Annotated in this window: 215 protein-coding genes and 4 tRNA genes (1 of these 219 cut by a window edge); 91 read left to right on the top strand and 128 right to left on the bottom strand. The window is 65.6% G+C overall.

All coding sequences use genetic code 11. The features are described from left to right. On the top strand, positions 1-321 hold the end of the coding sequence (locus PT015_RS22565; protein WP_285187361.1) for an L-fuculose-phosphate aldolase. Its footprint begins 336 nt before the window's first position; the window shows 321 of its 657 coding nt (coding positions 337-657); its start codon lies off the left edge, out of view; its stop codon occupies positions 319-321. On the opposite strand, the gene PT015_RS22560 is transcribed toward PT015_RS22565, so the two are convergent. Beyond that, positions 297-1,175, bottom strand: a complete 879-nt coding sequence (locus tag PT015_RS22560; protein WP_285187360.1) for a helix-turn-helix transcriptional regulator — start codon at positions 1,173-1,175, stop codon at positions 297-299. The genes PT015_RS22565 and PT015_RS22560 overlap by 25 nt on opposite strands. 74 nt (positions 1,176-1,249) lie before the next feature. On the opposite strand from PT015_RS22560, the gene PT015_RS22555 reads away from it, so the two are divergent. The 4 genes from PT015_RS22555 (at position 1,250) to PT015_RS22540 (ending at position 4,718) form a co-directional block, all read left to right on the top strand. Next, on the top strand, positions 1,250-1,897 hold the full coding sequence (locus tag PT015_RS22555) for a class I SAM-dependent methyltransferase (RefSeq protein ID WP_390887887.1): 648 nt from the start codon (positions 1,250-1,252) through the stop codon (positions 1,895-1,897). Positions 1,898-1,961: 64 nt separating this feature from the next. Beyond that, complete coding sequence (locus tag PT015_RS22550) at positions 1,962-2,894, top strand: class I SAM-dependent methyltransferase (RefSeq protein ID WP_285187358.1); 933 nt, start codon at positions 1,962-1,964, stop codon at positions 2,892-2,894. A 10-nt stretch (positions 2,895-2,904) separates the two neighbouring features. Continuing rightward, positions 2,905-3,807, top strand: a complete 903-nt coding sequence (locus tag PT015_RS22545) for a class I SAM-dependent methyltransferase (RefSeq protein ID WP_285187356.1) — start codon at positions 2,905-2,907, stop codon at positions 3,805-3,807. Then, entirely contained in the window at positions 3,804-4,718 is a 915-nt protein-coding gene (locus PT015_RS22540) for a class I SAM-dependent methyltransferase (protein WP_285187355.1), read from the top strand. The genes PT015_RS22545 and PT015_RS22540 overlap by 4 nt, the downstream gene beginning before the upstream one ends. Here PT015_RS22540 and sppA read toward each other — a convergent pair. Then, positions 4,715-6,490 carry a signal peptide peptidase SppA gene (gene sppA, locus PT015_RS22535; protein ID WP_285187353.1) on the bottom strand — a complete coding sequence of 592 codons (1,776 nt, stop codon included), beginning with the start codon at positions 6,488-6,490 and terminating at the stop codon, positions 4,715-4,717. The two genes, PT015_RS22540 and sppA, sit on opposite strands and share 4 nt — an antisense overlap. A gap of 38 nt (positions 6,491-6,528) precedes the next feature. On the opposite strand from sppA, the gene PT015_RS22530 reads away from it, so the two are divergent. Then, positions 6,529-7,455 carry an LLM class flavin-dependent oxidoreductase gene (locus tag PT015_RS22530; RefSeq protein ID WP_285187352.1) on the top strand — a complete coding sequence of 309 codons (927 nt, stop codon included), beginning with the start codon at positions 6,529-6,531 and terminating at the stop codon, positions 7,453-7,455. Positions 7,456-7,566: 111 nt separating this feature from the next. Next, positions 7,567-8,799 (top strand): serine hydrolase domain-containing protein, encoded by a 1,233-nt coding sequence (locus PT015_RS22525; RefSeq protein WP_285187351.1) that lies wholly within the window; start codon positions 7,567-7,569, stop codon positions 8,797-8,799. A 9-nt stretch (positions 8,800-8,808) separates the two neighbouring features. Here the strand turns inward: PT015_RS22525 and rplO are convergent, their stop codons facing one another. The 11 genes from rplO to PT015_RS22470 all read right to left on the bottom strand — a co-directional run bounded on the left by rplO (position 8,809) and on the right by PT015_RS22470 (position 14,257). Beyond that, positions 8,809-9,249 (bottom strand): 50S ribosomal protein L15, encoded by a 441-nt coding sequence (rplO, locus tag PT015_RS22520; RefSeq protein ID WP_285187350.1) that lies wholly within the window; start codon positions 9,247-9,249, stop codon positions 8,809-8,811. After that, on the bottom strand, positions 9,246-9,440 hold the full coding sequence (rpmD, locus tag PT015_RS22515) for a 50S ribosomal protein L30 (RefSeq protein ID WP_285187349.1): 195 nt from the start codon (positions 9,438-9,440) through the stop codon (positions 9,246-9,248). The genes rplO and rpmD overlap by 4 nt, the downstream gene beginning before the upstream one ends. A 3-nt stretch (positions 9,441-9,443) precedes the next feature. Next, the gene (rpsE, locus tag PT015_RS22510; RefSeq protein WP_285187347.1) at positions 9,444-10,124 is read right to left on the bottom strand and encodes a 30S ribosomal protein S5; all 681 of its coding nucleotides are present in this window, start codon (positions 10,122-10,124) and stop codon (positions 9,444-9,446) included. Between the two features lie 31 nt (positions 10,125-10,155). Next, positions 10,156-10,560, bottom strand: coding sequence for a 50S ribosomal protein L18 (rplR, locus tag PT015_RS22505; RefSeq protein WP_285187346.1), 405 nt, complete (start codon positions 10,558-10,560; stop codon positions 10,156-10,158). Between the two features lie 2 nt (positions 10,561-10,562). After that, positions 10,563-11,102, bottom strand: coding sequence for a 50S ribosomal protein L6 (rplF, locus tag PT015_RS22500; RefSeq protein WP_285187345.1), 540 nt, complete (start codon positions 11,100-11,102; stop codon positions 10,563-10,565). A 14-nt stretch (positions 11,103-11,116) separates the two neighbouring features. Beyond that, positions 11,117-11,515, bottom strand: coding sequence for a 30S ribosomal protein S8 (gene rpsH / locus PT015_RS22495; protein WP_285187343.1), 399 nt, complete (start codon positions 11,513-11,515; stop codon positions 11,117-11,119). 135 nt (positions 11,516-11,650) lie between these two features. Beyond that, positions 11,651-11,836 carry a type Z 30S ribosomal protein S14 gene (locus tag PT015_RS22490; RefSeq protein WP_285187342.1) on the bottom strand — a complete coding sequence of 62 codons (186 nt, stop codon included), beginning with the start codon at positions 11,834-11,836 and terminating at the stop codon, positions 11,651-11,653. 1 nt (position 11,837) lies between these two features. Next, complete coding sequence (gene rplE / locus PT015_RS22485; protein ID WP_285187340.1) at positions 11,838-12,407, bottom strand: 50S ribosomal protein L5; 570 nt, start codon at positions 12,405-12,407, stop codon at positions 11,838-11,840. Between the two features lie 3 nt (positions 12,408-12,410). Then, positions 12,411-12,728: a 50S ribosomal protein L24 gene (rplX, locus tag PT015_RS22480; protein ID WP_285187338.1), complete on the bottom strand. Its 318-nt coding sequence runs from the start codon at positions 12,726-12,728 to the stop codon at positions 12,411-12,413. Next, entirely contained in the window at positions 12,729-13,097 is a 369-nt protein-coding gene (gene rplN, locus PT015_RS22475; RefSeq protein ID WP_045373371.1) for a 50S ribosomal protein L14, read from the bottom strand. 242 nt (positions 13,098-13,339) lie between these two features. After that, entirely contained in the window at positions 13,340-14,257 is a 918-nt protein-coding gene (locus PT015_RS22470; protein ID WP_285187337.1) for a DUF4436 domain-containing protein, read from the bottom strand. 311 nt (positions 14,258-14,568) lie between these two features. Between PT015_RS22470 and pstS the strand changes: the two genes are divergently transcribed. Beyond that, positions 14,569-15,666, top strand: a complete 1,098-nt coding sequence (pstS, locus tag PT015_RS22465) for a phosphate ABC transporter substrate-binding protein PstS (RefSeq protein ID WP_285187336.1) — start codon at positions 14,569-14,571, stop codon at positions 15,664-15,666. Here pstS and PT015_RS22460 read toward each other — a convergent pair. The 5 genes from PT015_RS22460 to PT015_RS22440 are packed head-to-tail and all read right to left on the bottom strand — an operon-like array spanning position 15,659 to position 21,482. Continuing rightward, positions 15,659-16,537: a formylglycine-generating enzyme family protein gene (locus PT015_RS22460; RefSeq protein WP_285187334.1), complete on the bottom strand. Its 879-nt coding sequence runs from the start codon at positions 16,535-16,537 to the stop codon at positions 15,659-15,661. The genes pstS and PT015_RS22460 overlap by 8 nt on opposite strands. A 4-nt stretch (positions 16,538-16,541) precedes the next feature. Beyond that, the gene (locus PT015_RS22455) at positions 16,542-17,228 is read right to left on the bottom strand and encodes a hypothetical protein (RefSeq protein ID WP_285187333.1); all 687 of its coding nucleotides are present in this window, start codon (positions 17,226-17,228) and stop codon (positions 16,542-16,544) included. Beyond that, positions 17,221-19,572 carry an arylsulfatase gene (locus PT015_RS22450; RefSeq protein ID WP_285187332.1) on the bottom strand — a complete coding sequence of 784 codons (2,352 nt, stop codon included), beginning with the start codon at positions 19,570-19,572 and terminating at the stop codon, positions 17,221-17,223. The genes PT015_RS22455 and PT015_RS22450 overlap by 8 nt, the downstream gene beginning before the upstream one ends. A 57-nt stretch (positions 19,573-19,629) precedes the next feature. Continuing rightward, a complete protein-coding gene (locus tag PT015_RS22445) occupies positions 19,630-21,171 on the bottom strand; it encodes a PPE family protein (protein ID WP_285187331.1) in 1,542 nt (513 codons plus the stop codon). A gap of 2 nt (positions 21,172-21,173) precedes the next feature. Continuing rightward, positions 21,174-21,482, bottom strand: coding sequence for a PE family protein (locus tag PT015_RS22440; protein ID WP_285187329.1), 309 nt, complete (start codon positions 21,480-21,482; stop codon positions 21,174-21,176). Between the two features lie 307 nt (positions 21,483-21,789). Here PT015_RS22440 and PT015_RS22435 point away from each other — a divergent pair, with 307 nt between their 5' ends. Then, positions 21,790-22,680 carry a bile acid:sodium symporter family protein gene (locus PT015_RS22435; protein ID WP_285187328.1) on the top strand — a complete coding sequence of 297 codons (891 nt, stop codon included), beginning with the start codon at positions 21,790-21,792 and terminating at the stop codon, positions 22,678-22,680. Here PT015_RS22435 and rpsQ read toward each other — a convergent pair. The 11 genes from rpsQ to rpsJ are packed head-to-tail and all read right to left on the bottom strand — an operon-like array spanning position 22,673 to position 28,228. Further along, positions 22,673-23,020 carry a 30S ribosomal protein S17 gene (gene rpsQ, locus PT015_RS22430; protein ID WP_285187327.1) on the bottom strand — a complete coding sequence of 116 codons (348 nt, stop codon included), beginning with the start codon at positions 23,018-23,020 and terminating at the stop codon, positions 22,673-22,675. The two genes, PT015_RS22435 and rpsQ, sit on opposite strands and share 8 nt — an antisense overlap. Further along, positions 23,020-23,253 (bottom strand): 50S ribosomal protein L29, encoded by a 234-nt coding sequence (rpmC, locus tag PT015_RS22425; RefSeq protein ID WP_285187326.1) that lies wholly within the window; start codon positions 23,251-23,253, stop codon positions 23,020-23,022. The genes rpsQ and rpmC overlap by 1 nt, the downstream gene beginning before the upstream one ends. After that, positions 23,253-23,669 (bottom strand): 50S ribosomal protein L16, encoded by a 417-nt coding sequence (rplP, locus tag PT015_RS22420; protein WP_285187325.1) that lies wholly within the window; start codon positions 23,667-23,669, stop codon positions 23,253-23,255. Before rplP ends, rpmC begins: the two co-directional genes overlap by 1 nt. A 3-nt stretch (positions 23,670-23,672) precedes the next feature. Next, positions 23,673-24,509, bottom strand: coding sequence for a 30S ribosomal protein S3 (gene rpsC / locus PT015_RS22415; protein ID WP_285187324.1), 837 nt, complete (start codon positions 24,507-24,509; stop codon positions 23,673-23,675). Beyond that, a complete protein-coding gene (gene rplV, locus PT015_RS22410) occupies positions 24,509-25,108 on the bottom strand; it encodes a 50S ribosomal protein L22 (protein WP_285187321.1) in 600 nt (199 codons plus the stop codon). Before rplV ends, rpsC begins: the two co-directional genes overlap by 1 nt. Continuing rightward, the gene (gene rpsS / locus PT015_RS22405) at positions 25,105-25,386 is read right to left on the bottom strand and encodes a 30S ribosomal protein S19 (RefSeq protein WP_006245110.1); all 282 of its coding nucleotides are present in this window, start codon (positions 25,384-25,386) and stop codon (positions 25,105-25,107) included. Before rpsS ends, rplV begins: the two co-directional genes overlap by 4 nt. Positions 25,387-25,407: 21 nt before the next feature. Then, positions 25,408-26,247 carry a 50S ribosomal protein L2 gene (gene rplB, locus PT015_RS22400; RefSeq protein WP_285187318.1) on the bottom strand — a complete coding sequence of 280 codons (840 nt, stop codon included), beginning with the start codon at positions 26,245-26,247 and terminating at the stop codon, positions 25,408-25,410. Between the two features lie 31 nt (positions 26,248-26,278). Beyond that, the gene (gene rplW / locus PT015_RS22395; RefSeq protein WP_240259943.1) at positions 26,279-26,581 is read right to left on the bottom strand and encodes a 50S ribosomal protein L23; all 303 of its coding nucleotides are present in this window, start codon (positions 26,579-26,581) and stop codon (positions 26,279-26,281) included. Further along, on the bottom strand, positions 26,581-27,255 hold the full coding sequence (rplD, locus tag PT015_RS22390) for a 50S ribosomal protein L4 (protein WP_285187314.1): 675 nt from the start codon (positions 27,253-27,255) through the stop codon (positions 26,581-26,583). The genes rplW and rplD overlap by 1 nt, the downstream gene beginning before the upstream one ends. Then, positions 27,255-27,908: a 50S ribosomal protein L3 gene (rplC, locus tag PT015_RS22385; RefSeq protein ID WP_285187313.1), complete on the bottom strand. Its 654-nt coding sequence runs from the start codon at positions 27,906-27,908 to the stop codon at positions 27,255-27,257. Before rplC ends, rplD begins: the two co-directional genes overlap by 1 nt. A gap of 14 nt (positions 27,909-27,922) precedes the next feature. Continuing rightward, positions 27,923-28,228: a 30S ribosomal protein S10 gene (gene rpsJ / locus PT015_RS22380; protein ID WP_003873519.1), complete on the bottom strand. Its 306-nt coding sequence runs from the start codon at positions 28,226-28,228 to the stop codon at positions 27,923-27,925. 346 nt (positions 28,229-28,574) lie between these two features. Here rpsJ and PT015_RS22375 point away from each other — a divergent pair, with 346 nt between their 5' ends. Together PT015_RS22375 and PT015_RS22370 are read left to right on the top strand one after the other, a co-directional pair. Further along, positions 28,575-29,051, top strand: coding sequence for a hotdog fold domain-containing protein (locus PT015_RS22375; RefSeq protein ID WP_285187268.1), 477 nt, complete (start codon positions 28,575-28,577; stop codon positions 29,049-29,051). A 121-nt stretch (positions 29,052-29,172) separates the two neighbouring features. Then, positions 29,173-32,802 carry a PGRS repeat-containing protein gene (locus PT015_RS22370; RefSeq protein WP_285187267.1) on the top strand — a complete coding sequence of 1,210 codons (3,630 nt, stop codon included), beginning with the start codon at positions 29,173-29,175 and terminating at the stop codon, positions 32,800-32,802. A 3-nt stretch (positions 32,803-32,805) separates the two neighbouring features. On the opposite strand, the gene PT015_RS22365 is transcribed toward PT015_RS22370, so the two are convergent. Both PT015_RS22365 and PT015_RS22360 read right to left on the bottom strand, forming a co-directional pair. Further along, positions 32,806-33,159 carry a nuclear transport factor 2 family protein gene (locus tag PT015_RS22365; RefSeq protein ID WP_285187266.1) on the bottom strand — a complete coding sequence of 118 codons (354 nt, stop codon included), beginning with the start codon at positions 33,157-33,159 and terminating at the stop codon, positions 32,806-32,808. Then, entirely contained in the window at positions 33,156-34,787 is a 1,632-nt protein-coding gene (locus PT015_RS22360) for a carboxylesterase/lipase family protein (protein WP_390887886.1), read from the bottom strand. The genes PT015_RS22365 and PT015_RS22360 overlap by 4 nt, the downstream gene beginning before the upstream one ends. Positions 34,788-34,894: 107 nt before the next feature. Between PT015_RS22360 and PT015_RS22355 the strand changes: the two genes are divergently transcribed. After that, on the top strand, positions 34,895-36,145 hold the full coding sequence (locus PT015_RS22355; protein ID WP_285187265.1) for a cytochrome P450: 1,251 nt from the start codon (positions 34,895-34,897) through the stop codon (positions 36,143-36,145). Here PT015_RS22355 and PT015_RS22350 read toward each other — a convergent pair. From PT015_RS22350 to mftA, 8 genes are all read right to left on the bottom strand, one after another. After that, a complete protein-coding gene (locus PT015_RS22350; protein ID WP_285191237.1) occupies positions 36,111-36,674 on the bottom strand; it encodes a TetR/AcrR family transcriptional regulator in 564 nt (187 codons plus the stop codon). The genes PT015_RS22355 and PT015_RS22350 overlap by 35 nt on opposite strands. 132 nt (positions 36,675-36,806) lie before the next feature. Beyond that, a complete protein-coding gene (gene mftG, locus PT015_RS22345) occupies positions 36,807-38,246 on the bottom strand; it encodes a mycofactocin dehydrogenase MftG (RefSeq protein ID WP_285191235.1) in 1,440 nt (479 codons plus the stop codon). A 3-nt stretch (positions 38,247-38,249) separates the two neighbouring features. Further along, positions 38,250-39,662, bottom strand: coding sequence for a mycofactocin biosynthesis glycosyltransferase MftF (gene mftF / locus PT015_RS22340; RefSeq protein WP_285187263.1), 1,413 nt, complete (start codon positions 39,660-39,662; stop codon positions 38,250-38,252). Beyond that, complete coding sequence (gene mftE, locus PT015_RS22335) at positions 39,659-40,402, bottom strand: mycofactocin biosynthesis peptidyl-dipeptidase MftE (protein ID WP_285187261.1); 744 nt, start codon at positions 40,400-40,402, stop codon at positions 39,659-39,661. The genes mftF and mftE overlap by 4 nt, the downstream gene beginning before the upstream one ends. 128 nt (positions 40,403-40,530) lie before the next feature. Continuing rightward, positions 40,531-41,709, bottom strand: a complete 1,179-nt coding sequence (mftD, locus tag PT015_RS22330) for a pre-mycofactocin synthase MftD (RefSeq protein ID WP_285187259.1) — start codon at positions 41,707-41,709, stop codon at positions 40,531-40,533. Positions 41,710-41,711: 2 nt separating this feature from the next. Beyond that, positions 41,712-42,887 (bottom strand): mycofactocin radical SAM maturase, encoded by a 1,176-nt coding sequence (mftC, locus tag PT015_RS22325; RefSeq protein WP_285187258.1) that lies wholly within the window; start codon positions 42,885-42,887, stop codon positions 41,712-41,714. Beyond that, positions 42,884-43,207 (bottom strand): mycofactocin biosynthesis chaperone MftB, encoded by a 324-nt coding sequence (gene mftB / locus PT015_RS22320; protein WP_285187256.1) that lies wholly within the window; start codon positions 43,205-43,207, stop codon positions 42,884-42,886. Before mftB ends, mftC begins: the two co-directional genes overlap by 4 nt. After that, positions 43,192-43,287 carry a mycofactocin precursor MftA gene (gene mftA, locus PT015_RS22315; protein ID WP_285187254.1) on the bottom strand — a complete coding sequence of 32 codons (96 nt, stop codon included), beginning with the start codon at positions 43,285-43,287 and terminating at the stop codon, positions 43,192-43,194. The genes mftB and mftA overlap by 16 nt, the downstream gene beginning before the upstream one ends. Before the next feature lie 102 nt (positions 43,288-43,389). Between mftA and mftR the strand changes: the two genes are divergently transcribed. Both mftR and PT015_RS22305 read left to right on the top strand, forming a co-directional pair. After that, entirely contained in the window at positions 43,390-43,983 is a 594-nt protein-coding gene (gene mftR / locus PT015_RS22310) for a mycofactocin system transcriptional regulator (RefSeq protein WP_285187253.1), read from the top strand. A gap of 2 nt (positions 43,984-43,985) precedes the next feature. Further along, complete coding sequence (locus tag PT015_RS22305) at positions 43,986-45,026, top strand: DUF2332 domain-containing protein (protein ID WP_285187252.1); 1,041 nt, start codon at positions 43,986-43,988, stop codon at positions 45,024-45,026. On the opposite strand, the gene PT015_RS22300 is transcribed toward PT015_RS22305, so the two are convergent. Continuing rightward, entirely contained in the window at positions 45,027-46,220 is a 1,194-nt protein-coding gene (locus PT015_RS22300; RefSeq protein ID WP_285187251.1) for an NAD(P)/FAD-dependent oxidoreductase, read from the bottom strand. It lies immediately after the preceding gene. 37 nt (positions 46,221-46,257) lie between these two features. Beyond that, positions 46,258-46,710, bottom strand: coding sequence for an Lrp/AsnC family transcriptional regulator (locus tag PT015_RS22295; RefSeq protein ID WP_285187250.1), 453 nt, complete (start codon positions 46,708-46,710; stop codon positions 46,258-46,260). Positions 46,711-46,823: 113 nt separating this feature from the next. On the opposite strand from PT015_RS22295, the gene ddaH reads away from it, so the two are divergent. After that, entirely contained in the window at positions 46,824-47,675 is an 852-nt protein-coding gene (gene ddaH, locus PT015_RS22290; protein ID WP_285187249.1) for a dimethylargininase, read from the top strand. Between the two features lie 2 nt (positions 47,676-47,677). Continuing rightward, on the top strand, positions 47,678-48,898 hold the full coding sequence (gene rocD, locus PT015_RS22285) for an ornithine--oxo-acid transaminase (RefSeq protein ID WP_390888050.1): 1,221 nt from the start codon (positions 47,678-47,680) through the stop codon (positions 48,896-48,898). Here the strand turns inward: rocD and PT015_RS22280 are convergent. From PT015_RS22280 to PT015_RS22250, 7 genes are all read right to left on the bottom strand, one after another. Next, entirely contained in the window at positions 48,895-49,713 is an 819-nt protein-coding gene (locus tag PT015_RS22280) for a mycofactocin-coupled SDR family oxidoreductase (protein WP_285187247.1), read from the bottom strand. The two genes, rocD and PT015_RS22280, sit on opposite strands and share 4 nt — an antisense overlap. 82 nt (positions 49,714-49,795) lie before the next feature. Next, positions 49,796-50,629, bottom strand: a complete 834-nt coding sequence (locus PT015_RS22275; RefSeq protein WP_285187246.1) for an SHOCT domain-containing protein — start codon at positions 50,627-50,629, stop codon at positions 49,796-49,798. A 155-nt stretch (positions 50,630-50,784) separates the two neighbouring features. Next, a complete protein-coding gene (gene tuf / locus PT015_RS22270; protein WP_285187245.1) occupies positions 50,785-51,975 on the bottom strand; it encodes an elongation factor Tu in 1,191 nt (396 codons plus the stop codon). Positions 51,976-52,138: 163 nt separating this feature from the next. Beyond that, positions 52,139-54,244: an elongation factor G gene (gene fusA, locus PT015_RS22265; RefSeq protein WP_285187244.1), complete on the bottom strand. Its 2,106-nt coding sequence runs from the start codon at positions 54,242-54,244 to the stop codon at positions 52,139-52,141. A gap of 82 nt (positions 54,245-54,326) precedes the next feature. Then, a complete protein-coding gene (gene rpsG / locus PT015_RS22260) occupies positions 54,327-54,797 on the bottom strand; it encodes a 30S ribosomal protein S7 (RefSeq protein ID WP_285187243.1) in 471 nt (156 codons plus the stop codon). After that, on the bottom strand, positions 54,797-55,171 hold the full coding sequence (gene rpsL / locus PT015_RS22255) for a 30S ribosomal protein S12 (protein ID WP_285187242.1): 375 nt from the start codon (positions 55,169-55,171) through the stop codon (positions 54,797-54,799). The genes rpsG and rpsL overlap by 1 nt, the downstream gene beginning before the upstream one ends. A 283-nt stretch (positions 55,172-55,454) precedes the next feature. Next, the gene (locus PT015_RS22250) at positions 55,455-56,099 is read right to left on the bottom strand and encodes a TetR/AcrR family transcriptional regulator (RefSeq protein ID WP_285187241.1); all 645 of its coding nucleotides are present in this window, start codon (positions 56,097-56,099) and stop codon (positions 55,455-55,457) included. Between the two features lie 147 nt (positions 56,100-56,246). Between PT015_RS22250 and PT015_RS22245 the strand changes: the two genes are divergently transcribed. From PT015_RS22245 to PT015_RS22235, 3 genes are read left to right on the top strand one after another with little or no spacing between them, the layout of a single operon-like run. Continuing rightward, positions 56,247-56,615, top strand: a complete 369-nt coding sequence (locus tag PT015_RS22245) for a DUF3060 domain-containing protein (protein WP_285187240.1) — start codon at positions 56,247-56,249, stop codon at positions 56,613-56,615. A 4-nt stretch (positions 56,616-56,619) separates the two neighbouring features. Further along, on the top strand, positions 56,620-57,060 hold the full coding sequence (locus PT015_RS22240) for a DUF3060 domain-containing protein (RefSeq protein ID WP_285187239.1): 441 nt from the start codon (positions 56,620-56,622) through the stop codon (positions 57,058-57,060). Between the two features lie 11 nt (positions 57,061-57,071). Continuing rightward, on the top strand, positions 57,072-58,244 hold the full coding sequence (locus PT015_RS22235) for an FAD-dependent monooxygenase (protein WP_285187238.1): 1,173 nt from the start codon (positions 57,072-57,074) through the stop codon (positions 58,242-58,244). Here PT015_RS22235 and PT015_RS22230 read toward each other — a convergent pair. The 10 genes from PT015_RS22230 to PT015_RS22185 form a co-directional block, all read right to left on the bottom strand. Beyond that, positions 58,241-59,005: a crotonase/enoyl-CoA hydratase family protein gene (locus PT015_RS22230; protein ID WP_285187237.1), complete on the bottom strand. Its 765-nt coding sequence runs from the start codon at positions 59,003-59,005 to the stop codon at positions 58,241-58,243. The genes PT015_RS22235 and PT015_RS22230 overlap by 4 nt on opposite strands. Beyond that, the gene (locus PT015_RS22225) at positions 59,002-59,724 is read right to left on the bottom strand and encodes a PaaX family transcriptional regulator C-terminal domain-containing protein (RefSeq protein ID WP_285191234.1); all 723 of its coding nucleotides are present in this window, start codon (positions 59,722-59,724) and stop codon (positions 59,002-59,004) included. Before PT015_RS22225 ends, PT015_RS22230 begins: the two co-directional genes overlap by 4 nt. A 16-nt stretch (positions 59,725-59,740) precedes the next feature. Further along, complete coding sequence (locus tag PT015_RS22220; RefSeq protein ID WP_285187236.1) at positions 59,741-60,679, bottom strand: crotonase/enoyl-CoA hydratase family protein; 939 nt, start codon at positions 60,677-60,679, stop codon at positions 59,741-59,743. A gap of 19 nt (positions 60,680-60,698) precedes the next feature. Next, positions 60,699-62,327: an acyl-CoA dehydrogenase family protein gene (locus PT015_RS22215; RefSeq protein WP_285187235.1), complete on the bottom strand. Its 1,629-nt coding sequence runs from the start codon at positions 62,325-62,327 to the stop codon at positions 60,699-60,701. 47 nt (positions 62,328-62,374) lie between these two features. Next, positions 62,375-63,220, bottom strand: a complete 846-nt coding sequence (locus tag PT015_RS22210; RefSeq protein WP_285187234.1) for an extracellular catalytic domain type 1 short-chain-length polyhydroxyalkanoate depolymerase — start codon at positions 63,218-63,220, stop codon at positions 62,375-62,377. Between the two features lies 1 nt (position 63,221). After that, complete coding sequence (locus PT015_RS22205) at positions 63,222-63,980, bottom strand: deoxyribonuclease IV (RefSeq protein WP_285187233.1); 759 nt, start codon at positions 63,978-63,980, stop codon at positions 63,222-63,224. Positions 63,981-64,383: 403 nt separating this feature from the next. Next, positions 64,384-68,334 (bottom strand): DNA-directed RNA polymerase subunit beta', encoded by a 3,951-nt coding sequence (locus PT015_RS22200; protein ID WP_285187232.1) that lies wholly within the window; start codon positions 68,332-68,334, stop codon positions 64,384-64,386. 37 nt (positions 68,335-68,371) lie between these two features. Continuing rightward, positions 68,372-71,878 (bottom strand): DNA-directed RNA polymerase subunit beta, encoded by a 3,507-nt coding sequence (rpoB, locus tag PT015_RS22195; RefSeq protein WP_285187231.1) that lies wholly within the window; start codon positions 71,876-71,878, stop codon positions 68,372-68,374. A 415-nt stretch (positions 71,879-72,293) separates the two neighbouring features. Beyond that, positions 72,294-73,334, bottom strand: a complete 1,041-nt coding sequence (locus tag PT015_RS22190) for an ABC transporter ATP-binding protein (protein ID WP_285187230.1) — start codon at positions 73,332-73,334, stop codon at positions 72,294-72,296. 88 nt (positions 73,335-73,422) lie between these two features. Further along, positions 73,423-74,934 (bottom strand): carotenoid oxygenase family protein, encoded by a 1,512-nt coding sequence (locus PT015_RS22185; RefSeq protein ID WP_285187229.1) that lies wholly within the window; start codon positions 74,932-74,934, stop codon positions 73,423-73,425. A gap of 76 nt (positions 74,935-75,010) precedes the next feature. Here PT015_RS22185 and PT015_RS22180 point away from each other — a divergent pair, with 76 nt between their 5' ends. Beyond that, positions 75,011-75,682 (top strand): TetR/AcrR family transcriptional regulator, encoded by a 672-nt coding sequence (locus tag PT015_RS22180; protein WP_285187228.1) that lies wholly within the window; start codon positions 75,011-75,013, stop codon positions 75,680-75,682. A 52-nt stretch (positions 75,683-75,734) separates the two neighbouring features. Here PT015_RS22180 and rplL read toward each other — a convergent pair whose 3' ends face one another. The 6 genes from rplL to PT015_RS22150 all read right to left on the bottom strand — a co-directional run bounded on the left by rplL (position 75,735) and on the right by PT015_RS22150 (position 83,032). Beyond that, positions 75,735-76,127 (bottom strand): 50S ribosomal protein L7/L12, encoded by a 393-nt coding sequence (gene rplL, locus PT015_RS22175; protein WP_285187227.1) that lies wholly within the window; start codon positions 76,125-76,127, stop codon positions 75,735-75,737. Positions 76,128-76,155: 28 nt separating this feature from the next. Continuing rightward, positions 76,156-76,749: a 50S ribosomal protein L10 gene (gene rplJ, locus PT015_RS22170; protein ID WP_285187226.1), complete on the bottom strand. Its 594-nt coding sequence runs from the start codon at positions 76,747-76,749 to the stop codon at positions 76,156-76,158. Between the two features lie 188 nt (positions 76,750-76,937). Then, positions 76,938-77,285 (bottom strand): hypothetical protein, encoded by a 348-nt coding sequence (locus PT015_RS22165; protein ID WP_285187225.1) that lies wholly within the window; start codon positions 77,283-77,285, stop codon positions 76,938-76,940. Positions 77,286-77,369: 84 nt separating this feature from the next. Next, complete coding sequence (locus tag PT015_RS22160; protein WP_285187224.1) at positions 77,370-78,275, bottom strand: ROK family protein; 906 nt, start codon at positions 78,273-78,275, stop codon at positions 77,370-77,372. Positions 78,276-78,281: 6 nt separating this feature from the next. Then, positions 78,282-78,890, bottom strand: coding sequence for a DUF7158 domain-containing protein (locus PT015_RS22155; RefSeq protein ID WP_285187223.1), 609 nt, complete (start codon positions 78,888-78,890; stop codon positions 78,282-78,284). Next, a complete protein-coding gene (locus tag PT015_RS22150) occupies positions 78,887-83,032 on the bottom strand; it encodes a glycoside hydrolase family 38 N-terminal domain-containing protein (protein WP_285187222.1) in 4,146 nt (1,381 codons plus the stop codon). The genes PT015_RS22155 and PT015_RS22150 overlap by 4 nt, the downstream gene beginning before the upstream one ends. A gap of 71 nt (positions 83,033-83,103) precedes the next feature. Here PT015_RS22150 and PT015_RS22145 point away from each other — a divergent pair, with 71 nt between their 5' ends. The 8 genes from PT015_RS22145 (at position 83,104) to PT015_RS22110 (ending at position 90,888) form a co-directional block, all read left to right on the top strand. Continuing rightward, positions 83,104-83,706 (top strand): DinB family protein, encoded by a 603-nt coding sequence (locus PT015_RS22145; protein ID WP_285187221.1) that lies wholly within the window; start codon positions 83,104-83,106, stop codon positions 83,704-83,706. Continuing rightward, positions 83,693-84,604 (top strand): alpha/beta fold hydrolase, encoded by a 912-nt coding sequence (locus tag PT015_RS22140; RefSeq protein ID WP_285187220.1) that lies wholly within the window; start codon positions 83,693-83,695, stop codon positions 84,602-84,604. Before PT015_RS22145 ends, PT015_RS22140 begins: the two co-directional genes overlap by 14 nt. Before the next feature lie 52 nt (positions 84,605-84,656). Further along, complete coding sequence (locus tag PT015_RS22135) at positions 84,657-86,006, top strand: ABC1 kinase family protein (protein ID WP_285187219.1); 1,350 nt, start codon at positions 84,657-84,659, stop codon at positions 86,004-86,006. A 3-nt stretch (positions 86,007-86,009) separates the two neighbouring features. Next, positions 86,010-86,915: an alpha/beta fold hydrolase gene (locus tag PT015_RS22130; protein WP_285187218.1), complete on the top strand. Its 906-nt coding sequence runs from the start codon at positions 86,010-86,012 to the stop codon at positions 86,913-86,915. A gap of 98 nt (positions 86,916-87,013) precedes the next feature. Continuing rightward, a complete protein-coding gene (locus tag PT015_RS22125) occupies positions 87,014-87,877 on the top strand; it encodes a cyclopropane mycolic acid synthase family methyltransferase (RefSeq protein ID WP_285187217.1) in 864 nt (287 codons plus the stop codon). Between the two features lie 101 nt (positions 87,878-87,978). Beyond that, positions 87,979-88,875: a cyclopropane mycolic acid synthase family methyltransferase gene (locus PT015_RS22120; RefSeq protein ID WP_285187216.1), complete on the top strand. Its 897-nt coding sequence runs from the start codon at positions 87,979-87,981 to the stop codon at positions 88,873-88,875. 98 nt (positions 88,876-88,973) lie between these two features. Further along, entirely contained in the window at positions 88,974-89,666 is a 693-nt protein-coding gene (locus PT015_RS22115) for a YciI family protein (protein WP_285187215.1), read from the top strand. A gap of 7 nt (positions 89,667-89,673) precedes the next feature. Then, positions 89,674-90,888 (top strand): RNA polymerase sigma factor, encoded by a 1,215-nt coding sequence (locus PT015_RS22110; protein ID WP_285187214.1) that lies wholly within the window; start codon positions 89,674-89,676, stop codon positions 90,886-90,888. 126 nt (positions 90,889-91,014) lie between these two features. Here PT015_RS22110 and rplA read toward each other — a convergent pair whose 3' ends face one another. From rplA to PT015_RS22055, 11 genes are all read right to left on the bottom strand, one after another. Then, positions 91,015-91,722, bottom strand: a complete 708-nt coding sequence (gene rplA / locus PT015_RS22105) for a 50S ribosomal protein L1 (protein WP_285187213.1) — start codon at positions 91,720-91,722, stop codon at positions 91,015-91,017. Between the two features lie 84 nt (positions 91,723-91,806). Next, positions 91,807-92,235 (bottom strand): 50S ribosomal protein L11, encoded by a 429-nt coding sequence (gene rplK / locus PT015_RS22100; protein ID WP_285187212.1) that lies wholly within the window; start codon positions 92,233-92,235, stop codon positions 91,807-91,809. A 72-nt stretch (positions 92,236-92,307) separates the two neighbouring features. Next, a complete protein-coding gene (gene nusG / locus PT015_RS22095) occupies positions 92,308-93,033 on the bottom strand; it encodes a transcription termination/antitermination protein NusG (protein WP_390888049.1) in 726 nt (241 codons plus the stop codon). Between the two features lie 146 nt (positions 93,034-93,179). Then, entirely contained in the window at positions 93,180-93,605 is a 426-nt protein-coding gene (gene secE / locus PT015_RS22090; protein ID WP_285187211.1) for a preprotein translocase subunit SecE, read from the bottom strand. A gap of 165 nt (positions 93,606-93,770) precedes the next feature. Beyond that, a tRNA-Trp gene (locus PT015_RS22085) sits at positions 93,771-93,843 on the bottom strand. Between the two features lie 134 nt (positions 93,844-93,977). Further along, positions 93,978-94,478: a (3R)-hydroxyacyl-ACP dehydratase subunit HadC gene (hadC, locus tag PT015_RS22080; protein ID WP_285187210.1), complete on the bottom strand. Its 501-nt coding sequence runs from the start codon at positions 94,476-94,478 to the stop codon at positions 93,978-93,980. Positions 94,479-94,481: 3 nt separating this feature from the next. Beyond that, complete coding sequence (gene hadB, locus PT015_RS22075; protein ID WP_285187209.1) at positions 94,482-94,910, bottom strand: (3R)-hydroxyacyl-ACP dehydratase subunit HadB; 429 nt, start codon at positions 94,908-94,910, stop codon at positions 94,482-94,484. After that, the gene (gene hadA, locus PT015_RS22070; RefSeq protein WP_390888048.1) at positions 94,897-95,346 is read right to left on the bottom strand and encodes a (3R)-hydroxyacyl-ACP dehydratase subunit HadA; all 450 of its coding nucleotides are present in this window, start codon (positions 95,344-95,346) and stop codon (positions 94,897-94,899) included. Before hadA ends, hadB begins: the two co-directional genes overlap by 14 nt. 76 nt (positions 95,347-95,422) lie before the next feature. Continuing rightward, on the bottom strand, positions 95,423-95,590 hold the full coding sequence (rpmG, locus tag PT015_RS22065) for a 50S ribosomal protein L33 (RefSeq protein ID WP_003898538.1): 168 nt from the start codon (positions 95,588-95,590) through the stop codon (positions 95,423-95,425). Between the two features lie 35 nt (positions 95,591-95,625). Then, positions 95,626-95,699 (bottom strand) — tRNA-Met (locus tag PT015_RS22060). A gap of 35 nt (positions 95,700-95,734) precedes the next feature. Next, positions 95,735-95,807: transfer RNA gene (locus PT015_RS22055), tRNA-Thr, on the bottom strand. 120 nt (positions 95,808-95,927) lie between these two features. On the opposite strand from PT015_RS22055, the gene PT015_RS22050 reads away from it, so the two are divergent. The 3 genes from PT015_RS22050 to PT015_RS22040 all read left to right on the top strand — a co-directional run bounded on the left by PT015_RS22050 (position 95,928) and on the right by PT015_RS22040 (position 98,276). Beyond that, the gene (locus PT015_RS22050; protein WP_285187207.1) at positions 95,928-96,644 is read left to right on the top strand and encodes an MBL fold metallo-hydrolase; all 717 of its coding nucleotides are present in this window, start codon (positions 95,928-95,930) and stop codon (positions 96,642-96,644) included. Between the two features lie 65 nt (positions 96,645-96,709). After that, positions 96,710-97,558, top strand: a complete 849-nt coding sequence (locus PT015_RS22045) for a hypothetical protein (protein ID WP_285187206.1) — start codon at positions 96,710-96,712, stop codon at positions 97,556-97,558. 22 nt (positions 97,559-97,580) lie between these two features. Then, the gene (locus PT015_RS22040; protein ID WP_285187205.1) at positions 97,581-98,276 is read left to right on the top strand and encodes a crotonase/enoyl-CoA hydratase family protein; all 696 of its coding nucleotides are present in this window, start codon (positions 97,581-97,583) and stop codon (positions 98,274-98,276) included. A 2-nt stretch (positions 98,277-98,278) separates the two neighbouring features. Here PT015_RS22040 and PT015_RS22035 read toward each other — a convergent pair whose 3' ends face one another. The 3 genes from PT015_RS22035 to cynS are packed head-to-tail and all read right to left on the bottom strand — an operon-like array spanning position 98,279 to position 101,142. Beyond that, positions 98,279-99,289, bottom strand: coding sequence for a patatin-like phospholipase family protein (locus tag PT015_RS22035; RefSeq protein WP_285187204.1), 1,011 nt, complete (start codon positions 99,287-99,289; stop codon positions 98,279-98,281). Then, positions 99,286-100,632 (bottom strand): DUF2254 domain-containing protein, encoded by a 1,347-nt coding sequence (locus PT015_RS22030; protein WP_285187203.1) that lies wholly within the window; start codon positions 100,630-100,632, stop codon positions 99,286-99,288. The genes PT015_RS22035 and PT015_RS22030 overlap by 4 nt, the downstream gene beginning before the upstream one ends. 54 nt (positions 100,633-100,686) lie before the next feature. Beyond that, a complete protein-coding gene (gene cynS / locus PT015_RS22025) occupies positions 100,687-101,142 on the bottom strand; it encodes a cyanase (protein WP_449247460.1) in 456 nt (151 codons plus the stop codon). A gap of 77 nt (positions 101,143-101,219) precedes the next feature. On the opposite strand from cynS, the gene PT015_RS22020 reads away from it, so the two are divergent. After that, positions 101,220-102,317: an HNH endonuclease domain-containing protein gene (locus PT015_RS22020; protein ID WP_285187201.1), complete on the top strand. Its 1,098-nt coding sequence runs from the start codon at positions 101,220-101,222 to the stop codon at positions 102,315-102,317. A gap of 35 nt (positions 102,318-102,352) precedes the next feature. On the opposite strand, the gene PT015_RS22015 is transcribed toward PT015_RS22020, so the two are convergent. Together PT015_RS22015 and PT015_RS22010 are read right to left on the bottom strand one after the other, a co-directional pair. Then, positions 102,353-102,943 carry a hypothetical protein gene (locus tag PT015_RS22015; RefSeq protein ID WP_285187200.1) on the bottom strand — a complete coding sequence of 197 codons (591 nt, stop codon included), beginning with the start codon at positions 102,941-102,943 and terminating at the stop codon, positions 102,353-102,355. Between the two features lie 101 nt (positions 102,944-103,044). Continuing rightward, entirely contained in the window at positions 103,045-103,416 is a 372-nt protein-coding gene (locus tag PT015_RS22010) for a nuclear transport factor 2 family protein (protein ID WP_285187199.1), read from the bottom strand. 210 nt (positions 103,417-103,626) lie between these two features. On the opposite strand from PT015_RS22010, the gene PT015_RS22005 reads away from it, so the two are divergent. Then, the gene (locus tag PT015_RS22005; protein ID WP_285187198.1) at positions 103,627-104,124 is read left to right on the top strand and encodes a hypothetical protein; all 498 of its coding nucleotides are present in this window, start codon (positions 103,627-103,629) and stop codon (positions 104,122-104,124) included. Between the two features lie 4 nt (positions 104,125-104,128). On the opposite strand, the gene PT015_RS22000 is transcribed toward PT015_RS22005, so the two are convergent. Continuing rightward, a complete protein-coding gene (locus PT015_RS22000; RefSeq protein WP_285187197.1) occupies positions 104,129-104,581 on the bottom strand; it encodes a universal stress protein in 453 nt (150 codons plus the stop codon). Between the two features lie 91 nt (positions 104,582-104,672). Between PT015_RS22000 and PT015_RS21995 the strand changes: the two genes are divergently transcribed. Both PT015_RS21995 and PT015_RS21990 read left to right on the top strand, forming a co-directional pair. Next, positions 104,673-105,116, top strand: coding sequence for an SRPBCC family protein (locus PT015_RS21995; RefSeq protein ID WP_285187196.1), 444 nt, complete (start codon positions 104,673-104,675; stop codon positions 105,114-105,116). Continuing rightward, a complete protein-coding gene (locus PT015_RS21990; RefSeq protein ID WP_285187195.1) occupies positions 105,109-106,848 on the top strand; it encodes a sulfatase-like hydrolase/transferase in 1,740 nt (579 codons plus the stop codon). The genes PT015_RS21995 and PT015_RS21990 overlap by 8 nt, the downstream gene beginning before the upstream one ends. Here PT015_RS21990 and PT015_RS21985 read toward each other — a convergent pair. Next, positions 106,843-107,934 (bottom strand): DUF2235 domain-containing protein, encoded by a 1,092-nt coding sequence (locus PT015_RS21985; protein ID WP_285187194.1) that lies wholly within the window; start codon positions 107,932-107,934, stop codon positions 106,843-106,845. The two genes, PT015_RS21990 and PT015_RS21985, sit on opposite strands and share 6 nt — an antisense overlap. Positions 107,935-108,000: 66 nt before the next feature. On the opposite strand from PT015_RS21985, the gene PT015_RS21980 reads away from it, so the two are divergent. Then, a complete protein-coding gene (locus PT015_RS21980; RefSeq protein ID WP_285187193.1) occupies positions 108,001-108,891 on the top strand; it encodes an SCO6745 family protein in 891 nt (296 codons plus the stop codon). Here the strand turns inward: PT015_RS21980 and PT015_RS21975 are convergent. Together PT015_RS21975 and PT015_RS21970 are read right to left on the bottom strand one after the other, a co-directional pair. After that, the gene (locus PT015_RS21975) at positions 108,888-109,223 is read right to left on the bottom strand and encodes a VOC family protein (protein WP_285187192.1); all 336 of its coding nucleotides are present in this window, start codon (positions 109,221-109,223) and stop codon (positions 108,888-108,890) included. The two genes, PT015_RS21980 and PT015_RS21975, sit on opposite strands and share 4 nt — an antisense overlap. A 29-nt stretch (positions 109,224-109,252) precedes the next feature. After that, positions 109,253-109,606 carry a VOC family protein gene (locus PT015_RS21970; RefSeq protein WP_285187191.1) on the bottom strand — a complete coding sequence of 118 codons (354 nt, stop codon included), beginning with the start codon at positions 109,604-109,606 and terminating at the stop codon, positions 109,253-109,255. 105 nt (positions 109,607-109,711) lie between these two features. On the opposite strand from PT015_RS21970, the gene PT015_RS21965 reads away from it, so the two are divergent. Continuing rightward, the gene (locus tag PT015_RS21965) at positions 109,712-110,266 is read left to right on the top strand and encodes a DUF998 domain-containing protein (protein ID WP_285187190.1); all 555 of its coding nucleotides are present in this window, start codon (positions 109,712-109,714) and stop codon (positions 110,264-110,266) included. Here PT015_RS21965 and PT015_RS21960 read toward each other — a convergent pair. Continuing rightward, entirely contained in the window at positions 110,244-110,612 is a 369-nt protein-coding gene (locus PT015_RS21960; RefSeq protein ID WP_285187189.1) for a SpoIIAA family protein, read from the bottom strand. The genes PT015_RS21965 and PT015_RS21960 overlap by 23 nt on opposite strands. A 57-nt stretch (positions 110,613-110,669) precedes the next feature. On the opposite strand from PT015_RS21960, the gene PT015_RS21955 reads away from it, so the two are divergent. Then, positions 110,670-111,494, top strand: coding sequence for an NYN domain-containing protein (locus tag PT015_RS21955; RefSeq protein WP_390887885.1), 825 nt, complete (start codon positions 110,670-110,672; stop codon positions 111,492-111,494). Here PT015_RS21955 and PT015_RS21950 read toward each other — a convergent pair. Both PT015_RS21950 and PT015_RS21945 read right to left on the bottom strand, forming a co-directional pair. Then, positions 111,491-112,417: a hypothetical protein gene (locus tag PT015_RS21950; RefSeq protein ID WP_285187187.1), complete on the bottom strand. Its 927-nt coding sequence runs from the start codon at positions 112,415-112,417 to the stop codon at positions 111,491-111,493. The two genes, PT015_RS21955 and PT015_RS21950, sit on opposite strands and share 4 nt — an antisense overlap. 36 nt (positions 112,418-112,453) lie before the next feature. Beyond that, complete coding sequence (locus PT015_RS21945; protein ID WP_285187186.1) at positions 112,454-113,395, bottom strand: class I SAM-dependent methyltransferase; 942 nt, start codon at positions 113,393-113,395, stop codon at positions 112,454-112,456. Positions 113,396-113,433: 38 nt separating this feature from the next. On the opposite strand from PT015_RS21945, the gene PT015_RS21940 reads away from it, so the two are divergent. Next, positions 113,434-114,144 (top strand): TVP38/TMEM64 family protein, encoded by a 711-nt coding sequence (locus PT015_RS21940; protein ID WP_285187185.1) that lies wholly within the window; start codon positions 113,434-113,436, stop codon positions 114,142-114,144. Positions 114,145-114,170: 26 nt separating this feature from the next. Here PT015_RS21940 and PT015_RS21935 read toward each other — a convergent pair whose 3' ends face one another. The 4 genes from PT015_RS21935 to PT015_RS21920 are packed head-to-tail and all read right to left on the bottom strand — an operon-like array spanning position 114,171 to position 120,336. Beyond that, complete coding sequence (locus PT015_RS21935) at positions 114,171-115,448, bottom strand: serine hydrolase domain-containing protein (protein WP_390888047.1); 1,278 nt, start codon at positions 115,446-115,448, stop codon at positions 114,171-114,173. 43 nt (positions 115,449-115,491) lie between these two features. Next, on the bottom strand, positions 115,492-116,811 hold the full coding sequence (locus PT015_RS21930; protein WP_285187183.1) for a lipase family protein: 1,320 nt from the start codon (positions 116,809-116,811) through the stop codon (positions 115,492-115,494). A gap of 13 nt (positions 116,812-116,824) precedes the next feature. Further along, on the bottom strand, positions 116,825-118,507 hold the full coding sequence (locus tag PT015_RS21925) for a patatin-like phospholipase family protein (protein WP_285187182.1): 1,683 nt from the start codon (positions 118,505-118,507) through the stop codon (positions 116,825-116,827). Positions 118,508-118,545: 38 nt separating this feature from the next. Continuing rightward, positions 118,546-120,336, bottom strand: a complete 1,791-nt coding sequence (locus tag PT015_RS21920) for an N-acyl-D-amino-acid deacylase family protein (protein WP_285187181.1) — start codon at positions 120,334-120,336, stop codon at positions 118,546-118,548. Between the two features lie 88 nt (positions 120,337-120,424). Here PT015_RS21920 and PT015_RS21915 point away from each other — a divergent pair, with 88 nt between their 5' ends. Then, positions 120,425-121,420: an AraC family transcriptional regulator gene (locus PT015_RS21915; RefSeq protein WP_285187180.1), complete on the top strand. Its 996-nt coding sequence runs from the start codon at positions 120,425-120,427 to the stop codon at positions 121,418-121,420. Here the strand turns inward: PT015_RS21915 and murQ are convergent. The 4 genes from murQ to PT015_RS21895 all read right to left on the bottom strand — a co-directional run bounded on the left by murQ (position 121,417) and on the right by PT015_RS21895 (position 126,056). Further along, positions 121,417-123,114, bottom strand: coding sequence for an N-acetylmuramic acid 6-phosphate etherase (gene murQ, locus PT015_RS21910; protein WP_285187179.1), 1,698 nt, complete (start codon positions 123,112-123,114; stop codon positions 121,417-121,419). The genes PT015_RS21915 and murQ overlap by 4 nt on opposite strands. Beyond that, positions 123,111-124,136 carry a C40 family peptidase gene (locus tag PT015_RS21905; protein WP_285187178.1) on the bottom strand — a complete coding sequence of 342 codons (1,026 nt, stop codon included), beginning with the start codon at positions 124,134-124,136 and terminating at the stop codon, positions 123,111-123,113. The genes murQ and PT015_RS21905 overlap by 4 nt, the downstream gene beginning before the upstream one ends. Positions 124,137-124,252: 116 nt before the next feature. Continuing rightward, positions 124,253-125,215 carry an alpha/beta fold hydrolase gene (locus PT015_RS21900; RefSeq protein ID WP_285187177.1) on the bottom strand — a complete coding sequence of 321 codons (963 nt, stop codon included), beginning with the start codon at positions 125,213-125,215 and terminating at the stop codon, positions 124,253-124,255. Between the two features lie 88 nt (positions 125,216-125,303). After that, positions 125,304-126,056: a class I SAM-dependent methyltransferase gene (locus PT015_RS21895; protein ID WP_285191232.1), complete on the bottom strand. Its 753-nt coding sequence runs from the start codon at positions 126,054-126,056 to the stop codon at positions 125,304-125,306. Between the two features lie 108 nt (positions 126,057-126,164). Between PT015_RS21895 and PT015_RS21890 the strand changes: the two genes are divergently transcribed. The 8 genes from PT015_RS21890 to PT015_RS21855 all read left to right on the top strand — a co-directional run bounded on the left by PT015_RS21890 (position 126,165) and on the right by PT015_RS21855 (position 130,847). Continuing rightward, entirely contained in the window at positions 126,165-126,464 is a 300-nt protein-coding gene (locus PT015_RS21890) for a hypothetical protein (protein WP_285187176.1), read from the top strand. A 2-nt stretch (positions 126,465-126,466) separates the two neighbouring features. After that, positions 126,467-127,570: a hypothetical protein gene (locus PT015_RS21885; protein ID WP_285187175.1), complete on the top strand. Its 1,104-nt coding sequence runs from the start codon at positions 126,467-126,469 to the stop codon at positions 127,568-127,570. Next, positions 127,567-127,827, top strand: a complete 261-nt coding sequence (locus tag PT015_RS21880) for a hypothetical protein (RefSeq protein ID WP_285187174.1) — start codon at positions 127,567-127,569, stop codon at positions 127,825-127,827. The genes PT015_RS21885 and PT015_RS21880 overlap by 4 nt, the downstream gene beginning before the upstream one ends. Continuing rightward, on the top strand, positions 127,824-128,048 hold the full coding sequence (locus PT015_RS21875) for a hypothetical protein (RefSeq protein WP_285187173.1): 225 nt from the start codon (positions 127,824-127,826) through the stop codon (positions 128,046-128,048). Before PT015_RS21880 ends, PT015_RS21875 begins: the two co-directional genes overlap by 4 nt. Positions 128,049-128,095: 47 nt before the next feature. Next, on the top strand, positions 128,096-128,380 hold the full coding sequence (locus tag PT015_RS21870; protein ID WP_285187172.1) for a colicin immunity domain-containing protein: 285 nt from the start codon (positions 128,096-128,098) through the stop codon (positions 128,378-128,380). Between the two features lie 229 nt (positions 128,381-128,609). Further along, positions 128,610-129,578 carry a hypothetical protein gene (locus tag PT015_RS21865; protein ID WP_285187171.1) on the top strand — a complete coding sequence of 323 codons (969 nt, stop codon included), beginning with the start codon at positions 128,610-128,612 and terminating at the stop codon, positions 129,576-129,578. A gap of 535 nt (positions 129,579-130,113) precedes the next feature. Beyond that, complete coding sequence (locus tag PT015_RS21860; protein ID WP_285187170.1) at positions 130,114-130,272, top strand: hypothetical protein; 159 nt, start codon at positions 130,114-130,116, stop codon at positions 130,270-130,272. An 8-nt stretch (positions 130,273-130,280) separates the two neighbouring features. After that, positions 130,281-130,847 carry a hypothetical protein gene (locus PT015_RS21855; RefSeq protein ID WP_285187169.1) on the top strand — a complete coding sequence of 189 codons (567 nt, stop codon included), beginning with the start codon at positions 130,281-130,283 and terminating at the stop codon, positions 130,845-130,847. Positions 130,848-130,941: 94 nt separating this feature from the next. Here PT015_RS21855 and PT015_RS21850 read toward each other — a convergent pair whose 3' ends face one another. The 3 genes from PT015_RS21850 to PT015_RS21840 form a co-directional block, all read right to left on the bottom strand. Then, positions 130,942-131,457 (bottom strand): nitroreductase family protein, encoded by a 516-nt coding sequence (locus tag PT015_RS21850; RefSeq protein WP_285187168.1) that lies wholly within the window; start codon positions 131,455-131,457, stop codon positions 130,942-130,944. Between the two features lie 36 nt (positions 131,458-131,493). Continuing rightward, positions 131,494-132,096, bottom strand: coding sequence for an HD domain-containing protein (locus PT015_RS21845; protein ID WP_285187167.1), 603 nt, complete (start codon positions 132,094-132,096; stop codon positions 131,494-131,496). Positions 132,097-132,277: 181 nt separating this feature from the next. Further along, positions 132,278-132,940: an NUDIX hydrolase gene (locus PT015_RS21840; protein WP_285187166.1), complete on the bottom strand. Its 663-nt coding sequence runs from the start codon at positions 132,938-132,940 to the stop codon at positions 132,278-132,280. 164 nt (positions 132,941-133,104) lie between these two features. Between PT015_RS21840 and PT015_RS21835 the strand changes: the two genes are divergently transcribed. From PT015_RS21835 to PT015_RS21800, 8 genes are all read left to right on the top strand, one after another. Continuing rightward, on the top strand, positions 133,105-134,547 hold the full coding sequence (locus tag PT015_RS21835) for an ADP-ribosylglycohydrolase family protein (protein ID WP_285187165.1): 1,443 nt from the start codon (positions 133,105-133,107) through the stop codon (positions 134,545-134,547). A gap of 45 nt (positions 134,548-134,592) precedes the next feature. Then, positions 134,593-135,315: a hypothetical protein gene (locus tag PT015_RS21830; protein WP_285187164.1), complete on the top strand. Its 723-nt coding sequence runs from the start codon at positions 134,593-134,595 to the stop codon at positions 135,313-135,315. Positions 135,316-135,369: 54 nt separating this feature from the next. Beyond that, positions 135,370-135,750 carry a hypothetical protein gene (locus PT015_RS21825; protein ID WP_285187163.1) on the top strand — a complete coding sequence of 127 codons (381 nt, stop codon included), beginning with the start codon at positions 135,370-135,372 and terminating at the stop codon, positions 135,748-135,750. Positions 135,751-135,770: 20 nt separating this feature from the next. Continuing rightward, a complete protein-coding gene (locus PT015_RS21820) occupies positions 135,771-136,415 on the top strand; it encodes a vWA domain-containing protein (RefSeq protein WP_285187162.1) in 645 nt (214 codons plus the stop codon). 76 nt (positions 136,416-136,491) lie between these two features. Next, positions 136,492-139,776: an exodeoxyribonuclease V subunit gamma gene (recC, locus tag PT015_RS21815; protein WP_285187161.1), complete on the top strand. Its 3,285-nt coding sequence runs from the start codon at positions 136,492-136,494 to the stop codon at positions 139,774-139,776. After that, complete coding sequence (recB, locus tag PT015_RS21810) at positions 139,776-143,051, top strand: exodeoxyribonuclease V subunit beta (RefSeq protein WP_285187160.1); 3,276 nt, start codon at positions 139,776-139,778, stop codon at positions 143,049-143,051. Before recC ends, recB begins: the two co-directional genes overlap by 1 nt. Beyond that, positions 143,048-144,754 (top strand): exodeoxyribonuclease V subunit alpha, encoded by a 1,707-nt coding sequence (recD, locus tag PT015_RS21805; protein WP_285187159.1) that lies wholly within the window; start codon positions 143,048-143,050, stop codon positions 144,752-144,754. The genes recB and recD overlap by 4 nt, the downstream gene beginning before the upstream one ends. 68 nt (positions 144,755-144,822) lie before the next feature. Beyond that, the gene (locus PT015_RS21800) at positions 144,823-145,215 is read left to right on the top strand and encodes a very short patch repair endonuclease (RefSeq protein WP_285187158.1); all 393 of its coding nucleotides are present in this window, start codon (positions 144,823-144,825) and stop codon (positions 145,213-145,215) included. A 1-nt stretch (position 145,216) separates the two neighbouring features. Here PT015_RS21800 and PT015_RS21795 read toward each other — a convergent pair whose 3' ends face one another. Beyond that, positions 145,217-146,329, bottom strand: coding sequence for a DNA cytosine methyltransferase (locus PT015_RS21795; protein WP_285187157.1), 1,113 nt, complete (start codon positions 146,327-146,329; stop codon positions 145,217-145,219). 229 nt (positions 146,330-146,558) lie between these two features. On the opposite strand from PT015_RS21795, the gene PT015_RS21790 reads away from it, so the two are divergent. From PT015_RS21790 to PT015_RS21755, 8 genes are all read left to right on the top strand, one after another. Beyond that, on the top strand, positions 146,559-151,271 hold the full coding sequence (locus tag PT015_RS21790; RefSeq protein WP_285191231.1) for a DEAD/DEAH box helicase: 4,713 nt from the start codon (positions 146,559-146,561) through the stop codon (positions 151,269-151,271). A gap of 134 nt (positions 151,272-151,405) precedes the next feature. Next, positions 151,406-153,214 carry a UvrD-helicase domain-containing protein gene (locus tag PT015_RS21785; protein ID WP_285187156.1) on the top strand — a complete coding sequence of 603 codons (1,809 nt, stop codon included), beginning with the start codon at positions 151,406-151,408 and terminating at the stop codon, positions 153,212-153,214. A 9-nt stretch (positions 153,215-153,223) separates the two neighbouring features. Beyond that, entirely contained in the window at positions 153,224-156,442 is a 3,219-nt protein-coding gene (locus tag PT015_RS21780) for a helicase-related protein (RefSeq protein ID WP_285187155.1), read from the top strand. Continuing rightward, positions 156,439-158,175 carry a DUF1998 domain-containing protein gene (gene drmB / locus PT015_RS21775; RefSeq protein WP_285187154.1) on the top strand — a complete coding sequence of 579 codons (1,737 nt, stop codon included), beginning with the start codon at positions 156,439-156,441 and terminating at the stop codon, positions 158,173-158,175. Before PT015_RS21780 ends, drmB begins: the two co-directional genes overlap by 4 nt. Before the next feature lie 33 nt (positions 158,176-158,208). Continuing rightward, a complete protein-coding gene (locus tag PT015_RS21770) occupies positions 158,209-161,001 on the top strand; it encodes a DEAD/DEAH box helicase (protein WP_285187153.1) in 2,793 nt (930 codons plus the stop codon). Then, a complete protein-coding gene (locus PT015_RS21765) occupies positions 160,998-165,698 on the top strand; it encodes an Eco57I restriction-modification methylase domain-containing protein (RefSeq protein WP_285187152.1) in 4,701 nt (1,566 codons plus the stop codon). Before PT015_RS21770 ends, PT015_RS21765 begins: the two co-directional genes overlap by 4 nt. Beyond that, positions 165,695-171,949: a DEAD/DEAH box helicase gene (locus tag PT015_RS21760; RefSeq protein WP_285187151.1), complete on the top strand. Its 6,255-nt coding sequence runs from the start codon at positions 165,695-165,697 to the stop codon at positions 171,947-171,949. The genes PT015_RS21765 and PT015_RS21760 overlap by 4 nt, the downstream gene beginning before the upstream one ends. Continuing rightward, positions 171,946-174,114 (top strand): 3'-5' exonuclease, encoded by a 2,169-nt coding sequence (locus tag PT015_RS21755; protein ID WP_285187150.1) that lies wholly within the window; start codon positions 171,946-171,948, stop codon positions 174,112-174,114. Before PT015_RS21760 ends, PT015_RS21755 begins: the two co-directional genes overlap by 4 nt. Here PT015_RS21755 and PT015_RS21750 read toward each other — a convergent pair. The 4 genes from PT015_RS21750 to PT015_RS21735 all read right to left on the bottom strand — a co-directional run bounded on the left by PT015_RS21750 (position 174,101) and on the right by PT015_RS21735 (position 179,672). After that, on the bottom strand, positions 174,101-174,625 hold the full coding sequence (locus tag PT015_RS21750; RefSeq protein WP_285187149.1) for a hypothetical protein: 525 nt from the start codon (positions 174,623-174,625) through the stop codon (positions 174,101-174,103). The two genes, PT015_RS21755 and PT015_RS21750, sit on opposite strands and share 14 nt — an antisense overlap. After that, positions 174,589-174,969 (bottom strand): hypothetical protein, encoded by a 381-nt coding sequence (locus PT015_RS21745; RefSeq protein WP_285187148.1) that lies wholly within the window; start codon positions 174,967-174,969, stop codon positions 174,589-174,591. The genes PT015_RS21750 and PT015_RS21745 overlap by 37 nt, the downstream gene beginning before the upstream one ends. Positions 174,970-175,028: 59 nt before the next feature. Next, on the bottom strand, positions 175,029-176,726 hold the full coding sequence (locus PT015_RS21740) for a DEAD/DEAH box helicase (protein WP_285187147.1): 1,698 nt from the start codon (positions 176,724-176,726) through the stop codon (positions 175,029-175,031). A 303-nt stretch (positions 176,727-177,029) separates the two neighbouring features. After that, positions 177,030-179,672, bottom strand: coding sequence for a GH92 family glycosyl hydrolase (locus PT015_RS21735; RefSeq protein ID WP_285187146.1), 2,643 nt, complete (start codon positions 179,670-179,672; stop codon positions 177,030-177,032). 120 nt (positions 179,673-179,792) lie between these two features. Here PT015_RS21735 and PT015_RS21730 point away from each other — a divergent pair, with 120 nt between their 5' ends. Both PT015_RS21730 and PT015_RS21725 read left to right on the top strand, forming a co-directional pair. Next, positions 179,793-181,364 (top strand): serine/threonine-protein kinase, encoded by a 1,572-nt coding sequence (locus PT015_RS21730; protein WP_285187145.1) that lies wholly within the window; start codon positions 179,793-179,795, stop codon positions 181,362-181,364. A 33-nt stretch (positions 181,365-181,397) separates the two neighbouring features. Then, complete coding sequence (locus tag PT015_RS21725; RefSeq protein WP_285187144.1) at positions 181,398-182,855, top strand: DUF1254 domain-containing protein; 1,458 nt, start codon at positions 181,398-181,400, stop codon at positions 182,853-182,855. Here PT015_RS21725 and PT015_RS21720 read toward each other — a convergent pair. After that, entirely contained in the window at positions 182,852-183,793 is a 942-nt protein-coding gene (locus PT015_RS21720) for a class I SAM-dependent methyltransferase (RefSeq protein ID WP_285187143.1), read from the bottom strand. The two genes, PT015_RS21725 and PT015_RS21720, sit on opposite strands and share 4 nt — an antisense overlap. A 417-nt stretch (positions 183,794-184,210) precedes the next feature. Here PT015_RS21720 and PT015_RS21715 point away from each other — a divergent pair, with 417 nt between their 5' ends. From PT015_RS21715 to PT015_RS21695, 5 genes are all read left to right on the top strand, one after another. Beyond that, complete coding sequence (locus PT015_RS21715) at positions 184,211-186,586, top strand: lysylphosphatidylglycerol synthase transmembrane domain-containing protein (protein ID WP_285187142.1); 2,376 nt, start codon at positions 184,211-184,213, stop codon at positions 186,584-186,586. A 185-nt stretch (positions 186,587-186,771) separates the two neighbouring features. Beyond that, on the top strand, positions 186,772-188,073 hold the full coding sequence (locus PT015_RS21710; protein WP_285187141.1) for a DEAD/DEAH box helicase: 1,302 nt from the start codon (positions 186,772-186,774) through the stop codon (positions 188,071-188,073). 49 nt (positions 188,074-188,122) lie between these two features. After that, the gene (locus tag PT015_RS21705) at positions 188,123-188,629 is read left to right on the top strand and encodes a hypothetical protein (protein ID WP_285187140.1); all 507 of its coding nucleotides are present in this window, start codon (positions 188,123-188,125) and stop codon (positions 188,627-188,629) included. Then, on the top strand, positions 188,622-189,236 hold the full coding sequence (locus PT015_RS21700) for an RES domain-containing protein (RefSeq protein WP_285187139.1): 615 nt from the start codon (positions 188,622-188,624) through the stop codon (positions 189,234-189,236). Before PT015_RS21705 ends, PT015_RS21700 begins: the two co-directional genes overlap by 8 nt. A gap of 42 nt (positions 189,237-189,278) precedes the next feature. Then, entirely contained in the window at positions 189,279-189,473 is a 195-nt protein-coding gene (locus PT015_RS21695; protein ID WP_285187138.1) for a hypothetical protein, read from the top strand. 98 nt (positions 189,474-189,571) lie between these two features. On the opposite strand, the gene PT015_RS21690 is transcribed toward PT015_RS21695, so the two are convergent. Both PT015_RS21690 and galT read right to left on the bottom strand, forming a co-directional pair. Then, entirely contained in the window at positions 189,572-190,621 is a 1,050-nt protein-coding gene (locus PT015_RS21690) for a galactokinase (protein ID WP_285187137.1), read from the bottom strand. Next, entirely contained in the window at positions 190,618-191,679 is a 1,062-nt protein-coding gene (galT, locus tag PT015_RS21685) for a galactose-1-phosphate uridylyltransferase (protein ID WP_285187136.1), read from the bottom strand. Before galT ends, PT015_RS21690 begins: the two co-directional genes overlap by 4 nt. A 126-nt stretch (positions 191,680-191,805) precedes the next feature. Between galT and PT015_RS21680 the strand changes: the two genes are divergently transcribed. Continuing rightward, on the top strand, positions 191,806-193,860 hold the full coding sequence (locus tag PT015_RS21680) for an FUSC family protein (RefSeq protein ID WP_285191230.1): 2,055 nt from the start codon (positions 191,806-191,808) through the stop codon (positions 193,858-193,860). On the opposite strand, the gene PT015_RS21675 is transcribed toward PT015_RS21680, so the two are convergent. Genes PT015_RS21675 through PT015_RS21660 form a run of 4 tightly spaced genes read right to left on the bottom strand, consistent with a single transcriptional unit; the run spans position 193,857 to position 197,658 of the window. Then, positions 193,857-194,717, bottom strand: coding sequence for an alpha/beta fold hydrolase (locus PT015_RS21675; RefSeq protein ID WP_285191229.1), 861 nt, complete (start codon positions 194,715-194,717; stop codon positions 193,857-193,859). The two genes, PT015_RS21680 and PT015_RS21675, sit on opposite strands and share 4 nt — an antisense overlap. After that, positions 194,707-195,444 carry a potassium channel family protein gene (locus PT015_RS21670; RefSeq protein WP_285187135.1) on the bottom strand — a complete coding sequence of 246 codons (738 nt, stop codon included), beginning with the start codon at positions 195,442-195,444 and terminating at the stop codon, positions 194,707-194,709. Before PT015_RS21670 ends, PT015_RS21675 begins: the two co-directional genes overlap by 11 nt. A 41-nt stretch (positions 195,445-195,485) precedes the next feature. After that, positions 195,486-196,547 carry a hypothetical protein gene (locus PT015_RS21665; RefSeq protein ID WP_285187134.1) on the bottom strand — a complete coding sequence of 354 codons (1,062 nt, stop codon included), beginning with the start codon at positions 196,545-196,547 and terminating at the stop codon, positions 195,486-195,488. Beyond that, complete coding sequence (locus tag PT015_RS21660) at positions 196,537-197,658, bottom strand: sulfotransferase family protein (RefSeq protein ID WP_285187133.1); 1,122 nt, start codon at positions 197,656-197,658, stop codon at positions 196,537-196,539. Before PT015_RS21660 ends, PT015_RS21665 begins: the two co-directional genes overlap by 11 nt. A 45-nt stretch (positions 197,659-197,703) precedes the next feature. On the opposite strand from PT015_RS21660, the gene PT015_RS21655 reads away from it, so the two are divergent. After that, positions 197,704-198,306: a TetR/AcrR family transcriptional regulator gene (locus tag PT015_RS21655; RefSeq protein WP_285187132.1), complete on the top strand. Its 603-nt coding sequence runs from the start codon at positions 197,704-197,706 to the stop codon at positions 198,304-198,306. On the opposite strand, the gene PT015_RS21650 is transcribed toward PT015_RS21655, so the two are convergent. Then, on the bottom strand, positions 198,301-199,464 hold the full coding sequence (locus PT015_RS21650; RefSeq protein ID WP_285187131.1) for a hypothetical protein: 1,164 nt from the start codon (positions 199,462-199,464) through the stop codon (positions 198,301-198,303). The genes PT015_RS21655 and PT015_RS21650 overlap by 6 nt on opposite strands. Before the next feature lie 6 nt (positions 199,465-199,470). Beyond that, the gene (locus PT015_RS21645) at positions 199,471-200,397 is read right to left on the bottom strand and encodes a metal-dependent hydrolase (RefSeq protein ID WP_285187130.1); all 927 of its coding nucleotides are present in this window, start codon (positions 200,395-200,397) and stop codon (positions 199,471-199,473) included. A 76-nt stretch (positions 200,398-200,473) separates the two neighbouring features. Here PT015_RS21645 and PT015_RS21640 point away from each other — a divergent pair, with 76 nt between their 5' ends. Next, entirely contained in the window at positions 200,474-201,022 is a 549-nt protein-coding gene (locus PT015_RS21640) for a TetR/AcrR family transcriptional regulator (RefSeq protein ID WP_285187129.1), read from the top strand. Here PT015_RS21640 and PT015_RS21635 read toward each other — a convergent pair. After that, entirely contained in the window at positions 201,011-201,850 is an 840-nt protein-coding gene (locus PT015_RS21635; RefSeq protein WP_285187128.1) for an alpha/beta fold hydrolase, read from the bottom strand. The genes PT015_RS21640 and PT015_RS21635 overlap by 12 nt on opposite strands. A 46-nt stretch (positions 201,851-201,896) precedes the next feature. Here PT015_RS21635 and PT015_RS21630 point away from each other — a divergent pair, with 46 nt between their 5' ends. Together PT015_RS21630 and PT015_RS21625 are read left to right on the top strand one after the other, a co-directional pair. Beyond that, entirely contained in the window at positions 201,897-202,946 is a 1,050-nt protein-coding gene (locus tag PT015_RS21630) for a phosphotransferase family protein (RefSeq protein ID WP_285187127.1), read from the top strand. Positions 202,947-203,138: 192 nt separating this feature from the next. Continuing rightward, positions 203,139-203,798, top strand: a complete 660-nt coding sequence (locus PT015_RS21625; protein ID WP_285187126.1) for a nitroreductase family protein — start codon at positions 203,139-203,141, stop codon at positions 203,796-203,798. On the opposite strand, the gene PT015_RS21620 is transcribed toward PT015_RS21625, so the two are convergent. After that, a complete protein-coding gene (locus tag PT015_RS21620; RefSeq protein ID WP_285187125.1) occupies positions 203,795-206,629 on the bottom strand; it encodes an aminotransferase class I/II-fold pyridoxal phosphate-dependent enzyme in 2,835 nt (944 codons plus the stop codon). The two genes, PT015_RS21625 and PT015_RS21620, sit on opposite strands and share 4 nt — an antisense overlap. Before the next feature lie 130 nt (positions 206,630-206,759). Between PT015_RS21620 and PT015_RS21615 the strand changes: the two genes are divergently transcribed. Genes PT015_RS21615 through PT015_RS21605 form a run of 3 tightly spaced genes read left to right on the top strand, consistent with a single transcriptional unit; the run spans position 206,760 to position 208,991 of the window. After that, the gene (locus PT015_RS21615; protein WP_285187124.1) at positions 206,760-207,266 is read left to right on the top strand and encodes a hypothetical protein; all 507 of its coding nucleotides are present in this window, start codon (positions 206,760-206,762) and stop codon (positions 207,264-207,266) included. A gap of 22 nt (positions 207,267-207,288) precedes the next feature. Continuing rightward, a complete protein-coding gene (locus tag PT015_RS21610) occupies positions 207,289-207,741 on the top strand; it encodes a nuclear transport factor 2 family protein (RefSeq protein WP_285187123.1) in 453 nt (150 codons plus the stop codon). After that, entirely contained in the window at positions 207,738-208,991 is a 1,254-nt protein-coding gene (locus PT015_RS21605; RefSeq protein WP_285187122.1) for an amidohydrolase, read from the top strand. Before PT015_RS21610 ends, PT015_RS21605 begins: the two co-directional genes overlap by 4 nt. 28 nt (positions 208,992-209,019) lie before the next feature. Here PT015_RS21605 and PT015_RS21600 read toward each other — a convergent pair whose 3' ends face one another. From PT015_RS21600 to PT015_RS21590, 3 genes are read right to left on the bottom strand one after another with little or no spacing between them, the layout of a single operon-like run. Continuing rightward, on the bottom strand, positions 209,020-209,622 hold the full coding sequence (locus tag PT015_RS21600) for a hypothetical protein (RefSeq protein WP_285187121.1): 603 nt from the start codon (positions 209,620-209,622) through the stop codon (positions 209,020-209,022). After that, complete coding sequence (locus tag PT015_RS21595) at positions 209,622-211,217, bottom strand: RNA-directed DNA polymerase (RefSeq protein ID WP_285187119.1); 1,596 nt, start codon at positions 211,215-211,217, stop codon at positions 209,622-209,624. The genes PT015_RS21600 and PT015_RS21595 overlap by 1 nt, the downstream gene beginning before the upstream one ends. A 42-nt stretch (positions 211,218-211,259) precedes the next feature. Then, positions 211,260-211,919, bottom strand: a complete 660-nt coding sequence (locus PT015_RS21590) for a LuxR C-terminal-related transcriptional regulator (RefSeq protein WP_285187118.1) — start codon at positions 211,917-211,919, stop codon at positions 211,260-211,262. A gap of 83 nt (positions 211,920-212,002) precedes the next feature. Between PT015_RS21590 and PT015_RS21585 the strand changes: the two genes are divergently transcribed. Then, complete coding sequence (locus PT015_RS21585; RefSeq protein WP_285187116.1) at positions 212,003-212,704, top strand: TetR/AcrR family transcriptional regulator; 702 nt, start codon at positions 212,003-212,005, stop codon at positions 212,702-212,704. A gap of 53 nt (positions 212,705-212,757) precedes the next feature. Here the strand turns inward: PT015_RS21585 and PT015_RS21580 are convergent. Next, a tRNA-Tyr gene (locus PT015_RS21580) sits at positions 212,758-212,840 on the bottom strand. Positions 212,841-212,922: 82 nt separating this feature from the next. Here PT015_RS21580 and PT015_RS21575 point away from each other — a divergent pair. The 7 genes from PT015_RS21575 to PT015_RS21545 are packed head-to-tail and all read left to right on the top strand — an operon-like array spanning position 212,923 to position 218,352. Then, positions 212,923-213,414: a YajQ family cyclic di-GMP-binding protein gene (locus tag PT015_RS21575; RefSeq protein ID WP_285187115.1), complete on the top strand. Its 492-nt coding sequence runs from the start codon at positions 212,923-212,925 to the stop codon at positions 213,412-213,414. A 3-nt stretch (positions 213,415-213,417) separates the two neighbouring features. Then, positions 213,418-214,890, top strand: a complete 1,473-nt coding sequence (locus tag PT015_RS21570) for a flavin-containing monooxygenase (RefSeq protein ID WP_285187114.1) — start codon at positions 213,418-213,420, stop codon at positions 214,888-214,890. 52 nt (positions 214,891-214,942) lie between these two features. Further along, the gene (locus tag PT015_RS21565) at positions 214,943-216,427 is read left to right on the top strand and encodes a hypothetical protein (protein ID WP_285187111.1); all 1,485 of its coding nucleotides are present in this window, start codon (positions 214,943-214,945) and stop codon (positions 216,425-216,427) included. A 6-nt stretch (positions 216,428-216,433) separates the two neighbouring features. Beyond that, positions 216,434-216,730 carry a hypothetical protein gene (locus PT015_RS21560; protein ID WP_285187110.1) on the top strand — a complete coding sequence of 99 codons (297 nt, stop codon included), beginning with the start codon at positions 216,434-216,436 and terminating at the stop codon, positions 216,728-216,730. Beyond that, entirely contained in the window at positions 216,727-216,969 is a 243-nt protein-coding gene (locus PT015_RS21555; RefSeq protein ID WP_285187108.1) for a hypothetical protein, read from the top strand. Before PT015_RS21560 ends, PT015_RS21555 begins: the two co-directional genes overlap by 4 nt. 30 nt (positions 216,970-216,999) lie before the next feature. Continuing rightward, positions 217,000-217,299: a WXG100 family type VII secretion target gene (locus PT015_RS21550; RefSeq protein ID WP_285187107.1), complete on the top strand. Its 300-nt coding sequence runs from the start codon at positions 217,000-217,002 to the stop codon at positions 217,297-217,299. Positions 217,300-217,329: 30 nt separating this feature from the next. Next, complete coding sequence (locus tag PT015_RS21545; RefSeq protein WP_285187106.1) at positions 217,330-218,352, top strand: NAD(P)H-dependent glycerol-3-phosphate dehydrogenase; 1,023 nt, start codon at positions 217,330-217,332, stop codon at positions 218,350-218,352. A gap of 71 nt (positions 218,353-218,423) precedes the next feature. Here the strand turns inward: PT015_RS21545 and PT015_RS21540 are convergent, their stop codons facing one another. Together PT015_RS21540 and PT015_RS21535 are read right to left on the bottom strand one after the other, a co-directional pair. Further along, the gene (locus PT015_RS21540; RefSeq protein WP_285191228.1) at positions 218,424-218,759 is read right to left on the bottom strand and encodes a type II toxin-antitoxin system HicB family antitoxin; all 336 of its coding nucleotides are present in this window, start codon (positions 218,757-218,759) and stop codon (positions 218,424-218,426) included. A gap of 68 nt (positions 218,760-218,827) precedes the next feature. Next, positions 218,828-219,487, bottom strand: coding sequence for a helix-turn-helix domain-containing protein (locus tag PT015_RS21535; RefSeq protein ID WP_285187105.1), 660 nt, complete (start codon positions 219,485-219,487; stop codon positions 218,828-218,830). A gap of 14 nt (positions 219,488-219,501) precedes the next feature. Between PT015_RS21535 and PT015_RS21530 the strand changes: the two genes are divergently transcribed. Further along, positions 219,502-219,921: a VOC family protein gene (locus PT015_RS21530; RefSeq protein ID WP_285187104.1), complete on the top strand. Its 420-nt coding sequence runs from the start codon at positions 219,502-219,504 to the stop codon at positions 219,919-219,921. Here the strand turns inward: PT015_RS21530 and htpX are convergent, their stop codons facing one another. Together htpX and grcC1 are read right to left on the bottom strand one after the other, a co-directional pair. Next, positions 219,922-220,785, bottom strand: coding sequence for a zinc metalloprotease HtpX (htpX, locus tag PT015_RS21525; RefSeq protein ID WP_285187103.1), 864 nt, complete (start codon positions 220,783-220,785; stop codon positions 219,922-219,924). Positions 220,786-220,854: 69 nt separating this feature from the next. Then, positions 220,855-221,862 (bottom strand): nonaprenyl/(2E,6E)-farnesyl/geranylgeranyl diphosphat synthase, encoded by a 1,008-nt coding sequence (grcC1, locus tag PT015_RS21520; protein WP_285187102.1) that lies wholly within the window; start codon positions 221,860-221,862, stop codon positions 220,855-220,857. Between the two features lie 21 nt (positions 221,863-221,883). Here grcC1 and menJ point away from each other — a divergent pair, with 21 nt between their 5' ends. Then, positions 221,884-223,113 carry a menaquinone reductase gene (gene menJ, locus PT015_RS21515; protein ID WP_390887884.1) on the top strand — a complete coding sequence of 410 codons (1,230 nt, stop codon included), beginning with the start codon at positions 221,884-221,886 and terminating at the stop codon, positions 223,111-223,113. On the opposite strand, the gene PT015_RS21510 is transcribed toward menJ, so the two are convergent. Continuing rightward, complete coding sequence (locus PT015_RS21510) at positions 223,106-224,164, bottom strand: LLM class flavin-dependent oxidoreductase (RefSeq protein WP_390887883.1); 1,059 nt, start codon at positions 224,162-224,164, stop codon at positions 223,106-223,108. The genes menJ and PT015_RS21510 overlap by 8 nt on opposite strands. A 62-nt stretch (positions 224,165-224,226) precedes the next feature. After that, complete coding sequence (locus PT015_RS21505; protein ID WP_285187098.1) at positions 224,227-224,916, bottom strand: demethylmenaquinone methyltransferase; 690 nt, start codon at positions 224,914-224,916, stop codon at positions 224,227-224,229. A 56-nt stretch (positions 224,917-224,972) separates the two neighbouring features. Here PT015_RS21505 and PT015_RS21500 point away from each other — a divergent pair, with 56 nt between their 5' ends. After that, on the top strand, positions 224,973-225,797 hold the full coding sequence (locus PT015_RS21500; RefSeq protein WP_285187097.1) for an SDR family oxidoreductase: 825 nt from the start codon (positions 224,973-224,975) through the stop codon (positions 225,795-225,797). A 1-nt stretch (position 225,798) separates the two neighbouring features. Here PT015_RS21500 and PT015_RS21495 read toward each other — a convergent pair whose 3' ends face one another. After that, positions 225,799-226,953: a glycosyltransferase family 4 protein gene (locus tag PT015_RS21495; protein WP_285187096.1), complete on the bottom strand. Its 1,155-nt coding sequence runs from the start codon at positions 226,951-226,953 to the stop codon at positions 225,799-225,801. Between the two features lie 85 nt (positions 226,954-227,038). On the opposite strand from PT015_RS21495, the gene PT015_RS21490 reads away from it, so the two are divergent. Further along, entirely contained in the window at positions 227,039-227,668 is a 630-nt protein-coding gene (locus tag PT015_RS21490) for a DsbA family protein (RefSeq protein ID WP_285187094.1), read from the top strand. Here the strand turns inward: PT015_RS21490 and PT015_RS21485 are convergent. From PT015_RS21485 to PT015_RS21475, 3 genes are all read right to left on the bottom strand, one after another. Continuing rightward, positions 227,632-228,075: a DUF3592 domain-containing protein gene (locus PT015_RS21485; protein WP_285191227.1), complete on the bottom strand. Its 444-nt coding sequence runs from the start codon at positions 228,073-228,075 to the stop codon at positions 227,632-227,634. The genes PT015_RS21490 and PT015_RS21485 overlap by 37 nt on opposite strands. A gap of 95 nt (positions 228,076-228,170) precedes the next feature. Further along, on the bottom strand, positions 228,171-229,799 hold the full coding sequence (gene menD, locus PT015_RS21480) for a 2-succinyl-5-enolpyruvyl-6-hydroxy-3-cyclohexene-1-carboxylic-acid synthase (RefSeq protein ID WP_285187093.1): 1,629 nt from the start codon (positions 229,797-229,799) through the stop codon (positions 228,171-228,173). Between the two features lie 22 nt (positions 229,800-229,821). Then, positions 229,822-230,610 carry an alpha/beta fold hydrolase gene (locus PT015_RS21475; protein ID WP_285187092.1) on the bottom strand — a complete coding sequence of 263 codons (789 nt, stop codon included), beginning with the start codon at positions 230,608-230,610 and terminating at the stop codon, positions 229,822-229,824. Positions 230,611-230,686 lie beyond the last annotated feature (76 nt).

Below are 230,686 nucleotides of genomic sequence, written 5' to 3'. Positions count from 1 at the left end.
ATTCCGGCCGCCATCGACGAGTTCGCCATCTACTGCGGCGGCGACATCCGCTGCAGCGAATACGCGGCCTCCGGCACCCCCGAGGTGGGCAGCAACGCGGTGAAGGCGCTCGAGGGCCGGGCCGCGGCGCTGATCGCCAATCACGGCCTGGTGGCAGTCGGCCCGCGGCCGGACAAGGTGCTACACGTCACCGCCTTGGTGGAACGCAGCGCCCAAATCGTTTGGGGCGCTAGGGCTCTCGGCGGTCCGGTGCCGATCCCGGAGGACGTCAACAACAACTTCGCCGGGGTCTACGGCTACCTGCGCGCCAACCCGCTGTAGTCCCGCCAGGCCCGCGGCGAGGCGCCGTGCGCGCGGCGGAATAGCCTGCTGAAGTATCCCGGATCGGGCACGCCGACACGCATCGCGACCTCCTGAATGGGGATATCGTTCTGCGTCAACAGCTTTCGCGCTTCAGCCATCCGACGCTCGATGATCCACTCCTGCACGGTGCGCCCGGTCCGGCGGCGCACCACGGTGGTCAGGTGCCCGGGCGTGATCCCCACCTCGTGCGCCACGTCGCGCAACGACAGCGGTTCGCCGTGCCGCCGATCGATGACGTCGAAGACGTCGGCCAGCATCGGTTCGCCGCTGCGTCGCAGGTCGCCAACGACATCGGGGCCGGCCAGGCGCGCGACGTCGATCAACAGCAGCGTGAGATGCGCCAGGGCGGCCTGTTGGTAGCCGTCTTCGCAGTCGGCTAACTCCGCCTCGATCGAATCGATCGTCGAATTCCACCTGGCCCGAAGGGGTTTCGGGAGTTCCAACCGCAGCAGCCCGCCGGCTCGTCCGTGCAGGAAGGGGAACAGCAACGGGTGGGTCCGCCATGTCGGCCAGGGCGATCCACCGTCCTCACCCATCGCGGCCGGGTCGAACAGCACCCCGACGCCGCCCTCGAGGTCGCCGAGTTGCTCCGGGTCGAGCACCTCCCCCGCGGCGACCACGTAGACGGCTCCGGCGGCCGGGCGGAACCACAGCGCCGGAAAATCGTGAATGTGACGACCCTGGTTGCGTACCTGGTCGCTTCGGCGGATGACCGACAGCGGGGGTGTGTGCGGGTCGGTTCGATACTGGTAGACCGGCACTCCGCCGCGATGGCGAATCAGCCTGGTCGGCGTCGATACCTGATCGGGCATTGCACCAAAGATAGTCCAAGTTTGTCCGAAGATCACTCAAACCTGGCCAGCCATAGTCTCCCATGATGGTGGACATGACCAAACATCATCCGCACGACTACATGCCCGCCGCCCAGCACGACGCACTGCTGCCCACCTACGACCTGATGTCCCGGGTGCTCGGCCTGGGCAAGGTCCACCAGCTACTCGTCGACCAGGCCGAGCTTGCCGGCGGCCACCGCGTGCTGGAGATCGGCAGCGGAACCGGCACGCTGAGCGTCCGCGCCAAGCGGGCCTGCCCGGGCGCCGACGTGACCGGTGTCGACCCCGACCCGCTCGCCCTGGGCCGCGCGCACCGAAAATTGCACAGCCAGAGCGGTATTCGCTTCGACCACGGCTACGCCCAACGGCTACCGTACGCCGACGGCGAATTCGACCGGGTGTTGTCGTCGCTGATGCTGCACCATCTGGACCACGACGCGAAGACCGCCGCGCTGGCCGAGGTGTTGCGCGTGCTGCGCCCCGGCGGCCGGCTGCACCTCGTCGACGTCGACCCCGATGAGGAGGGCCGGCACGGCGTCTTCGGCCGGTTCTTCGCTCGCCACCAGCACGCCGCCGCGCACTTCGACGACTCGATCCCGGACCTGCTCCGGCAGGCCGGTTTCGACTGGTCCCTGGTGGGCACCCGACGTCAACGGGTGATCGGACGCCTGGCGTTCTACCGAGCGACCCGACCCGTTTAGACCACGGTGGTAGCCTCGTTATATTGGCTAAGTAATAACCTGGCTGCCACCTGGAAGGACAGCGATGGCGCGCACTGACGACGACACCTGGGACCTCGCGTCGAGCGTCGGAGCGACCGCCACGATGGTCGCGTCTGCGCGTGCCATGGCCAGCAGGGTCGAGCGCCCCCTGATCGACGATCCCTACGCCGAGCCGTTGGTTCGCGCCGTCGGTCTCGACCTGTTCACCAAGCTGGCGAGCGGCGAGATGTCCCCCGCCGACCTCGAGGACGACGGCGCGGCACCGAGCGCGCAGCGGATGACCGACAACATGGCGGTGCGGACGAAGTTCTTCGACGAGTTCTTCCTCGACGCGACAAACGCCGGGATCACGCAGGCGGTGATCCTCGCCTCCGGCCTCGACGCCCGCGCCTACCGGCTGCCCTGGCCCGCCGGAACCGTCGTCTACGAGATCGACCAGCCGCAGGTCATCGAGTTCAAGACCCGCACGCTGGCCGATCTCGGCGCCGAGCCCACCGCGCAGCGTCGCACCGTCGCGGTCGACCTGCGCGACGACTGGCCGGCGGCGCTGCGGGCTGCGGGGTTCGATCCGGCCCAGCCCAGCGCGTGGAGTGCCGAGGGACTGCTGATCTACCTGCCGCCCGACGCGCAGGACCGGCTGCTGGACACCATCACCGAGCTCAGCGCACCGGGCAGCCGGATCGCGACCGAGAGCGGACCGCCCCGCGACGAAGCCCATAAGGAACGCATCCGGACCCGGATGCAGGCCGTGGCGCAGCGCTGGCGCCGGCATGGACTAAACCTGGACGTGGCGGAGTTGGTCTACGACGGAGAGCGCAATGCCGCGGAGCCGTATCTGACGGAACGCGGCTGGGCGATGGGCGGCAGCACCATTCGAGACCTGTTCGCGGCCAATGGGCTTGACCCCTTGGTCGAGGACGACCTGCCGTTCGCCGACCGGCTCTACGTCAGTGGCACCCTGACCGACAAGAAATAGGAGTCACCCGATGGCACGTACTGACGACGACAGCTGGGATCTGGCCTCCAGCGTGGGTGCGACCGCAACGATGGTCGCCGCCGCCCGGGCATTGGCATCCCAGGGCCCCGACCCGCTGCTCGACGACCCCTACGCCGCCCCGCTGGTGCGCGCTGTCGGGATGGATCCGTTCATCCGCCTCGTGGACGGCGACATCACCGCCGAGGAGGAGGCCGGCCTCAACCGCTCGGCCCGGGCCGAGCAGATGACCGTGCGGACAAGGTTTTTCGACGACTTCTTCGTCGCCGCCACCGAAAGTGGGATTCGCCAAGCGGTGATCCTGGCGTCCGGCCTGGACACCAGGGCGTATCGCCTGCCGTGGGCCGCCGGCACCGTCGTCTTCGAGGTCGACCAGCCGGAGGTGATCGAGTTCAAGACCACGACCCTGGCGGGTCTCGGCGCAGAACCGACCGCCGAGCGCCGCACGGTCAGCATCGACCTTCGTGAGGACTGGCCACAGGCCCTGCAGCAGAACGGTTTTGACGTCGACAGGCCGACTGCATGGAGCGCCGAGGGACTGCTGCCCTATCTTCCGCCGGACGCCCAGGACAGGCTGTTCGACAACATCAAGGCGCTGAGCGCACCGGGTAGCCAACTCGCCACCGAGCACATCTCCAATCCCGACGCGTTCTCCGGGGAGGGCATCAAGCGCATCGCCGAACGGTGGCGTCGCGCCGGGTTCGGCCTCGACCCGACCGAGCTGTTCTACCAGGGCGAGCGCAGCATCGTCATCGACTACCTCACCAGCCACGGCTGGTCGGTGGTCGGCCATCCCGCCACCCAACTCTACGAGCGAAACGGCTTCGCGTTCCCGGACGACGAGTCGATGACCGTCTTCAAAGAGATGAGTTACGTTGCGGCGACGCTGAAATGACGCGCACCGACGACGACAGCTGGGACCTGGCATCCAGCGTGGGCGCCACCGCGACGATGGTCGCCGCGGGTCGCGCGATGGCGACCAACGACACCGAGCCACTGATCAACGACCCGTTCGCCGAACCCCTGGTCCGCGCGGTCGGCCTGGACTTCTTCGTCAAGATGATCGACGGCGACCTCGACATGTCGCTGCTGCCGAACTCGTCGCCGCAGCGCACCCAGGCGATCATCGACGGAATGGGTTTGCGCACCAAGTACTTTGACGAGTACCTGTTGGCGGCGGTCGACACCGGCATCCGCCAGGTGGTGATCCTGGCCTCCGGCCTGGACGCCCGCGCCTACCGGCTGCCCTGGCCCGCCCGGACCGTCGTCTACGAGATCGACCAGCCGCAGGTCATCGAGTTCAAGACCCGCACGCTGGCCGATCTGGGCGCCGCGCCCAGCGCCGAGCGTCGCACCGTCGCGATCGACCTGCGCTACGACTGGCCGGCCGCGCTCCGCGAGGCCGGACTGGACACCAGCGCGCCGACGGCCTGGTTGGCCGAGGGCCTGCTGATCTACCTGCCCCCGGAGGCCCAGGACCGGTTGTTCGACAACATCACCGCGCTGAGCGCCCCGGGCAGCGCCGTCGCGACCGAATACGTGCCGGGCATCGTGGATTTCGACGAGGAGAAGGCCCGCGAGATGTCGGCCCCGCTGCGGGCCCAGGGCGTCGACATCGACATGCCGTCGTTGATCTACGCCGGGCAGCGCAACCACGTGGTCGAGTATCTGCGCGGCAAGTCGTGGGACGCCACCGGCACGTCGCGAACGGATCTGTTCGCGACCAACGGGCGGTCGCTGCCCACGGCGGAGACGGATGATCCGCTCGGCGAGATCATCTACGTCAGCGGGACGCTCGCGGGCTAGAAGCGGGACTGGCCCGTCCACAACACGCTGGCGCCGGTCAGCGACCGCTCGGCTTGCTCGACCAGGCCGACCACCGACTGAGTGATCAAGCCGCCCAACGCATCCGGTAGCGACGCCGCCGCGGGCTGCGACGACGCGCGTGGCCGCAGGTAGTCCCACACCGACGACCCCGGATAGCCGACCAGGCGCGCCTTGTCGTCTTCATCGAGGCCGGCCAGCACCTTCGCCTTACGCACCGCGGTCCGCAGGCCGCCGAGTTCGTCGACCAGGCCGTGCTCGAGAGCGTCTTCGCCGGTCCATACCCGGCCGCGGGCGACCGCATCGACCGCGTCGACGGTCAGGTTGCGGCCATCGGCGACCCGCTCGACGAAGTCGGTGTAGAACAGGTCCGCCTCGGCCTCGACCTGGGCCTGCTGCTCCGGTGTGAACGGCGCGTTGATCGACCAGGCATCGGCATTGGCGTTGGTGCGCACCGCATCTGAGCCGACACCGAGCCGATCCTTCAGGTCACGGGCGATCAGCTTGCCGGTGATCACACCGATCGAGCCGGTGATGGTTCCGGGGTTGGCCACGATCGCGTCGGCGCCCATCGAGACGTAGTAGCCACCGGACGCGGCGACCGCGCCCATCGACGCCACCACCGGCTTGCCCGCCTCGCGGGCCTTCTGCACCTCGCGCCAGATCGTCTCCGACGCGGTGACCGAACCACCCGGCGAGTCGACCCGCAACACGATCGCAGACACCGAATCGTCATGCGCCGCTTCGCGTAACGCCGCCGCGATGGTGTCGCCGCCGGCGTTGGACGAGCCGAACGGCACCCGGGAGCCGCCGCGGCCACTGACGATCGGGCCGGCGAGGGTGACTACGGCGATCGTCGACTTGGGTCCGCGCCCCGGGATCGACGGCCCACTCGGTCCGTTGGACCGTGCGTAGCGGCTGAGATACAGCCGGGGCGGGGCGTCGTCACCGTCGGCGTCAGAGGCTGAATCATGCTCGCCGTCGGCCAAGGTCGCGATCCGCGCGTAGGCCTCGTCGCGGAAACCGACGCGATCGATCAGACCCGACTCGAGCGCGACGTCGCGCAGCAGCGGCGCCCGGTCGGCCAGCCCGTCGAGCGTGTCGTGGCCGACCTTTCGCGACTCGGCGATCGCCCGCCACACCTGCCCGCGCAGGCTTTCGAGTAGGCGGGTGTCGGCCTCGCGGTGCGCGTCGGTGTAACGGTCCTGCGTGAAAAGGTTTGCCGCCGACTTGTATTCGCCCTTGGCGACGAATTGCGCCTCGATGCCGGCCTTGTCCAGCGCGTCCCGCAGGAACAGGGCGTTGGTGGCGAATCCGATCAGCCCGACCGTGCCCGACGGCTGCATCCATACCTCGCCGAATGCCGATGCGAGGTAGTACGACAGCGTGCCGGGGTAGGTCTCGGCCCAGGCCAGCGAGGGCTTCACCGCGGTGAACGCCGCGACGGCCTCGCGGAGTTCCTGGACCGGCCCCGCCGCGGCGGCGGGCAGCTGGACCCGCGCAATGAGTCCGGCAACGCGCGGATCCTCGGCTGCCCGATGTAGCGCCGCGACGGCCTCGCGTAGCACCAACGGACGACCGCCGCCGGTGATGATCGCCAGCGGATCGAGGCCGCCGGCCTCCGGCGGTGCCACCCGCAGGTCGAGTTCGAGCACGCAGCCGTTGGGAACACCGTGATGGCGGGCGGTGTCCACCCGGCGGGCCAGCGCGCGCACGTCGTCGATGCCCGGCGGATCAGGCAGGAAAGAGAACATGCGACGAGCCTACCGATGGCCCGCCGTACCGTGATGGGGTGCGATTCTCGATATCGATCCACCAACTCGATTCGGCCGGTTTCGACGCCGACGGCGTGCGCGATTACCTGGTCCGGGCCGAGGAACTCGGGTTCGAGGCGGGCTGGGTGCTCGAGCAGATCGTCGGGCCCACGCCGCTGATTGCGCCGCTGGAAATGCTGGCGTGGGCCGCGGCCTGCACCTCGCGGCTGCGACTGGGCGTCGCCGTCCTGGTCGCGTCGCTGCACGACCCGCTGCAGTTGGCCTCGTCGATCACGGCTGTGGACCGGCTCAGCCACGGTCGGTTGGACGTCGGGGTCGCGCCCGGCGGCGGTAGGCGCAAGTTCGCCGCGTTCGGGGTGAACGCCGACACCTTCGTCAGCAGCTTCACCGAGGGGCTGGAGCTGATGAAGGCGGCGTGGTCCGACGAGCCGCGGGTGAGCTTCGATGGCCGCTTCCGACAAGTCGACGATCTGCCGATCCAGCCCAAGCCCGTGCAGCGCCCGCACCCACCGATCTGGTTCGGTGGCCATGCGCCGAAGGCACTCGCCCGCGCGGTCCGGCACGGCGACGCGTTTCTCGGCGCGGGGTCGTCGACCACGGCGGCATTCGCCGAGGCGGTCCGCGGCGTGCGGACCGAACTGGACACGCAGGGCAAGGATTCCGCGGGGTTTCCGATCGGCAAGCGGGTCTATCTGATGATCGACGACGACTCCGCGCGAGCCCGGGAGCGCGCGCTCGCCGGGCTGCATCGGATCTACGGCGGCATGCCCGGGATCGACGACGTCCCGGTGTTCGGCACCATCGAGGAGGTGGTGACCGGGTTGCGCGCCGTGATCGACGCCGGAGCGGAGACGATTCTGCTCAACCCGGTGGGCGGTACGGTGACCGAGGATCGCGAGCAGATGGAACGCCTTGCCGCAGAAGTCATTCCGCAGCTAGGCTGACTCGCGCGCTGTCCGAGGCGGCTCTCTTTTTTCGTTTTGTGACCATATGCGATATCACCATGCTCGCCCTGTTTTGGCGCGGATGGGGACACACGGCGGTATAACCACTTCATGGTCAGCAAGATCGCGGCGCCACCAGATCTGGTCCAGGGCCACGCCGACGAGGGCTTCGGCAAAGTCGCCGACGCCTTCCGCGCGAACTTCGCCGCGGGCCGCGAAACCGGCTCCGCGGTCGCCGTCTACCGCGACGGCGTCAGGGTCGTCGACATGTGGGGCGGCTACCGCGACGGCTTCAGCAAGGAGCCGTGGCAACACGACACCATGGTCAATATGTTCTCTTCGACGAAAGGTGTTGCCGCCCTTGCGGTAGCGCTGGCGGTGTCGCGCGGACTATTCGGCTACGACGACAAAGTCGTCGACCACTGGCCAGAGTTCGGTCAGGCCGGCAAGGCCGACGTCACCATCAGGCAACTCCTCGCCCACCAGGCCGGGTTGTGCGCGCTGAACCCGGTGCCGACCGTGCAGGACGTCGCCGACCCGACGCGACTCTCGAAGATCCTCGCGACGCAGAAGCCGGCCTGGCCGCCGGGCACCCGGCACGGGTATCACGCGATCACGCTGGGCTGGTACAAGTCCGAGCTCATCCGACGCACCGACCCGGCCGGCCGCACCCTGGGCCGCTTCTTCGCCGACGAGATCGCCGGCCCGCTGGGCCTCGATCTCTTTGTCGGACTTCCGGATTCGGTGTCCCGCGACCGGGTTGCGCACATCCACCACTGGACGCGCCCGCAGTCGCTGCTACACCTGAACGTCCTCCCGGCCACGCTGTTGGCCGCCTCGTTCAACCCGCGCGGCCTGCTCGCCCGAGCCGGTTCCCTGCCACGTGACGTGGTGCCGTGGAACGGCGACTACAACCGCGACGAGGTGCGTGCCATCGAGGTCCCGTCGGCAAATGGCATCGGCACGGCCACCGCCGTCGCCAAGCTATACGGGACCGCCTCGGCCGGGGACCCCTCGCTCGGTCTGACGCCGGAGGTGCATCGGGAGTTCACAGAACAACCCGAGGGTCCGAGCGGTGGCATACGCGACAAGGTCCTGCGCGTGGACACCGTCTACACGCTGGGGCTGTCGAAGCCCGGATCACTGTGCGAGTTCGGCTCGTCCGACAAAGCCTTCGGCACACCGGGTTTCGGCGGATCGTTCGGGTTCGCCGACCCCGATACGGGGATCGGCTACGCCTACGTGATGAACCGACTGGGCTTCCACCTGGTCAGCGATCCGCGCGAGCTCGCACTGCGCCAGGCGTTGTTCCGCGACGTGCTGGGCGCACGACCGCAGCGGTGAGCGAGCTCGTTAGAGCTCGGTCGCCGAACCGCCTGCCGCGCTGATCTTTTCGCGCGCACTGCCGCTGAACTTGTGCGCGGTGACGTCGACCTTGACGGCCAACTTCCCGTCGCCGAGAACCTTGACGAGGGTGTTCTTGCGAACCGCACCCTTGGCCACCAGCTCGTCCACGCCGACCGAACCGCCCTTGGGGAACAGCCGGTTGATGTCGCCGACGTTTACGACTTCGTACTCGGTGCGGAACCGGTTACGGAACCCCTTCAGCTTGGGCAGCCGCATGTGGATCGGCATCTGCCCACCCTCGAAGGTGGCCGGCACGTTCTTGCGAGCCTTCGTACCCTTGGTGCCTCGACCGGCGGTCTTACCCTTGGAGCCCTCACCGCGGCCGACGCGGGTGCGCTTGGTCTTCGACCCGGGCGCGGGACGCAGGTCGTGCAGTTTGATGGTCACTTGCTGCCTCCTTCGGCCGGCTCGACCTCAACGAGGTGGTGGACGGCCTTGATCAGCCCGCGGGTCTGCGCGTTGTCGTCGCGGACCACCGACTGACGAATCTTCCGAAGTCCCAGTGTGCGAAGGCTTTCCCGCTGCTTCCAGCGGGCGCCGATGGTGCCGCGCACCTGGGTGATCTTGAGTTGCGCCATGATTTACGCGTTTCCTTCACGAGCGGCGCTGGCGGCCAGCGCATCACTTTCGCGGCGGGCGCGCAGCATGCCGGCCGGAGCGACATCCTCCAACGGCAGGCCACGACGCGCAGCGACCTCTTCGGGACGCTGCAGCAGCTTGAGCGCGGCGACCGTCGCGTGCACGACGTTGATCGCGTTGTCACTGCCCAACGACTTGGCCAGCACGTCGCGCACACCGGCACATTCCAGCACCGCGCGAACGGCGCCACCGGCGATCACACCGGTACCGGGGCTGGCCGGACGCAGCAGCACGACACCGGCGGCGGCCTCACCCTGCACCGGGTGGACGACCGTGCCACCGATCAGCGGGACGCGGAAGAATCCCTTGCGGGCCTCTTCGACACCCTTGGCGATGGCGGCGGGAACTTCCTTGGCCTTGCCGTAGCCGACGCCGACCATGCCGTTGCCGTCACCGACGATGACCAGCGCGGTGAAGCTGAAGCGCCGACCACCCTTGACGACCTTGGAGACGCGGTTGATGGTGACGACCCGCTCCAGGTAGTTGCTCTTGTCGCCGTCGCGGTCACGACCGCCGCGGCCGCCACCGTCCCGGCGGCCCCGGTTGTCACGATTGTCGCGGCGATCGTCGGAGCGGCCGCCCTCGTTGCTCGGGCCGGCAGTCCCAGCCGGTTGCTCCGCCATTATGCGGTCCCTCCAAAGTTGTTACTAGCCATCAGAATTCCAATCCACCTTCGCGGGCGGCGTCGGCCAGAGCCGCGATCCGTCCGCCGTAGGTGTAGCCACCGCGGTCGAACACCACCGTGTCGATGCCGGCGGCCTTGGCGCGCTCGGCGATCAACTGGCCGACCCGGACGCTGTGCGCCTTCTTGTCGCCCTCGACGCCGCGCACGTCCGCCTCGATCGAGGAAGCGGCGGCCACGGTCGTACCCGTCAGGTCGTCGACCAACTGCACGTGGATGTGCCGCGACGAGCGGTGCACCACCAGGCGCGGACGCTCCGCGGTGCCCGAGATCTTCTTACGCAGCCGCGCGTGACGACGCAGCCGCTGCTTGCGCCGCACCGCAGAAACGTTCTGCGACGACGGCTTCTGCGCGGTACCGGCTTGTGTTTGCGCCATGACTACTTACCTGTCTTTCCGACCTTGCGGCGGATCTGCTCGCCCTCGTAGCGAATTCCCTTGCCCTTGTAGGGATCGCTCTTACGGAGGCGGCGGATGTTGGCCGCGATCTGGCCGACCTTTTGCTTGTCGATACCCGAGATCGAGAACTTGGTGGGCGTCTCGACCGCGAAGGTCACGCCGTCCGGCGCGTCGATCAACACCGGGTGGCTGTAACCCAGGGCGAACTCGAGGTTGCTGCCCTTGGCCACCACGCGGTAACCAACGCCGAAGATCTCCATCTTGATGGTGTAGCCCTGCGTCACGCCGGTGACCAGGTTGGACACCAGGGTGCGGGACAGTCCGTGCAGCGACCGGTTGCGCCGCTCGTCGTCCGGCCGGGTGACCACGATGGCACCATCGTCGTTGCGCGCCACACTGATCGGCTCGGAGACCTTCAAGTCCAGGGTGCCCTTGGGACCCTTCACCGAGACCTGCTGGCCGTCGATGGAAACCTCGACGCCCGAAGGAATTTCAATCGGTTGCTTACCAATACGCGACATGTGTCAGTCCCCTCTCACCACACGTACGCGAGGACTTCGCCGCCCACGCCCTGTCTGGCTGCCTGACGGTCGGTGAGCAGGCCCGAGGAGGTCGAGATGATCGCGACGCCCAGACCGCCGAGCACGCGCGGCAGGCCGGTCGACTTCGCGTACACCCGCAGACCGGGCTTGGACACGCGGCGCAGGCCGGCGATGCTGCGCTCCCGGCTCGGCCCGTACTTGAGCTGAACGGTCAGCGCCTTACCGACGCGCGCGTCTTCGGTGCGGTAGTCGGTGATGTAACCCTCGCGCTTGAGGATCTCGGCGATGTTGGCCTTGATCTTCGAGTGCGGGAGCGTCACCTCGTCGTGGTACGCCGAGTTGGCGTTGCGCAGACGCGTCAAAAAGTCTGCGATCGGATCCGTCATAGTCATCGAGCGCTGCTCCTCTTCATCGCTACGCTCTGCATCGTCGACATCGCGGTCATGACAGCGTTGGTACCTTCCTCACGGCGGTTCCCCGTACGGGCCTGCCGCGCACCTGTTCTGGGTTGGTCTGGGTTTTCGCTGTTACCAGCTGCTCTTTGCCACGCCGGGCAGTTCGCCCGCATGCGCCATCTCACGCAGGCAGATCCTGCACAGCCCGAACTTGCGGAAAACCGCGTGCGGGCGGCCGCACTTGTTGCAGCGGGTGTACGCGCGCACCTTGAACTTCGGCTTGCGCTGGCTCTTGTTGATCAGAGCTTTCTTCGCCATGTCACTTCTCCTTGAACGGAAAGCCGAGGCCGCGCAGCAGCGCTCGGCCCTCGTCGTCATTGGTCGCCGAGGTGACGACGGTGATGTCCATGCCGCGCGGGCGGTCGATGTTGTCCACGTCGATCTCGTGGAACACCGACTGCTCGGTCAGCCCGAAGGTGTAGTTGCCCCGGCCGTCGAACTGCTTGGGGCTCAGCCCGCGGAAGTCACGGATACGCGGCAGCGAGATGGAGATCAGCCGGTCCAGGAACTCCCACATCCGGTCGCCGCGCAGCGTGACGCGCGCGCCGATCGGCATGCCTTCGCGGAGCTTGAACTGGGCGATCGACTTGGTGGCCTTGCGGATTTCCGGCTTCTGGCCGGTGATCAGCGCCAGGTCGTTGACCGCGCCGTTGATCAGCTTGGCGTCCCGGGCGGCGTCGCCGACACCCATGTTCACCACGACCTTGACCACGCCCGGAATCTGCATGACGTTGCCGTAGGCGAATTCCTTGTTCAGCGCCTCGCGGATCTCGCCGCGGTAGCGCGTCTTGAGCCGGGGCTGAACCTTCGCTTCTTCTGTCGTAGTCATGCCTTAGACGTCCTTGCCGTTGCGCTTGGAGATGCGAACCCGCTTGCCGGACTCCTCGTCGACCCGGTACCCGATACGGGTAGGCGTGCCGTCGGAGTCGACCACCATGACGTTCGAGACGTGGATGGGCGCTTCCTGCGTGACGATGCCGCCGGACTGCGCGCCACGCTCGTTGGTCGAGACCGCGGTGTGCTTCTTGATCCGGTTGACGCCCTCGACGAGCACCTTGTTGCGGGTCGGGAACGCCTGGATCACTTTGCCTTTGGCGCCCTTGTCCTTACCCGAGATGACGAGGACGGTGTCGCCCTTGTGCACCTTCATTTACAGCACCTCCGGGGCCAGCGAGACGATCTTCATGAAGCGCTTCTCGCGCAGTTCGCGGCCGACCGGCCCGAAGATGCGGGTTCCACGCGGGTCGTTGTCAGGCTTGATGATGACGGCAGCGTTCTCATCGAATTTGATGTAGCTGCCGTCCGGGCGGCGACGTTCCTTGACGGTGCGCACGACGACGGCCTTGACCACGTCACCGCGCTTGACGTTGCCACCCGGGATGGCGTCCTTGACCGTCGCCACGATGACGTCGCCGATGCCGGCGTAGCGCCGCGACGAGCCGCCGAGCACGCGGATGCACAAGATCTCCTTGGCACCGGTGTTGTCGGCCACCTTCAGCCGCGATTCCTGCTGAATCACTCGATCTCCTGACCTGGTTCACGTATGAACGCCCATGCGTTGGCACGCTGAAGGACACACGTCCGTCAGACCCGTCATGCATGGTCTTTGTCGTCGAAAGGCACGCGGGGCTGACGTTGAAACTCGTTTGCCAGCCGAGGTCTGCCCACGGCAACCCCTAGAGTCTAGGTGAAGACCTGCTCAGCGCCAAATTGCTGGTCGAAGGCGGTTATCGGCGCGCGGACGCGCGGAATTCCAGCTCGTCAGTCCCCTTGGCGGATATAGGAGTAGATGTACAGCGCCATCGCGGTCGCCAGCGCGAGCAGCACCCACTGCACCAGCGCCTGGTCGATCATCGAACCCGGCGGTGGCGCACCGGGCAGGATATTTCGCAGCGGAACGATCGCGAACAGGTTCGCCGCGTACCAGGTCGCGAACGGTGGCACGAACTTCCGTCGGCCCATCGCCATCGGGATCGCGACCACCAGCGCCAGGGTCGGCAGGCTGATCAGGACCAGGATGATGCCCAGGTCGAAGATCAGCGGCCCCTTGGCCCGGTGCAGGGTGACCACCACATTGCTGGTGTTGTGGCTCCCGGTCTCGCTGGAGTCGCTGTTGCGCTGAGTGGTCGTGTCCCAGCCGTCCATCGCCCCGGTCACCTGGACGCTGGCCGGCAGCCTCTTGCGCTCGGCGCCGTTGCCGACGAACACGTCCGCCGAGATCGGCTCGGTCTTGTAGGAGTCGAACGGCCACGCGCCGGGATCGCCGTTCGCCTGGATCGTGGTACTGACCTGAGCCGGCGCCTTGCCGGCCGGGTACTTCAGGTCGCCGAGGTCGTTCGGCGGGTACAGCCGCACGGCGATGTCGGTGTTGAGTTCGTCGAAGCGCTTGTCCTCCAACGATTCACCCGGGTAGATGAGCACGTTCACCGTGAGACGGTTGGTCGTGGGCTTCAGCTCCTCCAGCCGAATCTGCACGACGGTCTCGTCGGCCGCGGCCTGACTGAGGTCCAGCGGCGGCAGCGGCCCCTCGGCCTTCTGCAGGAGATGGACTCCGAAGAGGGACAGCGCGTAAGCCGCGACGACGGCCATCAGGATGGCCACCGCGATGACGATGCGCGGTCGGTGCCGCTCCTGTTCCGGCGGCGGCGCCGAGGTCGTCGACGGAGTCTGAACGGTCATTGCTGGCCGCCGTCCCGAATCTGCCGGAAGGGAACTGGCACTACGGGGTTTAGCTCCGCCTGTCGTGGCACGGGGTCAGGTTAGCGAAACGAGGTGTCGATCGCGCGCCGAAAGGAAGGGTGCCCGACGCTCGTCACCCGCCGGACACTTGGCAGTAACGCGCAGTTCAGGAACACAAACGGGAAACATGAATTCGCCCATGGGACGGGACAGTTGGGCCCTCGACCCGCTAATCTGTCTCCGGTTCGCGCGTGCCATTTCGCGGTCCTGAAATTCAAATAAATGTCGATGTCCGGGGTGAGGCAAACAAGATGAAGCACACACGACTAGCGGCCGCCGTGAGTTTGCTGGCCGCGGGTTCCACGGTGCTGTCGGGGTGCGAGGTTCCGCACACGAGCATGGCCTACGCCAGCGAGGTCGTGAACTGCGCCGGCAAGCCGGCGATCACGGCCAGCGGGTCCACCGCGCAGGCCAACGCGATGAAGCGATTCGTCGACGCCTACAGCAAGTCCTGCCCGGGGCACAGCTTGAACTACACGGCCAACGGATCCGGCAACGGCGTCGCCGACTTCCTTTCCGGCAAGAGCGATTTCGCAGGTTCGGACATCCCGCTGAGCGCCGACCAGTACGCCGCCGCCAAGCAACGCTGCGGCGGGGCCGAGGCGTGGAACCTGCCGGTCGTGTTCGGGCCGCTGGCGATCACCTACAACCTCCCGAACGACTTTCTCGTGCTCGACGCGCAGACGGTGGCCGGCATCTTCAACGGCAGCATCACCCGCTGGGACGACCCGCATATCGCATCGCTGAACGCGTCGATGCCGTCCGAAGAGATCCACGTCATCTACCGCAGCGACAAGTCGGGCAGCACCTCGAACTTCCAGGACTACTTGAAGTCCGCCGCCGGCAGCGTGTGGACCCAGGGCACCGGCAAAGAATTCAAGGGCGGCGTCGGCACCGGCGCCAAGGGCAACGACGGCACCTCGGCAGCGGTAAAGAACACCCCGGGCGCGATCACGTACAACGAGTTGTCGTTCGCCATGGAACAGGGCCTGTTCGCGTCGGAGATCAAGACGCCCGCCAGTCGCAAGACGCGGCGCCCGGTGCGCATCGGTACCGACTCGGTGGGCAAGACCATCGCCGGGGCCAAGATCGTCGGCAAGGGCAACGACCTGGTGCTGGATCTGTCGTCGTTCTACAACCCCAGCCAGGACGACGTGTACCCGATCGTGATGGCGACCTACGAGATCGTCTGCTCGAAGTACCCCGACCCGCAGGTCGGCATGGCGGTCAAGGCCGCCCTGCAGGCCACCCTCGGGCCCGGCCAGATCGACCTCGACAAGAACGGCTACATTCCGTTGCCGCCCGACTTCCAGTCGAAGGTGGTCGCGGCGGCCACTGCGATCAGCTGACCCGGTCGCCGGCGCAGCGGAACCCGATGTGGGTCGTCGCGGTGTCCTGCGACTGCGGCGAGCGCGCCGCCGGCCGATAGCGGTGGCAGTACTCGGGGGCACACAGGTGTGAGCCGCCCTTGAGCGTCTGGGTGATCGATGGGTCAGCGGGTCCCGTTGGTGCACAACAGCTTTTAGGCGGCCGGTCGAGCCGGTGATGAGCGGAGAACTCGGTCGTCGTCCACTCCCAGACATTGCCGATCATGTCGAACAGACCGAAGCCGTTCGCAGGAAACGTGGCCACCGGCGACGTGCCTGCCCAGCCCTCGTTGCGATACGGGAAACTGCCCTGCCAGGTGTTGGCCATCGGCGTCCCGGCCGGCTTCTCGTCGTCGCCCCACGCGTAGGTCGTGGCAGCCCCGCCGCGCGCGGCGTACTCCCATTCGGCCTCGGTCGGTAGCCGCCGGCCCGCCCAGCGGGCGTAGGCGGCCGCGTCGGGATAGGCCACCTGCACCACCGGGTGGTCGGCACGGTCGGCGACGTCGCTGCCCGGCCCAAGGGGCCTGCGCCAACTCGCACCCGGCACCCAGACCCACCACTGCCGCCAGTCCCGCAGGTCGACCGGTCCGGGCGTGGGGCGGAAGACCATTGCACCGGGCTGAAGTTCGGCCGGGTCGGCGCCCGGGTAGAGCGCCGGGTCGATCGGCTGCTCGGCGACCGTGACATAGCTTGTCGCGCCGACGAATTCGGCGAACTGCGCGTTGGTCACCGGATGTCGCTCGATGGCGAACGCGTCGACGCGCACCGTGTGAATGGGTGCTTCCTCGGGGTAGAAGCTGGTCGAACCCATCCGGAACGATCCGGCGGGCAGGTCGACGAGCTCGGTGGCCATGGATTCAGGGTATGACGACTGCGAAGTCTTGCGTCAGCGTGGTTTTGGCACCGCGGAAGCCTGGGGCGTCCTTTGGGCCCTCGACGTGGATTGCGACCAGGTAGTCAGCCGTGTTGGTCCAGATGTGGGCGAGCCGGTCGGCGAATTCCACAGTGCCCGTGTCGTCGGTGAACGTGCCGAAGAGTTTCTGGCTGCTGTATCCGCAGAACTTGGCGCCGCGGGTCTCGACCCGGAACTCGGACTTCGAATGTGCCAGTGCGGCAGCGTAATCCGAGAACGCCCTGCCCGGGTCGAGCCGGGTCGCGGCGATGGTGACAGCACCGCGCATGCCGGCGGGCCCGGACAGCGTCAGCGCCCGATCGCGCTGCCCGGGTTCGCCGGTCCACCCGTCGGGCAGGGTGATGGTGATCCGCGGCGCTGCTGTGTCGTGCACCTGCGCGACGGTGCCGATGCCGCTGCCACCCGGGCCCGGGAAGCAGACGAACGCGCTGGGCGGAATGCGCTGACGCAGCGTCGGCTCGACGCCGGGCGCCGACTTGCCGTGACGCCAACCCGGCTGTTGCGCCGACGAGGCGTCCGGTCTACCGCCCGGCGTGGCGCTGCCGTCGATGATCCGGACGCAGCCCGCGAGCGACAGCAGCGCGGCCGCGCCCACCGCGGCCCACCGAGCCTTCGACGGCGGGTCAGTCACGCGAAAAGGCTAGCGCCAATTCCTTTTCCACATCCCGATATGGCCGCCCGGAGAGGTCGACGGTGACCTGGGCGATGGTGCCGCCGGTGAACGCGAACGGCGCCTTGTACCGGCTGGACACCGCCGATCCGCCGTTACGCCCGACCGTGATGCCCGCGCCGGCCAGCCCGAACGTCCCCGGATGCGACTGCACGTCGGCGAGCGTGCCGACCGTCGTGTCGTCGATGAACAGCGTCACATCGCCCAGCGGGGTGTGGCTGTTCTCCACCGTTCCGCTGCGGGCATAGCGGACACCGAAGACGTGCCGACCCAGCGGCACCGCCTGCGACGAGGCCACCTCCTGCTGCCGCTCCCCCAGGAAGTTGTAGACGTAGTGCAGTCGCCCGTCCTGGACGAACAACACATGACCGCCGTGCGCGCCGCCCTGCTTGAACAACACCCCCTCGGCGCCGGTGGTGTCGACGGTGACGTCGGCGAGCACCGCGAACGAGCGACCGCGAAGCTCGGCGCCGGCCCCGATCCCGACGTCCGCGCAAGCCGGGTAATAGGTGTAGCTTTCGCGGTCACCGCTCAACAGCGGGCGCGAACGCATCAGCGTTTCCATGATGTTGAGATCCGACAGCGGCAGCCCCTGGTACTTGGCCGCCTCCGAAAACCACAGCGCCTTCAGCTCTTCCAGTTTCTCCGGCTGCTCGGCGGCGAGATCGCGACACTGGCTGCGATCGGCCTCGATATGGAACAGTTCCCAGCGATCGGCGTCGAAATGCCCCCAACCCGCGGGGGTGGCGGCGTGGACGGTGTTGGCGAACCAGCCGTCGTGCCAGATTCCGCGGGTGCCCAGCATGGTGTAGAACTGGGTGTCCTTGCCGGTGCTCGCGGCCGAATCCAACAGCGCCGCTCTGAAACTCACCCCGTCCAGCGGTTGCTGCGGGACACCCTTGACCGAGTCCGGCGGTTGAATGTCGAGCAGGTCGTAGACCGTGGGGGTGACGTCGCAGACGTTGACGTAGGTGTCGCGAACCTCGCCGTGTGCCGCGATTCCCTTGGGCCAGGACACAATCGCGGTGTCGGCGATGCCACCCTCGTGTGAGGCGTAGCGCTTGTACAGCTTGTAGGGCGTGTTGAAGGCCATCGCCCACCCGATCGGGTAGTGGTTGTAGGTCTGCGGCCCGCCGAGTTGGTCGAACACCTTCATGCTCTCTTCGACGGTGTCGATGTAGCCGTTGAAGAATTTGCCCTCGTTCACCGAGCCGTTGGGTCCACCCTCGCCGCTGGCGCCGTTGTCGGAGATCACCACGATCAGGGTGTTGTCCAGCTGACCCGATTCCTCGAGATAGTCCAGGATTCGGCCGATCTGGGCGTCGGTGTAGCTCAGGAAACCGGCGAACACCTCCGCCATCCGGCTGAACAGTCGCTTCTCTTCGTCGTTCAGCGAGTCCCACGGGCGCACGGTGTCCTGCAGCGGCCAGGGTTGGCCGTCGGGCCCCGTGACGTCGAGGTAGGGGTTGACCGGCGACAGTTCGGTGTCGGGCGGCACGATGCCCAGCGACTTCTGGCGCTCGAGCACGATCTCGCGGTAACGCTCGTAGCCCATGTCGAATTTGCCCGCGTAACGGTCGGCCCACTCCTGGAAGACGTGGTGCGGCGCGTGGCCGGCGCCGGGGCACACATAGCTGAACCACGGCTTGTCCGGCGCGATCACCTTGGCGTCGCGAATGAATTCAATTGTCTTGTCCGCAAGGTCTTTCGAGAGGTGATAGCCGTCCTCCGGGGTGCCGGGCGGGTTCACCGGGTGGTTGTCGTAAACCAGGTCGGGGTACCACTGGTCGGTCTCGCCGCCCAGGAATCCGTAGAACCGCTCGAAACCGCGCGAGGTGGGCCAGTGCCGTTTGGTGGCGGCCAGGTTGGATTCCTCCAGCGGGGTCAGATGCCACTTGCCGATGCAGTAGGTGTTGTAACCCTGTTCGGCCAATACCTCTGACAACAAGGCGGTTTCGAAGGGTATGCGGCCGTTCGAATTCGGGAAGCCCTCGGTGAACTCCTCGATCATCGCCATGCCGACCGTGGTGGCGTTGCGGCCGGTCAGCAGCGAAGCCCGGGTGGGCGAACACAACGCCGTGGTGTGGAACTGCGACAGCCGCACCCCGCGCTCGGCGATGCGTGACATGGCCGGCATGTCGACCAGCCCACCGAAGCAGTCCCAGGTCGCGATGCCGGTGTCGTCCCACACCAGATACAGGACGTTGGGCGCCCCCTCCGGCGCGGTGGGCGCGGCGTAGGGACCCCAATCCGGTTCCGAATCCCGGATGTCCAGTTCGATCTTGCCGTTGAATTCCGTAGCCATCGCTGGCCTCACTCTCGTAGTGAACCCCCGGAACTTCGGATGCAGACTACACCGCAACTAGGTGTCGCGACCGCCTTCCGGCGTCCAGGTGCGCGGCAACATCGGGATGCTCGGTCCGCCACCGAATTCGTCGCTCTCCAGCGTGGCCAGACCCGCGGCTTGGTCCGCGCTCTTCGTCGCGGTGCCGGCGAAGCCGAGTGGTCCACCGCCGCTCTCGGATGCCTCAGTCTCCGGCGGCGTGTCGTAATCCATTGTGGCGTCGGCATAGTCGTGCTTGTGCGCCTGCTGTTGCTTGCGTTTGCGCGTCCGACGCCGGGCGGCGGCCGCCGTGCCGACGGCAGCCGATTCGCCGGGAGTCTTGAGTCGCGCGCTCGCGGCGACGCCCGCTTTGGCCCCGGAGCCAAACCCGATCGGCGGCCCCCCGCCGGTGAAGACCGCGTACGGGATCGCCAGCCCGTGCGCGGCGGTCGGCGGCGGCGTCGGCGTCGGCGCGGGGGCCGTACCGGTGGCGGTGCTCGCCGCGGGCGCGGCGGGAGCCGACGGGGCCGGCGCGGTGGGCGCCACCGTCGCGGCGGCGAGTGGGGCCGAGGCGATCACCGGCGCGATCGGCAGCGTGGCGATCGGAGGCAGAGGCGGGACGAACGGCTGAAACAGGGACGGGTCGATCAGTGCCACCACGGCCGCAACCGAGGCCACCGCTGCGGCTGCGGCTGCCGGGAGCACCGCGGTGGTCGAACTGGCCGCGACGGCGGCGGCGACCACCGGGTGCGCGACAAGAAACGCGATGATGTTGGCCGGCGTCAGGCTGGCCAGCGCCGCGGCGGGATTAGTGGCCAGCAATTGGGCGAAGGTCTCCAGCTCCTGCACCAGCGTGACGGTGTTCTTCACCCAGTACAGCGTCGTGAGCGGGTTGGTATAGGCCGAGTAGGGCAGCCCGTCGATGGTGCCTGCGGTGGGATCCCAGGTAATGCCCCGAGCCTGGAGGAACTGCACGATCAGTTGGTCCAGCGGCGTCTCGGTGGCGCTGGCGGGTGACGCGGTAGGGCTGGTGCTGTTGTCCGCCTTGAGGATTGGGGGCGCCAGCTCGGTGACCGGTGTCGCGGCGACGGCCGAGTCGGCCACCGCCTGATAAGTCCCCATCGTGGCGGCGGCCTGTACCCACATCCGCGCGTAGTCCGCTTCGTTCAGCGCGATCGGAATCGTGTTGATGCCAAAGAAATTGGTCGCGGCCAGCACGCCGTGCACGATGTGATTGGTGGCCAGTTCCGGCAGCGTGGGCATCGCGGCCACTGCCGCGGTGTGGGCGGCAGCCAGGGTCTCGTGTTGAGCAGCCGCCGCGGCACTGTTCGCGCCTGCCTGGTTGAGCCAGGCCAGAAACGGAGCATTGGCGGTGACGAACGACTCGGCGCTCGGCCCTTGCCACGCTCCGGCCTGTACCTGCGCCAGCAGGATGGTGAGTTCGTCTGCCACCGTGGCATATTCGGCGCTCAGCGCATCCCAGGCACCGGCCGCCGCCAGCAGCGGCCCGGCGCCCGGACCACTGCTGAGCAACGTCGAGTGCACCTCCGGCGGCGCGGCGATCCACATCGGAGCGGTCATGTTCAGCCGGCCGGGGAGTGGTACAGCGACGAACCCGCCGCGTCACCGCTTGCATAGCTGGCACCCGACTCCCCCACACCGATGCCCGCCCTACCAAGCTCCTCGGCACCCTGGGCGGCGACCGCGGCGTGCAGTCCGCCCCGGGCACTGAATTCCGCGGCACTCTGCAGCGACACCGGGTCCGCGGCGGGGGGAACGACGGCGGCGATCAGCGGTGTCGCGGCGGCATGCGCGGCGGCGAGCCGGGCGGTCAACGCTTCCACGCCCGCACAAGCGGCAGCCAAGCCTTCGGGAACGACGCGCAAGGTCATAACTGCCACTCCTTCTCCGGCCTGGTCGCGGGCGTACGGTTGATTGGCAAGGTATCCAAGGCGTCGCCGCTCCGCCCGCGGCCGCGTCGGCGCCGGCTGGCTTTCGCCGGCACGCCCATTCGGGCGACCCGATCCACTATTCGCCGAAAGGTGTTGTCAGCAAACCACTTTCGATTGTGCTGCGACTTGTATCGATCACGGGGCCGTCGGTGTCTACACCGCTTCGAATCACGCTGGTTCTGACGGGGCGCGCTACTACAGCAAACCGATAGACTGGCTATCTACCGTACGGACAGCTTGGAGACCCATGAACAACCAGTTCCTGCCGTTGGTCGTCGGCGCGGTCATGCTGGCCCTCGGGCTCACGCTCACCGTCGACGACTTCCGCCGGGCGGCCACCGTGCGGCGTCCGCTGCTGGTGGCCCTGATCTGTCAGTCGCTGGTATTGCCCGCGCTGTGCCTGCTGATCGCCGAGGCGCTAAACCTAGAGCCCAACCTGGCGGTCGGCCTGATGCTGATGGCCGCGACGCCGGGCGGGATGCTGGCGAACATCGTGAGCCACCTGGCCGACGGCGACCTGGCTCTCAATCTCACGCTCACCGCCATCAACGCGGTGCTGTCGATCGTCGCCATCCCCGCGATTCTGGCCTTCTCGCTGAGCTGGTTTCTCGGCGAAGGACGGTTCATCCCACTGCAATTCGACAAATTCTTCGGCGTCATCGCAATGGTGCTGATCCCCGTCGCGATCGGCATCGCGATCCGGCACCGCTTCCCCGACTTCGCGCATCGGCTGCACAAGTTCGTCCGGATAGCGGCGGCGGTGTTGCTGGTGCTGGCCGTCGTCGGCGGGATCGCGAGCGGACAGACCTCGCTGTTCAAGAACTTCGGGGTGCTTGCGCTCGCCGTTGCCAGCTTCTGCGCGGTCAGCCTCACCGTCGGTTATCTGGTGTCGCGCTCGATGCGGCTGGGCCCGCGACAGGCGATCGCCGTCAGCCTCGAGATCGGATTGCACAATGCCGTCGTCGCGGTCGGGATCGCGCTGAGCCCGCAACTGCTGAACAACGCCGATATGGCTTTGCCCGCAGCGGTTTACGGAGTGATCGGACCGCTGATCGCGCTGACCTTCGTGGTCGCGGTGCGCCGACTCGACCCTGGCTACCGTGCGCTGTTGAGCGCACGGGCGGCCGAGGTTACTTAGCCTTCTCCAGGATCTCGACGAGCCGCCAACGCTTGGTCGCCGACGTCGGGCGGGTCTCCATCAGCGAGACGCGGTCGCCGATGCCGGCGTCGCCGTGCTCGTCGTGCGCCTTGACCTTCTTGGTGGTCCGGATGATCTTGTCGTACAGCGGGTGACGCACGCGGTCTTCGAGCTCCACCACGATGGTCTTCTGCATCTTGTCACTCACCACGTAACCGATGCGCGTCTTGCGACGACCGCGCGGCTTCGGGGTGGCCGGAGTGTGCTTGGGCCCCTTGGCACTTGCGTCCTTTGCGGGCGCCGCCTTCTTCGCGGGGGCTGCCTTCTTCGTCTCAGCCATTACGACTCCTCACCATTCGGGCCCGCGGCCAGACCGAGCTCGCGTTCACGAAGCACGGTGTAGATCCGTGCGATTTCCTGACGGACCGTGCGCAGCCGACGGTTGTTGGCGAGCTGACCGGTCGCCATTTGGAAGCGCAGGTTGAACAGCTCTTCCTTGAATTCGCGCAACTTGTCGATCAGCTCTTGGTCGTCGAGCTCGCGCAGTTCGCCAGGCGAAGTTCCCACTGCCATCAGAACTGATCCTCTCGGGTGATGATGCGTGCCTTGATCGGCAGCTTGTGGATCGCGCGGGTCAGTGCTTCCCGTGCGGTCTGCTCGTTGGGGAAGCTGAGCTCGAAGAGCACGCGACCCGGTTTCACGTTGGCGATCCACCACTCCGGCGAACCCTTACCCGAACCCATGCGGGTTTCGGCGGGCTTCTTGGTCAGCGGACGGTCGGGGAAGATGTTGATCCACACCTTGCCGCCACGCTTGATGTGCCGGTTGATGGCGATACGAGCGGACTCGATCTGCCGGTTGGTGATGTAGGCGTGCTCCAGTGCCTGGATGCCGTAGTCGCCGAAGCTCACCGACGTTCCACCACTGGCGATTCCGCGCTGACGCGGGTGGTGCTGCTTGCGGTGCTTGACTCTGCGGGGAATCAACATGGTTTAGCTCTCCGTACTCTGCGCCTCGACGGCGGGCGCCTCGGCCGAAGGTGCTGCCGGTGCAGTCTCTTCGGCGCTGGACGCGGCGCGGCCGGCCTCGGTACTGGTCGCCGTCGTGCCCGCGGATCCGCTGCGGCGCGGGCGGGTGCCCGACGGACGCTCGCGGCGCGGACGCTCGGCTCCAGCCGACGGCGCAACCAGTTCGCGCTTGCCACCGACGATGTCGCCCTTGTAAATCCAGACCTTCACACCGATGCGGCCGAAGGTGGTCTTGGCCTCGTAGAGGCCGTAGTCGATGTCGGCACGCAGCGTGTGCAGCGGCACCCGACCTTCGCGGTAGAACTCCGAGCGGCTCATCTCAGCGCCACCGAGGCGGCCCGAGCACTGCACCCGGATGCCTTTGACATTGGGCTGGCGCATCGCCGACTGGATCGCCTTACGCATCGCGCGACGGAACGCCACCCGGTTGCTCAGCTGCTCGGCCACACCCTGGGCCACCAATTGTGCAGTCGACTCAGGGTTTTTCACCTCGAGGATGTTCAGCTGGACCTGCTTGCCGGTCAGCTTCTCCAGGTCGGCGCGGATGCGATCGGCCTCGGTGCCACGGCGACCGATGACGATGCCCGGACGGGCGGTGTGGATGTCCACCCGAACCCGGTCGCGGGTGCGCTCGATCTCCACGTCGGCGATGCCGGCGCGCTCCAAGCCGGTCGACAGCAGCTTGCGGATCGACACGTCTTCCTTGATGTAGTCCGCGTACTGCTTGTCGGCGTACCACCGGGACTTCCACTCGGTGGTGATGCCGAGGCGGAATCCGTGCGGATTGATCTTCTGGCCCACTACTCCGAGCCCTCCTTCGATTCCGAAGTCGCTTCAGTCGCAGCGGACTTCGCGGCGGATGCCTTCTTTGCAGCCGCCTTCTTGGCCGGCGCCTTGTCTGCTGTTGCCTTCTTGGCGGGTGCCTTGTCGGCGGCCGCCTTCTTCGCGGGAGCCTTCTTGGCCGGGGCCGTGCCCGCGGCCTTGCTGCCCTGGGCGCGGCGTGCGCGGGCGGCGCTCGCGGACTGCGAACCCCGACCGTCCTTGCTCGGCCGGCTCTCGACGATCACCGTGATGTGGCTGGTGCGCCGACGGATTCGGAACGCGCGGCCCTGGGCGCGCGGACGGATCCGCTTGGCGGTGGGACCGTCGTCGGCGTAGACCGTGGCGACCACGAGGGTCGACGGGTCGAGCCCATTGTTGTTCTGCGCGTTGGCCGCAGCGCTCGCGATGACCTTGGCAACCGGCTCGCTGGCCGCTTGCGGCGCCCAGCGCAGGATGTCCAGGGCCTCGGTGACCGACTTGCCGCGAACGAGGTCGATGACCCGGCGCGCCTTGGTCGGCGACACCCGCACGAACCGCGCGACCGCCGTCGCCGACGGGAATTCAGTAGCCGTGCTCATCGCCGCTTGGCCTTCCGGTCGTCTTTGATGTGTCCCTTGAAGGTGCGCGTCGGTGCGAACTCACCCAGTTTGTGGCCCACCATCGATTCGGTGACGAACACCGGGACGTGCTTGCGACCGTCGTGCACAGCGAAGGTGTGCCCGATGAAGTCGGGAATGATGGTCGAACGACGCGACCAGGTCTTGATGACCTGCTTGGTGTTCTTCTCGTTCTGAACGTCGACCTTCTTGAGCAGATGGTCGTCGACGAACGGACCCTTTTTAAGGCTGCGTGGCATCTCTGTTTCTCCTGGCTGCCGCTAGCGAGACTTCTTGCCGGTGCGCCGGCGTCGGACGATGAGCTTGTCGCTGGGCTTGTTGCCCTTACGGGTGCGGCCTTCCGGCTTACCCCACGGGCTGACCGGGTGACGACCACCGGAGGTCTTACCCTCACCACCACCGTGCGGGTGGTCCACCGGGTTCATCACGACACCACGGACGGTGGGGCGCTTGCCCTTCCAGCGCATACGGCCGGCTTTACCCCAGTTGATGTTGGCCTGCTCGGCGTTGCCGACCTCGCCGACCGTCGCGCGGCAGCGCACGTCGACACGGCGGATCTCACCGCTGGGCATACGCAGCGACGCGTACGTGCCTTCCTTACCCAACAACTGGATGCTGGATCCGGCCGAGCGAGCGAGCTTGGCGCCACCGCCCGGACGCAGCTCCACGGCGTGCACCAACGTACCGGCCGGGATGTTGCGCAGCGGCAGGTTGTTGCCGGGCTTGATGTCGGCGTTAGCGCCGGACTCCACCACGTGACCCTGCTTGAGCCCAAGCGGGGCAATGATGTAGCGCTTCTCGCCGTCCAGGAAGTGCAGCAGCGCGATGTTCGCGGTGCGGTTCGGGTCGTACTCGATGTGCGCGACCTTCGCGTTGACGCCGTCCTTGTCGTTGCGACGGAAGTCGATGACGCGGTAGGCCCGCTTGTGACCGCCACCCTTGTGGCGAGTCGTGATGCGGCCGTGCGCGTTACGCCCACCCTTGCCGTGCAACGGCTTGATGAGCGACTTCTCCGGAGTCGAGCGAGTGATCTCGGCGAAATCGGAGACGCTGGCACCGCGACGACCCGGAGTCGTCGGCTTGTACTTGCGAATTCCCATGTCTGTTAAGTCTCTCTATCCTCGGCTATTCCTACGCCGTCGCGCCGAACAACTCGATCGGCTTGCTACCGGGCGCCAACGTCACGATGGCGCGCTTGGTGCTCTTGCGTTGTCCGAAACCACTGCGGGTGCGCTTGCGCTTGCCCTGGCGGTTCGCGGTGTTCACCGCGGCCACCTTGACCGAGAAGATCTTCTCGATCGCGATCTTGATCTGCGTCTTGTTCGAGTCCGGGTGGACCAGGAACGTGTAGACGTTGTCATCGATCAGGCCGTAGGACTTCTCTGAGATGACCGGGGCCAGGATGATGTCGCGGGGGTCAGTGACGGTCGCCATCAGGCCGAAACCTCCTCAGCGGTCTTGGAATTCGCGGCGATGAATGCGTTCAGTGCTTCCACCGAGAACACCACGTCGTCGGCGTGCAGCACGTCGTAGGTGTTCAGCTGGTCCGGCGCGATGATGTGCACACCGGGAAGGTTGCGCACGCTCTTCAGGCCGGCCTCGTCGCTGCGACCGATCACCACGAGCACCTGCTTGCGGTCGGTGATCGAGGCCAGAAAAGCCTTGGCGCTCTTGGTCGACGGGGTCTGACCCGTCACCAGCTCGGTGACCGCGTGGATGCGGCCGTTGCGGGCCCGGTCCGACAACGCGCCACGCAGTGCGGCGGCGATCATCTTCTTCGGGGTGCGCTGGCTGTAGTCGCGGGGCTGCGGGCCGTGCACGACACCACCACCGGTGAACTGCGGCGCACGCGTCGAACCCTGCCGTGCGCGACCAGTTCCCTTCTGCCGATAGGGCTTACGGCCACCACCGCTGACCTCGCCGCGAGTCTTGGTCGCGTGCGTACCCTGACGCTTCGCGGCGAGCTGCGCCGTGACGACCTGGTGCAGCAGTGCGATGTTCGCGGGCGCGTCGAACAGCTCGGCCGGCAGCTCCACGGAGCCATCGGTCTTACCGGCGGGCGTCCTGACGTCGATCTTGAGCGCCTTTGCGGCCTTCTCGGCTGCCATTACTTCTCACCTCGTTTGATCGCGCTGCGAACCACGACGAGTCCGCCGTTGCGGCCAGGTACGGCGCCCTTGATCAACAGCACGCCGTTTTCGGCATCGACCAAGTGCACCAACAGGTTCTGCGTCGTCACCCGGTCACTACCCATCCGGCCGGCCATCCGGGTGCCCTTGAAGACACGAGCCGGGGTGGCGCAACCACCGATGGATCCGGGCCGACGGTGCACCGCCTGCGCACCGTGGCTCGCGCCCTGACCCTTGAAGCCGTGACGCTTCATGGTTCCGGCGAAGCCCTTGCCCTTCGACGTGCCGGTCACATCGACATACGTTCCGGCAGCGAAGATTTCGGCCGTCAGCTCCTGGCCGACCTCGTAGTCGGCCGCGGCGGCTTCGTCGTCGAGACGGAACTCGGCCAGGTGCCGGCGCGGGTTGACCCCGGCGGCGGCGTACTGACCCGCCAGCGGCTTGTTGATCTTGCGGGGACTGATCTCGCCGTAGGCCAGCTGCACCGCGCTGTACCCGTCAACCTCCGGAGTACGGATGCGGGTCACCACGTTCGGCCCGGCCTTGACCACCGTCACGGGGACAACGCGGTTGTTCTCGTCGAACACCTGCGTCATGCCCAGCTTGGTGCCCAGAATGCCCTTTCTCGCCATTACTCGCAGCTCTCCTACTGGATGTTGACGTCGACGCTGGCAGGCAGATCGATGCGCATCAGCGCGTCAACGGTTTTCGGGGTCGGGTCAAGGATGTCGATCAGGCGCTTGTGAGTGCGCATCTCGAAGTGCTCCCGCGAATCTTTGTATTTGTGCGGTGAGCGAATAACGCAGTACACGTTCTTCTCTGTCGGCAGCGGCACTGGGCCAACCACACTGGCGCCCGTACGGACAACCGTCTCGACGATCTTGCGCGCCGAGGCGTCAATGGCCTCGTGGTCGTAGGCCTTGAGCCTGATGCGGATCTTCTGTCCCGCCACGCTTCCTCACTCTCCAGGTCGAGACCCGGTTTCCTGCCGGGCCCAATCGTTGGCACGATCAGGTGCTGGCCCGGTTGTTGCGCCGCTGTTTACCTGTCTTGGTCCACCGGCCCCCGCGGTCGGGTGTGTCGCCCTCGCGCAGCCTGGCTAGCGACCGAAATGGTCACGCTCCAGATTGGGACCGGATGCGTCCGTGTGGACGCTGGTCGTATGCCCGGCCAGGCGCTAACCCGGCTCAAGGCAACCCGAACAGTATGCCCTAGAACGCGGTACGGGCCAAATCTGTCCGGAGCCGCTCCCGCGACACCTGCCAGGCATTACTTACTCCAGAGTAAGGTGAGCCGCTATGACGAGCTCGACCAGCACCTATGCCGCTTGGCGGCAGCTGTCCGGCACCCCCGGCGGAAGTCGGTTGTTCTCGATCGCGGCGATGGCCCGGGTCCCATACTTCGCGTCGGTGCTGCCGCACGTGGTGCGGATGGAACCCGGCCTGGCCGAGGTGCGGGTGCCCAAATGGTTTTTCGTCTACAACCACCTGCACACCGTGCACGCTATCGCGTCGTGCAATGCGGCCGAGGTGGCGATGGGCATGTTGATGGAGGCGACGGTCCCCCGCAGCCACCGCTGGATACCGAAAGCGATGAACGTCCAGTACCTAGGGAAGGCCACGACGTCGCTGCTGGCCCGCGCCGAGTTGGACCTGCCGGACTTCACTCAGATCACCGACGGCATCGACATTGTCGTGCCGGTCAGCATCACCGATCGCAGCGGTGATGAGGTCGTGCATGCCGACATCACCACCTGGGTGACGCCGGCCGGCTGACTGCGGGCCAAATGCAAGGGATTTCCCTGTATCTCTGCGGTGTCCATCTGCCTAGCGTCTGACCTGAGCTTCCTGTGATTTACAGGAGAAAAGCCTCAGAGGACGCTGATAGGGGTTGGTCATGGCCGATGGTCGCGGATGGTTCATGAAGTCACAAGCGCGGAGGGGTCGCCTGATCGGCTGGAGCACCAGCGCCGGAGCTGTGGTGGCGTTCGGATTGTCGCCGCTGGCCAGCGCACCGCCGGCACATGCGGACGGGCTGGACGCGATCATCGATCCGATCATTAACTCGCTGGCCAGCCTCGACCCGGTGCTGGGTGCGGACTGGACCAGTTGGGTGGCCAATCTCGATTCGGCGTTGGACGCGGCGTTCGCAGTCGATCCGTCCAGCGCAGCGGCGACGACCGGCGACTTCGCCCAGATGTATGCCCAGTTCATCTACGAACCCATCCACACCTTCGACCAGCAATGGATCGACGGCACCTCCTTCTTCGGCCCGGGCACCGTCGCCTTCAACGACAACCTCAACACCCTGTTCGGCCAGTTCCTGATCGGCAACGGCACCGACGGCATCGAAGGCGCCCCCGACGGCACCGCCGGTGGTCTCTGGTTCGGCGACGGCGGCGACGGCTGGAGCAGCACCCTGACCGGAGTCGACGGCGGGGACGGCGGGACCGCTTATTTCGGTGACGGCGGGATCGGCGGCATGGGCGGCCTGGGCGCCGACGGCGGCGATGGCGGCGACACCGCCTTCGGCTTCGGCGGCATCGGTGGCATGGGCGGCATCGGCACGTTCGCCGACGACGGAACCGGCCTCGGCGGAGACGGCGGCGACGGCGGCAATGTCACCGGCTTCCTGTTCGGCATCGGCGGCCAAGGTGGGGCCGGCGGCACTGGCTCGACCGGTGACACCGGCACCCTTGGCGACTTCACGAACACCGGCATTGGCGGACTCGGCGGCAACGGCGGCATCGGCGGAATCGGTGGGGACGGCGGATCTAGCGCGGCGCTCTACGGCGACGGCGGACTTGGCGGGGCTGGCGGCGACGGCGGCGACGGTGGTACCGGCGGCACCGGGGCGACCGGCGACTTCGCCGCCTTCGCGTCGAACGGCCACGGTGGCGACGGCGGCATCGGGGGTAACGGCGGGAATGCCGGAATCGGCGGCGACGGCGGCAAGAGCGGCTACTTCGGCGTCGGCGGCAACGGTGGCGTCGGCGGTACCGGCGGGGACATCGGCGACGGCGGCAATGGCGGCACGGGCGCCCTCGGCAATCCGGACGCCGTCTCGTTCGGCGGTACCGGCCAAGCCGCCGGCGACGGCGGCACCGGTGGTATCGGCGGCATGTCCGGAACCACTGCGGGAGCCGGCGCCGACGGTGGTGCGGCGGGCGCGGCCGGCAGTACATCCGCCACGTCCGGCACCGCCGGATTGGCCGGCGCACAGGGTGATTTCGGCAGCGGTGGAAACGGTGGCGACGGCGGCAACGGCGCGAGCGTCGGTACTGGAGCCACCGGCGGCCTAGGCGGTGACGGCGGCGCGGGCGGTCTCGGAACTGCCACCGGAGTCGGCCACGGCGGAGGCGGGGGCGGTGGCGGCGGTGGCGCAGTGGTCCTGGGATCCGATGACGGCACCGCCAGCGGCACAGCGGCCGGCGGTGCGGGTGGGGTCGGCGGCGCGGGCACTGGCGGGCTCGACGGAAGCGCCGGCGGCAACGGCGGCGTCGGCGGGTCGGCGCTACTGGAGAGCGACGGCACCGGCAGTGCAGCGACCGGCACGGCGACAGGCGGCGCTGGCGGCGATGGCTCCGGCGGTGGAGGTACCGGCGGTGACGGCGGGATTGGCGCGGTTCTCGCGACCAGCGGCGGCCAGGCTGACGGCGATGCCACTGGCGGTGACGGCGGCGACGCGGCCGGCCTCGGTGGCACCGGCGGCAATGGTGGGATCGGCGGGGTCACCGGCTCCAATGGATACTCCGGTATCGGAACCGCTACCGGAGGGGACGGCGGCGCGGGTGCCGATGGCGGCATTGGCGGCACGGGCGGCCAAGGCGCGGTTCAGGCCGAGGGCGGCAACGCCGCGGGAACCGCCAACGGCGGGGCCGGCGGCACTGGCAGTGGAGCAGGTGCGACGGGCGGATCCGGTGGAGAAGCGCAGATTCACAGCTTTACTGGTACCGCGGGTGATGAGGCAAGCGTTGCTACTGGTGGCGCCGGTGGCGACGGCACCGATGGCGGCACCGGCGGCGCGGGTGGCATCGGCGAAGTCCAGAGCAATTCGTCGGGGACCGCCAGCGGGATCGCCACCGGCGGGGACGGCGGGTCAGGCGGCGCCGGGGCGACCGGCGGCAACGGCGGCATCGGCGCAGTCCAGGGCTTTGGAGGCACTGCAACTGGTAGCGCCACCGGTGGCGATGGCGCCGCAGGGACCACCGGCGGCACCGGCGGTCACGGCGGTAACGGCTCCATCGGGAGCAATGGCGGCATCGCCGGGGGTACGGCCTTCGGTGGCGACGGCGCCGCGGGCAGTGACGGCGGCCAGGGCGGCGACGGCGGTGCGGGCGGAATCATCACCACTGGAGCGGGAGAGGCCAGCGGCTCCGCCACCGGCGGGGACGGCGGAACCGGCGGCGGCAGCGGCAGCGTGGGTGGCGATGGCGGACGCGGTCAGGTCCAGGCCGTGGTCGCAGGTAGCACCAGCGGCGGTACCGCCCTCGGCGGCGTCGGCGGCGCGGCTAGCGACGCGGGTCAGGGCGGCGACGGTGGCAACGGCGTAATCAACGTCATGAGTGGCGGCACCATAACTGGCGGCAGCGCCACGGGGGGCGACGGCGGCGCGGGCACTGATAGCGGGACCGGCGGAGCGGGCGGGCTCGGCAGCATCCAAACCACTAACGCCGGCACGATCACTGGTGGCACCGCGCTTGGTGGTGATGGCGGCGCGGGTACCGGAGGTCAAGGCGGCGGGGGTGGCATCGGCCTGGTCGACACCGACAACGGAGGCACCATTGTCGGCGGCACCGCCACCGGCGGGGACGGCGGCGCAGGTCTCACGGGAGGCACCGGTGGCGACGGCGGTCGAGGCGGAGTCGAAGTCACCAGCACCCTCTCCACGACCGGCACGATCGACGGTCTGAACCACACCGCTTTCGGGACCGGCGGCGACGGCGGAACCGGGAGCGACGGCGGGGTCGGCGGCGACGGCGGTATCGGAGCGGTCGTTGTGGGAGGACCCTCGGGATCAAGCTTCGGTGAAGCAACCGGAGGTGCAGGCGGCGATGCCACCGGCGTGGGCAGTACCGGCGGTGCGGGCGGCGCCACCTACATCGAAAGCGGCGCTTCCACCGATCCGTTCGGCAACTTGGCGGGTGGATCCGGCGGAACGGCGAGCGGCGTCACCATCGGCGGCGCGGGTGGTGACGCCACCGACGGCGGCGCCGGTGGGCACGGCGGCGGCTCGATCATCTCCGCCGGTGGCACCAATGCGGTGGCAAGCGGCACCGCAACCGGCGGCGCGGGCGGTTCTGGCGCAGACGGCGGCCACGGCGGCACCGGCGCGCTTGGCCGGGTCGCGGCGATCAACGCGAACAGCTCCGCCACCAACGACAGCGCAACGGGTGGCAGCGGCGGCAGTGGAACTGGCGTCGGTCAGACCGGCGGCAACGGCACCGCGGGCACCGTGGTCATCAGCGGCGGGAATACGGGCACCGGCCTGACTGCGGTCGGTCCGAACGGCGCCAACCACCCGTAGGCGTCAGACCAGATACGTCCCGTGACCGCGGCGCACCAGGGCGCCGTCGAACTCGAGCACCTCGTTGACCAGACCGCCCTTCTGGTTGCGGTAGTGGATCACGAGCGTCGACACACCGCGGTACACGCCGACGATGTCGAAGTGCAGGTCGGGCACGGCTTCCATTGCGGCGCACCAGTATTCGCGCAGCGCCGCCTTGCCGTACACCACTCCCCCGGAGCCGGGCGCCACGTCGGCCGCGATCGGCGAGGTGAACACGACGTCGTCGTGGAAGTGCGCAAGCACGGCGTCGACGTCGCGCCGGTTCCAGGCCGCGGCCCACTCGTCGGCGAAGCCGGCGGGCTCGGGTGTGCTCACTGCTTACCTTTCAACGTCGACCAGAACGGGCACTGGTGTTGCTCCCCGAAGTCTGTGCTGACCTGACTTCCACCGGGCCGCAACGACATCCAGACATCGTGCTCGGGGTTGCCGTCCTGGGCGGGCCAGTCGGGGAGGCCGGCAGCCTTCGGCGAGCCGTTGGTGACGAAGTGGCTCCAGTAGCTCATCATCTGGTCGGACAGCACCTGCTGCGCGGGATCGAGCGGCGGCGCGCCGCCCATGCTGAACAGATAACGCAACTCCAGCGAATGGCTGGCGCCGACGGGAAACGGTGCGTGCCTGAGGAAGTCGGGTTCTGGCGCGTGTGGGTCGTCGAACTCGTAGGCGTAGACGGGAGCATTGCGACTCAGTGAATCGGCCAATCTGTCTGCCACACAAGAGAACACACCGTCGGTGGCAGCGGCCGAGTAGGCCAGCGAGACGTCGCCGCCGTAGCGATCAGGCGAGTAGTGCGCCAGCACCGGAGCGCCGTCGGCGCCGAAGATGTCGTCGAGAACCCGCGGGTACTCGCCGGGACTGACACCCCGATGGAGCTTCGCGGCCCGCAGCGCCGCGAACAGGGTGAACTCGTCGTGGTTGACACCCATCAACACCGGAACGCGGGCGGCTCGGCCGGCGGCGAACCCCGCCACCGGGTTGTCCGGCAGCGCCGGCGTCCCGGTCACCGGGCCGGACAACGCATCGGAGTCGCCGAGAAAGTAGTACCAGGGCGGTCTTTCGAGCCGAGTCGCTGGCAGCGCGCGCAGGCAGCGCGCGGTGGTCGCCGGATTGCGGCAGCCGGCGGCGATCGCGTAGTCGAGGCTCTGCTTCTGACCGAACTCCACCTCGGCCTGCGCCTGACACGGCGCGCTCTGGATGATGGCCGCGCGGAACAGGCCGGCCGAACCCGGCGCAATCAGGTGGTCGCACACCGACATTCCGCCCGCAGACTCGCCGGCGATGGTGACCTTCTTCGGGTCGCCGCCGAACGCGGCGATGTTGTCGCGGACCCAGCGCAGCGCGGCCTGCTGGTCGGCCAGTCCGTAGTTGCCGACGGTGCCGGGCGGGCCGAGCGACGGGTGCGCCAGGAAGCCCAGCGCGCCGAGCCGGTAGTTGATTGTGACGACGATGACGTGGCCCTTGGCCGCGAGCCAACGCGAGTGATAGATGTCGCCGCTGCCCTGGACGAAGCCCCCGCCGTGGATCCAGACCATCACCGGGCGCTTCTCGCCGTGCTGGCTGCGCGGCGGAGTCCAGACGTTGAGTGTCAGGCAGTTCTCGCTGGTCGGCTTGCCCACCCCCGGCTTGAGACCGGTGTCCTGCATGCATTGCGGCCCGGCCTTGGTGGCATCCAACATGCCCGACCACCGGGCCGCCGGCCGCGGCGCCTGCCAGCGCAGCGGCCCGACCGGGGGCTCGGCGTACGGAATGCTTTGGAACACACGGTAATCCGATGCGACCTGACCGCGGATCGATCCCATTGCGGTACTCACCACGCCGGCATCCAGCGGTCCGGCGTAGGCCGGTTCGGCCTTGCGGGGCTTGACCACCGCTTCCTGGCCGCATGCCGCAACCAGCAGGGCCGCCATCACCACGATGGCCCTGCTGCGGAGCGATCTTGCCGACACGAAACGACAGCCTACGGATTCCCGGAAAGCGGTTATCAAACAATCGGCGATCACAGAGACTATGTCTGACACGTGTCAAAAACCGGACCCGGCAGGTGAGAGGGCAGATGAGCGCACCCATCAAGGACAAGGCCGCAGAAGTTTTCGCTGATCCGACGTCGTACGCCGACGAATCCCGGCTGCACACGGCGCTGGCCCACCTGCGCGCGCACGCGCCGGTGTCGCTGGTCGACCGCGCGCCATACCGCCCGTTCTGGGCCATCACCAAGCACGCCGACATCATGGAGATCGAGCGGGCCAACGATCTATTCATCAACGAGCCCCGGCCCCTGCTGGCCGCCGCCGAGGCCGACGATAAGGCGCGCGAACTCCAGGAAACCGGCATCGGCTTGCGCACCCTGATCCACATGGACGATCCGCAGCACCGCGTCGTGCGCGCCATCGGCGCGGACTGGTTCCGCCCCAAGGCAATGCGGGCGCTCAAGGTCAGGGTCGACGAGCTGGCCAAGATCTACGTCGACAAGATGATGGCCGCCGGCGGCGAATGTGACTTCGTTCAAGAGGTCGCGGTGAACTATCCGCTCTACGTGATCATGTCGTTGCTCGGTCTGCCGGAGTCCGACTTCCCCCGGATGCTGTCCCTGACGCAGGAGCTGTTCGGCGGTGACGACGACGAGTTCAAGCGCGGCGCGACGATCGAGGAACAGCTCCAAGTGCTACTGGACTTCTTCGGCTACTTCACCGCGCTCACCGCGTCCCGGCGCGAGCACCCGACCGACGACCTGACCTCGGCGATCGCCAACGCCCGCGTGGACGGCGAACCGCTGTCCGACATGGACACCGCCTCCTACTACGTGATCATCGCCACCGCCGGTCACGACACCACCAGCGCGACGATCGCCGGCGGCCTGCAGGCGTTGATCGACAACCCTGACCAACGAAATCGGTTGCGCGACAACCTCGATCTAATGCCCCTGGCCACCGAGGAGATGATCCGCTGGGTGACGCCGGTCAAGGAATTCATGCGGACCGCCACCGTCGACACCACGATCCGCGGCGTGCCGATCGCCGCGGGCGAATCCGTATACCTGTCCTACGTCTCCGGCAACCGCGACGAGGAGATCTTCGACGATCCGTTCCGCTTCGACGTGGGGCGCGACCCGAACAAGCACCTGGCGTTCGGCTACGGCGTGCACTTCTGCCTGGGCGCCGCGCTGGCCCGGATGGAAGTGAACAGCTTCTTCACCGAATTACTACCGCGACTGAAATCGATTGAGCTGAACGGTGATCCGGAGTTGATCTCGACGACGTTCGTCGGCGGGCTCAAGCACCTGCCGATTCGTTACGAGCTTTCGTGACCGCTTCGTTCTGGGCGCGTTGCACATGCAGGAAGCCGTCGACGGCGGCCTGCGCGCAGTCACGGTAGTCGAAGTCGGGCAGGGTCGACAGCCGGCCCAGCACCGCCGGGCCGATCAGCAGCGCGATCGCCCGGGTGCGGTCGATGTCGCCGAGTTCGGCGGCGGCGGGGCTGTCGAAGATGGCGTCAAATGGGGCCGCGTACTGCTGGGCGATGCGCTGACGCAGGGTGCTGATCGCGGGGCTGTCGGCGGTCCGGCTGTGATCCGATTCCGGCAGGTGCTCCAGGTCGCGCCCCAGCGCCAGCCAGCTCATCGCCATCACCATGCTCGGCCGCTCGGCGATCGACTTGCCGAAGTCCAGGACGACCGCGATCAACCGATCGCGCAGGGTGCCCTCGTCCGACGGTGTCGGCGCGGGAGGTATCAAGCCGCTGAAAGCCGCTGCGAGCAAGTCATTTCCGCTCGGGAAGTGGCGGTAGAGGGTGGCGCGGGCGACGTTGGCGCCCCGCGTCACGGCGTCCACGGTCACCGCGCTCGGGCCACCGGTGCGCAGCAGGGCGGTGGCGGCCTCCAACAGGCGGGCGCGAGAACGCGCTGGGCGCGGGTCGACTTTATCGGCGATCTGGACCACCTCCTGACCTAGACAGCGTAACTTCCGACGTCACACCACGAATTCCGCGGCCCGATGCCCCAGCATCGCTATGGTGGCGTGCGGCCCGCGACTGGTGATCGTGGGCAGCACCGACCCGTCGATCACCCACAACCCGTCGACGCCGTGCACGCGGCACCGGGGGTCGACCACGGCCGTCGGGTCCCCGGCAGGGCCCATCGGGGCGGTGCCACACAGATGTTGCGATGTCGACCAGGCCGGTTCACCGACTTCGGTTGTCGGCGCGACGATTTCGCGCGCCAGGTCGCAACCCGACTGCAGCGCGGCGACGTCGGCCGGCTCACTGTCGTAACGGTGCTCGATGGCCGGTGGCACCAGCGGGTCGGCTGACACCAGCGCGACACGCCCCCGGGACCGCGGCCGCATCAGCGCGACCCCGACGTGTGGCCAGTCGGGATGGCCCGGCGTGCCGTCGCCGACCATCGCCACGAAGCCGCCGGTGTACGGCCGGATCTCGATGTCGTCGGGCGTGCTCAGCACGACCTCCAGCACCGGGCGCCCGGTGGCAACCAACCAGGTGGTCGGCAACACCCATTCGGGGTGATCGCTGCAGGCCGTTCCCACCGGCAGCGGGGCCAGCACGTCGACGCCGGCGGCCCGCAGCATCGTTTCCTCGCCGATCCCGGACAGCATCAGCAGGTGGGCGGATTCTATTGCCCCGGAGCACAATACGACCCGGTCAGCGGTCACGGTGATCGGACCGCCCGGGCCGAGCGCGTCAACCCCGGTAACGCGGCCGTGCGACATGCGGAGGCGAAGGGCACGGGTCTGGGTCAACAACGAGAGGTTGGCACGGGTCAGCGCGGGCAGCAGGTACGCCGCCCCGGGCCCCATCCGCACCCCATCGACGATGTTGAGTGGCACGGCACCGACGCCGGCGGGCAGGGTGTCGCCGACGTCGTTGAGGTCGGGTAGCCACCCGAACCCGTTCCGCTGGGCCGCTTCGACGAAAACCGCTGTGCTGCCGGTGATTTGCGATGTGCGCTGGACGCGGATCGGCCCCGAGGTGCCGTGCGCGGGCCCGTCGAAGTCCAGATCGGTCTCGATCGCACGAAAGTGTTCGACGACGTCGGCCCAGGCCCAGCCTGGCAGGCCGAGCTCGTCGAAGTCGCGGCGCAGGCCCCGGCAGAAGTAGCCGCCGTTGACGGCGCCCGAACCGCCGACCGTGGCCCCCCGCACGATCGCCGCCCGGCGGTCGGGCCGGCCGGTGAGCCGGGTCTGGTAGCGCTGCACCAACGGGCTGGCCGCGCCGATCGGCAGCCGGACGCCGTTGTCGGTCTCGGCGCGCAGCACCGGGTCGGCCAGGCCGAGGCCGGCTTCCAGCACCGTCACCAGGCAATTCGGGTCGGCCGAAAGGCGATCTGCGACAATGGATCCAGCACTTCCAGCGCCGATGATCAGCACGTCGCTGTGTAGCGTCGCTTCGGTCAGGAGTCAGATCCGAATCTGCGGCTTGAGCGGGCCCACATTGCGCTCGCGCAGCACGCCGTACCACAGGCCGAGGCCGTAGGCCAGGTCGTCGAGGCGCTTGAGCAGCAGGTATGTCAGCAGGCCGATCGGCTGAGCGTCGTCGTCGGCGGCTTGGCGGCGACTCGCCCAGTCCACCACCCCGTCGACGACGGCGGCGACCAGGACGACCCGGCGGCACGGGCGGAACAGCATCGCCGCCAGCAGCGCGACCGGCCAGTAGTGCCGACAGATCGCCGACGCCAACTGCAAGGCCGCCGACCACAAGCTGCGCGATGCCACGGTGACGACGTCCCAGATCTGAGTCTCGGTGCCCTGCATGCTTTTCGCGACCCGGCGCCCGGTGAGGCCCGCGACAAGCAGGGAAGCCAGGTAACCGAAGCTGGAGCCGAGCGCCATCAGGATCCACGCCGTCAGCGCCCATCCCGAGATCATCAGCGGCGCGATCTTGTCCGGGTGACGAACCGAGAGCGGAGCGGCCGAACCACCGTAAAACGCTTTGCGCGCAACCCAATCGCGCAATTCGGTCCGATGGTCATGTGCCACTTGGGCAATCGGCTCGTAGCGCAGCCGGGCACCGGCTTCGACCAGCCGCCAGCACAGGTCGACATCCTCACCAGAACGCAGGCTCTCGTCGAAGCCGTCGATATCCCGCAAAGCCGAAGTGCGGCAAATGATTGCGGCGCTCGGCACGTAGGAGACGCTGGTGTAGGGAATCACCGGAGCTTCCCGTTGACCCAGGTCGAGCGACGAACGCACCGCCTCGTAGCGGGCGACCAGGTGATCGGTCTGGGCGAGGCCGACGATGCGCGGGGCGACCAGGGCCACGGTCGGGTCGCAGAAATGCCCGAGCAGCGCCTCGAGCCAACCGCGGCGCGGAACGACGTCGGAGTCGAGAAACGCCACGTAGCCCGTCTTGCAGGCCGTGAGTCCGGTGTTGCGGGCCGCGGCCGGGCCCCTGCTCTGCGCGTGCCGCAGGACCTCGATGTCGCTGTGCAACCCGGCGAAGTCTTCCGGCCGGATCGGCGTCGACGACCCGTCGTCCACGATCACGATGTGCAGACCCCGTAGCGAGGCGACCAGGCGCTGCAGTCCATATACGTTGTCGCGCACCGGAATAATGACGGTGACGTCGCGGTGTGACGGGCCACCCGCGGGCCGCGGGTGCGCCACGGTGGCGTCGAGCAACGTGCGGGCCAGTTCAGCGCTCACCGCGTCGCGGACCTTGAGCCGGCCGTCGGCGAGCATGTCCTGGGCGGCGGGCGCCAGCCGCAGGATGCGGGTGGGCGATCCGCCCAGCAAAGCCGAGCCCTGTCCGAGCACCCTGACCCGGCGGTCGACCTGCACAGCAAACCCATCCGGTAACCGCGTTTGGGTCATGCGAGCGTCCCGTCGGCGGCCGGTGCCCAGCGCTGGACACGCCGCAGGCAGTCCTGGACCATCTCGGCCAGCATCCGCTCACCCTCGGCGGCGGTGGCGGTCGTCGGGTCGCCCAGGACGCCGACGTCGCTGACGGCGGCCACTCCGCCGCTGCGCATCGCCGGCAGCAGCTCCGACAACGGCGCCCTGTTGCCCACCTGCCAGCTCTCCGCGCGGACCTCACTGGGCGAAATATGCAGCAATACGGAAGTTTCGGCGTGTCCGGCGTGTGCGTCACCGCCGGCGATCACGCACGGACACCACGCCGCGTCGCGGCCCTCGCGGCGCAACAGCGCAACGGCCCGGCCGAGTGCAGCGATGTTGCCGCCGTGGCCGTTGACGAACAGCAGGCGCTGGGCCCAGCAGGTCGCCGACCTGCCGTACTCGACCAGCAGGGTCGCCAGCGCGTCGGTGCCAATGGAGATCGTTCCTGGGAAGCTCTGGTGCTCGCCGCTGGCACCGTACGCGATGGCCGGCGCCGCCAGCCACGTCAGATCCGGGTCGTCGGCCAAACCGGCGGTGACCGCGCCTGCGACCGCCGTCGCGATTCGGGTGTCGGTGTCCAGAGGCAGGTGCGGCCCGTGCTGCTCGGTGGAGCCAACGGGAATTGCCAGCCCTACCGGCATGCTTCGCAGTTGGCTCGACGTAGAGCCCCCGAGATCGGGCTGGACCACCACCCGGTGATGGTAAGACGAATTCACCTGTCGTGCACTGGTTGTTGGCGCTATCGAAAAATTTTTTCGAGCAGGGCGTTCACTAAAAACGGCCACCGCCGCCACGTCAGCCACGTCCGCACCAACATACCCGCTGGTCTCGCGTTCGACGGGTGCTAGCTCGCCCCGAGAGTACGGGTGAAGCCGTCCGGCACCAGGACGTCGTCGCGGTTGAGGTCGTGCACCGATGCGCGGCCGAGGCCCATCAAGGCCGAGTCGATTCCGCTGTGCATGATGTCGAGCACGTTCTCCACCCCGGGCTGCCCGGCCGCGGCGAGGCCCCACAGATATGCGCGGCCGATCATCACGGCGCGGGCGCCCAGTGCCAGCGCCTTCACGACATCGCTGCCACGCCGGATACCGCCGTCCAGCAAAACCTCGACCTGGTCGCCGACCGCGTCCGCGACGGCGGGCAGCGCCCGAATTGACGCCGGCGTTCCATCCAGGTTGTTGCCGCCGTGATTGGACACCGAGATTGCCGAAACGCCCGCGTCCACAGCCCTTTTCGCGTCATCGAGGCGCATGACGCCCTTCAGCATGAACGGGCCGCCCCACAGCTCGCGCAGCCAGGCGATGTCCGCCCAGGTCGGCGGTGGCGTCGTCATCCACTCGCCGTACGCCGCGAAGAACGGTGGGCCGGGCTCGCCGCGAGCCGCCAGGTTGGGCACCCGCAGGTCCGGGGGCCGCAGCGTCTTGCCGAATCGCCACAGCCAGCCGGGCCGGGTGATGACCTCGGGTGACATCCGCAACATGGTGCGCAGGTTCATCTGCTCCGGGATCTTCGGGCTGCCCCAATCGCGGCCGTGCGAGAAGGACCAGTCGGTGGTCACGATCAATCCGACCGCACCGGCCGCGCGGGCACGCTCGACGCGCTGCGCGATCACGTCGCGCCCGCCAGACCAGTAGACCTGGAAGAACAGCTTCGGGTTGGCGGCGATCACGTCCTCGATCGGCTTGCTGGCGAATGACGACAGTCCCATGGCGGTTCCGCGGGCCGCGGCGGCGCGTGCGACGGCTACCTCGCCGTCCGGGTCGACGGCCTGGACGCCGGTCGGCGAGATCAGCACCGGCAGCGAGATCTCTTGTCCCATAACGGTTGTCGAGAGGTCACGCTTCTCGAGCGCACCGACCACATGCGGCGCGAAGCCGAGCTCGCCGAACGACTCGACGTTGTCGGCGACCGTCAACCCCTTTTCGCTGGCGGCCACCAGCGCGGAGTACGACGACTTCGGCAGCCGCTTCTTCGCGCGTTGCTGCGCGATCGCGACCGTCTCGAACCAGACGTCACGGGCCACGACTAGACCGGGCTCTCGTTGCACAGCCGCTGCGGCGGCATGCTCAGGGTCAGCGGCACCGGACCGCTCTTGCGCTTGCCGGTGCGCGAGTGGTCGCCGGCCGGACGCGGCTTGTCGCGCTCCTGCGCCAGGGCCGGGACGCCGTAGCCCTCGACGCACTCCGGATCGGGACCGTCGAGCGGTAGGCCGGTGAAGAACTTGGCCGCCATGCAGCCACCCCGGCAGCTGTCGTAGTGCCCGCAACTGCCGCAGGCGCCCGCGGACTGCGGCTCGCGCAGCTCGCGGAACAGCGGGGCGTCCTTCCAGACCTTGTCAAAACCGCCGTCCGACACCGTATTTCCGGCCAGGAAGCGGTCGTGAATTGCGAACGGGCAGGCGTAGACATCGCCGATCGGGTCGATCAGGCACACCACCCGCCCTGCCCCGCACATGTTCAGCCCGGCCAACGCTCCGGGTTCGCCCAGACCGGACAGGTGGAAGAACGAGTCGCCGGTGAGCACCCCGTCGCCCCTGGCCACCAGCCAGTCGTACAGCTGGACCTGCTGGGCGGGAGTCGGGTGCAGCTCGTCCCACACGTCGGCACCGCGACCCGAGGGCCGCAACCTGGTGATGCGCAGGGTGGCGCCGTATCGGCTTGCCAGCGAAGCGAATTCGTCGAGTTGGTCGACGTTGTGGCGGGTCACCACCACCGAGATCTTGGCGTCCTTGAAACCCGCGGCCGCGAGGTTCTCCAGCGCCCGCACGGCCATCGCGAAGGAACCCTCGCCTCGGACGGCATCGTTGACCTCGGCAGTGGCGCCGTCCAGCGAGATCTGCACGTCGACGTAATCGCTGGCGGCCAGGCGGGCGGCCACCTCGGGGGTGATGCGCACGCCGTTGGTGGAGAACTTGACGCCGACGTGGTGCGCCGTCGCGTAGTCGACCAGCTCCCAAAAGTCCGGCCGCACAGTCGGTTCGCCGCCACCGATGTTCACATAGAACACCTGCATGCGTTCCAGCTCGTCGATGATGTCCTTGCACTGCTGCGTGGACAGCTCGCGCGGGTCGCGCTTGCCCGACGACGACAGGCAGTGCACGCAGGCCAGGTTGCAGGCGTAGGTCAGCTCCCAGGTGAGGCAGATGGGCGCGTCCAAGCCGTGCTCGAACTGCTCGATCAGGCGTGGCACCGTCGAGGTCATGAGCGCTCCTCCTCCGCCGGCACCAGCATGTGGGAACCGGCAAGCACGCCGAGCGCGTGCACGTAGGGGTGTTGTTGGGAATCCTCGACGCCGGCCGCACGGAGTGCGGCCCGGACGTCGGGATGATCGGCCAACGATTGCACCACCGCCAGGATGGTGCGGTTCTTCAGGAACGACAGTTTGCGAGTTCCGAAGTGATACAACAGCGCACCGAAAGATTCGGGGCGCACGGCCACCTGCGGATGCAGGCGCCACGGGAGATCGAGATCGAACTCGAGTCGCCCCTGCGCGGGGGCGCTCACGGTCAGTAGACCCCGCACATCCCGTCGATGGAAACCTCTTCGACCAGGGTCTCGGTAACGAGCTCGGTCTCGGCGTCGGTCTGCTGGTTCGGCTCCATGACGTTGCCTTTCGGTGTGGCGGGGCTCGACAAGTCGCGTCGATGTGGTCAGAATCTCAGTCAGAATATGGCATCGAGTGCCGGAATGGAAGGGTGGGGTCGATGGCGCAGCAGCAGCCGCGGGTCGGCCGACGCCGAGCCACCACTCCGCAACACATCTCGGACGTGGCCATCGGGCTGTTCAGTGAGCGCGGGTTCGCGGAGGTCAGCGTCGACGACGTCGCCCGCGCTGCCGGCATCGCACGCCGGAGCCTGTTCCGCTACTACGCGTCGAAGAACGCGATCCCCTGGGGCGACTTCGACGCTCACCTGCAGCACCTGAGCGAACTGCTGGACGGCGTCGACCCGGACATGCCGCTCGGTGACGCTTTACGGTCTGCGCTGTTGTCGTTCAACACTTTTGACGATTCCGAGACGGCCCGGCACCGGCAGCGGATGCGGGTCATCCTGCAAACGCCTGAGCTGCAAGCGTATTCGATGACGATGTACGCCGGATGGCGCGAAGTGATCGCGGGGTTCGTCGCGCGCCGGTCCGCCGGCAAGACCGCTGACCTGCGGCCGCAGACCGTCGCGTGGATGATGCTCGGCGTCGCGCTGAGCGCCTATGAGTACTGGCTGGATGACGAATCGGTCTCGTTACCGCAAGCATTGGGCGATGCCTTTGACGTGGTGCGCGCCGGGCTGAAGGATCTATAGACATGAGCCGGCTACTGCAGACCATTGAGGTGCAGGGTCAGGTCTGCGCGGGCATGGGCTCGACGATGTACGGCGAGCTCTTGCCGCTGATCGCCGCCGACGTCGAGGCCGGCGGCATTTTCGCGGAGATCTTCGCCGGTCACGAAAACGATTCTGGCCGTATGGCTTTGCCGTTGCGTCTGCTCGGGGGCCTACACCGGCTCGCTCTCGACGGGCAGGCTCCGACCTTGCGCCGCTGGTATCCCAGCGCGGGCGGCAGCTGGAACGCGGGGGCCGCATGGCCCGCCATCGCGCAGGCCGCCGGACAGCACGCCGATTACCTACGCCGCGCCCTCGACCAGCCACCGCAGACCAACGAGGTCGGCCGCTCGGCCGCGCTGATCGGTGGCCTGCTGGTGCTGGCCGACCGATTCCGGTTACCGGTAAGGCTTTTCGAGATCGGCTGCAGCGCCGGGCTCAATCTGCGTGCCGACCATTACCGGTACACCTACCCGGGCGGCGGCTGGGGCCCGGTCGACTCACCGGTGTCCATCGACGACGCGTGGCAGGGCGAGCTGCTACCCGCCGCGGACCTCGAGATCGTCGAGCGGCACGGCTACGACATCGCACCCCTGGACGCGGCCGGCACCGACGGCGAGTTGACGCTGCTGAGCTACGTCTGGCCCGACCAGCAGGCCAGGCTGGACCGGTTGCGCGGCGCGATCAGCGTGGCCCGCCGGGTGCCGGCGACATTGCACCGACGCAACGCCACCGAAGCGGTGGCGGGCCTCGAACTCGCCGGCGGCACACTCACCGTGCTGTGGCATTCGATTATGTGGCAATATCTTTCGCTTCCCGAGCAGTCGACCATCGAGGCCGCCATCGACAAGATCGGGGCGCGGGCCGGACCCGACTCACCATTCGCCCACCTGACGCTCGAACCGCACCGGCGCACCCCCGACAGCGAGATCGAGTTCGTGGTCCGGGTACGCAGCTGGCCCGGCGGCGACAGCCGACTGCTGGCCGCATGCTCACCGCACGGCCCGCCGGTGGTCTGGGAGTAGCTAGGCCTTGGGCTCCAGGACCTCGGAAATCGGCACGGCCCCAGCGATTTTGGCGCGCGACTTCATCACCTTGCCGGGCATGCCGCCGCCGACGACACCGGCCACCGCGCCGTCGCGCTCGTAGTAGGCGAGAAATTTGCGACCGTCGTCCTCGACGACATGCACGATGTCGGTGGCGACCGGTTCACCCAGGCACTGGATCTTGACGTCGTACTGGTCGCTCCAGAAATACGGGACGACGACGTTGGTCGGGGCGTCCTGGCCGAGCATAGCGGGCACCACGGCGCGTGCCTGGTCGGCGACGTTGCTCCAATGTTCCACGCGCACTTGGTGTCCCCGCGGGTCACGCCAGGACGCGACGTCGCCCAGCGCCCACACGTTGGGCGCGCTGGTCCGGCCCGCGGCGTCACAGATGACGCCGTTGTCGACATGGATGCCGCTGCCCTCCAGCCAGTCGGTCGCCGGCCGCGAGCCGATGCCCACCACGACAAGGTCGGCGTTCACCTCGGTGCCGTCGGTCAACTCCACGGTCTCGACGTGCTTGTCGCCGCGCACGTCGGCCACCCCGACGTCGGTGCGCACGTCGACGCCCTCGTCGCGGTGCAACCGGGCCACCAGGCCGCCGATCTGCGCACCGAGTACCGAGGCCAGGGGCGCTGGTTGCGGCTCCACCAGCACCACCTCGACGCCGAGGCCGCGCAGGCTCGCCGCCACCTCACACCCGATGAAGCCGGCCCCGATCACCACCGCACGGTGCGCCTCCGAGGCATGCTTGCGTAGCGCCAGGCTCTCGTCGAACGTGCGCAGCACCCGGATGCCCTCGAGGTCCGGAAACGCCGGAATGCGCCGTGGCACCAGGCCTGTCGCGATCACCAGCTCGTCGTAGCTCAGCGTCGAACCGTCGTCGAGTGACACCGTCTGCGCATCGATGTCGATTCCGGTGGCCGCGGATCCGAGTCGCAGAGTGATGTTCTGCTCGTCGTAGAACTCCCGGGGCTTGAGCGTGACGTCATCGACCTCGCTGCGCAGCACCTCCTTGGACAGCGGCGGGCGGTCGTACGGCAGGTGGACCTCGTCGCTGACGATGGTGATCGCACCCTCGAAGTTCGCCCGGCGCAACTGCTCGGCGGTCCGGGTCGCGGCGAGTCCCCCGCCGACGATCAGAATTCCGTTGTCGCCAGAGCTAGTGGTCATTTGGAGTTCATACACGATTGCAGCGGCCGATGGTCGCTCACCCCTGCGCGCGTGAGCGGTCGATCAGGTTCGACAGCACGACAATGCTTTCGCTTCGCTCGATGTCGGCGCTGGTGCGGATTCGCTCCAGGGCATCCTCCAGATGTTGCATGTCGCGGGCCAGGACCCGCAAGAGCGCGTCGGCGGTGCCGGTTACCGTTGCGGCGCTGACGACTTCGGGAATGTCGACCCATGCTCGCCGCAGCTGATCCGGCGATATCCGCCCGTGGCAGAAGACTTGCACATACGCCTCGGTGTTCCACCCGACGGCGTTGCGGTCGATGACGGTGGTGAACCCACGGATCACCCCGCTGTCGAGCATCCGGTCGACCCGCCGTTTGACCGCCGGGGCCGAGAGCCGCACCCGCTCACCGATCTCGGCGAACGTGGCACGGGCATGCTGCGCGAGTTCGGCCAGAATCTGCTCGTCGATGCCGTCCAACCGGTCCACAGGCCCTCCTGCCACAACAGACCGTTATATTAAGGCACTTGACGCAATAAATCGTGTCTGTAGACGCAATAACCATCGATGCATTGCACCGTGGACTCCCCTACCGTTGATTTATGACTATCTTCGCGGAGTCCGAGACCGTTGTCCGCCACGACACCGTCGAACGCCAGGCCAGCTTGCGGCACTACGTGATGACGCCGCCGCGGCATTTCGCGGTCGACTACGCGATAAATCCCTGGATGGACACCACCGTGCCGGTCGACGCGGCGGTCGCCGTCGAGCAGTGGCAGCAGCTGCGCGATCTCTACCTGCAGCTGGGACACAGCGTCGACATGGTCGACCCTGTCCCCGGCCTTCCCGACATGGTGTATTCCGCCAACGGCGGGTTGATCATCGACGGCACCGCGCTGGTAGCGCGTTTCAAACACGTTCAGCGTCAACAGGAGTCGGTCGCGTACGGGGCATGGCTGCAGTCGCGGGGTTTCACGCCCGTCTATGCGCAGCACGTGAACGAGGGGCAGGGCGACCTGCTTCCGGTCGGGGACATCATCCTGGCCGGCCACGGCTTTCGCACCAGCCTGCGGGCGCACAGCGAGGTGGCCGGCATCTTCGACCGGCGGGTGGTCAGCCTCGAGTTGGTGGATCCGCGCTTCTACCACCTCGACACCGCGCTGACCGTGCTCGACGACACGACGATCGCGTTCTACCCGCCGGCGTTCTCCTACGTCTCGCGCGCGCACCTCGAGACGCTGTTTCCCGACGCGATCGCGGTGGACAGCGCCGACGCCTACGCGTTCGGCCTCAACGCCGTGTCCGATGGCCGCCGGGTCGTACTGCCTGCCGCGGCGACCGGCTTTGCCGCGCAGTTGACCGATGCCGGCTTCGAGCCGATCGGTGTCGAGTTGCCCGAATTGCTCAAGGGCGGTGGATCGGTGAAATGCTGCACGCTTGAGGTGTATTCGTGACGCTGCTGGACATCGGCCATGGGGCGCTCACTGAGTCGGCGATCGGGATCGACGAGCGTTACACCGCCCACAACTACTCGCCGCTGCCGGTGGTGGCCGCCAGTGCCGAGGGTTGCTGGATCACCGATGTCGAGGGGCGCAGCTACCTGGATTGCCTGGCCGCATACTCGGCGGTCAACTTCGGGCACCGCAATCCGGAGATCACCGCCGCCGCACACGCGCAACTGGACGTCGTCACACTGGTCAGCCGCGCCTTTCACACCGAGGCCCTCGGCCCGTTCTGCGCGGCGTTGGCGACGTTGTGCGGCAAGGACATGGTGCTGCCGATGAACAGCGGCGCCGAGGCGGTCGAGAGCGCGCTCAAGGTGGCGCGCAAGTGGGGTGTCGAGGTCAGGGGCGTGCCCGCCGACCTCGCCAATGTCGTGGTTGCCGACAACAACTTTCACGGCCGGACGATCAGCATCGTCAGCTTCTCCTCAGACCCGGCGGCACGCGCGGGCTTCGGGCCTTTCACCCCGGGCTTTCGATCGGTCCCGTTCGGGGACAGCGCCGCACTGGCTGACGCGATCGACGAGAACACCGTCGCCGTACTGCTGGAACCGATTCAGGGTGAGGCCGGGGTGATCGTGCCACCGGAGCACTACCTGCCCGTAGTCCGCGAAATATGCTCAGCCCGAGGCGTTCTCATGATCGTCGACGAGATCCAGTCGGGCCTGGCCCGCACCGGCCGCACGTTCGCGTGCGACCACTGGGATGTCGTACCGGATGTCTACCTGCTGGGCAAGGCGCTGGGCGGCGGGGTGGTCCCACTGTCCGCCGTGGTGGCCGACCGCGACGTCCTGGGGGTGTTGCATCCCGGCGAGCATGGCTCGACGTTCGGCGGCAACCCGTTCGCCGCGGCGATCGGCCGGACCGTGGTGTCGATACTGGCTCGCGGCGAATTCCAGGAGCGCGCAACCCGACTGGGCGAACGGCTGCATTGGCGCCTGCGGAAGCTGGTCGGTCACGGCGTGCTCGCGGTGCGCGGACGCGGGCTGTGGGCGGGCGTCGACATCGATCCGGCGCTGGGCACCGGCAAGCAGGTCAGCCTACGCCTGGCCGAGCGCGGCGTCCTGGTCAAGGACACCCACGGGTCGACGATCCGGATGGCACCGCCGCTGGTGATCAGCATGAGCGAAATCGACTGGGCTGTCGATCGATTGGCCGAGACGCTGGCGGGTTAGTACTTCAGCACACCCTTGTCGACCGGAATCTGCGCGCCGGTCAGCGTGCCGGAGCCGTCGCTGACCAACCATGCCACCACATCGGATACTTCGTCGGCGCCCATGAAACCACTGGGCTGCAACGGCATTGGCCCGAAGCTGTGGATGAAGTGCGGGTGTTTGCCGAAGATCTGCATCATCAGCTCGGGCTCGATCATCGGCGTCTCCACCGAGTAGGGGTGGATGGAGTTGACCCGGATGTTGTATTCGCCCAACTCGATTGCCAGCGTGTTGGTCAGCCCGGTGAGCCCGTGCTTGGACGCGGCGTAGTGCCCGTTGCCCGGAGTTGCCTTGACCCCGGCCGACGAGCTGACCACGACGATGGCCCCACCGTTGCCGGCCTCGATCATCGCCGGCACCACCGCACGCACGGTCTGGAAGGTGCCGGTGAGGTTGACGCTGATGACGCTGTCCCACTGCTCGTCGGTGAGCTCCCAGACCCGTCCCCAGCTGAGCACACCGGCGTTGGCGATCAGGATGTCGAGGCGGCCGAACGATTCGACGGCGTCGGCGACCAGCTGGCGCAACGCGGCGTTGTCGCGGGTGTCGACCTGGCGGGCGATGATCTTGCGCCCTTCGGCCTCCACCGCCCGGACCGTCTCGGCCAGATCGTCGGGAGTCGCCGCGGGGTAGGTGATGCTGTCGGACACCGGCGCGCAGATGTCCGAGGCGATGATGTCCGCGCCCTCGCGGGCCAACCGGATCGCGTGCGCGCGACCCTGGCCGCGCGCCGCACCGGTGATGAACGCGACCCGCCCCTGAAGTGTTTTGGACACGCGTGCCCCTTTCGCCGACTGCCGATCAGGCTAGCAGCGAAACTGAAACGTGTTCTAATCGCCCGCCGACGATGCCCGGCGGTCAGAGATCGGCAAGAATCTTCTGCCGCGCCGCGGTGTACTCGGCATCGGAGAGTGCGCCGCTGGCGTGCAGTTTCTCCAGTTCGGCGAGGCGTTCCGACACGCCCCCACCGACCGACGAGGCCGGTTGCTGCTGCTGTGCCTCGCCGGCGCGGCGGACCACCGCGACGACCTGCTGGCGCACCGCCGGGTAGTTGCGAATGTCGACGGTGCCGCCGAACGGCAGGTTGTTGGCCTTGTAGATCTGCAGGATCTCCATCAGCGGGCCCGCCTGACCGCTCAGGTCGTAGGTCTTGTTGTCCTCGCTGACGGTGATCTGCGCGGGCACCACGCCCGCGATCAACGCGCTTGCCTGCCAATCGATCTCGTACTCACGGGTGGTCGGGTCGACCAGCGCCACGAGCTTGCGCGACGTGACGATCGCCTGCTTGGCGAAATCGACCGTCACCCGCTTCTGATCGGTGAAGTCGACACCGGGACCGGTGATGCGCAGGTCCAGCTTGACCACCGGGTGGTCGTTGATGCGCATCCCGGTCTCCGCCAGACCCTGGATCTGCGCCGTGGCCAGCACGCCGGTCTGCTGCAGCGCGGCCATTTTCGCCGACGACTGCGCGCCGCGGTTGGCCAGCCAGAGCGCGACCAACACGTCGGTGATCGTGATGAACAGACCGACCCACAGCAGCCACGACGTGCTCTGCTCGACGATCGAATCCGCCTCGCTGCCGAACGAGCCCAGCAGGTTGGGCAGCGCGAAATAGGTGATCAGGAAGATCGGGCCCACCAGCCCACCGCAAACCAGGACGATGAGTTGGGCTTTGAGGTAACGCGCAAGCATGCTGGCTGCTCCAGTCGTCGGCCGGTCGATGACGCAGGTCAGCGTAGCGCCGCGCGGTTGGAAATGGGTTGGTCCGCGCCCAAGACTCGGCGAACACACCGAAACGCAGAAGCGGCGCCCACCCCGTTGGGTGAGCGCCGCCTCAGGCGATCGAATTACTTGATGATCTTGGTGACCCGGCCGGCGCCGACGGTACGGCCACCTTCACGGATCGCGAACCGCAGACCGTCGTCCATGGCGACGGGCTGGATCAGCTTGACGGAGATCTCGGTGTTGTCACCGGGCATCACCATCTCGGTGCCCTCAGGCAGCGTCACCACACCGGTCACGTCGGTGGTGCGGAAGTAGAACTGCGGACGGTAGTTGTTGAAGAACGGCGTGTGCCGGCCACCCTCGTCCTTGGACAGGATGTAGACGTTGCCCTCGAAGTCGGTGTGCGGGGTAGTGGTGCCGGGCTTGGTCACAACCTGACCGCGCTCGACGTCCTCACGCTTGATACCACGCAGCAGCAGACCGACGTTGTCACCGGCCTGGCCCTGGTCCAGCAGCTTGCGGAACATTTCCACACCGGTGACCGTGGTCTTGGTGCTGGCCGGCTTGATGCCGACGATCTCGACCTCTTCGTTGACGTTGATCACGCCACGCTCGACACGGCCGGTCACCACGGTGCCACGGCCGGTGATGGTGAACACGTCCTCGACGGGCATCAGGAACGGCATCTCGGTGTCGCGGACCGGGTCCGGGATCGACTCGTCGACGGCGTCCATCAGGTCCTCGACGGACTTGACCCACTTCTCGTCACCCTCGAGTGCCTTCAGCGCCGACACCTTGATGACCGGGGCGTCCTCGTCGAACTCCTGGGCGGCCAGCAGTTCGCGGACCTCGAGCTCGACGAGCTCCAGCAGCTCCTCGTCGTCGACCATGTCGGCCTTGTTCAGCGCGACCAGGATGTAGGGCACGCCGACCTGACGGGCCAGCAGCACGTGCTCGCGGGTCTGCGGCATCGGGCCGTCGGTGGCGGCGACCACCAGGATCGCGCCGTCCATCTGGGCGGCACCGGTGATCATGTTCTTGATGTAGTCGGCGTGACCCGGGGCGTCGACGTGCGCGTAGTGACGCTTGTCGGTCTGGTACTCCACGTGGGAGATGTTGATCGTGATACCGCGCTGACGCTCTTCGGGCGCGTTGTCGATCTGGTCGAACGCACGCGACTCGTTGAGTGCCGGGTACTTGTCATGCAGAACCTTGGTGATAGCCGCGGTTAGCGTCGTCTTGCCGTGGTCAACGTGACCGATGGTCCCGATGTTGACGTGCGGCTTCGTCCGCTCGAACTTCGCCTTCGCCACTTCTGTGTCCTCCTGGACTAGTTGGTGCTTGTTAAAGCAGTGTTGTTATTTCGGTTGTGCCGCGGTCGAGACCGGGCAAGATTACTCCGCCGACTGAGCTGCGCTCACTCGCCCGTCGCCTTCGCCGGATACATGGCTCGGCTCGTTGCTCGTGAGCTGGCGCTCACTCGCCCGTCGCCTTCGCGATGATCTCCTTCGACACGTTCGCCGGAACTTCGGCGTAGGAGTCGAAGACCATGGAGTAGTTCGCCCGGCCCTGAGTCTTCGACCGCAGGTCGCCGACGTAGCCGAACATCTCCGACAGCGGCACGTGGGCTTTGACCACACGGGCGCCGCTGCGTTCCTCCATGGCCTGGATCTGGCCACGGCGGGAGTTCAGGTCGCCGATCACGTCACCCATGTAGTCCTCGGGTGTGGTGACCTCGACGGCCATGATGGGCTCCAGGATGACCGGCTGTGCTTGCTGTGCAGCCTTTTTCAGCACCTGCGAACCGGCGATCTTGAACGCCATCTCAGACGAGTCGACGTCGTGGTAGGCGCCGTCGAGCAGTATGACCTTCACGTTCACCAGCGGGTAGCCCGCCAGCACGCCGTACTGCATGGCGTCCTGGGCGCCGGCGTCCACCGACGGGATGTACTCCCGGGGGATGCGGCCACCGGTGACCTTGTTCTCGAACTCGTAGGTCGCACCGTCCTCGCCGGTGAACGGCTCGAGGGTGATGATGACCTTCGCGAACTGGCCCGAGCCACCGGTCTGCTTCTTGTGGGTGAACTCGACGTTTTGCGCCGGCCGCTTGATGGTCTCCTTGTAGGCCACCTGCGGTTTACCGACGTTGGCCTCGACCTTGAACTCGCGACGCATCCGGTCGACCAGGATGTCCAGGTGGAGCTCGCCCATACCGCCGATGACGGTCTGGCCGGTCTCCTGGTCCAGGTGGACCTTGAAGGTCGGGTCCTCTTCGGCGAGCTTCTGGATGGAGAGGCTCAGCTTCTCCTGGTCGCTCTTGGTCTTGGGCTCGATGGCGACCTCGATGACCGGGTCGGGGAAGGTCATCGACTCCAGCACGATCTGGTCGTTCGGGTCGCTCAGGGTGTCACCGGTGGTGGTGTCCTTGAGACCGATCACGGCGTAGATGTGGCCGGCCGACGCCGTCTCCACCGGGTTCTCCTTGTTGGAGTGCATCTGGAACAGCTTGCCCAGCCGCTCCTTCTTGCCCTTGGTGGCGTTGATGACCTGGCTGCCGGAGTCGACCTTGCCGGAGTACACCCGGACGTAGGTCAGCTTGCCGAAGAACGGGTGCGTCGCAACCTTGAACGCCAGCGCCGAGAACGGCTCGTCGGTCGACGGGTTGCGGGTGATCAGCTCCTCTTCCTTGCCGGGAACGTGGCCTTCGGCAGGCGGAACGTCCAGCGGCGACGGCAGGTAGTCGATCACGGCGTCCAGCATCGGCTGCACACCCTTGTTCTTGAACGCGCTACCGCACAGCACGAGGTAGGCCTCGGAGCTGATGGTGAGCTTGCGCAGCGCACCCTTGATCTCGTCGATCGACAGTTCCTCGCCGCCGAGGTACTTCTCCAGCAGCGCCTCGTCGGTCTCGGCGACCGCCTCGAGCAGCTTGCCGCGGTACTCGTCGGCCTTCTCCTGCAGTTCGGCGGGGATGTCGATCGTCTCGTAGGTCTCACCGAGCTTCGTCTCGCCGCGCCAGACCTTGGCGTTCATCTCGACCAGGTCGACGATGCCCTCGAAGTCACCCTCCGAGCCGACAGGCAGCTGGATCGGGATGACGTTGGCGCCGAGGCGGTCTTCCATCGTCTTTACCGAGAAGTAGAAGTCGGCGCCGATCTTGTCCATCTTGTTGACGAAGCAGATGCGCGGGACGTCGTACTTGTCGGCCTGCCGCCAGACCTGCTCGGACTGCGGCTCGACACCTTCCTTGCCGTCGAACACGGCAACGGCACCGTCGAGCACGCGCAGGCTGCGCTCCACCTCGACGGTGAAGTCGACGTGGCCGGGGGTGTCGATGATGTTGATCTGGTTGTCGTTCCAGAAGCAGGTCGTCGCCGCGGAGGTGATAGTGATCCCGCGCTCCTGCTCCTGCTCCATCCAGTCCATGGTGGCGGCGCCGTCGTGGACTTCACCGATCTTGTAGCTGATACCGGTGTAGTAGAGGATGCGCTCGGTCGTCGTCGTCTTGCCGGCGTCGATGTGCGCCATGATTCCGATGTTGCGGACCTTGGTCAGGTCGGTCAGCACGTCCTTCTGTGCCACAGAAGTCTTCCCACTCTTTCGATTGCTTGGTTATTTCGCTGTCTTCGTCCCCGCCACTCAGTCTTCGGAGCCGGGTCGGCTCCTACCAGCGGTAGTGAGCGAAGGCGCGGTTGGCCTCGGCCATCTTGTGGACGTCTTCGCGTCGCTTGACGGCGGCGCCCAGACCGTTGCTGGCGTCGAGCAGTTCGTTGGCCAGGCGCTCGACCATGGTCTTCTCACGACGCTGCTTGGAGAAGCTGACCAGCCAGCGCAGCGCCAGCGTGGTCGATCGCTCCGGACGGACCTCGACCGGCACCTGGTAGGTGGCGCCACCGACACGGCGGCTGCGCACCTCGAGGGCGGGCTTCACGTTGTCCATCGCACGCTTGAGCGTGATGACGGGGTCGGTGCCGGTCTTGTCGCGGGCCTGCTCGAGCGCGCCGTAGACGATGCGCTCAGCCAAGGACTTCTTGCCGTCCAGCAGAACCTTGTTGACCAGCTGGGTGACCAGCTGCGAACCGTAAACCGGGTCGTTGACCAGCGGACGCTTCGGTGCGGGTCCCTTGCGCGGCATTAGCTCTTCTCCTTCTTGGCGCCGTAACGGCTGCGGGCCTGCTTGCGGGACTTGACGCCCTGCGTGTCGAGCGAGCCGCGAATGATCTTGTACCGCACACCGGGCAGGTCCTTCACACGACCGCCACGCACCAGCACCATCGAGTGCTCCTGCAGGTTGTGCCCCTCGCCCGGAATGTAGGCGGTGACCTCGACACCCGTCGTCAGCTTGACGCGCGCGACCTTACGAAGCGCCGAGTTCGGCTTCTTCGGGGTTGTGGTGTACACGCGGGTGCACACGCCACGGCGCTGCGGGCTGCCCTTGAGGGCCGCGGTCTTGACCTTGGCGACCTTGTCGCGGCGACCCTTGCGGACCAGCTGCTGAATGGTTGGCATTTACCGGCTTCCTACTTCGTTCTTTGCGTTGCTGTCTGATTCTGGTGCTGCTAAGTCTCTGTACTGCTGTTATGCCCGTCCGCAGTCCCCCGCGGCCGGGTGTGTCGCACGCGCCCGCCGCAGAATCAATCCGGTGCGTAGTTGGCATGCGAATTGGCCCGGCGTGCGCGTCCTAGGCCAAACGCCCAAGACCGCCAGGCACGAGGCTCCACAATACCCGCCGCTAGTCGGGCAGGTCAAAGCGACGACTTGGCCGTCCGACAGACCAAGGTACCGCGCCGCGTCACTTGGCGTCGGAGGCGGCAGCTCCGCTCCGTAACTCCATGCCCGCCGCGAGTCGAAGCACCATGTCCGAGAACACCGAATCGGTGTCGATGTCGTCCATCACGCCGGTCATCTCCAGCAGCACGAACCCGTGCATCGCCGACCAGAATTCCAGCGCCGCGTAGAAGGCTTGCTCGAGGTCGAGGCCGTACGACGACAGCACCGCGATCACGGGAGTCGCCGCGGCCCGGGTCGCGGCGGTGTACTCGGGGTCGTCGCCGGTACCGAGCGGCATCCGGGTGAATGCGGAATACCGGCCGGGATGGTGATGGGCGTAGCTGCGGTAGGCACTGGCCATGACCAGAACGGCGTCGTCGCGCGCCCGCCCCTCGCCGACCCGGTTGAGCATCGTGATGATGTCGTCGATCACCCGGATCCGGACCGTGCGGCGCAGGTCCTCCAGGCTGTCGACGTGGTTGTACAGCGACGGGCCCTTGGTGCCCAACTGCGTCGCGAGGGCATTGATGGTCAGGGCGTCCCAGCCTTCGCGGTCCAGGAAGGTGAGCGCGGCGTTGACGATGATCTCGCGACTCAGCCTGGCCCCGCGGGCCCCCTTCGCGCCGCCGCCCGAGCGCGCGGCCGGCGACTCCGGCTCAGCTGGCATGGCGATCGCCCTTCGGTTGAGTTAGCCGGGGTTTGTCTACGGACCGTTGTTCGCGCTACCCCGGAACGACGAACTCTAGTCTGCCGGTCACGCAAGCACGTAGGCTCTTTTCCAGCAGATCGCGCGCCGTGGCGAGAGGAACCCGCGATGAATTGGTCGATCCCCTGCCGCGCTGTGGCGGCCGCCGCACTCGCAATCACCTTCACCTCTGCGCCGTCCGGGCTGGCCAAGAACGGCGACACTCACATCACCGGTGAGGGCATGGAGCAGACGATCGACTGCAACGGTGGGACGCTGATCGTGGTCGGGACCCGGAACACCGTCAACGCGCTCGGAACGTGCTGGGCGATATCGGTTCAGGGATCGGGCCACACGGTCGTGGCCGACAACGTCATTCACGACATCACCGTCTACGGGTCCAACGAGTCGATCTTCTACAAGAACGGTGATCCGGCGGTCTGGGACCGCGGGCGCGAACTCGGCATGACCAACCGCATCAGCCACGTGGGGAGTTAACCGCATGCGCACGTACAACTCTCGCGTGGTTGTGGCTGCGGGCGCCCTGGCCGTGCTCGCGGCGGCGGGCTGCACGCACAGCGGCAACAACGGCCCGGCTCCGTCGAGCACCTCCCCCACGTCGTCGAGCGCCGCCCCGTCAACCACCAGCACGGGCGCGCAATTCGACATCGGCAACACCGTCAACTACGGATCAATGGGCACCACAACGTCTCTCGACTGCGGCGACGGCAAGTCGCTCAACGTCGGAGGGTCCAACAACACCCTGACGGTGAAGGGCACCTGCGGAACCGTGAGCATCGGCGGCGCTGACAACAAGATCACCATCGACAAGATCGACAAGCAGCTCAACGTCGTCGGGTTCAACAACACCATCACCTACCGGGACGGCGAGCCCAAGGTGGACAACCTGGGTAGCGGCAACACCATCAGCAAATCCGGCTAGCCTAGGGCGCAATGCCTTTCGATGTTCTGATCAGTGGCGGCGGTATCGCCGGACCGAGCCTTGCCTACTGGCTCACCCGCCACGGCCACACCGTGACGATCGTCGAACAGGCTGCCGAACTGCGCACCGGCGGGCAGGCGGTCGACTTTCGCGGGCCCGCCATCACCGTGCTGGAGAAGATGGGCCTGCTCGCACAGGTGCAAGCCGGCGCCACCAGCATGGGCCCGCTGATACTGGTCGACAGCCGCGGTAACGAGGTCGCGCAACTGCCGTCCGAGGTGGTCAGCGGCGAGATCGAGATGCACTGGGGCACGTTCGCCCGCATCCTCTACGAGACCGTGCATCACGACGTCGATTATCGCTTCGGCGTTCGGGTTACGGCCGCCGACGACGACGCGCAGCGTGTCAAGGTGACCTTCAGCGACGGATCCTCCGGCAGCTACGACATCGTCGTCGGAGCGGACGGCCTGCACTCCGGGTTGCGCCGACTGGCGTTCGGTCCCGAGCAGGATTACGTCACCCAGTTGGGTCAGTGCTTCGGTTTCTTCGACATCGAAAACCGGTTGCGGCAGGACCATTGCGGTATGGCATATATCGACTCGGGCCGGACCGCGGCGTTGCAGGCCATCCACGCCGACAAGCCGGCCCGGGCCAGCCTTTTCCTCAACGACCCGAGGATCGATTTCGACTACCGCGACACCGAGGGCAACAAGCGACTGTTTGCGGAGCGGTTCGCCGGCATGGGGTGGCAGGTTCCGCACGTTCTCGCGGACCTCGCGAAGGCGCCGGTGGTGTACTTCGACTCGATCGCCCAGGTGCACATGGACTCGTACGCGCGCGGACGGGTATGTCTGACCGGCGACGCGGCGTGGTGCGCCTCGCCTCGCTCGGGCATGGGCACCACGCTGGCCTTGGTCGGCTCGTATGTGCTGGCCCACGAATTGGGTTCAGCCGAAGGCGATTACGCGGCAGCGTTCGACCGTTACCAGCGGCTGATGATGCCGTACGTCGAACGGTGCCAGAAGGTTGCTTTGCAGGCGCTGAAGGCCGACCGCTATTCGTCGGGGTGGCGGGCCACGCTGCGCAATACCGCTCTGCAACTGTTGCGCATCCCGGCGGTCGGCAGGTTCGTGGCCCGGCAATCATTGGCCACCGCGCGGTCGTTCACGCTGCCGGACTACTAGGCCTTGGCGCCGTGCCGGCCCGCGCCGGCGGCGAACCGGCCCGCGCCCTCGTTTGCCTCGGCCGCCACCCGCGAGATGCTGGCGAACTCGTAGTCCAGCGCGTCGGCTTCGGACTGCCCCCACTGGTGCAGCGCCGACAACCGGTCCGCCCGCAGGCACTGCTGCGGCAGCCCGGAGAGCTCCAGCGCGAGTTGCTCGGCGGCTTTGCGCGCATTTCCCTTGGGCACAACGCGATTGGCGAGCCCGATCGAAAGGGCCTCGGCGGCGTCGACGGCGCGGCCGGTGAGGATCATGTCCATCGCCCGGCTCTGCCCGATCAGCCGCGGCAGCCGAATCGTGCCGCCGTCGATCAGCGGCACGCCCCAGCGCCGGCAGAACACGCCGAACACGGCGTCCTCCTCGGCGACCCGCATGTCACACCACAGGGCGAGTTCCAGCCCCCCGGCCACCGCATAGCCGCTGACCGCGGCGATCACCGGCTTGGACAACACCATTCGACTCGGTCCCATCGGACCGGGCCCGGTGCGGTGCACCGCGTTGGCGTCCGGGGTACCGAAGGCCTTCAAATCGGCACCGGCACAGAATGTTCCGTGATCACCCCAGAGCACGGCGACCGCAGCCGAATCGTCACGGTCGAACTCCTCGAAGGCCTCGTAGAGCGCCTTGGCGGTAGGGCCGTTGACCGCGTTGCGCGCCCCGGGCCGATCGATGATGACGGTGGTCACCGGGCCGTTGCGTTCAACCCGCACTGGGTCGCTCATGTCGCCTCCACTAGTCGGATGTCGTCGCGCCGCGCGAGTAGTTCCGCGGCAAAGTCGTTGTAGGCGGACCTCAGTCGCTGACCCGGCCAGTCTTTCGGGAGCAACTCATCGGGCAGCACCGGGTCGGTGAGCAGGTGGCGGACCATCGCTGCGGCGGTCACGAATTTCTCCGGGACGTCACCGGCGCAGGCCATGTCGTCGACGAGTTGCCGCCCGGTGCGGGCCCACGCTTCGAGGTCCCATAGCTGGCCGGCCAGCTCCGCGGAATCCTCGTCGCGGGCCTGCACGATCCGCACCCGTTCACGGGCATCCGCGTCGAGCTCGAGACCGAGGTTGTCCGGCCGCATCCAGACACCCTCGCGTAGTTCACCGAAACGCTTCTGGTGCAGCGTGGTTCGCAATGTCGCCCGGGTGCGGGCGTCCGTGCCGATGCTGGTGACAATCAGCATCGTCCAATTCCCTTGCCAGGGCTGTAGTTGCGGCCGCATCGAGTCGTCCTGGCGCCGCTGGCGGGCAAGCAGTCGATCGGAGAGCCGGTAGCCGTCTGCGGAGCGGACCAGGTCGCCCGCGCCGACCATCCGGGTGAGCGCAACCCGCAGCGTGGTCTCTTTGATATCGAAGTCGTCGGTGAGCCGGATCAATTCGGCGGCGCTGGCCCATGCGGGGTGGGCGCCGAGCATCACGCTCAGCACCACCGACCGGGCGGTCATGCGGGCCAGCGATTTCGGCATGCGGTTAGACCTGTGAGGCCTGCCGGCCAGCATCGCCGAATGGTTCGTCGCGATGCTTGACCGCCTCGCGGAAGCCGTGCTCAACGGCGTCGGCAACAAACGCATGGCCCTCGGGCGTGTGCCTGGCCACCCCGTCGAACACCGTGCTGACCATCCGACTGGTCGCCACACCCTGTTGCAGCAGTGCCGAATTCAGCGCCAGCTTGACCATGATCAGTTGGTTGACCGGCACGGCGGCGATTCGCTCGACCAGGCGCTCGGTGCGCTCGTCGAGGTCCTTCGGGTCCGGCGCCTCGACGGCCAGACCCCATTCGGCGGCCTGCGCGCCGGTGATGCAATCACCGGTCAGCAGAAGGCGTTTGGCGCGCTGGTCGCCCAGTCGATGAGCCCACATGCCTGCCGCGGGCACGCCCCAGACGCGGGTGGGCGGGTAGCCGATCTTGGCATCCGATGCGGCGATCACCTGGTCGGCGTGCAGCGCGATGTCGGTGCCACCGGCCACGCAGTAACCGTGGATCTTGGCCACCGTCGGTTTGTCCGCATGCAGGAGGCTGGAGAAGCCGCGCACGAACCGGCTCATCATCTGGTAGTCGATCATCGGATCCCACGGCTGATTCGGTAAATGGTTGACCGCCTGGGTTTTTCCATCCAGCGACGTGCCGTTGTAGGCGCCGGTGCCGCCCGCCGAGCCGGTGCGGTCGGCGTACGCGCTGAGGTCGAATCCAGCGCAGAATCCTTCGCCCCGGCCCGAGACCAGGATGACGTGGACTGCCGGGTCGAGGTCGGCACGTTCGACCAGAGCCGACAGCTCCAACGGAGTGTCGGCGACGATCGCGTTGCCTTTTTCGGGCCGGTTGAAGGTAATTCGCGCAACCCGGTCGGTGACCTCGTAGGTCATCGTCTTCAGGTTGCCGAAATCGACCGGCCGGATCGCGTGTGTCATGGGCGTTGCCCCTGCGCTGTCATCCTTTTACTAGAGCACGCTCGATGATCGGCGCGAGATCCAGCCCGGCGGGCATGGTCCCGAACGCGCCGCCCCACTGGCCCTCCAGTCGGGTCGCCAGGAACGCCTCGGCGACGGCCGGGTGACCGTGGCGCACCAACAGCGAGCCTTGCAGCGCCAGACAGATGTCCTCGGCAACCTTGCGGGCCCGGTACTGAATGGATTCCAGGTCGCCCAGCTGCGGGCGAAGCTGCTCGACATGACGGTCCAGCCGCACGTCCTGGCCCGCACTCTTGGCCAGCTCGGTGAATAGCACCTCGATGCACTCGGGGCGAGTTGCCATGGCGCGCAAGGTATCCAGCGCACTCACATTGCCCGAGCCTTCCCAGATGCCCATCAGCGGGGCCTCGCGGTAGAGCCGCGGCATGCCGGACTCCTCGACGTAGCCGTTACCGCCCAGACACTCCATGGCCTCGGCCGCATGCGGCGTCGCGCGCTTGCACACCCAGTACTTGCTGGCGGCCAAGCCGATTCGGCGCAGCAGCGCCTCGGTCTCGTCGCCGCGCACGGCGTTATCGGTGGCACCGGCCATCCGCATCGCAACCATGGTGGCGGCCTCGGCCTCGACGGCGAGGTCGGCCAGCACGTTGCGCATCAGCGGCTGATCGATCAGATATTCGCCAAATGCCTTGCGGTGCTGGGCATGATGTACCGCCTGGGTGAGGCCGGTGCGCATGCTGGTGGCACTGCCCAGCGTGCAGTCCAGCCGGGTGAGGTTGACCATCTCGATGATGGTCGGCACGCCGCGACCCTCCTCGCCGACCAGCCATGCCGTCGCGCCGTCGTACTCCACCTCGCTGGAGGCGTTGGCGTTGTTGCCGAGCTTGTCCTTCAGGCGCTGCAGCAGCATCCGGTTGAGGCTGCCGTCGGGCAGCACGCGCGGCAGGAAGAAGCAAGACAGCCCGCCGGGCGCCTGGGCCAGCACCAGAAAGATGTCGCACATCGGCGCGGAAGTGAACCACTTGTGACCGGTCAGCCGGTAGGTGCCGTCGCCGTTCGGCACGGCTTCGGTGTTGCCGGCGCGGACATCCGAGCCGCCCTGCTTCTCGGTCATCGACATGCCGGCGGTGATGCCGACTTTGGTTGTGGCCAGCTTCAATTCGGGGTCGTAGTGCCGACTGGTGAGCAGCGGCTCGTAGGTCGCGGCGAGTTCGGGGTTGAACCGTAGCGCGGGGATGACCGCATAGGTCATGGAGATCGGGCAGACGTGCCCGGGCTCGGCAGTCCAGACACCCATCTTGGCCGCGCGGACCACGTGTGCGCCCGGTCGGTCGTCGGCCCAGGGCCCGCCGTGCAGACCGTGCTCGATCGCGACCTTCATGAGCTCGTGGTAGGCCGGGTCGAATTCGACCACGTCGACCCGATTGCCGTAGCGGTCGTGGGTACGCAGGATCGGCCGGTTGCGCTGCGCCAGCTCACCCCAGCGCTGCGTCTGCTTCGAACCCGAGATGGCACCGACCGCGGTGACCTCGTCGAGGCCCCACTGCCCACCCTCACGGATCAGGGCCTCCATCAGCACCGGCGACGACGCCGGGTTGTGCTCCTCGAGCAGCGGCACCTGGTTACTGACGACATGGGTATCTGGCATGGCGTCGATATTACATTTTTTCTACAACCGCACAAGAGGTGTAATGTTCAGCGGTGATGGCCGGCGAAGAACTCCCAGAGCTTGGCGGTGGCGAAGTCGGGCCAGTGATGGCCGCCATCGGCGACGGTGACCAGCGCGACGCTGCGCCCCTCGGCGCATCCGGCGGTCGAGACGGTGACCGGGCCATCCGTCGTCTCTGTGGGCGGCTTGCACTGATCGACCTTGCGCCACAACGCATTCAGCTCCGGTACCGCCGGGCCGCTGATGTGCGCGAACCCGTGGCCGGGTCCACCGCCGTAGGGGATGTTCGGGTCAGCGGTGCCGTGCACCGCCATCACGGACACCGGATGCGGCGTCCGGCACGCGTCCAGTTGAGTGCCGGCCACCGGGCCGATCGCGGCGAACAGCGTGGTGTTGCAGGCCAGCGTGTAAGCCATGATGCCGCCGTTGCTCATGCCGGTGACGTAGACCCGTGACGCGTCGATGCCGATGTGTTTGGACACGTCCGCGACTACGGCGGTGATGAAGCCGACATCGTCGATGTTCTCCGTCGCCGGCCGGCCGCAGCAGCCACCGCCGTTGACGTTCCAGGCCCGCTTCACGCCGTCGGGGTAGACCGCGACGAATTTCGCCGAGTCAGCCAATTGGTCCCAGCCGTAAGACCTTTCGGCTTGCTCGGCGCTTCCGAAGCCGCCGTGCAGCACCACCACGAGACTCGAAGAGCCGTTGAGGCCGGCGGGTTTGTGCAGTCGGTAGACGCGCTCGTGGTTGCCGGCCTTGAGGGTGTGGATGCTGGCGCCGTCGACGAACCCCGACGGCGGCTTGGGATGCACGACCGCGCATCCGGCCAGCAACAGCACGACGCCCAGCAGGATCGCGATCCGATGACGCATCTCAGGCGCTCGTCTTCTCCCGCAGGAATGCGATGTCGTCCTTGCGGCCCTCTTCGGCTGTCTCGCAGATGACCGGCGCATTGGCGGCCTTGACGACGGCGACCAGCAGTTCGGGGTCGATCTGCCCGGTGCCGAAGTTGGCGTGCCGGTCACGGCCGGAGCCGGCTGAATCCTTGGAGTCGTTGCAGTGCACCAGGTCGATGTGTCCGGTGATGGCCTTGATCCGGTCCACCGCGTCGACGAGCCCCTCCCCCGCCGCCCAGGCGTGGCAGGTGTCGAGGCAGAAGCCGACACCGGCGTCGCCGATGTGGTCCCACAGTCGCGCGATGATGTCGAAGTGGCGGGCCATCGCATGGTCGCCGCCGGCAGTGTTCTCAAGGTAGACAGGGACTTTCGTCTCCAACTGATCGAGCGCCTTGCGCCAGCGCAGGAAGCCCTCGTCGAGATCGTCGTCTTCGGTGACGTGCCCGCCGTGCACGATCACCGCGGCCGCGCCGATGTCGGCGGCGGCGTCACACGTCTGCTGCAGAATCTTGCGAGACGGAATGCGTACGCGGTTGTTCGCCGATGCGACGTTGATCAAGTACGGCGCGTGGACGTAGATCGGCAGGGCCGCGGCCTTGAGTTCCGCGGCGTCCTCACGCGGTTTGGGGGCCTTCCAGCTCTGCGGGTTGCCGAGGAAGATCTGCACGACGTCGGCATTCTCGGCGGCCGCGGTGGCCAGCGGATCCTGCGGGCTGATGTGTGAACCGATGAGCACGTCGGCCAGTCTAGTGAGGACGCCTGACGCACGGCATAGGCTTGCCAACCTCCAGCCGATTGTCGCTATGAGGTGGGCGCAAAGCCATATCTCTGCAAATTGGCGTCGAAACAAGCCACCCACCGAGGGTGAAACTAGGCGCACACTCGGCGTCGAACGTAACGCTAGCTTCACGCTCGGCGGCTAAAGCGCGTGGACGGCGTCTGCGGGCGCCCAGCTAGCAGGGCGGCCGTGACTCAGCGCCCCACCAGCCGGGCGCCCGTCACGCGAACGCGCAGCCAGACGCGCGCTCGGCGTCGAATGTGCGGCTGGCCGCACACTCGACGAGGCCCAACCGCACCGGGCGACGAAAAAGCCCCGAGCCGAAGCCCGGGGCTTTTTCGTTGTGCGCCGATAGCGGGGACTACCGGTAGTCCGAGTACCCGTAATCGTCCAGCGGAACCGCGGCTCCGGTCGCCTGGCCGAAGTCCGGGCTGTAGTACTGATCCTCGTAGGACGGGATCGTGTACGCCGCAGCGCGGGCTTCCTCGGTCGGCTGCACCTGGATGTTGCGGTACCGGTTGATACCGGTACCGGCCGGGATCAGCTTTCCGATGATCACGTTCTCCTTCAGACCCTGCAGCTTGTCGCTGCGGCAGTTGATCGCCGCATCGGTCAGCACGCGCGTGGTCTCCTGGAACGACGCCGCCGACAGCCACGAGTCGGTGGCCAGCGACGCCTTGGTGATACCCATCAGCACCGGACGTCCAGCGGCGGGCTCGCCGCTCTCGGCCACTACGCGACGGTTCTCCGCCTCGAAGCTGGCCCGCTCGATCAGCGAACCGGGCAGGAACTCCGTCGAGCCCGAGTCGATGATGGTCACGCGGCGCAGCATCTGCCGAACGATCACCTCGATGTGCTTGTCGTGGATGGACACACCCTGGGCGCGGTAGACCTCCTGGACCTCCTTGGTCAGGTGGATCTGCACCTCACGCGGGCCCTGCACGCGCAGCACCTCGTGCGGGTCGGCCGAGCCTTCCATCAGCTGCTGACCCACCTCGACGTGGTCGCCGTCGGCTAGCAGACGCTCGGAACCGTCCTCGTGCTTGAACACCCGCAGACGCTGACGCTTCGAAAGCTTGTCGTAGACAACCTCTTCGCCACCGTCGTCCGGAATGATGGTGATCTTGTAGAAGCGCTCGCCGTCCTCCAGACGCACCCGTCCGGTGACGTCGGCGATCGGTGCCTTACCGCGCGGCACGCGGGCCTCGAACAGCTCCTGCACACGGGGCAGACCGCCGGTGATGTCCTCACCGACACCACCCTGGTGGAAGGTACGCATCGTCAGCTGCGTGCCGGGCTCACCAATCGACTGCGCCGCAACGATACCCACGGCCTCGCCGATGTCGACCAGCTTGCCGGTCGCCATCGAGCGGCCGTAGCAGGTCGCACACACGCCGGTACCGGTGGTGCAGGTCAGCACGGAGCGCACCTTGACCTGCGTCACGCCGGCCGCCAGCAGCGCCTCGATCTGCGGGTCACCCAGGTCCTCGCCGCGGGCGACGATGACATTGCCTGCCTCGTCGGTCGCGTCGGTACCCAAAGTGCGGGCGTAGGCCGAGGTTTCGATGTGCGGGTCACGGATGAGCGTGCCGTCGGCCTGGCGCTCAGCCAGCTCGACCAGGATGCCGCGCTCGGTGCCACAGTCGGTCTCGCGAACGATGACGTCCTGCGACACGTCGACCAGACGACGGGTCAGGTAGCCCGAGTCGGCGGTACGAAGTGCGGTGTCCGCCAGACCCTTTCGAGCACCGTGGGTGTTGATGAAGTACTCCAACACCGTCAGGCCCTCACGGAACGACGACTTGATCGGGCGCGGGATGAACTCACCCTTCGGGTTCGTCACCAGACCCTTCATGCCGGCCAGCGTGCGCGTCTGGGTGAGGTTACCCGTGGCACCGGACTTCACGATCGTGATGATCGGGTTGTCCTCGGGGTAGTGCTCCTCCAGCGCGTTACCGACCTCGTCGGTGGCTTCCTTCCAGATCTCCACCAAGGCTTCGTTGCGTTCGTCGTGGTTCAAAGCACCACGCTGGAACTGCTTTTCGACCTTGTCGGCCCGCTCCTCGTATGCGTCGAGGATCTCGGCCTTGTTCGGCGGCACGAGCACGTCGGCCATCGAGACGGTGACACCCGAACGGGTGGCCCAGTGGAAACCGGCGTCCTTCAGCTTGTCGACGGTCTGCGCGACCACGATCATCGGGTACCGCTCGGCGAGATCGTTGATGATCGCAGCCTGCACCTTCTTGTGCATCTGCTTGTCCACGAACGGGTAGCCGACGGGCAGCAGCTCGTTGAACAGCACCCGACCCAGCGTCGTCTCCGCGATCCAGGCATCGCCTGGCTGCCAACCGTTTTCGCCGAAGCGCTCGGCTTCGATCTCGGCCGGCGGACGCAGGTTCGTCAGCCGCACCTTGATCTTGGCGCGCACGCTCAGGGCGCCACGGTCCATCGCCATGATGGCCTCGGCCGGCGAGGCGTAGGCCCCGGACTCCGGCTGGTCCTTGGCGGCAGGCGTGTATTCGCCCTTGTCCCCGGCGATCTCGGTGGTCAGGAAGTACAACCCGGTCACCATGTCCAGTCGCGGCATGGCCAGCGGCCGACCCGAGGCCGGCGACAGGATGTTGTTCGACGACAGCATCAGGATGCGGGCCTCGGCCTGCGCCTCCGCGCTCAGCGGCAGGTGCACGGCCATCTGGTCACCGTCGAAGTCGGCGTTGAACGCCTCACACACCAGCGGGTGCAGCTGAATTGCCTTGCCCTCCACCAGCTGTGGCTCGAAGGCCTGAATACCCAGCCGGTGCAGGGTCGGTGCACGGTTCAGCAGCACCGGGTGCTCGGCGATGACCTCTTCGAGGACGTCCCACACCTGAGGCCGCTGACGCTCGACCATCCGCTTGGCGCTCTTGATGTTCTGCGCGTGGTTCAGGTCGACCAGACGCTTCATCACGAACGGCTTGAACAGTTCGAGAGCCATCAGCTTCGGCAGACCACACTGGTGCAGCTTGAGCTGCGGACCGACCACGATGACCGAACGGCCCGAGTAGTCGACACGCTTACCGAGCAGGTTCTGACGGAACCGGCCCTGCTTACCCTTCAGCAGGTCGGACAGCGACTTGAGCGGGCGGTTACCCGGTCCGGTGACCGGACGTCCACGACGGCCGTTGTCGAACAGCGCGTCGACCGACTCCTGCAGCATCCGCTTCTCGTTGTTGACGATGATCTCGGGCGCGCCGAGGTCGATCAGCCTCTTGAGGCGGTTGTTGCGGTTGATCACGCGACGGTACAGATCGTTCAGGTCGGAGGTGGCGAATCGGCCACCGTCGAGCTGAACCATCGGACGCAGCTCCGGCGGGATCACCGGGACCGCGTCGAGCACCATGCCCATCGGCGAGTTGCCCGACTGCTGGAATGCCGCAACGACTTTCAGACGCTTCAAGGCGCGCAGCTTCTTCTGCCCCTTGCCGTTCTTGATGGTGTCGCGCAGGCTCTCGGCCTCGGCGTCGATGTCAAAGGTCTCGATCAGCTTCTGGATCGACTCCGCGCCCATGGCGCCGGTGAAGTACTCGCCGTAGCGGTCGATCAGCTCGCGATAGAGGTTCTCGTCGACGATCAGCTGCTTGGGAGCGAGCTTGGTGAAGGTCGTCCAGATCTCATCGAGGCGGTCCAGCTCACGGCCGGCCCGGTCGCGGAGCTGACGCATCTCGCGCTCGCCACCGTCGCGAACCTTGCGGCGCGCATCGGCTTTCGCGCCCTCGGCCTCCAACTCGGCCAGGTCGGCTTCCAGCTTCTGCGCACGGGTCTCGAGGTCGCTGTCGCGCTGGTCCTCGATCGCCTTGCGCTCCACGACCATCTCGGCCTCGAGCGTGGACAGCTCGTTGTGCCGCATCTCGTCGTCGACGGCGGTGATCACGTAGGCGGCGAAGTAGATGATCTTCTCGAGATCCTTCGGCGCCAGGTCGAGCAGGTAGCCCAACCGCGACGGCACGCCCTTGAAGTACCAGATGTGGGTGACGGGTGCGGCCAGCTCGATGTGCCCCATCCGCTCACGACGCACCTTGGCGCGAGTCACCTCGACGCCACAGCGCTCACAGATGATGCCCTTGAAGCGGACGCGCTTGTACTTGCCGCAGTAGCACTCCCAGTCGCGAGTCGGTCCGAAGATCTTCTCGCAGAATAGGCCGTCCTTCTCCGGCTTCAACGTGCGGTAGTTAATGGTCTCCGGCTTCTTGACCTCACCGAAGGACCAGTTGCGGATGTCCTCCGCGGTGGCGAGGCCAATACGGAGCTCATCGAAGAAGTTGACGTCTAGCACGTAACTCCCTTTCCCCTTGCGGGATTAGAAATCGAAATTAGGCCAAGTCCTCAACGGACGCAGATTCGTTGCGAGACAGGTTGATTCCCAGGTTCGCCGCAGCGCGCTCCAGGTCCTCGTCGTCGCCGTCGCGCATCTCGATCGCCGCGCCGTCGCTGGACAGCACCTCGACGTTCAGGCACAGCGACTGCAACTCCTTGAGAAGCACCTTGAACGACTCCGGGATGCCCGGCTCGGGGATGTTCTCGCCCTTGACGATCGCCTCGTACACCTTGACGCGACCGACGGTGTCGTCGGACTTGATGGTCAAGAGCTCCTGCAGCGTGTACGCGGCGCCGTAGGCCTGCATGGCCCAGCACTCCATCTCGCCGAATCGCTGACCACCGAACTGCGCCTTACCACCCAGCGGCTGCTGGGTGATCATCGAGTACGGGCCGGTGGAACGGGCGTGAATCTTGTCGTCCACCAAGTGGTGCAGCTTCATGATGTACATGTAGCCAACCGTCACCGGGTACGGGAACGGCTCACCACTGCGGCCATCGAACAGGTTCGCCTTGCCGTCGGCGTTCACCATCACGTCGCCATCGCGGTTGGGCAGCGTCGAGGCCAGCAGGCCCTGCAGCTCCTCTTCCTTGGCGCCGTCGAACACCGGGGTCGCGACGATCGAGTCGGGTTCGGAGGTGTGCAGGTCCTCGGGCAGGTTCGCCGCCCAGTCCGGAGCACCTTCGATGTTCCAGCCGGCCTTGGCCACCCACCCGAGGTGGGTTTCCAGGATCTGGCCGATGTTCATCCGTCGCGGCACACCGTGCGTGTTCAGGATGATGTCGACCGGCGAGCCGTCCGGCAGGAACGGCATGTCCTCGACCGGCAGGATCTTGCCGATGACGCCCTTGTTGCCGTGGCGTCCGGCCAGCTTGTCACCGTCGGAGATCTTGCGCTTCTGGGCGACGTAGACGCGGACCAGCTCGTTGACACCGGCCGGCAGCTCGTCGTCGTCCTCGCGCGAGAACACCCGGATACCGATGACCTTGCCGGACTCACCGTGCGGCACCTTCAGCGACGTGTCGCGGACCTCGCGCGCCTTCTCACCGAAGATCGCACGGAGCAGCCGCTCCTCCGGGGTCAGCTCGGTCTCACCCTTCGGGGTGACCTTGCCGACCAGGATGTCGCCGTCGCGAACCTCGGCGCCGATACGGACGATGCCGCGCTCGTCGAGGTCAGCCAGCACCTCGTCGGAGACGTTCGGGATGTCCCGCGTGATCTCCTCGGCACCCAGCTTGGTGTCGCGGGCGTCGATCTCGTGCTCTTCGATGTGAATCGAGGTGAGCACGTCCTCTTCAACCAGCCGGTTGGACAGGATGATCGCGTCCTCGTAGTTGTGACCCTCCCACGGCATGACGGCGACCAGCAGGTTCTTACCGAGCGCCATCTCACCGTTGTCGGTGCAGGGGCCGTCGGCGATGACCTGGCCGGACTCGACCCGCTCACCGGCGTCCACGATCGGACGCTGGTTGGCGCAGGTGCCGTGGTTCGAGCGGGCGAACTTGCGCATCCGGTAGGTGTGCCGGGTGCCGTCGTCGGCCATCACGGTGATGTAGTCGGCGGACACCTCCTCGATGACACCGGCCTTGTCGGCGACGACGACATCGCCGGCGTCGATCGCGGCGCGCAGCTCCATGCCGGTACCCACCAGCGGCGCCTCGCTGCGCACCAGCGGAACCGCCTGGCGCTGCATGTTGGCGCCCATCAGGGCACGGTTGGCGTCGTCGTGCTCGAGGAACGGAATCATCGCGGTGGCCACCGAGACCATCTGCCGCGGCGAGACGTCCATGTAGTCGACCTCGGCCGACGACACGTACTCGACCTCGCCACCCTTGCGTCGGACCAGCACGCGGTCCTCGGCGAAGTGGCCGGCGTCGTCCAGCGGCGAGTTGGCCTGGGCGACGACGTGGCGGTCTTCCTCGTCGGCGGTCAGGTACCGGATCTCGTCGGTGACGACACCGTCATTGACCTTGCGATACGGCGTCTCGATGAAGCCGAACGGGTTGACCCGCGCGTACACCGACAACGAACCGATCAGACCGATGTTCGGGCCTTCCGGGGTCTCGATCGGACACATCCGGCCGTAGTGGCTGGAGTGCACGTCGCGAACCTCGAGGCCGGCGCGCTCACGGGACAGACCACCGGGGCCCAGCGCCGACAGACGGCGCTTGTGGGTCAGACCCGACAGCGGGTTGTTCTGGTCCATGAACTGCGACAGCTGGCTGGTGCCGAAGAACTCCTTGATCGCGGCGACCACGGGACGGATGTTGATCAGGGTCTGCGGCGTGATCGCCTCGACGTCCTGAGTCGTCATCCGCTCGCGGACCACGCGCTCCATCCGGGACATACCGACCCGGATCTGGTTCTGGATCAGCTCACCGACCGTGCGCAGACGGCGGTTGCCGAAGTGGTCGATGTCATCGGTCTCGACGGGCACCTCGACACCACCGGGGGCGGTCATCGTGGCCTGGCCTTCGTGCAGGCGCACCAGGTACTCGACGGTCGCGACGACGTCTTCCTCGGTCAACGTGGTCGACGAGGCCTCGGTCGGCTGGGCGGTCAGACCCAGCTTCTTGTTGATCTTGTAGCGACCGACGCGGGCCAGGTCGTAGCGCTTTTCCTTGAAGAACAGGTTCTCCAGCAGGGTCTGCGCGGACTCCTTCGTCGGCGGCTCGCCCGGACGCAGCCGGCGGTAGATCTCCAACAGCGCCTCGTCGGAGTTCTGGGTGGGGTCCCGCTCGAGGGTCTGCATCATGATCTCGGAGAAGCCGAAGCGCTCGCGGATCTGCTCGTTGGTCCAGCCCAGTGCCTTGAGCAGTACGGTGACGGCCTGGCGGCGCTTGCGGTCGATGCGGACGCCGACAGTGTCGCGCTTGTCGATGTCGAACTCCAGCCACGCACCGCGGCTCGGGATCACCTTGACGCTGTGCAGCACCTTCTCGGTGGACTTGTCGATGGTGTCGTCGAAGTACACGCCCGGCGAGCGGACCAGCTGGCTGACCACCACGCGCTCGGTGCCGTTGATGATGAACGTGCCCTTCTCCGTCATCATCGGGAAGTCACCCATGAACACCGTCTGGCTCTTGATCTCGCCGGTGTTGTTGTTGATGAACTCCGCGGTGACGAACAGCGGGGCCGCGTACGTCATGTCCTTGTCTTTGCACTCATCGACGGGCGCCTTGACCTCGTCGAAGCGCGGGTCGGAGAAGGACAGCGACATGGAGCCGGAGAAGTCCTCGATCGGCGACAGCTCTTCGAGTACCTCTTCGAGACCGCCCTTGGGGTCGACCTCGCCGCGTTCCACGGCGCGCTCGCGCCAGGTGTCCTTGCCGATCAGCCACTCGAACGAGTCGGTCTGCACGTCCAGCAAGCCGGGCACCTCGAGCGGCTCGCGCAACTTGGCGAACGAGACACGATCGGGAGCCCCGGGGACGGAACTGTAAGCGGAAGCAGAACTTGAGGAATTCAGGGGGGTTTTCTTGCTCTGGCGGGAGACTGCCAAGATGCATTCCTTCCAGCACCTCACGCGACTAGAGATCCGGAGGCCACCGGAGCCGTTCGCCGCTATGACTTTGTCGGTTCGGCTGGCGGACGATCTGTCCGGTTCTCACGCACGCAGCTAATTCGCTTGAATCAGCGATAGCTCAGGCAAAGACCACGGTGTCGTGTGGCGGGTGTGAGGTGGGCAGGAGGCAGCCAGCGCAACGTCCAACAATAGCGCAGGACGGCGCATTCCTCAACTACCCTGCTCGGGCCTCATTCTCCAGGACGGGGAGGCGGCGCTGGCTGGCGACTCGAACTTCCCGTGCATACATGCTGCCCAACAGAGTGACCCTTTGGGGGGCTTCCGTCAAGAGGTGACGCACCTTGTTGTGGAACAAACTCCTTCGGGTCGGGGGCCTGGTGCGGTCGCGCTGTCAGTGACGCTGGGTGGGGATCGAGGCGGTGTCCGGGTCGTCGTATTTCTGGGCCGACTGCTTGTCTGCCTCGAAGGACTCGAGGATGGCCTCCTGGGCCTGCTTGGGCAGCAGGTGCAGGTTCTCCCGGACGCGGGCCTGCCGGCGACCGGCGGCCTTGCGCTCCGGCATGCCCGGGGTCGCGGTGACCTGCGGCGGCACGCCCTCGATCTCGTCGACGCCACCGTCGTGGTGGCCGGCCTCCAAGTGGGCCTGCTCCTCGGCCATCGTGGCCTCGTCCTTTTCCTCCGACATACCGATCGGGCCGATACGGCGACCGTTGAGGAACTGGCGCACCACCGGCTCGTCGGAGGTCAGCAGCACCTCGCGGGGGCCGAACATGACCAGCTTGCGGCGGAACAACATGCCCATGTTGTCGGGCACCGTGCGGGCGATGTTGATGTTGTGCGTCACGATCAGGATCGTGCAGTCGATCTGGGCGTTGATGTCGATCAGCAGCTGGCTCAGGTAAGCGGTACGGACCGGGTCCAGACCGGAGTCCGGCTCGTCACAGAGGATGATCTGCGGGTCGAGCACCAGGCTGCGGGCCAGGCCGGCGCGCTTGCGCATACCACCGGAGATCTCACCGGGGAACTTCTTCTCGTCGCCGGTCAGACCCACCATGTCGAGCTTCTCCATGACGATGTCACGGATCTCGCTCTCCTTCTTCTTGGTGTGCTCGCGCAGCGGGAAGGCGGTGTTGTCGTAGAGGTTCATCGACCCGAACAACGCGCCGTCCTGGAACATCACGCCGAACAGGGTGCGGATGTCGTAGAGCTCCTTGGCCGAACACTCGGTGATGTCCGTGCCGTCGACGACGATCGAGCCGCGCTCGGGGCGCAGTAGACCGATCAACGACTTCAGGAAGACGGACTTACCGGTACCGGACGGGCCGAGCAGAACGCTGACCTCGCCCTCCGGGATCTCCATCGTGACGTCTTCCCAGATTCGCTGGGACCCAAAAGACTTGGTCAGTCCCTCAACCGAGATACCGATACCCACGCGAAATCCTCCCGCTGATGTTGCTGATCGCAGCCCAAGGCCAGCTTGTGGCTTGAGTCACTGTAGCGCACAGGTAGCTCGGATTTGATCAGTCCTGCGGCGCCCAGTTTCCGTGAAATCCCATCGGTACGCGCTGCGGCAAGTGGACCGTCGCCACCGACTCGCACGTTTGCGCGTCGAGCAGCAGCAGCTGGCCTTCGTCGTGTCCGCGGTGGTACCCGTAACCGATCAGGATTCCGTCGTCCTCAGACAAGCTAGTCGACCCCGTGGCCGGGCGCGGCACGAACGACATCTCGCCGATCAGCAACTCCGGGTCGAGCGGCGCGACCATGCTCGATCCGGCCGCCAGGTCGTGCTTGTAGAGCGACGACGACATTTTCGATCTGCCTGAGTTCACGAACCCGCCGTCGATGCCGACTGTGTAGCCGAAGCGGTGCTTGGCCCCCAGCAGCGTCTCGTTGATCCGCGGGAATTCCTGCGAGCGGTCGTCGAGCCGTTCGCTGCCGACCCGGCCGGTGCTCAAATTGATCGTCCACCGGTCCAGGGTGGGCGTGACGCCGCCGGGCCCGCGACGGTCGCGGTCGAACATCCGCTCGTAGCGGCACACGTCGAGGACCAGCACTTCCTGGCCGTCGCGGTTCTCGGAGTAGGCGTTCAGCGGGTGGTAGACGTAGCAGGGCTCGATGTCGAACCACCGGACGTCTTTATTGGTGCCCTCGCGCGGCATCACCCCGACACGGGCCGGGTACTTGGGGTTCCAGGAGTAGGGCAGCTCGTAGGCGGACTTCTCGTTGCGGTTGAATCTCGCCGCGAGCGGCCCGGGCACCGGAATCTGACCGACGACGGCCTCGGCCACGATCTGGGCCGGGCGGCGCATCCACCGGGGCATCTTCTTCGGCAACACCTGCATCGGGTCGAGGGTCACCGGTAGGTCGTAGAGCACGACGTATTTATCGGTCAACGAGAAGTCGTGCATCATCGGCGACCCCGAGACCGCGATGTCGACCGTGCGCCGGGCGCGGCCGTCGGTGCCGATCACCGAATACTGCACGGACTTGCCGCGAGCGAAGGAGTAGTTGACGGCGTGCAACTCGCCGGTGTGCGGGTCGCGGTGCGGATGCGCGGCGTAGCCGCCGCTGAGGGTGCCGTCGAAGTCGCACTGCCCGACGGTGTCGAGTTCGTCGGTGAGCTCGTAGTTGGCGACGCCCCCCTCGACCAGCGCCAGCGTCCTGCCGGCGTGAGCCAGCACGTTGGTGTTGGCGCCGAGCGACTGCATGCCAGCTTTGAGGTTGCCGGCGGTGGCCGGCTCGCCCAACGCGGCGCGGACGGGAGCGCTGCGGACCCATCGATTGCGATACCAGCCGGCCTTTCCGCCGTGCAGCGAGACACCGTGGATCATGCCGTCGCCGGTGAACCAGTGATAGGTGGCCGGGTCGACCTCGGCGACCGGGTTGGGTCCGTTGCGCAAGTAGCGGCCATCCAGGAAGTCGGGGATGTGGCCGGTGACGCGCAGGTCGGTCGCGGTCACCTCTTTCGTGACCGGTGCCAGGAAGTCATCGAGATACGGATTTGCCGGCGGGGTGGTGACGGCGTGGCTCACTTCTGCCTCCTAGCTCGTATAACGTTGATATGCCACCGTTATACCGATCCGGTGCGGGCTGTGTCAAGATGTGTCGGTGCCCCCGACCGCCGAGCGCAACGTCCGCGACGAGTTGCTGCGCGTCGCCGTCGACACGCTCAATCAGGACGGGCCGGACGGGCTGCAGACCCGCAAGATCGCGAGCGCTGCGGGCACCTCGACGATGGCGGTGTACACGTATTTCAGCGGGATGCCCGGCCTGATCGCCGCCGTCGCCGACGAGGGTCTGCGCCAGTTCGACGAGGCGATGACGATGCCGGAAACCTCGGATCCCGTCGCCGATCTGATGGCCACGGGCATCGCATACCGGCGCTACGCGATCGAACGGCCGCACATGTACCGGTTGATGTTCGGCAGCACCAGCGCGCATGGCATCAACGCGCCGGCTCACAACGTGCTGACGCTGACCCTGGCCGAGATCAACGACCACTACCCCAGCTTCGCGCACGTCGTGCGCGGTGTACACCGATCGATGCAGGCCGGGCGCATCGATGGCGCACCCGACGACGACGCTGCCGTGGTGGCCACCGCCGCGCAGTTCTGGGCCGCGATCCACGGCTTCGTCATGCTCGAGTTGGCGGGGTCCTATGGCGCGCAGGGCAGCGCCGTCGGCCCGGTGCTGGCCGCGTTGACGACGAACTTGCTTGTCGCGCTGGGTGACTCACCAGAGCTGGTGCGTAAGTCCCAGCTGGCCTCGGTCCAGCGCTAGATACACGAAACCCCCGAAACCCATTGGGCTCCGGGGGTTTTCGCGTGTAGAACTACTTGACGGTAACGGTGGCGCCGGCGGCCTCGAGCTTGCTCTTGGCCTCGTCGGCGGCCTCCTTGGGGGCCTTCTCCAGAACCGGCTTCGGCGCGCCGTCGACCAGGTCCTTGGCTTCCTTCAGGCCAAGGCCGGAGACGATCTCACGCACGACCTTGATGACGCCGATCTTCTTGTCACCGGCGGCCTCGAGGATGACGTCGAATTCCGACTGCTCCTCGGCGGCCTCGGCGGGGGCACCACCGGCGGCGGGGCCGGCGGCGGCGACGGCGACCGGAGCGGCCGCGGTGACCTCGAAGGTCTCCTCGAACTTCTTCACGAACTCCGAGAGCTCGAGCAGGGTCAGTTCCTTGAAGGCGTCGAGCAGTTCGTCAGTGGAGAGCTTGGACATGTTGTGGGTCCTTCCTGGGTGTTACGGGTTATTCGGTGGTTTCGGCGGGGGTTTCCGCAGGTGCTTCGGTTGCCTCGGCGGCGGGGGCCGCGGCTTCGGCCGGGGCCTCGGCGGCCTTCTTCTCTTGCAGCGCAGCGGCGAGCCTGGCCACCTGCGACGCGGGCGCGTTGAACAGCCCGGCCGCCTTGGACAGGTTGGCCTTCATCGCTCCGGCCAGCTTGGCCAGCAAGACTTCGCGCGACTCAAGGTCGGCGATCTTCTCGACTTCGGCGACGGACAGCGCGCGGCCGTCCATGTAGCCGCCCTTGATGACCAGCGCCTTGTGGTCCTTGGCGAACTTCTTGATCGCCTTGGCGGCGTCAACGGCTTCGCCGCTGACGAACGCGATCGCGGTCGGGCCGACGAACAGCTCGTCGAGGCCCTCGACGCCGGCTTCCGAAGCAGCGCGCTTGATCAGCGTGTTCTTGGCGACCGAGTAGGTTGCCGTGCCGGCAAGCGACCGGCGCAGCTCGGCCAGGTTGCCGACCGTCAGGCCGCGGTAATCGGTGATCACGGTGGCGGTTGACGCCTTGAACTGCTCAGCGATGTCTGCAACGGCGGTGGCCTTGTCAGCCTGGGCCATGCATCCCTCCTAGGGTTTTCTCCGCCCGGAAAACGACAAACGCCCCGAACGCAGGATGCGGTCGGGGCGCGAAGAAGCTGCCTCGTCCTCCTGCGTGGGTCGTCCGGTGTTCCCGGACCTTCAACCGATTGCTCGGTGACCGACGGTCTTCGGTGGATCGCCGACCACCATACAGTGCAGCGCCGCGATCAGCCAAAACGACGAGTCTCAGCCGTCACGGCTCCGGGGGATGTGCCGAGTTGCCCGCCTTCGAGCGAATTTGCCGCGGCGCGCAGCGCCAACTCTCGCTGACGAATCCGATACTCGGTACCGCGCGGCATCTCGCCCGGGCTGTACATGCCCCACCCAACCCGGCGCACCCTGCCGCGCCGGCACTCCCACCGCAGCGCGTCCGATACCGACTTATTGGCCGGGGTGTCGACGCTGAATCCGTGGTGGGCAAGCGCCCCGACAAGCTCTCCAATTGTCGACCGACCGTGTCTAGCCAGATGCATCGTGAGCACGTAACGCAATTCGATCCCGCGTAGCTTCCTCATCGACGGAACCTCGCACGCCGGTCCGACACCCCCGCTAAATTCGCTCGAAGGCGGGCAACTCGGCGCATGGCCAGGCCCGGTGACTCACGTGACGGATGAGACCAGCGCGGCGGCACCGATCAGCCCCGCATCACCTCCGAGCGCAGCCGGCACCACCTGGATGTCGCGGACGAAGCTCAAACCGGCGTAGTTCGCCAGCGCCGCTCGCAGCGGATCGAAAAGGATCGGGCCGGACTTCGCGACTCCCCCGCCGATGACAACCAGATCGAGGTCGCACGTCGCGCCGACGGACGCGATCATCGCCGCAAGCGCCGTGGCGCCGCGCTGAAATGCCTGCAGCGCCACGGGTTCACCGGCTTCGGCGGCCCGGCCGAGGGCGGCGGCGTCCGGCGGGCCGGCCCAGCCGTTGGCCAGGGCCCAGCGCGTCATCCATGGCCCCGATGCAAACGTCTCGACGCAGCCGTGGCCTCCGCACGGACACGGCTGCCCACCTTGATCGACGACGACGTGGCCGACGTGCCCCGCATTGCCGGTGCGTCCCTGGTACGGCTTGCCGTTGAGCACCAGTCCGCCGCCGACGCCGGTCGACACGACCATGCCCAGCATGAAGGGGGCACCGCGGCCGGCACCGCGCCAATGCTCGCCGAGTGCCATGCAGACGGCGTCGCCGGCCAGTTGTACCGGCACGCTCGGCATCGCGGCCGCGACCCGGTCACGCAGTGGAAACCCTTGCCAGGACGGAATGTTGACCGGGCTGACGGTGCCGTCCGTGGCATCGATGGGACCGGCGGAGCCGATGCCGACCGCGCGGATCGCTCCTTCGGCGACCTGGGCGACATCGCCGATCATCCGCGCGACGACCTCCCAGACATTTTCTGCGACTTTGTCTTTGGGAGTCGGCTCAATCGCGCGGTGCACCAGCTCGCCTGCCGGATCGACGAGTCCGACGGCGATCTTGGTGCCGCCGATGTCCAGAGCGAGGGTCAGCATCGGGGCTCAGTGCCGATGGGTGTTGTCAGGCTGGCGCGGGTCTCCCGGGTGCTCGTAGCCGGGCGAGAGTTGGACCAGGTCGGCGCGGCGCCGATCGAGCCACACCCGAAACGCGCGCCGATGCGCGGCGGCCAGCAGATGCTCGGCGATCAGCGGGCGCACCACCGCGAACGGCGGGACGACTACGGCCGGGGCGCGCCAGCCGTAGTTCTCGCGTCGACAATCGCCGAACCGCAACGGGTTTCGATCGTGGTAGGCGGCGATCTCGTCATCACCGACGCGGACGTCGGCCGTGATCACGACGAACAGGGCCCGCGCGCGGACGTCGCCCAGCGCCGCTGCGGCGATGCTGCCGATCTCGAGGCGGGCGGTGATGTCGGGAAGCAGATCGTCCTCGGTCGGTACGCCGTCCACCGTCAGGCCTCGGGCCGCGGCCTCGACGGCAACCACGCGTTCGGTGACGATCAACTGGGTCAGCCAGCGGCGTAGTTGCCGACCCTCGCTGGTGCCGGGCATTGGCAGCGCGGACGCCATCGAGCCGCCGCGCAGCCGCGCTTCCCGGACGTCGACCTCGTCGACCGGTATCGGAATGCCGTCCACGACAGCGATATTCACGAGACGATCACCTTCACCGCCGGCGAGTAGACCAGTCGGCCGGCGCAGCCGATCCGGATCAGCGCCCACCACTGGCCGGGTTCGACCCAGGCCGGGGGGCGCACGTCGAACGCAATCTCGACGCGGCCGCGGGCCGGCACCACGGCGCCGAGCACGTCCGGTCCAATCCACTCCCACGTGCCCCATGGGCTGATCAGGTGCGCCTCCAAGCTCAGCTCGGCGCCGGCGGTCGTGCCGACCGTCGCGGTCAGCCGGGCCGAATCACCGGCGGCGACAACGACATCGGTGGGCTCGTCAGACAGATAGATCAGCCCGCTGTCGTCGGCGCCACCAACCGACACCAGGGCGATGTCCTCCACCACTTGATGCCACGACGCGGGCACCCCGGCGCCGTTGACCATCAGCTGCGCGCGAATCGGGTACACGCCGGGCTCGGCGTCCGCAGGCACCTTCACGACGATGTCGGATTCCAGGTGTTCGCCGGCCGGCACGCTGAACGGCAGCAGCGCGGGGCTGACCGACCAACCCGGCGGGCAGACCACCGAGACCGTGCCCGACAGCGGAGCATCGCTGCTGTCGCTGGCCAGGGTCAGGCGTACCGACACGTTCGCACCCGCATCGGCCGTGAGCTGGTGCGGGTGCAAATGCGCGACGGCGGGCAGCCCGCCCAGCGGCGCCGGCCCGCGGTTGTGCAGCCAGTAGCGCGCGTACAACGGTTGCGCTATCTCGGCATCCGTTGCCAGCGTGGTGTTTTCGGCGTCGAGCAGCCGGGACAGGTCGAGTCGGGCCAGCGCGGTGCCGATCTGATGCCCGTGCAACGTACCGAGGTGACCCTGCCCGAGCGGTCGCTCCAGCAGATCCGCCGACCGCAGCTCCGACACCGTGCCCAATGGTGAGCGCACCACGACATCGGCCTCGCCGCCGCGGGTTTCGACCAACCGGATCGCGACGTGGCCGGTGTCGACGCGCTGCGAACTACCGTGCGCCAGTGGGTTTCCGGCCGCCTTCAGCGCGCCCAACTGCACACCGGCCGGCTCGACCTGCAGCAGTGAGCCCGCCGCGGCCAGTCCTCCGAGCGACTTCGTGGACGACACCGGCAGCAACGGATGCGAGAACTCCGCGCTGCGTTCCGGAATGTCGGCGTGCCGCCAGTCGCCACCGCCAGACACCAGCGCATAGTCGAAAGTATGTGTCCAGTGCTGCAATTGGAAGTTGGAGCCGTCGGGCGCGGTACGCCGCGGCTCGTCGATCCAGACCCCGGACGGCCAGCCGGTGCAGGATCGCATCAGCGCGGTATGCAGTGTGCCGTCGGTCTCGACGGCGAAGCTGGGCACGCCGCGGTTGCACAGCGCGACGGTGCGCGACTCGAATTCCTGCAGCCCCGACGGCACCTGCTGCTCGACGACGATCTCCGCATCGGCCAGGTCGTCGGCCACCGCGGCGATGGCCTTGGCGAGGTGCGCGTCGTCACGCCCGGTGATCACCAGCACCGGCAACGCCCGCGCGTCGCGGAGATCGGCGTCGGGAATCCAGCCGTCCGCCAGCGGCGCCGCGGCGGGCACCCACACCCGGGCGTGGCCCGTCTCGGCCAGTTGCCGCGTGACCTCGTGGGCGTAGGCTGTGTCGGCGGCCGCCAACACCGCCTCGGTAAACGCGCTGTCCCCCAACGCGATCCGGGTATCCGGCAGATTGGAGTCGACGCCGAGCAGCCCGTACCGCGGCTTGTCGGCACTACTGCAGGTCGCCGTGACCCCGGCCCGCACCAGCGCCACCAACAGGTCGCGGGCCAACTCGCCGCTGAGCGCCTCGGTCGGGGCGACGACCTCGGCGACCGACACCGCGCGCACACCGTCGCCGACGCGCACCCGCGCCGCCGACGACAAGCCGAACCAGCCGTAGGCCGGGTTGTCCAGCGTCCACGGATGGTCGGCAGTGTCCACTGACTCGGTGTCGTTGTGCAGCAACGCAAAACCTCGACCGACGACGGCGTCGCCGACCTCACTGACCGGCATCGCCCCCGGCACCGGACAGGGCCAGCGCAGCCGCAACAGTCGGTCCTCGCCGACGAAGTCATCGATCGTGGTCGAGCAGTCCACCCGGTCGACACCGCGCCACAGCGTCAGCGTCTGGGTGTAGCGCAACAGGTCACCGATCCGACCGCGAACCACCAACCGGCGGCCCAGCGGGCTGCGATAGGCGCGCACCTCGGCAGCCGATTCCGACGAGCCCACCACCGGCCCCTTGGGCAGCAGATGCCACGGCCCTTCGCCACCGACCGGGTGTGCCGGATACTCCTCGTAGACCGCCAGCTCGTTGCCGACCCTGCCATCGGCGATCAGCTGCTTGCCGTCGCGCACCAGCGACACCACGCCGCCGCCGCGCGTCGGATCGACCGCCAGCCGGTAGTGCTCGTTGGCAATTTCGTTGCCCTCCAAAAGCTCCCAACCACTATCGGCGTCGCCGCCGGCGACTATCGAGAAGGCCCGCCACCCCAGCGACGGCACGTCGCGGGCCAGCCAGCTGACCGACCGGCCGCCGTGTTCGACGACCGCGGGCAGCGCCGCACCCTCGTGGTCGAGCACCCGCACACGAGCACCGACAGGGTCGGCAAACCGCGCGGTCGCGACGTCGGTCCGATTGTGCGCCAACGTGTTCCACACCACCACGTCACCGTCGACCGCGCTGGACAACAGCGCGAGCGCGTTGTCGCGGGCCGACCTTCCGAGCTCCCACGCGTCGCGCCAGCCGGTCAGCAGATCGAGGTAGACCTGGTCGGACTCCGAGCCGGTGATCGCGTCATGGTGGGCGCCGTAGGCCAACTGCACCCACGCCTTGGCCAGCGCGGCCTGCGGATACTCGGCGCCGGCCAGCTGGCCGGCGAACACCGCGAACTTCTCGGCGTCCAGCACCGCGTCTTCGGCGGCGCGGTTGGCCTGCTTGGTGTCGATGAACGACACGTCCTTGCCGGTGTAGATCGGGTTCATGTCGCGGGTCTGCGGCGACGGCGCCTCGCCGCGCTCATCGAGCTCGGCGCGCACCGCGGCGAAGAACTCGCACGGGAGCGCGCAGACGAACCGCGGCCAGGTGTAGCGCGCGGCCCAGTCGCGGTGAATCTCGGTGACCCACTTGTTCGGTGGCGTGTAGTCGGTGCCGACCGGTAGGAGCACGTTGCGGGTCAGCGCGACCTTCTTGAGCTCCGCGAACAACTCGTAGCAGGCCTGCTCGGCCTCTGCGACCGTCGTCGACTCGTCCATCCACCAGCCGGCCGAATAGTGCGCCGGCATGTAGTGCGTCAGCAGCCCGCGGCCCGACGGCGAGATCCACTCGAACTCGCTGCTGAACTGCATGCCCGCGACGCCGCCCTCGCTGTGCATCGGACCCCACTGGTGGTGCGGCCCGCGAGCCCACGAACTCGAGGTCAGTCCCGCATCCGCGGCCATGCCCGGGAACTGCGGGTCATGCCCGAACACGTCGAGCTGCCAGGCCGTTTCCGGGTCTCCCCCGAGCACGTCACGTTGAAACCCAATGCCGTGCACAAAGTTTCGGATCGTCGTCTCGGCGCTGGTGAGGTTGGTATTGGGTTCGTTGTAGGTGCCGCCCATGATCTCGACGCGACCCTGTTTCATCAGCCGACGCAGGTCGGCGCGGTCCTCGGGATGGGTGTCCCAGTAGGGCTTGAGGTAGTCCACCTCGGCGAGGACGAACTTGTATTCAGGCTCTCGGCGGGCCATCTCCAGATGCGCGTGGACCAGTTCAAAAGCGTTGGTCTGACGGGCTTTTCCGGGCGGATCCTCGGTCCAGAGGCTGGTGTAGGCCCCCTGGGTGTTCCACCACACCGGGTCGTAGTGGAAGTGGCTGATCATGAACATCGTCCAGCCGGGTTCGGCGACGACGAACTCGAACGGGGTCGCGACACTCGAGACGTGGACGGACGCGGTCCGTCGCTGCGCGACCACCGGATCGGTGACCGACACCGGTACCTCGACGACGTCCACGCCGGTGGCGAAACCGCTGAGTCCGTCGCCGGAAACGCGAACCTCCACCGGGCCCGCGGCCCCGTCCAGGGTCACCCGAACCACCTGCAGTGGGGCTTCCGAAGGCCCCACGAAAAGCTCCGTCGACTCCGCCGACTTCACCTCCATTCCCGCACCCTACGACGTTGATGTCGTAACCGGGTGGAAGGCTTGAGGCACGTCTTGCGAAAGGACCGCCGATGCCTGCTCTCGCCTCGCCCGTCGCCGACGAACGCAGCGCACTGCGCGAGTTCCTCGCCTATCACCAGAGCGCATTCTTCGCGGTCGCCTACGGGCTGACCGACGAGCAGGCCCGGTCGTCGCCGACGGTCAGCGACCTCTCGGTCGGCGGGCTGATCAAGCACGTCACCGCCATGCAGCGCACCTGGATGTCCCGCGTGGCCGCGGCGCCGGACGCCCCACGGAAAGACCCCCGCCCGTTCGACGAGATCGCCCAGGATTTCGCCGACCAGCATGTGATGCGGCCCGACGAGACGCTGGATGGCCTGCTCGAGAATTTCCGAAGCGAGAACGCCAAGTCGCTACAGCTGGTCGACACCGCCGATCTCGAGGCGAAAGTGCCTGTGCCGCAGGATATTCCATGGTTCCCGAAGGGCATCAAGGGCTGGTCGGTTCGCTGGGTGATCCTGCACGTGATCAACGAGCTGACCCGGCACTCCGGCCACGCCGACATCGTTCGCGAGAGCATCGACGGCGCCACCATGTACGAGCTGCTGGCGGCGCTGGAGGGCTGGTCGATCGAGGGCTGGGTGCAACCGTGGAGGCCGAGTGGAGACGCGTAGCGGTGTCGCGCCCAACGGCGAAGTCGAGCTGTACTACGAGGACCTCGGCGACCCGCGGGACCCCGCCGTCCTGCTGATCATGGGCCTGGGCGCGCAGTTGCCGATGTGGCCGGACGGATTCTGCGCGCTGCTCGTGCGGCAGGGCTACCGGGTGATCCGCTTCGACCACCGCGACACCGGGCTGTCGGCCAAGATGCACGGCCAGCGCGCCGCGGGCTCGGTGTACCGGCGGGTCGGGCGCTACCTGGTCGGGCGCGGCAGCGACGTGCCCTACACCCTCGAAGACATGGCACACGACATCGTCGCGCTACTCGACCACCTCGACATCCGCGCCGCGCACGTCGTCGGCGCCTCGATGGGCGGCATGATCGCGCAGATCCTGGCCGCCACCGAGCCGGACCGGGTGGCCTCGCTGGCCATCGTCATGTCCACCACCGGCAAGCCGTTCTCCCGGCTGCCGGCCTGGCGGGTGATCAGGCTGGCGTTCGGCGGGCCCAAGAAAGACGCGACCGACGAGGAGAAGCTCGCGTTCGAGATGCGCAACGTCGCGGTGTTCAACGGACCGAACTTCCTGCCGCCCGAGTCCGAGCTGCGCAGCCGGGTCCAGGCGCTGGCCGAGCGGTCCAGCTATCCCCCGGGCATGCTGCGGCAGTTCGACGCCGTGCTGGGCACTGGCAGCCTGCTGCGGTTCAGCAAGGCGATCACCGCGCCAACGGTGGTTCTGCACGGCTCGCACGACCCGATGCTGAGGCCCCGCAACGGCCGCAATGTCGCCGCCGCCATCCCGAAAGCCCGATACGTGGTGATCGACGGCATGGGCCACGACCTCCCCGAACCGGTGTGGCGGCCGATCGTCGAGACCCTGACCGAGAACTTTGCCAGGGCCGCGGCGCCGTGAGCGGGCTCACAGGAATTGGGACTTGATCCGGCCGATTTGAGACACTGCAATCATGAGTTCCAACAACCACCGCGGGGTTGCCAGGCTCGACCGGGTGCCGTTGCCGGTCGAGGCGGCTCGCATCGGCGCGACCGGTTGGCAGCTCACCCGCACGCTAGCCCGCATCCTGACCACGCTGCCCCGCAAGGGTCCGCTGCAGCAAAAGGCGATCAAGCAGCTCCCCCAGACCTTCGCCGACCTTGGTCCGACGTACGTCAAATTCGGCCAGATCATCGCGTCCAGCCCGGGTGCCTTCGGCGAGCAGCTGTCCCGTGAGTTCCGCGGCCTGCTCGACCGGGTTCCGCCGGCCGACAAGGACGCCGTCCACAAACTCTTCAAGGAGGAGCTCGGCGGCGATCCGCAGGACCTGTTCGCCCACTTCGACGAGGAACCGTTCGCCTCGGCGTCCATCGCGCAGGTGCACTACGCCACGCTGCACAGTGGCGAAGAGGTGGTCGTCAAGATCCAGCGGCCGGGCATCCGCCGCCGGGTCGCGGCCGACCTGCAGATCCTCAAGCGCTTCGCCCAGGCCGTCGAGCTGGCCAAGCTGGGCCGCCGGCTGTCGGCGCAGGACGTGGTCGCAGACTTCTCCGACAACCTGGCCGAGGAACTGAGCTTCCGGCTGGAAGCACAGTCGATGGAGGCCTGGGTCTCCCACCTGCAGGCGTCGCCGCTCGGCAAGAACATCCGGGTGCCCCAGGTGTACTGGGACCTGACCTCGGAGCGGGTGCTGACGATGGAGCGGGTGCAGGGCATCCGCATCGACGACGTCGCCGCCATCCGCAAGGCCGGCTTCGACGGCACCGAGCTGGTCAAGGCGCTGCTGTTCAGCCTCTTCGAGGGTGGGCTGCGGCACGGCCTGTTCCACGGCGACCTGCATGCCGGCAACCTCTATGTCGACGACAAGGGCCGGATCGTCTTCTTCGACTTCGGCATCATGGGCCGCATCGATCCCCGGACCCGTTGGCTGCTGCGCGAACTCGTACACGCGCTGCTGGTGAAGAAGGACCACGCCGCGGCCGGCAAGATCGTCGTCTTGATGGGCGCCGTGGGCACCATGCGGCCCGAGGCCGAGGCGGCCAAGGACCTGGAGAAATTCGCCACCCCGTTGACCATGTCGACGCTCGGCGACCTGTCCTACGCCGACATCGGCAAGCAGCTGTCGGCGCTGGCCGACGCCTACGACGTCAAGCTGCCGCGCGAGCTGGTGCTGATCGGCAAGCAGTTCCTCTACGTCGAGCGCTACATGAAGCTGCTGGCCCCGACGTGGCAGATGATGTCCGACCCGCAGCTCACCGGTTACTTCGCCAACTTCATGGTCGAGGTCACCCGCGAACACAACGAATCGGAACTAGAGGTCTAACGCATGCAAATCCGCACCGGCACAGCACGTTCGGGCGATTTGGACATCTACTACGAGGACATGGGCGAGCCGACCGACCCGGCCGTCCTGCTGATCATGGGCCTGGGCTCACAGCTGCTGCTGTGGCGTGACGGGTTCTGCGAGAAGCTCGTCGCGCAGGGCCTGCGGGTGATCCGCTACGACAACCGCGACGTCGGGCTCTCCAGTAAGACCCAGCGGCGCAGCAACGGCGGCGCGATGATCCCGAACATGGTCAGGTTCTTCCTCGGCATCCCCGGAAAAGCCGACTACCGCCTGGAGGACATGGCCGACGACGCGGCCGCGCTCCTCGACCACCTCGAGATCGACCGCGCCCACATCGTCGGCGCCTCGATGGGCGGCATGATCGCGCAGATCTTCGCGGCGCGATTCAAAGCCCGCACCCGATCGCTGGCAATCATCTTCTCCAGCAACAACCGGCCATTCCTACCGCCACCGCACCCGCAAGCCTTGTTGGCGGTACTGAGGGGCCCGTCGCCGAACTCGCCGCTCGACGTGATCGTCGACTACTCGGTGAAGGTCTGGCGGATCATCGGCAGCCCGAAATACCCGGCCCCCGAACAGCGGCTCCGCGCCGAGGCCATCGAGGGCTACGAGCGCTGCTACTACCCGTGGGGCACGGCCCGCCACTTCAGCGCGATCATCGCCAGCGGCAGCCTGGCGAAGTACGACAAGCAGATCACCGCGCCGACCGTCGTCCTGCACGGCAAGGCCGACAAGCTGCAGCTACCGTTCTTCGGCCGCGTCGTGGCCCAGACCATCCCGGGCGCTCGCCTGGTGTTGTTCGACGGGATGGGTCACGACCTGCCCGAACAGCTGTGGGACCAGATCACCGGCGAGCTGACCACGAATTTCGCCGATTCGGCCTGACCAGGCAAAGCGGCTAGGCTGACCCTCGGATCGCCGGGGGGCGGCAGTCTCATCCAGCCAAGGGTGGACACCAAAAATCCAGGAAGGCGCGCAGCGCAATGGCCCAAAAGCTGAGGCCGCATTTCGAAGACATCCAGGCCCACTACGACCTGTCGGACGAGTTTTTCGCACTATTTCTCGACCCGAGCCAGACCTACAGCTGCGCCTATTTCGAGGAAGACGACTACACGCTCGAGCAGGCGCAGCAGGCCAAGGTCGACCTGGCCCTCGGCAAGCTCGGCCTGGAGCCGGGCATGACGCTGCTCGACGTCGGCTGCGGTTGGGGCAGCACGATGCGCCGCGCCGTCGAGAAGTACGACGTCAACGTCATCGGCTTGACCCTGTCCAAGAACCAGGCCGGCTACGCGCAGAAGACCCTGGACGCGATCGACAGCCCCCGCACCAAGGAAGTCCGCCTGGCCGGCTGGGAGGAGTTCAGCGGGTCGGTCGACCGGATCGTATCGATCGGAGCTTTCGAGCACTTCGGCCACGACCGCTACGACGACTTCTTCGCGATGGCCAACAACGCGCTGCCCGACGACGGCGTGATGTTGCTGCACACCATCACCGCGCTGGTGCCGGCACAGATGACCGAGCGCGGCATGCCGCTGACGTTCGAACTGGCCAGATTCATGAAGTTCATCGTCGACGAGATCTTCCCCGGCGGCCGGTTGCCGTCGATCGAGATGGTCGAGGAGCGCTCCGCGAAGGGCGGCTTCACGCTGACCCGTCGGCAGTCGTTGCAGCCGCATTACGCCCGCACGCTGAACTGTTGGTCCACCGCGCTGGAGGCGCACAAGGACGAGGCCATCAAGATCCAGTCGCAGGAGATGTACGACCGCTACATGCATTACCTGACCGGTTGCGAAAAGGGTTTCCGGGTGGGATATGTCGATGTCAACCAATTCACCCTGGTGAAATGACGCGCGTTGTTGCTCCGGCGTCTGATAGGGCCGGGTATTGTGCTTTCGCAACCCGGGTGCGGTCATACCCCGGGCCAGTAGGAAAGGGTTAATACACGCTGATGCCTGAGAACCAAGACGGCTCGATACAGACACGGACGCGTCCGGAAGACATCCAGGCGCACTACGACCTGTCCGACGACTTCTTCGGACTGTTCCAGGATCCGACGCGGACCTACAGCAGCGCCTACTTCACCAGCGAGGACCAGTCGCTGGAGGACGCGCAGATCGCCAAGGTCGACCTGAACCTCGACCAGCTGGACCTCAAGCCCGGCATGACGCTGCTCGACATCGGCTGCGGCTGGGGCACCACCATGCGCCGCGCGGTGGAGAAGTACGACGTCAACGTCATTGGCCTGACGTTGTCCAACAACCAGCACGCCCGCGCCCAGCAGGTGCTGGACGGCCTGGACACCGACCGTTCACGCCAGGTGTTGCTGCAGGGCTGGGAGGACTTCCACCAGCCGGTCGACCGGATCGTGTCCATCGAGGCGTTCGAGCACTTCGGCTTCGAGAACTACGACCACTTCTTCAAGAACACGTTCAGCATCATGCCCGACGACGGGCGGATGACCGTGCAGAGCAGCGTTGCGTACCACCCGTACGACCTCAACGCGCGGGGCAAGAAGGTCACCTTCGAGACGGCCCGGTTCATCAAGTTCATCCTCACCGAGATCTTCCCCGGCGGCCGCCTGCCGTCGACCGGCATGATGGTCGAGCACGGCGAGAAGGCGGGCTTCGTTGTGCCCGAGCCGATTTCGCTGCGCGAGAGCTACATCAAGACGCTGCACCTCTGGGGTGACGCGCTCGAGGCCAACAAGGACAAGGCCATCGAGATCCAGTCCCAGGTGGTATACGACCGGTACATGAAGTACCTGCGCGGCTGCGAGTTCTACTTCTCCGAGGAGATGTTGGACGTCAGCCTGGTCACCTACCTGAAGCCCGGCGCCGCGGCCTAGATCTTTTTCGCCGGACCCTGTCGGATTCGGACTGCGTCGTTCGTCGGACAGGTAGAGAGTGGGACATCGGGTTCCGCTCACTACCGGAGGTGACGACGATGCAGTACCTCGCTTTGCTGTTCCACGAAGAGCGCGATCTCACGCCTGACGAACGCGCCGTCGTGTCGGCGGCCTACCAGAACTTCCATGCCGAGGCCGGATCCGCAATCCGCGCCGGTGACGCGCTGTTGCCACAGTCGACCGGTACGCGCATCTCGGGCGGGCCCGACGCTCCCACCGACGGCCCCTTCGTCGAGGCGGCCGAGATCGCGGGCGGCTATTACGTCTTCGAGGCCGAAAACCTGGACGATGCACTGGAACTGGCGCGCAATATTCCCTCGGCCCAGTTCGGGGCCGTCGAGGTCCGGCCGATCTTTCACACCGTCGACGATGCGTGGTCGCGCAAGGACGCCCAGTGGCTGGCCCTGCTGCTGGAGCCACCGGGCGGCGCCAACGTTCCGGGCACCCCGGAATGGGAGGCCGAGGCCGCGCGCCACTTCGACTTCGCGGCGGCGGCCGGCGATCAGATCGTCGGCGGCGCAGCCCTGCACGAGCCGGCGACGGCGACCACCGTGCGGGTCCGCGACGGCGAGGTGCTGCTGACCGACGGGCCGTTCGCGGAGAGTGCGGAGATCGCCACCGGCTTCTACCTGCTGTCCACTGCGGACCGCGACGAGGTCGTCAAACTGGCGTCGAAGATCCCCGCGACTGCGGTCGAGGTCCGGCAACTGGCACAGGTGTCCGGGCTCTAAATCACCAATGGTCAACCTGGACGGCGTCTTTCGGCGCGAGTGGGGTCCGGCCGTGGCCGCCCTGGCCCGTTGGTCGGGCGACCTCACGGTCGCCGAGGACGCCGTTCAGGAGGCCTTCGCCGAGGCGTTGCGGGCCTGGCCCCGCGACGGCCTACCGGACAACCCCGGCGGTTGGGTGCTGACCGTAGCGCGCAACCGCGCCCGCGACCGGTTGCGTCGCGAAACGGTGCGGCCGGGAAAGGAATTGGCCGCAGTGGTGGATGAGATACAGCGGCGGACCGAGGTGGACGTCCAACCGGTCCGCGACGACGAGTTGCGGATGATGTTCACCTGCGCGCATCCGGCACTGGACCGGTTGTCACAGCTGGCGCTGACGCTGCGACTGGTGTCCGGGCTGACCGTCGCCGAGATCGCCCGCGCGCTGCTGCAGACTGAAGCGGCTGTCGGACAACGCATTACCCGGGCCAAGACCAAGGTTCGACACGCCAACATCCCGCTGCGAGTGCCGCCGGCCGAGCTGCTCCCGCAGCGCACCCCGCATGTGCTGAGCTGCATCTACTCGGTGTTCACCGAGGGCTACTGGTCGACGGCCGGCCCGTCGGCGATCCGCGACGAGCTGTGCGACGAGGGCGTTCGGCTGGCCACCGAGCTGTGCACGCTGATGCCGACCGAGCTCGACGCCCACGCGCTGGCCGCCCTTGTGCTGCTGCATGATTCGCGACGGGCGACCCGGGTCGACCACGACGGCGCGCTGGTGCCGCTCGAGGAGCAGGACCGCGGCCGCTGGGACCGCGGCCGGATCCGCCGCGGCCTGGATCGGCTGCGGCTGGCCCGCGGGTCCACCGGCCCCTATCTGCCGCAGGCGGTGATCGCCGCGGTGCATGCGACCGCGACGTCGTGGGAGCAGACCGATTGGCGCACAATCTGCACCGCCTACGACAAGCTGGCCGTCATGACGGATTCACCGGTGGTGCGGGCGAACAGGGCCCTGGCGGTCGGGTTCCGCGACGGGCCGGACGCCGGCCTGTCGGCGCTGGAGCGAGTCGCGCACGATCCGCGCCTGAAGCGATCGAATCTGGTGGCATCGGTGCGGGCCGACCTGTTGCGTCGCGCCGGCAGGCGCGACGAGGCGCTCGCGTCATATCGAGAGGCGTTGGCGTCCAACGGTTCCGAGCCCGGACACGAATACCTGAGGCGAAGGATCGTGGAGTGCGGCGGCTAGTGCCGGGCAGCCGTGGCCGCACCGCGAGAGTGCAACTACTGACACATTTTTCGAGTAGAGGCGTCGCTAGTTGCACTCTCGACGCATCGGGGCGTGGCCGCGCCGGCTGACGTCGAGCGAGAAGACTTACGCCTCGGCGAAGTTACGGGTGACCGCGGGGTCGACCGGGATGCCCGGACCGTTGGTCGTCGAGACCGTGATCTTCTTCAGGTAACGGCCCTTCGAGGACGACGGCTTGTGCCGCAGCACCTCGTCGATCGCGGCGCCGTAGTTCTCGGCCAGCGCCTTCTCGTCGAAGGACGCCTTGCCGATCACGAAGTGCAGGTTGGCCTGCTTGTCGACGCGGAAGTTGATCTTTCCGCCCTTGATGTCGTTGACGGCCTTGGTGATGTCCGGGGTGACGGTTCCGGTCTTCGGGTTCGGCATCAGGCCACGCGGGCCGAGGATGCGGGCGATCCGGCCGACCTTGGCCATCTGGTCCGGCGTCGCGATCGCGGCGTCGAAGTCGAGGAAGCCGCCCTGGATTTTCTCGATCAGGTCGTCGCCGCCGACGATGTCGGCGCCGGCCGCGGTGGCCTCTTCGGCCTTCTCGCCCACCGCGAAGACCGCGACGCGGGCGGTCTTACCGGTGCCGTGCGGCAGGTTGACCGTGCCGCGGACCATCTGGTCGGCCTTGCGCGGGTCGACGCCCAGGCGGATGGCGACCTCGACGGTCGAGTCCTGCTTGGCCGACGACGTCTCCTTCGCCAGCTTCGCGGCTGCCAGGGGGCTGTAGAGGTTGTCGCGGTCGACCTTCTCCAGCGCCGCGCGATATGCCTTGCTGTTCTTGCTCATTCGTGCATCCAATCTCAGTGTTGGTTGTGGTTGGCGGGCCGAAGCTGGCCCTCCCACGTTTCAGCGGATCTTCCCGCCGAAGTCCTATTCGACGGTGATGCCCATCGACCGGGCGGTGCCGGCGATGATCTTGGCGGCGGCGTCGATGTCGTTGGCGTTGAGGTCGGCCTTCTTCGTCTCGGCGATCTCGCGGACCTGGTCCCAGGTGACCTTGGCGACCTTCTCCTTGTGCGGCTCGGGCGAGCCCTTGGCGACCTTGGCGGCCTTGAGCAGCAGGCGCGCGGCCGGCGGCGTCTTCAGCGCGAAGGTGAAGCTGCGGTCCTCGTAGACGGTGATCTCCACCGGGACGACGTTGCCGCGCTGGGCGTCCGTCGCGGCGTTGTACGCCTTGCAGAACTCCATGATGTTGACGCCGTGCTGACCGAGCGCCGGACCGACCGGCGGCGCGGGGTTGGCTTCCCCGGCCTTGATCTGCAGCTTGATCAGCCCGACGGCCTTCTTCTTCGGGGCCATGAGTGTGGTGTTCCTTTCTATGGCCGGACTCCTCAGCGGGACCGCCCGCATCGTCGTCCGACGCCGTAACTACTAAATCTTCGAGACCTGGGTGAAGCCCAGTTCCACAGGTGTTTCGCGGCCGAAGATGGACACCAGCACCTTGAGTTTCTGCTGTTCGGCGTTGACCTCGTTGATCGTCGCCGGCAGCGTGGCGAACGGCCCATCCATGACGGTGACCGACTCGCCGACCTCGTAGTCCACCTCGACCACGGGACGTTCCAGACCGCCCTCGGCAACCGCGGTCGCGGTGCTGGCGGCGCCCTTGACGGGCTTCTTCGCGGCGCCCTGCGGCAGCAGGAACTTCACCACGTCGTTGAGTGTGAGCGCCGACGGCTTGGAGGTCGCGCCGACGAACCCGGTGACACCCGGGGTGTTGCGAACCGCGCTCCACGACTCGTCGGTGAGGTCCATCCGCACCAGGATGTAGCCCGGCAGCACCTTGCGGTTGACCTGCTTGCGTTGGCCGTTCTTGATCTCGGTGACCTCTTCGGTGGGCACTTCCACCTGGAAGATGTAGTCGCCGACGTCCAGGTTCTGCACACGGGTCTCGAGGTTGGCCTTCACCTTGTTCTCGTAGCCCGCGTAGGAGTGAATGACGTACCAGTCGCCGGGCTTCGAGCGCAGCTCAGCCTTCAGCGCGACGGCGGGGTCGACGTCCTCGTCCTTGGCCGGCTCCTCGGCGGCGGCCGGCGCTTCAGCGGCGGCCGGCGCTTCAGCGGCCTCATCTGCGCCGAGCGCCGCGGCCGCCTCCGACACTGCCTCGGCCGTCGATTGATCCAGCGACTCGGCGGTCCTGCTGGCGATCGTGGTCGCCTCGTCGGCAGCCTCGATGCGCGCGTCAGACACTTCCGAGGCCGACTGGCCCTCGAAGGAAGTCACTTAATTCAGTCCTCTCATCATGCTCAGCCGAAGACCAGCAGGACTAGCTTGGCCAAGCCCAGATCCACCAGGCCGATCAGCGTCACCATGAACACCAGGAACGCCAGCACCACCGAGGTGTAGGAGCCCATCTGCTTGCGGTTGGGCCAGATCACCTTGCGCAGTTCGGCAACGACCTGCTTCAGGTAGGTCAGGACGAAGACGAACGGGTTGCTAGACGGCTCGTCGGATTTCTTGGCCTTCTTCGCCTTTTTGGCTTTCTTGCCGGAGTCGTCGGAGTCGCTGTCGGTGAGTTCGACCGCGCCGGTCGCGTCGTCCGCGTCGGGCCGCTGGCGGGACCGCTTGCCGGTGGGCCGCTGCGGCGTCACCACCGCGGTGCGACCGCCCTGCGGGTCGTCGGATCCGCCGCCGTCGGCTGCGGCGTCGGCATCGACGCGTTCGTCGCTCACCGCATGCTCCTTCGTTCATTCGTGTGCGTGGTGGTCACCTTCCAGTGTCCACCATTTCAGGTCCGACTCCTCCTCGGGCCGTTCCGGCCCGCATCGTCTTCGGACGCATTTCAGGTCCGACTCCTCCTCGGGCCAAACCGGCCCGCATCGTCTTCGGACGCATCGCAGGGGCGACAGGACTTGAACCTGCAACCTGCGGTTTTGGAGACCGCTGCTCTGCCAGTTGAGCTACGCCCCTTCGCTGGTTGGCAGGCCAACCTGCGCTTGTCGGGGCCTTCCAGCACGCGCGCTTCGCCCACTCAAGGGAAAAGACGCTGATACTGGGAAAACCCCGAGGTCCGAGTGTACAGCGGTGCAGGTGTCAGGTACTAATCACGCGGTCCTGACGACCTGGCCGCTCTCCATGTCCCATTTGAGGTTGACCGAGTTGTCGCCCTCGTGGCCCATCACCGTGGTGTAGGACTCCAGGACAAGCTCGCCGTGCTGATCGGTCAACGTATTGCGGGTGACGACGATATCCGCCCCGAATCGCTCCACGACCGAGTCGATCTCCATCCGGGCGTGCAACTCGTCGCCGACCAGGATCGGCCGGTGGAACACGAATTTCTGGTCGACCTGCACGATCTGCATGGTGTCGTAACCGGTATCGACCTTGCGCATGAAGTCCGCCTGGACCAGCTTCGCGAGAATCGTCACGAACGTGGGCGGCACCACCAGATCGGCGTGGCCGAGCTCGGCGGCGGCGTTTTCGTCCTGGTGAGCCGCGTCGTCGGCCTTGACCGCCAGCGCGAAGTTGCGCACCTGCTCCCGACCCACCACGAAGCGCTCGGGGTAGTCCCAGACCAGGCCGAGGATGTCGGTGTTGATCGCCATGACCTAGGCCAACTTCGCCGACGCGGTCGCCCGGCCGAAGATCTTCTTGCCGTCGGTGGTGGCGGTCAGCGCAATCGTCACGGTCTTGCTGTCCGGGTCGACCGACTTGATCCGGCCGCTGATCACGACCTCGGCGCCCTTGCCGTCGTTGGGCACCGGTACCACGGCGGTGAACCGAACGTTGTACTCGGTGACGGCTCCCGGGTCACCGACCCACGACGTGACGAAGCCGCCGCCTAGCCCCATGGTGAGCATGCCGTGGGCGATCGCGGTGTCCAGCCCGACGACCTTGGCGATCTCGTCGTCCCAATGGATCGGGTTCAGGTCGCCGGAGACGCCGGCGTAGTTCACCAAATCCTGTCGGGTCAGTGGGTAGACCTTCTCCGGAATTTGGTCGCCCACCTTCACCGAATCGAATTCACGCAGTGGCATCGCTGAAACCTTCTTCTCCTTCACCCGCACGGCCCGCCAGGGTCGTGTAGCCCTCCTGCACGACGTCACCAGCTTCGTTAGTGACGATGTTCTTCAAAACAATGATGTCGGTGCCGTGTGCCTGCCGAACCGAGTCCACGTACACGTCGCAATAGAGCCTGTCACCGGCCTCGATCGGCTTCTGGAATTTCAGAACCTGGTCGACCTGCACGATCTGGGCATCGGTGAGGCTGATGTTCGCGTAGTCGAAAAATGACCTCTGCGCCCGGTAGCCGAATACCGAGATGAAGGTCAGCGGCGCGGGCAACGTCTCGTAGCCTATCTCCGTCGCGGCCTTCTCCTCGAAGAACACGTCGAGATCGTTCTTGACGGCTTCGGCGTACTCGCGGATCTTCTCCCGCTCGACCTGGTAACTGTCGGGGTATCGGTAGTGCATCCCGACGATCTTCTGGCCCAACGACACAGCTCTCGAACCTACCTAGTCAGTCTGAGTAGATAGCTGACGGCACGCGTCAGCGTGTCTCGCGGTGCGCCTGGTGCTTGCCGCAGTTCGGGCAGAACTTCTTGAGCTCCAACCGGTCCGGGTCGTTGCGGCGGTTCTTCTTGGTGATGTAGTTGCGGTGCTTGCACACCTCGCACGCCAAGGTGATCTTGGGCCGTACATCGGTACTGGAGGCCACGTCGGTTCTTCTTTCCGGTCTTCGTTGTTGTCTTGTAGCGATGGCCGGACTTGAACCGGCGACCTAACGATTATGAGTCGTTCGCTCTAACCAACTGAGCTACACCGCCTCGGTACGGGCCACCTGCCCGTTTGGCATCCGCCGAGCCCCCTAACGGAATCGAACCGTTGACCTTTTCCTTACCATGGAAACGCTCTACCGACTGAGCTAAGGGGGCCGCACCCGTAGTGACCGGTTCGGTCAAGCCTCGGGCCTAAAAGAGGGTACAGCCTGCCGCGCGAGGGCACCAAAACGAAGAGGTGCACTCGGCGTCCCTGGTCCCGCTTAGGCTGTTCTGGTGCCCGACACAGACCAGCTGTACTTCCGGCAACTACTCTCCGGCCGCGACTTCGCCAAGGGCGACGGCATCGCCCAGCAGATGCGCAACTTTGCCTACTTGATCGGTGACCGGCGGTCCGGCGACTGTGTCGTCGTCGATCCCGCCTACGCGGCCGGCGACCTGGTCGACACGCTGGAGGCCGACGGCATGCACCTGTCCGGCGTATTAGTCACCCACCACCACCCCGACCACGTGGGCGGCTCGATGATGGGCTTCGAGCTGAAAGGGCTCGCCGAACTGCTCGAGCGGGTCAATGTTCCCGTCCACGTCAATTCCGAAGAAGCGCTGTTTGTTTCGCGCATCACCGGAATTCCGATGAGCGATCTCACCTCGCACGACAACGGCGACAAGGTCAGCGTCGGCGATATCGATATCGAACTCCTACACACCCCGGGCCACACGCCGGGTAGCCAGTGTTTCCTGCTCGACGGCCGTTTGGTCGCGGGCGACACCCTATTTCTCGAGGGTTGCGGTCGCACTGATTTTCCCGGCGGCGATTCCGACGAGATATATCGCAGCCTGCAAAAACTTGCACAGTTATCGGGTGATCCGACAGTATTTCCCGGACACTGGTATTCGGCGGAACCAAGCGCCTCGTTGTCTGAGGTCAAGCGTTCAAATTACGTTTACCGAGTGGCTAATCTGGATCAGTGGCGAACGCTGATGGGCGGCTAACTGTGACGGATATCGGCTCTCCAGCGAATATTCACGCGGCCAAGCGCGTGAAGTAGGCGAAAGCGATGGGTTCTTCGATGGAATGGATCCGCGATCGGTGGCACGAGGTGGCGGGTGCGGGATCCGCTACCTGGTTGGCCTGGGCGGTGTGGGCGCTGCTCGCGCTCGGCGTCACCGCCCTGATCTACACCAACGTGCAGATCCGCCGGAACCGCCGCGCGGCGACGGAAGAACACCGCCCGCACGTCAGCATGTTCATGGAGCCGCACGCCGCGGACTGGCACGTCATCGAACTCGTCGTCCGTAACTTCGGCAAGACCTCCGCCCACGACATCTCCTTCACCTTCCCGCACCCTCCGACCGTCGCCGAGTACGAGAACGCCACCGACGGATACGCCGACGTCGTCGAGCTGCAGCTCCCCAGCCAGTTGCCGACACTGGCCCCGGGTCAGGAGTGGCGCACGGTGTGGGACTCGGCGCTGGACCGCGCGGAGCTCGGCGAGGGCATCGAGTCGCGCTTCCCCGGCACCGTGACCTACTACGACCGGGTCGAGGCTCCGCGGGGATGGAAGTTCTGGCAGCGCGGCCGACGACCGCTGGAAACCAAGGTGGTGCTCGACTGGGCGTCGCTGCCGCCGGTCCAGCGCATCGAGCTGATGACCACCCACGACCTGGCTAAGCGGGAGAAGCAGAAGCTGGAGCTGCTGCGCGGCCTGCTGACCTACTTCCACTACGCCACCAAGGAGACCCGCGCCGACGTGTTCCGCGGCGAGATCGAGCGGATCAACCGCGCGGTGGACGAGACGAAGGATCGCTGGCGGACCCGCCAGATCGACGCGCCGCCGACCGACGTCAGCCTGCGCTGGGGCAACGCCGAGGCCGAACTCGGCAAGCACCGCGGCGAGCGGGTCTGACGCAGTCTGATTCAATCGCTCTATGAGCGGTCCAGTCACTTATCGCCTCGACGATTCAATCGCGTTCATCACCATGGACGACGGCAAGGTCAACGTCCTCGGACCGACCATGCAGCAGGCGTTGCAGGAGGCGATCGACCACGCCGACCGCGACGACGCCGGCGCCCTCGTCATCGCCGGCAACCAGAAGGTGTTCAGCGGCGGCTTCGACCTCAAGGTGTTCAATTCCGGCGACGCCCAGGCTGCGGTGGACATGCTCAAGGGCGGCTTCGAGCTGTCCCACCGGTTGCTGTCGTATCCCAAGCCGGTGGTGATGGCCTGCACCGGCCACGCGATCGCGATGGGCGCTTTCCTGCTGGCCAGCGGCGACCACCGAATTGCGGCCCCCGCGTACAACATTCAGGCCAACGAGGTCGCGATCGGCATGACGATCCCCTATGCGGCGCTGGAAGTGATGAAGCTGCGCCTGACGCGGGCCGCGTTCCAGCAGTCGGCCGGCCTGGCGAAGACGTTCTTCGGCGAGACCGCGGTGGCGTCGGGCTGGGTGGACGAGATCGTGCTGCCCGACATGGTGCTCAGCCGCGCCGAGGAGGCCGCGCGCGAATTCGCGACGTTGAAGCGGCATGCTCACACCGCGACGAAGTTGCGCACCCGGGCCGAGGCTCTGGCGGGCATTCGGGCCGGAATCGACAACATGGCAGACGAACTCGGCGCCTAGGCCTAGCTGGCCGGGCGCCGGAAGCGCTCGAGGTATTCGTCCCAGTTCCACGACTCCAGGAACTCTTCGGCGGCGTTGTGGCCGCTCCGGTAGAGCTCCTGCATCTGCCTGGCACCAATGTTGAAGTCGAGGAACCCGACTTTCGAGGAGTCGACGCGGATCGCGCGCGAGTCCACCCACGGCTGATTCAGGTAGGCCTGGTCGCGGCCGACGATCATGGTGGTGATCAACGCTTCGATCAGCGGTGGGCCGCCGAAGAGCCAATTCACCGGTGCCAGAGCGGGAATTACCTTGTCATTGCCCTGCGGAAGGTTGGGCAGCAGCGTGACGCCGAAGGTCGGCCAGCGCGGCAGCTTGCCGTCGCGACGATCGAAGGAGTCGATCGGGAAGTTCGACAGCATCCCGCCGTCGACCAGCGTCGAGGTCAGGCCCGCCGCGCTCGTCAGCTTGACGGTCTTGAAGAAGAACGGGATCGACATCGAGGCGCGCACCGCGTCGGCGACCGGTTGCTCGTCGGGATCGAGACCGTAGATCCGGCGGTAGTCCCACGGCAGCCGGACCAGCTGGCCGGTGGTGACGTCGGACGCGGTGACCACCAGCCGGTACCGCTGCTCGGGTGGGACGTTGTCGTTCTTGATGGCAAGGTCGCCGAACGTGTGCACCCCGAGATTGGCCAGCTCGGATCTGATCCACTCATGCGCGTAATCGCCTTTGTAGATACCGGTTTCGCTGAGCACACCCCAGGCCGGGCCAAGCAGCGGGATGCCGGTGATCCGGGTCGGGTCGAGGAACTTCTTGTAGGGCAACGTCATGGTGAGCGTCTCGACCTGCTCGGGGGTCAGCTCATCGGCACCGGCGGCCAAGATCGCGCCGACGACCGAGCCGGCCGAGGTGCCGGAGACCCGCTGGATCGAATAGCCGGCTTCGAGCAGCGCGACCGCGGCGCCTGCCAGCCCGATGCCCTTGACGCCGCCGCCAGACAGGACGAGGTCCGCCTTGAGTTCGGAAGTCACGCCCCCACGGTAGCCGCCGGTGTGATAAGCGCCAGGACGGCCTGGTAGCGCCGCGTGACGTCGTCGCGGTCGGCCGGATCGGCGACCGTCGTCGAATTCGAGCGCTGAATCGCCTCGGCTTGGCGGATGAGCGCGGTGCGCCGCTGCCGGTCGGGTACCTGCTCAATCACCTTGGCGATCGCGTCGAGCTGACGAATCATGATGGCAGGCATGCCAATTGCCGCCTGCCTGATGGTGTCGAAGGTGCGCTCGACGAGCCGGTCGAAACTAGGTTGGAACGCGATGACGCGGATGTACCCTTCGGCGTCTCGCCGCACTCGCTGCGGATGCCAGAGTGGAGCGATTCGGCACAGGCAGTCGGCAATCCAGTCGATGCACGTCATGCCGGTGAAGGTGTCGTTGACGGCCGGCGACAGTGCCCGCAGTGCGATCTCGACCAGTTGGTCGAATCCGAACGAAACATCCTGCGGCAGAGTCCGATACGCGCCCGCTACATGGCCCAGCGCCAGTCGCTCCGCGACGGAGCCCGCGGCTTCTGGAGGCCAAACCCGCGCGATCACCTGACCCGCCACCATGAAATGCCCAGGGCGGTGCGGCAACTGGACGACGGCGTTAGCGTTCGCAGCGATCTTGACCAGCACATCGTGCCGGATGACCTGGAGATATCCACTGCGCGGCGTCCGTATCGGAGCGCCGGCCCCGGTCAGCAGCGTCCGCAACTCGTCCTGAGTCGGACCACGGGCCACCCCGACACTGAAAGCATCGGAGTTCTCCATCGCCGTGACTTCGTTGACCAACGTGGTGGCGATGTCCGCGATTACCACGGGAAGCTGAATCATCGTGGCGATGTGGTTGAGGAAGTAGATCAGCACAGCCACGTCGAGCAGCGTGAGCATAAGCGTCACCGTGATCGACAGGTGCGGAACAAAATCACCGTGCGGGCCTCCGCCCACCGAGACCAGCCCGATCATGGCATAGCAGAAGCTGGCCACGAATGCGCCCAACGACAGCTGTGTTCCGGGGTCCCTGACAAAGTTGCGCAGCATCCGCGGGCCGAACTGCGTCGACGCCAGTGTCAAGGCGACGATGGTGATCGAAAAGACGATGCCGACAACGGTGATGATGGCCGCGGCCACGGTTGCGAGCAGGACGCGGGCGACGTCGGCGGTGCCGCTGAGCACCCAGGTCGGCAGTCTGATCAACCCGTCGTACGCCGACCGGTCGATGGCGTAGGTCACCCCGAACAGCATCAGCACGGCAACCGTTTCCAGCACCGGCACCAGCCACAGATTCGTTCGTAGCGCCTCCCGGCGCCAATCGGCCTCGGCGTATAGACCGCGCATTCGACCAAACCCTAGGCTCGGTCGACTTTGCCCGCGCGCGTCTTGACGGATTCTTTACGGCTGCGCCGAAACCCAGTCGTAGGGAAGGAATTTGCCGTCGAACGTCACCACGACACGGTCGCCGGCTGGGTGCGGCTTCTTCTGCATGTCGATGCTGAAGTTGATCGCGCTCATAATCCCGTCGCCGAAGTTCTCGTGGATCAGTTCCTTGAGCGCCGGGCCGTAGACCTGCAGGGCCTCGTAGAACCGGTAAATGGTCGGGTCGGTGGGGACCGCGGTGGGCAGGCCGCCGCGATAGGGCACCGCGGCCAGCACCGGGATCGCCGATTCGTCGAGACCCAGCAACTCGACCAGCACCTTGCCCAAGTTGGCGGGAATCGGGTGCTGGCCGAGCAGAGCCGCAGTCGTCCAGACGACCGGCCGATCGATCGCGTCGGCCAGTTGCTGCCAGGTCAGGCCTTTGGCCAGCCGGGCGAGGACGATCTGCTCGGTGATGTCGTGGCGAGTCATGGGGACCAGCATGCCGGAAGGGCACTGCCGCCACCGACTCAGCGCCGACACTTCACCGCGCATGCTTATCTAGTGGTGTGTCCGATCCGCTGGCCGACCCGCTGCTGCTCGGTCAGCGTGTCGTCGCGATCCTAGAGACAGGCCTGCGCACCGCGACCTACAAGCTCGCCACCTTGATGGCGCTGATTGACCATTGCATTGAACATCTACCCGACGCGCCAGCCGAGACGCTCGTTGTCCCCATCCCCGATCTGGCACATCGCGTCCTCGAAATCTACTGGCGGCAGGTCCGGCCGTTTGAGGGGCAGGAGCTGCGCCAGTCGACGCAGCCCCGGGCTCGAATTCTTATTGCCGCGAATACTTTTCGGGCAGCGGCTGGGCGTAACACGGCGCTCGAGGTAGCAATGGTGCGGGTGCCGTCGGCTTATGGAACCGCGATCGATGAGATCACCCTCTGCCTTGCCCAGCAGCCGCTACACCGACTGCAACGTTTTCCCGGTTCGGCCGCAAGCGAGCCGTTCCTGTACGACGACTCGTTCCTCAACGACCAGATCTCCCGCAAGGCACTTCGCGCTCACGGCGACGCCATCGAGCTGAAACCCGGTGTGGCATATGGGCTCGCTCGCCTTTCCGGGCTGCTGAAGCCGGCACTGGAAATCATGTGGGTGGAGGACGTCCGGCGCATCAATAAATTCCTCGAGGCCGACGTTCCGGACGTCGCCGGTCATCTCTTCGGCCGCGAGCGCGTCGCGTTGGCGGCGGTACGCGAACCGTTGAAGGAAGCGTTCGGGGCCCGTTGCTTCTATTGCCGCGCGGAATTGCGGCCCGACAACCCCATTGATCACGTATTGCCGTGGTCGGTCGTGGGGATCGACGGGTTGGCCAACCTTGTCCTCGCCTGCGCTCGGTGCAACGGGGACAAACGAAATTCGCTACCCGCCGTCGAGATCGTGGATCGGGTTCTCGGACGCAATCGAAATGTGTTGGAGCAGATCGCCATCGAACTGGAGTGGCCCACCCAGCGCGACCGCGTCGTCGCGGCCGCGCGGGGGCTGTACCGCGGTCAGCCGAACGGCGTGCCGACCTGGGCGGGCTACCACGAGATCACCGCCCTCGATATCAGCTATCCACCGTGGTGGATACGCGTCGCTCCCGAAGACTTTCCGCACCATTAGACCTGGTTCGGAATCGTGACCGTATGCGATATCGCTCAGGCCGCAGACCGCAGCGACGACGCCCGATCGTGCGCCCGACGGCCGACCGTGCGGCCGAATCCGGACAGGATCTGATGCGGGCGCTGCTGCTCACCCTGCTGCGCCCCAAGCACGACGATCGATCCGGTGAGCACCGGCAGGGCCCACTGCAGGTAGCGCAGCTGGCGCTGCGCAGAGGCGACGTCCGAAGGTGTCTGCGACGACGGGTCGGTCGCGCCGTGCGTGTGATGGCCGGCGCCCTCGGAAGCCTTCGCCCCCAGGCTGCCGGCGTACGCGGTGGCGCCGAGCGCCGCGCCGGTGGCGGCGATCTTCGCGACGGTGTTGCCGCGGACGCCGGTCTGGTAGCGGGCACGGTGCCGGTTGGCGGCCAGAATCGACGCCCCGCCGACCAGGTGCGCGGCGATCGCGGCGGCGTTGACGGGGCTCCACTTACCCCACCCGACCGACGCCACGCGGGCCCGGTCCTGGGGTTCACGGACGGCGGCCGCGGCACCGTTGACACCGATCGCCCCCATCAGCGAACCGCCGAACCACGCGGCGGCGCCGAGGTCATGGAGGGACCGGATCACGGTTTTGCGAGTAGACATGGAAAATCCCTTCTGGGAAGAAGATTGCACTGGCGCAACGATTCTCGGCACCAGCCAGACCAGGCACGGATACACCCATGTCGACCTTCCGAAACATCGCGCTACTTATCGACGAACGCTGCGGTGTCGTAGTAGGTCCGGAACGAGTCGATGAGGTCGCCCTCCGCCTCGAGCACGCTGACGCCTTGATAGCGAAAGTCGCTGCCGTCCTTCAGCGTGCCTTCGGACGTCCACTCCAGGAACGCCACGCGGTCGTCGGTGGCAACCCGCTGAAAGGTGGCGTCGATCGCGTCGAAAACTTCGCGGTAGCGCTGCCAGAACTCTCGGGCACCCTGCTTGCCCTGATCGTGGTGCGGCATGCCGACTTTGCTGAGTTTCGCATCTTCGGCGAACAAGTCGACAATCGGCCCGGATTCACGGTTGCGGTGCAGGTCGGCCAGCGCCGCAACGAACTGTTCGGTGATTGCTTGCATACCCGTGGGTACCCGGCATCCATCGACCGACACACGGCGTCGGCGTAAAGAACGTCCAGGGTTATCAGGCCTGGGCATTGGGTACCTCTCCTAAATATTTATGGCTGCTGAGCCAACTAGCGCCTGTCCAATCTCGAGTCTGGAACTTTCGCTATGGTCGCAGCGCAACTAGGCACAAGCAGATATCAACGCGAGCAACGCTTTACGCTCATGAGCTGGGCGGTGCTGATTGCCATCGGTGCGCTCTTGGCCGCTTTTCACAGCTGGCGGACCGAACAGCCGGCGCCGTCCAACGAAGCCGCCCCTCCGGTTCAGCCCACACTGACGATGCCTGTCTGGCTCGGTCAGTCGCAGCAGTCCATCGACGGATTGGTGACCGCTCGGAACAACATCGCCGCCGCGGCATCTCGCCAGGACATCCCCGCGACGGGGGCCGCCTGCAGGATTGCCGGTGACGCGGTCGCGCAACTCCGCGAACACATGCCGAGTCCGGAACCGGCGGTGAATTTGCTTCTGCAACAAGCCATTAGCAGCTACACGCTCGGGCTACCCGACTGCATTTCAGCGTCCCACAATATCGACGGCGAAGGCATGCAGCGCGCAGCGAGCTTCATCAGCTACGGCGACAAGTCGATGCAATCCGCCCTCGACCTGCTCGGAGCCGAAACGGACGGGCCACCGAACGGCTTGGGCGTGCTGATCGTTTGAGCGGTCAGCCGGTGGTGTTCGCGATCAGGACGTCGATCTTGGCGCGGTTCGCGACGGCGCCGGGGATCGAGAACACCCGACCGATGATCGCGGCGCCGGTGTCCAATCCGACGTTCCCGACGACCAGGAGGTCGGCGTCTTCTTCCTCGGCAAGGTCCACCAGCGCATGCACGGGACCGCCTTTGACCGGCCGATCCTCGATCTTGGTGGCTCCGGCCGCCTTCGCTCGATCCCGCGCGTCGTGCAGCATCTGATAGACGGGCCCGGTTCCGGTGACCTTGTAGGCCTCCGCTCCCAGCGCGTCGGCGGCGCGGGTGTCGTCCTTCTCGGGCAGGTAGCCCGTTGCAATGATCAGCTTCGCGTCGGAATCGGCAGCGATTGCTCCGGCGCGCTCCACCGCGCGCAGGGACGATTCGGAACCATCGGTTCCGACCACCACGGTCTTGTAGGTCGTCATAACCTGACCGTAGCGCCGCTGTCCACCCGTGGCCCGCCGTTTTCGCAGAAATGCCCGCCTGAACAGGCTTCGCGCCGCGTACCGTGAGGCGGTGGCCGCCATCGACCGCAGCCGGACCATCGCCGCCGACCCGCGGGCCGTCTGGGACGTGCTCGCCGACTTCGGCTCGATCAGCGCCTGGGCCGACAACATCGACCACTCGTGCATCCTCGTGCAGGGCCGCGAACCGCTCGGTACCACCCGGCGGGTGCAGATCGGGCGCAACGCCCTGGTCGAGACGATCACCGAGTTCGACGCCGGCGTCGCGCTCGCCTATGACGTCGACGGCCTGCCCAGGCGGGTGCGGCGATTCAGCAATCGCTGGGGCCTGCGGCCATCCGGTGACGGGACGGTAGTCACCGTGACGAGCACCGTCGAAATCGGTTCTGGCGCAGTGCGAAAGCTCGCCGAACGGGTGGTGTGCCGCGTCCAAACCCGGCAGTCCGACATCATGCTCGCCGGCCTAGCCCGCCGATTGGAGAACCGCGATGCCTGATCAACCCGACATCATCATCCTGATGACCGACGAGGAACGCGCGGTCCCATCGTATGAGTCGCCCGAAGTGCTCGCCTGGCGGCAGCGAACCCTGCACGGCCGCAACTGGTTCGACGACAACGGCGTCCGCTTCACCCGGCACTACACCGGCTCACTGGCCTGCGCGCCCAGTCGCCCAACGATTTTCACCGGCCACTACCCCGATCTGCACGGCGTCACCCAGACCGACGGCCTCGGCAAGATGCCGGACGATTCGCGGATGCGCTGGCTGCGCCCGCGCGAGGTGCCGACGATGGGCAGCTGGTTTCGCGCCGCGGGCTACGACACCCACTACGACGGCAAGTGGCACATCTCGCACGCCGACCTGCATGACGCCGACGGGTCAGTGGTGCAGACCAACGACGCCAACGGCGATGTCGACCACGACGCGGTGCAGCGCTATCTCGACGCCGATCCCCTTGGTGCGTTCGGGTTTTCGGGGTGGGTGGGGCCCGAGCCGCACGGCGCGCTGCCGGGTAACGCGGGCATTCGCCGCGACCCGCTGGTGGCAGATCGGGTCGTGACGTGGCTGATCGACCGGTACGCCCGGCGGCGCGCCGGCGACCCCGCCGCACAGCGGCCATTCCTATTAGTCGCGAGCTTCGTCAATCCGCACGACATCGTGCTGTTCCCGGGATGGGTGCGGCGCGGCCCGCTGAAGGCGTCGCCGCTCGACCCGCCGCACGTGCCCGCGGCGCCGACGGCCGATGAGGACCTGACGACCAAACCGGCGGCGCAGATCGCGTTCCGGGAGGCCTACGCGACCGGTTATGGACCGGCCCCCGTGATCGAGCGGGCCTACCGCGGCAACGCGCAGCGCTACCGCGACCTGTACTACCGGCTGCACGCCGAGGTCGACGGGCCTCTGGATCGGGTGCGGCGCGCGGTCACCGAGGGCGGCTCGGACAACGCGGTGCTGGTCCGGACGTCCGATCACGGGGATTTGCTTGGGGCACATGGTGGTTTACACCAGAAGTGGTTCAACCTGTACGACGAGGCGACCCGGGTTCCGTTCGTCATCGCACGGATCGGCGCTGGCGCCACGGCGGCGCGGGAGGTGACGGCGCCGACGTCGCACGTCGACCTGTTGCCGACGCTGCTGGCCGCGGCGAGCGTCGATGTCGAGGCGACGGCCGACGACCTGGCCGACTCGTTCTCCGAGGTGCATCCGCTGCCGGGCCGCGACCTGATGCCCGTGGTGGACGGCGGACCGGCCAACGACGATCGCGCCGTCTACATCATGACCCGCGACAACATGCTCGAGGGCGACACCGGCGCCTCAGCCGCCGCCCGCCGGTTGCGGCGAGTGTCGAATCCGCCTGCGCTAATTCGCATTCGGGTTCCCGCCCACGTCGGGTCGAACTTCGAGGGTCTGGTGGTCCGCGTCGACGGCCACCTGTGGAAGCTGGTGCGCACCTTCGACGACCCGGCGACCTGGACCGAACCGGGCGTGCGGCACCTCGCCGCGAACGGGCTTGGCGGCGAGGCGTACCGGATGAGCCCGCTGGACGACCAGTGGGAGTTGTACGACCTCACCAACGATCCCATCGAGGCCGCTAACCGATGGAGCGACCCGGGCCTGCACGAGCTGCGCCAACACTTGCGGGCCCAACTGAAAGCGGCACGGGCCGAGGCAATCCCGGAGCGAAACAGGCCGTGGCCCTATGCCTCTCGGTGGAGCCAAACCCTATAACGCCGGGCTGGTCCAGTCCGTCGGATCGGCGCTGCGCTGCTGCTGTTCGGCGGTGAGGTCCGGCAGATACTTCGGGTCATTGGCGCGGCGCACCAGGACGCTCGGATGCACCAGCGCATCGGGGCCCAGCGGCCGTTTGCGGCACCCGACCAGATACCAGAGCTTGCCGTTGTCATGGATCGGTGCATTGGCGAAATCCTCTGTCACCGCGCACTGTTGGCGGTAGGAGTCGGGGTCCTGCGTCAGCTCCGCGGCGACGCCGTCGGTAACCCACTTCAGCGCGATGGTCGCCAACCGGCAGTCCTTGAAGGTCCCGCCGACGTCGGCGTGCACGCCCGCGAACCAGCGCTCCTCGAGGCCCAGCGGGTGTCGTTCGACGAGGTATTCGCGGTAGGGGCGGCGCCGCTCGTCGATCGAGACGGCGTGCCGAATGCGTGCCACGTTCGGCAGCGCACGGGTGTAAGGCCAGCGCAGATTGCCGAAGCGCAAGAATCCGGCGGCTTTCACGGTGTCCCACGCACCGAGGTAGGCCACAGGCACGGCGTAGTGCCAGACCTGGTTCGGGCTGTTCTTCTTGACGGTCTCGAACAGCGGCTCGTTTTCGGTGCGCCAGCAGAATGCGCGGGCGAACTCGGCCCACTTGTCGTATTCGTCGGCGGTGAAATACCGGTTGATGGCGTACTTTTCGACGGCATACGGCAGCAGATTCTCCGAGCCGGGTCGCAGCAACCCCGGACGCAACAGCATGCCGGCCAGCGCGCGTGCGGTGTAGGCGCCGCGGCTGAAGCCGAAGATGTAGACCGCATCGCCGGGCCGCCAATGTTGCATCAGGTACCGATATCCCTGTGCCACATTGTGTTTCAGGCCAATGCCGAAGGCCTGCTCGAACAGCAAGACCAGCGTGCTGGGCAGCGACGTGTGCATCGGCGCCAGCGTGCCGACGCCCGGGTCGTAGTAAGCGAGTTGACTGGTGGGATCGTCCTTCTTGACCATCTCGAAGAACTTGGCGACGTTGGTGAGGTTGCCCGCGCCGATCTGATTGGCGGTGCCGTCGAAGCACAGGACGATGCGCTTCCCCTGCGTCATCTGCCGGACTCTAGTTCGCGGCACAGGCATTGTCGGGGAGTTCGACAACACCTAGGCTCGGGTTTTATGCATAGAGAACCAAAGCTTGCGCGGCGATTTCTCGACCGGTTCGAGCCGATTCACGGCGTGACGTACTTCGCCCCCGAAGTGCGCGAGGCGCTGGACGGGCTGGGTTACAAGGGCTACTGGATGGGCTATTTCGCCGCACGCTCGGCGCCGCTGGGCGCGGTACCGCCGGAGGTGGTGACCGCGATCTTCTACAACTTCGCACCGTCACGGGTGGCCAAGGCGCTGCCGGCGGCGTGGCAGATCGCCGGGCCCGCCGAGGCCTTGCGCGTGCGCCTGGACACCGCCGTCGGGGTGCTCGAGCGCTATGGTCTCGGCGGTGACGAAAACGTCCCTGCCGCAGCGGAATTGCTCGGCAAGGTCGCGAAGAGCGCGCCGGTGTGCGGGCGGCCGCTGTTCGCGGCGAACCGGGCCTTGCCGTGGCCTGACGAGCCGTTGGCGGCGCTGTGGCACGCGACGACGTTGCTGCGTGAGCATCGTGGCGACGTACACACGTCGGTCCTCAGCGCCGCAGGCGTGACGGGCCGGGAATGCAACGTGCTGCACTCCGCGTCGGGCGCCATCCCCCGCGACTACATCGCCAGCACCCGTGACTACGACGACGAGGAATGGCAGTCGCAGGAACGGAGCCTGGCCGCTCGGGGCCTTCTGGCAGACGACGGGTCGCTGACGGACGCCGGGCGCGCACTGAAGGACCACCTGGAGACCCGCACCGACGAGCTTGCCCTCGCGGTGCTCGACGTGCTGAGCGACGACGAGGTCGAGACGTTGTTCCGGGTGCTGACCCCGATCACCCGCATCGTGGTGGAGGCCGGTGACGTGCCGGCGATGACGCCGATGGCGCTGCGCCGCAACGAGTTAGACGACGCCAGCGCGCATCTGACCGGCTAGCCCGCCAGAAACTCGATCCGGTTGCCGGATCCGTCGCGGGAGTGGAACCGGCGTCGGCCCGGGATCTCCGCTTCGTCGGCCCAGTCGACGCGGTAGCCGGCCGCTTCCAGCCGGGACGCCGCGTCGTCGATGTCGACGACGAACGCCGGGTGCGCCTTGAGTGCCGGCCGGAAATCCTTCTCGACGCCGATGTGGATCTCGCCGTCCGGGCCGCCGACACCGGGGACCCGGAACCAGCAGCCGCCGCGGCGCTTCAGCAGTGGCGGCTTCTCGAGTTCGTCCCAGCCGAGGGCGCCGGCGTAGAAGGCGCGCTGGTCCGCTTCGCCGCCCACCGGGCAGGCGACCTGAACGTGGTGGATCACTAGCGGCCGAGGGGCTTGTAGAAGACGATGCCGTTGCCCTTGTTGTCGTACACCACGGCGCGGCGCTCGTGGGCGTCGTCGTACGGGCCCCTCACGATGCCGCCGCCGTTGGCCTCGATCGCCTGAGCGGCGCCGTCGACATCGTCGGTCTTGATGCCGACGACAACCTGGCCGGGAATGGGATGGTCCACCTCGGTCGCGAGCGCGAGGGTGACGGGGCCGCCGTCGAGCGCGGCGAAGTGGGCGCCGTCGCGAAATTTCAGCGCCATGCCGAGGGTGTCGCTGTAGAACTTGATGGATTCGTCGAGGTCGTCGGTCGACAGGATGATGAGCTTGACCTGGTAATCACTCATGGGAACCTCATTTCTTGGGCGTAGTCGCCACGGTAACTCTTCTGGCGCTGGTCAACCCGAGATTCGGCTAGCGTTCATCAGGTAATGAGTCATTCGAATCGCCGCTTGGCGGGCGTTGTCTGGTTTTGCGGAGCTTTTGCCTACGTGGCGCTCGAAGCTGTTGCGGCATACGCGTTTCAATCTCGCTACAGCTATGCGCACAATTTCATCAGCGATCTCGGCGTGCCGGGCTCTGGGTCACCCTTGGCGTGGTTGATGAATCTTGCGTTCTGCGTGCAGGGTTCGCTGCTTTTCGCCGGCGCGGTGGCGTTGCGTCGGACGGGAGCGTTGGCCTGCTGCGCCGCTGCGAACGCCGTCGGCAACCTGCTCATCGCGTTCTTTCACAGCGGGTCTGCCACGCATGCCGTCGGCGCGGTGCTGGCGATCGTGGGCGGAAACGCCACAGTCCTTGCAGGAGCGTCAATTATCGGTGCCCCCCGGCACCGTCGGGTGTCTCTCGGGCTGGGGGTGTTCGGCCTGCTGAGTTTCGTGGTGTTTGTGATCGACCTGAAGTCCGGCGCGCTGCCGCGCGGGCTGGTCGAGCGCTGCAGCGTCTACTCGATCACGGTGTGGCAGTTGCTCACCGGCACTTGGCTATTCAGCCGGCGGCCCACTCCTTAGCCTTGTCGAGTTCGTCGAGGGTGAAGATCGCCAACTCACCCGGGATCATCCACGCGAGCGCGTGCAGTGTGTGCCCGACCCAGGCCTTGTTGGACACCACCGCGATGCGTTTGAAGTTCGCGTGCTGCGGCCAGACCGTGCTGAAGCCGAGCTTGAGGTCTTCTAGCAGCCCGCCCGGGCCGAAGCCCTCGTAGTCGTCCGGGATCACCTCGACAATGCGGATCTCGTTGGTCTTGAGCATGTCCTCGATGGTGGGCTTGACCTCGCGCAACTCGTCACCGCCGAGGCGGCCCGAGACGCGGACACCCGTCACTCCCGCGGGCATGTCCGGCAATAGTTCGATCATGACATCCACTATCCGCAAATCCGGTTCGCGAGGCCACCGATGGTCAAGACTGGACTCATGACAGATGCCGATGCCGACCGTGTGGCGGTGTACCTCGACTTCGACAACATCGTCATCTCGCGGTACGACCAGGTCAACGGGCGTAGTTCGTTTCAGAAGGACAAGGCGAAGGGTCTGAAGGCGGACCGGCTGGAGCGCGCCACCGTCGATGTCGGCGCGATCATCGACTTCGCCTCCTCATTCGGCACGCTGGTGCTGACGCGGGCGTACGCCGATTGGTCGTCGGAGGTGAACAACGGCTATCGCCAGCAATTGGTCGGCCGCGCAGTCGATTTGGTGCAGCTGTTTCCCGCGGCAGCCTACGGGAAGAACGGCGCCGACATCCGGTTGGCCGTCGACGCGGTCGAGGACATGTTCCGGCTGCCCGACCTGACGCATGTGGTGATCGTGGCCGGCGACTCCGACTACATCGCGCTGGCGCAGCGCTGCAAGCGGTTGGGCCGCTACGTGGTGGGCGTCGGGGTGGCCGGGTCGTCGAGCAAGGCGCTGGCCGCCGCGTGCGACGACTTCGTCATCTACGACGCGCTGCCCGGGGTGCCGGTGGCCAAGACGCCGTCGAAACCCGCGGCCGACGAGGCCCCGGCGCCGGACAACGACGCCGCGGCCACCGCGCTGCTGACCCGCGCGCTGCGGATCGGCACCGAGAAGGACGACGTCGACTGGCTGCACAATTCGGCGGTCAAGGCGCAAATGAAGCGGATGGACCCGTCGTTCAGCGAAAAATCGTTGGGCTTCAAGTCTTTCAGCGACTTCCTGCGGTCGCGGTCGGATGTGGTCGAGTTGGACGAGAGTTCGACGACGCGGATGGTGCGGCTGCGTTAGGCGACCGGCACGGCGTGGGTTCTGAGCGCGGCCATCACGTCCGGGTCGGGCCAATTGTTGACGCGGTAGCGCGGCGGGAAGTAGCCCGGTGTGGGCTGAATGCCGACCAGGTCGATGACGACCGAGAACGGCACAGCGAAGCGACCGTCGTCGTTGGCGAAGAAGACGTAGTCGACTTCGGGTAACTCGCAGAGCACTCCCTCGCCCCACACGGCGGCCGACCACTTCCCGTGCTCGGTGTCGATCAGTTGCGTTGCGGCGACGAACGTCTCGATCAGCTGCTCTTCGTAGAGCTGTGCGAGGAAGCCGGCCTGTTCGGCGTATTGGCGCGCGGCGGCTTGGGCCCGGGCCTGTATCGCGTTGCTGCGCAATGGGTGTGGGCCGGCGTCGAGGTATGGGGTGAGGGCGTTGCCGGCAGCGGTGAGCGCCTCGGGCGACGCCCCGCGATCGGATTCGCCGTACAGCTGTGCGGCGGTGTCGAAGAGGTCCTGGCGCTCGTAACCGATGACGAGCGTGTCCTCGGTCGGGACGAACGCGACGGGGCGGGGTCCGTTCGGCTGAGCGAACGACGCGAGCCAGCCCGGCGTCAGGATGGCCGAGGTGATGTAGCTGCTCTGGTCGGCGTCGACGAACACGCCTTCGGTGCCCGGGTCGTAGCTGCCGGGGGGATGCAGCGCGGCGACGTTCTCCCGGCCCGCGACGAAGAGGTCGGTGCCGGTGACACCCCAGGCCGTGGTGTTGTCGGTGGTGACGATGAGCCGCGCCTCGGGCAGGTCGATGGCGACCAGCTCGTGCAGGAAGGTGGTGATCGGAATGCGCCACGGCGGAGTGTCGCCGGGCTTGAGCAGACTCCCGTAGGTGGCGGGCCGCAGGATCGACCGCAGCAGGGGACGAATCTCGGCCCAGGTCGCCGGCGCATCCATGCCCGCCAGCCTAAATGCGGCGCACGGGCCCGCAAGTCACTGTTTTTGCGCGGAGACGAACCAGTGCGTCGGCGACGCCTCTTCGAGCCCGTCGGGTGACGGGCGACCGTAGCTGGCCATCAGCTCGTCCGACGGGGTCGCGGTGACCTGCCAGCCGTGCCGGCGCAGCCAATCGCCGACATCTTCGCGCTCCTCGAAATACCAGAGCTCGTCGGTCTTCGGCACCTCGAGCTGTGTGCCCGACTGCTCCATCAACTCGCGCACGCGGTCCATCCGCTCGCGTCGCTGCGCGCGCAGTTCGGGGACGGCGAATTCGGGTCCGAGGCCCTCGACGGCGACGTGACTGCCGGGAGCGGCGAGTTCCTGGATGCGGTCGAACAGCAGGTCCTGGGCCGCGGCGGGCAGGTACATCAGCAGGCCCTCGATCGACCAGACACTGGGTTTGGTGGCGTCAAAACCGGCCTGCCGCAGTGCCGTTGGCCAGTCCTGCCTCAGGTCCACTGCGACGGCGACCCTGTTGGCCTTCGGCTCGGCGCCGTGGTCGTGGAGGGTTTCGAGCTTGAAGTCCAGGACGCGATCCTGATCGAGCTCGTAGACGGTGGTGCCGTCAGGCCAGGGCAGCCGCCACGACCGGGCGTCCAGGCCGGCGGCGAGGATCACCGCCTGTCGGACACCGGCATTGGCGGCGTCGATGAAGGCCGTGTCGAAAAACCTTGTGCGCGTGGCGAAGTAGCTGACCAGTGCCTGCATGCGTTGCGGCATGTCGGGTTCGGCCTCGACGACCTCGGTGGGCAGTTCAGGGGCGCCGTACCAGTCCCATACGCCGTGTCCGACGCGGTCGAGGAACACCCGCGCGAACGGGTCGTTGATCAGCGGGTCGCTGCTCTCGGTGTCGGCAGCCCGCGCCGCGGCCACACCCAGCGCCGTCGCGCCCACACTCTCGGTGATTTCCCAGCTGTCGTCATCGGTTCTCGCCACGACTCGACCCTACATAGCCAGGCATAATCACGGTCACTATGACCTCTCGACGGCCGCACATCATCCGGCTTGCGGTGTTCGCCGTGTTCCTGGCGGTGATGTTCTACCTGCTGGCCGTCAAGCACGTGGTGAATATCGAGGACGTGCGGGGCTGGGTGAAGGCCACGGGCCCGCTGGCACCGTTCACCTACGTGGTGTTGTCGGCGGTGCTCGGAGCGATCTTCGTGCCGGGCCCGATCCTGGCGGCGAGCAGCGGTCTGTTGTTCGGTCCGCTGCTGGGCGTGTTCGTGACGCTGGGCGCGACGGTCGGGACGGCGGTGGTGGCGGCGTTCCTCGGCCGGCGGGCCGGACGGGACAGCGCGCGGGCTTTATTGGGGGCGTCGCGAGCGGATCGGCTCGACGCTTTGATACAGCGGCGGGGGCTGTGGGCGGTGGTCGGTCAGCGGTTCATCCCGGGGTTGTCGGATGCTTTGGCGTCATACGCGTTCGGAGCATTCGGAGTTCCTCTGTGGCAGATGGCCGTTGGCGCCTTTATCGGCTCGGTGCCGCGGGCGTTCGTCTACACGGCGCTGGGCGCGTCGATCGGCAACAAGTCGCCGGTGTTGGCGTACGCGGCGATCGGGGTGTGGTGCGTGACGGCGGTGGCCGGCGCGTTCGCCGCCCGGCAGGGGTTCCGGAAGTGGCGGACGCCTGACGAGCCGGAGGCCGACGCCTCCAAGGCCCCACCCGTCACGCCGCCGAAGCACTAGTCGATTTGCCCGCCTTCGAGCGAATTTCAGAGTCCCACGCCGTCGGCCGCCGCGGTGGCCACGTCGCCGCGCAGACCCGAGATGGGTTCACTGCCGCGCACATGGATCGCGTTCGTCAGCAGAACGACGTAGGTATCCGAGCCCGGGTCCAACCACAGCGAGGTGCCGGTGAAGCCCGTGCCGCCGAAACTCCCAACGGGAAAGACCAGGCCGCGCGGCTTGGAGAACGCCGTGTCGATGTCCCAGCCGAAACCGAACAACTCCTGCCCTTCGATCGCCGGATAGTGCGGGGCGAGCAGCGGATCCATCGGGTTGGGCGCCGTCGCGGCAGCCTTGCGGACGGCATCGTTCGCGGCTTCGACCTGCCCCGGCCTGCGTCCCGGTTGTTGGGGAGTTGTCATCATCGCCAGGGTCGCTTGTTGTAGCGGAAAAGTACTGGGGCGGTTGGCAAGCCGATCGAGCAACGCCTGCGCGTACAGGGCGACGTCGTGCGCCGTCGAGAAGATACCGGCGTGCCCGGCCACCCCTCCCATGCGCCGGGTCGTCGGGTCATGCACGGTGCCCCGGAGCAGATGACCGCGGTCGTCGACCGCCGTCGGCGCGATGCGCGGCCGCACCTCGGCGGGCGGCAGATAGCGAGTGTCGGTCATGCCCAGTGGAGCGAAGATGTTTCGCTGGACATAGTCGTCTTCCGCTTCCCCGGTGAGCTTTTCGAGCATGGCGCCCAGCAGGATGTAGTTGATGTCGGCATAGCGGTAGACCTCGCCGGGAGCCGACTGCAGCGGCGCGCTGAGCGCGCGGCGAATGCCTTCGGCCTTATCCGGCGCGTCGACGCCCCACGGGTCGTCGAGGTTGACATCGATCGGCTCGCCGGACGTGTGCGTGAGCAACATCCGAACGGTGACCCGCTGCCGCACCGGGTCGTTGTCCGGATTGAAGTCGGGCAGGTACGTCTGCACGGGCTCGTCGAAGGCGACCAGCCCCTTCTCGTGGAGCTGCATGACGGCTGTCGCGGTGGCGAGGCTCTTGGTCATCGACGCGATGTCGAAGATGGTGTCTTCGGTCATCGGCTCGGCGGGTGCGGGCGACCCGTCCAGCCCGTCTTCGCCGGCGAGCTTGCGTGACCCGTACGCCTGATGGAAGACGATCCTGCCGCCGTGCCCGACCACCACCACACCGCCGGGCAGCTTCTCGGCGGCGATCGCGTCGTTCATCAACCTGGAGATCGGCGCGAAATCGGTTGCGGCAGGCTGTATTCTCTCGCGCGGCGCGGTGTACCTAGCCGACGACGCGGTAGCGAGCATCAGCACGCAGAGGGCGATAGCAACGGCTGCCCGCACGGTGCCGTCAGACAGCGGAGGTCGGCGTGGGCGGAACCGGAATGGGCGCGAGTATGTTGCCCTCGCGGATCGAAGAACAGTTCTGCGTGGCGGGCAGGCCGGCGAAACGCTGTTTGGTCCATCTGGTGGCGTGGTGCAGCCAGATGGGGAGGCTCCAGATGTGGCTCAGCTCAGCGTATTCTTCGTAGTGGACCGTGACGCCCCTTGCGCAGTAGTCGCGCGCGAGCGTGCGCACATCTCCGGCGATCATCACGCCGTCACCGGCCCCGATACCGGGCTGGTCGCTCGGGGTGCCCTCGAGTTCGCCGTGGGCGCCCTGCCCGATGAAGAGCGGGATGGTCGGCGTGCCACCCGTGCCCATGATCAGCTGGTTGGCGCAGCGCACGTAAACCGGCACCTGCTCCGGGGTCGGGTACTCGGGGACGACCAGATCGCTCCACGTCAGACCGTCGTACTGGCCCAGCACGTCGACGATCGACGCGGTCTGCATCGCGTTGAAAATCCTTGTGCCGTTGGGGGTTAGGTAGGTCGCCAGCTCGGCCTCGACCTCGAATGCGCGCGAGATGCCGACCAACGCCATCGCCATGACACCCGCCCAGAACCCGGCCCCCTCGACATAGTGCAGGTTGTGCGCCGGGTCGACCAGCACGCCGCCCATCGCGGCGCCGATCAGACGCTCGTTGACCTCGGGTGCGTAGGTAGGGGCCAGTTCGGCGGCCCACTCGGTGGCGATGGCACCGCCGCTGTATCCGAGCATCGCTACCTTCGCATCGCCCGGGACGGCCGACGAATTGACCGCGGCACGAATCGAATCGAGGGTGTTCTTGCCGTATTCGGGTCCCGCGGCGAAGTCGGCGCGCTGACCCTCGGTGTCGGGCACGATGATCGTGTAGCCCTCGGCTAGGAACGGGCCGAAGACCACCGCTTCGACATGAGTGATGACGCCGCCGAGGTGGAATCCACCCCAAATGGCATAGGACGGTTGATCGTTGCGGTTCAGCGAGTCGTAGGCGGATTGAAACGAGAGCACTCTCGGCGCGCCGAAATGGAACGGCGGCCTGATGATCGAGGTGACGTTGACGGTCGGCTTGCCGGTCTGGCTGGTCGACCGGTAGAGCAGTTGGGTGGTTTCGAGCAGGGTCGGGAAGCCAAACAAGTGGTAATGAAAGTGCCTGGCGTCCACGACTGTTCCCGGCGCGATGCTCTCCAGCGGCGCGGAACCGGTGTAGGAATAGAACGAATCATTGTGCGGCTGAGGTAATTCTACGGCCCTGCCGGGCACGCTGTTGCGCCCCGGATTCCACACCGGAAACGACGGCGTCGTCATACCTTCCCCCAAGTCATGTCAGATAGCGGTCTCGCAACCGGGCCAGGCGGCTGGTCGGCACTTGAATTGCCGCCATCACCGCGCTCATCGGCGACGCCACCGACTTCGGCAGCGTCCGCGGCTTGGCGACTGGCGGGCTGTCGCCCTCCCACCACGTCGGTGTCAGCAGCGCCGTCGTCAGCGGGATCGCTTCGTCGACGCTGTTGCGTCCCCACCTGCTGGCTCGGTCGATGGAGGTGGATGACGGCGCCAGATTCACCGGAGACAGGGTCGGCCCGAATCGAATGAGCTGATCGGCATACGGCAGGTTGCGTCGCATCTGCAACGCGACCGCCTGGGTGATCGGCACCAACCAGAGGTTGCGCGGATCCCATTGCGGATGAAAGCAATCGAATGCCAGGTAGCAGGCGTTTCGGGTGCCGAGCCGTCCGTCGCGGACGCGCTTCCACGCCAATTCGATCGGGACGTTGCTGGCGGTGCCGCCGTCGACGAGGGCCGCAATGTCCTCCTCCTCGAAGAGCCTGTCAAGGAGCGGGACCATCCGCGGGTCGTTCGTTTCGTGGTGCAGCACACCGGGAATGGCGGCGGAGAACGAGGCCGCGTCGACCACGTCGAAGTCACGGGCCGGGCTGTCGTCGCCGATGATGATGGGCTTGACGACCCGCAGGTCGATGAAGGCGGCGACCTGCCACATCCGGGTGCCGACGACCGGGCCGATGCCGATCGGGCGGAACGGAACCGAGCGCATCTGCAGGGCCGCCAGCGCGGGACGGCGGAACCGCGAAGGCAGCGCCGTGTACGGCTGCCGGCGCACCCCGGCGACAACGACGTCGAATGGAATCGCCAAGTCGGACATACACATTCGCTGGCCGTCTTCACGGCTGAGCATCGCGGCGGCGAACTCGTCGAAACGCAGCGCGAACATGCCGGCCAGGCCGTGGCGGCGGCGCAGTCGCTCGGGTCCGAGGATGGCGCGATAGGACACCGTTTTCGCCCAGGCGACGTATTCGTCGATGGGAACCGGTAATTCGCGGCTGACCAGGCTGCCCAGGATCGACCCGATGGACGCGCCGATCATGTAGTCGGGCGTCTGGCCGGCCTCGAGGAGCCGCTGCATGCCGCCGATGTAGACGAAGCCCGCTCCCCCACCGCCGCCGAGGACCGTGACGAGCTTCTTGTACCCGACCTCGGCATCCAATTCGGTTGCGGAGAAGTCGTTTCCGTGCCGCTCGATGAGCACACGCCGTTGGTCGTCTTGGTCGGCCTCCAAGTTGGCCAGCGCGTCGCGTGCGGTTTGCAGCGCGGTGACGAGATCGGTCTCCTCGCGCAGGGGGCCGTAGAGCGCGTCGGCCACCCGCGACCGCCAGGGCGCGACCTCGGCGCCGACCGAAACGCCGCCGCGTCCGCGACTGCCGTCCGGGCCGGCGGCGCCGGGTTCGAAGTCGGCGAGCCGCGCGAAGTTGAGGATGTAGCGCAGCTTGCGCAGTTCCTCGTCGCTCAGCACGCCGGGTTCCGCGAGGTGGTGGCGGATCAGCCGGTTCTCCATCCGCTGCAGCAGCAGGTTCGGCTCGGTGGAGAGCAGATGGTCGGCGTCGACGGGCTCGACGGCCTCGTGTTCGAGTTCCTCGATGTCCGCCAGCCCGGGGTCACGGCGGCCGAGTCGGCCGAGCACCGTGTCGACCACCGGGATCCGCATGGGATCAACCTACCCATGCCGTCGCACCGTGCGGCGAATTACGTGCTGATCGCCGTTGCGGCGGTAGCCAACTGGGTTCTGACGGTGGTGTCCGCCCGCAGGAAGCTGCCGGTGCGTTGCGCGCCGAGCATGTCGGTGGCCTTGCCGTCGAGGAACACGGCCCGTCCGGCGACGAGCACGGCGCTGACGGTGTCGTCATTGCGGTTCACCATCCGCGAGAGTCCGCCGTACTGCTCGACCTCCTGCTCCGCGTAGCCGTCGAGCGAGTCGTCGAGGTGCGCGGGGTCGACGACGACCAGATCGGCGCGGTCGCCCAGTCGCAGATGCCCGGCGTCGATGCGATACCAATCGGCGAGCTCGCCGGTGAGTCGGTGCACCGCCCGCTCGACGGTCATGAACGGCCTACCGCTTTGCTGCGCACTGTGGACGTGGCGCAACAGGCGCAGCCCGAAGTTGTAGAAGGCCATGTTGCGCAGGTGCGCGCCGGCATCGGAAAAGCCCATCTGGACGCCGGAATCGCTGGCCACCTTCTTGAGCATCTCGGGCCGGTGGTTGGAGATGGTGGTGCGCCAGCGCAGCGCGGTGCCGTGCTCGACGACCAGGTCGAGGAACGCGTCGACGGGATGCAGCCCACCACGGTCAATTCCCACCTGCCCGAACGACTTTCCGACCACGGCAGGATCGGGGCAGGCGACGATCTCGGCGTCGAAGAAGTCGCGGTGCCATACGCGCAGCCCGAACTTACTGTCGTAGTCCTTGCGGAACCGCCGCCGGTAACCCTCGTCGCGAAGCAGGTCAAGGCGTTCTGCCACTTGCTCTTTCAGGTGCATGGCGGCCGCACCTGAGCCGAACTCCTCGAAGATCACCAGGTCGATACCGTCGGCGTACACCTCGAAGGGAACCGGGAGGTGCTGCCAGCGGAAGTCGCCGCCCAGCTTGTTGACCAAGCGGGCACCAGGACCCAGCATGGCGATCAATCCCGGGGTTGCCTTGATGTCGGCGGCAGAGAGCAAGCTGGTTTTCAGCGGCTTTCGCATGACGCCCAGCGACTGCGCCACCTGGGACGCGATGTTGAAGGGGTTCTGAATATCGGGGCCTGCCTGCAACACTCGGCCGGCGCGCCGCAACATCGACTTGAGCCGGCGCAGTTCGCGCGGCTTGGCATACGTCGATGGCAAGGTGCGCGAGCGGCAGGTGTCGCCGTCGAGCTTGTCGAATAGCAATTGCTGCGAGGACATTCCGACGAACCCGGCGTCGAGCGCCTCGGCAAGCATCCGCTCCATCCGAGCCTGTTCGGACGCGGTCGGGGTGACGTCTTTGCGGGTGGCGCGGTCCAGGCCCATCGTCGCGGTGCGCATGTCCGAATGGCCAATGAAGGCAGCCACATTCGGTCCCAGCGGCCGCGCCTCCAGCGCGGTGATGTACTCCTCGCAGTTGGTCCAGGTCTTGTGCTCGTCGATCGTGCTGATGACGTGGTCGCGCGGGATGGCTTCCACCCGGCCGAACAGATCGCCGGCGTCCTGGCCGTCGACGTGGACCGTCGACAGCGAACACGAGCCCAACAGCACCGTCGTCACGCCGTGGCGCAGCGACTCCGACAGCGCCGGCCCGCCCAGTACTTCGACGTCGTAGTGGGTGTGAATGTCGACCATACCGGGCAGCACCCACTTGCCTTCGGCATCGATCACCTGGCCACAGCCGGTCTCGTCGAGGGGCTGTTCGCTGATCTCCGCGATGCGACCGTCGACGATGCCGAGTGTGCGAATCGCCGAGGGGGCGCCGGTGCCGTCGAACCAACGGCCGTTGCGGATGACGGTGTCGAAGCTCATGGTTGTCCTTCCTGCGACCTATTCAGGATGCGGAGTCAGGCGCTCTCACGTCTTGACACTTGCGGACAAATATTTGACATTTGTTGACATGTCTGTGGTTCGTGGCACATCGCTGTCAGGCTTTCCGCAGTTGGTGGCCGAACTGGGCGGCGATCCGGTTGCGATTTTGAAAGCCGCCGGCATAGCGGCTCGCGATGTCGGTGACCACGAGGTCTTTCTGCCGTACCTGAGTCTCATCGTGGCCATCGAGACGGCAGCGGCAGCCACGTCGACGACGGATTTCGGGCGGCGGTTGGCGCTGCGGCAGGGCATCGAGATTCTCGGACCGCTCGGTGTCGCAGCGCGCACCGCCGCCACCGTCGGCGATGCCTTCACGATTGTCGAGACGTTTCTGGCTGCCTACAGCCCGGCCATCTCCGCGCGCATCGAGGCGTGCGACGATCCGGAGCACTCGTTCTACGCGTTCGAGGTGTTGATCGAACGACCGCCGCCGCACCCGCAGACAACCGAGCTATCCCTGGGCGTGTCGCTGGGCATGTTGCGGTTCATGCTCGGCGCTGAATACCGGCCGATGGCGGTGCACCTGCCGCACCAACCGATAACCGCTCCAGCGGAGTATGCGAGCTACTTCGGCTGCCGACCACTCTTCGCCCGGCCCACCGCCGGATTCACCTTTCGGACAGCCGATCTCGCGCGTCCTCTTGAGCAAGACGCACTCACCCACCAAGCGGTCGTGCGGTACCTACGCGGGATCGCCACCCACCAACCCGCAATGACCGAGTCGGTGCGCAGGATGGTCCGCCAGCTGTTGCCGACCGGCGCGGCCAGTCTCGAGTTGATCGCTGCCCAATTCGACCTGCATCCAAAAGCGTTGCACCGCCGCCTGTCTGCGGAACGCACGACCTTCGGCGAACTCATCGACAGTGTGCGCCGCGAGACCGCCGGGCACTACCTGCGAGACACCGACATCAGCCTCACGCACCTGACCAGAGAACTCGGGTACGCCGAGCAGAGCGTGCTCAGCCGATCCTGTCGGCGTTGGTTCAGTTGCGGTCCACGGCAATACCGAGACTCGTTTCGTTAACGCTCACCGAGCGCGTCGCGCACGTGGCCGTGTGCGCGATCGAGCCGGGATTTGGCCTCGGCGGCGTCGATGCCCGCGAGCAGTGCGACGATCGCCGTCTTGGCGTGACCGCCCGCCTCGGTGAGCGCGGTGGCGGCTCTGTCCTCATCGACGTTCGCCGCGTCGCGGACGATGCGGACCGCGCGGCGGCGCACCTTGGCGTTGGTGAGGCGTACGTCGACCATCCGCGGCCCGTAGGCCTTGCCGAGCGCGATCATAACGCTGGTCGAGATAGCGTTCAGCACGATCTTCTGCGCCGTTCCGGCGGTGAGGCGGGTTGATCCGGCGAGAACCTCAGCGCCGGTGAGCAATTCGATCACATGGTCGGCGTGGGCTTCGCTGTGCGCATTGTTGACGATCGAGACGGTGAGCGCGCCCAGTTTGCGGGCGTGTTCGAGCGCGCCGAGCACGTAGGGCGTCCGGCCCGACGCCGTGATCCCGACGAGCGCATCTTTCGGCGTCAGATCGGCGAGATCGGTGGGGCCGAAGGCGTCTTCCGCGCCTTCGATCGCCTCGGTCAAAGCCGTTGGTCCGCCGGCGATCACGGCCCGCACGAGGTCGGTGCCGAAGGTGGGCCCGCACTCCGCCGCGTCGAGCACGCCCAGTCGGCCGGGCGTTCCGGCACCGGCGTAGATCAGCCGGCCGCCGTTCTGTAGTCGTGCTGTGATCGCCTCGGCCGCCGCCGCGATGCGCGGGACTTCAGCGGCTATCGCCTGATGCGCCTCGCCTTCGGCGGCGACGAGCAGCTCGACGATGTCGGCGATCGGTCGCGCGTCGAGGTCGTGCAGGTCGTGGCGCACACCTTCGGTGGCGAGCGTGTCGAGGCTATGCACGGCAACGGGTTTGGCGCTTGTACGGATGACGTGCGGCTCGTGGATCTTGCCCAGTTGCAGCGCGCCGTCGAGGGCGTCGCCGACGGTCGGGACTGCGTTGAGCTTGCCGCGAAGCGCGTCGGCGAGGCCACCGACCAGCGCCACCGGGCCGCCGCCGAGCGCGCGAGCTGTTGCGGCAAGGGCGTCGACAGCTGCATCGACGATTTCCAGGGCCACCGGATCGTCCTGCGCGGCGAGGACGTCGGGCGCGAAGGACGCTATCGCGGCCGCGTCGTTGAACTGGGCGGGCCAGGTCTGCGGTGCGCCGAAGCGGGCTTGGGCGGCGTCGAGCAGCGTGGTGGACGGGCCGCGGCCGTCGTGGGAGCGCAGCGCGGCGCGGAGACCCTCGGCGCCGATCCATGCGCCGCCGCCCTCGTCGCCGAGCCACGGGCCCCAGCCGTCGGCGGTCCGCAGGGTGCCGTGCGCGTCGATCGCGACCGCGGCGACGCCGGTGCCCACTACCAGCACGGCCCCGGGCTCACCGTTCAGCGCGCCCGCATGCGCGGTGACAGCGTCGCTGGTCACCGTGACCTGCTCCACCCGCAGCGACGTCAACAGCGCCTGCCCCAGCGCACTTGCCGCATCCGGCGCGGCGAATGCTCCCGCGACACCGACGACCACCTCGTCGAACGGGCCGAGGTCCCGCGTGACGGCGACGATCGCCGCCTCCGCGCCGCGCACGCCTCCGGGAGTCGCGAGCCCGGGCGCGCCCGCTCCCTCGGCCCGGCGCCCGTTTGCGGCGGCGCGGCAGGTCGTCTTGCCGAGGTCGACGGCGAGGATCATCGCGGCGGGTCGAGGTAGCGGCGCGCGCCCCAGTAGTCCCCGTCGAGTCGGACCGGGGTGACGCGCACCGGTTCCGACTTGTCGAATGCCTCGATCATCTTGCCGTTCCCGTAGTACATGGCCACGTGGTGGATCGCATCGGGATTAGCGGGGTCCTTGCCCTCGTGTGAGTAGAAGAGGAGGTCGCCGGGTTGTAGCGCGGACTTGTCGACGGCGCGGCCCCGGCTGTCGGCGGCCTGCGGGCCGGCATCGCGCGGCAGGGTGATGCCGTGCACCTGGTAGATGGCGGCGGTGAAGCCGGAGCAGTCGATCCCGAACCCGGACACGCCGCCCCAGACGTAGGGGATGCCGAGGAATACGGCGGCGTATCGGATCAGGTCGGCCCCGGTGGGACGCGTTATGTCCGTGGGCTTTTGGTAGACCGACACCGCTCGTGCGTCCAGCCACTTCGGGCCGCGGTCCGGGGTGGCGACCTGGACGGCTTTGTCGGTGCGGCTCACAACGGGAAGCCGGGTGTTGGTGCTGATCTCGAGGTCACGCTGGGAGAGTTCCGGCTCGCGGTACAGCCAGGAGGTGAGGCCGTGGTCGGCTTGCGCGAAAGGACCGCGCCCCTTCGCTGCGGCGTAGCCCGGATCAATCCTCAACTGGGACTTGGGAATCCAGCCGGGATAGCCCTGAGTGTCCTTCGGGGTGGACTGGCCGGGCACCCGCACTTCGTCCCAGTCGCCTTGCTCTTTGATGACAATCACGCGGTCGCCGTAGAGGACTTGTGTCTGGTCGAGCTCGTCGGAGGTGAGCGCCTCCTGCTGGTCCTGCGTCATGGCGGATACCCAGCCGCGGATATCGACCGGGTTGGTCACGGCCGGCTTATCGACGGGTCGCGGGCTCTGTGGCGTCGTCCATACCGTGGCTACCGACACGGCGACATAGGCATCGCGCGTCGTCGGCGCTGCGGAGACGGGCGCTGCCAGTCCGATGGTCAACGCGCCGGCGAGCGCTAGTCGGATCGCGGCGCCGGTCATGTTCGTCGACGTTATCCGAGCTTTGGCGCGGCGCCCGGTCGGCGCGCGGCGGTTGAGTCACATGCGTCACCTCTCCGAGGTGACTCTCTTTTTTCGTTTCAGGACCACATGCGATATCACTGACCAACCGCCGGGAGATCCTCCGCGCCGCCGATGAGCTTTGCACGCATGTGGATGAGCACATCTTCGGTCATCGCGAAGCCGCCGAGGTGGCTTTCGGATCGAACGGTGAGTTCGGCGTCCTGCAGTTGTGTGACGGCCGTGCGCACGCCCGCCACAGGGACGACGTGGTCGGTCTCGCCGTGCCACCATCGCACCGGGACTTTCACGTCAACGAGGCGAAAACCCCAGTCACGCCCAAGAAGTCGCGCGTCGTCGACCATGGCCAGGCAGCGACCGCGGAAGGCGTTGACCATGTCGTCGACGAAAATCGCCTCGACTTCGGGATCGTCGAGGACCTTGCGGTCAACCTCGGGCCACATGCGCATGTAAACGCGATAGGCGTAGTGCGCAAACGGAATTAGCGGAGCGAGCAAAATGGTCGCCATCACCGCGAGCGGTCGACGAAGCTGCGTGAGGATCGGGCCGAAGCGGCGGGCGACCTCGGTGGCGCCGGCGCGGGTGGCCTCGGGACCCACTGCGGGGACTGTGCCGTCGAGCACGCCGACGGCGGCCACGCGGTCGACCATCGGAGGCAGCGCACCGCAAGCCAGCGCATAGGGACCGCCACCCGACATACCAACCACACCAAGCTTTTTGGCGTCGAGCGCGTCGGCCACCTGGGCCATGTCGGCGACCCACTCGCTCACCGAGGTATAGCGGTGGGAGTCGGATAGGCCGGTGCCCGGCCGCTCGATGACGATGACGCGAAGGCCGAGCTTCTCGGCGGCGCGGCGCCCCTTGGCGAGGAATTGCCGTCGCGCCCCGAGGGTGCCGTGGAACCACAGAATGACCGGGCCGTCGGGGTCACCGAATTCCGCATAGCCGAGGCGTCGGCCGTCGGCGAGATGGAATTGACCTTCGGCCCGTGGCTTCTCGACCCGCGGGACGCCGGGAGGGTGATGCAGTGGATTGTCCATCAGGCTTCAGCGTAGGCGACCGCTCAACCTACTGATGGCCGCCAAATGCCCAGTTAAACGCAGTGTTTGGCAGGATTTCCCGCTTGATTCATCGGGGCTTTGTCGCGGTGACAAGATGCGTCGGTGTCCACGGGCCGCCGTACCACATGCGCCACCCGACGCTCGTGCGTTCGACCTTGTCCCAGCCCTGCTGCCGGAGGTGGTCGGCGTGCTGCTGGGTCTCCCACAGGTCGGCGATGGCGAGGCGACCGCCGGGTTTCAGGACGCGCATGGCTTCCTCGAGAGCCTTCCGCCGGCCGTCGTGGCCCGGAATGTTATGGATGGCAAGGCTACTGACAATTGCGTCAAAGCTGTTGTCGTCAAACGGAAGTACGGTCATGTCGCCGGTGTGCAGCTCGATACGGTCTTTGACGCCTTCGATTTCCGCATTGGCGAGGGTGGCCTCCGAAGAGTTGCCGGTCTGGTCGGCTTGCCAGATATCGACGCCGACGGCGCGCCCGTTCGGGAGTCGTTTCGCGACCGCGAGCAGCACCGCGCCGCGGCCGCAGCCCATGTCGAGGACTTTCTCGTCTCCTTCGAGAACGAGTTCGTCGAGGATGCGCTGCCAGACCTGGAATTTGCCCTTCTTGGTGGCGTAGATGTACAGGGCGGTGCTCGCGGCGATGCCGAGGGATGAGGCTCCGCTCAGCGCTGCGACCAGTCGATTGCCGCGTTTGGCGTTGATGCCCGAGACCGCCGCGAGGGCCGCGGATCCGATGCCGATGCCGATCGCCTGGTCGCGAGCGGAGATGACTTTGAACGAGCCATCGACTCCATAGTCGCCCTTGTGGTCACGCGGCATTGCGTGCGTCATTCCGACCTCATTCCCCGCCGACTGCTGCTTAACACCTTCGGCCAGCCTATGCGGGTGACTGGTGAGCGATTGTTCACCCGGCTTACACTGCCGCCCGTGGGGCAAGAACTGCATGTGAACACGGCCGACCTGCATGCCATGTCCACCCGCTGGGGCGCGTCCGTGGGCGACCTTCACCAGGTGGTCGCGCCATCGGGACTCGGATTGTCATGCCAGGCCAGCGCGGCTGCGGTCGATGCCGCTCATGGCGAGGTCGCGGGGTTCATAGCAGGACTCGCGGGACGCATCGGCGAGCGCGCCGCAGGGGTCGTGACTGACAGCGCGAGCTACCTCGCCCAGGAGGCAGCGTCGACGTCCGCGCTGGCTGCGATTTTCCAGCAGGTGGTGACCCTCTAGCGATGGCGGCAGTCGCAGGAGGTCCCGGGCTGTCGGCCTTATTGAACTGGCCGACTGACCACCTCACCGAAGCAGCCAGCCATTGGGAGTCCGTCGGCGAGCAGAGCTTCGGGGTCGCTCACGGCGTGTGGAGCGACGCGATGGTCGCCGATTGGAAAGGCGAGGCCGCCGAGGCGCTGCGTACCGATACCCATGCGGATATGACGACCACGAGTGCGGCAGTCGACCGGTTGCAGGGCGCCGCTACAGCGGCGCGGAGCGGCGCATCGGAACTCGAGGCAGCGCGCTCGTACCTTCAATACGCAGTCGACGATGCGCGCTCATCGGGTTTCACAGTGGGCGAAGACCTTTCGGTAACCGATCAGACCTCCGGCGGATCGGCGGCACAACGAGTCGCTCGACAGGTGATGGCGCAGTCCCATGCCGGCGAAATTGGCGCGCGCGCAGCCGCATTGGTCAACACCGACGCTCAAGTTGCCAGCCGCGTGACGGCGGCAGTGTCCGGCGTCGGATCGACGTTTCCTCCGGCGCCGCCGAATGGCGGTCAAATCCGTGCCGTCGACAACCACACGTTCAAGATGGATCCGGCAACGCCGATCAAGCCTGAGGACATGACGGAAGCCGAAGCGCGAGCCGCTTGGGCGGAGGTCAACGCTGAGGTCAATGCATATAACACGCGCTGCGGACGCACGTTCATCCTGCCGACAGAGCAGGGAGCGTACGACACATGCGTAGCCGACAAACAACGACTGCTCGACAAGCAGGCGGCGATTAGAGCGCGCTTGCACGACCTCAAGGTTCCTATCGAAGACGAAGAATCCGCTCAGCACCCCGAGGAGGGAAAGCCGCCATTTCCTCCGCCTGAGCAAATCAACGGGTTGACGGACCACGGCGCCAAGCGCGTATTTGGTCGAGAAGGGCACGGGGTCAACGACGAGGCAATGCAGGACGCGGTTCGCAATCCGGTCAGGCCTCCGAAGTTCGTACCAGATGAATACGGCGGGACATGGCGATACGACGGAAAGGATGCGACCGTGTGTTTAAACGAAAGTGGTCAGGTCACTACCGCCTGGCCAAACGGTAGTGGCGGATGGAGGAATCCATGAGCAACGTGCTTGACGCCATTCCGCCCGACCACCGAAAGCTCATCGTGGACGAGCTTGAGCGTCGGAGCCCAAGCCTCGTCAGCGAGCTAGGTCGCGTCGAGCGTCCGACCAACGATCAGAGTGATGCCGTTATCGACGCGCTCCACTTTGCATTGAGCGCGAATTACGGTCCGGGACACATGCCGAACGACTACGGCCTTGCGGTTGAACGCGCAATAGATGCTTACCTTGAAGCCTGGCCAATCATCCGAGAATGAACTTCAACGGATTCGTCGATGCGCAACAGGCACTTCGCGCCGACATCCTTGACGTGGGCGATGTTCATTTCGTCTCTATGGCCGACATCCAAGCCTGTCCTTTCGACGGCAAACTAGGTGACCTCTCGGCTGAGCACCAACAGCTCGTCGCCGACACCGTCCGATCGCTATTTGCGGACGGGCTGGTGGAGACGCTAGACCCGAGCAAGCTGCGAAGGTAATCATCCACCATGGGAGCATTAGATGGTTGACGTTAATGTCGTCTGACATGGGAGCGGCCGCGCGGATGGCCAACAGATACAGGCAGGTGATATTCGAGTTCATCAATGGCGAAATGTCACCGCCAGAATTTGAACGATCCTATTTATCTCTGTTCAAAAGCGACACTACTAAGGTCGGCGGGGAGAAATTCGACATTCTGGATAAGCTGTTCGCAGACGTCGATGCGTTCGTTGAGGATCCTGAGTTGCGTGATCGAGTGTACGGGAGCATCGATTCAGAAGAATTACTCGACTGCGCGCGAGAGGCATATCGAAAGCTTTACGAGAGCTAGCCAGTACCGCAGGACGGACATGCGTCTGGTGACGAAGTCCCGTAAGCAGTCGGGCAAGACGCACGGGAGTGAAGGCGTCGTAAACCGTCGAGACACTAAATTAGGTAAACGATGTTCGCGGACGTTGGCTTCGCCCCGACGCGCACGCAGCGCCTGCTGAGCTCTGGGGCTGCACCGCGGCAGTGACTGAAGTATGCGATCGCCACTCGCTTCAAGATAGATTTCTGCCGTGCCGACAAGTGCAGCGACACTGTTGAACTCAGCCAACCTCAACTGGCTGGGCGCCTCTGCATGGTTGGACCGCATCCCACTCGACCAGCCGGGCGTGTACCTCGTGTCACTGAGCGGTCTGCCCGAGGAGTGCCCAACTCAGTCGGAGTGCCACATCTCGCCGGCAGCCGTCCAGCAACTGTTATCTCGTCGGCCGGAACTGCTGCTCGATCGTCGGCGCCCTTCGTGGACACGCCTGGCAGAACGCATTTCGTCGATGTGGTTGAGAGACGAAAGCATCGTGTACATCGGGCTGGCGGGAACGTCAGTGGCCCAACGCGTCGCCCAGTACTACCGCACTCCGCTGGGTGCCGAGCGACCGCACGCGGGCGGATGGCCGTTGAAGACATTGGCAGATCTGAATCACATGTGGGTTCATTACGCACCGTGCGCAGCACCCGACGAGGCTGAACGGAAGCTGCTACACGCGTTTTCGGCCCAGGTATCACCCTCATCGCGAGCAGCACTGTACGACGCCCAACTTGCCATTCCCTTCGCCAATTTGGTGATGCCGGGCGGGCGACGTAAAAGGCACGGAATCACCGGCGCCCGCGGCCCGATCCCGAGCAGCCGTACCTCCGATACCGAACCGCAGGACGCCGAGCTCGATACTTGGCGCCAAAGGCCCATTGAGCCAGTCACATTGGGCCAGGCTGCGGTGACGCAAAGAGTGACCGAAGCTGATCTGCGAGGCGGGGCGATCCGGATTCCGTCGTCCAGCAAGTCCTTGTTTCCGACGGCTAAGCAAGATGTTGAAGTGATTCTGCGTGGCGCTGCGGTTGAGGCGCGTTGGGATCCACGCAACGGGCCCGACCGGTCGCGTTCCGGTGTACTCAGAATCGGTACCGCCCTCTTGAGGACCGTGGTCGCACCGGACGAACGGTTGACGATCGTGGTGCGCGACGATCGAAGCATCACTCTGGAGTAATTTCGGTGTTCCCTGGCATACATTGGGTCACGTTCGCGAAGCGAATTGGGTTGACGACTGACGGTCTCCGGTAGCCCCTTCCCGGCCCACTGCTTTCAGTGTTTGAAGAGCATGAATTCCATCGGGGCGGAATGAGTTTGGCGGTCGCTTTGACGGGGGGGCGGCGCCGCCTCGGTCGAACCACCTTGGCGAGAGCTCGCCACCGGCCGGCGTTGCCCGGAATGTTGTAGATGGCGAGGCTGCTGACGATGGCGTCAAGGCTGTTGGCGTTGAACGGAAGTACGGTCATTTCGCTGGTGTCTAGCTCGATACGGTCTTTGACGCCTTTAATTTCCGCGTTAGCCAGGGTCGCCGAAGATGAGTGGCATGCCACACGCTCAACGCAGAGATCCATGCCGCCGACGACGAAGGGCTCACCGAACGAATTACCGGGAGTCTCGAACCGACCAGGAAGTCACGACGGTTACTCAGCACCTTCGACCGGCCTATGCGGGTGACTGGTGAGCGATTGTTGCCCCAACTTACACTGCCGCCCGTGGGGCAAGAACTGCATGTGAACACGGCCGATCTGCATGCCATGTCCACCCGCTGGGGCGCGTCCGTTGGCGACCTCCACCAGGTGGTCGCGCCACCGGAGGTTGGGCTGTCCTGCCAGGCCAGCGCGGCTGCGATCGACGCCGCTCGGGTTAGATGAACGGACACATGATGAACTCAGATCCAGGCGTTACCACTATTGACTTCGAAGCACACCTGCTTGTGTCCATGAAGCTGAGAATAAAGATGTCGCACAATGAATCTCAGCTAGAAGCGAAGCTGGCGCAGAATCGCATTTCAATCGAGAGAGCGGCTCATAGCCACGAAAAGATAACCAAAGCCCTTGCTGGCGAAGCTCATTTTTTCACCAATATGAAGCGGCTGTTGCAACCGGAGATGCAAGATGCCACCAGTCTCGAGTACGACAGCGTGCTGTGGCCGGGATTTAGATTCAAGGCCACCGGCAGTCACAGCGGACACATCGAATCGGCGGGCTACCAACGCACGGACAATGTCGCCAACCGCGTCGGCGCACCGGTCGACCTTGAGATGTGGACTATGGATGTCGCTGAGTTCGCAGATCGGTTCGGCCCCTTGAGCGCTGGGCGAAAGTGGTCATTCGTAGACGGCCATCTGCCCGGATACGAAGAGCACGAATTCGTTTGGGAAGGAGAAAGTTACGGGGCGGGATTCAGTTGGGGGTTGTTTATGTTTGCGGCGATGTCGTGGGACTGAGCACTGCTAGGAATCACTTTCGTGGATTGGGCTTGCTGCAAACTCTCACAAAGCTGCGATAAGTAGCCCCCAATCAGACGTAGAACCGCCGCCGTCACCAATGCCCTTGGTGCACAACCTCTTCGAACGGTCGCCGGTTCGGCTTGCGAATCGGCTTGAGCGGTCGGTCCGCGGGATATCCGATGCCAAGGAGGTATGCCACTTGGTAACCCTCGGGCACACGAAGGATGAAACGCGCCTTGTCCTGATCTCCCACCGATGAGTGTCCGGTCCCAATACCGCGGTCGGTCGCCGCGATCATCATCGCCATCGTGGCCTGCCCCAAATCGTACTGGTCGGTGACTCGTCGACGCTCGTCTGGCGGCTCGGGCAGCACGAAAGCGATCGCCGCCGCGGCCCCGGCGATATGCCCTGCGCCCTGCCAGACCGTCGAAAGCTCTTGCAGCTGAGCCCTATCAGTGACGATAACGAAATCCCACGCTTGGCGGTTCTTCGCCGACGGCGCCCGCCAACCGGCTTCGGCGATACGGTTGAGATCTTCGTCAGGCACCGGTTCCGGTTTGTACTGGCGGACATTGCGCCGCGCCGTGATCGCGTCCCAGGCTTCCATCGAGTTGCTCCCGTCGTATGTACTCTTGCTTCCACGCTAGGCCGCTTCGCCAACCTCGCGCTCGAGCGCATCGAGAACCTCGGCTAACTCGTCCGCCATCCAGCTATCTGGAAAGCGCCCGCGATAGACCTCGAGCAGCGACTTGTAGTACCACAGGTGATCCGCCGGGTCTTTGACGCTGAACCGCTCCCACAACTGGGCTTTGTGCCTGCGGAAGTCCCGCAGGATTGCGTGCGCGTTGTTCAGTTTGTCGGCCAGCGACACGAGGACGGCGCTGTCGGATGCCTCGGATAAATGGTTGATGTAGTTCTCTTTGCGCTCACGCCAGGGCGGCTTCGGCGTCACGACGGTGTCGCTGCATTCCCTGACGATTGATGCAACCTCGTCGCCGAACTTCTCTCGAATCTCCGCCAGTATCGGCTCGCCGCCCTGATCTTCAGCAGTGTCGTGCAGCAATGCAGCGATGACTTGATTTTCAGTGCCGCCTGCCTCGATCACATACCCGGCAACCGCGAGCAGATGGCCCAGATATGGGATATCGCCACCCTTACGCAACTGTTCACGGTGCTTGCCCGCCGAATACGTGAGCGCGTCGTCGAACCTCTGCGTGAGACGCGGCGACTGGGTCTGGCTTGTCATCTTCGACTCCTTCCACTCCCACTTTGGCATAGGGGTACGACACGACCTCTCATGTCAGGACCTGGTTCTGTCGTTACGCAAAGACACTGCAGCGAACGCGTGACCGACTGGGCTTACGCACGGAATAGCCTGGGATACGAGTGCTCCAAGGTTTAGTGCCGCCCGACGGACCTATACCCGCCTAACGCGCGTCGGACCTGCGTCGGAAAAGCTCCGCGGGACGGCCGCGCCCCTCGGAAATCAGCTTTCCGACTCCGACGAGGTGCGGGTCCATGTTTCGCCGAAATGTGTCGCGCGGCAACACAACTCCGGCAACTTCCTCATGCGCGAGCCGCAGTTGCCGGAGGGTGAATTCATCCGGCAGGAGCCGATCTGGATCGGGTCGGTGGCGGTAGCGCGAACGCAAGTAGTCGACGGCGCGCTCGATAATGATGCCGTGGTCGTGGCTGAGTTGGCCCGGCGCCGATGTCGGCATCAGCCGCGTGCTAGCGGGATACCGCGACGACAGCCGCTCGAGGCGCACTACCTCGATATGCGCGACAGAGAGCACCCACCCTCGCTCGTCGCGATCCGGGTCGTCGAACACATGCAACTGTCGTGGCTGCAACCCACGAATGTTCGCCTTGTCGCGCAGTGAGCGGTCGACGGCTTTGGCTAGCGTCTCCTTCTCGTGCAAAAAGGTTCCCGGTAGCGCCCATCCCCGTCCCGTCGGGCGCCGCACCTGCAGCACCACCAGGCCCAAATCGTCATGCAGCGACAACGCCGCGGTGTCGACTGCGACCGACGGGCGGACGAAATCGGTTAGAGCGTGTCCGTCGCTGTCCCGCCACACTCGCTTACTCAAATCAACATCCTCGGATAGGGCGATATTTAGCGCGATCTTACGCAATATGGCTGATCAGTGGCCCGGCACCAGGAACGACGGAATATTTGTCAGACCCCCGGCGTACTCTATGGGAAATTAGCGCAGATATGCGCAAAACAAATGAGCAAGAGGAGTTGATCGATATGGGCTCATACAACGACCGCGTCGAAGGTGTGCTGCTCGGCGCCGCAGCCGGCGACGCCTTGGGTGCCCCCTACGAGTTTCACCCGCCCCGCGGACCCGAACTCGACGTCGCGATGGTCGGCGGCGGGATGTGGGAGCGCGGCGAGTGGACCGACGACACCGCTATGGCCATCGCGATCGCGGAAGTGGCTGCCACCGGCTCCGACCTGCGGGAGGCGTCCGCTCAGAACGCAATCGTCGCCCGGTGGTGGGAATGGTCGCGCACGGCCAAGGATGTCGGCATCCAGACCAGCTCAGTGTTGCGGGCCGCGGGCCGCGATGGTCTGATCACTGCCGACCGCGCGCGCGCCGAATCCGAGCTGCTGCATACCCATTCCGGCCGCACCGCCGGCAACGGGTCGCTGATGCGGACGGCGCCGGTCGCGCTGCGCTACCTCGGCGACGAAGACGCCATGGTGGCGGCCGCGCGTGCGATCAGCGAGCTAACCCACTACGACCCCGAGGCCGGCGACGCCTGCGTGCTGTGGTGCTGCGCCATCCGGCACGCGGTGCACACCGGCGAGCTCCATGTGCGAATCGGGTTGCGCCACATCGACGCCGAGCGTCGCGAACTGTGGTCGAAGCGCCTCGACGTGGCTGAGCGGTCACGCCCCGCGGACTTTCCCAACAACGGCTGGGTCGTCGAAGCATTGCAGGCCGCCTGGTGCGCGATCGCCACTACGGCGATCCCCGCCGACAACCCCCAGTCGGGCACCTTCCGGGCCGACCATCTGCGGCTGGCCCTCGACGCCGCTGTCCGGTGCGGCAACGACACCGACACGGTCGCGGCGATCGCGGCCGCGCTTCTGGGCGCGGCCCACGGCGCATCCGCGGTGCCGCTGGAGTGGCGCGTACTGCTGCACGGCTGGCCCGGCATCACAGCCCACGAACTGGTGGGCTTGGCCTCGGCGATCGAACGGGACGGTGCGCCCGACCGATTCGACTACCGCTATCCCGGCTCCCCCATCGACACCCTGGCCGTCCATCCCTACGACGACAAGGTTCTACTCGGCGGCGTCGGTGTGCTGCGCGGGCTACCCGATGAGGTGGATGCGGTGATCTCGTTGTGCCGGCTGGCCGACGACGACATGCGCCACACCATGCCGCACGCCGAAGTTCGGCTCATCGATCGCTCGGATCCCGACGAGAATCCGCACCTGGATTACGTCTTACTCGACACCGTCCGCCTGCTCGAGCAGCTGCGTGCCGAGGGCCGGACCGTGCTGGTGCACTGCGTAGCGGCCTACAGTCGCACGCCTGCGGTCGCCGCGCTCTACGGCGCACGGCTGCGCGGAGTGAGCTCTGATCGGGCGATCGTGGATGTGCAGGAGGCCCTGCCCGGTGCAGATCCGAACTTCGCGTTCCGGCGAGCGATGCGACGTCTCACCGCTCAGCCGGCGTGAACCGTTGATCCGCAACAAGACTCAACACCCTCAAAGGAGGCAACGATGCTCGAAGACAACGAACACTTGGTCTGGCGCGGAATCCTCGATCCCTCGCTCCTCAAGGACGACGTGGTCGCGGTGGGCCACCTGCTCGCCGACGCCGCCAAAGCAGGTGACTGGTCAACGGTGTTCGACCTGCTCGACGACCCGCGCGCCGACATCAACAGCTGGCGACCGGGTGGCCCGGCCTGGTTCACCCCGCTACACCAGGCCGCCTGGCACGGCGTCCCCGTCGATATCGCTGCCGGGCTACTACAGCGGGGTGCGGTGCGGTCGCTACGCGACGCTCACGGACGCACCGCACACGACATCCGCTGCCAACGTGACCTGGAAGGCGAAAAGCCTAAAGACGTTGCCGTACAACAGCACAATTCGCTGGCACTCCGGGAGCGCTACCTGAAGCCGTCACCCTCACCCTTGACGCCGGCAACTGTCCAGGCTCTGGATCACCACCTCGCCGGGGTCATCGACGGGCGCATCCGCGGCGTGCTTTACGACGGCCGCGACCCGCGGCACGTGCTGCGCTATCCACCGGTCGACATCCTGCACGAGGTGGCCGGCAATCGCGTCTGGTTTCCGGTGCCGGGCATGTACGGCGGATTCGACATCACGCTGATGAACGACGTTCTCGACGTGAAGAGTTGGTGCCGTGTCGTCGGCGGCTCCGGTCAGCAACACCTGATCAGCGTCCACGGAGCCAGCCTGGTAGCCGATGGGTTGCAGTAGTCGTGCAATCCGCAGTTATTGCGGTATCCGCATTTTCTGCGGTATGGTGGACGAATGCCTGACTCCTTCGAGCAGATCCGTAAGCACCTTGACCAAGCCGAGTCATCCGACTCGGCGGCCGAAGTGCTGCAACATCTTCGGCTGGCCTTGACGGAAGTCAGTCAACTGCTCGACGAGCAATTGGCCAACGCCGTGGTGGACGACGAACTGTCGCTTGCAGCGGCCGGCAAGTACGCCGGACTGACCGAGAACGCGGTAGGACCCCGGTTGGCCAGAACGGCCAGGCTGGCGCCTTACGTCACAACAGGAACCCGAGTCACCGCCGAGGACGTCAGGCGGGCCCGCCAACACAAGTACGCCAACCAACCGCTGCCGCCGGCAGCACCCCCCGAGCCGATGCGATTCAAACCGCGCCGAAAAACCAACCCCTCCTAGGGATCTCGAAAGGACCAACCATGCCAAATCAGAGTCTTACCAAGCTCGTATTCCTGCTCGACCGCTCCGGCTCGATGCAGTCGATCAAGTCAGACATCATCGGCGGGTTCGAGGAGTTCATCGCCGAACAGCGCGGAGGCGAAGGACTCTGCACTGCCACGCTGGCGCAATTCGACGAGGAATACGAGGTCGTCTACCGCAACATTGCAGTAGGACAAGTTCCTCCACTGGCCCTGTTCCCCCGGGGTCGCACGGCCCTGCACGACTCGATGGGCAGGCTCATCACCGACACGGTGGCGGAAATCAACGTCCTGCCCGAGGCTGACAGACCGGGGTCGGTCGTCGTCGGGATCATGACCGACGGCTTGGAGAACGCCAGTCGTGAATGGGGACGAGCAGCCATCAGGGCACTTGTCGAGCAGCAGACCAAAGAGCACCGCTGGGAGTTCTTCTACATGGGCGCCGACCAGGACGCCGTCGAGGTCGGCACGGGCCTCGGGATCAAAGCTGAACAGTCAGTCACCTATGCGAGGGGTAAGTCTCGCGAAGCGCTGAAGACGGTATCGGAGAACGTCCGGGGCTATCGCAATGCGAGGCTTGTCGACCCTGCCGCCGCGATGCCGGCGTTCACCGATGCGCAACGCGACAAGCTCGCCGAAGAGTGATCGGCGCTCGTCCGTTCGTACGACAATTCACGCGATCCGACCATCGGTACGAGCGTCCCGTTTTAGGGTGGCGATGATGGCACTCCACGTCCACCGTGCCGAACGCACCGATCTGCTCGCCGAAGGGTTGGGCACGCTCCTGGCAAAGCCGCTGCCGGACCCCTTCGCAGAAGAACTCGTCCTGGTGCCCGCCCGCGGCGTCGAACGCTGGCTGAGCCAGCGGCTCTCGCATGTCTTAGGTGTCGGTCATGGGAGCGACGGGGTCTGCGCGGGGATCGCGTTCCGCAGCCCGGGCTCGCTGATCGCGGAAATCACCGGCACGGTCGAGGACGACCCGTGGTCTCCGGACGCCATGACGTGGCCTCTGCTCGAGACCATCGACGCGTCACTCGACCAGCCGTGGTGCGCCATTCTGGCGAGGCACCTGGGCCACTTTGACGCCGCCGAAGAGGCCGAATTGCGCAGAGGCCGAAGGTATTCGGTTGCGCGTCGACTGGCCGGCCTGTTCGCCTCCTACGCCCGCCAGCGACCCCAGCTTCTCGTCGACTGGCTCGACGGTAGCGCTGCACGCCTGGACGAGGACCTGCTGTGGCAGCCAGAATTGTGGCGGGCGCTCGTCGCGCGCATCGACGCCGATCCCCCGCACATCCGGCATCAGAAGACAGTCACGCGTCTGCAAGAAGGGCCGAGCGAGTTGCCGTCTCGGCTGTCGCTGTTCGGCCACACCAGGCTGGCGTGCACCGACATTGAACTGCTGCAGGCGCTGTCGACGCATCACGACCTGCACCTGTGGCTGCCGCACCCGAGCGATGCATTGTGGACACAGCTCGTTCCGCAGCGCGGCGCCATCCCCCGCCGCGACGACACCAGCCATCGCGAGGTGGACCACCCGCTGCTCGCCACGCTCGGGCGCGACCTTCGCGAGCTCGAGCGCAGCCTGCCGACCGACCCGCAGTCCGACGAGTACCTGCCCACTCATGACCGGCCGGCGACACTCCTTGGTTGGCTGCAAGCGGATATTGCTGCGAATGCCGTTCAGCCACAGGGGCGTACGTTCTCCGAGAACGACCGCTCGGTGCAGGTGCACAGCTGCCACAGCCCTGCGCGTCAGGTCGACGTTCTGCGCGAGGTACTCCTCGGTCTGCTGCAAGACGATCCGACCCTGGAGCCACGCGACATCCTGGTGATGTGCCCGGACATCGAGACCTATGCGCCGCTCATCGTCGCCGACTTCGGGCTCGGCGATGTCGTGCACGGCGCTCATCCCGCACACCGGCTACGGGTCAAGCTGGCCGACCGCTCGCTGATCCAGACCAACCCGCTACTCGGGCTGGCCGCGCAACTGCTCGCCCTGGCCGATGGGCGGGTCACCGCCAGCGAGGTGCTCAACATTGCCGAGTCCGCACCGGTGCGAGCCCGATTCGGCTTCACCGACGACGACCTGGAGTCGATCACCCGCTGGGTCCGGCAGGCCAACATCCGCTGGGGTTTCGACCAGGAACACCGCAAGCCGTACCGCGTCGACTTCGTGCACAACACATGGCGTTTCGGCATCGACCGGATCCTGACCGGCGTCGCGATGTCCGACGACGCGCACTCCTGGATCGACCAGACCCTGCCTCTGGATGACGTCAGTAGCAATCGCGTCGAATTGGCCGGGCAGCTGGCCGAATTCGTCTGCCGGTTGGAACGCGCGGCAGGCGCACTGTCCGGCGCGCAACCGTTGAGCGCGTGGCTGAGTGCTCTGGCAGAGGGCGTCATTAGCCTCACGCGCGTCAGCGACGCCGATGCGTGGCAGACCCGGCAGATGCAGCGCGAGTTCGCAGAAGCGTTGGAACAAGCCGGGACTCGTGCAGACACCTCACTCCGGCTGGCCGATATCCGGGCACTGCTCGACCAGCACCTCGCCGGTCGGCCGACCCGCGCGAACTTTCGGACCGGAACGCTGACCGTGTGCACAATGGTGCCGATGCGGTCGGTGCCACACCGGGTGGTCTGCCTCGTCGGCCTCGACGACGGCGTGTTCCCGCGCATCGGTGTGGTCGACGGTGATGACGCGCTGGCCCGCGACCCGATGACCGGTGAGCGCGACATCCGCTCCGAGGACCGGCAATTGCTGCTCGACGCAATCGGCGCGGCCACCGAGAAACTGGTCATCACCTACACCGGCGCCAACCAGTACACCGGTCTGACGCGCCCACCCGCCGTGCCGCTCGACGAGTTGCTGGACACCCTCGACGCCACCACGCCGGACAAGATTCGCGAACACATCGTCGTCCAGCATCCGTTGCAGCCGTTCGACATCCGCAATGTCGAACCCGGGACGCTGGTACCGAACGTTCCATTCAGCTTCGACCCGGTCGCGCTGCGCGCCGCGCAGGCCAGCACCGGCGAACGTCGCCAGCATCCCGCATTCATCGCCGGGCCGCTGCCGGCTCAGCCCCTCGAGGATGTCATCCTTGCCGACTTGATCGGGTTCTTCAAAGACCCGGTGAAGGGCTTCTTCCGGGCGCTGGACTTCACGTTGCCTCGTGACTTCGAGAGCATCGACGACGCCATCCCCGTCGACCTCGACAACCTCGAGGAATGGTCCGTCGGCGACCGGATGCTGCAGGACCTCCTGCGCGGCATGACGCCCGAACAGGCACGCGGGGCGGAGTGGCGCCGCGGCACCCTGCCGCCGGGAAAACTCGGCTGGCGCAAGGCAACCGAAATCCTCGAACAATCTGTACTTCTCGCGACGGAAGCGCAGCAATACCGCAGCGCCGACCCGGTGCCGTACGACGTCGACATCCAACTCGGCGGCGGGCGGCGGCTCAGCGGCACGGTACCGGCGGTCTTCGGTAGTCGCCTGGTGTCGGTGACCTACTCGCGGTTGGATGGCAAGCACCTGATGGAGTCGTGGATTCCCTTGTTGGCGTTGCACGCTCGCGACTCCAGCCAGGACTGGTCGGCGGCGTGCATCGGCCGGCCGAGGCGAGGCACCCACCCGCGTGTCGAGGAACTCGGTAGGCCGGACGGGGATGCCACCGAAGTCTTGCGCGAGCTGGTCGCGATCTACGACGCGGGCCGTCGGGAACCGCTGCCGCTGCCGGTCAAGACGTCGTACGCGTGGGCGGTGGCACGGCATTCCGGCGACGATCCCGTCAACGCGGCCGAATACCGTTGGTACAGCAACAAGTACCCCGGCGAGGACGCATCACCGGCACACGTCCGCGCGTGGGGCGATCACGCGCGGCTCCCCGACTTGATGACACCGTTGCGGCCAGGCGAGGAATTCGACAGCGAAAACACCCGACTCGGCGCGTACGCCTGCCGGCTCTGGTTGCCGATGCTGCGGGCCGAGAGGATCCCGGTCTGATGCAGCCCTTCGATCTCCTCGGCCCGTTGCCGACTGAGCGCGCGACGACCGTGCTGCAGGCCAGCGCGGGAACGGGTAAGACGTTCGCGCTGGCCGGTTTGGTGACCCGGTATGTCGCTGAAGGTGTCGCCACGCTCGACCAGATGCTGCTCATCACGTTCAGCCGATCCGCCAGCCAGGAGCTTCGCGAGCGGGTTCGCCGTCAGATCGCTGATGCGGTAACCGCTTTCGACGATCCGTCCAGCGTCGGCGACAACCACTTGGTGGCGTGGCTGATCGACGCACGCGCTGACGAGCGTGCGGCCCGCGAACAACGGCTGCGCGACGCGCTGGCGGGGTTCGACGCGGCGACCATCGCCACCACACACCAGTTCTGCCAACTGGTACTGCGATCGCTCGGTGTCGCCGGCGACACCGCCGCCAACGTCACCCTGCTGGAAAGCCTCGACGACCTCACCACCGAAATAGTCGACGATCTGTATCTGGCCCGGTTCGGTCAGGATCGCGACGATCCGCTCCTGCAGTACGGCCCCGCGCTCGAGTTGGCGCGCACGGTCGTCAGCAATCCGGCGGCAGAATTGAGACCGCGCGACGCGGAGCCCGGCTCAGAGGCGGCCGCCCGCGTCGACTTCGCGAAAGACGTTCTGGCCGAACTAGAAACCCGCAAGCGGCGGCTCGGCGTCCTCGGCTACGACGATCTTTTGAGTCGACTGGCTGATGCCCTCGACACCGACGACTCCCCCGCGCGGCGGCGCATGCACGACCGCTGGCCGATTGTCATGGTCGACGAGTTCCAGGACACCGACCAGGTGCAGTGGCGGGTCATCGATCGGGCGTTCGGCGGGCGCTCGACGGTGATCCTGATCGGCGATCCGAAGCAGGCGATCTACGCGTTCCGCGGCGGCGACATCGTCACCTATCTTGAAGCGGCGGACACGGCCGGTGAGCAGAAGACGCTGGCCACCAACTGGCGGAGCGACTCCGCGCTGCTGGACCGCCTGCAGGTGCTGTTGGGTGGCGCGCAACTCGGCAGTCCCGCCATCGTCGTAGAGGACGTCACGGCGCATCATCAGGGCCACCGGCTCGCCGGCGCGCCCCACAACGACCCATTCCGGCTGCGAGTGGTCCAGCGAGAGATGCTCGGCCGCAGGGGCGTTCAGAACCTATCGATCGACTCCATTCGCAAGCACATTGGCGCCGACCTCGCCGCGGACGTCCGCGCACTGCTTGCCAGCGGTGCGACATTCGACGGCACACCACTACAGGCTCGCGACATCGCCTTGATCGTCGAACGGCACCGCGACGCCGACATCTGCTTCCAGGCGCTGTGCGACGCCGATGTCGCCGTGGTGTACACCGGCAACACCGACGTGTTCACCTCCGACGCCGCCGGTGACTGGCTCTGCCTACTAGAGGCTTTCCACCAGCCGCATCGACCCGGGATGGTCCGCGCGGCGGCGGCCACCGTGTTCTTCGGTGAGACCGCGGAAACCCTTGTCAGTGGCGGTGACTTGCTCACCGATCGGATTGCCGACACTTTGCGTGAATGGGCGGCGCACGCTCGGGAACGCGGTGTCGCCGCGGTCTTCGAGGCTGCGCAGTTGCGCGGGATGGGCGATCGCGTGTTGTCGTGGGAGGACGGCGAGCGGCGGATGACCGACCTCGCCCACGTCACGCAATTGCTGCAGGACGTCGCACACCAGGAGCGACTGGGTTTGCCGGGACTGCGCGACTGGCTGCGCAAGCAACGCGAAGAACGCAGCGGCGCCGCCGAACGCAACCGTCGGCTCGACAGCGACGCCACCGCCGTGCAGGTCATGACCGTGTACGCGGCCAAGGGGCTGCAATTCCCTGTCGTCTATGTGCCTTTCGCGTTCAACCTCTATGTCCAGGACGACGACATGGTGGTCTTCCACGAGGATGCGGTGCGCTGCCTGTATGTCGGTGGCAGGAACGGTCCCGGCGCCGCGCACGCGAAGCAACAGGGTCGGCTCGAGGATGCGAGCGACGTGATTCGGCTGAGCTATGTCGCGATGACGCGGGCGCAGTCGCAGGTGGTGGTGTGGTGGGCGCCGTCGCGCGACGAGCCCAACGGTGGGTTGTCCCGGCTGCTGCGGGGCCGGCGCCCGGGCGAAGCGCTGGTGCCCGAGAAGTGCGATCCGCCGAAGATCAGCGACGACGACGCGATGGCCCGGCTGCAGGAGTGGGAGGCCGCAGGCGGCCCGGTCATCGAGCTGGCGGTGGTCGGCGAGGCACCCTCAGTGTCGCTGGCACCCGAGACGCCGCATCTCGAGATGCGGCATTTCCACCGCCGTATCGACACCGACTGGCGACGCACTTCCTACTCGGGCCTGGTCCGGGTGGCCGAAACTGTGGGCGTCACCAGCGAACCCGAGGCTACCGAGCTGGACGACGAGACCGGCGATATTGCGTTGGCAGAGAACGCTTCCGGGCCTGACGTGGTGTCCCCGATGGCTGTGTTGCCCCGAGGTGCGACGTTCGGGTCGCTGGTGCACGCGGTGCTGGAGAACGCCGATCCGTCTGCGGCGGATTTCGCTCTCGAACTCGAGACCCATGCCCGGCGTGAATTGCACTGGTATCCGGTGGATGTGACGGCTTTTGAGTTGGCCGCGGCGATGGTGCCTATGAATGGCACTCCGCTTGGTCCGCTGGCCGGCGGCTTGACCTTACGGCAGATTGCGCTGCCGGATCGGTTACGGGAGTTGGACTTCGAGATTCCGCTGGCTGGTGGCGATGTGCGCGGTGCCGCGCCGAACGTGTCGGTGGCCGATGTCGGCGAGCTGCTGCGCGCATTCCTTCCCAACGACGATCCAATTGCGCCCTACGTGGATCGCCTGACGTCAGCCGCGCTGGGCTCCCAATCCCTTCGCGGGTATCTGTCCGGCTCGATCGATGTGGTGCTGCGCCTGCCAGACCAGCGCTATGTGGTGGTCGATTACAAGACCAACCATCTGGGCGACAACGCGGCTGATTACAGTCCCGCGCGGATGGCCGAGGCGATGCTTCACTCCGACTATCCGCTGCAGGCGTTGCTGTATACCGTTGTGCTGCATCGTTTCTTGCGTTGGCGGCTTCCGGATTATAACCCTGCCGTGCACCTCGGCGGGGTTTTGTATTTGTTTGTACGCGGCATGTGTGGTGCCGATACTCCGGTGATCGACGGCCGGTCGGCTGGGGTGTTCAGCTGGCAGCCACCTCCCGCGATGGTGGTCGCGCTGTCCGACCTTCTCGACGAGGGAAGGCGGGCGGCGTGACTCTTCTCGAGGTCGAACTGGCGGTAGGCGCTGGCGGCTTGTTGGGTTCGTTCAACGAGGCTGGCGTGCTTGATGTTTCGGATGTACGGGTGGCTGAGCGGATTTGCGTGCTCGGCAAGGAGTCCGACGAGCGGGTGGCGCTGGCGGTGGCACTGCTGGTGCGCGGGTTGCGGGGGGGCTCGGTGTGCATCGAGCTGGAGTCGATCGCTGGTGCTGTCGGTGTTGACGACTTGCCGTGGCCCGCTTCTGCGGATTGGCTTGCGGCGGTCGCGGCCAGCCCGTTGCTCGGCCAGGTGTTGCATCTCTACGACGAGCGGCTGCTGTACCTGGACCGGTACTGGCGCGAGGAGAAGCAGGTCTGCGACGAATTGCTGTCGTTGCAAGCGTCAGGGCCGGGCGGTGATATGCCTGCCTCCGAGCGACTTTTCCCGACCGGTTTCGAAGAGCAGCGGGCTGCGGCGGAAATCGCGCTGACGCAGGCGGTTACGGTGCTGACTGGCGGCCCGGGGACCGGCAAGACGACGACGGTTGCGCGGTTGCTGGCGTTGCTTGCCGAACAGGCGGGCGCATCGCGGCTGCGGATCGCGCTTGCGGCGCCGACGGGCAAGGCGGCGGCGCGGCTTCTCGAGGCGGTGCAACTCGAGGTGGCCAAGCTGGATGCTTTAGACCGTGAGCGGCTTGGTCAGCTGCACGCGATGACGTTGCACCGGCTGTTGGGCAGCAAGCCCGACACGTCATCACGGTTTCGGCACAATCGCGGAAATCGGTTGCCACACGACGTGATTGTCGTCGACGAGACGTCGATGGTGTCGCTGACAATGATGGCGCGGTTGCTTGAGGCTGTACGTCCCGGTTCGCGGCTGATCCTGGTCGGTGACGCTGACCAGTTGGCGTCCGTGGACGCGGGCGCGGTGCTGGCTGATCTGGTGGATGGGATTTCGGGGCGCAGCGACATGGCTGTAGCGACGCTGAAAACGTCGCATCGGTTTGGTGAGACGATCGGCCAACTAGCGGAAGCGATTCGGATCGGCGACGCTGACCGCGCCATCGAACTCTTGCGTGCCGGCGGCGAGCACATCGAGTTCATCGAAGCCGAGGACGCATCTGACGCGTTGCGCCCGGTGTTGTTGCCGCACGCGTTGAAGCTCCGCGAGGCCGCGCTCTACTCCGCGAGCGATGATGCTTTGGCGACGCTCGACGAGCACAGGCTGTTGTGCGCGCACCGGTCGGGACCGAACGGGGTGCAGCACTGGAATCGTCAGGTGGAGAAGTGGCTGTCCGAGGAGACCGGCCAGCCGCCGTGGGCGGAATGGTACCCAGGTCGGCCCTTGTTAGTGACCGCCAATGATTACGCGCTGCGCATCTTCAACGGCGACACCGGCGTTGTCGCGAACGGGCCGGACGGACTTCGAGCTGTTATCGCCGGCGCCGGAGGTGCATTGGACTTTGCGACGAGTCGGCTGTCCGACGTCGAGACGATGCATGCGATGACGATTCACAAGTCGCAGGGCAGTCAAGCCGATGAGGTGACTGTGCTTCTGCCGGGCGAGGATTCGCGGCTGCTGACGCGGGAGTTGTTCTATACGGCGGTGACTCGGGCGAAGGAGAAAGCACGGGTCGTCGGGTCTGAGGCATCCGTGCGCGCCGCGATCGAACGGCTGGCGGTTCGTGCGACAGGGCTGAGGGTGAGGTTGACTCAGTGACACATAAACCGAACCCGATACCGTCAAGTAGTAGACCTGCCGCTTCGTCCGACTCGGTCCGTTCGCGAATGAGTAAGCAGCGCCAGCGTGACACCCAGGCCGAGTTATCAGTACGCAAAATACTTCACGCTCGTGGCATCCGTTTCCGCGTCGATGCCCGGCCGGAATCTGATTACAGATGTAAGGCCGACATCATCTGGCGGACATTGCATCTGGCTGTTTTCATCGATGGCTGCTTCTGGCACGGATGCCCCGAACATGCCACGAGGCCCACAGCAAACCGCGAATGGTGGGCCCAAAAGCTTGACTCAAATATCGAACGCGACCGACGAGCGGATGCTGTCTTGGGAACCCGCGGATGGACAGTCCTGCGCTTCTGGGAGCACGAGGAGCCCGCTGTTGTTGCAGATGCAATCTGCTTACAGCTCGCTAAACTTCGCAGTGCAAGGGGCAGAGAATGATTCAGTTGGCTGCAGTCGCGACCGGTTGCTCAATTTTTTGGCGCAGCTGTCGGATTGGCGAGCTATACCCTTCCCGCCACGATGAACTGACCACGCGGTCGAGCTCCTCGCCAGACAGCTGGATATTGAGCGCTCGGGCCAAGACATGCACGGCCAAACGCGGGGGGATCGCATTACCGATTTGCTGGCCAATGTCAGAGCCGGACCAAGGGAAGTCATGCGGAAAAGTCTGAAGGAGCCCGGCTTCACAGTGAGAAAAACGACTCCATTCGCCATCGGCGAGGTGCAGACGATTGCGCGTTACCTTCCCGGTTACTGTAGCTGCAGGCTCGCCCGAATGACGCCGCCCCCTGTTGCGTGGGTCTCCGCCACTGCCGTAGTTGGAGATGACCGTGAAGCCAACTTCCCTCGAAAGAGCTTGTCCCATCGAGACCCACGGTTCGCGTCCGAGAGCGGCCTGGCTCAGAGCTCCTTTGCGGAAAGCTTCGTGGGTCGGACTGGGGAGCTGCACACTGGAACTACCGAGCTGCGCGATGAGAATTGCGCGACGTCGCGTCTGGGGAACACCGAATTCTTCCGAGCGGAGTATTCCGACCGCACATTTGTAGCCACAACCTTCGAGCACCTCGCGAAACGCCAACCAGACTGGTACCACAGCGGGTACCTGCTCCAGGACGATCGCGTGGAATGGTTTGTCGGCCCGCAGCGCCAAGAGAGCCCACCGCATCGGCTCGAGCACAAGTTCGGTCCGCTCATCGCACGACCAGCCACGCGCAGGCTCAGCGTCGGGACTCTCAAACATGCCTGCGAGTCTTCGCGCAACCTCATCGAGAGCGCGCCTGCCGGCTCCTTTACCCGCGACAGTGAAGGTCTGACACGGCGGTCCCCCAGTCAGGACCGTCGCTTCCGGAAAGTCTCGCGGTGCGTAGGCGCGCACGTCACCCTGGACCGTGTCGAGCCCGGCGGCGGCGCGCGTTGCGCACGCGTCGGGGTCCAATTCGATTCCAGTCACGGGGATGCCCAACCAGGTGGCGCCAACATCAAGGCCGCCAGGCCCGGCAAAGAGATCGATAATCCGCTGTGCACGGAGTGGCGGAGAAACGGTCGGCGGCATGGCAGTGATGTTAGCCGGCTGAGCCGACTAGGGCCGCGAAGCGGGCGAATCCCCGAGAGTTTCTCTGACGCTCTCGCGGCGCGCACGTGCTCGGCGCGGCCGATCCTCAAGGCAGCAGACAAGATAACTCAGTTCTGTCGGCATGCGGTGGTAGAAATCCGACGACCTAAAAGCGCTCCTGGCAGGCGCTTCTTCGTGATATCAGTGGCTGAAGGGAGGGTATGAAGTGATGATCAAGGGCTGGGCTGACCCAGACCTAGCACTGGGCGGTCTGGTCGACGAACTCCGTGGCAAGTGCATTCGGGTCTACAAAGAGGATTCGACTCGTGTCAAGGAAGATGCCGGAAAAGAACGCGGCATCGCTGAGGGCGGCTACGGACGAAAGCAAATCCAAGAGCTTGTCCAAAATGCCGCCGATGCATTGCACCGCTCTCCCGGACGCATCCAGGTCAGCTTGACCGGCGAGGCCTTGTACGTCGCAAACGAGGGTGTCCCATTCGATGCATCGGGCGTCCGAGCGCTGCTATACACGCACCTGTCGAACAAGACGGGCACCGAAATCGGTCGATTCGGGCTCGGCTTCAAGTCGATCAGCGGTATCTCCGATAGCCCACAGATCTTTAGCCGTTCGGTCTCGTTCGAGTTCAGTCGTCAGCAGGCGGCCGACCAACTTTCCGCCGAGCTGAATGAGAACTATTCTCCTTCAGACATTCCTGCGCTGAGGCTCGCGTGGACGCTAAGCCCCTCGAACGAGTTTCGGTCCGACCCCGTCTTGGCCGAACTCGCCGCGTGGGCGACGACTGTGGTCAAGGTGCCGCTCAAGGCAGGAACCGCGGAACAACTGTCAGAGGAAATCGACCAGTTTGACGAATCGTTCAATCTTTTCGCTCCGCACGTCAGGATGCTCGACCTCTTCGATGGCGTGGCAGGTCGCGAGCGCCACTTCACGGCAGCCAAAAAGGGCAATTTTGTAAGACTGACAACCGAGGATAGTGACAGGAACTGGCTTGTGGTGTCTACCGACCACAAGCCGTCACTCGAGGCACTGGAATCGGCAGGACATGCCGCGAGGCGCGAATCAATCACCGTCAGTTGGGCACTTCCGCTGACCGGCGGAGTAGGGCTCGGGCAATTATCGGCCTTCTTTCCGGTTAAATCAGATATCACCCTGAGTGGCCGGGTCAATGCACCATGGAAGCTTTCGGACGACCGCATCAACGTGATCGAGTGCGAGTTCAACCTCGAGATCCTCGTAGATGTGTTGCCGCAGTTGGTTGTAGCAGCTCGTAAAGATCTGATCGCAGATAGGGCTTTCGGCAGGTACATCGATGTTTTACCCGCGCGCGGCAAGGAGGCCCGTAGTTGGGCGGACAAGGTTTTGAATGAGCCTGTATATCAAGCCCTCAGAGACTCCCGATGCCTGCCGGACCTCGATGGACAGTTGCGTGCACCGAGCTCCCTGCAACGCATACCTGATGTAGTCGTGGATCTTGCCACGCGGTGGCTGGAAGTTACCGGCAACCGAGGCGGGTGGGTTCATCCCGAATGCACCACCAGCACCGAGCGACGATCCAAGGTCGACCGCCTGCTGCAGGAAGGGGAGAGCGCGAAATCCCCTGGGCGCGTTCTGCATTGGCTTCAGTCGGTTGTGGCCGACCCGCAGCCGAAAAAATCGGCAGCAGCAATCGAGCTCGCCGCGAAGTTAGTCGGCAAGGGCGACAACACGGAGATGGACGTGCGAGATGCACGAATTGTGTTGTTGGAGAACAACACCTTGGCGCAGCCAGTACGAGGTCGCTGTTTTCTACGTACGAGCGCCGGGCAGAGCGGCACCTCCTTCGTCGCCGAGGCAGTTGCCGGTCAACCATCCGCTGTGGACGCGCTAAAGCACCTCGGAATCACTCCGTTCGAAGACGGCGGCGAAATGCTGCAGCTGCTCACCCAATTGAGGGCCACCGGCAAAGTGGATTGGGATGAGCTGTGGATCGCAATGCGCGGCTCGGGTGTTCAACTAGTCCACGAGGCGTTCGAGGAGGTCCTGGGTGGCCACGCCGCGAAAGTCGTCCAGGTGCGGAACGGTGATGGGCGCTGGGTGGTTCCGCGGGGCCTCTACTTCCCCGGTGAGGGCCTCAAGCAGCTACGGGAGGACGGGGCCTACTTGGTTGACGCTGCCTACCACGCCGCTGACCATGAGATTCTGTACCTGCTCGGAATTAGGGCCAGGCCGTTGCGGTCTGCGGTTCATTCGAGCGAGACATGGGTGGCGCGATATCGAAGGGAAGTCCGCGAAACCATTGGCGACGAGCTCGGATTGGGTGTCCAGGCGCGGCAGGCCATCGCGATCGAAACCGTCGATTCTGTCCTGGGCCCCCTCGAATGCTTGCCAGATCTTAGCCTCACAAACAGGGTCGCCCTGAGCGTCGCGGTAATCAGCGACATTGATGTTCCGCGTGTCCGGGTGAGCCATCCGAATGTCAGCAAGACAGCTCGCTACATAGCGCCCGAGCTCTGGCAGGTACGGGAGCACGGCTTGCTACCGACCACGCTGGGCCCGGTACCTGTCGCGGAAACGTTTGTTTCCGAAGTCGACGGTGTGCCTGCGGGTTTGCTCCCGTGTCTCACGCAGCTAGTGCTCAGCTCCGAAACCGAGCGCGTCTTAAAGCTGAAAAGACAAGTCAGCGAGCTTGACTCAGCTGATTTCAGCTGGCTCGTGCACACGCACGTCGAGCGCGACGATCTTTTGCGTGTTGGCCAGAGTTATGCGTGGTGGTGCTGGACGCATAAGGAAGTTGACCCGCCTGATCGCCTCTGGGTACGTCGCGACGGGCAGTGGTCGGAGGAAGACCGAAGCGCTGTCGCGGTTGTCCACGGCATGGAGGCCTACACCGAGCTCGATAGCTTTGGCATTCCTTGCGTCGTCGTGGACAGCATTGATGATGTACATACCCTGAGCGAGCTTTGGGATTGCTTGCAAGGACGCGACCTTCCAGTCACCTACTCTTACGAAACCAGTGCGGAATCAGAGCTGGTATCGGATGTCTTTCCAATTTTGGATACGCTTCCGGTCGGTGATGAACTAGAAGATCTCTTCCTGCAAAAGTGCCTGTCGATCAGCAAAGTTGCTGCAGTACCGGGCCAACCCGAGGTCCGAGTCGAATGCGCAGCCGCGCGAGAAGCCAACCGTATCCTCGTGACGGGATCCTCCGACGGGCAAGTCCTGAAGCAGGTACTTGGGTGCCTACTTCTCGACGACTCGGACAGACAGGTCGAACTACTTCTCAACGACATGGAACGGCGTCGCAATTCGAAGCGGGTGCGCGAGATCAGAAGCGCATCATCCGACGCCGAACGCCTTCTCATGCTCGCCGGCGAAGAGCGTCTTAAAACCCTGATCCCACGGGACGCGCTCACTTATCTCGTAAGAGACGGATCGGTGGAGCCCCACGGACTCGATCTGGCGAAGCTATGCGTAACGATGCTGGGTGTTCGCGCGCTCGAACGCGCATGCAAAGTCGATCCGCAGGGGCTCCCGGACTCGGCGCCCTCCGCCTGGGCGGGCTCCTTCAACACCCGAAAGTGGGTTAAGAGTCTGGGATTTGGCGAAGAGTGGGCAGGCGAGAAGGCCAGACGACGTAACAAGCCGACCGAATATGTCGACGGCCCAACACAACTCGATGGTTTGCACGACTATCAGCAGGTGGTGTCGGAGCGTCTTCTCAAGCTTCTCAGTGGCCAAGGCTATCGGCGAGGGATTATCTCGCTACCGACAGGAGCAGGAAAGACCCGGGTTGCCGTGCAGACAATCATTGAGGCGATTCGAGACGACAGAATTGATGAAAATGCCGGTGAGGCGACACTATCCGGACCGATTCTGTGGCTGGCCGACGGCGAAGAGCTCTGCGAGCAAGCCATCGACGCTTGGTCCTATCTGTGGCGAGCTGTGGGCCGCCAAGATACGCAGCTGATTCTGAGTCGTTTCTGGTCGAGCTACGAGATGGAAGAGGAAGTCGCCGGCGTACAGGTCGTAGTGGCAACGTGGCAGAAGATCTTGGCACGCGCGGTCGACAATGATTCGTTCGCGTGGTTGGCAGAGGCACCCATAGTGATCATCGATGAGGCCCACGGCGCTTACACCCCTTCCTATACGAAGATCCTTGAGTGGCTTGGTCGTGGAACGCGTGAGCGAGACAAGCCTCTGATCGGATTGACTGCGACACCATTCCGTGGGCGCCGCGACAGTGCCGAGACTGAAAGACTTCTGCGCCGTTTCGACGAAAACCGGCTGGATGAAGGAGTTTTCGGCGACGAGTTGCCACAGCTCAGGTTGCAGCGTGACCGCGTGCTTGCTCACGCCCACCTGGAGATTCTTGGTGGCATTTCAATCGATCTGACCGACAGCGAGCTCGAGGAGTTCAAGTCAAAGGGTTGGCTTTCCAAGAACGCTGAATCGCGACTCGGTCGCCATGAGGACCGCACCCGGACCATCGTTGACTCTGTGATGAGCAAGCCGGCGGAGTGGCAGATCGTGGTCTTCGCCGCGTCGGTGGAGAGCGCCCAAACGCTGGCTACGTTGCTCACAATTCAGGGACGTCCCGCCTCGTCGATCGATCAAGACACAAGCCCCGAAGATCGGCGTGTTGCGATCGAACGGTTCAAGTCAGGCGAGCTCAAGGTGCTGACGAATTATGCGGTGCTGTCGCAGGGCTTTGATGCGCCAAAGACCGACGCCGTGTACATAACCCGCCCCACCACTAGCGAAGTCCGCTATCAGCAGATGGTTGGGCGTGGACTACGAGGGCCGAAAAACGGTGGCACCGAAGAAGTTTTGATCGTCAATATGCTGGACAACATCATGGAATTCGGCGATAGCATCGTGTTCCAACCGATGAAAGACATCATCGAGCCGGACAGCACCGAAGAAGACATAGCCAATGTCGGATGAGTCGCGACGTCGAGCCCTCGTTGACGGCAACGGCGAACAAGCCCTCGGAGATCGCGGCTCCCGCAAGTTAGAGTCGCTGGGTTCCCGATCTTTGGCTAATCATCCTTTTACCCCCCAAGCCGCGAGGCCAGATTATGTCGGCTGAAAAATTTGAACTCAACGACGAGCAGCTCGCGGTAGTCGAGGCGTCGGCCGACGAACGTTTGCTCGTGATTGCCGGCGCAGGACAAGGCAAGACGGAAGTTGTCGTGAGCCGTATCGACAGCCTGGTCCAGAACGAGGGCATCGTGGCATCGGAAGAAGTCCTCGTTCTTAGCTTTTCCCGTGCCGCGGTAACGGCCGTGCGAAAGCGTCTGGATTTGCGTGACGTAGGCGCCGCAAACGTGCGCACGTTTGACTCGTTCGCGAGCGTCCTGCTGCTCGACGCGAACGTCCAGCCGGAGGGTAATTTCGACGCCCGAATCCGACGTGCGACCAAATTGCTAAAGGAGGCAGACAAGGCGCCCCACGACATCGAATTGCTACAACATGTCGTGATCGACGAAGTGCAGGATCTCGTTGGAGACCGCGCCGATTTCGTGGTCGCAATCTTGGAATGGCTCGATGAGAACGCCGGGATCACTGCGCTCGGCGACCCCCTTCAGGGCGTCTACGACTTCCAGCTGGATGATTCGCTCAGCAAGACCTCTTCCAAGGACGTGTTCGATGTCCTGGCTCAGCGATTCGGTTGCGAGGCAGTCGGATTGGGCAGAAACTACCGAGCGAGAGGCAAATTCCCCAAGCAGGTGGCCCTCCTCGGTGACGCAATCCGAGACACAGATGACGGCGACACGGCAGAGGAGCTGCTCGACGATGTGGTTCTAGATTTACCGGACCGTGGCGAAATTAAAGAGTGGTACGACCTCGTGACACCACGTAGCGGCAAGATCACGGCTGTTCTCTGCGTAACTAATGCCGACGTACTTCGGGTATCCAGACACCTCAACGAGCAGGGTGTTGCGCACGCCGTCCGCCGCCAAGCGCAGGATTTTGGTGCGGCCAAGTGGATAGCCGGCGCACTAGGGCCGCTGCCCGGTCCGAAGGAACGTAGGTCGGAGGTCGAGGCTGCGCTCGCGCGGCTGCTGGCGAAGGATGATGTCGCGCAACGGTGGACAGAGCTCAAGGCTGCCGAAGGTCGAACGAGCGAGTTCGACGCATTGAATCTCCTCAGAGTGGCACGCCTTGTGAAAGCCCGAGCACTCCCACTCCCGCTGACCGAACCCGATCACAGTTCGGTGATCGTGTCCACGATCCACCGCGCGAAGGGGCTTGAATTCGATTCGGTCTTCGTAGTCGAACCAACGTGGATGCCCGACGATGAAGACAGCTGGACCAAAGTCCGGCGCCAATACGTGGCGTTGAGTCGAGCGCGCGACGACATCTTCGTCTGCCGACTCCCGCAGCCCAGGTCAATCATCAAAGCTGATCCCAAGCTCTGGGGGCGATTCAAAGAAGAGGCGTGGAGCAAGAAAAAGCACGGCGCCAAATGGACCAAGGCTTTCGAATTCCAATACAACGACGTCGAATCCGCTTACCCGGCAGCTTCAGCACGAGTGAATGCCAAGAAGTTACAGAAGTCGTTGCAGTCGGACGGTCTTGTGGGCATGGCGGTGCAGGCCGAGCTAGACGAGGAAGAGTCAACCGAGGATTCGCCTTCATACCTCTTGGTTACTGACGGAGGGCAATTCGTGGGGCGAACGAGCGCTGCCTTCGATGACGCCTTTGCCAAGGCATTCGGTTGGTTAGGAAGTTGGCCCGGGATAGTTGATGGCTTGTCTCTGGTGTCCATCGAGACCGTCGCCGGCGATCCCAACGAGTCTGAGAAGGCTGGTCTGGGAAGCTCCGGATTTTGGCTCGTTCCTCGCGTGACCGGTTTGGCGCGACCCGACCTCTCGACCACCTAGGGAATTCAAATGGCTGAAATCACAGAGCAATACGCGTTTCGAGACGACGTCGTCGACGAGTTGATCAAGGACCTTGTTGGCCCCGCTGAAGGCCCGGACGAGATAATCACCGACCTCCCGCTGGATCGCTATATTGCAGGTGTCCTCTGGCCAGCCGATGATCGGTTGCAGGAGGAAGCAGAGTCCGAGCCTGACAGCGGCGAGGCAGAACAGGACGGCGTCGCGGACAGTCCCATTTCACAGGCCTTGATGAGATACCCGACGTCAATGGGAATCACCTTCTCCGTTGATCTCGCAAAAGCGACGTCCGTACAGATCCTCGCTGAAGCGGCTAGGTACATTCCGTCTACCGACAAAGAAAGTGGCGACGGTGCCCGCGCCGAGCGCCCGTCGTGGCGGCAAAAAATCGCTAAACCGGACTCGTGGCTTCGTGTTCCGCAGTTCATCGATCCCATCGACTGGGACGTATCGACGCCGGGTGTGAAGAAGGTCGACCTCGCACCCGGTTTACAGCTGTACGTCTATTCGCGAACTCCACGCAACGGCAGGGTCGCGGTATCGGCCGCCCTGCGAAACACACAAGCTCCTCCCAAAGGTGAGCTCCGAGACGCGTACGGGTGGTTTCAGGTCAAGCTCGAAATCATCTCCGGCGAGCAAGCAATCGCGGACCGCTCGTCCTACGGCGTACTCAGCGAGACGGACGACGACCTCCGTTCCGCAGCACTGCTCTATCGCAACGCGCGCGTGTTCGCCGTCGGTCATGGGTGTGCCGCGACGTGGGACCGAGCTTCGAAGTCGTCGACGGTACAGCGAGTCGCAACTACTTTTGTTCCTAGGCAAGAAGTTTCGCGTGCTCGGCCCGGCGGCGCGAGCTCGAAGGTCGATCTGCGGATGTCCACTCTCAGCGCAGCATCCGATGAGGCGCTTGCGGAGAACCTTGGCGGCTTGGTTACCGAATACCGGGACTGGATCGGGAAGCTGACCGACCAGATCCATAACGGAGACGGGGATGTCGAGGAGGGACTGAGAAAGGTCGCGGACTCGCACATTGCGAGAGCGATCAATGCAGCGGATCGCATACAGCGCGGCATCAACCTCGTCGTCAACGATCCAGACGTCGGTAGAGCGTTCCGCTTGGCGAACACCGCCATGCAGACGCAGCGCGCCCGCCAAGATTGGGTTCGTGGAGGATCTAAAGGTGCTGTGGTTGATGGAGCCGAGCAGCTCTGGTACCCGTTCCAAATCGCGTACATCCTGCTGAATCTCCCGGGTCTGGCGATTGCTGACCACGAGGATCGAGATATTGCCGACCTCTTGTGGTTTCCGACCGGCGGCGGAAAGACCGAGGCTTATCTCGGCCTGGTCGCATTCTCAATAATTCACCGCCGGCTGAAAGACGCCGATGCGATGGGCGTTGCGGTCATCATGCGATACACCCTGCGCCTATTGACAATTCAGCAATTCGAGCGCGCGACGATGCTGCTGTGCTCGCTCGAACGTCTTCGGAAGCGCGAGAACGACTTGGGCAATCGGGCCTTCTCCATCGGCCTGTGGGTTGGTCAAGCCGCGACACCGAACACTTTGCCCGAGGCAAACAAGTCCCTGAACGCCATCGCTGACGGCAAGGAACTGCAAGAAAAAAACCCGATCCAGCTGACCCAATGTCCCTGGTGCGGGCAGACTCTCAACGAGACGCATTACTCAATCGTGAAGTCGCCTGTCGAGCGTTTGAAAATTGCATGCGGAAATCACGAGTGCGACTTCCGCGACGGCCTCCCTGCCTATGTCGTCGACCAAGACATCTACCAGTTCCGGCCCGAATTAATACTAGGCACCGTTGACAAGTTCGCACAGATGGCTTGGCGCGAGAATGTACGAAAGCTGTTCGCGCGAGACGGTATCGGATCACCGCCATCACTGATCATCCAGGATGAGCTGCATCTGATCTCGGGACCATTGGGGTCGGTGGTCGGTCTCTACGAGACCGCGATCGACGCAGCCTGCGGCATTGAACTCGGGCCCGAGGGTCCCACGCGCGGCAAGCCGAAGGTCATCGCGTCGACAGCGACCATTCGTCGCGCAGACAAACAGATCTCGGCAGTCTTCAACCGACATGCAGAGCAGTTCCCACCACCCGGCGTCGACCCGGACCAATCCTTCTTCGCGGAGCCGGCGCCGCGAGATGAATACGGAACGCGCGAGTACATCGGAGTGATGGCGGCGGGGACGAGCCATGCAACCCTTATGGTCAGGGTTTATGCCGCCTTACTCCAAGCGGCGCACAATATCTCGGGCGCCCCCGAGACACGGGACCCGTATTGGACCTTGCTGGGTTACTTCAACAGCCTTCGCGTCCTGGGCAGCGCCAATCTCCAAGTCGAGGGCGACGTTCGGGACCGCCTTCAACTGGTCGCTAGGCGGAAGGCGTCGTCTCCGCGCGAAATCAGACCACCGGTCGAATTAACCAGCCGCGTGCCTTCCGCCGACATCCCGCGCACGCTGAAAAGCCTTGAGAACGACGTAACGTCGGGCCACGCCAATGACGTCGTGTTGGCGACCAACATGATCTCGGTGGGTGTCGACATCGACCGGCTCGGGTTAATGGCAGTAATGGGCCAGCCGCAGTCGAGTGCCGAATACATCCAGGCCACCAGCCGCGTAGGCCGCAAGCACCCCGGTCTCGTCGTGACGATATTCAACTCCGCACGGTCCCGCGATCGGTCGCACTACGAGAACTTCATACCCTTCCATCAGGCGCTCTACCGCGCCGTGGAGGCGACGAGCGCAACGCCTTTCGCGGCGCGTGCCCGCGACCGAGCCCTCCACGGTGTGCTCGTCTCCCTGACTCGACTACTGGTTGACGAGATGTCGGATGAGCGCGCCGCACACAAGATCAGCAACGAGTACGACACTGTCGTCCTGATGGCGGATCTTTTGGCTCGGAGGGCAAAAGATGTGGCAGACCCGGAGGACGCGGCCGACACCGTCAAGCAGCTCGATGAGCTGATGAAGGTCTGGACCGAGGGCACGGATTCCCATCCGGAGATGCGCTACCAGAACAGCAGCGATTACGAGGACTCTTTGTTGGTCCCGCCAGATGTGGCTATGACCCATGATCTGGTCGAATATTCGACCCGCGAGACACCCTGGCCCACACTCCAGAGCATGCGTGATGTCGATGCGGAGAGCACGCTTTATCAAATCCCAGCGAGGAAGGTTCCCCGGTGAACACCGCGAAAGCTCGTCGCAGCCAACTGCTGAGTACATATGGGGTAGGTGGCCTGTTTCCTTCGGAGGCAACAAGTTTCATGATCGCGGGCCTCCACGAATGGGACATAGCCAACGCCGAGCGGATTCCAGAACCACGTTTGGCGCGTGCACTTGGCGTGAATGACCTGATGGCGCCACCGGCGGGTGGTAAGCGAGACGTACCGGTCATTCGCTACCCCTACACGCAGGTGTGTCCGAAGTGCCGACGCATCGGTGCGCTCTCGGATCTTTCCAAAGACAAGCAGAACGCAGTCTGCAAGGTGGACGGCGTCGATCTGAGTCCGTTCCGGCTCATCGGGGCGTGCAGCCGGGGACACGTGAGCGAGTTTCCGGTCTATTCGTGGCTCCATAAGGATCAGCAGAGCAAGATCAAAAGCGACGAACACGACATGAAACTGAACGTTCTCGGGCGCACATCGTCGCTCGGCGACCTCACGCTCACGTGCACATGCGGCGTCGACAACCGAAGCCTCGAGGGCGCCATCGGGGCGGGGTCGCTCGTCGAATTCGGCAAATGCCGTGGCCTGCGTCCCTGGCTGGGTCTCGACACGCACGAAGACTGCGATCTCTATCCGCGGGCGGTTCAGCGTGGTGCGTCGAATGTATGGTTTCCGGCAGTCCGCTCGACGATATCCATCCCGCCCTACTCCGATGCTTTAGCGAAGTTCGTCGACAAGCACTGGGATGTTTTAGGTATCCCCGAAGCTGCAACGCCCCCTGTGCTGGAAGGGTTTTCAAAGCAATCGAAGGGAAAGTACCGCGCGGAACAGATCAAGCAGGAGATCGATCGGCGACATGGCGAAGAGCAGAACGACGAAGAAGTCACCGAGGCCAAACTTCGCGCCGACGAGTACAAGGCGCTCGTCGAGGGGAGGCAAGAGGAGGGCTTGGACTCTGATTTCGTGTGCCTAAGCAGAGACGTGCCCGATGGGTTTGAGTCGCTGATCACCGAGGTTCGGAAGGTGACGCGACTTCGCGAAGTTCGAGCGCTGCAAGGGTTTACGCGGTTGGACGGTGCGCCTGACCCGTCGGGCCCCGTTCAAAAGCTCTGTCCGCTGGCACCAACTCACATGTATTGGCTCCCGGCGATCCAGGTGATCGGTGAGGGCATTTTCCTCGCATTCCGAAAGCCTGCGCTCGATGAGTGGGCAGCCCGAGATTTCGCAAAGAAGCGGCAACGAGTCCTGCAGAAAGCCGCTGATCGCGCTGCAGCTGAGTATGGCCGGGAACCGGCAAAGGTGGACATCATCAAGGTGGCCATTCACACGCTCGCACACGTCATCATCGACCAGCTCTCCCTTGACGCTGGCTATCCGGCAGCGGCACTTCGCGAGCGGCTCTTCGTCGACGATAAGGTTGCGGGGCTCCTGGTCTACACCGCGAGCTCGGACTCCGCCGGCAGTTTGGGCGGTGTCGCTGCAATGGCGGAGAGCGAACATCTGCGGGCTGCTCTCACCGAGGGGCTGCAGCGATTGTCCTGGTGCTCTTCGGATCCGGTGTGCATCGAGTCGACTGGCGCGGGGTCGGATGGACTCAACCTCGCAGCATGCCATGCGTGCGTGCTTGCCCCCGAGACGTCGTGCGAGATGAACAATTCATACCTCGACCGCGCGCTGCTATTCGGTACCCACGACGCGGGCGACGAGGACCAAGGGCTATTTCACGAACTCTTCGTGCCGGCGGGCGGATGACAACAATGCCTCGCGATCGGAAAGCATTGTCAGATGGCTGAAGTAGCAGCTGGCGAGCGCATCGTCGTCCGCGACGAGGAGTGGCTCGTTCGCGCCGTCCGCAACACTGAGCACGATGGTGTTCGTGTCGAGGTCACCGGTGTCACTCCCCTAGTCCGCGATCAGGACGCCGTGTTCTTTGGCTCGCTCGACAAGATCGATCGGCTAGATCCCCGAGAGGGCAAGCTCGTCGCCGACGATTCCGCCGGCTTCCGAAGCTCGCGGCTATGGCTGGAGTCGATTCGACGTGGAAGTCCGGTGCCGTCGAGCGAGACTCGGATCACCGTTGGACATCGCGGCTTGCTCGACCGCATGGACTATCAATTGCGGCCCGCGTCTCAAGCGTTGCAGAATCTCAGGCCACGCATCTTGATCGGCGACGCAGTGGGTCTGGGTAAGACTCTGGAAATCGGAATCCTGTTGTCCGAGTTGATCCGCCGCGGCCGCGGGGAACGCATTCTCGTCGTTACGCCGCGTGCGGTTCTCGAGCAATTCCAGCGCGAATTGTGGACGCGCTTCGCGATCCCCCTCATCCGCCTCGACTCCAGTGGCATTCAAAAGGTCCGCCAGACTCTGCCGAGTTCGCGCAATCCTTTCAGCTACTACAAACGGGTCATTGTCTCGATCGACACGCTGAAAAATCCCGCTCGGTATAAGCATCACCTGAAGAGCCAGAAGTGGGACGCGGTCGTCATCGACGAGTGCCACAATCTGATCAACCGTGGAACCCAGAACAATGAGCTTGCCAAACTCCTTGCAGCACAGACAGATGCGTTGATCCTTGCGAGCGCGACGCCGCACAATGGAAAGCCAGAGTCGTTCGCCGAGTTAGTACATCTACTCGACCCGACCGCCATCGTCGACCGCACGGACTATTCAGCCAAGGACATCGAGCATCTGTACGTGCGCCGCCACCGGAACTCTCCTGACGTGAAGATTGATGTCGCCCACAAGTGGAAAGAGCGCCATCAACCGAAGGTCATCGAAGTCGTGCCGACGCCAGCCGAGGCCGAAGTACTCCGCGAGCTCGAAGACACCTGGCTGCATCCGAAGGGTGCATCCGTAGTGACAGGGCAGGGTCGGCAGCTTTTCCCGTGGACGCTCTTCAAAGCGTTTTTGTCCTCGCCAAAAGCAGTGCGTTCGAGCATCAGTCGCCGGCTCGCGACCATCGGCGAGACATCGGGAACGGAGACGAAGGCACTTCAACGGCTCGACCATCTCGCCGAAACCGCGGACGCGAGTACGCCGTCGAAGCTGCTGACATTAGTCGAGCACTTGAAGAACATTGGGATATCCAAGGATTCACCGACGAGAGTCGTGGTCTTTTCTGAGCGCATTGACACACTGACCTGGCTCCAGCAAGAGCTACCCCGACGGCTGAAACTGCCGGCAGCTTCCGTCCGCACTCTTTATGCGACGCTTCCCGACGACACGGTCCAAGACGTCGTGAACGGCTTCGGTCAAGCCTCCTCCGCAATCCGCGTCCTGCTGGCGTCCGACATGGCTTCCGAAGGCCTCAATCTTCACCATGAGTGCCACCAACTCGTCCACTACGACCTTCCGTGGTCCTTCATTCGGATCCAACAACGCAACGGCCGCATTGACAGGTATGGACAACTGCACGCACCCGAGATCAGCGCGCTTGCGCTCGCTGGTGAGGACGACGTCACCAGCGACCTGAAGGTCGTCACCAAACTGCTCAAGAAGGAATACGAAGCCAACCGCGCTCTCGGCGACGCCGGCGTCCTGCTCGACCTTCACGACGCTGAACTCGAAGAGCTGGCGGTGTTGAAGGCCATCCGTGACGGTAAGGACATCGATGACGTCGTACCCGAACCGACCCCGAAGGCCATCAACCCGTTCGCCGCCATCATGGCGGTGGGCGGTCAGCATGAAGCGGATGCGACACCCGAAACCGCCTACGAACACTCGTTGTTCGACGACGATGACAACTTCCTCATCGACGAATTGGCTGATGTCGCGGGCGAGATCGGCGAGCAAAAGCTCGACGTCTACCGTGAAACGGACACGGACTTAATCGCCTTTGCGCCGCCGCCGGACTTGATCACCCGATTCCGAGACCTTCCGAGCGACTACATCGCAGAACAAGACATTGACAAGCGGCTCAGACTCACCGGCAGCGCGAAATACGCACAGTCCAGACTAGATTGGGCGCAGGCGTTGGAAGCCAGGCCCTGGCCCGACGTTCATTTCCTTGCGCCGATTCACCCCGTGCTCGATTGGGCCGCCGAGCGCGCCGTAGCGCGCTTCGGACGCATCGCAATTCCCGTGCTGAGCGGTGACGTTGACTCGCCCGTCTACCTGACACAGGCTGTGTGGGCGAATGAACTCGGCAAGCCGGCGATCGCTCACTGGGGTGCCATCCGCGGACTTCCGGACCGCCCGGACATCGGTGACTTCGACGAAGCGCTCGACGCAGCAGGTATCACCGAAGGTGCCGTCAACCCAGGCCTCGATACAAGCGACTTCGCCGACGCGCAGTACCACGTCGCGGTAGCTGTCGATGCCGCCACCGAGCACCTCCGAGACAAACGAGACGACATCGAAGCGGACTTGATTCGACGGGTTGACAGCTACCGGCAAAGCCTCACGACCTGGGAGCAAGCTGCGCTCAGCATCGTGGACGACCCAAAACGACGAACCGGATCGAAGCTCACCGTGACAGAGACGACGGATCAATCACTGGCTTTGATCGATGCCCAGGCCGCCGCAGGAGACCCCTTCGTGCGCGTCATTGCGGTCATTGTTCCAAGAGGGGGTGCATGACCTTGTTCGATTCGATTGCGAATGTCAACGACTATCTCTCTGAGCACTGGCTTGCCGAAGTATTCCCGGCCAAGCTGAAAGAACTGTCCGCGACGTGGAAGGAACTCGCTGGCAAGGGCAAAGAGACGCCGGTTCGCGGACTGGCGACGTTGAACGGTTCGTATCTGACCGCGCTTGCATCCTTGCCCGACCGTTCGGATCAGGAGTTCGTAGGACTCGTCACGCAAACGCACCAGATACTCTTGCGCGCAGTCGGTTTCGATGCGACCCCGGTAACTCTCGAGACTGGCCAGGCTGAGACGCCGATCAACGTTCCTCTGCTTGGACGATTCTCGAGCACGACGTCGGACGATGCTCTTCACATTCTGCAAGCAGTGCCCGTCGAATCCGTCGACGCAATGCTCGGTGACGACGCGCACCTCCTGGTTCCCATCACCCTTAACGTCACGGCCGACAAGACGGAGACGCTGACGGCGGTGTCGAAGGCAATCACACAGCTGTTCGTGAGCGACGACCCACCGCGGTATCTGTTGGTCGTCGCGGGCTCGGCCGTTTTGGTTACTGACGCCGCGCGGTGGTCGGAAGGGCGATACCTCGCGTTTGATATCTCCACCGCGCTGGATCGCAGGGACGACAAAACCGCCGGCGAACTCGCTTTTCATGCTGGCCTATGGTCGGCTGATGTCTTGCTGCCCAACGACGACGGCAAGACGACACTTGACACCTTCACCGAGGACTCCGAGAAGCACGCCGTAGGTGTGAGCGAAGATTTACGTGAAGGACTTCGCATCTCGATCGAGAAGATCGCAAATGAAGTCTTGGATCAGCGGAGGGCGAATGATCAACCCGTAGAAGGTATCCCAGAGCTTCCCCGCGATCTGACCACCCAATCGCTAAGATTTCTCTACCGAATCCTCTTCTTGCTCTTCGCCGAAGCCAGACCCGAGCTCGGAATCCTTCCTGTAGGCGCGCCCGAGTACGGGTCTGGCTACGGCCTGGATCGACTTCGCGAGATCATTCAGGTGCCGCTCACTGGCGCATCAGCTAGTGGGCATCATTTACACGACTCGCTCAACCTGCTCTTCAGGCTTGTCAACGAGGGGCACAATTTCGAACATCCAGACGGCGACGGGCTCGTCTTCGAACCACTGCGGTCCGACCTGTTCGACAGAGACCGGACGCCGCTGATCGACGAAGCGACGCTCAGCAACCGCGTACTGCAAGACGTGCTCACGCTGCTGCTGCTGTCGAAGCCATCGAAGAACAAGAACCGGCAACGTGGCTACATCTCGTACGCGCAACTGGGTATCAACCAGCTTGGAGCGGTATACGAAGGCCTGATGTCGTACTCGGGGCTTATTGCGCAGGACGACACGGTGGAAGTTGCGAAGGACGGCAACGCCGACAAAGGATCGTGGTTGGTGCCATCGATCAAGTCTGGGGAGTACGACGAGAAGGATCTGGTTTGGCGCGAGGACCGACTTACCGGACGTAAGGACATTGTTCGACACCCGAAGGGCAGCTTTGTCTTCCGTCTCAGTGGCCGCGATCGCCAACGCAGTGCCTCGTATTACACGCCAGAAGTTCTCACCAAAACGGTCGTCAAACATGCGCTCGCAGAACTAATTAGCGATGATACCCGGGCCGAGGAAATTCTCGAATACCGAATTTGCGAGCCAGCCCTCGGCAGCGGTGCGTTCCTCAACGAAGCCATCAACCAACTAGCGGCGGAATACTTGGCGCGCCGACAGGACGAGTTGGGACGCCGGATCGACCCAGAGGAGTATGCGGCAGAGCTTCAGAAGGTGAAGGCCTACATTGCTCTTCATCGCGCGTACGGCGTCGACCTCAACTCGACCGCGGTTGAACTGGCGGAAGTGAGTTTGTGGCTAAATGTGATGCACCGCGGACTGCGAGCACCTTGGTTTGGTCTGCATTTGAGGCGCGGAAACTCTCTCATCGGTGCCCGGCGGGCAACATACGATTTCACCGCTCTCGGTCGGGCAAAGAAGAGCTGGCTCAAAACCCCGCCCACCGATCGCAAGCTGTCTGATGGAGCGATCGGCGATGGCGAGATCCATCATTTCCTTTTGCCGGCCGATGGCTGGGGCTCTGTGGCGGATGCGAGTCAAGCGAATGAACTCGCCCCCAACCGCACCGCTGCGCTAAAGAAGTGGCGAGCCGCCGTTAACAAGAAACCTACCCCGAAGCAAATCGAACGCCTTCGCGCTCTAGCGCGTCGAGTAGAGCGGTTGTGGGAGCTCAGCCTTCGCCGGATGGAGATAAGCGAACGAGAGATTGCACGCCAGATCCAGGTTTGGGGTGCCGATATTCGGCCCATAGAGGCAGCAGTGACGCGCGAAGCTGTTGAGTCCGAATTGCTAGATCCTGAGGGCCCTTATATGCGCCTACGTCTAGCAATGAACGCGTGGTGCTCGTTGTGGTTTTGGCCATGCGATGAGAAAGTGCCGCAACCGCCAACACTGGACGAGTGGATCGAGACGCTGGAGGGCCTATTAGGAGCAGCCGGACTAGCAAAAAGTGCTGTCGGTCAGGGAATGTTCCATGAGACCGTCGAGCGATTCGATCAGCTTTCGCAAATTGACGAACTAGAGCGCCAGTTTGCGGGTATGCGCCCTGTGTGGCAGCTAGTAGCTGCCGTAGATTGGCTGGGGGCCGCTTCTGCGATCGCCGATCGGCAAGGGTTCTTCCACTGGGAGTTGGATTTTGCTGACGTCTTTAGCACGGGCGGCTTCGATCTGCAGGTTGGTAACCCTCCGTGGGTCAGACCGTCTTGGCGCGACACGGATGCATTGGCGGAGTTTGATCCGTTCTTCCTGTTGCAGGAGAAAATTCCAGAGAAAATTTTCAATACCAGACGACAGGCAGTGCTGAGCGCTTCAACAGCAAGCTCGGCGTACCTCGACGAGGTTAGCGAGTGGTCGGGCACAGTCGCTTCGCTGAGTTCGCATATTAGTTACGGGTTGCTTTTTGGCGTTCAGACCAATCTCTACACAAATTTCATGGTCAGGTCGTGGCGCAACTGTTCGGCGTCCGGTGTCATTGGCCTAATCCATCCGGAAGGTCACTTTACTGATCCGAAAGCTGGAATGCTCCGCGCGGCAACCTACACGCGTCTGCGGCGCCACTGGCAGTTTCTGAATGGGATGTTCCTATTCGAAGAGATCAATGACAAGACGGTCTTCGGTGTTCATGTATATGGACATCCGAGGGCACCATCGTTCCTGCAGATGTCATATCTTCAGTCACCAACAACTGTCGATGGTTCGCTAAAACCTGGAGGCTTCGAAGACGAGCCGCCCGGGATCCAGTATGCGTGGGGCGGCTGGGACATACGACCACATTCGTCGCGAGTGACCCTTATTAATCTTGAGGTTCTCAAAGATTGGGCTCAGCTATTTGATCCGCCAGGGACGCCAGCTGGACAAGCTCGTCTACTTCGGCCGATAACCAACGAGCACATCGAGATTCTAAGAGTGTTCTCGAGCCAACCTACGCGGATGGCCGATGTCGGTTTTTGGTGGTCGCGCCTTTGGGACGAAAAGGGGGCAAAAAGCGATGGAACGATTGAATGGGACACCCGAACTGTAGAGATGCAACGAGACATTATTTTACAGGGACCACATTTCTCCGTTGCAAACCCGTACGCACGTCAACCGAATGAAGGCTGCAAAAACAATCAAGACTATGCGATCTTGAATCTGGAGGAAATCCCCAATTCTTTTATGCCGCGAACCAACTACCAACGTGCTTGTGAGGTATCAACCTACGAGGCGCGCCTCCCGAGGTGGGCCGGGCGGACAGCGACGGATTATTGGCGGGTTGCGTGGCGAAACATGACGCAGCCAGGCCTAGAGCGATCGCTTCACGCCGCAATTATTCCCCCCGGACCCGCGCATGTCCACACTGTTTACTCTTTGGCAATATCGCCAACGAATTCTGGGACGCCGTCTGGGCCCGTAGACACGAACGATGGCCAGAATCTATTGCACACTGCACTTGTTGCAGGCCTTTGGGCATCGTTGCCGTTCGACTATCTCATAAAAGTCAGTGGCGCCACAAAAGTCAATGCCGAGATGATCGAGCGGTTTCCTGTCTTGTTCAGTAATCCCGCATGTCTGCAGCTCTTGCTCCGGGTATTGCGCCTGAACTGCTTAACCAATGAGTACGCTGCGCTGTGGGAGATGCTGTATGACGACCGCTTTGCGGCTGATTCGTGGACCGCCGCGTTCCCGGGCCACCCCGACGGTCTCGGAGTTTCTGAACGGCGCTGGACATCTGGCAGTGCGATTCGCAGCGATTTGGAGAGAAGATCTGCCTTAGTTGAGATTGACGCGCTTGTTGCTCTAATGCTTGGCTTAAAAGTCGACCAGCTGTTACTTATCTACCGCGCACAATTTCCAGTCCTACGTCGCTACGAGTTCGAAATGTACTTTGATTCCGAGGGGCGAAGGATCGCAAAAGACCACCACGCGTATGGTGTCGGCCAATCGAAGGAAGACTATAAACTGCTGCAGGCATTTTTGAGTGACGCCGACTTCGGCGATCTACTCACCCGGTACAAGCCGTTCGCGGCCGACGACAACCATGATCAACCCTGGTTTTACAAGGCAGACAGGGCGGCGGAAATGCGAGACGCCTATTCCGAGTTCGACACAAGGTTCGCTCAGGCGTGAGCAAGCCAACCTTCCCATCCCTGCTCGCCGAGGAGACTCGCGCAGCGGCCATAGAGTACTTGTCGACGACGTTCGCGCTCGCCGACGGCGCCTCTCGTACGGCCCTTGAAGAATTTCTGCGCGATCCGGAATCAGGTGTATTCCGTGGGCCATTCCTGAAGGTGCGAACACCCTACAAGCCGGTGGCTGACTCATGGGAGTCGCCACTAGAGTGGATGCCGCAGGGGTTCAGACCTTTCCAGCATCAGGCGGAGGCGTTTGGCCGGCTCACAACTTTACGGAGAGCTGCGCGGCCGACGATTGTCACTACGGGTACTGGCTCGGGTAAGACCGAGTCGTTCTTGGTGCCGCTGCTCGATCATGCTCTCCGTGCATCAGCGCGTGGAGAGCGCGGTATCAAGGCGATCGTTCTCTATCCGATGAACGCACTGGTCACGGATCAGGCACGTCGCCTAGCAGGTTATCTACACGCTGACCCGGCGTTGAGCGAGGTCACTGCCGGCGTCTACATCGGCGGAGAAGGCAAGCGCAAGGTTGCCAACAAGTATCAGCTGGTCGATCATCGCGAGACCCTCAGACAGAATCCGCCGGACATCTTGCTCACGAACTACAAGATGCTCGACCTCTTGCTGCTTCGTCAGGGTGACAACCCACTTTGGGAGAACGCCACTGCCACAATGCAGTATCTCGTCCTGGACGAGTTCCACACCTACGACGGGGCCCAGGGGACTGACGTCGCCATGCTTATCCGCCGGCTCGGCGCACGACTTCAGGTCGCCGAAGCCGGGCGGCCGCTTGGCCGTATCACGCCAGTCGCCACTTCGGCAACCCTGGGTGGCGGAAGCCGATCCGAGGAACTTCGCCAGTTCGCAGAGACTATCTTCGGATGTGCGTTCGAGCCAGATTCGTTGATCGTGGAGACAGCGCTCGCTGCTGGCGAGGTTGTTCCGAAGGTCAACTACGAGTTGGAGATTCCCTCGGTCGATAGGATCCTGGACTCCGCGATACCCGATGCATCGATTTCGGGATCGTGGGAGGCTCTGGCGAGGGCAGTACTTGAGCCACACGCCGACTCCGACACCAACGTCGTCATCGACTACCGCGACCCTGTCGCCATCGGCGACGTTCTCCGGACCCATTTTCTCACACGTGTTGTCATCGACGCCCTTAAAGATCGACCGCTCACACCCGCGGAAGCCGTCGTTCAGATCGCCCAGGACGGCGTCCTTCCCTGGGGTATGCACAACTCGTCGCGTCCAGCCGAGGTACAGCTGGCGCTTCTCAAGTTCCTGGCGCTGCTATCAGTGGCCAAAGTCGATGATGGCCATGGCAACTTGCGGTCGATGATCAGTGTCCAGGTGCAGCTTTGGGTTAGAGAACTGACTCGAATGATCCGCCGAGTCAGCTCCGCGCCGGAGTTCGCGTGGTGGCATGACGCCCCTGCGGATCTCAGTAGCTATCTGCCGGCGGCTCACTGCAGGGTGTGTGGGCGTTCGGGTTGGGTTGCGAGCACAACGGAACTCGGCGAGTCATTGGCAGGTGAAGCAGTCGCTGTCTGGCGAAATAGCGCTCGGCCCTCTGCGAGGTCCAAAACGAAAGTTCTTCTTCTCGCGAGTGCCGGCGAAGCGAATGTCAAGTATCTCAATACCGAGACGCTCGAGTTCATCCCTACACCCGAAGAGTCGGCCGTGCCGGTCCACGTGACACCGGATGAAGATCAAGCAGCTGATCAAGTTTGTCCGTCGTGCGGAGCCCGCAACGCCATCCGCTTCATGGGATCGAGCTTAGCCACACTTGTGAGTGTCGGTCTCACAAGCGAATTCGGTTCTACTCTCCTGGCCGACTCAGAGAAGAAGACTCTTGTCTTCACTGACTCCGTTCAGGACGCCGCTCACCGGGCGTCCTTCATCGAGGGCAGAGCATTTCAGTTCAACTTCCGATCGAAGATGCTCGGCGCCACGAGCGGCGAGCGCACGACACTGTCGGAGACCGCCCGCCGGCTGCTCGCGAACACACCCGTCAATGACATCTACCCGATCACACCTCCCGATTTCACACGACGAATGGGGCTCGACGGCGAATGGCTGGCAGACGACGCCAACGGACACCTACGAAGCATCCTGAGTAGTCGTATCGCATTCCAAGCTCAACTCGAAGTGGGTCTCAACTCACGCATCGGCCGGACGCTAGAACTCACCGGCGCTGTGGTTGTAGATATCGACGTCGATTTGGACGCGGTTGCGCAGAGCGCACAGGAAGCCCACCAGATCATGCCGCAGCTCAGCCTTGAGTCGGCGCTCGACGTGATCGACTACCCCACTTGGATTTTCGGTGTCCTTGAACATCTGCGTATCAACGGCGGGATCCATCACAACTGGCTGCGGACCTACGTCCGAGAAGAAGGCAACCGATGGTCCATCTGGGGGCGGGCCGCCGAGGGTATGCCGCAGTTCCCCTTTGGGCGTCCTGCTCCGTCCTTCTACACCACAGGCGCGGTGGGCAAGTCCGACTTCCAGTCGTTGAACCCCAGGGGTGAATCCTGGCTCACCGACTGGACGAAGCGTTGCCTTCAAGTCACCAACGCCGAAGCGAGAGCGTTGCTGGTCGATGTCGTCGGACTGCTAGCTGGTACTGGTATGCCACTCGAGCAGCGCACCGGCGAAAAAGGCTCAAAGGTCTACGGTCTGGCCGCAGACAAGGTCATCATCGACCCGAACGACATCGTTCGCCTCCAATGCCCTGTATGCCATCACCTCCAGCCAGCCGCGGCATCTCGCGCGTACCTGTGGGACGGCGCAGTCTGCCCGCGAATGAGATGCCCCGGTCATCTCGAACGAGTCGAACTCGATGCGACCAACTTCTATCGCACGATGTATCAAAGCCACCGAATTCGGCGCATCGTGAGTCAGGAGCACACGGGGCTGCTGGACCGAGAAGAACGCGAAGAGATCGAGGCCCGTTTCAAGTCGAGCCGTTCGCCTGTCGACCCCAACATCCTGGCGTGCACACCAACGCTGGAGTTGGGCATCGACATCGGCGATCTCAGCACCGTCGCACTCGCTTCGTTGCCACGCTCAACCGCCAACTACCTTCAGCGCGTTGGTCGTGCTGGCCGGAGCACGGGCAACGCCTTTATCTTCGCCGCGGTCTCCAGTAGTCCGCGGGATCTCTACTACTTCGCGCAGCCCACCCACCTGATCGCCGGTGAAGTCATACCTCCCGGCGCCTACCTGAACGCGACTGAGCTGCTCCATCGGCAGTACTTCGCGTTCTGCCTCGACCGACTGGCCGCCGGAACGATCTCAACTGCTCAACCGATGCCGTCCAAACTTGACGCCGCTCTAGATCACGGCATGGACGACGGCAAGTGGTTGCGCGCAATCGTCGATGCCGCGACCGCGGATGCCGAGAACCTAGCATCCAGATTCCTCGACTTGTTTGGTAGCCAGCTGGGCGCCGACGCGCAGCAGAACATACATACGTACGCCGCCGAAGGCCTACGCGACGACGCCGCACGCGCCGCTCTAAAGTGGCAAACCGAGGGCGACGAAATACGCAGCAGGTTAGGTGAACTCGCCAAGGTCATCGCGGATCTGGACAGGCACGGTCACCTGGACGACAAGCAGGTCGAGGACCGCAAACGATGCAGTGGTGAGTCACGCGCCCTCGCGGACCAGCTGTATGAACGTGGAAAGCAAGAGACCCTCACTGGGCTAGGTGGAGTTGGACTGCTACCTAACTACAACTTGCTCGACGATTCGACGACCCTTGATGTCCACCTCTGGTGGATCGCCAACGAAGGCAAGTCCCCTGAACCTCAGGCACTCGATCTCACGTATCAGCGCAGCAGCAGCGTCGCACTCACCGAACTTGCCCCGGGTGCATTCTTCTATGCAGGTGGCAAGCGGGTCGAGATCGATGCCGTGGACGTGGGGCCGGCTTCCCAACCAACCTGGAGGCTGACGCGACTCTGCCCGTCCTGCGGTTGGGGAAGCACGGACGTAGTGGCGGCTTTGTCGTCGTGCCCGAGATGCCACAATCCCGCAGTAACTGACTCCGGCGCGATCCATAAGGTTTTGATCCTGCAGAAGGTGTCGGCGGTTCACCGGCTCGACGACGTGCTGATCGACGACGAATCCGACGACCGCACGCGCACCTTCTTCAGCACGGTGAGCGGGGTCGATGTCGCACCGATCGACATCACGAAGGCCTGGCGGTTGAAGGATCGAGTGTTCGGTGCCGAGTACGCGAGATCGGCGAACATCCGAACCCTCAACCTCGGCCTTGGCGACACCCTCGGAAACCAGGTCGAAATCGCAGGGGAGACCGTTGCCGCCGGCGGGTTCACGACCTGTGCGCTGTGCGGTGTCGTCGCTCGGCGTGCAAACGATACCGCCGAGGTACGGCACCGCGGCTTTTGTGCTACTCGTCGCGGTGCACCCGAGCAGTGGGAGAACCTCCTCCTGTCGCACGAGCTCCGTACCCAAGCCGTTCGACTCCTGCTACCGGTGTCGATGCTGCACTACGAGACGACTCAAACGTCGTTCAAGGGCGCACTGCTGCTGGGATTGCGACGGGACTTCGGCGGGGATCCCCAACACCTCAACGTTCTCGCGTCGAGCATGAGCGACGGTTCTGCCACACGTCGATTCCTGGTATTGCACGACACCGTTCCCGGTGGCACGGGCTATCTCGACCGGTTCGGCGAGCCGGACCGCATGAAGGCGATCCTCGAATTGGCCCGCACCGCACTGCGCGAATGTCCCTGCCGGACAGAGTCAACGGCCGCCTGTCACCGCTGCCTCTACGGTGTCCTGTCGGCGCGCGAGATGTCCTTTGCATCGAGAGAATCGGCGTTGAAGCTGCTGGACATGTTCCTCGATGACTGGGACGTCGAGGAGGTGCCGACGGTCACCGGCATCGACATCGCCCCGGTGCAACTCAGCGAGCTTGAGTTGCAGTTCCGGGAAGCGCTCAAGCAGCACGTCTCGAATCGGCCGGGGTGCTCATTCGAGACCGCGAACGGATCGACAGGCGAAGAGCTTGACCTGCGACTCGTCGGGCCCGACGGCGACGTCCGACGCTGGCGGATGAGGCCACTGGTGCAAGTGAAAGCGTCGGTGTGGACGGAGCCCGACTTCCTGCTGACGCGCAGTGACGCACAGGATCTCGACGTCGCCGTCTATCTCGACGGGCAGAAGTTTCACGCAAGCTCCGAAAACAACATCACGCACGATGACGCGATCAAGCGCGATGCGCTACGAAGAGACGGAAAGCGCGTCTGGTCCATCACCTGGCAGGACGTCCAAGCATTCGCCTCCGACAAGGTGAAGGATGCGATACCCGACCTGGTTCATCAGCAGGTGCAGAACTCGGCTACCGAATCCGTTCAGGATAAGCGCTTGAAAACGTTGTGGCAGAACCCGATTGACATGCTGATCGAATACCTCGCCGACCCTGATTCGGAGCTGTGGGCGCGCGGGTCGTTCGCAACCGTTATCGGCATGGTCAACCCGCCCGGAAAGCACGGCACCCAGCCGCCCATACTCACGAACGCTTCGGCTCTGCCAAAGGTTCTTCAGGGGGCCCTGGCCGGAGCTCTGCCGGAGTCCGAGCCGAACGGCCCCCTGGTTGTTGTGCCCCGTGTTGGGCGGAGCGGTCTCCCGCTGTTTATCTGCGCCGATCCTGCCGACTTCGAGCCAACCACAGGGGTTCTCGTCGCACTCGATGATCGAGATTCAGAAATCGGCGGACCGAAACACTCCGAACAATGGCGCGATTGGCTCCGATGGTCCAACATCCTTCAGTTCCTCACGGTCCCACGGCACGGCGAGTCGATGCCTCTGCGCATGGCTGAGATCTGGACCAGGAAGTCGGCAGACGCCTTTGCGGGAGTTCACGTTCCGCTGAGCGTCGCGGGAAGCGGCAAGATTGATGTCGCATTCGCCATTCCGAACGAGTGGGGCGAAGTGCTCCAGTATTCAGATACGAGTCTCGCTCCGCTGGTCGCCGCACTCGCCGAACGTGGCTCGGCATTACCCGAGCCGGGTATCGAAGTCGGTCCGGATAACGCAGTCTGGCAGCTCGAACTTGCCTGGCCTGCAGCAAAAGTAGCTGTTGTAGTCGACGAAGAGCCCGATCGGGAAGCGTGGCTCGCTGGCGAGCATTGGAAGGTTATCCATGCATCGAATGCGCTTGATGTCGAGGCACTTGTGGCGACGTTGACCGAGCTGGTTGGAGGCAGCAGATGAAAACAAAGGTAGAGATTCACGATCTTTTTCAGAACTCTTACGACGAGCTCGATGGGAGCATCAAGAGTCGGGTCTTGAACTTCATCATGAAGCTTCAACAAGACTCGGAAGCGACCGGGTTGGACTTCAAGCAACCGAAAGGCGCTGCCAGCAAACATGTTCGGACCGCACGGGTAACTGACAATTACCGCGCGGTCCTCGTAAATGCAGGTTCGGATGACGACAGTGGCCGGTTGTATCTCGTTGCTGTTAAGAAGCACGACGACGCATACAAGTTTGCCGAGACGCTAACGCTACAGGTCAACGAAAAGACCGGCGCCGCTGAGCTTTACGACCCGATCGCCCTGGGTCATGCCATGGATCACGCGCGCGCAGGTATCGACTCCAGTGGCGGCGCCCGACCATTGATGCCCACCACGGTAAGCCAGGCCGACCTTGAGCGATTCGGCGTGGCGCCCGACGTCGCGGCGGAGCTGAAACAGATCACCACAGAAGACGCCCTGCAGAAGCTCGTGGAAGCGTTGCCAGGTTCTCAAGGCAACGCCGTCCTCGACCTCGCATTCGGCAAGGATCCGCAGGATGTCTGGAACGACCTCGTCATCGAAGACCCGGGCCCGATTGATGTCGATGACTTCGAGGCAGCGCTCAAGCGTCCCTTGTCACGGCTGAGTTTCACTGCTGTTGAAGGAGATAACGAGGAAGAATTGCAGGCCGTCCTGGAGGGCGAGTTCGCAAAGTGGCGAGTCTGGCTCCATCCACTGCAGCGCAAGCTCGCTACCCATGAAGGATGGAACGGGCCTTTCCGCGTTACGGGGGGCGCCGGTACTGGCAAGACCGTCACCGCCATTCACCGTGCCCGGTTTCTCGGGAGGCGTCTTGACGAGTCCGGCGCGGATGCCAAGGTAAAGGTCCTATTCACCACTTTCACTCGCAACCTTGCGCAGACGATCGAGGGCCAGCTGATCCAGCTTGCCGGCCCATCTGTCACCGACCGCGTTTACGTCGTCAACCTGGACTCGTTGGCTCGAACCGTTGTCGCAGCGACCGACGCCGGCAGGAAGTTTGTGAACTCTTCGAAAGTCATTCCCGACTACCAGCTGGAGCCCCTCTGGCGCACTGCTGCACAGGCGGCGAAAGGGGATTGGGATCCAGGATTCTTGGGCGACGAATGGTCGCAAGTCGTGCTCGGCAACGGAATCGTCGATGAGGCTGCGTACCTTCGGATTGCACGCAGCGGTCGGTCGCAGCGCCTGAGTCGTCCTCAGCGCGCTGATGTGTGGCTCGCCATCGAACAATTCCAACTGCTGATGCGTGCACAAGGCCAGACCACCTTCACCGAGCTGGCGTCCCGCGCGGCCATGGTGCTCGAATCCGATCCCGGATTGCGAGACCAGTTCGGATATCTGCACGCAGTAATTGATGAAGCACAAGACTTGCACCCTGCTCACTGGAAGCTGTTGCGAGCGCTTGTGCCTGCCGGCACCGACGATCTCTTCATCGTCGGGGATGCTCATCAACGGATCTACGGCAAGGCCGCACCTCTATCGCGTTTTGGTATCGAGACCCGTGGCCGCGCCCGCCGGCTGACGGTGAACTATCGGACGAGTCGAGAGATCCTCCGGTGGTGCTTGCAGATTGCCGATGCCGACGCCGACGACCTCGATACATCGTCGGACACTCTTGCCGGCGCTCGCTCAGTGTTCCACGGACCAGAGCCGGAATCGTTTGGCTTTAAGTCGAAGTCGGACGAGGACAAAGGAATCGTCAGCAAGATCGAGCAATGGGTTCTTGATGGATATTCGCGGTCTGACATCGCGGTGTTCACCTATGAACGCAACGACGTACGCGAGATCTGCGAGTCGCTCGAAGCCGCTGGCATTGATACCGGGGTGGTCAACGAGAGCACCAAGGAGGAGAGGCTCGGCGACGTCGTGCGCGTCATGACGATGCACCGGGCCAAAGGCCTGGAGTACCGCGGCGTCGCAATGGCCCGGTTGGGCTCTAAGTCCTTTCCGCCTCACTTCGTCCAGCAGAAGCACGGCGATGAAAAAGATCAAGAGGAAAAAAGGCTGTTGCGCGTCCTCTACGTGGCGGGCTCGAGAGCGCGCGAGAGGCTGGCATTGTTCTGGACAGGTGAGCTTTCACCGCTTCTCAACCGGACGTAGGGCCAACCTTCTTGCCGCGCGTGGTGTTCTTGAGCCTGCCGCCGTGCACCGCGGAGCGAAGGTCGATGTCGTCATCAGTAATCCGACCCTTGCGCTTGATCAACATGGCGGTACCGGCGCCCGGATCCAAAGCGTAGAAGACCCAGAGTGAGTACGCGGCAGCGTGAGCTTTCGCATAGGCGATCTCGCCATCCGAAAGACGGACCAGCGGCTCAAGCTCTTCTGTGAATTTGACTGTAATGTGGTGATTTTCGCTGTTAGGCTGGCGAACGATCAACGAGAAGTGCTGACCCGTGGGCGCACGGAAGATCTTGGCAGAGGGCCACTCGGCTTTGGCTTCCGCGGTAGCAAGATCCAGCGCTACTTCATGCGATGTCCCTCCGACTTCGGCTTTCGACCTCGATGAGACAACTCTTTGGGTTCGCTTAAGCGCCGCAACCCGTTTCGTTGCCGGCCGCCCAATGCCCGCCTCGATTATTTTGTCGAACGCATGCTGATCGATCGGTCGCACTCCGACCTGGAAGTAGAAGCCAATTGCCTTGCGTTGGTTGGCCTCTGTTCCCGGTACCGGCTGCCCTCTTTGAAATGTACGGGCTTCTTGAACTCTTCGAAGTCCTCAATCGTGCAGCGGAACCGTTCACCGAATTCGGCGATCTCCCCAACCGTTCCGCAGCCGAGATACGACGGCGTCTGTGATGAACCATTAGCGCGACGCCGGCCACGGTAATAGACGAATCGCTCACCCGGCTGTATCAGCGTCCGATAGCGGGACGGATACTCGTACACCATGCCCAACACATCGGCATAGTCAATATCGGAGACGCTTACTTCGTTCTGGGTGAGTACGAGTGGCATGGGCCCTAATCCATTCGGGTCACAAATAAGGATGGGAACGCGAGAAGCGGGCAACTACCTCATCGAACGTTTCGCATCTCAACCTCGAGACTCTGACCTTCAATCGCGACAGGCGCATGTCGCCACTGGATGTTGTCGTCAACGTCGATAACAAGGCATTGCTCAGTTCCGCCAAATTCGGGACCCCTCATCCCCCTGCCGACCATCTGCTCGTACAGAATGCGACTCGCGGTTGGGCGAGCCACCACCACGCAACGAACCCTAGGCGCATCGAAACCGGTAGTCAGTACTCCGTAATTGCAGAGGACCGAGAGGTTGCCATCCCGAAACCGTTCGATCAGAGCTCGGCGCGTAGCAGGTCTTGTTGTACCAAGAACACATGCAGCGGTGCGACCGTGGCGCTGCAGCAGGCTGGCCATCGCCTGCGCATGCTGTGTCGAGCATGCGAATAGCAAGACCGGCCATCCTGGATCGAGCTCGAGGAGCCGCTCGAGGATGCGCCGGTTTCTACGGTGCTCCTCGCCCAATCTCGTCAGTACATCCGGATGTAGATCCTCGAAAGTCTCATAATACTTTTTGTACCTGGCCGTCGCCGATAGCTCAGTTCGTCTCGCTTCATAGTCCAAACTCTCATATCTCATCAACGCCAAAATGCCTTGTCCACGAAGCGTTTGCACGGGGTCTTGACCCAAGCTGGGAGCGTTAAGGATGCGGTTGTGGAAGCGACGGCGCAGTCTGGTCGTCTCGTCTTCATTTGCGCGACGCGGAGTTGCTGTCAGTCCAATCAGCGCCGCGTGTGATTGCTTGCTCCTCGGATTAATTCCCAACCGGTCCAGCACTGCACCGTAACTCGGCGCCAGCGCCCGGTGTGCTTCATCAATGACGACGACCCCCGTACGCTCGCCGATAATCTCGAGATCCTTGGACGACATCTCGCGGCCTTCATCCCTCGCAGCAGCGTGCAACTTCTGAATGCTGGCAACTACAACTCCGCACTCGAGTGGGACGGCATTCCGCTCGCCCCACAACCGGCCGATGGTCAGGGTCTTCCTGAAGGATGTGCTCCGATGGCCGAGATCGAACCAGACCTCTCGAAATGATTGAACGGCTTGCTCGCAGAGCTCTTCACTCTGCGCGATCCACAAAACAAGCGGGGGCTCAGATTCCTCCTGCCGCCAGGCCAAAAGTGCTTCCGCTGTCGTCCGTGTTTTCCCTGCTCCGGTAGGAAGGGTAAGGATCGCGCGATTGCTGGCCAATCGTCGGCTCACAACCTTGATCACCTGCTCGCAGAGTTCCTCCTGAAAGTCGCGTAGTGGCGGCAGCTTTACGCAGGGCTCGACGTCAACTGTGTCGGGCAGTGCCGCTTCACTCTTCGACCCCGCGTAGGCAGACGGAAGGCGAAGTGTACGAACAAAGTATGCTGCCCACGACTTACCTGGAATCCACTTCCGCCGGGCAACGGCGTCGACCTGAGACCGATGGCTTTGCGCGCCGCGGATCCCCGACTCGTAGCTGTGAAGCTGTTTCAGGCGGCCTACATCGCATGCATCAGCGACTATCCGCCTCAATTCACGATCACTAAGTAAGTCGGCACCTGCAAGCTCGACGAGTAGTGGAATCAGCTCATCGTCCGGGAGATGCAGCGTTTCGGGCGGATCGTCCTCCCACTCGGCCGCCGCTACAATCCACTCAATTGAGCGTCCTCGGCTGTCTCTCGAGAATCTTGCCAACGCCTCTCTCGCATCGCGCAGGGTCATACACCGGTCTAGAAATTTCACCATCCGTCTCTGGTCTATTCGACTCAGTTCGCCCGGGTAGGTGGCTGAGGCTATTTGCGCGCTGCTCATGACCCTTGACCACTGCGGAGTTGCGAATCAACCCAGGTGCCACAATCGAAAGAGTCAGGTAGGTCAACCAGTCGATCGATATCGCGCTCCCGTGCCCGCACATACGAAACTAAGAGTTTGAACACGAAACCCCCTGGGCGTTGGTACTCCCAGTATTGACAGATACGCGGCTATTTAGCCGCCGAACGGTCGAGTTCCATCAATCTGAACGACTCACCCACTCCCCACCCCGCCCTCGCCGACAGCAACCAGCAACATGAACGTCCGCTCCCCCTTGCCGGCCTTGGTCGTCAGCTCTATGGGGTAATACCCATCCCGCACGCCCTCCGCGACCTTGACCGTCACCGTCGACGTCCCAGCCCCGCCACCGTCGAACTTCCCCGACACCGGCTCCACGGAAATGCCTTCGGCAGGGGACTTTCCAGAGATCTCGTAGTCGTCAGGCCCGTCGAGCATCCGCTGGACGCTGACCGTCACATCGGTCTCCGCCCCGGCGTCCATCGTGAGGATGGAAGGCGACACATTCATCGTCACCGCCAGACTGCCCGTCCCGAATGACGGCGGCACCGAGTCTGCAGCAGTCCCCCACGACTTGTTCGGCTTCGAGGCCAACGAGAACGCCAGCTCGCCGCCGCCGGCGAGGAGCGACTCCGGAAGAAACGTCTTGTCCGTCGATTTGCCATCGACGTGCAACCCGGAGATGTACTGCATCCGGTGATGCCCGGACGCCCCAGGCGCCGACACACGAATGAATTTGCCGTCAGGCAAGGCGATCTCGACCTTGTCGAACAGCGGCGTGTTCACCGTCAGCACCGACGTCCCCGGCAGAAAGGGATACAGCCCCAACGACGCCCATACGAACCACGCCGACATCGCGCCCAGGTCGTCGTTGCCGGGCTCACCATTCGGCGTCGGGCTGAACAGCTCGCTGCGAATCCGGTCGACCAAAGCTTGTGTCTTCCAAGGCTGCCCGAGGTGGTTGTACAGCCACGGCACTGAGAAGTTCGGCTCGTTGCCAGCCCACAGATACGGGTCCACCGGACCAACGTTCAACTGCGAAGTGAACTTGTCGAGGCGCTCGGACACCGCGTCGCGACCACCCAACGCCGTCACCAGGCCGGCGACGTTCTGCGGCACGTACCAGACGTACTGCTCGGCGTTGCCCTCGTCGAATCCGACCTGGCTGAAGCAGCCTTTGCCGGGCGGCACCACGGCCGGGCCCTCGGGAAAAAAGCCCAAAGAATTGCGGGGCTGGATCGAATGCGTCGTCGGATTGAACAGGTTCTGCCAATACTGCGCCCGATCCTGAAAATCTCGTGCTGTATCCGAATCACCGAGTGCAGAAGCGAATTGAGAGATCGCGAAGTCGTCGACCGACCACTCCAGCGAGATCGACGCCGCCGGGAATGACCCGTGACAGGACGACGACGGTAAAGGCAGATAGCCCCGACGAAGGTACGTGCCGATGGCTGGCCGCTCCACGTAGCCGTTGCGCCCGACCCCACCCTCGGTCGCGGCGTCGAGCATGAAGTGCAGTGCCCGCTGAGTGTCAAAGTCCCTGGCGCCGAACGCATAGAAGTTCGCGATCAGCGGCACCACGCTGTCGCCGGTCATCTCCGCGGTCGCGGTGTTGGCCAGAGCCCACCGAGGAAACGATCCGCTCTGCTCGGCGTCGTTGACCAGCGACTGCGCCATGTCGCTGGCCTCGCGCGGGAACACCATCGCCTGCAGCGCCGCCACGCCACGGTAGGTATCCCAGTCGGAGTAGTTGGCGTACTGGGTATGCCCGGGCGCCACATTGTGGATCTCGCGGTCGAAGCCGATGTAACGACCGTCAGCGTCGTTAAAAGTGTTGGGATTCAACAGCGAATGGTAGAGCGCGGAGTAGAAGGTGACGATGTCGTCTTCGGAGTAGCCGGCCACCCTGATCCGCGCCAACGCGTCATTCCACTGATGAGACGCGGCAGCCCGGATGTCGTCGAAACCCGCGGCCGCCTCGTCGAGATTCTTCTGCGCACCGTCAATGTCCACGTAGGACAACGCCGTTCGCACTTCGAGGTCCGAGCCGGCGGGAAACTCGACGTATCCCCCGCTGGACCCCTGGTAGCTCGAGTAGGCGCTGCGACCGTTGGGGAAGACCGAATACCCGTCCCAGGTCCCGAATGCCGTGAACGGCTGATTGAACTTCATCACGAAGTACACGGTGTAGACGTTGTTCTTACCGCAGAACCCCCCGCTGGTGGCCGACCCGGTGATCGTCGTGTGGTCGTCGCTGATTTTGATGTTCGCGGCCGACGTACCGCCCAGCGATCCGCCGGGCCGCACGAAGAACCGCGCCGCGCGATCATTCGGATAGTGAAAGCGCCCAACGCCGGTGCGGTTAGTGGCGGTGAGCTCCGCCGTCACACCCGCTGACGGCAACCGCACCGTGTAATAGCCGGGCACACCGCGCTCGTCACGGTTATGCGCGATCTCCTCCGAGGCGTTCCACGGCTCGTCGCCAACCTCGCCCGTCGTTGGCATCATCGAGATGTCCCCGAACGCCGGGCACCCCACCGAGGCGTGCGTCATGCTGAACCCGGTCGAGCGCCCGTTGGAGTGGCTGTACCCCGCGTAGTTGCCGACGGTGTCCGGCGAGTACTGCACCATCCCGAACGGCACCGACGGACCGGGGAAGTTGTTGATCTCGCCAACGGTCTTGCCGCCGTTGCCGGTGCCGATCAGGGTGTCGACGTGCTCGACGGGGTCGGCCACCATCGGCGGCGGCTCGTAGGACGTGGGCGTAGCACTGACCAGCATCGCACTGACCAGCAGAGCAGCCGCGATGAACGCAACGGCACCCCGACGTGACCGCATAGCCGAATGATCCTCCTTCGCAGCCGTTTCCTGTGGGAGGCGAGTCGGCAGTTCAGGTGATCAAAAGCCAGGGCGTATGTCTGCCCGTACGGGCATACTGCTCTTCCGAGGGAGGGCACAGTGAGTACCGGGAGCACACGCGTCGGCAGCACGTTCGGCAAGTACACGCTGAATCGACTGCTGGGCAAAGGTGGCATGGGCGAGGTCTACGAGGCCTACGACACCGAGAAGCGCCGCAACGTCGCCCTCAAGATTCTTGCCGAGCAGTACGCGCAAGACGAACAGTTCCGCACCCGTTTCCAACGCGAATCCCATGCCGCCGCGATCCTGCAAGAGCCGCACGTGATTCCGATTCACGACTGGGGCGAGATCGACGGCAACCTCTACATCGATATGCGTCTGGTCAAGGGCCAGACGCTGAGTGACCTGCTCGCGAGCGGCCCGCTGGACCCGACGCGGGCCGTGTCGATCGTCGAGCAGGTCGCGGCAGCCCTGGACGCGGCGCACGCGGAACGCCTGATTCACCGTGACGTCAAACCCCAGAACATCATCGTCACACCCGGTGACTTCGCCTATCTGCTCGACTTCGGAATCGCCGAGGCACAAGGCGATTCGCGCCTCACTGTGGCCGGCTACCAGATCGGCACGTTCGACTACATGGCGCCCGAACGGTTCGGCGATCGGCCCACCACACCGGCCGCAGACGTCTACTCACTGGCGTGCGTGCTGCACGAGGCGCTGACCGGCAGGAAGCCGTACACCGCCACCAGCGTCGAGCAGGTCATGGGCGCGCACCTCACTGCGCCGGTTCCGAAGCCGAATACGATAAACCCTGCTGTGCCAATCGCTTTCGACGACGTGATCGCGCGCGGCATGTCGAAGGATCCGGATGACCGCTATGGCAGTGCGGGTGCACTAGGCCGCGGCGCCCGTCGTGCGCTGACCGCGCCCGCATCCATTGCCGCGCAACCCGATACGGTGCTTGGGCCCAGCTATCCTCCGCCTTTCAACCAGCAGCCCTACAGCGGACCGATGCCCTCACCGACTGGCCCGACCGCAGTGCCGTACGCGCCGCAGCGCTCGAAAGCATGGGTGCTGCCGACGGTCATCGCGGTGGCGGCCGCGTTGGTGCTGAGCGGCATCGGCGTCGTCATTGGCCTACTGGTCAACCAGCAGTCCAACAATGCGGCGCCGCCGGCCACGACGAACATCGCACCGCCGAGTTACTCCGCGCCCCCGTCGAGCACCGACGAGGCTCAGGCTCCGTCGTCGTCCACCACCACCGAAACGACGCCGACGGAAGATCCCGAAGGGGTCAGCGAACAACGGCTGCAGCAGATCGCCGCATCCGACCGCGGCTACGTCAGCGCTTATCTGGCCGACCGTTGGGTCCCGCAGATCAGCTCCAAACGGCCCGGAGTGGTCGACGAGGGCGTCACGTGGGACAACGTGCGGACTCTGCGCGAGCATCAGCAACTGCGCAGTAGGTATCCCGGCGTCCGGCTGTTGTGGTCGGGGGACTGGTCGACTTTTTCGGATTCCAACTTCTGGGTCACGATCGTCGGGCTCACCTACCCGACCTCCGCGGGCGCCCTGGCGTGGTGCCGGGGCAACGGCTTCGACGCAGATCACTGCGCCGCCAAGGTCGTGAGCACGTCAGCGCCGATCGAGGGCAGCACCGCCTACAACTGAGCGCCCGATCGGGCGGCGTGGCAGTATCCGGGTATGCGATCACCCATCAAACGGGCCGGCGTGCTGCTGGCCGTCTTGATGCTGATCACGTCGTGTGGCGGCAACGATGAGCCAGCCGCGCCATCGAAAACGGCTGGGGCGCCGGTGTTGTCGCAGTCCGAGGCGACCGACATCGGGACCGAGGCCTACGCGTATGCCTATCCGCTCGTCACGATGGAATACACCCGCCGCGAGTTCACCAACGTCCCCGCCGGCGAAGACACCCGGGCCCCGATGGGCCAGTTCGCCCGCCAGCGCGTCTACCCCAACGCGGCATTTCACGCCACCGCCGCGCCTAACGCCGACACGCTCTACACCCAGGCTTGGTTCGACGTGTCGAAGGAGCCGTGGATCGTCACCGTCCCCGACATGGGCGACCGCTACTTCCTGCTGCCGATGCTGGACGCCTGGACCAACGTGTTCGCCTCCCCTGGCACCCGCAACGGCGGCGGCAAACCGCGAACGTTCGCGATCACCGGCCCCGGCTGGCAGGGCTCGCTGCCGCCCGGCGTCCTGGAGTACAAGTCGCCGACGGCCTTGGTGTGGCTGCTGGGCCGCATCTACTGCTCGGGCACGCCGGAGGACTACGACGCCGTGCACAAGCTGCAGGACGGCATCACCGCCGTCCCGCTGTCGTCGTTCGGCAAGCCGTATCTGCCGCTGATTCCGCCGCTGACCGCATCGGTCGACATGACGACGTCGACGCGCCAGCAGGTGAATAGCCTTGGCGCGCCGGAGTTCTTCAAGCTGTTCGCCAAGCTGCTCAAGACCAACCCGCCCACCGCGGCGGACGCGCCGATGGTGACCAAACTGGCCCGGATCGGCATCGTCCCCGGCCAGGACTTCGACCCGGCGAAGCTGCCGCCGGACGCCGTCAAGGGCCTGGCGATGACGCCAAAGCTCGGGCAGGACAACATCTCTGGCTGGCGCGAGGACGGCGTCGTCGCCGGCGACTACGTCTACAAAAACGGCTGGGCCTACACGATCAAGGCCGGAACCTACGGCACCAACTACCGCCAGCGCGCGTTCGTCACCCAGGTCGGCGTCGGCGCAAACCTGCCCGAGGACGCCGTCTACCCCACCTCCGACGGCCCCGACCTCAAGCACAAGTACGACGGCGCAACGAAATACACCATGCACTTCGACAAGGGCCAGCTACCGCCGGCGCGGGGGTTCTGGTCGTTGACGATGTACAACGGCGACTACTACTTCGTCGACAACCCGCTGAACCGCTACACGCTGAGCCCGCGCGACAAGTTCATCGAAAACCCGGACGGCTCGATCGACCTCTACATCCAGGCCGACTCCCCCGGCCCCGACAAGGAAGCCAATTGGCTTCCCGCGCCGAAGGATCGGTTCTCACTGATGCTGCGGCTCTACTGGCCGGCCGACAAGAAGCCGTCGATCATGGACGGGACTTGGCACATCCCGCCGTTGAAGCCGGTGTTCTAAGTCTTTTGCGCGTAGACGAATTCGTTGCCGGGCACCAGATCGGCCACCGCGCTGTCGGCGGAGCGTCCGAAGCCGTCCATCAGCTCGGCCGCCGGAGTGACGGTCACGTCGTAACCGTGCCGTCCGAACCACTCGCCGACCCGCTCGCGGTCTTCGAAGTACCACAGCTCGTCGGTGCGCGGAACCTCGCGGTCCGGTTGGTATTTCGCCAACACATCGCGCACCTGATCCATCCGCGCGCGACGCTTGGCGCGTAGCTCCTCGTCATTGAACGTCGGCCCGAGCGCCTCGACGGCCACCCGACTGCCCGGAGCGGCGAGTTCGGTGATGCGCTCGAACAGCAACTCCTGCGCGGCGTTCGGCAGATACGGCATCAGCCCCTCGGCCGACCAGACGCTCGGCTGCGACGGGTCAAATCCCGCCTCCTGCAACGCCTTCGGCCAGTCGTGGCGGAGGTCGACGGCGACGGCGACGCGGTTGGCCGCGGGCTGTGCGCCGTGGTTGGTCAGCGTCGAGAGTTTGAAGTCGAGCACGCGGTCCTGGTCGAGCTCGTAGACCGTCACGCCGCCGGGCCACTCCAGCCGCCACGTCCGTGCGTCGAGACCGGCGGCGAGGATCACGGCCTGCGTGATGCCCGCGTTGGCCGCGTCCAGGAAGAAGGTGTCGAAGAACTTGGTCCGCGAGGCCATGTAGCCGACCATCGCCTCGCGCTGCAGCGGCAACTCGGGCACGGCCTCGATCACCTCGGCGGGAAGATCACCGTTGGCGTGCCAGTTCCACACGCCGTCGCCGGCGGCGTCGAGGAACACCCGCGCGAACGGGTCGTTGATCAGCGGGTCGGCGCTCTCGGTCTCCGCGGCGCGGGCCGATGCGACGCCCAGCGCGGTCGCACCGACGCTTTCGGTGATTTCCCAGGAGTCGTTGTCAGTTCTGACCATGCTTCGAACGTACGTGAGTCCGCTAGGTGCTTGCTGTGCGTCGAGGCGCGCGAGGCTTTCTGAGGGATGAACCTTTTTCGAAATCGAGACCACATGCGATATCACTGTCGAGTTATGAGCGACGACTACAGAGCGCGGCCGGTCTCCTACGACATCCGGTTGTGGGGGCACCGCGTCAAGAACGATGGATCGCTCGGCGAGCGCCACCTCGACTACGTGTGGGCCTGGGACTGATATCGCATGTGGTCACGATTCCAAACATGACCACATGGTCAGACTCTGATGCGCACGTGACAGCTGTGACTCAACGCGGCTTCTAAGCAGCCACAAAGGCCCCGCAATCCGGCTATCGGCAGTGGTCACCGGATATGTTGTCCGCGGAACGCTGACAGACCCACGCCGGAGGTTGCCTGGAGCATGCTCGTCGATGGTCGCGAAGTCCGGGTTTTCGGCAGCCTGCTGCAACCCCTGATTCGACGCACCAACGACATGCTGCGAGTCGCGCTGTCGGGCACGCTGCTGGCGGTCGTGATCACCAGTTCGCTGATCACCCGCACGCGCTGGGACGGCCTGGAGATGTCGATCTCGCGCATCGTCGGGGTGCTCACCCCCACCCAGTCCGACGTGGTCTACCTGGTCTACGGCCTCGCGGTGCTTGCACTGCCATTCATGATCCTGTTCGGCCTCATCCTCGCCCGGCAGTGGCGCCTGCTGATCCCCTACGCCGCCGCCGCGCTCATCTCCGTTCTCGCGCTGTCGATCACCGGCACCGGCCTCGCCGCCCCGCAATGGCACTTCGATCTCAACGATCGCCTGCGCACCGTGCTGTCGCAGTTTCTCGACGACCCACGCTGGATCGGCATGCTGGCCGCCGTCCTCACCGTCTCCGGCCCGTGGCTGCCGGCCCGCTGGCGGCACTGGTGGTGGGGGCTGCTGCTGGCCTTCATTCCGATCCACCTAGTAGTCAGCGCGATCGTCCCGGCCCGCTCGCTGCTGGGCATCGCGGTCGGCTGGTTCGTCGGCGGGCTGGTCGTCCTGTTCAGCGGCACTCCGGCGCTCGAGGTTCCGCTCGAAGACGCGGTGCGGTTGATGACCAAGCGCGGCTTCGTCGTCGAGGAGCTTCGGGTGGTCCGGCCGGCCGGTTCGGGACCACTGGTGTTATCGGCGGTCACCGCCGATCCCGAGGAGAATGCCGTCGTCGAGATGTACGGCCCACATCAACGCAGCGGCGGCGCACTACGACAGGCGTGGCGAATTTTACGGCTGCGCGAGAACGAGACCGCTCCCCTGCAGGCCTCAATGCGCCGTGCCGTCGAGCACCGCGCGCTGATGGCCATCGCGATCGGCGACCTGGGCATCGCCAACACCGCGACGATTGCCGTCGGCCTGCTCGACCGTGGCTGGACGATCTACGCGCACAAGCGCATTCGCGGCGGACCACTGAAGGAGTGCCACTCCTCGATACCGGCCTGCGAAGTATGGGAATCGCTGCGCAAGCTGCAGGACCATCAGATCGCCCATGGGGATCTGCGCGCCAAGGAGATCACCGTCAGCAACGGCGCGGTGTTCTTCGGCGGCTTCGGTAGCGCGGAATACGGCGCCACCGACAACCAGCTCCAAGCCGACATCGCTCAGTTGTTGGTGACGACGACCGCGCTGTATGGCGCCGACGAGGCCGTCTCCGCCGCGATCGAGGTGCTCGGCCGCGACACCGTGCTCAGCGCGTCGCGCCGCCTCACCAAAACCGCTGTGCCGAAACACATTCGCAACTCGGTCAACGACGCCAAGTCGGTGATCGCGCGTAGCCGCGCGGCGGTCATGCGTCAGACCGGCGCGGAAAAGATCCAGCCGGAGTCGGTCACGAGATTCAGTCGCAGCCAGCTCATTCAGCTGATCCTGCTGGGCGCGCTGGTCTACGTCGCCTACCCGTTCATCAGCACGGTCCCGACGTTCTTCAACGCGCTGGGCAAGGCGAACTGGTGGTGGGCACTGCTCGGCCTGGCGATTTCGGCGTCGACGTACGTGGGCGCCGCGGCCGCGCTGTGGGCCAGCGCCGACAAGTCGGTGAACTTTTGGCGACTATCAATTGCCCAGGTGGCCAACACCTTTGCCGCGACCACCACGCCCGCCGGCGTCGGCGGGCTGGCGCTGAGCACCCGCATCCTGCAGAAGAGCGGGCTCAGCACGACGCGCGCGACCACCGCGGTCGCGCTGCAGCAGTCGATGCAGGTGATCATGCACGTGCTGCTGCTGATCTTCTTCAGCACCGCGGCGGGCGCGGGCACCGACCTGTCGCACTTCGTGCCGAAGTCGACGATGGTCTATCTGATTGCCGGTGTGGCACTGGGCATTTTCGGCGTCTTCCTGCTGGTGCCCAACCTGCGGCGCTGGCTGTCGACATCCGTGACGCCCAAGCTCAAGGAGATCACCACCGATATCGTCGAGGTGGCCCGCGAGCCCCGGCGGATGGCGCTGATCATCCTGGGCTGCACCGGAACGACTCTCGGTGCGGCGTTGGCGTTGTGGGCCAGCGTCGAGGCGTTCGGCGGCTCCGTGTCGTTCGTGACGGTCACCGTGGTGACGATGGTCGGCGGCACGCTCGCCTCGGCCGCACCCACCCCCGGCGGCGTCGGCGCCGTCGAAGCAGCCCTGATCGGTGGTCTCGCCGCGTTCGGCGTTCCGGCCGCGGTCAGCGTGCCGTCAGTGCTGCTGTATCGCGTCCTGACCTGCTGGTTACCGGTTTTCATCGGCTGGCCGGTGATGCAGTGGTTGACCCGTAACGACATGGTCTAGCTCACACGATGGCGGGAATTTCCCGCCCGTCGGCTACGCTGATACCAACGTTGGCACCTCAAGACGCCAATACGTCGTGGACTGCTCCGACATTCCAATTCTCAGCTTTCTCGCGGCGATCGATTTTGCCCACCGGCAATCTCGCCACCTGTATTTTCTGATGCCCGAAAGGCACTGCACTACACATGACTTCACCATCCTTTGCTGAACTCGGCGTGCCCGAGCGACTGATCAGCAACCTGTCCGCGCGCGGAATCGCCGCGCCGTTCCCGATCCAGGTCAACACGCTGCCCGACACGTTGGCCGGCCGCGACGTGCTCGGCCGCGGCAAAACCGGCAGCGGTAAGACGCTGGCCTTCTCAATTCCGTTGGTAGCCCGGCTCGCAACGGCCAAACGCCGGCCCAAGCACCCGACCGGCCTGGTCCTCGCGCCAACCCGCGAACTCGCCACCCAGATCACTGCGACCCTGGAGCCGCTGGCCACCAGCTACGGCCTCAAGGTCACCACGATCTTCGGCGGCGTCTCGCAGGTCCGTCAGGAGTCCGCGCTCAACGCCGGCGTCGACATTGTCGTCGCCTGCCCGGGCCGCCTGGAAGACCTGATGCGCCAACGGCTCATCAGCCTCGACTCCGTCGACATCACCGTGCTCGACGAGGCCGACCACATGGCCGACCTCGGCTTCCTGCCGGGCGTCACCCGTATCCTGGCGGCGACCCCGCCGACCGGTCAGCGGCTGCTGTTCTCCGCCACTCTGGACAACGGCGTCGACAAGCTGGTCAAGCGCTTCCTGCGCAACCACGTCATGCACTCCGTCGACGAGGCCAACTCGCCGGTACCCGAGATGACCCACCATGTCTTCCACGTCGAAAGTGTCGGCGCGAAAACGGAATTGGTGCACCGCCTGGCGTCCGGCACCGGCCGGCGCATCCTGTTCATGCGCACCAAGCACCAAGCCCGCAAGCTGGCCCGCCAGCTCACCGAGGCCGGGGTGCCGTCAGTTGACCTGCACGGCAACCTTTCTCAGCCGGCCCGCGACCGCAACCTGGCCGCATTCGCGTCCGGCGAAGCCCGGGTCCTGGTCGCCACCGACATCGCCGCCCGCGGCGTGCACGTCGACGACGTGCAATTGGTCGTACACGTCGACCCGCCCGCCGAGCACAAGGCCTACCTGCACCGCTCCGGTCGCACCGCGCGGGCCGGCAGCTCCGGTGACGTCGTCACCGTCGTGCTACCCGACCAGCGTCGGGACACCAACGCGCTGATGAAGCGGGCCGGCATCTCGGCTCGTCCGCAGCAGGTCACCGCGGCGTCCGAGCCGGTCGTGCAACTGGTCGGCGAAATCGCGCCCTACCAGGCCCCCGCCCCCAAGCCCGCGACGGCACCGCCTAACCGCGCGCCGAAGCGTCGTCCGAACCGCGGCGGCGAGCGCGCCAAGGCGGCCGCCCGCAGCGGTCAGCGCAGCCGGAGGCCACGTCGCTCCGCCTAGAGCTGTTTCGATTGTTTCAATTAGATGCGGGCGCTGATAACCTGGAGTCATGTCCACCACCGTCGCCGAACAGGTTGCCGAGCGCGCCCGCATTGAACCCGGCTTCGCGGAAGTATTGGAAGCCGTTCTCAAGGCGCCGATCACACCGCAGGGCACCCTGGAGCGGGTCGCCGCCCACGGCCTGAACGAGGAACGCCGCAGCGCCCTGGTGCACGAGTTCGTCGAGGGCGCGCTGGCGACGCCGAAGGTGCAGCAGCGCTTGGCAATGCAGTCGCCGCAGGCCGTGCACCGGCTGCGCAGTCGGGGCAAGCTGCTGGGTTCGGCGGTCGGCAACCACACCTATTTCCCGGCGTGGCAATTCGACGCCGACCGGGTTCGGACCGACCTGCCGCGCATCCTCGAACTTCTCGCGACCTTCACCACCGACCCGTTGGCCGCCGACCGGATCATGCGGCTGAAACACGACGACCTCGGCGGCTCCTCGATCGCCGAGGCGCTGCGCCGCCCCAAGACCGCCGACGCCGCCTGGCGGATGCTCGCCAGCATCGGTGCCTGACCTTCCCGCCGGCTACCGGTCACCGCTGCCCGACGCCAGGCCGGTCGGCCTGCGGCGACGACGCATCGACGCCGGCACCGAACTCTGGAGGGTGGAGGCCGCGGCTCCCGAGGAATGGACGTGGGATGGATTCCCCAGCGCCCGCTACCGCTTCGATCCCGAGTCCGGCCTATTCCGAACTCGTTATGCCGCAACCGCTCTCGTCGGCGCCTTCCGCGAGCGGTACCGCCCGACCGGGCTGATGCTCCCCGCCGACCACGCCGAGCACCGGCTGGTCCGACTGGTCGCCGCCCGGCACCTGCGGGTGCTGGATCTACGCACCGAGGCCAACCTCGACGTCCTCGGCGTCGACGACCAGATCAGCACCGGCCAGCACGACGCCGTGTGGACCACCTGCCAGCGACTTGCCGACGCGGTCCGGCGGTGGTGGCCGGAGCTGGACGCCATCCTCTACCGGCCCCGCACCACACCGGAGACGTCGATCAACTACGCGTTCTTCGCCCTCGAGCCGTTCACCGTCGAGTCGTGGCCGCTGGCCGAGCGCACCGATGTGCTGACCGACCTCGTGCTACGGCACGGTTTCACGATGGGCTGGGCGCTACCGTGAAGCCATGAACCCTGCTGCGCACACCGTTCGGGGCCGGCGCAGGTGCTGCATGACGGCCGGTCCGCCGCGATGCGCGGCGAATTGATCACCGACACGGCGGTGGTCGGCGACCTCTATGCCCGCGGCGCGGAGTCCTACGGCAAGAAGGCGCAACGCGTGATGGGCATCGCGTTTCGTCGAGGCGGCAGAGGAATTGGGGTTGCGGGCCATTCGGTTCACTCTTGCGACGTGACGTGAGGAAGTGCCGTTGTGCCCGCCTCCGAGCGAAATTGGTCGGGCAGCGCGGGAAATTCGCTCAGAGGCGGGCAACTCGGGTTCCCCGACCTCCGTGTTACTCACGGGGCGGATGCGCCCTCTGCGGCGTAGGTCTGGGTCACGACGGGCTCCGGATCGCCGACGGCCCGCACGGCGTCGCTGACCGCAGCGACGCGATCGGCGGGCACCAACGCGATGACGCAGCCGCCAAACCCGCCGCCGGTCATCCGCGCCCCCAGCGCGCCGGCATCTTCTGCGGCGCGGGCGATCCGGTCGATGTGCGGCGTGGTGATCTCGAAGTCGTCGCGCATCGACGCATGCGAAGCGGCGAAGATCCGTCCGGCTTCGGCATAGTCCGAATCACGCAGCGCGGCAACGAAATCGAGCACCCGCTGATTCTCGCTGAGCACATGCCGGGCGCGCCGGGCGTCAACGGGATCAACCACGGCGTCGAGTGAAGTCGCCTCGCGCAACGAAGCCACGCCGAGGTCCGCCGCCGCACGTTCACAGGACAGCCGTCGCGCGGCGTACTCACCACCGACGTGGCCGTGCTTCTCTCGCGAGTCGATCAGCAGCAGTTCAACTCCCGACGCCGACGGGTCGAAGCCGACCGAAGACACGGTCAACTCCCGGAAGTCGATCAGCAGCGCCGTCGACGCCGCACCGAACAGCGACGAGATCTGGTCGAGCAGACCCGTTGGCGCACCGACATAGTCGTTCTCGGCGCGCTGGGCGATGCGCGCCTGGTCGAGACGGTCGATACCCGGACACAGCGCGCCCAGCACGGCGCATTCCAGCGCCGCCGACGACGACAGCCCCGACCCCATCGGCACCTCGCTGGACACCGACATCGTCCCCCCCGAGACCGCATGTCCGGCCGAGCGCAGCGCCCACACGACACCGGCAACATAGGCCGCCCAGCCGGTGACGTCACCGGGCGAAGTGGTCAAAGGTATGAGCACGGCATCGTCCGCGAGCGAGCTCGTCACGGTCAACGCCGAAACGGAGGACGGTTCGAAGACGACAGATGTCCTCTGCGGCAACGCAATCGGCAACGAAAAACCGAGGTTGTAGTCGGTGTGCTCGCCGATCAGGTTGACCCGGCCGGGCGCGGAACACCGAACGGTCACGCGAGGTCCCGCAACCGTGCAGCCACAGCCTCGGGTACCACGTCGGTGATGAACGCGTCCATCGCCGATTCGGACGCCGCCAGATACTTCAACGCCGTCGCGCTGCGCCGGATCGACATCAACTCGACGTGAAAGTAGCCGTCGCGCAACGCATCGGTGTCGTCGTACTGATGCAGCGCCGACATGTACGGCAGCGGCCCGTCGTACATCCGGTCGAACCGTCGCAGGATGTCGAGATAGATCGATGCGAAATCGTCCAACTCGGCCGAGGTGAGATCAATCAGGTTGTGCACGAACCGGTTCGGATAGATGTGCACCTCGACCGGCCAACGCGCGGCGAACGGCACGAACGCGGTGAACAACTCGGTGCGCGCCACGATCCGACTGCCGTCGGCGACCTCGGCGGCCAGCAGGTCGGCAAAGAGGTTGCCGCCAGGGTGATTACGCGCCTGCGCCATCATCGCCGCGGTGCGCGGCGGCAGAAACGAATAGCCGTAGATCTGGCCGTGCGGGTGGGCCAGCGTCACACCGATTTCCTCGCCGCGGTTCTCGAAACAGAACACCTGCTGCACGGCCGGCAACTCCAGCAGCGCCGCGGTCCGGTCGCGCCACGCGTCCACCACCAACCGCGCGTGCGGCAGCGGCAACGACGCGAACGACCCGTTGTGATCGCTGGAGAAGCAGATCACCTCGCACCGCCCGGCGCCCGGCGACGAAGCGAAGCCGTCCGGCACCGAAGCCGGTCCGCCGACGCCGGACAGCGACGGGAAGCGGTTCTCGAAGACGACAACGTCGTAGTCGGGCGCGGGCACCTCACTGGTCGAACCGGAGGGTCCGGGACACAGCGGACACTGGTCGGGCGGCGGCTTGTAGGTGCGGTCCTGACGGCGCGCTGCGATGATCACCCACTGCCCGGTGGCCCGGTCGAACCGCAACTGCGACTGACCGGGCTCGAACGGTGGCAATGGGCGGCGGTCGGCCACCGGCGCCGGGGTATGCCCCGGGAGTGAAAAGAACAACAGCTGGCGACCGTCGGCCAGCGTCACCTCCGTGCTCATCGCTTCCCATCTTGGTCGCTGTGCCAGAGTCGGTGGCAACAGACACGCACGAGAGGCTTGGTAACGGTGTTCGAGCGGGCGCGTAACTGGGCCGTCGGCTCCGACCCCGGGCTACTCCGGCTGCGGATGGCGGCCCGGACGACCGGCGCGCTCGCGACGGCGCTGGTGGTCCTGTTCGGGTTGACGAAGGTCACCGGGCAGCCCATGACGGTCGCCCTGCTCGGCGCGCTGATCACGATGGTGTCGGCGCGCTCGGTCAATGAACCCGACCCGCATCGCCAACACGTCACGATGGCTTTGGTGCCGCTACCCGCCGCGGTATCCATCACCGCGGCCGCGCTGGTGACGCCGCATCCCGTGGTCGGCGACGTCCTGTTCGTCGTCGTAGTGTTCATCGCCGTCTATGTGCGACGGTTCGGCCCGCGCGGAACGACGCTGGGCATGGTCACGTTCATGGCGTACTTCTTCTCGCTGTACTTGCGGGCGCAGGTCTCTGAGTTGCCCTGGTTGATCGGCGCGACCGTCGTCGGCACGCTGTGCAGCTTCGTGTGGAGCAACTACCTGATGCCGGACAAGCCGGAAAGCGTTCTGCGCGAGAACATTCGGTCACTGCGGGCGCGGATGGCGATCGTCGTCGACCGGACCGCTGACCTGGTGCGCAACAGCCGAACCGACGAGCGTTCGCAGCGACGCCTCCGCATCCGGGTCGTCCGGCTCAACGAAACCGCGCTGACCGTGCAGGCCCAGATCGAGGAGCGGGTGAACCCCGGCGCGCTGTGGCCGGGCGTCAGCGGCGAGGACCTGGCGATGTGGCTGTTCAACGCGGAGCTCACCGTCGAGCGCCTCGCCACTGCGGGCGCGCGGGCCGCCGAAGCCGACATCGCGGCCAACACCCGCATCGAGCTGGCGAACACCGTGGCCATGCTGTCGCGCGCGATCCGTCTGCCGCAGAGCCATCGCCTGCCCGAGACCGCGGAGCGGGCCCAGCGGCTGCTCGGCGACAGCCCGGAAGAGCTCGCGGTGAGCCGCCTGGCCCTGGCCGTCGTCGACACGGCCAAGGCCACCGCCGAGGTTCGCAAGCGAATCGAGAGAGTCGAATCCGACCCGGCGCCCGCCGCCGAGCCGGACAAACCCGAAAAGCAGGCGCAGACCGGCATGCTGCCGTCGACCCGGCAGGCCGTTCAGGTGGCCGTCGCCGCCGCACTGGCGATCATCGTCGGCGAGATCGTGTCGCCGTCGCATTGGTATTGGGCGGCGATCGCCGCGTTCGTCATCTTCGCCGGCACCAACACCTGGGCCGAAACGCTCGACAAGGGTTGGCAGCGGCTGCTCGGCACCGTGCTCGGCGTCCCGAGCGGCGTGCTGGTCGCAACTCTGGTGTCCGGCAACAAGATCGCCTCGCTGGCGATGATCTTCGTCTGCCTGTTCTGCGCCTTCTATTTCATGAAGGTCACCTACAGCCTGATGACGTTCTGGATCAGCACCATGCTGGCGTTGATGTACGGCCTGCTCGGCGAATTCACGTTCGGCCTGCTGGTGCTGCGCATCGAGGAGACTGCGGTCGGGGCGGTCATCGGGATCGCCGCCGCGATGCTGGTGCTGCCGATCAACACCCGCACCCATATCCGCAACGACGCGCACGCCTTCTTCCTGACGCTCATCGACCTGATCGACGAGTCGGTCGGCAGCCTCCTAGGCAGCGCGCCGCCCACCCCACTCACCGAGACCGCCCGCCAACTCGGCCGCGACCTGCAGCAGTTCCGCACCACGGCCAAGCCGCTGAGCGCCGGGATCGCCGGCCTCGGCGGGCGTCGCACCATGCGGCACGGCCTGCGGATGCTCAACGCCTGCGACCGGTACGCGCGAATCCTGGCCCGCAGCAGCGCAACTCGCGTCGACACCTCGCCGGATCTTGCCGAGTCGATCAGGGAGACCGCGGCCCAGATCCGCCGCAACATCGACGTGCTGATCACGGCGCTGGAATTCAACCAGCCCGCGACGGTGTTTCCGTCCACCGATTACATCGACGCGGCCGAGTCGCTGGCCCGCCAGCACCGCGAGGAATCACTCGAGCGGCGGCGCCTGCTGTCCGCCCTGCATTCGCTGCGTCAAATCGACCGCGTGGTCATCAACTCCGCGATCGACCTCGGCGCCGACAACGGCGTGCTGCTGCCCCGCTAGCCTTGGCGGGCAAGGAAATTCAGCACCGCGTCGGCGAACAGGTCGTTGCGGTCGCCCGCGACCATGTGCCCCGCGCCCTGCACGTCGACGAACTCGACCTGCGGGAAGCGGGCCAAAAATTCGTCGGCGCGGTCCTGGCTGACCAGGTCGCTCACCTGCCCACGCACCAGCAGCATCGGCACCCCGCCGGCCAGGATGTTCTCGACCGCGGCGTTCATCCGGCCGACGTCGGTCAACTCGTGCGGCGGCAGAGAGGCGTTCTCGCTGATGAACTTTGGGTCCCAGTGCCAGTACCAGCGGTCGCCGCGACGGCGCAGGTTGGTGCGCAGGCCGTTGAGGTCCGACGGCCGCGGCCGGTGCGGGTTGTACTCGGCGATCATGTCCGCCACCTCGTCGAGCGACTCGAAACCCGACTGCATCCGGCCGGCCATGAACTCGTGAATCCGGTTCGCCCCGGACTGGTCCATGTTGGGCACGATGTCGACCAGCACGACGGCCCGCGCGATACCGGGTGAAATCTCGCCCGCCAGAAGCATTGTCGTGAAACCGCCGAGCGATGCGCCCACCAACACGGGCTGCGGTGGCAGCCGGCGCAGCACCTCCTGCACGTCGCCGGCGAAGCTGGCCAGCCGGTAGTCACCCTCCTCGGACCAGTCCGACTCGCCGTGGCCACGAAAGTCGACGGTGACCGCCTGCCAACCGCGTTCGGCCACGGCGGCGGCAGCCTTGCCCCACGACCGCCGGGTCTGCCCGCCGCCGTGCAGGAACACGACGGCGGGCGTGGCGGGGTCTCCGAGCCGGTCGGCGACAATCCGGGTTCCGCCAACGCCGTTCGTGGTGAACGGTTCAGGAGTGATGGTCACTGCCGGCCTTTCCCTGTAGCTGCTCGCCCAGCGCGCGGATTTCGGCGCGCAACTCTTCGATGTGCGCGACGGTGGCGGCGGCATTCAGCGCGTCCTCTTCGGCGACGCGCTCGATGATCCACGACGCCAGCGAAGCGGTCACGACACCGACCAGACCGATGCCGCCGAGCATCAGGAGCACGGCGATCACCCGGCCGGTATTGGTCACCGGATAGACGTCGCCGTAGCCGACGGTGGTCGCGGTGGTGATCGACCACCACAGCGCCTTGCCGAACGAGTTGATCGTCGCCCCCGGCAGGCCGCGCTCCTTGTCATAGACCGCGAGCGACGCCGAATAGATCAGCAGCACGACGCCCGATGTGGTGTAGACGAGCAGCCGGCCCCGGAAAGCGTCCCCGACCGCCTTCTGCAGCAGTTCGATCAGAACGATCAAGCGCAGCAACCGAAGTGGCCGGATCAACGGCAGTGTCACGATCGCGAAGTCGATGAGATGCCGCCAGAACCAGTGCCACCGCCGCGGCGCGAGGTACAGCCGCACAACGTAATCCAGCATGAACATGCCCCAGATGGACCAGTCGATCAGCCACAGGATGTGCGCCTCGCGCGGCGGCCGCGGAGCCAGTACCTGCACGGAGAACACGACCAGGAAGACCAGGGCCCCCACGGCGAGCGGCCATTCGGCGTACCGCTCGAAACGCTGCAGGTTAGCTTCGCTACGCATCCCGCCAGTCTCGCCGCTGCACCGGACCCGTGTCGGGCGAACTACAAAATCAGCTTGTCCAGCGGATTTGAGCGCTCCAGCATGCCGAACGCCTCCTCGCCGTCCCACCGGTAGCGCACCCCGGCCTGCTGCAGCGCCGGGAAGCTCGGCATCTCCTGCTTGAGCGCCTCGCTCGAATACATCTTGTCGTCGTGATGGACGTCGTGGGTGGACAGGATTGTCTCGCCCTCGATATGCACTGTCCCGCTTGGGGTTTCCAGCGTCAGCGCTGCGTCCTCGCCGCAAGGCTTCAGTGCTGTGAGCCACGGTGCCTCGACAACCCGGGCGGGAGTCATACCGCCGTCGCCGTCGAAGATGTAGCCCTCGTTGAACGTCGGCTCGCCGTCGAGCCGCGGCGGGTAGGCGATGTAGCCGAACGCCCGTCCGCTGGGAAACAGCGCCGACTGCCAACAGTGCCCCCAGAACCCGGCCAGCCTGCGCACTCCCTGCCGTCGAATCCGCAGGCCGGTGCCGGAGAAGTCGTGTTGCTCGATGCCGGTGGTCAGCGCCCCGGTCGCGCGAAAGAGTTGCTCGTAGCGAGCCCCGCCCATCAGGGCGCCCTCGATCGACGTCTTCAGCCGTTCTCCCGACTCCGCCGAGAGGGTCCCCTGCACCCACGGCGGCACCGCCATTGTCGCCTCGACGTGGAAGCTGACGTCGACGAGCGGCCCGTCCTTGTTGCCGTCGATCAGATCCTGCGACGACAACTGCACGGCTTGGCCCTCGAAGCTCATCGTCCACGTGTGAAACGGCTCCAGGCACCGGAACCCGAGACCGCCCGCGCCGAGCACGGAGGGCCGGCCGTCGGGACCGCGCACCGGCCAGCTGGATCCGTTGGCGCGCAACCGGAATACCCGCCCGTCCGGAAACGCGACGTTGACTTGAATGTCGTGCGCGTCCCAGTTCGCGGCGACGGCCTCAATCCCGATGCGCGGCAGGCCGACTGCGCCACGGTCGTCGACCACCCAGAAGCTCACCGAGTCGCGCATCTCCGGGTCGTCGGGCTTCTCGGCGAACACCAACTCGCGCGACGGGTCGATGCCGCCGGTCAGGTCAATGGGCATGCAGGCTCCTGGCGACATAGTCGGCGAACAAGGGCCGGACCGTGTCGAGGTCGATGCCGAACGCCACCGGATCGGCGTGACTGCTCGGCTCGCGCTCCAAGGCGGCCTCGGCCCACCACGTCCGCATCCGGTCCTCGAATTCCGCGCCGACCGGTTCACCGAGCCACGCATACAACCCGCAGACCTGGCCGACCGGATCGGCCTGCATGGCCCGAAAGTCGATGTCGTAGAACCTCTTCCCGGCCGCATTGTCGCGGAACTTCATGGCCCGCTGCATGCCGAGCGACCAGTGCTCGACGTTGAGCTGCCCCAGATACTTTCGGTCCAGATGATCGGTGAACCCGCCGACGATGTCGGCGTAGAGATCGGCCACCGAGAGGATCACGTCGGTGGGGTCGCGGTGCGTCATCACGAACCGCGCATCGGGGAAGGCGGCGTTGAGCGCGTCGAGCCACAACACGTGCGACGGCGACTTGAGCCGCCACGGCCGCGCCGGCTCACCCCAACTCAGCAGCTTCATCACCCGGCGCTGGTACGCATACGTCGAGGTGAGGTCGGCCTCGTCGACCAGCCACGCCGAGTAGGACGGGATCTGCGCAAAGGCTTGGAAGATATGGGATTTGAAGTCGAGCGTCATTAACTCGAGGCATTCCATCGGCGCGTGCGTGCCAGTCGGCACGTGGGCTCGTGTGCCGACCCGGTTGTGCTCGTCGGCCGGTATCCGTGGATCGGGACCTCTGACGGTCGACGGCGGCGGGCACGGCTGTGACGATTCCCAGCGCCGCAGGTAGCGGATCGCCGGGTCCTGCGCGAGCAACACCGACAACGCCGTCGACCCGGTGCGCGGCAGGCCGAGACCGATCAGCGGGGCCTGCAGTTCCACCTCGTCGATCTCCGGGTGACGGCGATACCAGTCCTCGACCTGTAGTCGCTGCGACAGCGCGGTGACGATGCGGGCGCGGAGGTAGGCCTCGCCGCGGGCGTTGAGGCGGGCTTCGTCGCGCAGCGACGTCAGTAACACTTCGAGGCCCGCACGGAAGGAGTCGTCGCCGAAGTCGTCCAGGCCGGTCTGCGCGACGGCCGCGGCGACGACATCGTCGACATCGCCCATCGTTAACCCTTTCCGGAGAATCTGTGTCAGTATACTGACGCGATTATGAGCGAGTTGTCAACGCCTCGGCGCAGCTACCACAGCCCAGCCCGCCAGAAGGCCGCCGCCGCCACCCGCGACCGCATCGTCGACGCGGGCGGTCGCCTGGTCCGCGGATTCACCACGTGGGACTGGGACGAGCTGACGTTCCGGGCCGTCGCCGAGCGCGCCGGGGTCAGCGAGCGCACGGTTTACCGGCACTTCCCCACCGAGCGGCACCTGCACGACGCGATCATGGCCCGACTGGAGGACGAGGCCGGCATCGCCTACGAGGACGTCGAATTGGACACCCTCGGCGACGTGACGGCACGAGTCTTCGCCTCGCTGAAGCGATTTGCCGTCAGGGATGCGACACCGCAGGGGTCCGCGTTTGTCGGCGCCGACGTCCGGCGGCACGACGCTCTCGACCGCGCGGTGGCCGCACGCGCACCGGAGCTGTCCGACGCCCAGCGCCGGGCATTCGCGGGACTGCTCGACGTGTTGTGGAGCCCGACGACCTACGAGCGGCTGGTCGGGGCGTGGAATCTCGAGAAGGCCGAGGCGGTCGACGCGGTGCAGTGGCTGATCGCGAAAGTCGTTGGCGCGATTGATGCCAACGAGGTGCTATAAGAACGAATTCTCCGCGGTCAGCCCGCGCTCGGGGAAGGCGCCCATCGCGAACGTCTCGGCGTCGCCCAGCCCGGTGCCGCCACCGACCGGGTCCTCGACACGCACCAGCAGGTCGCGAAGCTGATGCAGTTCGCGCGCCTTCGCCGGGTGGTCGCAGTCGGTGACGTGGTTGCCCTCGACCCTGAGGTCGCCGACCCACTGGCCGTACACCCAGTCGTTCCACCCGTAGTAACCGGCGGTGCCGAGGTGGAAGCCGCCCGGCCCGGCGGCGGTGATCGTCAGCGGACGCCTGGACCCGTCGGTGTCGATCAGCGTGATCGTCCCGTGGGTGAATCGCCGGTTGGCGTCCTCGAAATGCATGTCCTGCTCGACAGACGGGAATCGGTGCGACGTGCCGTCGGCGTTCTGTTGTTCTGCCTGGCAACGAATTTCGGTGAACCCGTCGCCGCGCTCCTCCTGGTACATCACGAACAGCGAGTACGCCGACCCGTCCGGGCGGGTCATTGTCATCGGCAACCAGGTCATGAACATCTGCTTGATCTTGCGACTGCCCCGCGGCAGGCCGGGGATCGGCTTGCCCACCCCGGGCCGGAGCCCCCACGAGTGGTCGCGAATCGAAATCCACTCGTCGGCCGCGATCTCGGTGCGCTCACCCTCGACCTCGACCCAACCGGAGGCCACCCCGATCTGGTGATAGCGCAGGATGTTGTGCGTCACGCGATACCCGTCGGGGCTGCGATCCGGCCACGGATCCTCGAGCGCCGCATCGAAACTCCCGCGCAGCTCGACGTCGAAGGCGATCGGTTGCTCGTCGTTGTGGTCGAGGCTGATCCGGATGGCCCGCAGCGGTTCGACGACCTGATAGCGGATCGGGCCGACATCCGTGCTCGCCGGAGCCGACGACAGTCGACGGCCGGCCCGCACGGTCCACTGCTCGGTGCCGCGACATACTCCGGCGGCGCCGTCGAAAACTCCACGGTTGGTGTACTTTCCGATGCCCAACACGACCTGCAGCGAGTTGTCGCGGGCGTGCGCCATCGTCCAGATCTTCTCAGTCCAGGACGGGTCCGACTGACTGACCGTGGCGAACGTGTCGACGATCTGATGGGTGAGCAGCTCATCCTCGGGCACCAGAGCGCCGTAGTTCGTTGTCAGCAAATCGATTTACCTTTCCGAGGCGGGAAAAAACCGGGTCATGTCGACCCCGTGGTCGTATTCGCGCATCCAGGTGTCCGCCCAGTCGGGCAGCGGCTGGTCGGCCGGATTGTGGTGCGGCGCCTGCGACAACAGCAGCCGCCATGCCATCGCGAGCAATTGCCGGGTCGGCACGTCGCGGAACAGCGTCGGCGGGCCACCGCGGCGCGCCCGCCGGCGTTTGCCGCCGGGTCCGCGAAACATGAACTCTCCGTAAAGCAAAGAGATCGACAGCAGCTCCTGGGTGGAGGCGCCGCGGTCCTCGAACGGCACCACCTCGTCGAAAACCTTGGCGATCGCCTCGGACACCGCGCCGACGTGGCTGAAGGTGTCGCGGATGTGCTTGGTCCGGTACCACGGGTCGGGACAGATGTGTTGGTAGAGGATCAGCCCGGAACTGCGGTGCTCGATCTCCTCGACGAAGTGCCACATCATCAGCGAGGCGACTCGCTGATCGCCCGCGCCGAACAGCGAATCACGGTTGTCGAGAATCACTTTGAACAACGGGGTGAACGTCGCCTCCAGGTTCGCGATGTAGGCGGCGTGAAATTCGATCGGTTGTTCCTCGAGCAGTTCGTCGTAGGCGCGGCAGGCGTCCTCGTAGCACCGCTCGAGTTCAGGGTAGCGCTCCACCAGTGCGAGCATGTGCTTGCGGTGCGCGGACGCGTGCTGGGCCTCCTGCCGCAGAAACGCCTCGGCCTCGGCCGCGACGTCCGGGTCCTGTTGCAGGGTGTCGTGTGCCTTGCGGACGACGCTGACGATGTAGCGCTCGAACGGGACGGCGATGAACGTGAAGGCGTTGCAGAACAACCCGAAATTCGGATTCTCGGGCTGCCACATGAACGGCACGCTCGCGTCGAACTCCCACGGGATCTTGCGGACCACGAGGTTGTTCACCGTCGCTACCTTCCAATCGACCAGGGTCAGCGGTAGGGTCAGTGTGACATTTGACCCCCTAGATGTAAAGGACGCGATGGCGGCCTCCCCACACGCTGCCGACGGCGAACACTCGACACGTCGACGCATACTCGCCGCCACCTTCGTCGTACTCGCGCGCGATGGTCGCCGGCGGTTGCAGCTGTCCGACGTGGCCGCGCAGGCCCAGGTGTCGCGCCCCACGCTGTATCGCTACTTCGGGTCGAAGGAGGGCCTGCTCGAGGCGTTCGGGCTGTACGAGCAGGACAATTTCGACGCCGGTATCGCAACGGCGATCGCGGGACTGAGCGGAGCCGAAAGACTCGACGCCGCACTGCGATTCATCGTCGACTTCCAGCGCAGTTATTCGCTCGGCTCGCTGGCCGAGATCGAGCCCGAGCATGTGCTGCAGCAGATGAGACGCGTGCTGCCGATCATGCGCGACCGCATCGCGCGGATCATCGGCGGCGACCAGGCCCACATTGCCGCGTCAGCGGTGGTGCGGATTGCCGTATGCCACTACGTGATCAGCGACGACACACCGGATGGCTTCCTCGCCGAGCTGCGGCACGCCGCCGGGTTGACCCGCGCGGGCCTACCCGCCTAGCCAGTCACCGATTTTCGCCGCGACCAGTTCCGGCTTCTCCAGGTGCAGGAAATGCCCGACCCCGTGGATGATCTCGGCTTTCGACCCCGCGGCCGGGAAGTGCTGGCCGAGGTCGCCGAGGAGGTCGGCGCCGATCGCCCCGTCGTCGGAGCCGTGTAGATACAGCGTCGGCACCGGCGGAAGCTGCATGGTGGCCAGCGTCTCGGCCTCGGCGTTCGGGTCGACGAACTGCGGGTTGAACGAGGCCCGGTACGGCCCAACGACATTCGCGATGTTGTCCGCGGTCACGTGGCGGCGTAGTTCTGCGATGTCGTCGGTCGCGTCGTAGCCGGGCGACCAGTCGCCCCACAGCGACTCCCAGAACCCCGGCATCACCAGCGCGATCTCGGCCATGCCGACCTGCTGGATGAAGTAGATGTAGAACGACCGCTTGAGCTGGGCGTGGGTGAACAAGCCCGCGGCCAGGGCGGCAACCGGTGGAACCGCAAGCGCCACAAAACGACTGAATGCCTGTGGCTCGCTCGCGACAACGCCGTATCCGGCCTGCGCGCCCCAGTCGTGACCGATCAGCACCGCGCGCTCGTCGCCGTCGTAGCGCAGGCGGGTGTCGAGCAAACGGCGGACGTAGGTGCCGACGCTGATCGGCTGATCGGTCGGCGCGTCGTAGCCGGGCAGCCACGGCGCGACCACCCGGTATCCGCGCGCGGCCAGATCGGGTCCGAGGTGCCGCCAGGTGAACGGCGTATCGGGGAAACCGTGGGCCAACACCGCCAGCGGCAACGACGTGTCCTCGATCGCTCCGAAGGTCAGGGGCTGCGCCGAATTCATGTCGCCAATATTTACATCTGGCCGGTGATATGTAAATCTGTCTGGCATGGCGGGAATCGCGCTCGTGCAACGCGACCTAGCGGACACCAGGTCCCGGCTCGAGGCGTGGTTCAGCCACCGGTTCGACGCCGAGGCCACGCTCTCCGAACTCACCGCGGCGAACCGGGCGGCGGGCTGGTCGAGCGAGAGCCTGGTGTTCACCGCCGACATCAACGGGCAGGCCAGCGAGTACGTGCTGCGCATCCCGCCGGCCGGTGGCGGCATCTACCCCGAATACGACCTCGAGGCGCAGACGCGCACCCAGGACTTCCTGCACGAGCACGGCATCGCGACGCCGTCACCCATCCTCTATGAGGCCGACGAGTCGTGGATCGACTCCCGGTTCCTGGTGATGCCGCGAATCGTCGGGCACACCCCGTCGGACACCACGTATGCGACGCGCGGCTGGCTGCACGACGCGGGAGCACAGGTGCAGCGTCGGGCGCACGACTCGTTCGTCGAGACGCTCGCGGCATTGCAGCGAGTGCCGGTCGGAGACGCTTCGTGGCTTCACCGGCCCACGGGCACAGGCGTTTCTGCCGAGCTCACCTGGTGGCAGGAGTATGCCGCGTGGGGCACCGACAACCAGATTCCCGACGTGATGACCGAGGCGTTCGACTGGCTGCACCGCCACCGGCCCGACGACACCGACGACCTGGCGGTGTGCTGGAACGACGCCCGGCTGTCCAACGCGATCTTCGGCGACGACGGCGCAATCGTCGGCGTGCTGGACTGGGAGCAGGCCTGCCTGTGCCCGGCCGAGACCGACTTCGCGTGGTGGCTGGCTACCCGTCGACAGATGTTGGAAGTGAACGGGATTGACGCCGATCCGGAGCTGCCCGGCTTCGACAGCCGCGAGCAGGTGATCCGCCGCTTCGAGGAGCTGATCGGCCGCGAACTGGTCGCGCTGGACTGGTATGAGATCTTCGCGATGGCGCGGATGGGCTGTTGCATCATGCGCACCCAGGCGCTGCTGCGCAGCATCGGCCAGGGCGACCACTTCCTCACCCGGGCACCAATCCTGCCGGCGTGGACCATCTCGGCGGTGCGCGGCTAGCCTGGTTTCACACGGGCCACATGCGCAACTGGTCTAGGGGCACAACCTCTTTCGGAATCGTGACCATATGCGATATCACTTCGGCGGGCGGTATCGCATATGGTCACGAAACGGAAAGTAACTGCATACCTCCTCGCGGGTGCTCCTGAGTCTGATGTGACTCACGGTCTACAGGCAGGGCACCATGGGGTGGTGGACCTCTACGACGTGATGCGGACGACGTTCGCCGCCCGCGAGTACACCGACGACCCGCTGCCCGACGACGTGCTGGAGCGGATCCTCGACAACGCGCGTTTTGCGCCCAGCGGCGGCAATCGGCAGGGCGCGCATGTCGTTGTGATCCGCGACCGCGCAACCCGCGAAGCGCTCGTCGAGCTGTCGCTGACGGGTGCCCGACGGTATGCGGCCCAGATGGCGAACGGCGAAAGCCCCTGGAACCCGCTGCACGAGCCGGGGCCGACACCGGAGCAGATCGCGGCCACCGATGTGCCCGCGCAGTTCACCTCGCCGTTCGTCAATGCCGCTGTGGTGCTTGCGGTCTGCGTGAACCTGGAGGTCGTTGCGGCGATGGATCAATACCTGGACCGAATCGGCGTGATCAGCGGCGGGTCGGTCTATCCCTTGGTGTGGAACATCCTGTTGGCCGCCCGCAACGAGGGCTTCGGCGGAACCATCTCGACGATGGCGGTCGCCGAGGAACCGAAGGTGCGCGAATTGCTCGGTATGCCGGAGACGTATGCGTTGGCCGCATTCCTCCCGCTCGGCAAGCCGGTCAAGCAGCTGACCAAGCTGCGACGCGCGAGCGTCGCCGAGTTGGCCAGCCGCGAGCGGTTCGACGGCGAACCCTTCTAGTCTGCGACGGCCAGTTCGTCGGCCTGCTTCACCGGCTTCTTCTTGGCCGGCTTTGCCGCCGGGGCACTGGGCTGATGCCCGTTGGCCGGTAAACCCGCTGCGGCGGCGACCATTTCGATCGCCTTCTCGGTGTAGACCCGATAACCGAAGTTCGGCTCGTAGCCGTGGATCTCCTTGGTGTCGAGGTCGCGCATGAATTGCAGGATCTCGCGGCTGAACACCTGACCGGGCACCAGCACGGGAAACCCGGGCGGATACGGCGTCACGTAGGTCGCCGATACGACATCGCTTCCGGCATCCAGCTTTTCGTCGATCGCGTCGCCCATCAGGTATTCGCAGTTGGCGTCGTCGTAGGACAGGTAGAACGCGCTGCGCACGTCGCCCTCGGGCGTCGGCTCCGAACCGGTATGGTCGCGGAACGCCGGGTGGAATCCGCTGAAGTTGCACAGCGGCACCGGACGCTCGGTCAACCCCCACACCGCCTTCTCGAAGTGCTCCCGCTCGCCCAGGCTCATCTCGGAGATGCCCTGGTCCAATTCGGCGGCGATGCTGACCAACACCTCGACCAGGAACGCAACCGAACTGCGGGTGGTACCGATGTTGGTCATGAACAGCACGCTGTTGCGCGAGGTCTTGTTGATCTGGATGCCGTAGCGGTCCATCAGCTGCTCGCGCTTGAAGGTGTCGCCGTCGTAGCCGGTTCGCCCGATGGACAACGTGATTCGCGACGGGTCGAGCACGAACTCGTCGTCGTGCCAGGCCGCCATCATGTTGCGCAGCCCGGATCGCAGCGGCTGGTCGATGGCCGTCGGGCGGTACTCGGTCGGGATGAGATGCGACGTGCCAAGGCAATTCATGTACTTGCTCAGCAACGGATGATTGTCGATCGCGTCGCGCAGTTGCATGGCGTTCTCGATCTGCCGTTGTACCAACTCCGCGCCCTCCAGCGCCACCTGACGGCGGCCCAGGTCGAGCGACGCCAGGATCTGGTAGTTCGGCGACGTCGAGGTGTGCGCCATGTAGGCCTCGTGGAACGACACCGAGACCTTCTGGTCGAAATCCTGGTCGTAGACGTGGATCATCGAGCCCTGCCGCAGCGAGGTCAGCGTCTTGTGTGTCGACTGCGAGGCGTAGACCCGTACGCGGGCCCGCGCCGGGTCAGGTAGCAGGCGCCGCTCCAAAAGATCGTTGTCGCTCGGCTTTTCGGCGGTCTGCGCGGCCAGGTACTTCTCGTACTCGGCCTTGTACTCCGGGCTCTGCAGCCGCTCACGCACCGCCGCCGCGGACGCCATCGCGGTGCGGGTGCGGTAGACCGGGTGGAACCGGGCGAAGGCGAACCAGGCCTCGTCCCACAGGAACACCAGGTCGGGCTTGATCGCGAGGCACTCCTCCATCACCCGCTCGACGTCGTAGACGATCCCGTCGAAGGTGCAGTTGGTCAGCGACATCATCTTGACGCGGTCCAGCTTGCCGGAGCGCTTGAGCGCCAACAACTTTGACTTGATCTCGCGCAGGGGTACCGCGCCGTACATGGAGTAGTCGTTGAGCGGATAGGCCTCGAGGTACACGACATTCGCGCCGGCCATCATCATCCCGTAGTGATGGGACTGGTGGCAGTTGCGGTCCAACAGCACGATGTCGCCGGGCGCGACGACCGCCTGGGTGATGATCTTGTTGGCGGTCGAGGTTCCGTTGGTGACGAAGTAGGTGTGCCGGGATCCGTAGGCCTTCGCGGCGAGTTGCTGCGACTCGCGCAGCGGCCCGGTCGGTTCCAGCAGCGAGTCGAGACCGCCACAGGTGGCCGATGTTTCGGCCATGAAGACTTCCAGGCCGTAGAAGCCGACCATGTCCTTGATCCAGTGCGAGTTGACGATCGACTTGCCCTGCGAGATCGGCAGCGCGTGGAAGACGCCGGTCGGCCGGTGGCTGTACTGCTTGAGCGCGCTGAAGAACGGGGTGCGGTAGCGGGCGGCGACGCCGTGCAGGATCGACAGGTGCAGTTCCAGCATGCCCTCACGGGCGTGGAACACCCGGCGGAAATACTGGCCGAGCCGCCCGGCGATGTCCTCGACCTCGATCTCGGTCATCAGGTAGAGGTCGAGTTCGGGCCGCAGCTTGTGCAGCGACGTCGCCAGGATCTGCGCGCGTTCCTCGGGCGAGTAGTGGTCGACCAGATCGTGCAGCACGTCGGTGTCGACGAACTCCGACAGCGACGACAGGTCGCGCGTCGACTTCGCCGAGAACCGCCGCCGGATCACCACCGCCTGCAGGTTGACGTTGAGCCGCGCCGCGATCAGCGCCTCGTCGCCGCTGGCCACCACCACCAGCTCGTAGACGAATTCGTCGTCGGGACGGCGCCACTTGCGAACCTCGTTGCGCAGCGCGCGTTCCTGCGCCTCGGTCATCTTCTCGACGACGAGCACCTCGAAGTAGGGCCGGTCGCGCTCGACCTCGGCCTGCCCCTCGAGCTGGCGCGGGTCGGACGGGAACATGTCGAGTTCGTCGGCGCCGGCGTTCTCGACGTCGCCGGAGCGGTAGGACTCCTGGGTCAGCGCCCGGTTGATCCGCGCGACCGCCTGGGAGAACTTGTCGTAGCTACCACCGGCGAAAAGCCTTTGCACACGCGCGAATTGCGGCGAGCCCGGATACGCCCAGTACGGCTCCAGCGAGCTGAGCCGATTCAGCAATTCCTGGCAGGCGGCGACGCACTTCTCCTTGAGCGCACCGCCGGTATCCGGGCGGGTCAGCCGGTCGGCGGCCTCTTCCAGTCGGCACCAGGAGTCGCTGCGGACCTGCCACAGGCTGTTGTATGCGCGCAGATGTTCTGTCATGGCGGTCCTCTCAAAGGAAACTCACGTCAAGGTTCGCAGAAACGGCCTGCTCTCCGGTGGCCGGCAAACAAACACTCGGCGTCCGTCCTGTGCCGATCGCGCCGACCCGCGATCGGGCTAGGGTTCTGGCGTGAGTTACCCGCAACCAGCGCAGCGTCCGCTTCCGCCCGTCCACCACGTGTGGGTCGCGAGCCCCGGCGACGGCCGACGGCTGTATCGCACCACGGTGATCCAAACCAGCGGCATGCGCCGCCTGGCTGTCCTCTGGGCGCTGTGCCTGGCACTCGTGGTGGTCTCGGTAGTGCTCGATCCGGCGCACAACGTCACTTGGCTGGCGGTCGCCGCCCTATTCCCCGCCTTGTTCGTCTTCCTGTTGTGGCAGCGCAGCAAGGCCCAGGAGGCGATCATGGCGCCGGGATCGGTGTGGGCGAGCGGATTCGGCGCCAACGAACTGCTGATCGTCACGCCGATCAGCACGCTCGTCATCGACTACGCGGCCCTCAAGCCGCCGCAGGTGACCGGCCCGTCGATCCTGATCCGGACCAAGTACGGACCGAGCACGACGGCCCTTCCGCTGGAACTCTTCCCGCCCGAGGCGGTGGCGTTCCTCAACCAGCGAGCCGCGCACAACGGCTGACTGACAACAGGATTCGATGCTCATGGAGATCTGGGAACTGACGGCCCGCGAACACATTCGAGACACCCTCGCGCGGTACAACTGGTCCGGTGACTCCGGCCGGTTCGAGAGCCTCGCCGAGACCTTTTGTGCCGATGGCGTTTTGGAGATCCGCGGCTTCGACCCGCTGCACGGTCGATCCGAGATCGTGGCGTTTCTCGGCGGCGTCACCGGTAACGTCGCGCTCAGCGCCGACGTCAAGCCGATCGTCCGGCACAACGTCGCGAACGTTCTTTTCGACGACGTGACTCGCGAGCAAGCCCGGGTGTCGAGCTACTTCACGGTCGTGACCCATATCGGGCTCGACCACGTCGGCCGCTACCGCGACACCCTGGTGCCCGACGGTGACACCTGGCGCATCGCGCACCGAAAGGTGTCCACTGATTGGGCGGCGCCGAATTCCGTGATGGCGAAACGAAGCGAGGTACAGCTATGACGATCGCCCTACCCGAACACTGGGAACGCACGACGGGATCCGGTCTGGCCGACATCTACAAGGACCTGCACGCCAATCCCGAGCTGTCGTTCGCCGAGCATCGGACCGCGCAGAAGGTGCGCGACGCCGTCGCCCCGCTCGGTCTCGAGGTGACCGGCGGTGTCGGCGGCACCGGGGTGGTGGCGGTGCTGCGCAACGGCGCGGGGCCAACCGTGTTGCTGCGCGCGGACTTCGACGCCCTGCCGGTCGCCGAGAAGACCGGGCTGCCATATGCGAGCACCGCGCGCGGAGTCGACGGCAGCGGGGCCGACGTGCCGGTGATGCACGCGTGTGGACACGACATGCACACGACGGCGTTGATCGGCGCGCTGCGGTTGCTGCACCGACTCAGGGACTCGTGGTCGGGCACGATCGTCGCCGTCTTCCAGCCGGCCGAAGAGATCGGCGGCGGCGCCCAGGCGATGATCGCCGACGGGTTGTTCGATCGCTTCCCGAAACCGGAGGTCGTGCTCGGCCAGCATGTGGGCCCGTTGCCCGCCGGGCTGATCGCCTACAAGACCGGAACGGCAATGGCCGCAGCGGATTCGCTGAAGGTGCAGTTGTTCGGCCGCGGTGGCCACGGCTCACAACCCTCGGCCACGATCGACCCGGTGGTGATGGCGTCGAACGTCGTCCAGCGCCTGCAAACCATTGTGGCGCGCGAGGTTTCACCGTTCGACCCCGCCGTGGTGACGGTCGGCTACGTGCACGCGGGGTCGAAGGACAACATCATTCCCGACGACGCCGAACTCGGCGTCAACGTCCGGACGTTCCGCGACGACATCCGCGAGTCCGTCCTGGCGTCGATCGCGCGGATCGTCAAGGCCGAATCGCAGGCGTCGGGGGCCGAGCGGGACCCGAAAATCGACACCATTTACAGCTTTCCGGCCACCACCGTCGACGAGACGGTCATGCAGGAGATCGCGGTCGACTTCCGCGATCACTTCGGCGAGCACCGGGTGTTCGAGTCCGATCAGCCCGTCTCGGCCAGCGAGGACGTCGGCTTCTACGGCAGCGAACTCGGCGTGCCGACCGCATTCTGGTTCTGGGGCGGATTCGACGAGCAAAGCATCGCCCAGGCCGCCGAGCAGGGAAAGGCGTTGCCCACCAACCACTCTCCGGAGTTCGCGCCGGTGATCGAGCCGACCCTGACGACCGGGGTCGAGGCACTGACCGTCGCGGCCTTGTCGCGCCTGCGTCAGACGTCGTGAATGCCGATCAGGCCGTCCCCGCTAGATATCAACGGTAATCGGGGCCGCGATTTTCGATAGCGAAGTCAAGCTTGCGGATGAACTCTCGGCATGTCCGAGCAGCGTCGAAAAGAACTTGATCGCTCAGAACGATGCGACCGTTCACTAACGTAATGCCACAAGATCGCAACTTGTCCACAGTGCCTTGGCGGTTGCGGAGCTGGCGGCGGGTCAGCGCGCCAAGGCCGTGCGCGACAGCATTTCGCGCCTCCGCAAGCTTTCCGACAGACGTCCAATCCGCATTACTCAGCGTCACGCCCAACAGTTCTTTGTAAGCCTTTTTCTGTTCGTCCCAGGTATTAGTTGCACTGACAGCTGTGCGTTCCCATATCTCGTTAATCGCTTTGTGACTCGATCGATCCACAATTCTTTGGAGCTCTTCAAGCAAACGCTCGCCCGAAAATGACTCTGCGATGGAAAGCAGGCGAACGAGGGTAGCTTGGCACTGAATCTGCTCTCTATCCTCTAGTGGGCCCGATAGACGCCGCTGTCGCGAGTAGGTCCCTAGGCTGACGACAGTCGCGCGATGCGCCGCGATGGTGCGAAACAGCAAGCCAGATGCTTCATCAGCGCGCCAGGTGCCCTCAGACATCAGTGCGATGCAACCTGGAGCAAGATGCGATCAAGCTCATGATCAGCCGATTCGTTCGCCCGTTTTGAGTCGAGCTGATAAAGCCCAAGCAGCGCCAATTGACGCCACTCCGGCGCGATTCGATCCACCGCCGCCGCAAGTAGATCAGGTTCGCCGTACTGCAGTCGCCCCAGCGTTGCTGCCGCGGTCGCCGCCAAGCCATCCGGCCCATCAGCAACGCACTGTTGAAGCCAATCCAGATGTGTTCGTGTCCCGGGCGTTCTGGTACGGCGCACCGAGCCGATCGCGAACGCAATCCAAATTTCTTGCCAGACGTTCGTCAAGTCTTCTGAGAGCACAGCGTCGATAGCATCTCTCACTTCCGCACGGGCTGATGGTCCGTGGGAGCAGAAGTTGATTAAGTACGACGCGATTTGCGGCGCCAAACCTGCTTCATAACGAAAAAGCGCTGACAGCACCTCGAGAGGCCCGGAATCCTGAACCTGACCGAGGACTGGAAGGGCGCGGCTGATTAACGATTGCGTGATGGTAGCTTCGAGACTCGACTGAACTTCTTCAGACTCCTCCTCCAAAGTCCACATTCGCCAGGCCTTTTGAGCAGCCGCCGAGATTTGATCGATATCGTCATCCGCGGTAGCCGTCGCAGTCGAAGGGCCCTCTATGAGCTCGTCATCGTCGATGGCACCTCCAATCGGTGCAACGCCGAGACTCATCGGCGCGACCGTTGCGTCGCCGGCGATCGCCTCTTCGTCTTCGTAGTCATCTTCCAGCAAGCCCGCCTCAGCGGCGGTTAGGCTCCCCTCAGAAAAAAGGTTCTGTTCGGCGCGCTCGTAAGCGCTTAACGAATCCTCGTAATTATCCCGGGCGTATGTGTACGTTTTTCGTTCGTTCAGCACTAATCCACGAACCCTCAACTCGGCTTCACACGCAGTCAAGGCGGATCGAGCACGGCCCAGCGATGGCGAGGCGAACCGAAAGTCGTCCGAGTAAGTGAAAGCTGCAATTCCGTTACGGCGCAACGTCCGGCGAACAGGGTCGACGTACGAGTCGCCCAAAACCCTGCTTGCCTGATGTATCTGAGGTAAGCCCACCCTGCGGCCCATGATTAGAGCGAGCAACTCCCGCAAGGCATCGACTGCGAGCTCATCACCGGTTTGTGAGATCAGTTCATCCGCCAGGACATCGTGGTCAATGTAGACGTAGCAGGACGCGACGTCTGTCTTGCTGATGTAAGCCGCACCGTCCACCATCAACGGAGCTCGTTGAAAGGCTTCGTAGTCTGTACGCCTCGTCAAGTGCGCCGGTAGTACCGCCGCGAGTTCTTTAACAAGTGCCTGATAAAGAACCCGATGTTCGAGACTCATCACGTTCAACGGGCGCGTTCCACGCCAACCCTTGTCCGCAAAGACAACATCAGCGGCTTGCGCGATCACACCTTTTCGTATCCGCGGCCGCAACCATCGCTCGACCCGCGTCGCGTCTGTTGCCAGAAGCAGATGATCGGGCCGCTTCGGAAGCAGTCGATTAGATGCAAGTAACTCATCTTTGACTGCACCGAGAAGGTCGAGTCGACCAAGCAGATCGGAGGTAAGCACGGCCAATAGTGTGCCCTAAAGATCATTGCGCGTGCGCCTGCGTCAGACGTCGTGAATGCCGATCAGGCCATCCTGAACGGCACGGGCGAACAAGGCCGCCTTCGAGGGCGCTGACCGGTCGATCTCGCTGTAGCGCCGTCGAATTCGCTGCAGGTGGGTTCGGACGGTGCTCGGCGCGATGTGCAGCTTCCTGCTGACCGACTCCTTGTTGTCGGTGAGCAGCCACTCGACCAGCACGCGCCGCTCCTGCGCGGTGAGTTCCGGGCGGCCGAACTGCCGCGCCGCCTCCATCGCGGCCGTGGCGAGCGGCCCGTGCGATTCGGTGCCGAGCTGCGCGGCGGTGATCGCGTCGAGGAGATGTTCTGGCGACTCGGTTTTCACGATGTAGTTCGCGGCGCCGACATCGAGGCAGTTCAGGATGATCTCGGTCGACGCGATGCGAGAGTAGGCGACCACCCGGTGCTGGAGCTTGCACAACTGCTCCAGGCCGGCGTAGTCCGGGCGCTGCTCGCCGTGCTCGGGATCGAAGATGATCACTTCGCTGCCGGCGGAGTGGCGCTGGTGCTCTTTCAGGAACTGCGGAAGCGACCGGTACGCGTGCACGGCACCGGTCAGGATCGACGCCTCGGCGACCCAACTGCGAACGCCGGTGTGAACGATCGGCTGGTCATCGATCACTACCAGCGGGACGATGCGTGACATCCCACCTCTCGGACGTTTAGTTCCGTTTCCGGTACATGTGTATCGGAAAAGAGATTAGCGGGACGATCCGTACCATGTAAAGCGTGATTGCTCGCGCGCCGCATGATGTGGCCGTGGCTCAACCCGTCGACGGCCGTGCCGCCCGCTGGTCGGGGCAGCGGGCGAAACGACGCGCCGAGTTCGTCGAAGCGGCGCTGGAGGCGATCGAGCTCTACGGCCCGCAGGCGTCGACCGAACAGGTGGCCGACCACGTCGGGGTGACCCGGACCAAGCTGTACCGCTATTTCGACGGCGCGGCCGATCTGCACCACAGCATCGCCCGGCGGGCCGGCGAGATGCTCACCGCCAAGCAGACTCTCGTGTGGGACGTGCCGGTCAGCCTGATGCAGCTGATCCGGGCAAGCGTGTCGATGCACGTAAGGTGGCGCCTCGAACACCCGAATCTCTACGAGTACCTGGCCCGCCACCCGCTGAGCGACGAGGCGGGCGGCGTCTCCGCCATCGACGAAGTCAACAATGTGGTTGCGACGAATCTCGCCAAGGTGATTGCCGCGTACTACCGCACGCTCGGGGTCGACGAGCGACCGACCACGTCGCTAGCCTTCGGGGCGGTCGGTTTCATCGAATCCTCGACGACCCACTGGCTGAAGGACCCGGCCGGTCTACCCCGCAAGGAATTCGTCACCCAGCTCACCGACTGGATGTGGGCGCTGCACAACAGCGCGTTCCTCAAAGCCGGGATCACCGTCGACCCGCACGAGCCGATCGCGCCGCTTGTCGTGTGAGACGAACGTGGTCCCGCAACAATCGCTGCGGGACCACGTCCATCTCTTCCGGGTGGCAGATCCAGGATTCGAACCTGGGTAGGCGTTAGCCGACGGATTTACAGTCCGCTCCCATTGGCCGCTCGGGCAATCTGCCGGTGTATTACGGGTAGCTAGCCTACAACGAAGATGTACTCAGACAGAAAACGGCCAACATCGATGAAAGGAGACGTATCCCGATGGCAGATTCATCGTTCGACGTCGTGAGCAAGCTCGACCGCCAAGAGGTCGACAACGCCCTCAACCAGGCAGCCAAAGAACTCAGCCAGCGCTACGACTTCCGCGGCACCGACACCAAGATCGCCTGGAAGGGCGACGAGGCGATCGAGCTGACCAGCTCGACCGAGGAGCGGGTCAAGGCCGCGGTGGAAGTCTTCAAGGAGAAGTTGATCCGCCGCGACATCAGCCTCAAGGCATTCGACGCCGGCGAGCCGCAGGCGTCCGGCAAGACCTTCAAGGTCACCGGGTCGCTGAAAGAGGGCATCACCAGCGAGCACGCCAAGAAGATCACGAAGCTGATCCGCGACGAGGGCCCCAAGAGCGTCAAGACGCAGATTCAGGGCGAGGAGGTCCGGGTGACCAGCAAGAGCCGCGACGACCTGCAGGCCGTCCAGTCGCTGTTGAAGGGCGCCGATCTCGAGGTCGCGCTGCAGTTCGTCAACTACCGTTAGCGGATGGACGTAACCGACGTCGACGTCGTCATCATCGGTGCGGGCATCTCGGGCCTGGGCGCCGCCTACCGCATCACCGAGCGCAACCCGGGGACCAGCTACGTCATCTTGGAGCGCCGCGAGCAGATCGGCGGCACCTGGGACCTGTTCCGGTATCCCGGGGTGCGCTCGGACAGCAGCATCTTCACGCTGTGCTTCCCGTGGGAGCCGTGGGCCAAGCAGGAACGGGTGGCCGACGGTTGGGACATCCGCGAGTATCTGACCGAGACTGCGCACAAGTACGGCATCGACTCGCACATCGAGTTCAACACCCACGTCCGCTCGGCGGACTGGGACTCCTCGACCGACACCTGGACCGTCACCGCGTCGCAGGGCGGCGGCGAGAAGGTGTTTCGCGGCCGCTTCGTGTTCTTCGGGTCCGGTTACTACAACTACGACGAGGGCTACACGCCGGACTTCCCCGGCCTCAACGAGTTCGACGGCACCGTGGTGCACCCGCAGCACTGGCCGGAGGATCTCGACTACCAGGGCAAGAAGATCGTGGTGATCGGCAGCGGCGCGACCGCGATGTCGCTGATCCCGTCGCTGGCGGAGACGGCGTCGAAAGTAACGATGCTGCAACGCTCGCCGACGTATCTGTTCTCGGCGGCGCGCAGCAGCGGTGGCTTGAACTTGGTGCGAAAGCTGTTGCCCCGCAGGATCGCTCACTCGTATGCCCGTCAGAGCAACGCGTTGATGGAGGGGGTGATCTGGTTCCTGGCCCGCACGACGCCGAGCTTTGTGAAGTGGCTGATCCGCCAGGTTGCCCTGCACTACCTACCCAAGGGCTACGACGTCGACACCCACTTCAAGCCGCGCTACAACCCATGGGACCAGCGGCTGTGCCTGATCCCGGACGCCGACCTCTACGTCGCGATCGGCGACGGCCGCGCAGAGGTCGTGACAGATCACATCGACCACTTCAATTCCAGCGGAATCGCTTTGACGTCGGGGCAGCATCTGGACGCCGACATCATCGTCACCGCGACCGGATTGCAACTGCAGGCCCTCGGCGGGGTGGCGGTGTCGATGGACGGCGCGGAAGTCAAGCCGCAGGAACGCTTCGTCTACAAGGCCCACATGCTCGAGGAGGTGCCGAACCTGTTCTGGTGCGTGGGATACACCAACGCCTCGTGGACGTTGCGGGCCGACATGACCGCGCGCGCGACGGCAAAGCTGTTGAACCACATGGCCTCTCACGGCTACACGCACGCCTACCCGCATCTGGGCGGCGAGCCGATGCCGGAGAAGTCGGCCTGGGACATCCAGGCCGGCTACGTGCTGCGCGCCCCGCACGCGCTGCCGAAGTCGGGCATCAAGCGGCCGTGGAACGTTCGGCAGAACTACTTTGCCGACGCCATCGACTACCGGTTCGACCGGATCACCGAGGCGATGGTGTTCGGCACCGCCGAGCAGAAGGCCGCGCTGGCCGGATGACTCCACAGGGGTGAAGTGACACAAACGTTGCATTCGTGACAAGCTCCGTCCCGTGACGGGTCTGTCTGTTGCGGATATCGACCGCTGGAAGCCCGGCGACGTCCGCGAGGTCTTTCACGCGGCGCGCAGTCGCGCGGAGGCCAATCAGCTGGCGCGCGACGGGTTGGCCACACTGCCGGCGTTCCAGACCTGGGGCGGCGTCGCGGCGACCGCGGCGAAGAACTCGATCGAGCAGACCCGCAAAGACCTGGACAAAGACGGCCGCGAGGCGCTGGCGGTGGCGATGGCCGCCGACCGCGCCGCCGACGGCATCGAATCGGTCAAGGCGCGGTTGCAGGCGTTGCGCGATGCTCTGGGACCTGGGCTGACCATCGACACCATGTCCAACAAAGTCGTGGCGACCTCGGCCTTCAAGGGCAGCGCGCACATGCTTGCGGACAAGCTCGCCAAATACCAGCCTGAGCTCGACGCGATCGTCGGACAGGCGACCGTCGTGGACGAGGAGCTGGCGCAGGCGATCGACATGGCCGACGGGGATGTGCCAATCCCCCATGCGACGCCGACAATCGACCGCGTCGGCCCCGACGGGCTGACGCCCGACCAGATCGCCAAGGACGCCGCACAGCAGAAGAACCAGCGCGAGGCGTTCAAGCAGGTGTACGGCCGAGACCCGGTGTCGGCCAACGACTGGCGGATGGCCGAGGGGCTCGACCCACACACCTACGACCCGCGCTACGGCGGATTCGAGTCCAATGTCGTTGTCGGGCGGTTCAACCCGATCCCGGGCGGGGGCATGTACCGGCAGAACATGTACATCCCCAGCGCAGAGGTGCAGAACTTCGAGTTCAACGACCGCGTCAACCCGCACATGGTCGGCGACAACAGGGGCCCGTCTCCGTACGCTCCGGCCGAGGCGTCGCGCGTCAGCATGTTCGTCGACATGGAGCACGGGATCATCGTCGCGCGCCAGAATCCGACGATGTCTACCGACGGGGTCGACAAGGGCACCGGCAAGCCGATGGTGAGCGCGCTGCAGGCCGCCGACGGTTCCCTGATGATCAACTACACGGCCGCAGACCCGTTCGAGCCCGGGATCGCCAAACCGTTCGTCAACGTCAACGGCACGATGAACATCGTCCCGAACGGCGACGGAACGGTCGCGATCGGCGGCAACATCACGCCGTACCCAAGCACCGAGGGCTACCAGTTCAAGCCCGACGGCACGGTCACTCAGCTGTTCAATCAGCAGGTGACGTCCAATCAGCTTGGTCCGCTCACACTTCCGCTGCCCGGCAACCACGTCGGCGCCGACCTGCCGGACCTCCCACGGCCGTGGGCACCGCAGATGCCCGACGGATTACCGCCAGGGGCGCCGCGTCTGATTCCTACGCAGCAGTTGCCCGGGACCACTCTGATGCCGGCGCCGAACGTGCCGAATATCTACACGCTGCCGCCGCCGTTCGTGCCCCCGCCTCCGGTCGCCGCTCCCCCACTGCCCGTTCCCACACCGCCGCCGCTCCCCGCGCCACCCTCCTGACAGAAAGTGCTGCCGACCATCAAATCGATCACGATGTCGCCGCAAAACTGGGCGCTCGCAACCTTTTTCATTCCCATCGCGTCGGCTATCGCCTACGGGATATGGCTGGTTGTGAGCGCCGTCGATCTTGCGCACTCGACCCGCGCCGAGACGCTCGTGCGCGGCGGTGCGCTGCTCTGCATGGCCGTGACGTTCGGGGTGATTCCGCGCCCGTGGTCGCGGGCGATCGGTGTCGCGTCGTTCTTCGCACTGCTCCTGGCGTTGACGGCGATGCTGCAGTTCGAGGTGTTTCGCGGCGCATGACACCTACGTTCTCGGCGTGGTCTCCGGTCGTCGCGGTGGTCGGAGCCCTGGTGGCGAGCCTTGCGCCCGGCTGGGTGACTTTGATCGTGTGGGGGTTGGCGGTGGTGTGCGCGTTGCCGTTCGCGCGGTTTCGGCTCGTCGTTCCGTTGGCGCTGCTGACCTGGGCGGGCGGCTGGCTGGCGTCGTTCGCGGTCCGGCTCACCGAGTCGGGCTTGGTCGGGCAATTTTTGGTGAAGTGACAGCCCGCCGGATGCTGGTAAGAATTGGGCATGGCACTTCGGGTCAACCTCGAACATCTCGCCACGTCGGCCGTGCAGGTCACCGGCCACGGTGAGGACCTCGCGACGTCGCACCTGTCCGTCGACGACCGGATCGCGGGCGCGCAGGGCGGCTGGACCGGGCGCTCGGCGCAGGCACTGGCTCGTCGCACCCCGCAGTGGAGCAACAACTCGACGGCGTTGGTGACCCAACTGGGCGATCACGCGACGCACTTGTCGACGTGCGGCCAGTCGTACTCCGAGATGGAGGCACGCCACACTCACCAGATCGATTCGCAAGTTCGCCCGTAAAAGATCCGGCGTCGGCAATACGCTGGCGCCATGGCAGCTCAGCGCGAACCAAAAGTCGTCGTCCTCGGTGGAGGCTCCTGGGGCACCACCGTCGCCTCCATCTGCGCGCGTCGCGGGCCGGCGTTGCAGTGGGTCCGCTCCGAAGAGACCGCCAAGGACATCAACGAGAACCACCGCAACACCAAATACCTTGGCGAAGACCATGTTCTGTCCGAGAACCTGCGCGCCACCACCGACTTCGCCGAGGCGGCACAGTGCGCCGACGTGGTCGTGATGGGAGTTCCGTCGCACGGCTTCCGCGGGGTGCTGACCGAACTGGCGACGGAGCTGCGGCCGTGGGTGCCGGTGGTGTCGTTGGTTAAGGGTCTCGAACAGGGCACCAACATGCGGATGTCGCAGATCGTCGACGAGGTGCTGCCCGGCCACCCGGCCGGGATTCTGGCCGGTCCCAACATCGCCCGCGAGGTCGCCGAGGGTTACGCCGCCGCGGCGGTGTTGGCGATGCCCGACCAGCACCTCGCCGCTCAGCTCGGACAGTTGTTCCGCACCAAGCGTTTTCGCGTGTACACCATCGACGATGTGTTGGGTGTCGAGATGGCCGGGGCGTTGAAGAACGTCTACGCGATCGCGGTCGGCATGGGCTACTCGCTGGGGATCGGCGAGAACACCCGCGCGATGGTGATCGCGCGGTCGGTGCGCGAGATGTCGAAGCTCGGCGAGGCGATGGGCGGGCAGCGCGACACGTTCGCGGGCCTGGCCGGCATGGGCGACCTGATCGTCACCTGCACCAGCCAGCGCAGTCGTAACCGGCACGTCGGCGAGCAACTGGGCTCCGGCAAGACGATCGACGAGATCATCTCGTCGATGAACCAGGTCGCCGAGGGCGTCAAGGCCGCCAGCGTGATCATGGAATTCGCCGACAAGTACGGGCTGAACATGCCGATCGCGCGCGAGGTCGACGGGGTGATCAACCACGGCGCGACGGTGGAGGACGCCTATCGCGGGTTGGCCGCCGAGACGCCGGGGCACGAGGTGCACGGCGCGGGCTTCTAGCGTCACAGTGGCCACATGCGTACCTGGGTCTCAGGTATACACCCCGTTCGGAAACGTGACCACATGCGATATCACAAGTCGAACAAGCCAATTGGCGGCCGGCCCGCCAGCTTCTGCACTACCCACTGATTCAGCGACACGTTCTGCTCGGCGGCTTCCACGGTCAGCCGCGAGTGCAGCATCGGCGATGTGCGGACGACGAATCTGCCACTGAATCGTCGATCCGTGAGCGGCGGCGGGACGTCTCCCTGACGGTCGGCGACGTACTCGTCGACTTCTTGCTCGATGCGGGCGATCGCTTCCTTGAGCGTCGGGGCGCATTTGTGCAGGAACGGCAATTCGAGGCAAAGGGCGACATATTCGCGGTGCTCCGAGGACCATTCGGCGCGGTAGGTGTAGCGATTCACCGCTAGGTGATATCGCATGTGGTCACGATTCCGAAAGTCGTCGCATGGTCAGGCTGGGGATGTCCGATTCATTCAAGACCGGCGGACGTCCCAGATGCGACGGTCGAGGCATGGATGCGCGCGGGGGTGGTCATAGCGAATCGGCCGACTTCGCGGGTCAGGTGCGACTGGTCGGCGTACCCGGTCCGCGCGGCGACGTCGGCCGGGCACAGGCCGTCAGAAAGCAGATCGTGTGCGAAGCGGAAGCGGTACAGCCCGCGCAACGTCGCGAACGGCATGCCGAAGTTGTTGTGGCAGAACCGATGCAGCCGCCGGGCCGACCAGCCCAACTCGGCGGCGACCCCGGCGACCCTGGTGCCAGCCCGGGCCTGCGCCAGCACGGCTGTCGCGCACCGCGTCTCGACATCGGCGTCGGCCAGCAATCGCGTGGCGATCGACAGCAGATCGCCCCGGCGCGGCGCCAACGCTATTCGCTCGTCGACGGCATGAAGTGCGCTGTCCCGAAGCACCGGCGCGAGCGCGCCCGGCGGCAGGCGCACGCCGTACGTCGTATCGCCGTCACCGCGGTCGTAGTCGTGCGCCCTGGTGTCGTATCCGGCAATGTGCAGACCACCTCGCCAGAACATCAGGTCGGCGTGCAGATCGGGCAGTACCCGCAACACGCCGGCGCCCGACGAACACCAGAGCACCAGGCCGGTGCGCACATCGGTCGTCTGCCAATAACCCATACGAAAGGAACACCTTGCAACCGCACATCGACGTCGTGACGCTTGCCGTCACGGACTTGGATCGCTCCCTACGGTTCTACACCGATCTCGGCTTCGAGTCCGACGGCATCATCGGCACCGAGTTCGCCGGCTCCGAGACCGAACCCGCCGGCCGGACGGCGATGTTCAGACTCCGCGACGGCCTGACCCTGTCGCTGTACCCGATCACCGAGCTGGCCAAGGACGCCGGCGTCGACGTCGAAGCCGTTCGCGGCCATGGCTTTTCGATCGGTCACGCGGTGGCGTCGCGCGGCGCGGTCGACGCGGTGCTCGAAGCCGCGAGGCAGGCCGGCGCGCATGTCAGCGCCGTCGCCGAACGGCCGTGGGGCGTCTACTCAGGCTATTTCACCGACCCGGACGGGCACCTGTGGGAAGCGGTGTACTTCGAGGGCTGACTACTGCCCGGCCATCTCTTCGAGACGACGGATCCGGTCGGCCATCGGCGGGTGCGTGGAGAACAGCGACCCGATCTTCTCGCCCGCGCGGAACGGGCTGGCGATCATCAGGTGCGCCTGCGCGGCCAACTGCGGCTCCGGCGGCAGCGGCGCCGCCTGCACGCCACCGGAGATCTTGCGCAGCGCCGACGCAAGCGCCAGTGGGTCGCCGGTGAGCATCGCGCCGGACTCGTCGGCCTGGTACTCGCGTGACCGCGACACCGCCATCTTCACGATCGTCGCCGCGATCGGCCCCAGCATCGAAACCAGCAGCAGCGCAAAGGGATTGCCACCCTCGCGATTGTTGCCGCTCATGGACCCGAAGATGAACGCCATGTTGGCCAGGGCGCTCACCACCGACGCCAGCGCGCCGGCCACACACGAGATCAGGATGTCGCGGTTGTACACGTGCGACAGCTCGTGACCCAACACGGCGCGCAGCTCACGCTCGTCGAGCATGTTCAGGATCCCGGTGGTGCAGCACACCGCGGCGTTGCGCGGGTTGCGCCCGGTCGCGAAGGCGTTGGGCGCGGCGGTGTCGCTGATGTAGAGCCGCGGCATCGGCTGGTGCGCGGTGGTCGCCAACTCGCGCACGATCCGGTAGATCACCGGCTCCTGAATCTCGGACACCGGCTGCGCGTGCATCGCCCGCAGAGCCAGCTTGTCGCTGTTGAAGTAGGTGTAGACGTTCATGCCGACGGCGAACAGCACGGCCACGAACATCACGCCGCGGCCGAACAAGCTGCCGACAAACACGATCAAAGCCGACATGCCAACCAGCAACGCGAACGTCTTCGCCGTGTTGTGATGCGGATGCCAGGTCATCAAAGTCCTCCTACGACCACCGGGTTCTCCCCATTTAACGCCGGGCAACCGCGGCTGAGTTCCGCACGACTAACCGTGTCGGTGGATCGTGTAGTCGACCAGCGTCGCCAGGGCGTCACGTCCGGGACCCGCGGGCAGCGCGGCAAGCTCCTCGCGGGCCCGCGTCGCGTACTGCGCGACCGTCTCCTTGGCCTTGTTCATGCCCGGCGAGGCTCGTAGCAGGCGCAACGCCTCGGCCAGCGCATCGTCGTCCTCGATGGGCCCGGCCAGCAGCTCACGAAGGCGGTCGGCGTCCGGGCCGGTGTCGTGCAGCGCGTAGAGCACCGGCAGCGTGTGCACGCCCTCGCGCAGGTCGGTGCCGGGCAGCTTGCCGGACTCGTCGGGATCGCTGTCGATGTCGATGATGTCGTCGGAGATCTGGAACGCCGTGCCGACGAGGTCGCCGAGGCGGCTGAGCCGCTCTGTCTGGTCTTCGTCGGCGCCGGAGAACATCGCGCCGAACCGGCCGGCCGCGCCGATCAGGCAGGCCGTCTTCTCGTGCACCACCTTCAGGTAGTGCGCGATCGGGTCGGCCTGGTCGGCGGCGCCCTGGGTCTCGCGCATCTGCCCCGTGACCAGCTGGGCGAAGGTGTCGGCGATGATCCGCACGGCCGCCGGGCCGAGCCGCGACACCAGCCGCGAGGCCGTCGCGAACAGGTAGTCGCCGGCCAGGATCGCGACGTTGTTGTTCCACCGCAGGTTGGCGCTGGGTGCGCCGCGGCGGACCTGGGCCTCGTCCATCACGTCGTCGTGATAGAGCGTCGCGAGGTGCACCAGTTCGATGACCGCGCCCGCGATCGTCACGTCCTCGGAGTTCGGCTGGGGCCCCAGTTGCGCCGCCAGCACCGCGAAAAGCGGGCGGAATCGTTTGCCACCGGCCTCGAAGAGGTGCAGCACCGCGTCCGTCATCAGGTCATCTGACCCGCGCAGCTCGGTTTCCATCAATTGCTCGACGCGACCTACCCCGTCGCGCACGGCCGTGGCGAATTCGGCGTCCCCGAAGTCCACGCCTGCTACCACTGTCGCCGGAGTCCTCACCCGACCAACATACTGGTGAACATGGACTCCCATGCCGACGTGGTGGTCGTGGGCGCCGGCCCGGCAGGCTCGGCAGCCGCCGCGTGGGCGGCGCGGGCCGGCCGCGACGTGCTGGTGATCGACGCGGCCAACTTTCCGCGCGACAAGGCCTGCGGCGACGGGCTGACGCCGCGGGCGGTCGCGGAACTGGAACGGCTGGGACTCGGCGAGTGGCTGGACGCCCGGATTCGGCACCGTGGGCTGCGAATGAGCGGGTTCGGCGGCGAGGTCGAAGTCGAGTGGCCCGGCCCCTCGTTCCCGTCGACCGGCAGCGCGGTGGCCCGCGTCGAACTCGACGACCGGATTCGCAAGGTCGCCGAGGAATCCGGCGCCCGGATGCGGCTCGGGGTCAAAGCCGTTGGTGTCGATCATGATTCGTCGGCCCGGGTGACCTCGGTGACGCTGTCCGACGGCGCCCAGGTCGGCTGCCGCGAGCTGATCGTCGCCGACGGGGCACGATCGACGCTGGGACGCGTGCTGGGGCGACGCTGGCACCAGGAGACGGTGTACGGGATCGCGGCTCGCGGATACCTGGCCACCCCACGCAGCGACGACCCTTGGCTCACTTCGCATTTGGAGCTGCGAGGACCCAACGGCTCCGAGGACAAAGTGCTGCCGGGCTACGGCTGGATCTTCCCGCTGGGCAACGGCGAGGTGAACATCGGTGTCGGCGCGCTCTCGACGACGAAGCGGCCGGCCGACCTGGCGTTGCGGCCGCTGATGTCGTACTACACCGATCTGCGCCGCGAGGAGTGGGGCTTCGAGGGTCAACCGCGGGGGATGTCGTCGGCGCTGCTGCCGATGGGCGGCGCGGTATCCGGTGTGGCGGGCCGCAACTGGATGCTGATCGGCGACGCGGCCGCGTGCGTCAACCCCCTCAACGGCGAGGGCATCGACTACGGCCTGGAAACCGGCCGCCTGGCCGTCGAGATGCTGGGCTCCGGCGACCTGTCCGACGCGTGGCCGCACGTGCTCCAATCCCATTACGGCCGAGGGTTTTCCGTGGCCCGTCGACTCGGGCTGCTGCTGACATTCCCGCGCTTTCTGCCCGCGGCCGGCCCGATCGGGATGCGCTCGACGACGCTGATGGGTATCGCGGTGCGGGTGATGGGCAACCTCGTCACCGACGAGGACGCCGACTGGGTGGCGCGGGCCTGGCGCGGCGGCGGGCGACTGTCCCGGCTGCTGGACCGGCGCAAGCCGTTCAGCTGACTGCGTTGCGCAGCAACGGCAGAATCTGCTCGCCGATCCGCGACACCTCGGCCAGGTACGGCGTGTCCGACAGCACGAAGTGTTTCACCCCTAGGTCGGCGTACTTCTGCAGCGCCGCCGCCACTTCCTCGGCCGAGCCGACCAGCCAGGTCGTCCCGGCGCCCTCACCGCCGTACCTGCTCGGCGCGGTGTAGAGGCAGGAGTCCAGCACCTCGCCGCGATCAGCGAGGTCGGTCAGCCGTTTCTGACCCTCCGCCGAACCCGCGTTGTGCAGCAACAAGACTGACGGCCTGCCGGCCAACTCGGCCACCTTCGCCTCGGCGTCCCGCCACGCTTCCTCGGAGGTGTCGCGAACCAACGTCGTGATGCGCAGCCCGTACTCCAGCGGCGGGTGTTCGCGGCCGAGCTTCTCCGACAACGCCTCGAGGCGTTCGATGCGCTCGGCGATGCCGTCGAGCGGCTCACCCCAAAACAGTTGCACGTCAGCCTCTTCGGCGGCGACCTCCTCGGCCGCCGCCGACGCACCACCGAAGTACAGCTTCGGCCCACCGGCAAACGGACGCGGCTGCAACGTCGAATGCTCGACGGAGAAGTACTGGCCGTCGTAAGTGACGTCCTCTTCGGTCCACAGCTTGCGGACGAGTTGCAGGAATTCACGGGTCCGGTCGTAGCGGCTCGACTTGTCGAGGTCGACGTCGCCGTAAGCCAACACGTCGTCGGCGCCGGTGACCACGTTGACCAGCAGCCGGCCCTGACTCAGCTGGTCGAGTGTCGCGGCGGCGCTGGCGAAGTGCGCGGGATGCCAGTAGCCGGGCCGGATGGCGACCAGCGGGGCGAACGTCGTGGTCCGCGCGGCGATCGCGGTAGCGACGGTGAACGAGTCGGCCCGCCCCCAACCGGCGCCGATCAGCGCACCGCCCCAGCCGTGCCGTTCGGCCCGCTGGGCGAGTTCTGCGGAGTATTCGAGACTGCCCCAGCCATCGACGGTGTCGTCGCCTCGATGACCGGACAGCACAGTATTTGGGATGTACCAAAGAAATTCGCGGCTCACCGGGCCCGATAGTTGCATAGGTCGATGCGTCCGGCCAGACCGAGAATCAACGCGAATGAAAGTCAGTGCGCCTTGTAGGCGGCGTGCAGGGCCACGATGCCGCCGGTGAGGTTGCGCCACCGCACCGCCGACCAGCCGGCGGCCGAGATCTGGTGCGCCAGGTCGGCCTGGTCGGGCCAAGCCCGGATCGATTCCGCAAGGTAGACATAGGCTTCCGGGTTGCTCGACACCGCGGTCGCCACCCGGGGCAGCGCCTGCATCAGGTATTCCTTGTACACGGTGGCGAACAACTTGCTGGTGGGCGTGGAGAATTCGCACACCACCAGCCGGCCACCGGGCCGGGTCACGCGGGCCATTTCACTGAGGGCCTTCTCACGTTCGGCGACGTTGCGCAGCCCGAAGCTGATCGTCACCGCGTCGAAAACGTTGTCGCCGAACGGCAGTCGAGTCGCGTCGCCGGCGACCTTGGGCACCATCCGGGCGTGGCCGGCCCCGAGCATGCCCACCGAGAAATCCGCGGCCACGCACCACGCCCCGGATGTCGCCAGCTCGACCGTCGACACCGCGGTGCCGGCGGCCAGGTCGAGCACCTTGTCCCCCGGCGCGATATCGAGCGCCTTACGGGTGGCGCGGCGCCAGTACCGGTCCTGGCCCAACGACAGCACGGTGTTGGTGATGTCGTAACGACGCGCGACGCCGTCGAACATCGACGCAACCTCGCGAGGGTCCTTGTCCAGCGTGGCGCGATTCACGTAGTCGAACTTACCGGTCCGGGAATCAGCGCCGGACGCACGCGTTGGAACAGGCCATGGCTGAAAAAGTGTGGTTCATCACCGGTACCTCCCGCGGCTTCGGACGAGAGTGGGCGATCGCCGCCCTGGAGCGGGGCGACAAAGTCGCTGCCACGGCGCGCGACACCGCGACGCTCGACGACCTGGTCGAGAAATTCGGCGACGGGATTCTGCCGCTCCGGCTGGACGTGACCGATCGCGCGGCCGACTTCGCCGCGGTCAAGCAGGCCCACGAGCACTTCGGGCGCCTCGACATCGTCGTCAACAACGCCGGCTACGGGCAGTTCGGCTTCATCGAGGAGTTGTCCGAGGCGGACGCCCGCGACCAGATCGACACGAACGTGTTCGGCGCGCTGTGGGTGACCCAGGCGGCGTTGCCGTTCCTGCGCGCACAGGGCAGCGGGCACATCATCCAGGTGTCGTCGATCGGCGGCATCACCGCGTTCGCCGACGTCGGCCTCTACTGCGCCTCGAAGTGGGCGCTGGAGGGCTTCTCGCAGTCGCTGGCCCAGGAGGTCGAACCGTTCGGCATCCACGTCACGCTCATCGAGCCGCAGGGCTACTCGACCGACTGGTCCGGTTCGTCGTCGCGACGGGCTGGGGAGCTGCCGGACTACGCCGACGTCCGCGCGACCGTGGAGGAGGGTCGCAAGACCCGTTGGTCCGCGCCCGGTGACCCGAAGGCCTCCGCGGCGGCCGTGCTGAAGGTCGTCGACGCCGAGCGCCCGCCGTTGCGGGTGTTCTTCGGCGACGCGCCGCTGGGGTTGGCGAAGGCCGACTACGAGCAGCGGCTGAAGACGTGGGAGGAGTGGCAGCCGGTCGCCGAGTTGGCGCAGGGCTAGCTCACTGCCCCTGCGCGTAGCGGCGACGGGCCAGGCGCGCCCGGGCAATCGGCGACAGGACCGCCTCGTAATGGCCGAGGAGTTCGTCGCAGATGGCGGGCCAGCTGCGTTCGAGGACGCTCTTGCGGGCCGCCACCGAGTAGCGCTGCCGGTCTTCCAGCAGGTGCGCGACGGCGTTGGGCAGCTGCGCCTCGAATTCCTGGACCGGCAACAGCAATCCGGTGCGCCACGGCGTCACCAGATCGCGCGGTCCGCCCGCGTCGGGCGCAATCACCGGCAAGCCGGACGCCAGCGCCTCCTGCACCACCTGGCAGAACGTCTCGTGCTCGCCGGCGTGGACGAAGACGTCCATGCTCGCGTAGGCCTTGGCCAGCTCTTCGCCGTACAGTGCGCCGGTGAAAACGGCTGTGGGCATTGCCGATTGGAGTTTGGGGCGGTCGACGCCGTCGCCCACGATGACCACCTGCACGTCGCCGGCGGCAGCCAGCGCGGTGAGCCGCTCGACATGCTTCTCGGGCGCGAGACGGCCGACGAAGCCGACGACCGGCTTGCCCTCCGGCGACCAGTGCGCCCGCAGCGCCTCGTCGCGGGCCGACGGCGCGTAGCCGATCATGTCGACCCCGCGCGCCCACTTGTGTACCCGCGGAATGCCATGCTCAACAAGCGATTCCATCGTCGCGGTGGACGGCGCCAGTGTGCGGTCGGCGAGCTTGTGCAGGTGCCGAAACCAGGCCCAGGCCACCTTCTCCGTCATCCCGATGCCGTAGCTGGCGGCAAAGCCCGGGACGTCGGTCTGGTAGACCGCGACCGTCGGGACGCCGAGACGGCGGGCGGCCTTCACCCCACCCCAGCCGAGCAGCGCCGGCGACGCCAGGTGCACGACGTCGGGCTCGAACCCGCGCAGCACGCGCAGGATTCGTGGCATCGGCAGGCCCAGTGGAAGGGTGGTCACCTTGGGGAACATCCACGACGGCACCCGGTGCACCCGGATTCCGTCGTACAGTCGGTCCGCGGGTTCTTCGCCGTGCGGGGTGTCGGGCGCGATGACGAGCGCTTCGTGGCCCGTCCGGCGCAGGTGCTCGAGCGTTCGGATGACGGAGTTGCTCACGCCGTTGACGTGCGGGAGAAAAGATTCCGCGACAATCGCTACTCGCACGCCATCACGGTCTCAGCGCAGCCTGTCGATATGGTTACCGCCTGGCGTACACGACACGAACTCTGACCCAAAGGGGAGTCTGACAATGCGTTCCTACCTGGGCATATTGGTCACGATGCTGGGATTGGTGATGTTCACCACCGGTACCGCCCGCGCCGACGTGCCACGAACGTTCGACGGTAACGGGGTGCTGGTCGGGTCGTTCTTCGCGCCGGTGCAGTTGGAGATCTTCTGCGAGCCACAGTGCCCCTACTGCGCGGAGCTGGAGGCGACCGACGGCGACAAGCTGGCCGCCGCGCTGGCGAGCGGCCGGGTGGCGATCACGTATCGGTGGCTGACGTTCCTCAACGCCCGGCATCACAACGACGTGTCCACCGGACTGGTCAACGCGCTGTTCCTGGCGGCGGACCCGGCGACCTCGCCGACCGCGTATCAGGCCTTCGTGCAAGACCTTTACCGCCATCAGAGTCACGACGGGCCGACCACCGACGCCGTCGCGGCGATGGCCCGCGAGAGCGGACTGCCCGACCTGGTGGCCGACCGGATCGCGGCCCGCGACGACGCCGTAGACCCGCACGCGGTCAACGACGCCAACAAGGCGCGGCTCAAGGACGAACATCCCGACGATCCGGGAACCCCGACGGTGTACAACCTGAACACCAGAAGCGTTGTCGACCTTCAAGATCCGGGCTGGCTGGACGTGCTGACCAACTGACGGTCCAGTCGCTTGTCCACCCAGGCCAGGCCGGTCAGCGCCGCGGCGGCGATCAGCCAGCCGACCACCGCGATCGACCCCGCCGGGATGATCGCCAGCTTGGCGTTACGGTGTTGCACGCGAACCAGATTCGGGTTGAGCTTGTCGTACTCGACGTAAATCCGCATGCCCGTTGCCAATTCGGACGGATACAGCACTCCAAGCTCGGGGCGATACGTGACCCGGTCCGGCGTGACGAACTCGATGGTCGACCGCCGCGGACCGGCGTCGAGCACCTCGGCCTCGGCGACGCCCATGTTGCGCGTGATCGCGACGTCGTTGCGCACCGCGCCGGCGATCAGCAATACCGATTGCAGGGTGACCAGCCCGACAAGAATCAGGACGCTGATCCGCGCCAGGCGCACCATGCGATGCCCGCGGGTGTTGGGAAATTCGCCGCTGCGGCCGTGAATCAATATGCGCCACCACGTTTTCAGCACGTCGAGCGCGCCGAGCAGTCGCGTCACAGAGCGGCCTTGATGGCCGCGTGTAGTTGCCGCAGCGAGGACCGGTCGGCCTTGACCTCCAGCACCCGCATCCCGGCGGCCGGCTCGTCGAGCGCCTCGCCCAAATCGGCGAGCTCGATCTGCTTGCTGTCGATGTGATAGGCCCGGCACAGCGCGCCGACGTCGACGTCGTGCGGCGTGCCGAAGACCCGGGCCGACACGTCGCGGAAGCGTGGGTCGCCCTGCTCGAGCAGTTCGAAGATGCCGCCGCCGTTGTCGTTGGAGACGACGATCGTCAGGTTGGCGGGGACGGGTTCGGTCGGGCCGATCAGCAGACCGGAGCTGTCGTGCACGAAGGTCAGGTCGCCGATCAGCGCGACGGTCCGCCCGCCGCTCGGGTCATGCGCCAGCGCGGCGCCGATCGCGGTGGACACCGTGCCGTCGATGCCGGCGACGCCGCGGTTCGAGCGGACCTTGACCCCGTGGGCGTCGAGCCCGACCAGCGCGACGTCGCGCACCGGGTTCGAGGCGCCGAGCACGAGCTGGTCGCCGGGCCGCAGCGCGTCGGCAACGGCGGCGGCCACATGCAGTCCGGTGGTCAGCGGGTGCGCGGCGAGCTGCTCGCGGACCGCGGCGACGGCATGGGCGTTCAGGTCGGCGCAGCGCTTGAGCCAATCGGGGTTCGGGGCCCCGGTGGTGATGGCGCGGGTGCCGGTGGCCTGCGAGTTGCCGGACACGTCGGGCCAGCGCGGACCGGTGGTGAGCGCGTAGACCGGCACCGACGGGTCGGCCAGCAGCGCCGACACCGGCCGGTGCAGGGTGGGACGGCCCAGCATGATCACCTGCTGCGGGCGCAAGTGCGGTAGCGCCAGAGGGTGCAGTGGATTCTCGGCCGGCGGGGCGGTGGGCTCGGAAACCGTTGGCAGCCCGGCCAGTTCGGGCCGAACGCCGGCGCCGTGGCCGGCGATGACGACGGTGTTCAGCTTCAGGTCGATGTCGAGCGGTTGGTCGAAGCTGACGGCCGGGGTGTAGGTCCACGGCTTGCCGTCGGGCCGCCCCGGCGGGGTCGGCCCGGGGTCGAGGTCGGGCACCAGCGGCTCGCGCAGCGGGATGTCGAAGTGCACCGGGCCGGCGTTCGCGCTGCGGGCCCCGGTCGCGGCGACCAGCACACGGCAGGTGGCCGATCGCCAGGTCGCGTTGAGCGCGTCCGTCTTCTCGGGGGCGTCCTCGGCCAGGCCGAGGCTGATGGTGGCGCGGACTTGGGTGCCGAAGTAGCCCAGCTGCTCCATCGTCTGGTTGGCGCCGGTGCCGAGCATTTCGTAGGGCCGGTTGGCCGACAGCACGATCAGCGGCACGCGGGCGTAGTTGGCCTCGACCACCGCCGGGCCCAGGTTCGCGACGGCGGTGCCGGACGTCATCGCCACGCAGACCGGGGTGCCCGCGGCGATCGCCAGCCCGACGGCGAGGAAACCCGCGGTCCGCTCGTCGATGCGGACATGCAGCCGCACCCGGCCCTCGCGGTCGGCGTCCTGCAGCGCGAACGCCAGCGGGGCGTTGCGCGAGCCCGGGCACAACACCACGTCGCGGACACCGCCGCGGATCAGTTCGTCGACGACGACGCGGGCCTGAGCCGTCGAGGGATTCACCACACCAGACTAGCTAGCGGTCTCAGTACCCCATGCTGGAGAAGAACTTGAGGATCGCGCTGTTGACCACCTCGGGGCGCTCCAGGAAGCCGAGATGCCCGGTGTCGGGGATCAACTGGTACTTGCCGCCGGGGATGGCGTCGGCGACCTCTTTGCCCAGGTGCGGCGGGGTCACGACGTCGTCGGCGAAGCCCAGCACCAGCGTCGGGGTGTGGATGCCGCCATAGGACGGCAGGTGGTTGCCCTGCGGCGAGATCCAACCCTGGCGGATCAGCCCGGGCGTGATCTTGATCGGCCAGATGGTGAACATGCTGATCCACTCGGCGACGGCCTCGTCATTGCTGAGCGTCTTGGGCGAGAAGCTCTCCAGCAACCGGATCTTGGCGTCGTAGGCGGTCGGGATCACGACGCCGGACGCCGCCAGCTCGTCCTCGGCGGTGCGGAAGAAGTCGCGCGCCTTGTCCAACCGGCCGCGGGTCGCCATCAGCACGGTCTGGGTCACCAGGTCCGGCCGGGCCAGCATCAGCTCCTGGGCGATGAAGGAACCCATCGACACGGCCACGATGCGCACCGGCCCCACGCCGAGCTGCTCGATGAGCGCGGCTGTGTCGGCGACCATGCTCTCGGTGGTGAAGCCGTCGGCGCTCGCCGTCGCACCCGATCCCCGGTTGTCGAACGTGATGACGCGGTAGCCGGCGTTCAGGAATGCCGGGGCCTGGTGCAGATGCCAGGTGCGTCCGAGTCCGCCGCGGCCGGCGATGAAGAGGACGGGCTCCCCCGTCCCGTTGTCGTCATAAGCCAGGTTGATCACGACGACGAACCTACGCGACGGCGGCCCGTTGGCAGCATTTGGCAGTCGGCGGCGTCGTGCTGGCAGCGGGTTTGGC

It is taken from the genome of Candidatus Mycobacterium wuenschmannii (genome assembly GCF_030252325.1).
Lineage (GTDB): Bacteria > Actinomycetota > Actinomycetes > Mycobacteriales > Mycobacteriaceae > Mycobacterium > Mycobacterium wuenschmannii.
This window is presented reverse-complemented; position numbering and strand designations above follow the sequence as displayed.

What these genes read in the sequence shown, in the direction of transcription:
- PT015_RS22560 (WP_285187360.1), bottom strand. Translation starts at nt 1,175, where the DNA reads ATGCCCGATCAGGTATCGACGCCGACCAGGCTGATTCGCCATCGCGGC.
- PT015_RS22555 (WP_390887887.1), top strand. Translation starts at nt 1,250, where the DNA reads ATGACCAAACATCATCCGCACGACTACATGCCCGCCGCCCAGCACGAC.
- PT015_RS22550 (WP_285187358.1), top strand. Translation starts at nt 1,962, where the DNA reads ATGGCGCGCACTGACGACGACACCTGGGACCTCGCGTCGAGCGTCGGA.
- PT015_RS22545 (WP_285187356.1), top strand. Translation starts at nt 2,905, where the DNA reads ATGGCACGTACTGACGACGACAGCTGGGATCTGGCCTCCAGCGTGGGT.
- PT015_RS22540 (WP_285187355.1), top strand. Translation starts at nt 3,804, where the DNA reads ATGACGCGCACCGACGACGACAGCTGGGACCTGGCATCCAGCGTGGGC.
- sppA (WP_285187353.1), bottom strand. Translation starts at nt 6,490, where the DNA reads ATGTTCTCTTTCCTGCCTGATCCGCCGGGCATCGACGACGTGCGCGCG.
- PT015_RS22525 (WP_285187351.1), top strand. Translation starts at nt 7,567, where the DNA reads ATGGTCAGCAAGATCGCGGCGCCACCAGATCTGGTCCAGGGCCACGCC.
- rpmD (WP_285187349.1), bottom strand. Translation starts at nt 9,440, where the DNA reads ATGGCGCAACTCAAGATCACCCAGGTGCGCGGCACCATCGGCGCCCGC.
- rpsE (WP_285187347.1), bottom strand. Translation starts at nt 10,124, where the DNA reads ATGGCGGAGCAACCGGCTGGGACTGCCGGCCCGAGCAACGAGGGCGGC.
- rplR (WP_285187346.1), bottom strand. Translation starts at nt 10,560, where the DNA reads ATGGCGCAAACACAAGCCGGTACCGCGCAGAAGCCGTCGTCGCAGAAC.
- rplF (WP_285187345.1), bottom strand. Translation starts at nt 11,102, where the DNA reads ATGTCGCGTATTGGTAAGCAACCGATTGAAATTCCTTCGGGCGTCGAG.
- rpsH (WP_285187343.1), bottom strand. Translation starts at nt 11,515, where the DNA reads ATGACTATGACGGATCCGATCGCAGACTTTTTGACGCGTCTGCGCAAC.
- PT015_RS22490 (WP_285187342.1), bottom strand. Translation starts at nt 11,836, where the DNA reads ATGGCGAAGAAAGCTCTGATCAACAAGAGCCAGCGCAAGCCGAAGTTC.
- rplE (WP_285187340.1), bottom strand. Translation starts at nt 12,407, where the DNA reads ATGACTACGACAGAAGAAGCGAAGGTTCAGCCCCGGCTCAAGACGCGC.
- rplX (WP_285187338.1), bottom strand. Translation starts at nt 12,728, where the DNA reads ATGAAGGTGCACAAGGGCGACACCGTCCTCGTCATCTCGGGTAAGGAC.
- PT015_RS22470 (WP_285187337.1), bottom strand. Translation starts at nt 14,257, where the DNA reads ATGACCGTTCAGACTCCGTCGACGACCTCGGCGCCGCCGCCGGAACAG.
- pstS (WP_285187336.1), top strand. Translation starts at nt 14,569, where the DNA reads ATGAAGCACACACGACTAGCGGCCGCCGTGAGTTTGCTGGCCGCGGGT.
- PT015_RS22460 (WP_285187334.1), bottom strand. Translation starts at nt 16,537, where the DNA reads ATGGCCACCGAGCTCGTCGACCTGCCCGCCGGATCGTTCCGGATGGGT.
- PT015_RS22450 (WP_285187332.1), bottom strand. Translation starts at nt 19,572, where the DNA reads ATGGCTACGGAATTCAACGGCAAGATCGAACTGGACATCCGGGATTCG.
- PT015_RS22445 (WP_285187331.1), bottom strand. Translation starts at nt 21,171, where the DNA reads ATGACCGCTCCGATGTGGATCGCCGCGCCGCCGGAGGTGCACTCGACG.
- PT015_RS22440 (WP_285187329.1), bottom strand. Translation starts at nt 21,482, where the DNA reads ATGACCTTGCGCGTCGTTCCCGAAGGCTTGGCTGCCGCTTGTGCGGGC.
- PT015_RS22435 (WP_285187328.1), top strand. Translation starts at nt 21,790, where the DNA reads ATGAACAACCAGTTCCTGCCGTTGGTCGTCGGCGCGGTCATGCTGGCC.
- rpsQ (WP_285187327.1), bottom strand. Translation starts at nt 23,020, where the DNA reads ATGGCTGAGACGAAGAAGGCAGCCCCCGCGAAGAAGGCGGCGCCCGCA.
- rpmC (WP_285187326.1), bottom strand. Translation starts at nt 23,253, where the DNA reads ATGGCAGTGGGAACTTCGCCTGGCGAACTGCGCGAGCTCGACGACCAA.
- rplP (WP_285187325.1), bottom strand. Translation starts at nt 23,669, where the DNA reads ATGTTGATTCCCCGCAGAGTCAAGCACCGCAAGCAGCACCACCCGCGT.
- rplV (WP_285187321.1), bottom strand. Translation starts at nt 25,108, where the DNA reads ATGAGCACGGCTACTGAATTCCCGTCGGCGACGGCGGTCGCGCGGTTC.
- rpsS (WP_006245110.1), bottom strand. Translation starts at nt 25,386, where the DNA reads ATGCCACGCAGCCTTAAAAAGGGTCCGTTCGTCGACGACCATCTGCTC.
- rplB (WP_285187318.1), bottom strand. Translation starts at nt 26,247, where the DNA reads ATGGGAATTCGCAAGTACAAGCCGACGACTCCGGGTCGTCGCGGTGCC.
- rplW (WP_240259943.1), bottom strand. Translation starts at nt 26,581, where the DNA reads ATGGCGACCGTCACTGACCCCCGCGACATCATCCTGGCCCCGGTCATC.
- rplD (WP_285187314.1), bottom strand. Translation starts at nt 27,255, where the DNA reads ATGGCAGCCGAGAAGGCCGCAAAGGCGCTCAAGATCGACGTCAGGACG.
- rplC (WP_285187313.1), bottom strand. Translation starts at nt 27,908, where the DNA reads ATGGCGAGAAAGGGCATTCTGGGCACCAAGCTGGGCATGACGCAGGTG.
- PT015_RS22375 (WP_285187268.1), top strand. Translation starts at nt 28,575, where the DNA reads ATGACGAGCTCGACCAGCACCTATGCCGCTTGGCGGCAGCTGTCCGGC.
- PT015_RS22370 (WP_285187267.1), top strand. Translation starts at nt 29,173, where the DNA reads ATGGCCGATGGTCGCGGATGGTTCATGAAGTCACAAGCGCGGAGGGGT.
- PT015_RS22355 (WP_285187265.1), top strand. Translation starts at nt 34,895, where the DNA reads ATGAGCGCACCCATCAAGGACAAGGCCGCAGAAGTTTTCGCTGATCCG.
- mftF (WP_285187263.1), bottom strand. Translation starts at nt 39,662, where the DNA reads ATGACCCAAACGCGGTTACCGGATGGGTTTGCTGTGCAGGTCGACCGC.
- mftC (WP_285187258.1), bottom strand. Translation starts at nt 42,887, where the DNA reads ATGACCTCGACGGTGCCACGCCTGATCGAGCAGTTCGAGCACGGCTTG.
- mftA (WP_285187254.1), bottom strand. Translation starts at nt 43,287, where the DNA reads ATGGAGCCGAACCAGCAGACCGACGCCGAGACCGAGCTCGTTACCGAG.
- mftR (WP_285187253.1), top strand. Translation starts at nt 43,390, where the DNA reads ATGGCGCAGCAGCAGCCGCGGGTCGGCCGACGCCGAGCCACCACTCCG.
- PT015_RS22305 (WP_285187252.1), top strand. Translation starts at nt 43,986, where the DNA reads ATGAGCCGGCTACTGCAGACCATTGAGGTGCAGGGTCAGGTCTGCGCG.
- PT015_RS22300 (WP_285187251.1), bottom strand. Translation starts at nt 46,220, where the DNA reads ATGACCACTAGCTCTGGCGACAACGGAATTCTGATCGTCGGCGGGGGA.
- ddaH (WP_285187249.1), top strand. Translation starts at nt 46,824, where the DNA reads ATGACTATCTTCGCGGAGTCCGAGACCGTTGTCCGCCACGACACCGTC.
- PT015_RS22275 (WP_285187246.1), bottom strand. Translation starts at nt 50,629, where the DNA reads ATGCTTGCGCGTTACCTCAAAGCCCAACTCATCGTCCTGGTTTGCGGT.
- rpsG (WP_285187243.1), bottom strand. Translation starts at nt 54,797, where the DNA reads ATGCCGCGCAAGGGACCCGCACCGAAGCGTCCGCTGGTCAACGACCCG.
- rpsL (WP_285187242.1), bottom strand. Translation starts at nt 55,171, where the DNA reads ATGCCAACCATTCAGCAGCTGGTCCGCAAGGGTCGCCGCGACAAGGTC.
- PT015_RS22250 (WP_285187241.1), bottom strand. Translation starts at nt 56,099, where the DNA reads ATGCCAGCTGAGCCGGAGTCGCCGGCCGCGCGCTCGGGCGGCGGCGCG.
- PT015_RS22245 (WP_285187240.1), top strand. Translation starts at nt 56,247, where the DNA reads ATGAATTGGTCGATCCCCTGCCGCGCTGTGGCGGCCGCCGCACTCGCA.
- PT015_RS22240 (WP_285187239.1), top strand. Translation starts at nt 56,620, where the DNA reads ATGCGCACGTACAACTCTCGCGTGGTTGTGGCTGCGGGCGCCCTGGCC.
- PT015_RS22235 (WP_285187238.1), top strand. Translation starts at nt 57,072, where the DNA reads ATGCCTTTCGATGTTCTGATCAGTGGCGGCGGTATCGCCGGACCGAGC.
- PT015_RS22230 (WP_285187237.1), bottom strand. Translation starts at nt 59,005, where the DNA reads ATGAGCGACCCAGTGCGGGTTGAACGCAACGGCCCGGTGACCACCGTC.
- PT015_RS22220 (WP_285187236.1), bottom strand. Translation starts at nt 60,679, where the DNA reads ATGACACACGCGATCCGGCCGGTCGATTTCGGCAACCTGAAGACGATG.
- PT015_RS22215 (WP_285187235.1), bottom strand. Translation starts at nt 62,327, where the DNA reads ATGCCAGATACCCATGTCGTCAGTAACCAGGTGCCGCTGCTCGAGGAG.
- PT015_RS22210 (WP_285187234.1), bottom strand. Translation starts at nt 63,220, where the DNA reads ATGCGTCATCGGATCGCGATCCTGCTGGGCGTCGTGCTGTTGCTGGCC.
- rplL (WP_285187227.1), bottom strand. Translation starts at nt 76,127, where the DNA reads ATGTCCAAGCTCTCCACTGACGAACTGCTCGACGCCTTCAAGGAACTG.
- rplJ (WP_285187226.1), bottom strand. Translation starts at nt 76,749, where the DNA reads ATGGCCCAGGCTGACAAGGCCACCGCCGTTGCAGACATCGCTGAGCAG.
- PT015_RS22165 (WP_285187225.1), bottom strand. Translation starts at nt 77,285, where the DNA reads ATGAGGAAGCTACGCGGGATCGAATTGCGTTACGTGCTCACGATGCAT.
- PT015_RS22160 (WP_285187224.1), bottom strand. Translation starts at nt 78,275, where the DNA reads ATGCTGACCCTCGCTCTGGACATCGGCGGCACCAAGATCGCCGTCGGA.
- PT015_RS22150 (WP_285187222.1), bottom strand. Translation starts at nt 83,032, where the DNA reads ATGGAGGTGAAGTCGGCGGAGTCGACGGAGCTTTTCGTGGGGCCTTCG.
- PT015_RS22145 (WP_285187221.1), top strand. Translation starts at nt 83,104, where the DNA reads ATGCCTGCTCTCGCCTCGCCCGTCGCCGACGAACGCAGCGCACTGCGC.
- PT015_RS22135 (WP_285187219.1), top strand. Translation starts at nt 84,657, where the DNA reads ATGAGTTCCAACAACCACCGCGGGGTTGCCAGGCTCGACCGGGTGCCG.
- PT015_RS22130 (WP_285187218.1), top strand. Translation starts at nt 86,010, where the DNA reads ATGCAAATCCGCACCGGCACAGCACGTTCGGGCGATTTGGACATCTAC.
- PT015_RS22125 (WP_285187217.1), top strand. Translation starts at nt 87,014, where the DNA reads ATGGCCCAAAAGCTGAGGCCGCATTTCGAAGACATCCAGGCCCACTAC.
- PT015_RS22120 (WP_285187216.1), top strand. Translation starts at nt 87,979, where the DNA reads ATGCCTGAGAACCAAGACGGCTCGATACAGACACGGACGCGTCCGGAA.
- PT015_RS22115 (WP_285187215.1), top strand. Translation starts at nt 88,974, where the DNA reads ATGCAGTACCTCGCTTTGCTGTTCCACGAAGAGCGCGATCTCACGCCT.
- PT015_RS22110 (WP_285187214.1), top strand. Translation starts at nt 89,674, where the DNA reads ATGGTCAACCTGGACGGCGTCTTTCGGCGCGAGTGGGGTCCGGCCGTG.
- rplA (WP_285187213.1), bottom strand. Translation starts at nt 91,722, where the DNA reads ATGAGCAAGAACAGCAAGGCATATCGCGCGGCGCTGGAGAAGGTCGAC.
- rplK (WP_285187212.1), bottom strand. Translation starts at nt 92,235, where the DNA reads ATGGCCCCGAAGAAGAAGGCCGTCGGGCTGATCAAGCTGCAGATCAAG.
- hadC (WP_285187210.1), bottom strand. Translation starts at nt 94,478, where the DNA reads ATGGCGATCAACACCGACATCCTCGGCCTGGTCTGGGACTACCCCGAG.
- hadB (WP_285187209.1), bottom strand. Translation starts at nt 94,910, where the DNA reads ATGCCACTGCGTGAATTCGATTCGGTGAAGGTGGGCGACCAAATTCCG.
- hadA (WP_390888048.1), bottom strand. Translation starts at nt 95,346, where the DNA reads ATGCACTACCGATACCCCGACAGTTACCAGGTCGAGCGGGAGAAGATC.
- PT015_RS22045 (WP_285187206.1), top strand. Translation starts at nt 96,710, where the DNA reads ATGGGTTCTTCGATGGAATGGATCCGCGATCGGTGGCACGAGGTGGCG.
- PT015_RS22040 (WP_285187205.1), top strand. Translation starts at nt 97,581, where the DNA reads ATGAGCGGTCCAGTCACTTATCGCCTCGACGATTCAATCGCGTTCATC.
- PT015_RS22030 (WP_285187203.1), bottom strand. Translation starts at nt 100,632, where the DNA reads ATGCGCGGTCTATACGCCGAGGCCGATTGGCGCCGGGAGGCGCTACGA.
- cynS (WP_449247460.1), bottom strand. Translation starts at nt 101,142, where the DNA reads ATGACTCGCCACGACATCACCGAGCAGATCGTCCTCGCCCGGCTGGCC.
- PT015_RS22015 (WP_285187200.1), bottom strand. Translation starts at nt 102,943, where the DNA reads ATGTCTACTCGCAAAACCGTGATCCGGTCCCTCCATGACCTCGGCGCC.
- PT015_RS22010 (WP_285187199.1), bottom strand. Translation starts at nt 103,416, where the DNA reads ATGCAAGCAATCACCGAACAGTTCGTTGCGGCGCTGGCCGACCTGCAC.
- PT015_RS22005 (WP_285187198.1), top strand. Translation starts at nt 103,627, where the DNA reads ATGAGCTGGGCGGTGCTGATTGCCATCGGTGCGCTCTTGGCCGCTTTT.
- PT015_RS22000 (WP_285187197.1), bottom strand. Translation starts at nt 104,581, where the DNA reads ATGACGACCTACAAGACCGTGGTGGTCGGAACCGATGGTTCCGAATCG.
- PT015_RS21990 (WP_285187195.1), top strand. Translation starts at nt 105,109, where the DNA reads ATGCCTGATCAACCCGACATCATCATCCTGATGACCGACGAGGAACGC.
- PT015_RS21985 (WP_285187194.1), bottom strand. Translation starts at nt 107,934, where the DNA reads ATGACGCAGGGGAAGCGCATCGTCCTGTGCTTCGACGGCACCGCCAAT.
- PT015_RS21980 (WP_285187193.1), top strand. Translation starts at nt 108,001, where the DNA reads ATGCATAGAGAACCAAAGCTTGCGCGGCGATTTCTCGACCGGTTCGAG.
- PT015_RS21970 (WP_285187191.1), bottom strand. Translation starts at nt 109,606, where the DNA reads ATGAGTGATTACCAGGTCAAGCTCATCATCCTGTCGACCGACGACCTC.
- PT015_RS21960 (WP_285187189.1), bottom strand. Translation starts at nt 110,612, where the DNA reads ATGATCGAACTATTGCCGGACATGCCCGCGGGAGTGACGGGTGTCCGC.
- PT015_RS21955 (WP_390887885.1), top strand. Translation starts at nt 110,670, where the DNA reads ATGACAGATGCCGATGCCGACCGTGTGGCGGTGTACCTCGACTTCGAC.
- PT015_RS21950 (WP_285187187.1), bottom strand. Translation starts at nt 112,417, where the DNA reads ATGGATGCGCCGGCGACCTGGGCCGAGATTCGTCCCCTGCTGCGGTCG.
- PT015_RS21940 (WP_285187185.1), top strand. Translation starts at nt 113,434, where the DNA reads ATGACCTCTCGACGGCCGCACATCATCCGGCTTGCGGTGTTCGCCGTG.
- PT015_RS21935 (WP_390888047.1), bottom strand. Translation starts at nt 115,448, where the DNA reads ATGCTCGCTACCGCGTCGTCGGCTAGGTACACCGCGCCGCGCGAGAGA.
- PT015_RS21930 (WP_285187183.1), bottom strand. Translation starts at nt 116,811, where the DNA reads ATGACGACGCCGTCGTTTCCGGTGTGGAATCCGGGGCGCAACAGCGTG.
- PT015_RS21925 (WP_285187182.1), bottom strand. Translation starts at nt 118,507, where the DNA reads ATGCGGATCCCGGTGGTCGACACGGTGCTCGGCCGACTCGGCCGCCGT.
- PT015_RS21920 (WP_285187181.1), bottom strand. Translation starts at nt 120,336, where the DNA reads ATGAGCTTCGACACCGTCATCCGCAACGGCCGTTGGTTCGACGGCACC.
- PT015_RS21915 (WP_285187180.1), top strand. Translation starts at nt 120,425, where the DNA reads ATGTCTGTGGTTCGTGGCACATCGCTGTCAGGCTTTCCGCAGTTGGTG.
- murQ (WP_285187179.1), bottom strand. Translation starts at nt 123,114, where the DNA reads ATGATCCTCGCCGTCGACCTCGGCAAGACGACCTGCCGCGCCGCCGCA.
- PT015_RS21905 (WP_285187178.1), bottom strand. Translation starts at nt 124,136, where the DNA reads ATGACCGGCGCCGCGATCCGACTAGCGCTCGCCGGCGCGTTGACCATC.
- PT015_RS21900 (WP_285187177.1), bottom strand. Translation starts at nt 125,215, where the DNA reads ATGGACAATCCACTGCATCACCCTCCCGGCGTCCCGCGGGTCGAGAAG.
- PT015_RS21895 (WP_285191232.1), bottom strand. Translation starts at nt 126,056, where the DNA reads ATGCCGCGTGACCACAAGGGCGACTATGGAGTCGATGGCTCGTTCAAA.
- PT015_RS21885 (WP_285187175.1), top strand. Translation starts at nt 126,467, where the DNA reads ATGGCGGCAGTCGCAGGAGGTCCCGGGCTGTCGGCCTTATTGAACTGG.
- PT015_RS21880 (WP_285187174.1), top strand. Translation starts at nt 127,567, where the DNA reads ATGAGCAACGTGCTTGACGCCATTCCGCCCGACCACCGAAAGCTCATC.
- PT015_RS21875 (WP_285187173.1), top strand. Translation starts at nt 127,824, where the DNA reads ATGAACTTCAACGGATTCGTCGATGCGCAACAGGCACTTCGCGCCGAC.
- PT015_RS21870 (WP_285187172.1), top strand. Translation starts at nt 128,096, where the DNA reads ATGGGAGCGGCCGCGCGGATGGCCAACAGATACAGGCAGGTGATATTC.
- PT015_RS21855 (WP_285187169.1), top strand. Translation starts at nt 130,281, where the DNA reads ATGATGAACTCAGATCCAGGCGTTACCACTATTGACTTCGAAGCACAC.
- PT015_RS21850 (WP_285187168.1), bottom strand. Translation starts at nt 131,457, where the DNA reads ATGGAAGCCTGGGACGCGATCACGGCGCGGCGCAATGTCCGCCAGTAC.
- PT015_RS21845 (WP_285187167.1), bottom strand. Translation starts at nt 132,096, where the DNA reads ATGACAAGCCAGACCCAGTCGCCGCGTCTCACGCAGAGGTTCGACGAC.
- PT015_RS21835 (WP_285187165.1), top strand. Translation starts at nt 133,105, where the DNA reads ATGGGCTCATACAACGACCGCGTCGAAGGTGTGCTGCTCGGCGCCGCA.
- PT015_RS21830 (WP_285187164.1), top strand. Translation starts at nt 134,593, where the DNA reads ATGCTCGAAGACAACGAACACTTGGTCTGGCGCGGAATCCTCGATCCC.
- PT015_RS21825 (WP_285187163.1), top strand. Translation starts at nt 135,370, where the DNA reads ATGCCTGACTCCTTCGAGCAGATCCGTAAGCACCTTGACCAAGCCGAG.
- PT015_RS21820 (WP_285187162.1), top strand. Translation starts at nt 135,771, where the DNA reads ATGCCAAATCAGAGTCTTACCAAGCTCGTATTCCTGCTCGACCGCTCC.
- recC (WP_285187161.1), top strand. Translation starts at nt 136,492, where the DNA reads ATGGCACTCCACGTCCACCGTGCCGAACGCACCGATCTGCTCGCCGAA.
- recB (WP_285187160.1), top strand. Translation starts at nt 139,776, where the DNA reads ATGCAGCCCTTCGATCTCCTCGGCCCGTTGCCGACTGAGCGCGCGACG.
- PT015_RS21800 (WP_285187158.1), top strand. Translation starts at nt 144,823, where the DNA reads ATGAGTAAGCAGCGCCAGCGTGACACCCAGGCCGAGTTATCAGTACGC.
- PT015_RS21795 (WP_285187157.1), bottom strand. Translation starts at nt 146,329, where the DNA reads ATGCCGCCGACCGTTTCTCCGCCACTCCGTGCACAGCGGATTATCGAT.
- PT015_RS21790 (WP_285191231.1), top strand. Translation starts at nt 146,559, where the DNA reads ATGATCAAGGGCTGGGCTGACCCAGACCTAGCACTGGGCGGTCTGGTC.
- PT015_RS21785 (WP_285187156.1), top strand. Translation starts at nt 151,406, where the DNA reads ATGTCGGCTGAAAAATTTGAACTCAACGACGAGCAGCTCGCGGTAGTC.
- PT015_RS21780 (WP_285187155.1), top strand. Translation starts at nt 153,224, where the DNA reads ATGGCTGAAATCACAGAGCAATACGCGTTTCGAGACGACGTCGTCGAC.
- PT015_RS21770 (WP_285187153.1), top strand. Translation starts at nt 158,209, where the DNA reads ATGGCTGAAGTAGCAGCTGGCGAGCGCATCGTCGTCCGCGACGAGGAG.
- PT015_RS21765 (WP_285187152.1), top strand. Translation starts at nt 160,998, where the DNA reads ATGACCTTGTTCGATTCGATTGCGAATGTCAACGACTATCTCTCTGAG.
- PT015_RS21755 (WP_285187150.1), top strand. Translation starts at nt 171,946, where the DNA reads ATGAAAACAAAGGTAGAGATTCACGATCTTTTTCAGAACTCTTACGAC.
- PT015_RS21745 (WP_285187148.1), bottom strand. Translation starts at nt 174,969, where the DNA reads ATGCCACTCGTACTCACCCAGAACGAAGTAAGCGTCTCCGATATTGAC.
- PT015_RS21740 (WP_285187147.1), bottom strand. Translation starts at nt 176,726, where the DNA reads ATGACCCTGCGCGATGCGAGAGAGGCGTTGGCAAGATTCTCGAGAGAC.
- PT015_RS21735 (WP_285187146.1), bottom strand. Translation starts at nt 179,672, where the DNA reads ATGCGGTCACGTCGGGGTGCCGTTGCGTTCATCGCGGCTGCTCTGCTG.
- PT015_RS21725 (WP_285187144.1), top strand. Translation starts at nt 181,398, where the DNA reads ATGCGATCACCCATCAAACGGGCCGGCGTGCTGCTGGCCGTCTTGATG.
- PT015_RS21720 (WP_285187143.1), bottom strand. Translation starts at nt 183,793, where the DNA reads ATGGTCAGAACTGACAACGACTCCTGGGAAATCACCGAAAGCGTCGGT.
- PT015_RS21715 (WP_285187142.1), top strand. Translation starts at nt 184,211, where the DNA reads ATGCTCGTCGATGGTCGCGAAGTCCGGGTTTTCGGCAGCCTGCTGCAA.
- PT015_RS21710 (WP_285187141.1), top strand. Translation starts at nt 186,772, where the DNA reads ATGACTTCACCATCCTTTGCTGAACTCGGCGTGCCCGAGCGACTGATC.
- PT015_RS21705 (WP_285187140.1), top strand. Translation starts at nt 188,123, where the DNA reads ATGTCCACCACCGTCGCCGAACAGGTTGCCGAGCGCGCCCGCATTGAA.
- galT (WP_285187136.1), bottom strand. Translation starts at nt 191,679, where the DNA reads ATGAGCACGGAGGTGACGCTGGCCGACGGTCGCCAGCTGTTGTTCTTT.
- PT015_RS21680 (WP_285191230.1), top strand. Translation starts at nt 191,806, where the DNA reads ATGGCGGCCCGGACGACCGGCGCGCTCGCGACGGCGCTGGTGGTCCTG.
- PT015_RS21670 (WP_285187135.1), bottom strand. Translation starts at nt 195,444, where the DNA reads ATGCGTAGCGAAGCTAACCTGCAGCGTTTCGAGCGGTACGCCGAATGG.
- PT015_RS21665 (WP_285187134.1), bottom strand. Translation starts at nt 196,547, where the DNA reads ATGCCCATTGACCTGACCGGCGGCATCGACCCGTCGCGCGAGTTGGTG.
- PT015_RS21660 (WP_285187133.1), bottom strand. Translation starts at nt 197,658, where the DNA reads ATGGGCGATGTCGACGATGTCGTCGCCGCGGCCGTCGCGCAGACCGGC.
- PT015_RS21655 (WP_285187132.1), top strand. Translation starts at nt 197,704, where the DNA reads ATGAGCGAGTTGTCAACGCCTCGGCGCAGCTACCACAGCCCAGCCCGC.
- PT015_RS21640 (WP_285187129.1), top strand. Translation starts at nt 200,474, where the DNA reads ATGGCGGCCTCCCCACACGCTGCCGACGGCGAACACTCGACACGTCGA.
- PT015_RS21635 (WP_285187128.1), bottom strand. Translation starts at nt 201,850, where the DNA reads ATGAATTCGGCGCAGCCCCTGACCTTCGGAGCGATCGAGGACACGTCG.
- PT015_RS21630 (WP_285187127.1), top strand. Translation starts at nt 201,897, where the DNA reads ATGGCGGGAATCGCGCTCGTGCAACGCGACCTAGCGGACACCAGGTCC.
- PT015_RS21620 (WP_285187125.1), bottom strand. Translation starts at nt 206,629, where the DNA reads ATGACAGAACATCTGCGCGCATACAACAGCCTGTGGCAGGTCCGCAGC.
- PT015_RS21610 (WP_285187123.1), top strand. Translation starts at nt 207,289, where the DNA reads ATGGAGATCTGGGAACTGACGGCCCGCGAACACATTCGAGACACCCTC.
- PT015_RS21605 (WP_285187122.1), top strand. Translation starts at nt 207,738, where the DNA reads ATGACGATCGCCCTACCCGAACACTGGGAACGCACGACGGGATCCGGT.
- PT015_RS21600 (WP_285187121.1), bottom strand. Translation starts at nt 209,622, where the DNA reads ATGTCTGAGGGCACCTGGCGCGCTGATGAAGCATCTGGCTTGCTGTTT.
- PT015_RS21590 (WP_285187118.1), bottom strand. Translation starts at nt 211,919, where the DNA reads ATGTCACGCATCGTCCCGCTGGTAGTGATCGATGACCAGCCGATCGTT.
- PT015_RS21575 (WP_285187115.1), top strand. Translation starts at nt 212,923, where the DNA reads ATGGCAGATTCATCGTTCGACGTCGTGAGCAAGCTCGACCGCCAAGAG.
- PT015_RS21570 (WP_285187114.1), top strand. Translation starts at nt 213,418, where the DNA reads ATGGACGTAACCGACGTCGACGTCGTCATCATCGGTGCGGGCATCTCG.
- PT015_RS21555 (WP_285187108.1), top strand. Translation starts at nt 216,727, where the DNA reads ATGACACCTACGTTCTCGGCGTGGTCTCCGGTCGTCGCGGTGGTCGGA.
- PT015_RS21550 (WP_285187107.1), top strand. Translation starts at nt 217,000, where the DNA reads ATGGCACTTCGGGTCAACCTCGAACATCTCGCCACGTCGGCCGTGCAG.
- PT015_RS21545 (WP_285187106.1), top strand. Translation starts at nt 217,330, where the DNA reads ATGGCAGCTCAGCGCGAACCAAAAGTCGTCGTCCTCGGTGGAGGCTCC.
- PT015_RS21535 (WP_285187105.1), bottom strand. Translation starts at nt 219,487, where the DNA reads ATGGGTTATTGGCAGACGACCGATGTGCGCACCGGCCTGGTGCTCTGG.
- htpX (WP_285187103.1), bottom strand. Translation starts at nt 220,785, where the DNA reads ATGACCTGGCATCCGCATCACAACACGGCGAAGACGTTCGCGTTGCTG.
- menJ (WP_390887884.1), top strand. Translation starts at nt 221,884, where the DNA reads ATGGACTCCCATGCCGACGTGGTGGTCGTGGGCGCCGGCCCGGCAGGC.
- PT015_RS21500 (WP_285187097.1), top strand. Translation starts at nt 224,973, where the DNA reads ATGGCTGAAAAAGTGTGGTTCATCACCGGTACCTCCCGCGGCTTCGGA.
- PT015_RS21490 (WP_285187094.1), top strand. Translation starts at nt 227,039, where the DNA reads ATGCGTTCCTACCTGGGCATATTGGTCACGATGCTGGGATTGGTGATG.
- PT015_RS21485 (WP_285191227.1), bottom strand. Translation starts at nt 228,075, where the DNA reads ATGGTGCGCCTGGCGCGGATCAGCGTCCTGATTCTTGTCGGGCTGGTC.